Below are 230686 nucleotides of genomic sequence, written 5' to 3'. Positions count from 1 at the left end.
TCATTAATCCTTATGATGAGTATGCCATTGAAGAAGCAATCGTTCTTCGCGATGAACATGGTGGGGAAGTAACAGTAGTGACAGTTGGAGAAGAAGAAGCTGAAAAAGAGCTTCGTACAGCACTAGCAATGGGAGCAGACAAAGCGGTCCTTATTGATAGTGAAGAAGTGGATGAGTTAGATCAATTCACAACTGCGACTCTTCTAGCTACTTATTTGAAAGATCAAGAAGTAGACATTATTTTAGGTGGAAACGTTGCCGTTGATGGAGGATCAGGTCAAGTCGGACCTCGTGTAGCTGAACTATTAAATATTGCTCAAGTTACAACGATTACGAAGTTAACCGTTGCTGATGGTAAAGCAACGATTGTACGTGATGTTGAAGGGGATGAAGAAACGGTTGAAGTGTCTCTGCCTGTTTTAGTCACTGCACAACAAGGATTAAATGAACCACGGTATCCTTCTTTACCTGGAATCATGAAGGCAAAGAAAAAGCCATTAGAAAAACTGGATTTAGATGATCTCGATTTAGATGAAGATGATGTGGAAGCAAAAACAACGATAGTAGAAATATTCTTACCACCTGCCAAACAAGCAGGAAAAGTGCTTGAAGGAGATCCAGCAACTCAAGTAAAAGAGCTTGTATCATTACTTAAATCTGAAGCGAAAGTCATTTAATAGGAGGGGTAATCATGGCGAAAAAAGTATTAGTCATCGGTGAAGTGCGAGATGGAGAATTACGTAATGTATCATATGAAGCAGTTGCAGCAGGAAAGACCATTTCAGACGGTGGAGAAGTGGTTGGCGTTCTTCTAGGTGAAAATGTAAGCGATTTAGCAGATTCATTGATTCAATACGGTGCAGACCGCGTTGTAACAGTGAATCATGCAGATCTTAAATCATATACGACAGATGCTTATCAACAAGCCCTTTTACAAGTGTTTGATGTGGAAAATCCGGAAGGGGTTATCCTTGGACACACGGCAATGGGTAAAGACGTATCGCCTCGTCTAGCGATGAAGTTAAATGCAGGTTTAATTTCAGATGCAATTGCAATTGATGTAGATGGCGGCGAGCCAGTATTTACGCGCCCTATCTATTCTGGTAAGGCATTTGAGAAAAAGAAAGTCAATGAAGGTGTTGTATTTGCAACCATTCGACCAAACAATATTCCAGCGCTTGAACAAGACACTGCGCGTACGGGTGATGTCTCGTCTGTAACGGTTGATATTAAAGATCTTCGCACAACGATTCGAGATGTCGTTCGTAAAGCAACAGGTGGGGTTGACCTTTCTGAAGCCAATGTCATCGTTGCAGGTGGCCGTGGGGTGAAGAGTGAAGAAGGTTTCAAACCACTTCAAGAACTTGCCGATTTACTAGGAGGTGCTGTTGGGGCTTCACGGGGAGCGTGTGACGCTGAATATTGCGATTATGGCCTTCAAATTGGTCAAACAGGAAAAGTGGTTACACCAGACCTTTATTTTGCTATTGGAATTTCAGGAGCCATTCAACACTTAGCGGGGATGTCAAACTCAAAAGTAATCGTTGCAATTAACAAAGATCCAGAAGCGCCAATTTTTGAAGTAGCTGATTATGGCATCGTTGGCGACTTGTTTGAAATTGTGCCCATTTTAACGGAAGAGCTAAAGAGCGCTTTAGTTTCTAACTAAATAAGTAAAGGAAACCGCCATTGGTGGTTTCTTTTTACTTAGAAGTGTTTTGTGCGTATCTGATCAAAAGAAGGATACAATAATAACTAAGCAACAAATTCGCCAGCAGTGGAAGTGTTTGGTATAATCAATGTGAATCAAACTTGTAATGATCTAAGGAGGTTTTTATTAATGGCAATTGTAAATGTAACAGATCAAACATTCGCATCTGAAACAAGTCAAGGTGTTGTCCTTGCTGATTTCTGGGCACCTTGGTGCGGACCTTGTAAAATGATCGCTCCTGTCCTAGAGGAACTTGATTCTGAAATGGGCGATAAAGTAAAAATTGCAAAGCTTGATGTGGATGAAAACCAAGAAACAGCTGGTAAATACAGCGTCATGAGCATCCCAACACTACTTGTTTTCAAAGACGGAGAAGTAGTGGATCAAGTGGTTGGCTTCCAACCAAAAGAAGCATTAGCTGAATTGCTAAATAAGCATCTATAAAGTAATGCTTCGGTGCCCGTTCTCTTTTCTGAGAACGGGCTTTTCATTTGGAGCAAGTGGATCACGTATTTAAAAGGAACTTGGTCAAGAAATCAATAATCCATGTATTTCTAAAAAGGTCTTGCTTGCTTTTCTTCTCATTCTAGGCAAACAATAGAGGGTGAGGTGGAGTACGATGAGTCAAATAAAAGAAAAGCTTATGTTTCTGCCTGATCAACCAGGCTGTTATCTAATGAAGGACCGTCAAGGGACGATCATTTATGTTGGGAAAGCGAAAGTGCTGAAAAATCGCGTTCGCTCTTATTTTACTGGTTCACACGACGGCAAAACACAACGACTTGTAAGTGAGATTGCTGATTTTGAATATATTGTTACATCCTCTAATATTGAAGCCTTAATTTTAGAGATGAATTTAATTAAAAAGCATGATCCGAAATATAATGTAATGCTAAAAGATGATAAATCTTACCCTTATTTAAAAATTACAAATGAAGAACATCCAAGGCTAATTACGACGCGACAAGTAAAAAAAGATGGTGGGAAGTATTTTGGTCCATACCCAAATGCAGGGGCTGCTACGGAAACGAAAAAACTGTTGGATCGTTTATATCCGTTAAGAAAATGTCGAACCCTTCCAGATAAAGTGTGCCTATATTATCACATCGGTCAGTGTCTAGCGCCATGTGTAGCTGAGGTGACGAAAGAACAGAACCAAGCAATGGTACAAGATATCACGAAATTTTTACGTTCAGGCCAAGATGAGATCAAAGAGAAGTTAACGGACAAGATGATGAAAGCGGCCGAGGAAATGGATTTTGAGCGTGCAAAAGAAATTCGTGATACATTGCAGCATATGGAGACAGTGATGCAAAAACAAAAGATGATGATTAGTGATTTGGTAGACCGAGACGTGTTTGGCTTTTCCTATGATAAAGGTTGGATGTGTGTTCAAGTCTTTTTTATTCGACAAGGGAAACTCATTGAGAGAGACGTTTCTATTTTTCCATTTTATAAAGAAGCCCACGAGGATTTAATGACATTTATCGGGCAATTTTACCTGAAAAAAGAACATATTAAACCGACAGAGATTCTCCTTCCTGAAACCGTCGATGCAGAGCTGATTGAAGAATTACTCGAGGTGAAAATTCACCATCCAAAACGTGGGAAGAAAAAAGAATTGCTTGACTTGGCCAATCAAAATGCTGCTGTTGCTTTAAAGGAAAAATTCTCATTGATTGAAAGGGATGAGGAAAGGACGATTAAAGCCATTGAACGTCTTGGTGAAGCAATGGGAATTTCAACACCTTACCGGATCGAGGCATTTGATAATTCTAATATTCAAGGAACAGATCCTGTCTCAGCGATGGTATCTTTCGTAGACGGGAAGCCAAGTCGCAAAGATTATCGTAAATACAAAATTAAAACGGTTGATGGTCCAGATGATTATGGCTCCATGCGAGAAGTCATCCGTCGACGGTACGTTCGGCTATTAAAAGAATCATTGCCATTGCCTGATTTAATTGTCATTGACGGGGGGAAAGGGCAAATTGCCGTTGCGCAAGAAGTGATTGTTGATGAACTAGGCTTATTGATTCCCGTATGTGGAGTTGCTAAAGATGAGAAGCACCGAACTTCTCAGCTACTCATGGGAGATCCACCGATTGAGATACCGCTTAAACGAGATAGCCATGAATTCTATTTACTGCAGCGTATTCAAGACGAAGTCCATCGATTTGCGATTACCTTTCATCGGCAAACACGGTCTAAGACGTTTTTTAAATCGGCACTTGATGACATACCTGGTGTGGGGGAAAAGCGAAAACGACAATTATTAAAGCATTTCGGTTCCGTTAAAAAAATGAAAGAAGCAACAGTTGACGATTTTAAACAATTGTCCATTCCAGAGAAAGTGGCAGAGGCAATTGTCGAGGCACTTAAAGAAGATGGAACAAAAGAAACGAGTTAGCTAGCAAATAAAAGAGCTAATTTTTCCCTTGCTTCTTTTTCAAACATTTGCTAGAATGTAAATCAATTGAATATGCCGCACTTCAAATGAAGTGATTGGTAGAGGAGCGAAAACCAATAGTACACTTTCAGAGGTTAATGAGAACCATGGAAGAAAGTCGAAAGGGGAATTCGCCGAAGTGCAAGGAACCCTCATCATTCCTTGTGCTGGACCTATGTTGAATAAGCATAGGGCTGTCACATACTTACCCCAAGTGGTATGTGGAGAACTATCTCACGTGAGAAACAGGGAGCAGTGTGGTACCGGACTGGTATGACAAGCAACAGTGAGGGGTTTTCCTTATTGTTGCTTTTTTGCGTTCCATCATCGCCGTGAGCTAATGGAGAGGATGAAAAAAATGGCAAGGATTGTACAGAAATATGGCGGAACATCGGTTGGTTCCGTTGAACGAATTAAGCATGTAGCAAGCAGAATTCAGCGTTCAAAAGCAGAGGGTCATGAGCTTGTGGTCGTTGTTTCAGCAATGGGAAAGTCAACGGATGAGTTAGTAAGTTTGGCAACTGAGATTACGAATACACCAAGCAAAAGAGAAATGGATATGTTGCTTTCAACAGGAGAACAAGTCACAATTTCTCTTTTAACGATGGCCCTTCAAGAAATGGGGGTTCAAGCGATTTCCCTCACAGGCTGGCAAGCAGGAATGAAAACAGAAACGAGTCATGGAAATGCTCGAATTACCGATATAAAAACGAAGCGAATTGAAGCAGAGCTCTCACAAGGAAATGTGGTCATTGTTGCAGGTTTCCAAGGAGTAAGTGGAAGTGAAATTACCACTTTAGGTCGTGGAGGATCAGATACAACAGCAGTTGCATTAGCAGCTGCGTTAAAGGCTAGTCGATGTGATATTTATACAGATGTAACGGGTGTGTTTACTACGGACCCGCGCTATGTTCAGAAAGCTCGTAAGCTGCATTCCATTTCTTACGATGAAATGCTTGAGATGGCGAATCTTGGAGCTGGTGTGCTACATCCAAGAGCAGTTGAATTCGCAAAGAATTACGAGGTGCCCTTAATGGTTGCATCAAGTATGGTCGAAGAAGTAGGAACAATGATCGAGGAGGAAGTCACAATGGAACAAAACTTAGTTGTACGAGGGATTGCATTTGAAAATGATGTCACAAAGGTAACAGTTAGGGGCTTACCTAATCGTTTAAATACATTATCTAAACTATTTACAGCATTATCTGAAAATCAAGTGAATGTGGACATTATTATTCAAAATCAATATGACGATGAGCATGTTAATATTTCTTTTTCGATCACACAATCTACTTTAAAAGAAACGTTAGCTGTGTTACAAAATGCTCAAGAAGAATTACAATTCACTGATATTTATTTTGAAGAAGAACTTGCGAAAGTTTCGATTGTAGGATCGGGCATGGTTTCTAATCCTGGAGTAGCTGCTCAAATGTTTGCGGTGTTAGCAGACAATGAAGTGGCAATTAAGATGGTTAGTACATCAGAAATCAAAGTATCCGTTGTAGTGGAAGAAGCGGATATGGTATTAGCAGTTGAGATGTTGCATAATGCGTTTCAATTAGCCGAAGAGGTAGAAGAAGCGGAAATAGAAGCTATGTAAATGAATGAAGACAGATCGCCTGCCTGATAACAAAGGGCAGGCGATCTGTCTTTAATTAACCAAATCTTTTCGATCTAGTTCAACAGTAAAATGAATCGCTTCTTTTTTTACTGAGTATGTAGTCCCTGTAATACAGTTGTGCCATGTTTCTAGTTGTTGAGACAAGAAGCCGGCTTCTAACTGATAACAACGTGTATCCTGCTTAGTGATCCAAGGACCTGAAAGTTCGAAGGTCTGAACTTGTTTCTTTTCCTTTATGTGATTGAGTGTTCCCCAATTGGCGTCTTCAAAAAACGAAATGAGTTCCTCGATCGTTGCTACAGGATATTTGCGAGCAAGTGACTTCCCTATCCAATAAAGGAGCGTATCGTGTTCTTTACCAAGGACCTCTTTTAGAACATCGTTACGGATTAAATCATATCCAAATTGTTTTATCTGTCTTTCCATGGGTTGCATCTCTCCCTTGTGAAACCGTTCAAACCTGCGTAATAGTTAGTAAGCTACTTTTGATCATAAACGAAGTTGTTAGGACGTACAAGCGAAAAAAGCACCGCTTTTTAGAGATTAGTCGCTTCTAATCTAAGAGGTCTTCAAATAGCTCTAATCAATAGGATGTTCAATTCGCTTCATTTCATTTTAAAAAAGGCAGACGATGTTTCCTTTTTATTTAGCTGGGCTGAAGGGAACGCTCATGCCCATTTTTATTTTATTTAATAGATAAGAACAGAACTGTTATAATTTTCTACACGTTCTAGCCTCGACTTTGACAAAATGGTATACTTAAGCGCGAATGAAGACGGAGGTACTTAAATGAAATCAGGACTTAATCAATTTCTTTCTCCATTTAGAATCATTATTATTTCTTACATCGTTGCGATGGTTGGATTTAGTTTTCTTTTGTATTTACCTATTTCTCATCAAGCTGGAGTGGAGGTATCCTATACAGAAGCTCTTTTTACTTCTGTGAGTGCTGTAAGTGTGACAGGCCTCACAGTTGTAAATGTACCTGAAACTTACAGTTATATAGGGATTTTGTTCTTGGCTCTTGCGATTCAGCTGGGTGGAATCGGAATTATGACGTTGGGCACATTTGTGTGGATGCTCTTTGGGCGTAAAATTAATTTTGCCCAACGAATGCTAATCATGGTCGACCAAAACCAAAATACATTCTCTGGTCTTGTCAATTTGATGAGAGGGATTTTATTTGTTGCTCTAATAATTGAAGTAATAGGTGCTCTTATACTCGGTACATACTTTATTCGGTATTTTGATACAGTCGGTGAGGCTTACTACCAAGGGGCATTTGCGTCTTTAAGTGCTTTTACCAATGCTGGTTTTGATGTGACAGGAGAATCACTTATTCCATTCGCAAATGATTATTACGTTCAATTTGTCGTCATTTTATTAATATTTGCCGGAGCGATTGGGTTCCCTGTTCTTTTAGAATTGAGGGAGTATTTTTCTAAGAAGGACACCAATTTCAAATTCAGTTTATTTACAAAGATTACGACAACCACTTATTTTGCTGTTTTTGTTGTAGGAGTTTTAGGAATTTGGGCACTTGAATCTGGCCATTATTATGTTGGATTAGATTGGCATCAACAGTTGTTTTATTCCATTTTTAATTCCGCTACTGCTAGAAGTGGGGGACTTTCTATTATGGATGTCTCTGATTTAAACAGTGCGACCCTTTTATTTATCTCGGCGCTGATGATTATCGGGGCTAGTCCTTCAAGTGTAGGTGGAGGAATTCGAACGACGACTGTCGCCGTCATGTTCTTAACGATCCGGAGCTTTGCACTCGGAAAGGATGACGTTAAAGTGTTTGGCCGTGAAATTCATCCGGAGGACCGTCAAAAAGCTTTTATTGTCCTATCTGTTTTTATTGTCATGCTGTTTGCTGCTGTTACACTGATAGTGGCCTTTGAAGGTAAAAATGACATTAATTTAATTGCAATTATCTTTGAAACAGCCTCTGCGTTTGGAACGTGTGGTCTTTCAATGGGAGTTACATCGCAATTATCGTTTGGTAGTCAATTTGTGTTAATGGTTCTGATGTTTATCGGGCGAGTGGGTTTAATAGCTTTCCTATTCTCGATAAGAAAACGTGAGACGAAAACGCATTTTAAATATCCGACAGAACGGATTATAATTGGATAATATTACAATGAAGACTTTGCTCTCCTAAAAAAAGTGATAGGATCAGCAAAGTCTTTTATTTTCAACGTTTCTTCTTAATATTCTTTTAAAAAGGTTGTATACGTTTTCTTGACGAGGTAATTAGTTGGGAGTACAATAAATTTGTCGGATTTTTTTCACAGAAATTTGATAAAATGATCATATTTCTAGTATTCCATATTTCGTGTTCTTTTTAGGGAGGCTCACAATATACGGATGAAAGAGAGAAGAAAATCATCATTAAGTTGTATTGGTTAAATTTATTAGCGGGGGGAAAAAGGTATGGCTGGTAATCGAGAGTTTTTTAATCGTAAGCTTCATTCATTGCTAGGTGTCATTCCAGTTGGAGTGTTCCTAATTCAGCACTTAGTAGTCAATCATTTTGCAACACGGGGAGCGTCAGCTTTTAATCAAGCATCGCATTTTATGGAGAATCTACCATTCCGTTATGCTCTTGAAATTTTTGTTATTTTTATTCCATTGCTTTATCATGCAATCTATGGTTTATACATTGCATTCCAAGCGAAGAACAACACAGCGAGATACGGATTCTTCCGTAACTGGATGTTTAAAATTCAACGTTGGACTGGTGTATTTCTAGTAATCTGGATTACTTGGCATGTATGGGAAACTAGAGTAGCAGCTGCATTTGGAGCAGATGTAAACTTTGATATGATGGCTAATATTTTCAGTAATCCTTGGATGATCGCGTTTTATGTATTGGGTGTTATTTCTGCAACGTTCCACTTTGCAAATGGTCTTTGGTCTTTTGCGGTATCTTGGGGAATTACGGTAACACCACGTTCTCAACAAATCGCAACATATGTAACACTAGCAATCTTCTTTGTTCTTACTTTTATCGGTATTAGAGCGATTCTAGCATTCGTTAATCCAGACTTAGCAAACATTTAAGGAGTGAATCACATATGAGTAAAGGTAGAATTATTGTTGTCGGAGGCGGACTGGCTGGTCTGATGGCAACAATTAAAGCGGCAGAAAAGGGAGTACCTGTTGATCTGTTCTCTTTAGTTCCAGTAAAACGTTCACACTCAGTTTGTGCGCAAGGTGGAATTAATGGAGCGGTAAATACAAAAGGTGAAGGTGACTCTCCATGGGAGCACTTTGATGATACAGTTTATGGAGGAGACTTCTTAGCGAATCAACCTCCTGTAAAAGCAATGACAGAAGCAGCACCTGGAATCATTCATTTAATGGACCGTATGGGTGTTATGTTTAACCGTACTCCTGAGGGTTTACTAGACTTCCGTCGTTTCGGTGGAACACAACATCACCGAACTGCATTTGCTGGGGCAACAACTGGTCAACAACTTCTTTACGCACTAGATGAGCAAGTTCGTCGCCATGAAGTAAGTGGTTTAGTTACAAAGTATGAAGGTTGGGAATTCCTATCTGCTGTTGTGGATGATGAAGGAACCTGTCGAGGAATTACAGCACAAGATCTAAAGTCATCAGAAATTCGTAGTTTCCAAGCAGATGCTGTTATCATGGCAACGGGTGGACCTGGAATTATCTTCGGTAAATCTACTAACTCGGTTATCAATACTGGATATGCTGCGGCTAAGCTTTATCAACAAGGCGTTCATTATGCGAATGGGGAATTCATTCAAATTCACCCAACTGCGATTCCTGGGGATGACAAGCTTCGACTTATGAGTGAGTCTGCTCGTGGTGAAGGTGGACGTGTTTGGACGTATAAGGACGGAAAACCTTGGTACTTCTTAGAAGAGAAATATCCTGCTTATGGAAACTTAGTACCACGTGACATTGCAACTCGTGAAATCTTTGATGTTTGCGTGGAGCAAAAGTTAGGAATTAACGGAGAGAACATGGTATATCTTGACCTTTCTCACAAGGATCCTAAAGAACTTGATATTAAGCTTGGTGGAATCATTGAAATCTATGAAAAATTCATGGGTGATGATCCACGTAAAGTACCAATGAAAATCTTCCCTGCTGTTCATTACTCAATGGGTGGTATGTGGATTGATTATGATCAAATGACAAACATTCCTGGTCTATTTGCTGCAGGAGAGTGTGATTACTCTCAACATGGTGGAAATAGACTTGGTGCGAACTCACTGCTTTCTGCGATTTATGGTGGAATGGTTGCGGGTCCTAAAGCGGTTGAATACATGAATGGCCTAGAAAAATCAGCAGATGCAATGCCATCTTCTTTATTCGATAATGAAGTGAAAAAAGAACAAGACGCTTACGATAAGATTCTTAGCATGGATGGAAAAGAGAATGCTTATATCCTTCACAAAGAGCTTGGTGAGTGGATGACAGATAACGTAACAGTTGTTCGTTACAATGACAAGCTTCTAAAAACAGATGAGAAAATTCAAGAGTTAATGGAACGTTATAAAAACATTAACATTAATGATACAGCGAAGTGGAGTAATCAAGGTGGTTCATTCACTCGTCAGTTAGATGGAATGTTAAGCCTTGCGCGTGTTATTACACTTGGTGCATATAATCGTAACGAAAGTCGTGGAGCTCACTATAAGCCAGACTTCCCAGAACGTAATGACGAAGAATTCTTGAAGACAACGAAAGCTACATTTAATCCAGCGAAAAATGCACCTGATTTTTCATGGGAAGAAGTGGATACGTCGCTTATTACGCCACGTAAACGTGACTACTCTCAAAAGAAGCAAGGAGCTGTTAAATCATGAGTGAAAAAACAATCAAATTTAAAGTTTTGAGACAAGATGAACCAAACAGTGCTCCTTATGAAGAGGAGTTCGAGGTTCCATATCGTCAAAATATGAACGTCATCTCTGCGTTGATGGAGTTCCGTCGTAATCCAGTTAATACAAAAGGGGAGCAAACAACTCCTATTTCTTGGGATATGAACTGCCTTGAGGAAGTGTGTGGAGCGTGTTCAATGGTGATTAACGGAAAGCCACGTCAATCATGTACGGCTTTAGTTGATCAACTTGAGCAACCGATCCGCCTTGAGCCGATGAAGACATTCCCTGTTGTACGTGACTTAATGGTTGATCGTAGTCGTATGTTCGATTCATTAAAGAAAGTAAAAGCTTGGATTCCAATCGATGGTACGTATGATCTTGGTCCAGGACCACGTATGGCTGAAACCAAACGCCAATGGGCTTACGAACTTTCTAAATGTATGACATGTGGAGTATGTTTAGAGTCTTGTCCAAATGTGAATAGCAAGTCAGACTTTATCGGTCCAGCGCCACTTTCTCAAGTTCGTTTATTTAATGCTCACCCAACAGGTGAGATGAATAAGGAAGAGCGTCTAGAAACGATTATGAGTGAAGGTGGACTTGCAAACTGTGGTAACTCACAAAACTGTGTGCAATCTTGCCCTAAAGGCATTCCACTTACAACTTCAATTGCCGCATTAAATCGTCAAACGACGTTACAATCTTTTAAAAACTTCTTTGGTGCTTAAGGATAAGAGGGTCTGGTCTCTGCAGTTAGAGATTAGACCCTTCTTTTTATAAAAATGTTGAAATGGATGAGGTGTTTTGCATGAGAGTACCATCATACATAGAATCAGTCGAAGAATGGCTAGCTGAATTTCAATTTTCTGTGCCCGTAAAAGTGAGATTTTCTGAAACAGATGCTTTTGGACATCTTAATAATACGAAAGCGTTTGTGTACTTTGAGGAAGCGCGAATCGAATTTTTTAAACACCTTGGGTTGATGCAAAAGTGGACGAGTCGTGAGCATGAAACAATGGTCGTTGTAGCTGACTTGCATGGTGATTTCATACAGCAAATTAAATTTGATGAGCGTTTAACCATTTCAGTCAAAGTTCACCAAATTGGTCGTTCATCCATTGACCTTCACTATGTGGCTCATAATGAGAAAAGCGAGGTGTGTTTACTCGGCAGAGGAACCATCGTGCAAATAAGTAAAGAAACCGGTCGTTCGGTTGAATGGGATGAAGATATGCGCATGGGATTTGAAAAATAATCAGTTAAAAGTAGAGGGTAGATCAAAAAATTTGATCTACCCTCTTTAAAATATGAAACGACTAAAACACGGTGAGCAATGAAATGGAAGAGCTTGTGAAATTTAGTGTTTCTATATTTCAAGTTCTCCTAGTCGTATTAATTCGATAACCGCTTGAGAGCGCCCCTTAACCCCCAGCTTCTGCATCGTATTAGAAATGTGATTTCGTACGGTTTTCTCACTTATGAAAAGCTCTTGTGCGATTTCTCGTGTTGTCTTATCCTGGACAAGAAGTTCAAATACTTCACGTTCCCTTTTCGTAAGTAAGGGTTTAGGTCCGAATTCTGCTCCTTTCAATGAGTTCACTCCTTCTTGCTCGGGCTGAGAGCGATTTGTGGGGACTCAAATCCCACGTATTGAAGGGTTTTAGTCTCGATAGTATATGTCAAGAAGGTGTGTGACGTGTTTTATTATTGAAAATAAAAAAGAAAAGATGAAGAAATGGACTCAGAAAGCAATTTTTAATAGCTAGACAAATACATTTCACTTTTTGTCGAATAAGTGGAGGTTTTCCTATTGATATTCAAAAAAAACTTATGCTATACTGTTTATGATTCAATTTAGAAAAGATGATTGCTACGACAATTGCACTTATTACGTGTTACTGATTCGATCAGGCATAAGTATAGAAGTGTATATGAGATAAAGATGGGGTACTCTATAAAGGGTACAATCCTATCGTTTTTTATCATATGCGTTTCTTTGCTTATGCCTTTTGTTATATTTGGTAATAAGTGCTAGCAAAAAAAATGAAGAAAAAACATGACTCGCTTTAGTAGCAATGCTTCTTTTCTTATAAGAACTTCTTGCGAGCCAAGTTTTTCTAAATAAATCATATAAAAAGAAAGAGGTAGATTAGAGATGGCAGAAAAAACATTTAAAATTACAGCAGATACGGGAATTCATGCACGTCCAGCAACACAATTAGTAAACAAAGCAGGTCAATATTCTTCGGATATTACCCTTGAGTTCAAAGGTAAATCGGTTAACCTTAAATCCATTATGGGTGTTATGTCTTTAGGCGTTGGTAAAGGTGCAGAGGTTACTGTGAAAGCTGAAGGTTCAGATGCTGATGAAGCGTTGCAAGCAATTGAAGATGTAATTAAAGAAGGGCTAGGGGAATAATGCTTAAACTGACTGGTATCGCTGCTTCTTCTGGTGTAGCGATTGCAAAAGCTTTTGTACATGAAGAGCCAGATATGACGATCGAATTAAAAGAGGTTCAAGATCCGGCTAGTGAAGTACAACGTCTTGATCAAGCTCTTGCGAAATCAAAAGAAGAGTTGTCTGTTATTAAAGATAAGACGGAAAAAGAATTAGGACCTGATAAAGCCGAAATTTTTGCTGCTCATTTACTTGTATTAAGTGATCCTGAGCTTGTCGATACCGTTAAGGGCAAGATTACTGATAATAAGCAAAATGCAGAGTATGCAATGAATGAAGTTTCGACGATGTTTATTACGATGTTTGAAAACATGGATAATGAATACATGAAGGAACGTGCTGCAGATATCCGTGATGTATCTAAGCGTGTCTTAGGTCATCTACTTGGTATTGAAGCACAGTCGTTAGCGACCATTTCTGAAGAAACGATTGTCATTGCTGAAGATTTAACACCATCAGATACTGCGCAACTTAATCCTGTTTTCATTAAAGGGTTCGCAACAGATATCGGTGGTCGGACATCTCACTCAGCGATCATGTCTAGATCTCTTGAGATCCCTGCTGTTGTGGGAGCAAAAGAAGTAACAGCTAAAATTCAAACGGGAATGACCGTCATTGTTGATGGCCTTGATGGATTAGTGATTGTCGAGCCGACTGATGAGGAAATTGCCACTTATACAAAGAAACGTGATGATTTTGCTAAGCAAAAAGCAGAGTGGGCAAAGCTTGTTAGTGAGCAAACGACGACTAAAGATGGAAAACATGTTGAACTAGCAGCTAATATTGGAACACCTAAAGATTTAGAAGGTGTTATTAACAATGGTGCTGAAGGCATTGGTCTTTATCGTACAGAGTTTCTTTATATGGGAAGAACAGAGCTTCCATCAGAGGAAGAGCAGTTTGAAGCTTATAAAGAAGTAGTAGAACGCATGGAAGGCAAGCCCGTTGTTATCCGCACGTTGGATATTGGTGGAGATAAAGAGTTACCATACTTAGATTTACCTAAAGAAATGAATCCGTTTTTAGGTTTCCGTGCAATTCGTTTATGTCTAGAAGAAAAAGAGATTTTCCGTACGCAGTTACGAGCTCTTCTTCGCGCTAGTGCGTTCGGTAACTTAAAAGTCATGTTCCCGATGATTGCAACGCTAGACGAATTCCGTCAAGCGAAAGCGATGCTACTAGAAGAAAAAAGTAAGCTAGTTGAAGCTGGTGTGACAGTGTCAGAAGAAATGGAAATCGGAATGATGGTGGAAATTCCTTCTACGGCTGTAGCTGCAGACTTGTTTGCAAAAGAAGTTGACTTCTTCAGTATTGGAACGAATGACTTGATCCAATACACAATGGCTGCTGATCGCATGAATGAGCGCGTTTCTTATTTGTATCAGCCGTATCACCCAGCTATTTTACGTTTAGTTAAAATGGTTGTCGATGCTGCTCACAAACAAGGGAAGTGGGCTGGTATGTGTGGAGAAATGGCCGGAGATGAAGTAGCGATTCCATTATTACTTGGACTTGGGTTAGATGAGTTTAGTATGAGTGCGACGTCGATTTTACCTGCTCGTAGTCAATTGCTTTCTCTTTCAAAAGAAGAGCTGGCAGCATTTTCAAATGAGATGTTACATTTGGACACTGCAGATGAAGTAGAACAACGAGTTCGTGAAACGTTCATGACTGAATAAGTAGATGAAGTTGACTCAAGATCGGAAGAACCGATTTATGAGTCAACTTTTTTACTTTGCCCATTGTGCTTGCATGAAATTGTCACATTCTTCTCTTGCAATTGGTGAAAAAACAAGCGACAATAATGAAAATAACACAGTTATCTGTGTAGAGGAGGTGCGTAAGATGGATCATCGCCAGATCGAACAAATCGAGCGTTCGTTAAGACGAGTATCAGAAATGGTTAAACAAAAGGGTCGAGAAATCCTGACGCAGTTTCCAATAACTCCACCACAATTTGTTGCATTGCAATGGCTTAATGAGTTTGGGGAAATGACAATTGGTGAACTATCTACAAAAATGTACTTAGCTTGCAGTACAACGACCGACTTAGTAGATAGAATGGAAAAAAATGAACTCGTTGAAAGAGTGAAAGATAAAAATGATCGACGTGTTGTTCGCATTCATTTATTAGATAAAGGGCGAACGATTATCGAAGAGGTAATTAAGAAACGTCAAGATTATTTGGAAGATATTTTATCAGACTTCTCTCAAGATGAAGTGAACTTCCTTGAGAAGAGTTTGCATGTTTTGCATGAAGAGATGAAAGCGACACGTGTGAATCAATAAAAATGCTGTCGTTAGAAATTGAGGGGTAAGAGTTGGATAGACCGATTGGAGTTATTGATTCTGGATTAGGTGGCCTTACGGTAGCCAAAGAGATTATGAGACAACTGCCAAAGGAAGAGATCATTTATATCGGTGACTCTGCTCGTTGTCCATACGGTCCACGAACGGTGGAAGAAGTTAGAAGATTTACATGGGAAATGATTGATCGTCTGTTAGAAGACAATGTAAAGATGCTTGTAATCGCCTGTAATACAGCTACAGCTGTTGTGCTTGAAGAGGTAAAAAAAGAGCTTTCCATCCCGGTTGTAGGAGTGGTACACCCTGGGGCAATAAGTGCCCTAAAAGTCACTGAAAAAGACCATGTCGCTATAATTGGAACGGCAGGAACCATTCAAAGCCAAGCTTATGAAAAAGCATTGAAGTCTATTAATAGCAAGGTGCAAGTGGAAAGTCTTGCTTGTCCTCCCTTTGTCCCTTTAGTGGAAAGTGGAATGTTTGAAGGTATAGAAGCCGAAAAAATCGTAGATGAAGCCCTAAAACCTTTAGACGGACTTGCCTTTGATACCCTTATCTTAGGCTGCACCCACTATCCATTGCTAAGAGATGTAATTGCTAAACGAGTGGGGCCAGGCATTGAACTAATCTCATCAGGGGATGAAACTGCACGAGAAGTTAGTAGCCTCCTTTATCATAAAAATCTTCTATTCACGAAGGATCGTATACCGAAGCTTCGCTTTTTCACAACTGGTGATGCGATTCAATTTAAAAGGTTAGCAGACCAATGGTTAGAAGTGAGTGTAGAGTGTGTAGAAACGATCTCGTTAAAACGATCTGCAACTCGCTAGCTTGTATGGATAGACTATGACGTCTATCGTACAGGCTTTTTTGTGGTTGTTTCATTTCGAATAAGGTTCATGTTTGAATGTGGCAATGGCTCCACACGCTGCACGCCAAGCATGGGAAGGGCACCCATCCCCGGTTGAAGAGCAGGCATCAGCTGCGCTCATCGCTAAAGATTTACAAAAAAAGGTGAAACCCAACCTTTTTTTTATAAATCTTTGGTCTATTCTCTTTTGGGGGCTCGTATACATGTAGTACAAACTATCTTAGGAGGGAAAAACATAATGCATAAGATAATTAGAAAAGGGCTTCCCGTTCTTGCTTTTGCAACTTTGTTAACAATGACAGCTTGTTCGTTTGGATCTAATGAGGCAACGAACGAGATGGATACACCGCCTACCAATTATTTAGAGGAAGATGAGTCATTAGAGTTAGAAGATGGTACTGAGGAAAAAGAACCTGAGGAAGGTACAGATGGGGAGGAGGCAACAGAAGAGCCGATTAAACGTGAGCTTTACTTAATTGATTCCAACGGCCTTGTCGTTCCTCAAACGATGGATCTTCCGAAAACACAGAGTGTGTTAAAGCAATCTCTCGAGTATTTAGTAGATGGAGGTCCAGTTACAGACATGCTTCCAAATGGCTTCCGTGCCGTGATTCCTGCTGGGACTGAAGTTGATGTTGATTTAAAAGATGGAATTGCCATTGCTGATTTTTCAGAAGAATTTAAGAGTTATGATCCAAGTCAAGAAAGACAAGTGTTAGAAGCGATTACTTATACACTGACGCAATTTGAGAATGTGGATAGTGTTCAAATTCGTATCAACGGTCATAAACAAGATATGATGCCGGTGAGCGGAACACCAATTGGAGAAGGGGTAAGTAGAGCAAATGGGATTAATATTGAAACGGGCGATGTAACGGATGTCGTTAATAGTAAAGGGGTTACTCTTTACTTCCTTGCTCAAAATGGGGACAACACATATTATGTGCCAGTAACACGTCGAGTTTCTTTAGGAGAAGACGCTTTAGCTGCTTCGGTTAAAGAACTTCTAAAAGGCCCATCGTTGCAATCAAATCTGTTGACGGACTTCCGACAAGGAGTTGCACTAGTTGACGAGCCTATGTACGAAAATGGAATGGTAACACTGAACTTTAATGAATCCATTTTGACACAGAATCAATCAACAGCTGTATCCTTTGAAGTAATGGATATGCTTGCTCTTACATTAACAGAGCAAGAAGGAATTGAAAAAGTGGCGATTCAAGTTAATGGAGAGGCTGATGTGCTAACAGAATCAGGAGAAGTTGCTGAGCCTGTTTCAAGACCATCATTAGTTAATACTGGAAGATATTAAGTGGCAAATTGGACTACTGCCTCATAATTCTTTATACTTATACTATCGCTAGGAAAAGGAGGAGCATGTTGCTACCTCCTTTTACCTATTACATAAATAAAGTTATGGTTCACATATACTTAGGAGGAACATTTATGAGAGTTGATGGACGCGGAGTTACTGAGCTTCGAGAAGTAACATTTGAAACGAATTATGTTAAGCATCCAGAAGGTTCTGTACTTATTTCCATGGGGGATACGAAAGTCATTTGTAATGCGACTGTAGAAGACCGTGTACCACCTTTCTTAAGAGGACAAGGAAAAGGGTGGATTACAGCGGAATACGCAATGTTACCTAGAGCAACAGAACAAAGGAACATTCGAGAATCATCAAAGGGTAAAGTGGCAGGAAGAACGATGGAAATTCAACGGTTAATTGGTAGAGCCTTACGTACGGTCCTTGATTTAGAGAAAATTGGTGAACGTACGGTATGGATCGATTGTGATGTCATACAAGCAGATGGCGGAACGAGAACAGCTTCTATTACAGGAGCTTTCGTTGCATTAGCTCTAGCAATGGAGAAGTCGATAAAAGCAGGAAAAATAAAAGAGTGGCCGATTAAAGATTACTTAGCTGCTGTTTCGGTGGGGGTTGATTCAGAAAAAGGAGCACTCCTTGATCTTTGTTATCTAGAGGATGCGGCTGCAGAAGTAGATATGAATGTTGTCATGACCGGAAATCATCAATTTGTAGAGCTTCAGGGAACGGGAGAAGAAGCAACATTTTCTAGAGAACAACTTAACATATTACTTGATTTAGCAGAATTAGGTATTGATGCGCTTGTCGCAAAGCAGAAAGAAGTACTTGGTCCGATTGCAGAGAAAATGAATCAAGGGCTTAAAGGAGAATAATGAGTATGAAGGAAATGGTTATTGCAACCAAAAATAAAGGAAAAATAGCCGAGTTTCAACAAATGTTCGCAAAAGCAGGCTGGGAAGTCAAATCACTTCTAGATTATCCAGAACTTCCTGATATCGAGGAAGATGGAGTGACATTTGCAGAAAATGCAGCAAAAAAAGCAGAGGTGCTAGCCACTCATTTAAATCAAATGGTGATTGCGGACGATTCAGGATTAGTGGTAGATGCGTTAGATGGACGACCTGGTGTCTATTCAGCAAGGTATGCAGGGGAAGATAAAAGTGATACAGCTAATAGTGAAAAAGTGTTAAAGGAACTCGTGGATATCCCAGGAGATGATCGTACCGCTCGCTTTGTTTGCTGCTTAGCTGTAGCAAAGCCTAATCGTGAAACGTTCTTTTATGAGGGAGCTTGTGAAGGATATATTGCCATGCGTGCAACTGGTTCTAACGGTTTTGGATACGATCCTATTTTTTACCTACCAGAGCTTGATAAAACCATGGCTCAATTAACAGCTGAGCAAAAAAACGAGCGTAGCCATCGAGCAAAAGCGTTGAAACAGCTTCTTGCCAAGAAAGAAGAATGGAGTTAGTCAAAGGGAGGTAGCAATGAGAGCGTTAATCATTAGTGATAGTCATGGATGGAGCAAGGAACTGCAGATCGTATTGGACCGTCATCGAAACGAAGTGGATGCATTATTTCACTGTGGTGATTCTGAATTAACAGCAGACGATCCAGTTATTAATGGAGTTAAAGTTGTGTCAGGGAACTGTGATTTTGGTACAGACTTCCCCGATGATGTGATAGAGCAGATAAAGGGTGTTACAATTTATGTAACGCATGGGCATTTATATAATGTGAAGATGACACATGTTCCTTTAAGCTACCGAGCAGAAGAAAAACAAGCACAGATCGCTTGTTTTGGTCATTCTCATGTAGCAACAACGTTTCAAGAGAATGGGGTTGTCTACATTAATCCAGGAAGTATTCGTCTTCCGCGCGAACATAAAGACGGCACATACTGTATTTGTGAGTATAGTGATTCAACGATCGAAGTGACCTTTTATAATTACGAAGGTAAAAAGGTCACTGAATTAAGCCGACAATTTACGAAGGAATAAGAAAAGAGATCTCCTCTTATCTTTCTTTAGAGGAGATCTACTAAATTATTTTTAAAATAGTATTGACGTTCTTTATTTTATTTGGTATAGTAATAAATGTCGCTGAAAGGCGCACGAACATTGATCTTATAAAGTCGTTGAAAATTAAATGACTTTATGTTATAGTTTAAAGTACTTAGTACTAAAATATGCGGGTGTAGTTTAGTGGTAAAACCTCAGCCTTCCAAGCTGATGATGTGAGTTCGATTCTCATCACCCGCTCTTGTCCCAGTAGCTCAGCAGGATAGAGCAACGGCCTTCTAAGCCGTCGGTCGGGAGTTCGAATCTCTCCTGGGACGCCATTTTTTCTACATAACTAATTTAAAATCAAACGTCTCCACCTTATGATGAGGTGGAGACGTTTTTTGTTGGTGCTTGCTTTGAAACTAAATCTACAAGCAAATGTTCATCTTTTAATAACTGTTCTGTTTCATAAAAAATGACTCGCCAGTGATGTCTCTTCAATTGTTTCATAATTCGCTTTTCATTCAGACCAGGTCTCAGTTCAATTAAAGCCAATCGAAAAGGAACGAGAGCAATATTCGCGCGTACATGATCAATCCAATAATGGGGAGTAGGATAATACATATTGGCTCGTAACTGATGATAGAGAAGTTTTTCTCCTTCTGTGTTGCATTTGGTCCAAAGGTCTTCAACGACAACAAGTGAAGCGCGACGATTGTTATTCAATCGTATAAATGGAAATTTTTTGGTTAATTTAATAAACTTTTTGTGTTTTTTTACCATGTATGATCACCCAATACTAGCATGTCCTATCGTTTCTTTTATATCCGTAAAATAGGAATAAGTGGAATTAATTTTTTCTAATTCAAAGCTACCAACGGTGTAAGCGTTACCACTTTGAACAACTAATCAAAATAGTCAAATTATTTTTAAAAAAATGGTTGACCATGCACCTGAATGAGCGTAAGATAAATCTCAACAACAACTATTTTAAAAAAACAAATGTCCGCTCTAGAGAGATAAAAAATGTAATGGCGTTCTAGATACGAACAAGAATTACATGAAACATGAGGAGAGTAACGTCATGAGTGAACAATGGATCTACCTTGATGGTGAATTTGTCCGAAAACAGGATGCAAAGATTTCAGTTTATGATCATGGGTTTTTATACGGGGATGGAGTGTTTGAAGGAATTCGTGTATACGATGGAAACGTCTTTCGTTTACAAGAACACCTTGATAGACTTTATAACTCGGCTAAATCGATCATGCTAGAAATTCCTCATACTAAAGATGAAGTAAAAGGCTTAATTATTAACACTTTACAAAAGAATGAGTTGAGCAATGCTTACATTCGACTTGTGATTTCTAGAGGAGTAGGGAATCTTGGGCTTGACCCAGCATCATGTGCTAGACCATCAGTGATTATCATTGCTGAGGAATTAGCCATATTTCCAAAAGAATTATATGATTCAGGATTAGAGATTGTCACTGTGGCTACACGGAGAAATCGTCCTGATGTTCTAAGTCCCAAAGTTAAATCACTGAATTATTTGAATAATATTCTAGTAAAGATTGAAGCAAGCTTGGCTGGTGTCAGTGAAGCCCTGATGTTAAACGACCAAGGCTATGTCGCTGAAGGATCTGCTGATAATGTGTTTATTGTAAGAGGGAAAGAGTTACTCACACCTCCTGGATATATTGGAGCGCTAGAAGGCATTACAAGAAATGCAATTATAGAAATGGCTAAGGAACTAGAATATACAGTTAAGGAAGAACCTTTTACTAGACACGATGTGTATGTAGCCGATGAAGTGTTTCTAACAGGTACAGCTGCTGAAGTAATCGCCGTTGTTAAAGTAGACGGGCGGGTTATAGGTAATGGAAAGCCTGGAAAAGAAACAAATTGTTTGCTAGAAGCATTTAGAAAACGTGTTGTAAAAGAGGGAGTAAAAGTTTATACACAAGTATAGAGAGAGAATAGTGGAGAAGAGTGGAGAGAGAAGCAACGAAATAGGGAGCGGGTACGAATGAGAAGTAACATGATAAAAAAGGGGATTGACCGGGCGCCGCATCGAAGCTTACTTCGTGCAGCAGGTGTAAAAGATGAAGATATGGATAAGCCATTTATTGGTGTCTGTAACTCTTACATTGATATTATTCCAGGTCACATGCATTTAAATAAATTTGCGGAAGTAGCGAAAGAAGCGATTCGTGAAGCCGGAGGAATTCCATTCGAATTCAACACGATTGGTGTAGATGATGGAATTGCGATGGGACATATTGGAATGCGTTATTCACTTCCAAGTCGTGAAATCATCTGTGATGCTGCGGAGACTGTTATTAATGCACACTGGTTTGATGGTGTATTTTACATTCCAAACTGTGATAAGATTACACCAGGAATGTTAATGGCTTCAGTTAGAACCAACGTACCATCTGTCTTTGTTTCAGGTGGCCCAATGGAGGCAGGTAAGACAAAAGATGGTAAAAACTTGTCACTTGTATCTGTCTTTGAAGGAGTAGGCGCATTTTCGTCAGGTAATATGACAAGGGAAGAACTCCTTGAAATTGAACAGACAGCTTGTCCAACTTGTGGATCCTGTTCAGGAATGTTCACTGCAAACTCAATGAATTCATTAATGGAAATGCTTGGGCTAGCTCTACCAGGTAATGGAACGATCGTCGCTACATCTGATGAACGCCATAAGTTGATTAAGGATGCTGCGAAGCACTTAATGAATTTAATCGAAAAGGACATTCGTCCTCGCGATATTGTTACAGAAGCAACGATTGATGATGCATTTGCACTTGATATGGCAATGGGTGGTTCGACGAACACAGTCCTACACACACTAGCTATTGCGAATGAAGCTGAAATTGATTACGATCTAACTAGAATTAATCAAGTTGCTGAACGAGTTCCTTATTTATCTAAGATCAGTCCAGCTTCTGATTATTCAATGGATGATGTACACCACGCAGGTGGAGTGAGTGCAATCATCAAAGAACTTTGCTCGATCGAAGGTGCCATTCATCCTGATCGAATTACGATTACTGGGAAAAGCTTGTATGAAAATGTAAAAGATGCAGAAATTACTAATGATGATGTGATACGTCGTAAAGATAATCCATACAGTCCAGTTGGCGGTCTCTCCATTCTATATGGCAACATTGCACCGGATGGTGGAGTTATTAAAGTAGGAGCTGTTGATCCTTCTATTAAAGTGTTTGAAGGAGAGGCAATCGTTTTTAATTCTCAAGAAGAAGCACAAAAAGGAATTGACGAAGGTCTTGTTCGTGCAGGGCACGTTGTCGTCATACGTTATGAAGGCCCTAAAGGTGGACCTGGAATGCCTGAAATGCTTGCACCGACTTCTGCCATTGCCGGTAGAGGATTAGGAACAAAAGTAGCTCTTATCACAGATGGTCGTTTTTCAGGAGCGTCTAGAGGGATTTCAATAGGTCATATCTCTCCAGAAGCTGCAGCTGGTGGTCCAATTGCATTCGTAGAAAACGGTGATCTTATTCGAATCGATTTAACGAATCGAACAATTGAATGGCTCGTATCAGAAGAAGTTCACGCCGAGCGTAAAGAAGGCTGGGTTGAGCCAGAACCAAAAGTGAAAAAAGGATATCTTGCTAGATATGCAAAATTAGTAACTTCGGCTAACACAGGCGGGGTCATGAAAATTTAAAAAACTAAAACGTAGATGAGGAAAAGTAGTCGAAGCATTGACTTCAACAGAGAGCCGTGGTGCTGAAATGCGGCGTTGTCAACTTTGATGAAACTCGCCTCTGAGTATCATTCTGAACGATTTTCTAGTAGGAATGGTCGGGTGTTCACAGCACTCGTTATTAAAATGTGATAAGTGGAAACTTATCCATAAGATTGAATGATCTAGGTCGTTCAATGAATAAGGGTGGTACCGTGGAAAGAAAAGTCTTTTCGCCCCTTCAGCGACATTTTTGTGGCTTATATGGGGTGGAAAGATTTTTTTTTATGCCATTATATAAAATTAGCATTTATTAATTTCAAAATCTTTAATAAATAAAACAAGATTATAAAAGGAGGTACGAGCAAATGAGTACTAAGCTAAAGAACAAAGAGCAAGAAACAAGCGAAAAACCAAAAGAATTATCTGGTTCAAGTATGTTAATTGAAGCACTGGCTCAAGAAGGTGTCGATGTTATTTTTGGTTACCCGGGTGGTGCGATTCTACCAACATATGATGAAATTTATAAAACAGGCATTCATCATGTGTTAGCTAGACATGAACAAGGAGCCATTCATGCAGCAGAAGGATATGCTAGAGTCTCGGGAAAACCAGGTGTTTGTATCGTTACTTCTGGACCAGGAGCTACCAATGTCATTACTGGAATTGCAGATGCAATGATTGATTCCCTTCCTCTTGTTGTTATTACAGGGCAGGTGGCAACAACAGTCATTGGAACAGATGCATTTCAAGAGGCTGATATTATTGGAATCACGATGCCGATCACAAAGCATAACTATCAAGTTCGTTCGGTAGAGGAATTTCCAAGAATTATTAAGGAAGCTTTCCATATTGCAACAACAGGTAGACCAGGACCGGTTCTAATTGATCTTCCCAAAGATGTGTCTTTAGCAACAGGCATTTTCGATTATGAGACTGAAGTTAATCTTCCGGGTTATCAACCAACACTTGTTCCAAACCGTCTACAAATTAGAAAGGTCGTTGACGCCGTTACGAAAGCGAAAAGACCTATCATTTTAGCAGGAGCAGGAGTTTTACACGGTAAGGCTTCAGAAGAGTTATTGAGCTATGTCGAGGCAACGAAAATCCCAGTAGTTAATACATTACTAGGGTTAGGAGGCTTTCCAGGAGACCATGATCTATTTTTAGGAATGGGTGGAATGCACGGAACGTACACAGCTAATATGGCTATTTACGAATCAGACTTATTAATTAGTATTGGCGCTCGTTTTGATGATCGCTTAACTGGAAATCTAGCTCATTTTGCACCAAATGCACGTGTGGTTCACATTGATATAGACCCGGCAGAAATTGGTAAAAACATCAAAACGGAAATCCCAGTTGTAGGTGACGCGAAATTAGCGGTACAAATGTTGCTAGAAGAGCAAGAAAAAATGGGAGATACAGCTGACTGGTGTGCAAAACTACAAGGAATGAAGCAAGAATATCCACTCTGGTATAAAGAAGATGGCGAAACGATTAAACCGCAAAACTTGATTGAATTGATTCATGAAGTAACGAATGGAGAAGCGATTGTGACGACTGATGTTGGTCAACATCAAATGTGGTCAGCTCAGTTCTACCGCTTCAATAAGCCAAATCGTTGGGTTACTTCAGGGGGGTTAGGAACAATGGGATTCGGATTCCCTGCTGCGATTGGTGCCCAATTTGCTGAACCGGAATCTCCTGTTATTGCTGTAATCGGTGATGCTGGTTTTCAAATGACCGCTCAGGAGTTGTCGCTTTTACAAGAGTTAAATCTTCCTGTAAAAATCGTCATTGTCAACAACGCTTCATTAGGAATGGTTAGACAATGGCAGCAATTGTTCCATGGTGAGCGTTATTCCAATTCATTGTTCCCAGTTCAACCTAATTTTGTGAAACTAGCAGATGCTTATGACATTAAAGGGATGAGAGTCGATCAACTTTCTGACTTAAAGGGCGCTCTAAAGGAAATGCTTGCTCATCCTGGCCCTGTTCTAATGGATATTCGCGTTGCCAAGGAAGAGAATGTTTACCCAATGATCTCACCTGGTAAGGGACAACATCAAATGGAAGGGGTTAAGCCACTATGAAAAGAACGATCACAGCACTAGTGAACAATACGTCTGGTGTGCTAAACCGTATTACCGGGTTGTTTGCTAGACGTCATTATAATATTGAAAGCATCACGGTTGGAGTTACTGAAAATCCAGTAGTTTCGAGAATGACGTTCGTCGTTGCCGTTGATAGCATGCAAAATGTTGAACAAGTGATTAAGCAACTGAACAAACAAGTGGATGTGTTAAAAGTAAAAGATATAACAGATGAGTCGATTGTTGCTCGAGAGCTCGCTCTTGTTAAAATTGTTGTAACACCGCAACAACGCGGGGAAGTTGCAGCACTTGTTAATCCTTTTAGAGCAACTATTATTGATGTTGGTCGTGAGTCCATGACGATTCAAATTACAGGGGACCATTCAAAAGTTGAAGCGTTTATTGATTTGCTTCGTCCTTATGGAATTAAAGAAATTGCCCGGACGGGTATAACTGCCTTTAATCGCAGCACGAAAAAACCTGTAACAGATCCATATCGATTAACACTCATTAATTAATCTAGTGAATTCATAATTCAAAAATATATAATCATTTAAACAAAGAGGAGAGATTCATTATGGCAAAGGTATATTACAATTCAGACGTTAACGAAGCAGTTTTAAAAGGGAAAAAAGTAGCAGTAATCGGTTATGGTTCACAAGGTCATGCTCATTCATTAAATATGCGTGAAAGTGGTCAAGACGTAATCGTTGGTCTTCGCCCTGGTAAATCGTGGGATAAAGCAGTAGAAGATGGTTTCGAAGTATTTACTGTTCGTGAAGCTGCAGCACAAGCTGATCTAATCATGATCCTTCTTCCGGATGAGCTTCAACCAACTGTTTACAAAAATGAAATTGAGCCTGAACTAACAGAAGGTAAAACTCTTGCATTTGCGCATGGTTTCAACATTCACTTTAATCAAATCGTACCACCAAGCAACGTAGACGTGTTCCTAGCAGCTCCAAAAGGACCTGGTCACTTAGTACGTCGTGTATTTGAAGAAGGTGGCGGTGTTCCTGGATTAATCGCTGTATACCAAGATGCAACTGGTCAAGCAAAAGATATTGCTTTAGCTTACGCAAAACAAATCGGTTCTGCACGCGCTGGTGTTCTTGAAACAACATTCCAAGAAGAAACAGAAACAGATCTATTCGGTGAGCAAGCTGTACTATGTGGAGGAGCTTCTGCCCTTGTTAAAGCAGGTTTTGAAACACTTGTTGAAGCTGGTTACCAACCAGAAGTTGCTTACTTCGAATGTTTACATGAATTAAAGTTAATTGTTGACCTTATGTATGAGGGTGGACTAGAAACAATGCGTTATTCAATCTCTGATACAGCACAGTGGGGAGATTATGTAGCAGGTCCTCAAATCGTAACTGAAGATACAAAGAAAGCGATGAAGAAAGTTCTTACTGATATTCAAACGGGTAAATTCGCTAAAGGTTGGATCCTTGAAAACCAAGCGAATCGTCCAGAATTTACGGCAATCACTAGAGCAGAAAGCCAACATCCAATTGAAGTTGTTGGACGTGAACTACGTGAAATGATGCCATTCGTAAAGGCAAAATCAAAAATCTAAGGAGTGGTTAAAGTGCGTAAGATTAATGTTTTCGATACCACGCTAAGAGACGGAGAACAGTCAGCAGGTGTGAATTTAAACTTTCAAGAGAAACTTGAGATTGCGAAGCAGTTAGAACGCTTGGGTGTAGACATTATTGAGGCTGGATTTCCAGCCTCCTCTCAAGGAGACTTTGCTTCGGTTAAAGCGATCGCCCAAACTGTAAAGGGCAGCTCAATCACAGGTCTTTCCCGTTCCCTTGAGCGTGAAATTGAAACGACTTGGGAAGCACTTAAGGAAAGTGCAGAACCAAGAATTCACGTTTTTATTGCCACTTCTCCTATCCATATGGAATATAAACTTCGAATGACACCGGATCAAGTTGTGGAAAATGCGGTAGCGGCTGTTAAGCAGGCTGCTGCAAAGTTTCCGCAAGTTCAATGGTCAGCTGAAGATGCAAGTCGCTCTGACTTGCCATTTTTAGCAAGAATCATTCGTGAGGTGATTGATGCCGGAGCTACGGTTATTAATCTTCCAGATACAGTCGGTTACACAACTCCTTATGAAATTGGTCAAATGTTCCGCTATGTATCTGAACATGTACCTAATATTGATAAAGCGATTCTTTCCACTCACAACCACGATGATTTAGGGATGGCTGTTGCAAACTCATTAGCAGCGATTCAAAACGGAGCCGGTCAGGTTGAGTGTACGGTGAATGGAATTGGGGAACGTGCTGGGAATGCTTCACTTGAAGAAATTGCTGTCGCGTTGAATATTCGTCAAGATCACTACCAAGCGAAGACGAATTTAACATTAAAAGAAATTAAAAGAACAAGTACTCTTGTAAGTAAATTAACAGGGATGGTTGTTCCGAGTAATAAAGCGGTTGTTGGTGCGAATGCCTTTGCACATGAGTCAGGCATCCATCAAGATGGCGTCTTGAAAAACAAAGAGACCTATGAAATTATTACACCTGAATTAGTCGGTGTTTCATCTAATCGAATGGTTCTTGGAAAACATTCAGGCCGTCACGCATTTAAAGATAAGTTAGTAGAGCTTGGCTTTAATGGTTCAGACGAACAGTTGCAAAAGACATTTGTTGCCTTCAAAGATCTTGCAGATAAAAAGAAAGACATCACAGAAGAAGATTTATTTGCTCTTATGACTGAAGCAACAGTTGGTTCAGCTGTTTCTCATTATGAGCTTGAGACGTTACAAGTTAATTATGGTACAACGAATATTCCTACGGCTACCATTACGATGAAACTTCCAAATGGAGAAACGGTACAAGAAGCTGGGACGGGATCTGGTAGTGTTGAAGCGATCTATAACACATTAGAGCGTGTAGTGGATGAACCAATCCTATTAATGGATTACCGGATTCAATCGACAACAGCTGGGCGTGACTCACTTGCAGAAGTGTATGTGACGGTACAGTACGATGGAACGGAATCGTCTGGACGAGGAACGGCTCATGATGTGCTTGAAGCCTCAGCTAAAGCGTATATTAATGCGGTGAACCGTACCATTAGTCGTAAGTTATTTAATGAACAACGTACAAATCCACTAAAGGTTTAATGGGGGACGAAACAATGAAAAAACGAATTGCTATTCTCCCTGGTGATGGCATAGGACCAGAAGTATGTGAGTCAGCTACGCAGGTTTTAACTGAAATTGGTCGCTTATATAATCATGAATTTGAATTTGTTTATGGCGATCTCGGTGGAGTTGCGATTGATAAAACGGGTTCGCCTCTACCAGAAGAAACACTATCTATTTGTAAACAGAGTGATGCTGTTTTACTAGGAGCTGTTGGTGGACCTAAATGGGAGACGCTTCCTGGACATCAGCGCCCTGAACAAGGTTTGCTTGGTCTTCGTAAGCAACTTGAACTTTTTGCCAATCTTCGTCCTGTAACCATTTATGATTCTCTAGCAGAAGCTTCTCCACTTAAAAATGAGGTTATCGAAGGAGTAGACTTGCTGATTTTAAGAGAATTAACAGGCGGAATCTATTTTGGAGAGCCACGTGAACGTAGAGGCGAAGGTGAGCAAGAGACAGCTGTTGATACACTTGTGTATTCTCGTAGCGAAATTGAACGCATCGTTCGTAAAGGCTTTGAATTCGCGAAAGAACGCCGTGGTCAATTAACGTCAGTAGATAAAGCGAATGTATTGGAATCAAGTCGTCTATGGAGAGAAATTGTTGACGAAGTAGCGGGAGATTACCCGGAAGTGTCATATAGTCACATGCTAGTTGATAATGCTGCCATGCAGTTAATACGCAACCCTAGACAGTTCGATGTGATGGTCACTGAGAATATGTTTGGAGATATTTTAAGCGATGAAGCATCGATGATTACAGGTTCTTTAGGAATGCTTCCTTCAGCAAGCATGAGTCAGGACGGACCAGGATTATTTGAACCGATTCATGGTTCGGCTCCAGATATTGCAGGCAAGGGAATTGCAAATCCATTAGCGACTCTTTCATCATTAACGATGATGCTAACTTTTGCTTTTAAAATGCCTAATGAAGCAGCTGCACTGCAAGATGCAATTGATGACGTGTTAGAAAAAGGCTATAGAACGGCTGATTTAACAAGTGATTCATCCAAAGCTCTTTCAACGGTTGAAATGACAGCAAAGGTTATTGAAGCGTTGGGAGAAAAAGTAGTAACAGCTTAAAAGAAATGACTTCTTAATTGGAGGATGAACGTTTAAGAAGTCATGATCTTCTATAAGAGAGAAAAAAATGAAAAATGAAGAGGAGGAGCGAACAATGGCACCTAAAACGATCATTGAGAAGATTTGGGAAAAACACGAAGTAATCGCAGAAGAAGGGAAGCCTAGTCTCCTCTATATAGATTTACACATGGTACATGAAGTGACTTCACCACAAGCGTTCGAAGGATTGCGTTTAGCAAACCGTAAAGTGAGACGTCCTGACCTAACGTTTGCGACGATGGATCATAACGTACCTACTGTTAATCGCTATGATATTACAGATCAAATTGCTCGAACTCAGATTGAGACATTAGCACAAAACTGTAATGAGTTTGGAATTGATTTAGTAGATTTAGAACATCCGGAAAACGGAATTGTTCATGTCATTGGTCCTGAACTAGGATTAACTCAACCAGGGAAAACGATCGTTTGTGGAGACAGTCACACATCTACACACGGTGCATTTGGTGCACTAGCTTTTGGAATCGGAACAAGTGAAGTTGAGCATGTTCTTGCTACTCAATCTTTGTGGCAATCACGTCCAAAGACGCTTGAGATTCGTGTAACAGGTACTCTATCTCCGGGCATTTCAGCAAAAGACGTGATTCTAGCTATTATTGCTAAATTTGGAGTTGATGTTGGCACAGGCTCAGTCGCTGAGTTTACTGGAGATGCGATCCGTGGGATGACGATGGAAGAGCGAATGACGATTTGTAATATGTCGATTGAAGCAGGGGCAAAAGCTGGTTTAATTAGTCCAGATCAAGTGACGTTTGACTACTTAGAAGGAAGACAACATGTTCCTTCAGGAGAAGCCTTCTCTGAAATAGTAGAAGAATGGAAAGCATTAGCAACCGATGAGGGTGCTAGTTATGATCGAGTGGTAACAATCGATGCATCAGAAATCGAACCAATGGTCACATGGGGAACGAATCCGTCACAAGGAGTAGGAATTTCAAAACTAGTTCCAAATCCAACAGACGGAAAAACTGATACAGATAAACGTGCGATTCAACAAGCATTGGATTACATGGAGCTGACACCAGGAACTCCTGTTTCTGAAATCAGCATTCAGCATGTGTTCATCGGCTCCTGTACGAATTCACGCCTTAGTGATTTACGGGTTGCTGCAAGTGTGATCAAAGGCCAAAAAGTCGCTGATCATGTTCGCGCTCTTGTTGTACCGGGATCGCAGAAAGTGAAACAGCGTGCAGAAGCAGAAGGACTTGACCAGATCTTTATAGATGCAGGTTTTGAATGGCGTAGTTCAGGCTGTAGCATGTGCTTAAGCATGAATCCTGATGTGGTTCCAGAAGGAGAGCGTTGTGCATCTACTTCAAACCGGAATTTCGAAGGTCGTCAAGGAAAAGGCGCACGTACGCATTTAGTAAGCCCGCAGATGGCTGCAGCTGCTGCTATTGCTGGTCATTTTGTCGATATTCGTGAGTGGAAGACTCTAAAGGTCACGCAATAGGAGGAGAAAAACGATGGAACCAATTGTGAATCATAAAGGAATTATCGCGACATTAGACCGAGTAAATGTCGATACTGACCAAATCATTCCGAAACAATTTTTAAAACGAGTGGAGCGCACTGGTTTTGGACAGTTTTTATTTTATGACTGGCGGTTTACACAAGATGGAAAACCGGATCCAAAATTTGAACTGAACCAAGAGCATAATCAAGGAGCAACCATTCTTGTAGCTGGACATAACTTTGGTTGTGGATCCTCCCGTGAGCATGCACCTTGGGCCTTGCATGACTATGGATTTAAAATCATTATTGCGCCAAGCTTTGCCGATATTTTTTATAATAACTGTGTGAAGAACGGCATGCTTCCCATTCGATTAGATGAGAAGAATGTCTATCAGCTTCTTAATAAAGGAGCAGATAGTAAGTATGAGCTTAGTGTGAGTTTAGAAGATCAAACGATTAGCGGAGAAGGATTTGAAGCATCATTTGCGATCGATCCATACTGGAAAGAAATGCTAGTAAACGGTTGGGACGAAATTGGGTTAACACTTAAATACGAAGAGGAAATCCTAGCTTACGAAAAAGGATAAACCCAAGTGTTGGTTTGACCGCGTTATCCTTGGAGTTGTGTTTTTTCTGCAAAGAAAATGAAGTTTATTGTTATTGAATAAAAAGACACGTCAAAGGGTGACTCTAATAATAGCCAACAAGGCTAATCGGAGTCACCTTTTCTCTAATTAACGAACGATTGTAATGCTTGAAGGTAACTGATAAACTTATGAGAACGTAGATGTTCAAAAAGTCTATCCCCTAAGTCGAAGGGCAAGTTAGTCTCACCACTTTTTGAACACGCACAAAAACTCATTAAAGAGTGGAGCGGTTCTGGTGGATAAACGAATACATAAAAAAGAAAATGTAATATTATATCCCGGTCTTGTAAAGCGTTTGATTGAAAAAGGCATGGAGGCATTGAAAGAAAAGGATGGCAATAAAGCCTATGAGTTTTTTCTTTCAGCTTATGAACATGAACCGGAAAATCCCCAGGTCTTATTTGGGAAAATGCTCAGTCTTGTTGAACTAGGCAGGTTAGAAGAAGCAGTCGAACATACAGATAGTTTACTGCGTGAAGGCATTGGTGATTATTACGAAAACTTACAAGTACATATCTCTCTGCTCGTCCAGTTAGGAAACTATCAGGATGTTGTCAATATTCTTGATGCCGTTTTATCAGAAAATCAATTTCCTTCTCAATATGCAGAATCCTTTTATCAACTATTGCATTTCAGTCGACAGATGGTTGGTGACCAGGAGTGGCTTGGTCAGCATGATGCAAAAGATGAACCGATCCCACTCGAGTTGAAAACGATGCTTGAATCAGATGTCTTGGTTTTACAATCGAAGGCGATTCAACAGCTAAAAGAGATCGAAAACCCTGAGTCGACAAAATGGCTGATAGAGTTTATAAAAAAAGGCGATCGAGATTACGTTCTACAGAGTATGGCTTTACATGCTTTGAAGGATAAAGGATGTACCGAACCAATACATATGAGGAAACAAGGCAGGGAGTTGGAAATCGTCCCAAGCGAACTAGCCAATATTTATCAACATACATTTCATGAGCAACTGCTAGATTTATTAAGCAAGGAACTTGAACATACCGATCCTCTGCTATTTGAAATCGCTAAGCAGTTAAGTACCGCTTATTTATGGGCGCTTTATCCGTTTCTACCGGAGCCAGAAAATGCAAAATGGTGGACAGATGTTTTCCAATATTGTGCAGCGGAAAGAATGGGTCTCGAAGAAGTAGTAGAAAGATTGAAAGAAAAATATCAAGATCAATTAGAAGCTTTTCTTCAGAAAGTGATCGAAGTGAAAGAGCTTGAAGCCATTACCTATCAGATTGATGGCTCTGAATTTGATAGACAGTAGAACAAACAGTGTAGTTCTATTTGAAATGACTGAACGTTATGGTATACTAGAGTGGTTGTCAAAGATAATAGAAGAAATCTATCGTTCGGAAACGAAGATGTGCATAGTTGGAGGGAAAGTAAATGACTACAAAATGGGAAAAGTTAGAAGGAAATGAAGGCGTCCTTACAGTTGATGTAGCAGCTGAAAAGGTTGACGCAGCATTAGATCAAGCGTTTAAAAAGGTTTCAAAAAAGGTGAATGTACCAGGATTCCGTAAAGGAAAAGTACCTCGTTCACTATTTGAAAAGCAATTTGGTGTAGAGTCACTTTATCAAGATGCTCTTGATATCTTATTACCAGAAGCTTATGGTGCAGCTGTTCAAGAAGCTGGTATTGAGCCAGTTGATCGTCCTGAAATTGACATCGAGACAATGGAAAAGGGTTCTACTTTAGTTTTTAAAGCAAAAGTAGTTGTTAAACCAGAAGTTGAACTTGGTGAGTACAAAGGACTTGAAGTAGAAGCACAAGATACAACCGTTACGGATGAAGATGTAGAAGCTGAGCTTAAGCAACTTCAAGAGCGTCAAGCTGAGCTTGTAGTAGTAGAAGATGGAGCTATTGAAAATGGCGACACAGCTGTATTTGATTTCGAAGGCTTTGTCGATGGAGAAGCGTTTGAAGGCGGACAAGCTGATAACTATTCTCTTGAAATTGGTTCAGGTCAATTCATTCCAGGATTTGAAGAGCAATTAGTTGGTCTTAAAGCTGGAGAAGAAAAAGACGTTGAAGTAACATTCCCGGAAGAGTATCATGCTGAAAACTTAGCTGGTAAGCCTGCTACATTCAAAGTGAAAATTCATGACATTAAGCGTAAAGAACTTCCTGCTCTTGATGATGAATTCGCAAAAGATGCTAACGAAGAAGTAGAAACGTTAGAAGAGCTTAAAACTCAACTTAAAGAGAAGTTAACTAAAGATAAAGAACATCAAGCTGAGCATGCCGTTCGTGATACATTAGTAGAAAAAGCTGCAGAGAATGCTAAAATTGATATTCCTGAAGCGATGGTTAACACGGAAGTAGACCGTATGCTACAAGAATTTGAGCAACGTTTACAAGCTCAAGGTATGAACCTTGAATTATACTTCCAATTCTCTGGACAAGATGAAGCAGCAATGCGTGAGCAGTTTAAAGTAGATGGTGAAAAGCGCGTGCGTGTAAACCTTACTCTAGAAGCGATTGCAATTGCAGAAAATCTTGAAGCTACTGATGAAGATGTAGATAAAGAAATCGAAAAAATGGCTGAGATGTACCAACGTCCAGTTGATGAAATTAAAAATATTTTTGCTGCTCAAGGTGGTCTTGAAGGAATTAAAGGCGATCTTAAAGTACAAAAAGCTGTTGAATTTCTTGTCGAGAACAGCAAAAAAGCATAATAACTTGATAAATCTTGTAGAATAATCATGTAGACAAGGCGCGAATATTCGCGCCTTGTTTTTCCATAAGCAAAAAATAAGGCAGACCTGACTCTTTTGCTCATGTATGGAGTTTGACGATATTGAACAAGCTTATTATAGAATGGACTTACACATACGCTAATGGAAAAATGATTTTCATTAATAAAAAAGGATTTTTCTTAATGAATCTTGAATGTATAATCAATCCATACATAAAATGAAGTAATCAAGCAATGAATGCTTGGCCTCTATATCGCTTGATAAAGATCTAGTACATAATAATTTTCGTTAGCGTTAAGATGGATTACGTTAGTGGAGGAATCACTTTAACAGATTTGTCTTTAAGATGTGCTTACTTACTGTAGTTTGAAAAGGGTTATCTTTAGGGATTCAGACAGCATATGTGATACAATGACGGAACAAACGGTTGTTTCTTTACAATTATAGAAATGTTTAGTTCATAGTTATTGTATTGTCATGTCCATTCATTACAAAGTAGAACGCATGAGGATGGTACAATATTTTTTGAGGGGTGAAGATGGAATGTTTAAATTCAATGAAGAAAAGGGACAACTTAAATGTTCTTTTTGTGGAAAAACACAAGACCAAGTTCGTAAGTTAGTTGCCGGACCCGGTGTGTATATATGTGACGAGTGTATTGAACTTTGTACTGAAATCGTCGAGGAAGAGTTAGGTACAGAAGAGGAAGTTGAATTTCAAGAAGTACCTAAGCCAAGTGAAATCAGACAAATTCTAAGTGACTATGTCATTGGACAGGACCGAGCAAAGAAGTCGTTATCTGTTGCGGTTTATAATCATTACAAACGAATTAATTCGTTATCACGTTCAGATGAAGTGGAATTAGCGAAGAGTAACATTTGTATGATTGGGCCAACAGGTAGTGGGAAAACATTATTAGCTCAAACATTGGCTCGAATTTTAAATGTACCGTTTGCGATTGCGGATGCAACTTCATTAACAGAAGCTGGTTACGTTGGGGAAGATGTTGAGAACATTCTACTTAAATTAATCCAAGCTGCAGATTATGATGTGGAAAAAGCAGAAAAAGGCATTATTTACATCGATGAAATTGATAAGGTAGCTCGTAAGTCAGAGAACCCATCCATAACGCGTGACGTTTCGGGTGAAGGGGTTCAACAAGCTCTTCTTAAAATTTTAGAAGGTACGAGTGCGAGTGTTCCTCCGCAAGGCGGACGTAAGCACCCTCATCAAGAGTTTATCCAAATAGATACAACGAATGTTCTCTTCATTTGTGGAGGAGCATTTGATGGCATCGAGCAAATTATCAAGCGTCGTCTTGGCAAGAAAGTCATTGGTTTTGGATCTGATGTGAAACAAGATGATTTGAAGCCAGGTGAATACTTAGGAAAAGTTTTACCAGAAGATTTACTTCGCTTTGGACTGATCCCAGAGTTCATCGGTCGACTTCCAGTTATCTCGAGTTTAGAGCCATTAGACGTTGATGCGCTTGTGGAAATTTTAACAGCACCTAAAAACGCTCTAGTGAAACAATACCAAAAGCTATTAGAACTTGATGAAGTAGAACTTGAATTCACAGATGAAGCCCTACGTGAAATTGCCAATAAAGCCATTGAACGTAAAACAGGTGCGCGTGGATTGCGTTCGATCATTGAAACATTGATGCTTGATGTAATGTTTGACTTACCATCACGTGATGACGTCGTGAAATGTGTTATCCATGACAAGTGTGTAACAGATAATGAACCACCTACATTATTAACGGCTGATGGACAAAAACTTTCACTGACTAAAACAGAACCAAAAGAAAGCGCGTAAACACTACTACAAGTGAAACGTCGCCCGCTATGAGAACATCATAGCGGGCTTTTTAATGGAGCAACGAATGCAGTGTTTCAATTTGCTTCATTAGAGGTATACATGGTCGATAAGAGGCTAACTAGTGAGTAGCAACAGGCTTTTCTTTTTTTCTCCAATCATTCTCAAAACTTTCTTTGATTAGTGTTGTTTTTCCCGGTCATACTAAAAGAAACAAACGACTACTTCAGGGAGGTTTCATCATGAATTGGACTGGAATTGCACTGGTGGTACAACTTTTCTTTGGTGTCATCATAGGTGTCTACTTTTGGAATTTATTAAAAAGTCAACGCAATCAGAAGGTTTCGATTGACCGAGAATCAAGAAAGGAAATGGAAGAGCTACGAAAAATGAGAGCCATTTCATTAAGTGAGCCGTTATCTGAAAAGGTTCGACCGATTAGTTTTAAAGATATTGTCGGCCAAGAGGAAGGCATTCGCTCACTTAGAGCAGCTTTGTGTGGCCCGAACCCGCAACATGTGATTATTTACGGCCCCCCAGGTGTTGGGAAAACAGCTGCGGCTCGCCTTGTGTTAGAAGAAGCAAAAAAGAATGCACAGTCTCCTTTTTCACAAACGGCTGTTTTTGTTGAGTTAGATGGAACCACAGCTCGTTTTGATGAAAGAGGCATAGCCGATCCACTCATTGGATCTGTTCATGATCCTATTTATCAAGGTGCTGGAGCAATGGGGCAAGCGGGTATTCCACAGCCGAAGCATGGTGCGGTAACTAAAGCACATGGAGGCGTTTTATTTATCGATGAAATTGGAGAATTGCATTCGATCCAATTGAACAAACTGTTAAAGGTTCTTGAGGACCGTAAAGTTTTCTTAGAGAGTGCGTATTATAGTGAAGAAAATCAACAAATCCCGCGTCATATTCATGAAATTTTTCAAAAAGGTTTACCAGCGGATTTTAGGTTAATTGGAGCGACAACAAGAACACCGGATGAGTTACCACCAGCGATTCGCTCTCGTTGTTTAGAAGTGTATTTCCGTGCGTTAAAACCAAAAGAAATTATCCAAATTGCTCAAAAAGCTGCGGATAAGATCGCATTTGATACAGAAGAAGGAGCGATCGAACAAATTGCAAAATATGCAACAAATGGTCGTGAAGCAGTCAATATTGTGCAGATTGCAGCTGGAATTGCAACGGCGGAAGCACGTACATCCATTACATTGGCAGATGTAGAATGGGTCTTGCATGCTAGTCAAATAGCGCCAAGACCAGAAAGAAAAATCCATCACGATTCGGCAATTGGACTGGTAAATGGCTTAGCTGTCTATGGACCTAATTTAGGTGCTCTTCTTGAGATTGAAGTAAATGTCATTGATAATCCAGGCAAAGGTTCTGTCAATATTACTGGGATTGCAGAAGAAGAGAGCACGGGCAACCAAGCACGTTCAATCAGAAGAAAAAGTATGGCTAAAGGATCAGTAGAAAATGTAGTGACTGTACTTAGAAGAATGGGAATCCCAACTCAAGATTATGACATACATGTTAACTTCCCAGGTGGTGGCCCAGTTGATGGCCCATCAGCAGGTATTGCGATTGCAACTGGGATCTATTCCGCTATTCGTGGAGAAAAAGTGAAAAATACAGTTGCCATGACAGGTGAACTTGGAATTCACGGGAAAGTAAAGCCGATTGGGGGAGTCGTCGCCAAAGTTGAGGCAGCTAAATTAGCTGGTGCGAAAACGGTGATTATCCCGAAAGAAAATGAACAAGCATTGTTACAAAATATAACGGGTGTTGACGTTGTGGCTGTTGAACATTTAGATGAAGTTCTTGAACTTGCTTTTGAACAAGCAGAAGAGGAGATAATTCCGGCAAGTACTGAGTTGAACACATCCATCGCGCCTGTTTAAATTAGACAAACATATGGTGATAAGATAAAATTGAAAAAGATCTATCATTAGAGAAGTCACCAAAAGAATCCAGTTAAATCTTGTATTGGATTCAGAAATTGGATGTATGGAGGTGTATGCGGATGGTCGATACAAACAATAGACGACAAATTCCGCTTCTGCCGTTACGCGGATTGCTCGTTTTTCCTGCAATGGTGCTACATTTAGATGTAGGAAGACCTAAATCCGTTCAGGCGTTAGAACAGGTGATGGAAACGGACCATCAAATTTTACTTGCAACTCAAAAGGAAATTTCAATAGATGATCCTACTGAAGAAGAAATTTATCATGTAGGAACACTGGCAAAAGTCAAAAACCTATTAAAACTTCCGAATGGCACAGTACGTATCCATGTAGAGGGACTCAAGCGTGCTCGTATTGACCAATTCATTCAGCTTGATGATTATCTGCAAGTAGAGGCAGAAATCGTTGAAGAAGAAGATGCTTACTTAACGACTGAAATGCAAGCACTTATGCGAAATCTACTGACAATGTTTGAACAATACACAAAGGTTTCTAAAAAGATTTCAGCAGAAACATTAGCGTCTGTGAAAGATATTAACGAACCAGGTCATTTTGCGGATGTGATTGCCGCAAATCTTCCGCTTAAGCTCGCTCAAAAGCAAGAATTACTTGAACTTACTTCAGTCAAAGACCGTTTATTAAAATTAATTGAGATTTTAAATAATGAGCAGGAAGTACTTGGTCTAGAGAAGAAGATTGGCCAACGAGTGAAAAAATCGATGGAAAAAACGCAAAAGGAATATTATTTGCGTGAACAGATGAAGGCGATTCAAAAGGAACTTGGCGATAAAGAAGGCCGTTCAGGTGAAGTATCAACGTTACGCGAAAAAATTGAAGAAGTAGACATGCCTGCTGCGATCAAAGAAAAAGCACTCAAAGAATTAGATCGCTATGAAAAAATGCCATCTAATTCAGCTGAGAGCTCCGTTTTACGTAACTATCTAGATTGGCTTGTTCAATTGCCTTGGACGTTTGAGACAGAGGACCAGCTTGATGTGATTCGCGCAGAGGAAATACTCAACGAAGATCACTATGGCCTTGAAAAAGTGAAAGAACGTGTACTAGAATATCTAGCCGTTCAGCAGCTAACTCGAGAATTAAAAGGACCTATTCTTTGTTTGGCGGGACCTCCTGGTGTCGGTAAAACGTCACTAGCTCGCTCGATTGCTCGTTCGCTTAATCGCAAGTTTGTCCGAATTTCTCTCGGTGGGGTAAGAGATGAAGCTGAGATTCGCGGACATCGCCGTACGTATGTCGGCGCGATGCCAGGACGAATCATTCAAGGAATGAAAAAGAGTGGTTCCATTAATCCAGTCTTCCTATTAGATGAAATCGATAAAATGGCTCATGATTTCAGAGGAGATCCATCTGCCGCCCTTCTAGAAGTACTAGATCCTGAACAGAACAATACGTTTAGCGATCACTACATTGAAGAGCCGTATGACCTTTCAAAGGTTATGTTTGTAACAACAGCCAACAACATCGGAACGATTCCAGGACCGCTACTTGATCGAATGGAAATCATCTCGATTGCTGGATATACGGAAGTGGAGAAGATCCAAATCGCTAAAAATTACTTGCTTCCAAAGCAAATGAAAGATCATGGACTTTCAAAAGGGATGCTACAAGTAAAAGACGAAGCGATTCAAAAAGTCGTTCGTTATTATACACGTGAAGCCGGAGTCCGAAGCTTAGAGCGTCAACTGGCGACACTTTGCCGAAAGACGGCTAAAATCATCGTTTCAAATGAAAAGAAAAAAGTCGTTCTTTCAGAGAAAAAAGTCGAAGAATTACTTGGAAAACCAAGGTTCCGTTATGGGCTAGCAGAGATTGAAGACCAAGTCGGAGCAGCAACAGGACTAGCATACACAACTGTAGGCGGAGACACTCTTTCCATTGAAGTTTCCGTTGCACCTGGTAAAGGGAAATTGACTTTGACAGGGAAGTTAGGCGATGTCATGAAAGAATCAGCGCAAGCTGCCTTTAGTTACATCCGTTCTCGTTCAGAAGAACTGAATATAGACCCGGCTTTTAATGAAAAGCTAGACATTCATATTCACGTTCCAGAAGGAGCTACACCAAAGGATGGACCTTCGGCAGGAATTACAATGGCGACGGCGTTAGTTTCTGCACTAACAGGTCGCAAAGTAAAGAAAGAAGTTGGAATGACAGGAGAAATTACACTCCGTGGTCGAGTACTTCCAATCGGCGGACTCAAAGAAAAATCAATGAGTGCTCACCGTGCCGGATTAACAACGATTATTATTCCAAAAGAAAATGAGAAAGATTTAGAGGATGTGCCGGAAAGTGTGCGAAACGACTTAACCTTCATTCTCGTCTCTCATTTAGATGAAGTTCTCAAGAACGCGTTAGGAGAGTAAAGAATGAAAGTAACAAAAGCCGAATTAGCACATGTAGCCGTCAAACGAGAACAATATCCAACCTCTCGTTTACCGGAGATTGCCTTATCAGGGCGATCGAATGTGGGGAAATCCTCATTTATTAATAAAATGATTAACCGTAAAGCGTTAGCGCGAACGTCGCAACGCCCCGGAAAAACCCAAACACTTAACTTCTACGAAATCAATGAAATGATTTATTTTGTTGACGTACCTGGATACGGGTTTGCGAAAGCACCAAAACCAGAACGTGAAGCGTGGGGAAGAATGATCGAAGGCTATCTTCAAGATCGCGAACAACTGAAAGCCGTTGTCCAACTTGTCGATGTCCGCCATGCCCCTTCTGCTGATGACAAAGCGATGTACAGCTGGCTCAAGCATTTTGACATTCCTGTCATTATCGTAGCAACGAAAAGCGACAAGATTCCAAAAGGAAAATGGCAGAAGCACTTAAGTGTCATTTCAAAAGATTTACAAAAGGTCGAGTCGGATCCATTACTGCTGTTCTCTTCTGAAACAGCGCAAGGAAAAGAGCAAGTATGGAATACGATTTTGCATTATGTGTCTAAATAAAGATAGAGAGTGGTTCGATGTCCGTTGACGTCGGTCCACTTTTTTTCGGAATCGAGCTGGAGTATGCGCTACTTGCTATAATCATGAAAAAAGTCAAGATTCAAGAAGAAAAAGTCGCGAATAAAGCAACACAGTAAAGCTACCAGAGCTGATCCAAAAGCTGAATAGAGCACGAATCGGCTTCAAACCAAAAGCGTGATCTCAAACAAGAGATCACGCTTTTTTTAGATTATTTTTTCTTAAATAACAGAAACAACCCAACCCCGATTAAAAAAATCGGCCAAAGCGAACGCATAAATGAAAATCCCTCTTGGAGCCATAAAAAAGGATTTATCGAAGTAAAGCTAAATAGCGAAATGCCTAAAAGAATAACTGCAGGTAAAAGGCCATCCTTTTTTGACCTTAAATATGAAAATAAAAAAGCAATACCTACGATTAAGGTGTACATTCCCCAATGACTGGGCCACCAGCTAACTAGTGAATCAAAGTGAAAGTGAATGGCTAAACCAGTCAATAACACACCTGGGAAAATCATCGAAGTCTCTCTCCCGAAATAGGCTTGTAGTAAAAAAGCAATTCCAATCACAAGCAGCAAAGAGGGCCAGCTTAAAAGTTGTTGATGAAAAGGAATGGAAATTTGCTGAAGTAAATAATAACAGCCAACTCCAATGAGTAGTACGCCTGGAAATATACGCTGTGTCTTCATTCAACTTCTCCTTTCAGTCTGTTATTCATACATCAGATGAAGTTTGGATAAGATATAAAGATAGAGGAAGCATATGGCTGAAAAACCTAATTGATTAAACAATAACATCATGATAGCATAGCTTCATGATCTGTTCACAATTTTTTTTTGCGTGCTAGATTAGACATGTTATAATGTAGCTATGTTATACTGGTAGTGGTCAGTCCAGTATAAGTAATTTGGACGAAGAAAAAGAGATAATGAACATAGATAAATATTGAACGGATATTAAATTTGGGGGTGAGCGTCAGGATGCATATTCTTGTTGTCGGATTTAACTATAAAACAGCTCCTGTCGAGATGAGAGAGAAGTTTGCGTTCCAAGAAGCCGAACTTCCAAACGCTTTAGCAAAATTGCGCAATATGAAAAGCATACTGGAGTGTACGATCCTATCAACCTGTAACCGCACAGAAGTTTATGTAGTTGCCGACCAATTGCATACTGGTCGTCACTACACAAAGACGTTCTTAGCGGAGTGGTTTGATTTAGAGAAAGAAGAGTTTATTGCTTATTTAGAGATAAGAGAAGATCATCATGCGATTGAGCATCTGTTCCGTGTTTCCTGTGGGTTGGATTCAATGATCTTAGGTGAAACTCAAATTCTAGGTCAAGTAAAGGACAGCTTCTTGCTTGCGCAAGAGCAAGGGGCAACAGGAACGATCTTTAACCAACTGTTTAAGCAAGCCGTTACATTGGCGAAAAAAGCTCATACAGGAACAGAAATTGGTTCACATGCGGTTTCTGTTAGTTATGCTGCAGTAGAACTGGGGAAAAATATTTTTGGTGACTTCTCTGGTAAGCATGTCGTTATTTTAGGTGCGGGGAAGATGAGCGAACTTACAGCGAAGCATCTTCATTCTAACGGTGCCAAACAGATTACGGTTATTAACCGGACTGAGGCTAAAGCAATTGAACTAGCAGCTCGTTTTCTCGGACAAGCGAGACCAATGGAAGAGTTGCAACGCACTTTAGCTGAGGCAGATGTCTTGATTAGTTCGACAGGTGCACGTGATTTCGTTATCACAAAAGAGATGCTAGCTGGAACGATGAAAAAACGCAAAGGTAGTCCGCTTTTCATGGTCGATATTGCGGTACCACGTGATTTAGACCCAGCACTTGCAGAATTTGATGATGTGTACTTATATGACATTGATGATTTGCAAAATATTGTCGAGGCGAATTTAGCTGAGCGGAAGCGCGAAGCTGAAAAGATTGAAATCATGGTTGAAGCAGAGATTGATGAGTTTAAGCAATGGTTAAATACGCTTGGAGTTGTTCCAATTATTACGGCGTTACGTACGAAAGCTCTTGCTGTTCAAGCTGAAACGATGGTCAGCCTTGAGCGTAAGCTTCCGAACTTAACGGATCGTGAAAAAAAAGTGTTAAATAAGCATACGAAAAGCATCGTCAACCAGATTTTACGTGATCCTGTGACAAAGGTGAAAGAACTAGCAGGAGAACCAGATGCTGATGCGACACTTGAGCTGTTTACGAAAATTTTTGCGCTTGAAGATGAACTAGCAGTGCAAGAAAAGCAAGTGCAAATTGAAGAAGCAGAACAGCAATGGGAAAACCAAAAGAAGGAACTTGTTAAGATTTCTAGACAACGTGAAGCTGTTGTCCGTTCTTAAGAAAGAAGGGACGAACGAATGAACTGGATTTATCCTATTACAATTGTTTTATATAGCATGAGTTTGCTTGGTTATTTTATTGATTTCTTACAAAACAACCGGAAGGTCAATCGAATGGCCTTCTGGTTGCTTTCTATTGTTTGGGTTTTGCAAACGGTCTTTTTCATCTACCGAGCATCGGAGTTAGATCGCTTGCCACTTTTAACCCCCTTTGAAGGATTGTTCTTTTATGCCTGGTTAGTGGTGACTTTATCGCTTGCCATCAACTGGTTTTTTGAAGTCGATTTTCTTGTTTTATTCACAAATGTGATTGGGTTTAGTATGATGGCTTTTAGCTTATTTACCCCTGATGGTGATGTACCAGAATCCCTTTCTGCTTTACTAGCTTCAGAGCTCCTCGTCATCCACATTTCGTTTATCCTACTCTCATATGCAGCTTTCACTTTATCATTTGCTTGTCAAATTATGTACGTCATTCAACATCAAATGTTAAAAAAGAAATTATGGGGGAAACGATTGCTACGATTTGGAGCATTATCTAAATTGGATTCGCTCTCATTTGGGGCGGTCATGATTGCTTGGCCATTTTTATTAATTGGTTTAATTCTCGGATTTATCTGGGCCTATAGTCAACTAAGCTATGTCCCTTTCTTTGATACGAAAGTCATAAGCTCTTTAGTTGTATTAGGGATCTATGCGTATTATATTTATCAAAGAGTTGTCAAACTAGTGATAGGCTACAATATGGCGTTACTAGGTATTGCTGGTTTTCTCGTTCTATTAATTAACTATTTCTTATCAGGACAATATTCGTCCTTTCACATTTGGTACTAACGAAAGACAGAGGTATAATGGTAGTGTGAAATTAGCAATGGATACTAAAACGTTTCTTGTTAACTTAAATGGTAAGAAAAGAGATGTCATTGGAGGAAGTTATGCGTAAAATTGTTATTGGCTCAAGAAAAAGTAATCTTGCTCTCGTTCAAACGGACTGGGTAATTGAACAGTTAAAGAAAACAGGACTTCGATATGAATTTGAAGTGAAGAAGATCGTAACAAAAGGAGACCGTATCCTTGATGTCACCCTTTCAAAAGTGGGCGGCAAAGGTTTGTTTGTTAAGGAAATTGAGCAAGCGCTGATTGATGGTGAGATAGATTTAGCGGTTCATAGTATGAAGGATGTTCCGTCTGTGTTACAAGATAACTTTAAGCTTGCTGCAATTACTGAACGTGAAGACGCAAGAGATGCGTTAATTTCAAATCATCACGTTAAATTGGCGGATCTTCCGGCAGGTGCGGTTATCGGAACGAGCAGCTTAAGACGATCTGCTCAAATTTTAGCGGAACGCCCAGATCTTGAAGTGAAATGGATTCGCGGGAATGTCGAGACAAGACTGCGTAAGTTAAAAGAAGAAGGCTTTGATGCCATTATTTTAGCAACTGCAGGTATTCGTCGTCTTGGTTTCCCAGAAGACTTAGTAACGGAATATCTAGATCCCGCTATGTGTGTACCGGCAGTTGGTCAAGGGGCTCTTGGACTTGAATGTCGTGCAGATGACGCGGATTTGATCGAGCTTCTTCAGCACTTAAACGATGATAAAACAGCTCGTACCGTAACAGCTGAACGTACATTTTTGAATCGCATGGAAGGCGGCTGTCAAGTTCCGATTGCAGGATACGCGGTTGTCAATGATGAAAATCAAATCGAATTAACAGCACTTGTCGGCTCTCCCGATGGAAAGATATTAATTAAGGAGACGGTAACAGGCAATGACCCTGTTGAGATTGGAGAAAAGGCTTCTCAGCTTTTACTCGATCAAGGTGCAAAAGAAATTTTAGATAAAGTAAAGAAAGAGCTTGATCAAGGATGAGTACCAATCCTTTAGCTGGTAAAACGGTTCTCGTTACACGAGCAAAGGAACAAGCTCAAGATTTATCTCTTTTGATTGCCAAGCAAGGCGGAACAGCGATTGAAGTTCCGCTTATTGCTTTTAAAGCGGTTTCCTCCAAAGAGTTGGAAACCGCTATACATAATGTTAGAACCTATCAATGGTTGATTTTTACTAGTGCCAATGGCGTTCGTTATTTTATCAAAGAACTGCAAAGGTATCAGTATGATTTAAAACAATTACCTCTTAAGATAGCGGTAGTTGGGACAAAAACAGAACAAATGCTAGAGTGCTACGACGTGAAGGCTGACTTATTGCCTGTCGATTTTGTGGCAGAAGGATTAGTAGAAGCTTTATCAGGGCAGGTTAAAAAAGGCGACCGAGTCCTAGTGGCAAGAGGAAATCTTGGTCGGATAGAATTAATTACGGGTTTAACCGCTCTAGGAGCAATGGTGGATGATGTATCTGTCTACCGTACCATTCATCCACCTGAAGCAAAGGATCAGCTTGAAGCAGTGCTCGCTAGCTTAAAATCGACTGATTATATAACCTTTACAAGTTCATCAACCGTTCACCATTTTATAAAAATCATTCAGGCTAAAGGCATGGACGTAAAAGCTAAGATCGCTTGTATCGGTCCGATCGCAGCTCGTACGGCAAAAAAGTATGGATTGACAGTCACTCTCATGCCTTCTACATACACAATTGAACATTTAGTAGACCAATTAATCTTAGATTCAAAGGAGAATGTATAATGAAAGATCTACAATTTCGTCGTCATCGCAGACTTCGTGGCACAGCAGGCATTCGCAAAATGGTTCGCGAAACGCATCTACATCCTGAAGATTTGATTTACCCATTATTTGTTGTGGAAGGAACGAATATGAAAAATGAAGTTCCATCTATGCCAGGCGTATTTCATTGGTCGCTTGATTTACTAGACGCAGAAGTAGATGAAGTCGTTGCACTCGGCATTCCAGCGATTATCGTATTTGGTGTTCCAGATTCAAAAGATGATATAGGCTCTTCTGCTTTCCATGACCATGGCATCGTTCAAAAAGCGATCCGTCAAATCAAAGCCAATCATCCAGACTTAACCGTAATTGCCGATACGTGCTTATGTCAGTTCACCGATCATGGCCATTGTGGTGTGATTGAAGGTGGCAAAGTATTAAATGACCGTACATTAAACTTACTTGCTAAAACAGCTGTTTCACAAGTGGAGGCTGGTGCGGATATTATTGCACCATCTAATATGATGGATGGATTCGTTGCTGCGATTCGTCACGGTCTAGATGAAGCTGGTTTTATTGATGTACCGATTATGTCGTATGCGGTTAAATTCTCTTCTGCTTTTTACGGACCTTTCCGTGATGCGGCTCATAGCTCTCCTAAATTTGGAGATCGCAAAACGTACCAAATGGACCCAGCCAATCGCTTAGAAGCACTTCGTGAAGCGGAGTCAGATATGGAGGAAGGCGCAGATTTCTTAATTGTCAAACCGGCACTTTCCTACTTAGATGTCATTCGTGAAGTAAAGGATTTCTCAGGTTTTCCAATTGTTGCTTACAATGTAAGTGGTGAGTATTCGATGGTGAAGGCAGCTAGTCAAAATGGTTGGATCAATGAAAAGGAAATTGTACTTGAAAAACTAACGAGCATGAAACGCGCGGGTGCAGACTTGATTTTAACGTACCATGCCAAAGATGTCGTTCGTTGGTTACAAGAAAACGAGTAAGAGGGGAGCAAAACAAATGCGTTCATATACAAAGTCAAAAGAGGCTTTTGCAAAAGCCAAGCCATTAATGCCAGGTGGGGTGAACAGCCCTGTTCGTGCATTTAAATCAGTCAAAATGGAACCTGTCTTCATGGAACGAGGAGAAGGTGCAAACATTTATGACATCGATGGCAATAAATACATAGATTATGTGTTATCATGGGGTCCCCTTATTTTAGGTCATGCCGATGAGCAGGTCATTGCAGCTTTAAAAGAAGCAGCTGAAAAAGGGACAAGCTTTGGTGCACCAAGTGAACTCGAAACGAAATTAGCAGAGCTTGTGATTGAGCGTGTCCCGTCTATTGAAGTCGTTCGCATGGTGAACTCAGGTACAGAAGCAACGATGAGTGCTCTTCGCCTAGCAAGAGGGTACACAGGTCGTAACAAAATTTTGAAATTTGTTGGCTGTTACCATGGACACGGAGATTCGCTACTCATTAAAGCCGGTTCGGGTGTAGCAACATTAGGCTTGCCGGATAGCCCTGGAGTACCAGAATCGGTCGCTCAAAATACATTAACGGTTCCTTACAATGATTTAGAAAGCGTACGTTATGCGTTTGAAAACTTTGGAGATGACCTTGCAGGCGTGATTGTAGAGCCGGTAGCTGGAAACATGGGAGTGGTTCCACCAGAGCCAGGATTCCTCGAAGAACTAAGAAGAATCACAGAAGAAAACGGAACTCTGCTTATTTTTGACGAAGTGATGACTGGCTTCCGTGTCGGCTATAACTGTGCGCAAGGAAAATTTGACGTGACACCTGATTTAACGTGCTTAGGTAAAGTCATCGGTGGTGGTTTACCAGTAGGTGCTTACGGCGGTAAGCGTGAGATCATGGAACAGATCGCTCCTGCTGGACCCATTTACCAAGCAGGAACCCTTTCTGGCAATCCACTTGCCATGACGGCTGGCTATGAAACGCTATCCCAATTAACACCAGCGGATTATGAGCAATTCGAAGTGTTAGCAGAGCGCCTGGCAACAGGTCTTTCTCAAGCAGCGACAAAATATGAAATTCCTCATTCCATTAACCGCGCTGGTTCAATGGTAGGCTTTTTCTTTACAGATGAAAAAGTCACTAACTTTGAAAAAGCGTCAACAGCGAATTTGGATTTCTTCACACGTTATTTCCAAGAAATGCTCAACCAAGGCATCTCCCTTCCACCATCTCAATTTGAAGGCATGTTCTTGTCAACGAAGCATACAGAAGAGCATATTGATCAAACCATCACAGCAGCAGAAGTTGCGTTCTCAAAATTAAAATAAGAGATCATAGCCTGTTATGAGTATTTTCACTCATGACAGGCTTTTTTTATGTGCATAAAAGGGGAAATGCTGTTGATCTTAAATGAGATAAACGTTAAATCGTTAATCGGTAGCCGTGTATATGAATGATTAGATCTGCTCGATCGTATGTGAAAATATTTAATTGCAATAATTTTAATCTAACAGCGAAAACGTCGATATATCAGTTGAATTTTAAAGATAATAGCGAAAATTTAAATCTTTCAGCGACATCTTATTTTTATCAACGAACAGGCTTTATTTGTGGTTTTGCGAGACATTTCAGCGAAAATTTTACTCTTAGTAGCGATAGATGAATCATAGAATAGCAAAATGTTAATAAGCATTAGTAGATAGGACTTTACGAATCGTTTTTCACGAAAACAATATTGAAAAACGGAACTTTCTTTCTTTCACTAGCATATTACGAAACAACTTGTCATAGAGTGATATTGTACTGACTATGAACGTAGCAGAAGTTAGAGATTATAATGAGGAGGAATGCAACGTGACACAAGAACACCCGTCTAAGTTATCATTTTCGATTGAGGAATCGGTTTGGTTAAATAAAGGTCAAGAGGTAGAGGAGATTCTTGGAATGTCCTTAGAGCCGGAAATTGTCATTGAAGAAAAAGATCATCATGTATATATCAGGGGTGGATTACGTCTCGTTGGAGAATACCGTTCTTCCGGTAATGATGCAACAGTTGATGTAAATAGCGGTTCATTACAAGACCAAGTCTCTTTCCGCTCAGCTGGAGATGTGACGGTTTCAGCAGATGGTACAGGAGAAATCAAATACTTCTTTCCAATTGATGTAACTATTCCCATTAGTCGAATCCAAAATTTAGACGATGTCTATGTCCAAGTAGAGTCGTTTGATTATGATCTTCCAGAGAAAAGTTGTATACAGTTAACAGCGGATATCAGCATTAGTGGAATGACGCAGCAAATAGAGCAAGCTGAAAAACAACCAGAAAAACGAGTTGAAAAAGTAGAGCCTTTAGAAGAACCACCAAAGCTTGAATCAGTACCAACGGCTTTTTCGTTTGAAGCAAGAAAACGTCCAGAGCCAGAAGTACCAGCAGTTACACCAACTCCAACAAGAACACCAAGACCAATGGCTAATTATCAACCATTTGCTGGGAACATACCGCCTCAACCACCGCCAGCGATTCCGGTTGAAGAACCAAAACCAGAGGCGGTAGCCACTCCTTCATCAAGACCAACACAACCAGAGCAGGAACAGGAGGAACCCATTTTGACAACGAATGAATCGCGTTACGATGATCAAGTCGAGGAGCCTGTAGAAACAGAGGAACTCGAAGAAGTAAGACCGGAAGTCGAAGAGGTAGAAGAGGTAGAAGAGGTAGAAGAGGTAGAAGCAGAGGAAGTAGATGATGTAGTAGAAGCAGTTGAAAATGTGGAAGAAGAGGTAAGAGAAGAGCCGGCTCAGCCAGAAACGAAGATTAACATTGCTCCATTAAAACAAGTGACTGCTCCAGCAGCTGTTGAACAACAGGCTGATACAGAGGAAGAAGAAGAAGCCGATTTAAAAACACTGACACCTCGGGAAGAAAATGCCCTTTATTTAACGAAAATGTTGTCAAAAGGAGAAGAAAGATTCTCGAAGTGGAGAATGTGCATTATTCAGGAAAATGAATCTTTAGATACGATTGCCGACAGGTATTCCATCAGCACGAGTCAACTTGTAAGAGTGAATCGCTTGCAAGGGGAGCAGGTGGAAGAAGGTCAAATCCTTTATATACCTGTTAAGGTTGAATCTTAAAAAGGAGAGCTCTCATGGAATTGTTGGATCGGCTCAAGGAGCAATATCAGTGGCAAGAAGTGAAATTTGTCAATGAAGCATTAATTGAAACTGAATTGGGTCGAAAAAGGTTGCGCTACTGGTCAGATCGGGCGCTCCTTGATTGGCATATAGCTTGGCGTGACAGTTGTAGTGTCACGCCCTATATGTTAGCCGACCGCATGATTAGGAACAAGGATCAGGACGCTCAGATTGAATGGAAGGAAGGCTGGGTCACAGTCCATGACGAAGTCGACGCAAGCTTCCGTCATAACCCGGAGGAAAAGAAAATAAGCCAAATGATTGGCTCTATGATCCAGTACGGAGTACGAGCAACGGCAGACGTTGAGCCAACGATCGCGAAAGAGCCACGCTTTCAGCAAGTTCAAAAAGATCTTCCATCCTTTCATGAAGATCAACAATCACTGATTCAGTCTTTATTAAAGGAGTCAGAAGTCAGATTAAAAAAAGCAGAGGCACTTCAAACAAGTTTAAATAAGGTTCCGGTTCCTTTACTCGATCCAGTGACATCAAGCGATCAAGCGAAAATGATTCACCAAGTGTTCATATGGTTTGGGTCAAAGAGCTATCCAGAACGCGGTTACTATTCATTGCGTTCCTTTCTTGTAAGCTGGTTAGATCAGTTTGGAGAAGACTCCTGTCAACACATTCTTGACGAACTGTTTGAACATGAAGCCATGACCAGAGAGCAATCGATTCTACTTTTAGCTGAATGCTTGAAGCCATATGAACTTGATCGCCTTGTTCACGTTTTACGGAAAGAGCCAACCGAAGCCGAACTCGCCAAAGCGTTGGAACTCGTTTTGAAAGAGTGGGAACATTCGAAAACGCTAGTTCAAGAAATGAGTGCATTAATTGATAAGAAGAAGAAGGTGGTTCCCTCATGATGCAAGCTCGATCGCCCTATGATTCTATACTCTTTTATTATGATTTGTATCCACAATCGATAGAAGATTACGGAAAAGTAAAAAAAGTAACGACTCACCGAGGCGTGTTTGCGTTAAAAGAAACGACGATGACAAAAGAGCAGTCAGATGGGTTTATCCATGCTTTAAGAAAATTAACGAAACTCGGCTATAAACAAGCGGTTCCAATTTTACCAACGAAATACGGAGAATATACGCTTCACAATGGAACTCATACGTATTATCTCATGCCATGGATGGAGTCACTCGAATACACAGCGCGGGAGTCGCAAGAACAAAAGCTTGCCTCGCAGCTTGGAGTCATCCACCGACTTACGGTAAAGACTCAGGCCTTTGTAAAGGAAAATGTTGAGGAGTCGTATCAACAACTGCTTCGTCGTTGGGAGATGCGGCGGCTTGAGTTAAATCGTTTTGCCGACCAGGCAGAACGAAAAACGTATATGTCCCCTTTTGAGTTAACGTTTATCACCCATGCTTACATGCTCGACCAAATGGCAGAAGCGGCTAAGAATCATTTAATGAAGTGGTATGAACTCTGTTTGGAAAAAGAAAAATACCGTACCGTTCTTTGTCACGGTCGCTTAAACCGAACGCATACTTTTTTTACGCCAGATAATGAGCCGTTGCTGTTAAACTTTGAAAGAGCGGGGTTAGATACTCCTTCAAGAGACATAGCCAGTTTTTGTCGCTACAGTTTCCGCCATGCGTTGTGGGTAGAAGAAGAAGTGCTGAAATGGTTTGTCAACTATGAGCAACACCTTCCACTACTTGAAGAAGAAAAGCATCTCGTTTGTGCGTATTTGAATTTTCCTGAGCCCATTGCTTTTGCGGTGGATGCGTACTTAGCAAACAAAGGAACCATGCGCGAGTATGAGCATGTCCAAAGACTTGAAAAACGCTTAACGTCAATGCGCAGAGTGCAGCGACTGACGCAAAAGCTGATCATTGTACCTGATTCACAACAAACACAAGCTCAACAATAGCGTTCTCTTTCTCATAGAAAGAGGGCTTTTTTTTATATTAGACGAAGGCTAATTGAACAGTACAGCACAATCATAATCGTTAATAAAATCACATCAAATGTAGTAGGCAATAGCAAGGTACGTAATAATTGAAAGCCAATAAGGGGAAGTAAAATTTGAGCGAACACGGCTTTAATACGGAGCCACCAGCTCGGACGATGATGATGATAAGGGTTATGAAAACGACGGAAGCGACGTTTCATCAAAGCACCTCCTCTTTCTTAAAACTCTTCTCTTTTACCGTATGTTAGAAACCCATTTATGGTGCAAGCTCCTAGGCGCATGCCTATAACAAAAAAAGACGTATAGAATTGGAAAAAATGGGTCATGCTCTTATTGACGAATCACCCCGATTCAGAGTAGAATATAACCACAATAAACGAATGCGTAGAATAGGAAGAGTAAGATCGGAACCTTTTAGAGAGAGAAATCAATAGCTGAAAGATTTCTTAAGATGTACGATTTGAATGTCGCCTAGGAGCAGCTTTGCAGAATGGTCATTTTCTAAAAATGACAGTAGTAAGCTTAGCCGGACACTGACCGTTATCAGTTTGAGTGTGTAGCACATCGATTTTATTTGTGTTGCAAACAAAGGTGGTACCGCGAAAATAACTCTCTTCGTCCTTTGGATGGAGGGGGTTTTTTATATTTTAAGGAGGATCCAACAATGAGTGATCAACAACAAACAACGATGCCAACGAAATACAATCCACAGGAAACTGAAGCCAAATGGTACTCCTACTGGTTAGAAGGTAAATTTTTTGAAGCAACAGGGGATGAAACGAAACAACCGTATTCCATCGTAATCCCACCCCCAAACGTAACGGGGAAACTTCATTTAGGTCATGCATGGGATACAACACTTCAAGATATTTTAGCTCGTGTCAAACGGATGCAAGGGTATGATACTCTATGGCTTCCGGGAATGGACCATGCGGGAATTGCAACCCAAGCGAAAGTAGAAGGCAAATTAAAAGAAGAGGGCTTAAGCCGTTATGACTTAGGTCGCGAAAAATTCCTTGAAAAATCATGGGAGTGGAAAGAAGAGTATGCTTCTTTTATCCGTAATCAGTGGTCTAAAATGGGGTTGTCGCTTGATTACTCACGCGAACGTTTCACATTAGATGAAGGCTTATCTAAAGCAGTCCGTGAAGTATTCGTTAAGCTGTATGAAAAAGGCTTAATCTACCGCGGCGAATACATTATCAACTGGGATCCACAAACGAAAACGGCCCTTTCTGATATCGAGGTTATCTACCAAGATGTACAAGGTGCGTTCTATCATATGAATTACCCATTAACAGATGGCAGTGGTCAGATTGAAGTGGCAACGACACGTCCTGAGACCATGCTTGGAGATACAGCGGTTGCGGTTCACCCAGAAGATGAGCGTTACAAGCATCTAATCGGAAAAACGGTCACTCTTCCAATCACAGGACGTGAGATTCCAATTGTAGCCGATGACTATGTTGACATGGAGTTTGGTTCAGGTGCCGTGAAAATCACACCGGCTCATGATCCAAATGACTTTGAAATCGGAAACCGCCATAACTTAGAGCGCATTCTCGTGATGAACGAGGATGGAACAATGAATGACAAAGCAGGAAAATACAACGGCATGGATCGTTTTGAATGCCGCAAGCAAATTGTAAAAGACCTTCAAGAGGCGGGTGTTCTTTTCAAAATTGAAGATCACATGCACTCCGTTGGACACTCAGAACGTAGCGGGGCAGTTGTAGAGCCTTATCTTTCAATGCAATGGTTTGTCAAAATGCAGCCATTAGCGGATGCTGCGATTGACTTGCAGAAGTCAGAAGAAAAAGTTAACTTCGTCCCAGATCGTTTCGAAAAAACGTATTTACGTTGGATGGAAAACATTCGCGATTGGTGTATTTCAAGACAGCTATGGTGGGGCCATCGCATTCCTGCTTGGTATCATAAAGAAACAGGCGAAGTATACGTAGGTCATGAAGCGCCAGAAGACGCAGAAAATTGGAACCAAGACAACGACGTATTAGATACTTGGTTTAGTTCAGCCCTTTGGCCGTTTTCAACGATGGGTTGGCCAGATGAATCGTCACCAGATTACGAGCGCTTCTATTCAACAAACGTGCTAGTTACTGGCTACGACATTATTTTCTTCTGGGTATCTCGAATGATTTTCCAAGGACTTGAGTTCACCGGCAAACGTCCATTTGATGACGTTCTGATTCACGGCTTAGTGCGGGATTCAGAAGGTAGAAAAATGAGTAAATCGCTTGGTAACGGCGTTGATCCAATGGATGTTATCGACAAATATGGCGCTGATTCATTACGATTCTTCTTATCGACTGGTAGTTCCCCGGGAAATGACTTGCGCTTTTACTGGGAAAAGGTCGAATCAACATGGAATTTCGGAAATAAAATTTGGAATGCCTCTCGCTTTGCGTTAATGAACATGGAAGGCTTAACATATGAGGAAATCGATTTAACAGGGGAGAAAACCATTGCAGACAAGTGGATCCTCACTCGCTTGCAAGAAACGATCACCGATGTAACACGCTTAATCGATGCGTATGAGTTCGGTGAAGTTGGTCGAATTCTTTATAATTTCATCTGGGATGACTTCTGTGATTGGTATATTGAAATGGCGAAGCTACCATTATATGGCGAAGACGAAGCAGCGAAGAAAACGACACGATCTGTCTTAGCTTACGTCCTAGACCAGACAATGCGACTTCTTCACCCAATGATGCCATTTATTACCGAGGAAATTTGGCAGCATTTGCCGCACGAAGGCGAATCGATTACCGTAGCGGCATGGCCAGAGAAGAACGAAGAGCTAATCTTCGGAGATGCTGTCGAAGACATGGAAATATTAAAAGACATCATTCGTTCCGTTCGTAACACAAGAGCAGAGCTAAATGTCCCAATGAGTAAGCAAATCGAGCTTTTAGTTCGAGCAAAAGACGACCAAGTTTTAACCCAACTTAACCGTGGACAAAGCTATATTGAGAAATTCTGTAACCCAAGCAAGCTAACAATTGCAACAGATGTCGCAACTCCTGAAAAATCAATGTCACAAGTCCTATCAGGTGTGGAGTTATTCTTACCACTAGCCGGGTTACTCGATCTTGATGCGGAAATCGCCCGTCTTGAAAAAGAGCTAGAGAAGCTCGACAAAGAAGTAGAACGTGTCGATAAGAAACTAGGAAATCAAGGCTTCATCGCAAAAGCGCCTGAAAAAGTCATTGAGGAAGAAAAAGCGAAGCAAGCTGATTACATGGCAAAACGTGAAAGGGTTCAAGCTCGAATTGCAGAGTTGAAGGCTTAAGGTTTGTGGATAACTTGATGCTGAGAGTGGGAAGGACCGAAAACGGTTGGAAAGTGACTGATATATTGATTGAAGTGATTGATAAAACTTTACGAGAGACCGATATGTTCTCCGAAGTGACCGATAACCCACTCAAGGTGACCGAAACAGCTACCTCAGATCGCTCATATAAGATAAGGAAGAGATCTCACGTATACGTGAGATCTTTTTTTTCTCGTTCCTTTATCTGACAAGGGTTCAGCGCGAACTATCTCTTTCATTCGACAAGATCATAAGATAAACTTATAATAAGCTAGATAGATTAGGAGGGTGCGTAGTGAAAAATGGAGCAGAAGTCATCAAGTGGATACAAGGATTGCTGCCATTTGGCATAAAGCCAGGCTTAGAGCGAATGGAGTGGATGCTCGAACGTTTGGAGCACCCGGAAAAAAAACTGAAGGCTGTTCATATAGCCGGAACAAATGGTAAAGGATCAACGGTTAGCTTCTTACAGCATGTATTACGTGAAGCAGGGTACAATGTTGGAACGTTTACGTCACCCTCGATTGAATTTTTTGAGGACCGAATTTCGATAAATGGTACCCCGATTCCAGAGGACGCGTTGATTACTTGTGCCAAGCGGATTCAACCACTAGTTGAACAATTAAGGACAACCGATATAGGTAGTCCAACAGAATTTGAAGTCATCACAACGTTGGCATTCGATTACTTTGCTCATCTAGCAAGACCAGACATTGTCCTTATTGAGGTCGGATTAGGAGGGAGACTCGACTCCACTAATGTGATTACACCACTGCTTTCGGTCATTACCTCGATTGGCTATGATCATATGCATATATTAGGAACAAGTCTGACGGAAATTTCTACAGAAAAAGCAGGCATCATTAAATCAAAGACACCGATCGTTTCTGGTGTATCACAAAAGGAAGCGATCGAAGTTATAAAACGAACTGCCAAACAAAAGAGAGCTTCCCTTTATCAATTACGTGAGACATTCCATGAATCACTTGTCGCCAAAACAGAAGAAAAACAACTGTTTACTTATGAACAAATGGATCAGGAGACCATCGACGTGACGATCCAGATGCCAGGACCGCATCAACGAGAAAACGCCGCTGTCGCCATTTGTGCTCTCAACGTTTTAAAAAGAGAGTTTGCCTTCCAGATAGACCAACAACACATCGAAAACGGTCTTATTGCCACAACATGGCCTGGCCGTTTTGAACGTATACAAAAGACACCTCTGGTCATCTTAGATGGGGCTCATAATAAAGAGGGAATGGAAGCTCTAGCAAGAACGTTAAAGCAGCATTACCCAACGAAACGCTATCGCTTTCTAGTTGCCGCAACGAAGGAAAAGGAGATGACTAGTCTACTTCAACCATTTCTTAATCTAGACGCTGCGTTTACCTTTACAAGTTTTGATTTTGAACGTGCCGCTGTAGCTATCGATCTTTGGACGGAAGCTCCAGTCTCACAAAAACGTTTTAAAGAGGATTGGCAACAGGCCTTAGCTGAAGAACTTGAAGCAACCAAAGAAGAAGAGATGCTGATTGTTTGTGGTTCGTTATACTTTATTGCTCGAGTAAGAGAACACTGGAAAAGCTTGATGAAGGCACCTGTATAAAACGAGAAGAAAAAGAGGTGACAGCATGACAAGACAAAGTTCAACAATCGTCTGGCTCATTTGGGCTTTTGTATTTGTAGGAGTGAACGGGTATTTACTTACGACAAATACATTTATGATGCTAGCATCCTACGAAGTGTTAGCGTTTCTGGGGCTTGTCATGCTAACCGCCATCTTACCGATTCAATACCGCAATCACACCTTAACCTTTTTTCAATGGGTGACGTTAGCGGTCTTCATTAAATATGGCTTCCATCTAGAAGTGATGATGACCCAATTAGCTGTAATCACAGCACTTCTTGCATCTGGACTAACCAAAGCAAGCCTCATTCGAATTCCGATAAACTCAATCATATTTATTCTGACATCGATTATTTCTGCAAGTGTTTTCTATTTAGTTGGTGGACAAACGGGACAAGCCTTTACCTTTCTTGATCACGGCCATGCGATGTTTCTATATGCGGTCAGCATCCTTGTCGTTAACCATGTTCTCATTTTTGCAACGAGAAGATACCTCTTTAACCAAAGAAGTCTGAATTCTGTGAAAGGACTAGTAAGGGAGTTGACAAGTGCGGGGATCCTTTTGCCACTTGTCGTTATTTTACTTATCCTTCACAAGCAATTAGGCTCACTGGCGATTTTGTTTATTGGCATCGCATTTGTTGGAATTGCGATTGTCTTTAAGCTCTACAACCAAATGGAAAAAGTCAATCATCTCCTAAAAGAAGTAACTGAATTTGGTTATGAATTAAACTCAAGCCTAACCGCTCAAGAACTGATGAATAAAGTCAGAGGGCATTTAGAAAAATTTCTCGACTGGGATCAACTCTACTTATACAATGTAAAAGGCGAAGAACTAACACTAACGTATATGGATCAAAAAAACGAAGAAGCAATTCCACTCACCTTTCGATCTGGAGACGAATTTAGCAAACAAGTCGCTCAAGGTGGATTCATCGCGATGGAAACAGAGAGAAGTCAATGGTCTTTGCGAGGCAAATGGTTTCACCCAGACTTGCAAACCATTCTTTCGGTCCCGTTAAAAGATCAAACATCCGTCAAAGGCGTTTTAACGGTTGTATCCAAGCGACCAAACGCTTACCGCTCCCATCAAGTCATGATCGTTGAAATCATGACCAATATGCTTGCAATCGCTTTAACGAATGTCCTCTATCTTGAAAAAACAAAGAGAGACAGTCATCACTGTTCACTGACAAATCTATTCAATTTCCGCTTCTTTGAGCAAGAACTAAAAGATACACTTGAGGACAGACACACAAACTATACGTCTTTAATTCTCTTAGACTTAGATCATTTTAAAAGAATCAACGATACGTACGGACACCAAAGTGGGAATGAGGTCTTAATCGAAGTGGCTAAGAGACTAGAAACGGTATGTACCAATGCCAAGGTTGCTAGATATGGTGGAGAAGAGTTTGTCTTGCTCATACGTAACCAAACAGAAGAGGAAACTTACCAGTTAGGGTTAGAGCTGCAAGAAATCCTAAAGCAATCTCCTATCATCATTCAGAACGATTTAATCGATCAAAAACTAACCGAGATTTATGTAACCGCAAGCATCGGAGTTGCAAGCTCTGAGAAAACAAATGAAGATGGCGAAGCCAGTATGGATGCGGTGACTTTAATCCGTCGAGCTGACCGAGCGATGTATAATGGAGCGAAGCAGCGAGGAAGAGATCGGGTAGCGAAATTCTCTGATTTGAAAAAAGAACAATTGATATAAAGACTGAAACTTTATAATATTTAGGGGTTTTTACTTTTTTAACCTTATATAAAAAAATATAATTATTTGAAAATTGTGTAATTTTTATGTTAGGATAAGTTTGAAAGGAGAGAGTTGATCTCATAATCTTAACTTTTTTAAAAATTAATAATTATCTATGTCTAGTTTGCAGCGGGCTATCAGGGAATTAAAGATTAGATTCCTTGATTTATATTTTAAAAAAACATAATCCTCTAGTATCAACGATTTTTTCATCACTATGAGAAAGGGAGGGTTAATTTGCTTCTTCTTGACATTTATGTCTTTTTTATAGCCTTATTTCTTGGCAGTTTCTTCAATGTCGTTGCTATTCGACTTTTAAAAAAAGAATCAATAGTTTACCCTCATTCTAATTGTCCAAACTGCAACCATAAAATATCTGCACTAGATTTAATTCCGATATTCAGTTTTTTATTATTAAAAGGTCAATGTCGCTACTGCCACACAAAAATTTCTCCGTTATACCCCTTTGGTGAACTTTTAACGGCTTCCTCTCTTTTCATTGTCTATAAATTCATAGGTTTTGAATTAGAATTAATACCCGCAGTTATGATTACCATAGTCCTTATTTTATCTGTTCTTACCGACATTCGTGAACAACTCATTCTAGATGTTATTACTATACCGGCGTTGGTTATTTTATTAATTACACGTCTATTTATCGGAACAGAATCATTCTGGTTTTATGGAATAGGTGGGGGGGTTGGTTTTGTCTTGTTACTCTTAATTGCGCTTGTCAGTCGCGGTGGTATGGGTGGTGGTGATATAAAACTCTATGCAGCTATCGGTGTGGCACTCGGGCCTTGGATGACTGTCATTAGTTTAATGCTTGCTTCCTTTTTAGGTGCAATAGTTGGTTCTTTATTAATAATAACTGGAGGAGTAAAGAGGAAACAACCGATTGCTTTTGGACCCTTTATTTTCGTAGGGACGATTGTCGCTTATCTCTTTGGGGATGGTATCTGGGATTGGTATATCAACATGTGGTATACCGAGTAAAATGAAAATGATGAGCAACAATTGACAAGTTTTAGGGATATGTGAATGAAATACTGATACTGATATAGCATAAAAATTTAGAAGTTTTAGAGTTTTAGGAAGTTTGTCCTAATCGAATGATAATTTCGGAGGCTAACAAAGAAGAACAAGACTACTTGAGGTCTTGTTCTTTTTGGCATACATAAAAATATTAAAACTTCTTTTACAGAATCGTTCTATCGAGGAGAGGAAAATAATAGAATAGAAGTATATAAGGGAGAGATGAGGGAAGGAGTGATTTACATGAATCAGGATAAATACAAAATCTCGGTCCGACTAAACGGCAAGGAACAAACGGTTAAAGAACAGGCTCAGGACAAGCTAGAAGTAGATCAAGATTTGTTGAAAAAACACGATGTTTCAGAAGAAATAGTCGCGGCCCGTGAACATGATGAAAGAGACGTAACAGAAATCATTCCCCAACCAGATAATATCATAGACTTTGGAAGTAGACATGAGGAACGACAGCGGAATGGACAACCTTTTTGGGACGATGGGAATCGTGAAAAAAGTCCGAAGCTTCCGTATAAGCGTAAAAAGAAGCCACTCAGTGGAAAGAGTCGACCCCAAATACCGTTCATGCTCATTGCAGCCATCCTAGCCGCGATTGTGGTGGGACTCGGACTAGGGACAATGATCCTCACCGTCTTTACGGGGAACAACGTATCGATTGTTGATAGTGGGGGAGAGACGACAACGGGTGCGGCCATCCCAACTTTTTCAGAAGGAGGAAGTCTCCCAACCCTTACTCTAGAAATCGTTCAAGGTGGCGCTTTTGAGGAGATGGCTAAAGGAGAAGAGGTTGTTGCAAGAATTCATGAAAAAGGCTTAGCCGCAGCATTAACGCAAGGAACCAATCCGATTTACATGTTTATTGGAGCGGCGGGCGACCGTTCTCAGGCGACGAAAATAAGCGACCTTTATACAGGATATGGACAAGAGACTTATTTAAAAACGTACCGCGTGGAAGGGCAGAGCATTACAGGGCAAGCCGAAGAAGTATCAGCCTGGTTTACGAGCGCAATTTCTCAGTACAAGGAAATTCTTCAACTATCAGTTGATGGCTTAGGGGGGGGCTCTCTCATTACAGATGATCGGGTTAAACAAATTACAGAAAAAGCAGATGCGTTACAAGCGGAACGCGATCAAGCTTTCAGCCATCTATCTGGCGAATCACAACAACACGCACTAGAAATGGGAGACCACTTAGTGCTAGCAGGAGAGAAGCTCAAGGAATACCTCAGCACCTCTGAACAAGAAGCGCTATGGAAGTCCCAGCAAGCACTTTTAGATGCATTAGTGAGCTACGAGCAAGTTACTCAGGCGCTGCAATAAATAGAAAGCTGCTGAAAAAATCATTTTTCAGCAGCTTTTTTGCTGAATAGGTAAAAATATAGCGGTTAAGGGACTTATCTAGTAGGCTGCTTCCCGCTAAAAACTCGATTTATCATCCGATATCTAGCCCACTCATCATCTGAAATCACTGACTTATTACCCTCTAATTTATTATCCAACGCCCGAAAACGCCACTCACTCGATTGATCACTCTTCCACACACAGTTTGTCATCATTCCTCACACATTTATAGTGGTAGCAACTAGGATTTGGTATTCTATTTTTGAACCTGTACAATAGAGAAAAACAATTGTAGAGGTGACCCCTTCATGAAATCTTTCATTTTAGCCTCAGGTTCCCCGAGGCGCAAAGAGCTTTTAGAACAAGCCTATTTTTCATTTCAAATTCAAACGAGTACGATAGTAGAAACCGTAGAGGAGGGATTGACTCCTAAAGAAGTCGTGGAGCAATTGGCTCTGCAAAAGGCTAAGAATGTCTGGTCGCAGAATCAGGATGCCGTAATCCTTGGTGCAGACACCGTCGTGGCTATTGATGATGTCATTTTAGGTAAGCCGCATGACGAAGAAGAGGCGAAGGCAATGCTTGAGAGGTTGTCAGGCCGTACTCATAGTGTGTATACCGGTGTGGCTATTTGTTCTCCAAGTGGATTGGAGACGTTCTCTGAACAAACAGATGTTGAGTTTTATCCACTAACAGATGAGGACATAGCTATGTACATCCGTAGTCGAGAGCCTTTTGATAAAGCGGGTGGTTACGGAATTCAAGGATTCGGCGCCTTTTTGGTGAAGCGAATCATTGGTGACTATTATACTGTGGTTGGTTTGCCACTCGCGAAAACAATAAGAGAATTACGAAAAATAGAGATTCATCCGAACAGGTAAAATTGATAAAATCTCCTCAATTTGTCCATGATAGAAAGGAGCGGAATCTGTGCATTCTTTCCTCATCCGTGATGTCCCCGAACGTGAAAGGCCGCGAGAGCGATTATTGCAAGAAGGTCCTATTGCATTGTCTAATCAAGAGATCTTAGCGATATTGCTTCGAACTGGAACGAAGCAAGAATCTGTGTTACAACTAGCGCAGCGAGTGTTAGCTAAATTTGATGGTTTGCTTTTATTAAAAGAAGCTGCCATTGAAGAACTATGTACGATCAAAGGTATTGGAGAAGCAAAGGCGGTCGAGCTGTCGGCCGCGATTGAGCTTGGTCGGCGAATCCATAGTTTGCAGCCTGAAGATCGCTATGTAATCAGATCCCCTGAGGATGTCTCCAATTATGTAATGGAGGACATGCGTTTTTTGCAACAAGAGCATTTTGATTGTCTTTATTTAAACACAAAAAACCAAGTACTCCACCGGAAAACGGTATTCATCGGCAGTTTGAATGCAAGCATTTGCCATCCTCGTGAAATTTTTAAAGAGGCTTTTAGACGATCAGCCGCATCTGTGATTTGTCTCCATAATCATCCTTCAGGAGATCCATCGCCAAGTCGTGAAGATATTGAAGTGACGAAACGGTTGTCAGAAGCCGGGAAGTTGCTGGGGATTGAATTACTCGATCATATTATTATTGGTGATCGCAAATTTGTTAGTCTGAAGGAACAGGGATATGTCATATAATAAGACGCTAAAATAAGTAAATTTTGAGGTCGGGCTGTTTGAAGGATAGCGATTGACAGATGAGAATGGTAACATGAGTTTGTTGCCTTTTTTGTTTGTTTAAGACATTTAACAAAACTTGGGGAACTTAAGGCTATTTTTTTTATCAGTTATTCGATATAATGAAGGTTATGATTTCGGTTTTGTATGAAGGGAGATACATAGATGTTTGGTGGGTTCTCAAAAGATATAGGAATTGACTTAGGTACAGCAAACACGCTTGTGTATGTAAAGAGTAAAGGAATCGTCGTTCGTGAACCGTCGGTTGTCGCACTTAGAACAGATACAGGCTCAATTGAAGCTGTAGGTAATGATGCAAAAAACATGATTGGTCGTACACCAGGGAATATTGTTGCAATCCGTCCGATGAAAGATGGGGTTATTGCTGATTTTGATACAACGTCAACCATGTTAAAATATTTTATTCGTCAAGCTTTGAAAAATCGTTCTATTTTCACGCGTAAGCCTTCGGTGATGGTGTGTGTTCCATCGGGCATTACAGCGGTGGAAAAACGTGCCGTAGAAGATGCAACAAAGCAAGCAGGGGCAAAAGAAGCTTACACGTTAGAAGAGCCATTTGCAGCTGCGATTGGAGCAGACCTTCCAGTTTGGGAACCAACAGGTAGTATGGTTGTTGATATTGGTGGCGGAACGACAGAGGTTGCCATTATTTCTCTAGGTGGTATTGTGACAAGCCAATCGATTCGAGTGGCCGGTGATGAAATGGACGAAGCGATTATTCAATACATTAAGAAGAAATACAACTTAATGATTGGGGAAAGAACGTCCGAAGCCTTGAAACTTGAAATCGGTTCTGCTGGCGCGCCTGATGGCGTTGACGACATGGATATCCGTGGACGTGACTTGCTTACAGGATTGCCAAAGACGATTACAGTGTCAGCTGAAGAGATCGCTGGAGCCCTTGCAGATACGGTCACAACCATTATTGAGTCAGTGAAAAATACGCTTGAACAATCTCCTCCTGAATTAGCAGCAGATATTATGGATCGTGGAATTGTGCTAACAGGTGGCGGAGCGTTATTACGTAATTTAGATCGTGTATTAAGCGAAGAAACGAATATGCCTGTTCTCGTTGCAGAAAACCCGTTAGATTGTGTAGCAATTGGTACAGGAAGAGCACTTGAAAATCTTCATCTATTTCGTTCAAGGGCGGGGATTACTTCGCGCTCAGATCGAAAAGGGTAAGGTGTAAGGCATGCCGTCCTTCTTTTCTAACAAAAAATTAATTATTCTTCTCGTCAGTATCATCATTCTGGTTGCGTTAATCGGTTACTCACGAACAGACCGTGAACAAATAACAGGACCAGAACAAGTGATCAGGGACGCTGTTGGATGGGTGCAAACCATTTTTACGAAACCCGCATACGCCATTGCGGGTTTCTTTGAAAATGTTCGGGATATCCAACACATCTACGAGGAAAATAGGTTATTAAAAGCACGACTTGATGAATATGCTCAAATTTCTGTAGAACGCAACTTGCTTCGAAATGAGAACAATACGTTAAGAGACATGATTGAACTAGACGAGAGTTTAAATGATTACTTAATGAGATCAGCTGTCGTGATCCATAGAAGTCCTGACCGTTGGACAGAATACATCGGTTTAAACCGTGGATCGGAGCATGGCATTCAACCGAATATGGGCGTCATTGATTCAAAAGGTGGTCTAATTGGGAAGGTGAAGACGGTTAGTGAATTCTCTTCTCGCATTCAGTTGTTGTCTGATAACGACCGAACGAACCGGGTGTCTGCAATGATTTCAATGGATCAGCCTGAATATGGGTTTATTGAAGGCTATGATGAGGATACAGGATTATTGATTATGAGAAAAATTGATTTAGATGCGGAGCTTGAAGAAGATCAAATGGTTGTTACTTCTGGAAAAGGTGGCGTTTACCCAAGTGGTTTGCTTATCGGAGAAATCGTACGAGTAGAGCCAGATGAATATGGATTAACGCAAAACGCTTATATCCGACCAACCGCTGACTTTTTTGCTTTAGATTATGTGTATATTATTGAACGAACGAGTACAACGCTAGCCCCAGAATTACTTGAGGAGGAACCATCGTGAGTCGTTTCTATATCCCAACACTTGTGTTTATTTTGCTTGTGATAGAAGGAACGATTTTTCAGTTGGTGACACCGCCTCAAAATGAAATAGATGTCACGCTTGTTCCGCGGTTTGTCGTCGTGATGATCGTCTTCATTGGCATTCATTTTGGACGCTTTAGCAGCATTATCTACGGGCTAGCCTTTGGACTTATTTATGACATAGTTTATACACAATTACTTGGTGTCTATTTGTTTGGCTTTGGATTTATTGGCTATGTATTTGCCTATACATATAAGCAGATTCAGGATTCATTACTGTTTCATTTAATTCTGATGTTAGCAGCGGTTGCTTTCTTTGACTATTATCAATTCGGTTTATATAAATTAATCGGTATGACTGATTTACCAGCAAACTTTTTCTTTTACGAGCGTTTTTTACCGGGATTGGTTTTAAATTTTTGCTTTGCGGTTATTATTTACTACCCTGTGAAAAAATTAATCTCCCATGTAAGCAATCAAGCGAGCTTACGTGAAAGATAAAAAACGACAAAATAGTAAATGATTTTTTCTTTTTCTTCTTTATAAGAAGGGTTTGAGTAGTATTGTGTTGAATAAACGTATCATCACTGTTTTTCGATTTACTCGGGTAGCAGCAATAGAATTTTGACGAGTGACGAAGATGTGTGAGGCTGAGGTGGACATAACTATGGTTCAAAAAAAGCAAAATGTTACGATAAAAGGAACGAAAGAAGGATTGATTTTTCAACTAGACGACTCCTGTTCTTATGAGAGTCTAGTTGATGAATTAATCGAAAAGCTTTCGTCCAAGCATTATCAACAAGCTGAAGGTCCTGATGTGTTAGTCAAAGTCGATACAGGCTATCGGTATCTTCAAGATCATCAACAAGAAGAACTTGAGAATATTATTACAAATGGACGCAACCTCGCAGTTGAACATTTTGAATCTCGTGTTCTATCAAAAGAAGAATCAGAAAAACTCCGTCAAGAATCTCAAACCGTGACGTTAATGCGAATCATTCGTTCTGGACAAGTGTTAAAAGTCGTGGGTGATGTGCTATTAATTGGCGATGTAAATCCTGGGGGAACGCTGATGGCGACGGGAAACATCTATGTGTTGGGAGCCTTGCGTGGCATTGCTCATGCAGGATTTGAAGGTGATTCAAATGCCGTTATTTCTGCATCAGTTCTAGCTCCTTCTCAATTAAGAATTGCAGATGAAATCATGCATTTTGAAAAAGAGAAGGATCATGAAAAGATGATGTCCAGTGTGTTTTTAGACGAACTGCAATCATTTCAAATAGGAAGAGTACAGCAACTTGTACAATCCCATCCAGAACTATCAAAAAATGAAAAACAGTTGCTGGCTTAAGAGAGTTTCAGCTTTTAGCTCTTTTTTTAAGATAGAGTTTTATAAAGGATGAATTTATGAAAGAACTTTAGAAAGGGGTCATCAACGTGGGAGAGGCAATCGTCATTACAAGTGGAAAGGGTGGCGTCGGAAAAACAACGACGTCTGCTAATATCGGCACAGCCCTTGCGCTTTCGGGGAAGAAAATTTGCTTAGTGGATACAGACATCGGGCTCCGCAATCTTGATGTTGTCATGGGTCTTGAAAATCGAATTATTTATGACCTCGTTGATGTGACAGAGGGCCGTTGTAAGTTGAAACAAGCTTTGATTAAGGATAAGCGTTTCGATTGCTTATACTTACTGCCCGCTGCGCAAACAAAAGACAAATCGGCTGTTCAGCCAGAACAAATGAAAACGGTGATTGAAGAGCTGAAGCAAGAGTATGACTATGTGATCATTGACTGCCCTGCAGGAATTGAACAAGGCTTCAAAAACGCAGTCGCAGGAGCAGATCGTGCGATCGTCGTAACGACTCCTGAAGTATCAGCTGTTCGTGATGCAGACCGTATTATCGGCTTATTAGAGCAAGAAGATGTAGAATCTCCGAAACTCGTCGTTAACCGGATCCGTGGTCACATGATGAAAAATGGAGATATGCTCGATGTGGATGAAATTGCATCGATTCTCGCTATTGATCTAATCGGAATCGTCGTTGATGATGAAGAGGTTATTAAACACTCCAATAAAGGGGAGCCAATTGCCCTTCACACAACAAGCAAAGCGTCGATTGCCTACCGAAATATCGCTAGAAGAATTTTAGGGGAAACCGTTCCGCTTATGTCCTTAGACGAGCAAAAAGGGATGTTTGCGAAATTAAAATCATTTTTTAGTGTTCGTTAATAAAAATGATTGAGTAGGGGATGTGATCCTCTACTCTTTTTTATTGGACAAACGGTTCCCTTTGTTAACTTATCTCGCAATGTCCATATTCAGGCATTATCATGGATTATCATGTCTGACCTTTCATTAAACGTGATCAGTTTGAAAACCCTTCCTATCTGTCACTTTCTGACCATCGTGCCAATTATTTGACAACATTAGGTAACAGAACCAATAGGCTATGTTACTATAATTGAAGGAATGAGGAAGAAAGAATGTTCAAAAAATGAGTCGTTAAACCGCGTGTTTAATCCTTTTTTGAACACTTACTTTTAGAGGAGGCTATAAATAAATGACAATGATGGAAGAACACTGTGAACAGGTGACAAAGAGCATTCGTTGTATGATTTTAACGGTAACCGATTCTTGCTCATATGAAGATGACAAAAGTGGAGCACTCATCCGTTCTATGTTAGAGGAAAAAGGTCATTGTGTATCTGAATACCAAATTATCAATGCCGAATACAGTCTGATTCAGCATTGGATCAAAATTGCTGCGATCCGTGCAGATGTCGATGCCATCTTGATTACAGGTGGAACCGGAATTGCGCTTCACGATACTACACATGAAGCCGTTAGAGATAGTTTAGATAAAGAAATGCCAGGGTTTGGCGAACTGTTCCGTCATTTAAGCTTCACCGAAGAAATTGGAACGGCTGCGATCCTCAGTCGCGCTATCGCGGGCGTCCGTGATGGCAAGGCGATCTTCTCGATGCCAGGAGCAACAGGTGCTGTTAACCTAGCGATGAAACGAATCATTCTTCCTGAACTTGGTCATGTGATGAAGGAAATCCTTATGGATAAAGTGAGGATTTAAACGAGGGATTTTTAATTAGCGGGCAAACCTTTCAGGTGACCACTACCATTTTTTTATGTAGGATAGATAGATGAGTGGAGAGTGGAGCACATATCACATATACACAGCAAAAAGCGCATTGAACTTCAATGCGCTTTTAAGTGCGTGGCAAAGTTGATGTTTGGTAAAAGGGAAAGTTCTGAGCGTACGCAGACACCCTTATTTGGCATGAAAAGCTTGATTTTGAAGGTGTTGTGGACACTGGTTCCGGTATTTCCTTAAAAATAAGACAATAATAGCTTTTTTCCCCTCCGATAGTGGAACCTATGTCCGCTTATGATTCAAGCGCACCATCGTGTTGCTTTTCTCTGCCAACCCCACAGGTCAAAATGGCCATTTACCTATGTTGCTCATACAAATCCATTTTCGTCTGAGCTTTCATCCAGTCGAGCTCAGCTGATGTCAAATTCACTGTCTCGAGCGCTTTTACGTTGTCGCGTACTTGCGCGGGACTACTTGCTCCTGCGACAACGGAAGCGACTACAGGAGACGAGAGGCAGTACTGGAGGGCTACAGCTTGCATAGGACGGCCTTGTAATAGCTCTTTTTCAAAAGCTGAACGCAGGGATTGTAGTTCTTCGTATGAATAAGTAAGATACCCTTTTAATTGAATCGAATCAGACATTTGGCTGAAAGGGCGGTCTGTGAGAATGCCTTTGGCAACCGGACCTCTAGCTACGATACTGACTTGATGTTCTTCGAGTAAAGGGAATAATTCTTCCGGTCGACGGTCTAATAAACTGTATTGCATCATGATACTGATGATCGACGAGCGTTTCACATATTCTCTGATGACATTTGGTCGAATGGAAGAAATACCGTAGTAGCGAATAAGCCCTTCTTGCTTTAATTCCTCGAAAGCTTCAATCGTTTCATCAATGTTGTCTTCCGTTGTGCCCCCGTGCAATTGATACAAGTCGATATAATCGGTTTGAAGTCGCTTCAAACTATCTTTTACCGCTGTTTGAATATGTTTTTTCGATGGATCCCATGTCCAACCGTCTTTTCCTTTTTCGAAACGATTTCCCGCTTTTGTTGCAAGAATTACGTCATGGCGCTTGCCTTTTAGAACGTTGCCGATGATTTCTTCGTTAAAACCTTCATTGTATAAATCGGCGGTATCGAGATAATTAATTCCACTATCTAAGGCCGCTTCGATTGTCTTTTGAGCTTCACGAACATCGGTACCAATGCTCATGCACCCAAGACCGATTTCACTCACGTATAAATCAGATTTTCCGAGCTGACGTTTATTCACAAACAACAACCTCCCAAGTCCTATGAATTTGTTTTTCCGCTATATAGTGGGCGGAATCAATGTATGTCCTAAGTTTAGTGTAGCCTATAAAGAAGAGTTGAAGGAAAAAGGTACAAACTAAACCTTTTTCCTGTGAGTCAGTGCCGGCACTGGCTCCGCACTCTGCGCGCCTTTTAGGAGAACCCCGCTCCTAAAAGGCTTAAAACCGAGCAACGGCTCCGCTCAGTGCATAGAGTGGAAGGAAAAGGTACAAGCCAAACCTTTTTCCTTCAACTCTATCATATTGCACACGGACAAGTCATATGTTTAAGTATACAGGCTGTCGAAAAGGATGGGGAAGCGTATGTCCAAAGATTTGAATAAAGTCCGGCGGAAGTTAGAAACGAGAAGGCGTCAAATTAATCAGAATGTGAAACAACGGGAACGTACGGTTCCAATGTTGATGAATCGACACGATGAGGCGAGGGAGGAACCGGATTTTTACGTACCACCGGATTCTAATAAAGGGATACGACCTGAGAAAGCGAGTGACTTTTTTCTTTTTCGAGCAATGGTGGCGGTTTGTTTGTTTTTAATGACAGCGATTTTATTTCAGTCGCAAGTTCCTCAAGCTGAGGGTGCTAAAAATTTAGTCAGACAAACATATGAGCAGGAGTTGCAATTTGCAGCGATTGCCGATTGGTATGAGAATCAATTCGGTCGACCATTAGCGCTTTTACCTATGAATCAAGATGTTGCTCAAGGAGATCCGAATGGGCAGGTGGAACTAGCCTATGCTCTTCCTGTATTAGGAACGATTAGTCAGGATTTCGAGCAAGATGGTAGAGGCATTCTTGTTGAAACAGGGATGAATGCTGAAGTAGAAGCTGTAAAAGGCGGCCACGTGAAGTCCGTTGGGAGAGACGAGGATCAAAGCCTAGGAAAGACGGTTACGGTCGAGCATTATGATGGGACGGAAGCTGTCTATGGCATGCTCGATAAAATTGAAGTCAATATGTATGATCACATTCAAGCAGGAAATTTGATTGGCACCGTAACGACAAACACAGAAGCGGAAAAAGGAATTTTCTATTTTGCCTTAAAGAAAGATGATCATTATATTAATCCAAGCGATGTTTTAACGTTTGATTAGATGAAAGATCTTTTATTGAAGATTAAGATTAATCCGTTGTTCTGGTTTGTTGTCGGCATAGGTGTCTTTACAGGTTATTTCCGAGAAGTATTAATGATTTTTACGATTGTTTTTATTCACGAAATGGGTCATGCGGTTGCTGCGCATTGGTTTAAATGGCGTATTCATAAAATTGAATTGCTCCCTTTTGGTGGTGTAGCTGAAGTGGAGGATGTCGGCAATCGCCCGTTTCATGAAGAATTAATTGTTATATTAGCTGGACCACTTCAACATATATGGATGATGCTCCTGTCTTATGCTCTCGTTCATTTTTCATTTTGGACTAGCACGGATCATCATCTTTTTATTTGGCATAATATCATGATTTTATGCTTTAACCTTATTCCTGTTTTACCTCTTGATGGGGGGAGGCTTGTGCAATTATGGTGTACGTACCGCTTTCCGTACGTTCAGGCGTTGACGTATTCGCGTTGGTCTTCAGCGACTGTTTTAGCCATGATGATTGTAGTAAGTATGATTTGGTTTCCATATCATTTAAATCTATGGGTGATTATCACCTTTTTGCTGCTAACGAATTATTTGGAGTGGAAACAAAGATATTACCGCTTTATGCGTTTTTTGATGGCGCGGCAATCCACCACTTACGAGAATCAATTGCAAGAAACGATCTCGGTACGAGATTCCATGCTACTAAGGGAAGCAATGAAACAAATTAAGCGAGGACACTCTCATATGTTCAAAGTGTTTCAATTGCAATCAGGCAAGTCTTTGACAATTGAAGAAAAAGAAATGTTGCAGCTCCTTTTTACAAAGAAAAAACCACATCTTCCTCTTTCCTATTTTTTCTCGGGACGACTTTAAGCCATTCTGAAAACGACTTTTGCTATGTAAACTGTTACAATAGAGAAAAGATATTTGTAAAAGGGGCTTTTCTCTGTGAAGAAAATCATTTTTAATATGGCGACAAGGGAAAGACGAGCGGCTGTTGTGGAAAACAACCGGGTTGTTGAATTGATGGTGGAGCGAACGATTGAAAATCGAATCGTGAGCAACGTCTACCGTGGACGTGTCGTGAATGTATTACCAGGAATGCAGGCCGCATTTGTCGATATTGGAAGGGACAAAAATGGCTTCTTATATCGAGATGACCTGTTGTCTTTTCATCTTTCTGAAGAAGAGGAAGAACAGAAAAAGCAGCGTAGCATTTCTGAATTTGTTCGGCAAGGGGAAGAATTGCTTGTTCAAGTGACAAAAGAAGGATTTGGTACTAAAGGACCTAGATTGTCAGGGGTGATCTCGTTTCCGGGACAATTTTTGGTTTACATGCCTGAAGGAAATTACGTCGGAGTGTCACGCCGCTTTTCAACCGAGAGCGAGCGTGAGCACTGGCGTCAAATAGGTGAAGAGATCGTTCACGCGAAGGAAGGTGTGATCATTCGTACTTCCTGTGAAGGACAAGCTCCTGAAATGATTGAACAAGAGTTACAATTTTTACGAAAATGCTGGCAGGAAATTTGGAAGGATGAAAAAAGCCAAAAAGCACCCGCGCTCATTCATCAAGATACAGGATTAATTGAACGCATTGTACGCGATTTCTCCTATACGGACATTGATGAGGTGGTTGTTGACCAACATGAGGCATATAAGATACTAAAAGAGCTGTTAGAACCGTTTCCAAAGCTTCAAGCTGCGCTCACTCTGTATCGAGAAAAAGAAAATATCTTTTCGGCTTATGGGATAGAAAAAGAGCTTGAGCGTGCCCTAAGGCGTCAAGTTTGGTTGAAGAACGGGGCTTATTTAATGATTGACCAAACGGAGGCGCTAACGGTTATTGATGTGAATACCGGGAAGTTCACAGGAAAAACCGATTTACATGATACGGTGCGGAAAACGAATAGTGAGGCAGCTAAGGAGATTGCGAAGCAACTGCGCTTACGTGATATTTCTGGCATTATTATCATTGACTTTATTGATATGAAGCGAGAACAAGACCGCGAACATGTAGTATCTGTGTTTGAAAAAGCGCTGAAAAACGATCGAACGAAAACAAATGTACTTGGTATTACTGGTCTTGGCTTGCTTGAAATGACACGGAAGAAAGTTCGGCAAAACCTACAGGCGAGCTTGTCTAAAACATGTCCAACGTGTCAGGGCAAGGGAGCGGTGCTATCAGATGAGGCACAGGCTTTTAAAATTGAGAGACAGCTTTGGGAGCATAGGGGAATGGCGGAAGAAGCGCTTGTCCTTGAGCTACCTCCTTCTGTCGCGACTGTTTTATTTGGGGCGAAAAGTGAGCACTTAAAGCGGTTAGAGGAAGCACTTGGCTTTCGAATTTTAGTGTATCCGAATAAAAAATTAACCGAAGAGAGTTTCGCGATTCGTTATCTTGGTGAAATGGCCGAAGCAACCGCGCAGCTAGAACGATTAAAAGCAAAATAGTTGATTGACAGTATCTAAGAAAATATGATACAATTTCGCTTGTTAGTTATTTGGTCGCACCCAAACAACTATAACCGCACAGAACAGGTTTTAAACGACATTTGTCTACCTAGGATGGCGAGTCTGAGTATATGAGGAGGTGCAAGTATGTACGCAATTATTGAAACTGGTGGTAAGCAAATCAAGGTTCAAGAAGGCCAAGAAATCTACATCGAAAAATTAGACGCAGAAGCTGGTGAAACAGTTAGCTTCGATAACGTTTTATTCGTAGGTGGCGATGATGTTAAAGTTGGTGCTCCTTTCGTAGAAGGCGCTACTGTAACGGCGAAAGTTGAAAAACACGGTCGTCAAAAGAAAATCATCGTTTGGAAAATGAAAGCTAAAAAGAACTACCGTCGTAAGCAAGGTCATCGTCAACCTTACACGAAAGTGGTAATCGAAAAGATTAACGGCTAATCGGATGATTACGGTTGAGATTTCACGTAACGACAAAAAGAACATTGTCTCTTTTACGATGAGTGGACATGCTGACTCTGGTCCGCATGGTCATGATCTCGTTTGTGCTGGGGCTTCAGCTGTTTCTTTTGGCTCTGTCAATGCGATCGCTACAGTTTGTGGTGTAGAGCTTGATATAGAGATGGAAGAAGATGGTGGCTTTCTCCGCTGTTATGTTCCAAACGGTTTGGATGATGTAACATTTGAGAAAGTCCAACTTCTTCTTGAAGGGATGTTAGTATCCCTCCAGTCGATCGCTGAAGAATACAGCAGTTATATTCAAGTCAACGATATAATCGGGAGGTGAATTCCATGTTAAAAATGAACCTTCAATTTTTCGCATCGAAAAAAGGGGTAGGTAGTACAAAGAACGGTCGTGACTCTCAGTCTAAGCGTCTAGGCGCTAAACGTGCTGACGGTCAAACTGTAACAGGTGGATCAATCTTAGTACGCCAACGCGGAACACGCGTATATCCTGGTGTGAACGTAGGTAAAGGTGGAGACGATACACTATTTGCGAAAGTAGACGGCGTTGTGAAATACGAGCGTGTTGGTCGTGATCGCAAACAAGTGAGCGTATACCCTGCAGCTCAATAATTTATGAGAGCTCTTTAGCAGCGAAAGCTGTTGAAGGGCTTTTTTGTTTGTTTTTTATGCGAGAAGATGCCAAGTTGCTAGTAACGCCAGTCAAGTCGCAAATAGCTGAGAGAAAGTGACGACTAAAAGAGCTCAACTCGCGAATAAAAATGGAGTCGCGAATATAATTGAAAAGTCGCGATTGTTTGTCAGAAGTCGCTAATAAAAGTTAAACACGCCTTTCAACTTCCTCTTAGCTACTACCCAATTTTGATGATTCATAGTATAGTTAACTAGTTAATTCGTTTTACGAAATAAAAGCGTAGAGGTGATCAATCAAATGAAAGCTTTTGTAAATGGAACGGTGATGACTGGGACAGGGGAAAAGATCGAGGCAGGCAAGGTGTTGATCAATGAAGGCAAGATCGTGAATATTGGAAAAGATATTGTGATCCCATCTGATGCAAAAATCGTTGATGTGACAGGAAAATATGTGACTCCAGGGTTAATTGATGTACATACGCATTTAGGTGTTTTCTCGGAAGGACTTGGTCAAGCTGGTCATGACTTCAATGAGACGACGGATGCAGCGACTCCTTACATTCGAGCGATTGATGGGATTAATCCGTTTGATCGTGGCTTTGAAGATGCACGAATGGCTGGTGTGACAACAGTACAAATCATGCCAGGAAGTGCGAATGTGATTGGAGGAGAAATGTCGATCGTCAAAACAAGTGGAACGGTTGTTGATGAGATGATCGTCAAATCACCATCAGGAATGAAAGCGGCTTTTGGTGAAAATCCTAAACGTGTTCATGGGGGAAAAGGAAAGCTGCCGGTCACACGAATGGGTGTAGCCGCTTTGTTTCGTCAACAATTCATGAAAGCACAAGACTACAAAAAGAGCTTAGAAGCGGGTGTTGTGAAAACGCGTGATTTAGGAATGGAGCAATTAGTTAAAGTATTAAATAAAGAAATTCCATTACGTGCACATGCCCACCGTGCGGATGACATTGCTACACTTCTAAGGCTTATCAAAGAATTTGATATCGAGGCAACGATTGAGCATTGTACAGAAGGACACCTCATCACAGCCTTTATAGCTAAGCATGATGTACGCGTTTCAGTCGGACCAACGATGACGTCGCGCACGAAGCAAGAACTAAATAATAAAGGATGGCATACGCTTGTGGAGCTAGAAAAGCATGGAATTCCGTTCTCCATTACAACCGATCATCCAGTCGTAACGATTGACCATCTCATTACATCCGCCATAACAGCAGTCAAGTTTGGTTTATCAGAAGATGCAGCCTTTAAGGCCATTACGATTCGAGCAGCTGAACATTTAGGCATCGAAGAGCAAGTGGGGTCTCTCTCTCAAGGAAAGGATGCCGATCTCGTCATTTGGAGTGATCATCCATTTTCTTCGACAGCCACGGTTGAACATACGTTTATAAATGGGAAAAGTGTTTATACTGAATAAGGGATAGAGGGTCGTTTTGCGTCTTCTTAAATGGAATAAAATTAGAAGGCGTATGATCCTCTTAATGGACGGAAATAGAAAGGAAGTTACTCGTGAGTAAAATAGAACGCGAAAAGTTAAAGCGCTTGCAAGAGTGCGCCGCTGATGCTAATAACGAGCATGAACAAAAAAAATTAATGACAGAATTAGCGATTCTAACAGAGCGTGAGCGAATCCAAGCAAAAGAAAAATAAGTAGGTAGGAGAGTGAGAAGAATGAAACTAACGGTCGTTGGATATTGGCATGGTTACCCTGAAAAAGGTGAAGCCACTTCTGGGTTTTTGTTAGAGGAAGATGAAGTGAAGTTGTTACTTGATTGTGGGAGTGGTGTGTTATCCAATGTGCAATCTTACTGTGCCGTGACGGACCTTGATGGGATCGTTCTTTCTCATTATCATCACGACCATCAAGCAGATATCGGCCCTTATCAATATGCACGCATTGTCAATAAGGGGATGGGAGTCGAGATGAAGGAAGCAACGATTTATGGTCATCAGGATGATCAAGCGGGTTTTAGTAAGCTAAGCTATCAAAATGTCGTTAAATCACAAGCATATCAAGAGCATTCACCGTTAAAGATAGGTCCTTTTACTTTTATATTTAAGAAAACCACTCACCCTGTACCCTGCTATGCGATGAGAATCGAAAGCAGAGGGAAAACGATCGTTTACACAGCTGACTCTAGTTTTTTTCCGGAATTAGCCACTTTTTCAAAAGGAGCAGATCTCCTCATTGCCGAATGCAGTGGTTATGAAGGGGAGCAGATCGCTCAGTATGGCCATATGACGAGCGAGGCAGTTGGTCAATTGGCTAAACAAGCGCAACCAACTAAGCTCATTTTAAGCCATCTTCCACATAAGGGGGATCATGAGCAATTACGTCAAGAAGTGGCCAAGCACTTTTTTGGAGAAGTCACCCTTGCACGCTCCGGACTACAAATCAGATTATAGTCTACACGTTTATCCTCACTTCAAACCATTAGGGAGAAGCCTCTTCCTCTCATCACCTCTCCTTATTTACAAATTCTTAACAAACCGCTAGAAATCGTGCTACGACTAAGCTCGTAGCTTTTGTGCATTAATAATGATAGAAGGATTAGAAAAAAAGTATTTGTATATATAAGTATATACTTATATAATAAAACCAGATTAAAGAAAGGGCTGACAAAATATGAGCAAAACGATGTCTTCAATTGAAATTGCTGCAGCGGCTAAAGTATTAAAGCTGTTGGGGGATAAAACTCGACTGGCGATGATGGCGATGCTGTCTGAAGACGAATGCTGTGTCTGTGAATTTGTTGAACTTTTTCAAATGAGTCAGCCTTCTGTCAGTCAACATTTACGAAAGCTACGAGATGTGGGCCTCGTGGAAGAAAAAAGAAAGGGTCAATGGATCTTCTATCGTGTTAACAAGACCCATGAGACATACGTGCTCATAGAAAGCTTACTTCAACATATTCCAAGTCAGAAAGAGAAATTAAAGGACTTGGAGCAACGTGGACTCCGGGTTTCATGTTGTGATTAATTAAGAGAATAGGAGTGGAGGATTTGTCTCAAGTTATATTGGCATCTCTCATTTTCCTTTTTACGCTCGTCCTTGTCATTTGGCAACCTAGAGGCTTATCAATAGGCTGGTCAGCGTCGATTGGGGCAGTGCTAGCTCTAGCCGTCGGTGTGGTTGATTTTGGTGATGTGGTGACCGTAACAGGAATTGTATGGAATGCGACGTTAACATTTGTAGCTATTATTATTATCTCTTTAATTTTAGATGAGATTGGATTTTTTGAATGGTCGGCCTTGCATATGGCTAGGTTCGCAAAGGGAAACGGGGTTAAGATGTTCCTTTATGTATCGGTCCTTGGAGCGATCGTTGCAGCCTTATTTGCCAATGATGGTGCCGCTCTTATTTTAACCCCCATTGTTTTAGCAATGGTGCGCGCGCTTCGCTTTAAAGAAGCTATGGTTCTTCCGTTCATTATGGCAAGTGGATTTATTGCTGATACGACATCATTGCCTTTACTTGTTAGTAATTTAGTCAACATTGTGTCGGCTGATTTCTTCGGAATTGGGTTTGTCGAGTACGCATCGCGAATGATTGTTCCTAACTTCTTTGCACTAGGAGCAAGCATCCTTGTTTTATATTTGTATTTCCGCAAAGACATTCCAAAAAACTATGATATGGGTCAATTAAAACAACCAGTTGAAGCAATCAAAGATCCAAAGTTGTTTAAGTTGTCGTGGTATATTTTAGCCGTACTCCTAATCGGATACTTTGTCAGTGAGTTTATTCATATACCTGTATCGTTTGTGGCGATGCCGATTGCGGTTGTCTTTTATTTCATCTTTCGTTCGGTCAGTGCAAAGAACAAACAACTAAGTTCTGCAGGGATCATCAGAGACGCTCCATGGGCGATAGTCGTCTTTTCTATCGGGATGTATGTTGTCGTTTATGGCCTTCGTAATGTCGGGTTAACGGATATGCTCGCAACTGTTATTGAAGGAGCAGCGAACCAAGGTTTATTCGTTGGAACCATTTCAATGGGCTTCATTGCAGCGATTCTATCATCCATCATGAACAACATGCCAACCGTTATGATTAATGCATTAGCCATCTCCGAAACGGCTACGACGGGAGCGATGAGGGAAGCCTTAATCTATGCCAATGTGATTGGTTCGGATTTAGGTCCAAAGATTACACCAATTGGTTCATTAGCTACCTTGCTCTGGTTACACGTCCTCGCTCAAAAGGGGATGAAGATTTCATGGGGCTATTACTTTAAGGTCGGTATTATTTTAACAATTCCAACGTTATTCATCACACTTGTTGGACTCTATCTCTGGTTAGTCATTATTCTCTAATAAAAACATATAAAAGGAGCAATTATCATGTCAAAACCAATTATTTATTTCTTATGTACAGGAAACTCTTGCCGTAGCCAAATGGCAGAAGGCTGGGGAAAGAAGCACCTTGGTGATAAGTACGATGTTTATTCTGCAGGAATTGAAGCACACGGTGTGAATCCAAATGCCGTAAAAGCAATGGCTGAAGTTGGGGTCGATATCTCAAACCAAACATCGGATACGATTGACCCTGAAATTTTGAAAAAAGCAGATTTAGTGGTTACACTTTGCGGCCATGCTAATGACGTTTGTCCAGCAACACCACCGAACAAAGAACGTGAACATTGGGGCTTTGATGACCCAGCAAAAGCAGAAGGAACAGAAGAAGAGAAATGGGCGTTCTTCCAACGTGTTCGTGATGAGATCGGTGAACGCATTCACACGTTTGCTGAAACAGGGAAATAAGAACATTCGATTACGGGGCTAGTCCCCGTTTTTCCATATCCATAAGGAGGCTTTCATGATGACGAAAATTAGAATCTATGATCCCGCCATGTGTTGCGATACAGGAGTTTGTGGACCAAGTGTGGATCCGGAGTTAACAAGAGTGGCAACAGCCATTTTTATGTTAGAAAAAGAAACGATTGATATTGCTCGCTTTAATTTAGCAACTGATCCGAAAGCATTTGTTGATGAAACGCAAATTCAACAGCTGTTACATGCAGAGGGAGTAGAGGCGCTTCCAGTTATTATCGTTAATGATAAAATTAAATTAAAAGGACAATACCCAACGAATGAACAATTAGCGGAGTGGGCGAATGTGCCTTTGGACGTCCTCACGAAACAACCGAGTAAGTCCAAAGGAATTGAATTGCTATGAGTTCACGTTTTCAACCACATTCAGACACCGTGACTCCATTCTTATTTTTTACAGGAAAAGGGGGGGTTGGCAAAACTTCAACGGCTTGTGCGACTGCAGTTGCTCTAGCAGAAGAAGGGAAAAAGGTCTTGATTGTCAGCACCGATCCGGCCTCAAACTTACAAGATGTGTTTGATCAAGAGATCGGGTATGAAACGACAAAGATCACAGCAATACCGGGACTAGTTGCCATTAATTTGGATCCAGAAGAAGCGGCTAATGCTTACCGTGAGAAGATAGTCGGTCCATTCCGAGACAAGCTTCCAGCAGTCGTTGTGACACAAATGGAAGAGCAACTTTCTGGTGCATGTACAGTAGAGATTGCCGCCTTTGATGAGTTCGCCACCATTTTAACGAACCCTGAGCGAACCACTGCCTATGATCATATTATCTTTGATACAGCACCAACGGGTCATACGCTTCGTTTGCTACAGCTTCCTACCGCTTGGTCGAGCTTCCTTGAGGATAGTACCCACGGTGCGTCGTGCTTAGGACCTCTTTCTGGCCTGGCTGAAAAAAGGGCTCTTTATACAGATGCCGTTAACGCACTAGCTAATGCAGAGGAAACGACGCTTGTGCTAGTTTCTAGACCGGATGAATCGGCGTTAAAGGAAGCGAGTCGTGCCGCTAACGAATTAAAAGAAGTCGGTTTGACGAATCAATGGTTACTTCTGAATGGAATTTTAGAGCAGTATGTACAAGAAGACCCCATATCTACAGCTCTTTATGAGAGGCAGCAACATGCTTTAATGAACATGCCAGAAGACGTAAAGTTGATGAAAACATTTGAGCTTCCATATGTCCCTTATCAACTGACAGGTTCTGATGCGTTACGTGCTTTCTTTAAAGGTGAACCTTTTCATCCAGATGTAGATCAAGAAGAAACATTCACAGACCTGCCTACTTTAAAAGCCGTCACCGATCAACTTGGCACTAAAAAAAGCGGAGTTATTTTAACAATGGGCAAAGGTGGTGTCGGTAAAACAACCGTTGCCGCTTCTGTTGCGATTGCGTTAGCCGAACAAGGACATTCTGTGCATTTAACGACAACTGACCCAGCTGAGCATCTCTCATTTGTTCTCGAAGGAACAGAAGCGAAGGGAAGTTTAACGGTAAGCCACATTGATCCGAAAAAAGAAGTCGAAGCCTATACAGAAGAAGTGTTAGCGAAATCTGCAGATACACTAGATGAAAATGGGTTAGCCTATTTAAAAGAAGACTTAAGCTCGCCATGTACGGAAGAAATCGCTGTTTTCCGCGCTTTTGCTGACGTCGTCGATCAAGCAAGTGATTCGTTTGTTGTCATTGACACTGCCCCTACTGGCCACACTTTGTTGTTGTTAGATGCAGCGCAGTCATACCATAAGGAGATCGAACGATCAACAGGAGAGGTTCCAGAGTCTGTCTCAAAGCTATTACCAAGACTGAGAAACAGTGAGGAAACGGACGTTATCATCGTTACTTTGCCAGAAGCGACTCCCGTTCATGAGGCCAAGCGACTACAGGATGATTTAGCGCGAGCAGACATTACACCAATCTGGTGGGTAATCAACCAATGTTTCTCTGCAACCAATATAGCAGATCCAATATTAAAGCAACGCTCACAATCTGAACAAAAGTGGATTCAGCTTGTTTCTGAAGCACATGCTAGTCAAGCGGCTGTGATTCCTTGGCAACCAGCCGGACTGGTTGGGTATGAGCACTTAAAAAAATTAACAAACTAAAAACGTCTGTTTTAAAAGTGAAGCAGGTTCAGTTTGGAGAGAAAACGTTATAACATGACAATTAGCTATATATTATAGTCAATCGAAAACGCCCGGATCTCATATGTGTGATGAAATCCGAGCGTTTTTAGTAAATCTATTTTATACTTCTTTCTCTGTTCGTTGGTTTTTTGTCTTATTATATATACCTAACTGTATTGTTTTGAACAATCTTCTTATCAATGATTCCATTTGTAATGGCATTAAACTATAAACCAATAACCAAATTTTCATTGGTGGTTTCCTTAGCCAAAAAGGCAAAAAACCTAAGTCAGGACAAGTAAGATTCTCAGAAAAATTTTTGATTTTTGTACTTCTTCATTAAACATCTATCCTTATTGATTTGAAGCTATTATGTACAATCTTAAAATCTCCCTCTAAAAAATTAATCTAGTTTTGCCACCCCAAGAGCAAGGTTCTCCCAAAGGATTCTTTCAACTTTATCTACTTGATCTTTAGTGCAGTTTACAACTAAAACGATTTCAGATTTTTTTCCTCGAATAAGTCTTTTTCGTTTGTGGACCACTTTAAATAAGATGTAATCAATCATAAAGCCGAGAATGAAACCAGTGGCTGCACCAATTAAACCCCAATAGATAGGACACAACTCTAGTATAAAACCAACACTCGCCCCGATGACAGAAAAGGCGGTCCCGATTGCTGCCCCTTTGTCAAATAGACTTACCCCATCCGCGCGATGGAGTGTATCCATCAAGCGTCTATCTTCTACTCGATTTTCAAGTGGAACCGCTAAAATCGCTTCTTTTTCAATTCCTATTTGCTCTAACGCTGTAATGCATAATTCTAAATAAGAAGAGTGTTCAAACGTTGAAAAAGTTTGCATGTATCCAATTCCTCACGTTTCCTTGGCCATTTTCACACGGTACTTTTGGTAGTTTGTTTTCAGGTATTTTCTTTGCTCACTTTCAAACAGTTTGTTATTTTCAACTGTATTTACATAAGAATCATAAACAGCAAATCCGACATGAGAAGGGATGAACAGTAACCACTGTGGATCAAGTACTTGTGTTGCTTCAGCGATGTCTCCTAAAAAAAGATATTGAACGGCAACGAGAAGATTGGAATAATAAACAAATACAATCGTCCAAGCAGTTGTAAATAATGCTGTAATCACACGATGAACGTAAAGTTGGCCTAACCCAGGAGTAAACAGTGACCATATTGCAGCCATTATCGGTCTCCTTTTATCTAAATAATTGATTTCCAAAGCCCCTATACTATAAGTGTTAAAGTCAGCATTTTCTCGTTCAGCAAGTACATACACTTTATTCATATCAACAGCCGTTCGGTAGCTATCCCAAATCGCAAATAAATAGACAGGGATGTACAGCAAGAACCATTTTGGATCGAGAACTTCTTTAGCCATATCGATGTTTCCGGTAAAAGAATAGACCATGGAAAGGTTCAGATGGGTCATGCTATTAATGAGTATCTCCCAAATAAACAGGGTGAAGCCCCTAAGGTATTTGGATAAAAGAAGATGACCGAATCCTGGAAAGGCTGCTGACCACCAAGCAATAATATAGGGATTACGTAAGTGCAATTGTGTTGTTCCGAAAATACTTACATAGGCTTTATATCGTCGTTCCTGATTGGTTGGTTTGAAATTATTCACGTGTATTACCTCATTGTCAGTCGTGAAATTCTTTTAAGTAGTATTTACTATTTTCACCTTTAAATACGAAGTAGCTATCTCCATTACTTCCTACCGTATTTCATTAAAACTCTATCTAAATTAGAACAGATACTCTTGTTCTTCATCAAAAAAAATTGATGTTAATTCACTTGTAAAATAAAGGAAGATTAAAGTATAATAAAACCAAGTAAGTTTGATGGAGGAGGAACCTATGCAAATTCCTATACGATTTGAAAATAAAAGTAAAAATAGCATGTTCGACCCAAAATATTACGAACAGAAATTCAAAGCGCTAGCAGATGAAAAGCGCTTGACTTTGCTCAATGAACTTTGTGTTCGCGGACAAACCTGTGTCTGTGATTTAACTGAAATTCTTGACATTCCTCAGTCTAAATTATCTTATCACCTTAAGATCTTATTGGACGCTAAGTTTATTGTTCGTGAAAAAAGAGGACAGTGGAATTATTATCAACTAAATGAAGCGACAATCGATGACATTTTATCAGAGCAACTTTGTTGTGTCTTAAGACCACGTTCATAAAAATGAGCTGCTAGTAAAGGAGGAACCTTTACTAGCAGCTTTTTTTGATGATTAACTAGTAGAGGGGCTAAAGAAATCACTCATGACTTCTTTTTTCGTTTAACGACCCATACGGCTAAACTAATACAGACGATGAAAAAAAGTGCAAAGGTGATGGCTAGTAGGATATCAGGAGTTGACGAAAGCAATGTAGAGCCCTCCTTAATTAGTAAGTTATATTCTATTTTTGGAGGAATCGTTAAAATTTATACGGATATTCAAAGCTAAGAAGAGGTAATGGAATGATGGTCTATCTCTAAAGGAACTTAATTACACATGAACAAGCTTTTTGACTAGGAGCGTCCTATGTATGTAAATAACCATCTAAGCAAACCAGGTATCGGACCTACGAGTGAATGAACAAAGTCTGCAGCTTATTCAGAGAATAGGTTTAGCGAAGCCAGCTGGACATTAATTGAAAAGGAGGTATCATTCGTGATGCCCCTTTTTGGGTTGTATTTCCAAGAGCATAAAACAAGAGTTATTTTCTAAACATTCATTTGATTTAGTGTAATTGCAACATTAAGTCTAGGAGATTTTATGACTATTTTACTGAAAGAAGAGAATATGAGAGAAAATAATAGGTTTTAAGAGATTTGCAATGATGATATACGCTTACATGGTGGTTTGAAGTTTTTATAGATGATGGTAAGATACCTTTGTTAACAACGGACCCCGACTTTTGTGAGAGTCAAAAGTCGAATAAAAAACTAAATATGGAAAGAGGTGTTAGATTGAATATTCAATCTATTAAACAAGAATGGTTTGGAAATGTGAGAGGCGACGTAATGGCCGGACTTGTCGTTGCTCTTGCGCTCATTCCAGAAGCGATTGCCTTTTCGATCATTGCGGGTGTAGATCCAATGGTTGGGCTTTATGCTTCATTTTGTATCGCCGTAGCCATTGCTTTTGTAGGTGGTCGTCCTGGGATGATTTCTGCCGCAACAGGTGCAATGGCGCTATTAATGGTAACTCTTGTAGCTGATCATGGTCTGCAGTATTTACTTGCTGCAACCATCCTTACGGGTGTGTTCCAAATTCTATTTGGCGTGTTTAAGCTAGCAAGGATTATGAAATTTGTCCCACGTTCGGTCATGGTTGGTTTCGTTAATGCGTTAGCTATTTTAATCTTCATGGCTCAGTTCGAGCAATTTGAGGGCGCTACATGGATCATGTTTGCTCTAGTTGCTGCAACGCTATTTATCATTTACGGATTACCGAGAATTACAAAAGCTGTACCTTCAGCACTAGCGGCAATTGTGTTAATTACAGCAGTTGTAATCTTTATGGGAATTGATATTCGTACAGTAGGCGATATGGGAGCATTGACTCAAGCGTTACCTATGTTCTTAATCCCTGAAATTCCTTTAAATCTAGAAACTTTAATGATTATTCTTCCTTATTCATTGGCTTTAGCCATTGTTGGTTTACTTGAATCGCTCTTAACGGCTAATATCGTTGATGATATGACAGATACAGAGAGTGATAAGAATAAAGAAAGCCGTGGACAAGGGATTGCCAATATTGTATCAGGATTCTTTGGAGGAATGGCTGGTTGTGCGATGATCGGTCAGTCAGTTATTAATGTAAAATCAGGCGGTAATGGTCGATTATCTGCATTAGTTGCTGGGGTCTTCCTTATGTTCTTAATATTAGTATTAGGTGGACTCGTTGTTCAAATTCCTATGGCAGCATTAGTAGGTGTTATGTTCATGGTCGCATTCAGTACATTTGATTGGGGCTCTGTCCGTAACATCCATAAGTTACCACGAACGGATGCAATTGTAATGGTTGTTACCGTTGCGACAGTTGTATTTACGCATAACTTAGCAATTGGTGTTTTTGCAGGGGTATTATTAAGTGCCATTTTCTTTGCTGCAAAAATTTCAAAGGTTCATGTAGAAAAAAGCTACATCAATCACTTAGATAAACAGGTATATAAAATTCATGGTCAAATCTTCTTTGCATCAGTTACTGACTTTGTGAACAAATTTGACTACAAAGAAGATGTAAAGAGCGTTGAGATTGACCTTTCAAATGCTCATCTTTGGGATGATTCAGCGATTGGTGCATTAGACAAAATAGAAAGTAAGTTTGAACAAAGCGGGATTACTGTTGAATTTGTTGGACTGAACTCTGAAAGTGAAAAGCTAAAAGACCGAATAGGTGGGTTATCGAAAGCATCTGGTCATTAATAAAAAACGAGCAGGAGATGAAATCTTCTGCTCGTTTTTTGTACTCTAATAGAGAGCGAACGAAACATTAATAAGAAGTTTATAAGAACAGCTTTACAAGAGTGCATTAGTTGATTAACATGAAGCTAATAAGAATCTATACATAAGGGGGTCCACCTATGTTTAAAAATATTTTACTAGCATCAGATGGTTCTTCACATTCCATTCGTGCTGCTGAGAAAGCTATTGCTTTAGCGAAGTTACATCAGTCAAACGTTGATCTTATCTACTCCATTGACGGATCAACATCAAAGTCTGATGTACTAGCCTATCAAAGCAAGTATGAAGTGGAAAGAAAGCGTAAAGAGAAGCTAGCTCCCGTTGTAGAATTGTTAGAAAAGGATGGTATTTCTTATCAAGTGCACATGATTCATGGCGATCCAGGACCTGCAATCGTTGATTTTGCCAATAAAGGCAACTATGATTGTGTTGTTGTTGGGAGCCGAGGGTTGAACAAGTTGCAGACGATGGTGCTAGGTAGTGTCAGTCATAAGATTGCTAAGCGTGTGGAAGTACCTGTCTTAATTGTAAAATAATAAGTGAGAGGATGAGTGTTCATTGACGCTCATCCTTTTTTATCCTAAATAAGAGGAGTCAAGCATTTAAACCAAGAAGTTACTAGGGATTGTTAATAAGGGCAAAAGGGAGTTGAAGAGTTGACTATTGTACGATTAGATGAAGATAAATACGTTGAAGCCATTCGTTTATCCGAATACGCCTTTCAATACAAAGTAACAGAAGACCAAATGGCCGAACGTCTTGAACGATTAAAAAAACACCATGAATTAATAGGAATTATAGAAGAAGATCAATTAGTGGCCAAGCTTCATTTTCTACCATTAACTATTTACATGAACAAAAAAGAAATCAAAATGGGAGGAATTGCCGGTGTTGCAACCTATCCAGAACATCGTAGAAAAGGCTATGTAAAAGAGATGCTTATTCATATACTCAAACAGATGAAAGAAGAGCATTACAGTGTATCCATGCTGTATCCATTTTCTGTTCCCTTTTACAGGGAGTATGGGTGGGAGCTTTTTTCAGATAAGCTGACCGTAACGATGGCTAAGTCAGATTTAAGGTTCGACAATGAAACGCAAGGAAAAATGAGACGCTATTCGAAAGAGCCACCTATTCATGTTTTAGCAGAAATTTACGAACAATACGCAATCAAGTTTACGGGCATGTTGGTCCGAGATCAGGATTGGTGGGATAAGGTTGTAAAAGATGAGCAAGTGGCGATCTACTATGATGCTGCTGAGAACGCAACAGGTTACCTTATTTACACGGTTATAGAAAAGAAAATGAAAGTAGAAGAAATGGTATCGCTGAACGCAGAAGCCAAAAGAGGGCTTTGGAATTATATTTGTCAGCATGATTCTATGATCAATGAACTTGAATTGATTACATATGAAAGAGAGCCACTTTTGTTTTCTTTGAAAGAACCAAGAGTGAAAAGAGAGGTCACCCCTTATTTTATGGCTCGAATTGTGGATGTTGAGATGTTCTTAAGTGAGTATTCTTTTAATTGGAGCAATCAGAGTGATAATGTGGTTTTAGAAGTCACCGATGTGTATGCACCTTGGAACAATCACTGCTTCTTAGTGGGGAAGAGTGGAATTTCTATTCTAGAGCAAGATCAGGTTGAGGAAGAAAAGGTGATTAAGCTCTCTATCAATGCTCTAACGGCTATGTTATTTGGCTATCAAAGACCAGAAGAGTTGGCTAAGATTGATCATATCCAAAGCACGGAAGTAGAATTGAACAAGCTAGAACTGATGATTCCTCATAGGAAACCATTTTTTTATGATTTCTTTTAGATTACAATTACAGCAGACCGAATGATTCAATAAAAAGCTGGTGTAACGGATTACGTTCCTCCAGCTTCTTTCGATTCCTCTTTTTTGTTTCCTAAAGACAACAGTAAAATCGAAACAATCAAAATGATAGCCCCAGTTGTATTTTGGATAGTCAGTTCAATCGGGAAAAACGGAAACGAAATGATCGCAAGCAAAACGGGACTAAAAGCTCTCGATACATTTGCAATTGAAAAGCGTAAATACTTTAAGGCTTCATATAAGAAAATCGTACCAATAAAACCCGAAAAGAGCGAAGAGACCGCAATATAGCCCACTGCTTCTAGTGGATAATGACCATCAAATAACTGCCCCGAAATCAAAGCGTAAATAGTAATGAACACTAAAGTGGTACAGCTATTTGTAAACAGAATAGAGTTGGACGTTCTGTTTTCTGATAAGGTTTTTTTGATAAAGACATTGGTTAAAGCAAAGAAAAAAGTATAGAGAATGGCGATTACACTGCCGAGTAAATGGGCTTGATAATTACCACCTTTTTCAACAAATAAAAAAACGCCGGCTATGGCAAGCACAATAAAAATAATTTCTCTTCGTGAAAGTCGTTCTTTTAAAATAAAAACAGATAACAAAACGGCAAATACGGTGTAAAACCGGCCGATGAATCCTATTTCAACAGGTGTCAGTAAGTCCATACTAACAAATAAAAAAATCACGCCTAGTGAATTAAAAAGAGCTAACAATAACATATCTTTTTTAAAATAAAACTGTACTCTTTTCTTTGTGAATAGGCCGAGCAAATAGCTAGCAATAATAATCGTTAGCGCATTAATCATCGCAGCTTTTGCAGGCGAAATTTGTAATAAACCAAATTTGGAGAGTAAGGGACCAATCGCGACGGCTAAAACGGATAGTAGATTAAAAACATGTCCTCTCTGTGTATGACTCATGTGTTCCCCCTAAAATGAACCCGTCTATCTCTTTTGTGTAGAACTGAAGAAGTATTTTACTCTTGTTATTATATTCTTAGTGCTAGCTATTGAATAGGTTTTATTAAGAATTAGTACCTTTTATTGGCATATTTTCATGTGATATATTTGTAACTATCGTGTAAGGTTCGATGAACAAAGGCAGGTGGGATGAGAGTGGAGGAAGATTTGAATATAGATATGCCACAACTTTGCCCGCTAAGGAAATTTCTTTGAACTGTATCAAACAACAGGCTGGGTTCAAGTAGATATGTTTAATTAAGTTAGTGGGCTTTGGCAGAGTGATTTCTGATGGAGATTATCAATCATTTATCAGAGATATGATGGTCGGTCCCGATTATCAAAAACTAGGGATAGGCAGTTACATATTGAAAACTCTTATAGGAAATTTCAAGCAAAGTGGAATGAATGGAATTAACTATCTTGTGCAAAAGGAAAAATGAATTTCTACACGAAGCATGGTTTTCTGTTAGACCAATAGAGGGGCCAGGAATGCAAATGTTTCTTTGAATATAGTTTGTAAAAGTAAATAAAACAACTTTGGGATACATCGAATTAGAAGGAAATGAATAGTAAGTGTCAAAATTTAAGAAGGTTTCGTCATATACTACTTAAAAGAGCATCACTTTTAAAATGAAAAGGGGGGACTCCCTGATGAGTGAAATAGTTACATTCTTTCAACAAGAGACGTTTAGGGAGGCTGCACATAAAGTTATTCAGAAACACAAACAACTCATCCAAACGTGCATTCCAGGCGTAGAGATTAGACATATAGGAAGTACCGCTACAGAAGGGTTATTAACAAAAGGAGATGTTGATCTCCAAGTAAGGGTAGGAGACAAGCAGTTTAATAGGGCTAGAGTAGCTTTACTCGGGCTATATGAGTTGAATAGGGGGAGTTTTCAAACATCCTATTTTTGTGCGTTTGAGAAAATGGATGAACAACTTCCATTAGGCGTTCAATTAACTGTAAAGCATTCTGGAATTGATCATTTTTGGAAAGTAACGGAATTTTTTAAAGGGAATCCGACGTATATCCAATTATATAACGAGCTGAAGCGAAAGTATGAAGGGAAGGAAATGGAAGCTTATCGAAAAGAAAAAGCCGATTTCTTTCATCAAATATTTGCTACTAAGGAATATCAGGTACTTTCTAAACAGTTAGAGATTTATGATAAGGTGAAGTTTGTAAGAGGGGATCAATGTGTTCAAATTGAAGATACGTTTCATTTAGATCGTTTAGAGCTGTTAGAGTTAATTGAACAGATAATGAAAGATGATTCTCTTCAACAAATGACCTTAACGATTCAGGTTGATCGTCATTGTCCCCAAACGGTAGGTGACACTTTAGTAGATTACGGTTTCTACTTACAGGAAGAAAAACGTCAAGTCAAAAAAAACCTTTACAACGAGCGGGAAATGAAAGTGTATCGAAGAGAAAGTGAAAAAGGAGTTTATAATGAGGGTGTTTAAGGATAGAAGTCGTGCTTTTGACTTAGAGGAATTTTTGCGTAAGCCATTGTTTGCTCATCTTGCAACGGTTGAAGATGATATGCCGAAAGACTCTCCGCTTTGGTTCCATTGGGAGAAAGGATGTATTTGGATGATTGCTGACCCTAGCTATGATCGTTTTTCTAGAAGGGTAGAGAAACACTCGAAGTGTGCAATCGGGATTGTTGATTTTGTTCATTTGACTGGGAAAGTTTTGCATGCAGGTTTTCGCGGGAGCTCAACGGTTGAGCCTTTTGATCAGGCATTAGCTAAGCGATTATTAACTCGTTATGTAGGCTCAAATGAGGAAAATTGGGACCCGAGATTTAAACAGTTAAATGACCAAAACCAACTTGTTTGTTTTTTTCCAGATACTGTTGTCATCCGTGATCAATCCTTTACTCCATCCAATTCATTTAATAAATAGGTAAAAGACAGATTGACAAGAATTAGAAAAAGGAGTAAATTTTCTGTAGCAACTAAATACGCATACCTTTATTCGCTTAATCTGATTTTAGAGCGGGGGAACCAACATAGGCATGATTATTTGCCTTGGGGTGAATCTTACTATGTAAGAAGGGATACTCTCAGTCCCTAATCCGACAGCTAACCTCGTAAGCGTTCATTATCGAGAGAAGGGTCTTTTTATGGACCATTTCTTTGGAATGGTCTTTTTTTTCTTTGGACAGAGGAGTGGGGAACATGGCGAAAAAAAATAAGCAATTCGCTGTAATTGGACTAGGACGTTTTGGAGGAAGCATTTGCAAGGAACTATACAAAATGGGGCATCAAGTTTTGGCCATTGACGTCAATGAAGCGAAAGTGAATGAGTTTGCATCATTTGCGACGCATGCCGTTATAGCGAATACAACAGATGAAAAGGCGTTGCAATCATTAGGAGTTAGAAATTTTGAATTTGTGATTGTTGCCATCGGTGATGATATTCAAACGAGTATCCTAACAACGCTGCTGCTCAAGGAAATGAATGTTCCTAATGTATGGGTGAAAGCACAAAATTCTTACCATCATAAAGTATTAGAAAAAATAGGTGCTGATCGAATTATTCACCCTGAACAAGATATGGGAATTCGAATTGCTCAACATTTAACATCGGAGAAGATTGTAGACTATATTGAACTGTCGGATGAATATAGCATCGTCGAGTTACTAGCAACTCCTAAAATTAATAAAAAGTCACTTATTGATTTAGATGTACGTGCTAAATATGGGTGTACGATCTTAGCGATTAAACGGGGAGAAGCTGTAAATGTATCGCCGTTGCCAACTGAAATTATTAACGAGAAAGATCTGTTGATCGTGATCGGCCACAAAAATGATTTGAAGCGCTTTGAGGATGAAGGTATGTAAGATGTTACATGACAGAAAAGGCTTGCTTAACCGGAAATTACAAATGTCTCCACCGCAAATTTTAGCGATCAGTTTTCTGATCGCTATTGTGGTAGGTACCATACTATTAAAATTACCTATTTCAACGACAATGCCTATTAGCTGGATGGATGCTTTGTTCACAGCAACGTCTGCTACAACCGTTACAGGTCTCGTGGTATTCGACACAGGAACTGTTTTTACTGTTTTTGGTCAAGTGGTTATCATGATTTTAATTCAAATAGGCGGCCTTGGTTTGATGACATTTGCTGTTTTAGTTGTATTAATTTTAGGTAAAAAGATTGGACTAAAAGAGCGGATGTTAGTTCAAGAAGCTCTAAATCAAACATCGATTGGCGGCGTCATAAGGCTCGTCAAAATAGTATTCATTTTTGCTTTTTTGATGGAAGCTATTGCTGTTGTTTTACTGTCCTTTCGTTGGGTGCCAGAGTATGGTTGGGCATTTGGAATTTATACAAGTCTCTTTCATGCGGTATCAGCCTTTAATAATGCTGGTTTTTCCTTATGGTCTGATAGTTTAATGGGCTATGTTGGTGATCCTGTAGTTAATCTTATTATTACACTACTGTTTATCACGGGTGGAATTGGTTTTACCGTATTAGCCGATTTATGGTTTAGCAAACATTTTCATCAATTGTCGTTTCATACCAAGCTCATGCTAATAGGGACTCTTGCCATTAATGTAATCGCCATGTTGTTTATATTAACGGCTGAGTATACCAATCCAGCCACTTTAGCCTCATTAGACTTTGGTGATAAGCTCTGGGCTTCGTACTTTCAGGCTGTTACGACAAGAACAGCTGGATTTAATTCTTTAGATATTGGTAGCATGAATCCAGGTTCAATTGTTTTCATGTGTTTGTTAATGTTTATTGGAGCGGGGAGTGCGTCAACAGGAAGTGGAATTAAGCTAACAACGTTTATTGTCATTGTCATGGCGGTTTGGATGTTTTTAAAGGGAAGAAACGAAACGGTTGTGTTTAACCGTACTATTAAAAATCAGGTCATTATTCGTTCTTTGGCCATTGTAATCATCAGTCTTCTTGTTGTATTTATTATGATTCTGGCCTTATCAATCACGGAAAAGGCTCCATTTCTAATGATTGTCTTTGAAGTCTTTTCTGCTTTTGGAACCGTTGGCTTATCAATGGGCTTAACAGCGGATCTAACTGATCTAGGAAAAGAGTTTATCATTGTCTTAATGTTTATTGGACGAATCGGTCCGTTAACACTAGCTTTTTCCCTTGCAAGAACGCAAAAAGCAAATATCCGATATCCAGATGGAGAGGTTTTTACAGGGTAGTGGAGTGCTCTAGACAGAATAGACTGGTCTTTGAAATACAAGATGAAATCAACGAAATATTTAATATTTAGAAGACTCGCCGAAAAACTTGGTTATTATAGCCAAGTTTTTTTATGCAGGAAGACTCCAAAAAATTGGGAATTTATGTTAAGTTAATAGTATTCTTACCATATGATGAAACATTTATGAGAGTTAGCGCGTAGATTAAAAGACGTTTTTGAAAAGGATGTGAAGAGTGAATGGCTTTAATATTAAATAACGTAACTAAACAATTCGGCTCCTTTACAGCAGTGAATCAATTAACGCTGGAGGTTCCGGAAAAAGAGATGTTTGGTTTTTTAGGAGCGAATGGAGCAGGAAAGACGACTACATTTCGAATGATTTTAGGATTAATTGATCAAACGGGTGGAACGATTACGTGGAATGGTCGCCCGATTAATTATTCGACCACACCGGAAATTGGATATCTTCCAGAAGAACGCGGGCTTTACCCAAAAATGAAAGTCAGTGACCAGATTGTGTACCTTGCTAGGTTAAGAGGTATGAAGAAACAAGAAATTCTAAAAGAATTGGATCGGTGGCTTGAGCGATTTAAAGTACCCGAATATAGAAATAAGAAAATAGAAGAGTTATCAAAGGGGAATCAACAAAAAATTCAATTCATTGCAGCGGTTATACATAAACCGAAATTACTTATACTAGATGAACCTTTTAGTGGATTAGACCCAGTCAATGTGGAGCTATTGAAAGAAGCGGTGAAGAATATTAAAGAAAGTGGTTCAACCATTGTATTTTCCAGTCATCGGATGGAGCATGTCGAAGAGTTGTGTGAGCACTTATGTATTATGCATAAAGGGGCACCCGTTGTTCACGGCGATTTGAAAACAATTAAACGGTCTTTCGGTAAGAAAAACATATCTATTCACGCAGATTTTGAACTTGATTTCTTAAAAGGAATACAGGGAATACCTCGTTTAACGTTCACAACTGAAGGTGTACGATTACAAGTAGAATCAGAAGCAGTTGCGAAAGAGGTTTTTAATCAAGTTGCTTCAAAAGGCTTCGTAAGAAAATTTGAGTTAGAAGACCCTTCCTTGCATGATATTTTTATTGAAAAGGTAGGTGCTTCATATGAATAATTTTTGGATTATGCTTTCTCATGCCTATTTCACTAAGTTAAAAGCAAAGTCATTTATTATTTCAACTCTTATTATTGCTGCTGGTATTTTAGTCATGTCTAATATTGAATCGATTATCCAAGTCTTCAGTGGCGATGATCAGCCGGAGCAAGTGGTCGTGATCGATGAAACAGAAAGGATCCTCCCTCTCTTACAAGAAGAACTTGCGATCATAAATGACAATATTGAGTTAGTGACAATCACTGAACCGATTGAGACACTGGAATTAGAAGTAAAAGAGGGGACCTACAGGGGGATCTTGCTTATAACAATGGGAGATGACGGCTTTCCTGAAGCGGTCTTTAAATCTACAACACTTACAGGTAATCAAGTGACCGCTAGTCTACAAGCTTCGCTACAACAAATTCAATTAACGTTAGCAGCAAGTGAATTGGATTTATCGATGGATCAGTTAGCAATACTAAATGCTCCCGTTTCATTTACAAATGAAGCCATTATTGAAGGTGCCAAATCAGAAGAAGAGTTAAATCAAGCAAGAGGTATCGTCTATGTCCTCCTTTTCTTTATTTACTTTTCTGTTATTATGTATGCGAGTATGATTGCTACGGAGGTTGCGACAGAAAAATCTTCTCGTGTCATGGAAATTTTAATTTCTAGTGTTTCACCTGTAAAACAAATGTTTGCTAAGATTATTGGAATTGGGCTAGTCGGTTTAACACAGATGACGGTACTCTTATTAGTGGGTTATTTTGCTATTAGCAACAGTCAAGATTTACTGACAGGAGGGTTTTTACAGTTTTTTGGTTTTGGTGACCTTTCGGCTACTGTCATTATTTATGCATTGTTGTTCTTTATATTAGGTTACTTTATGTATGCAACTCTAGCAGCTTTACTTGGTTCGGTCGTCAGTCGTATTGAAGATGTCCAGCAAATGATTCTGCCATTAGTTTTCTTAGTGATGATTGGTTTCTTTATTTCGATGTTCGGCTTAGGGGCACCTGAGTCAACCTTTATTACGGTGACATCCTACATTCCATTTTTTACACCAATGGTTATGTTCTTGCGAGTAGGGATGCTTAACCTTTCACCGATAGAGCCGATTCTTGGAATAACTGTATTACTTATAGGGATTGTAGCACTAGCCGTTTTTGGAGCAAGAGTGTACCGTGGTGGGGTCCTTATGTATGGTCAATCTAATTCATTTAAAGATATTAAGAAAGCAATCGATTTAACGAAAAAGTAAGTGGAAAGAAGAGGAGGCTGGTCTTGCTCCTCTTCTTTTGACGTTTCAGGGAGAGATGAGGAGTTGAGCGGACATCTGTCCGCTCAAACGAAAAAACAGAAGGGTTTGAAGAGAGTAGCGGCATGTATGTCCATGAACAAGTCGACGATTTTTGTCTACATGTCCACCTTAATAAATAGCGACTATTACTTGCTTCTAGATTGAATACAATAAAAAATAAGTTGGTCTTACGAATCATTTTTTCTTAAGTTGGAAAACATAACAGCAACCAAAGGGGGGACGATCAATGGATAATACGCATGAGTTTGTCGAAAAGCTTCATGATAAGCAAGAAAAAGACGAGCGCAATAAAAAACGTCAAGGAAAAGGAAACCCAGATCAAAAACTACCGAATAAACAACATTAAGATCAACTCTTAAAGCAATCATCTAGTACTAGATGGTTGCTTTTTTATGCCCATTTATGCCAGGAATCTAATATAGCACAGGGTTCGACAAGCCTTTACAAAAGTTTTACATTACAACCATACCTCCTTAACATTCCTCTACTATACTAGCAATTGTGAGAGGGATAACCTTAACACAAATCATTTTTTTCTAGAGAAAAGGGAGGACAATTCAGTGAATTTGAAAAAGTATTTATTGTTCCTAGTAACAGCAGCAATCATGGTGCTTGTAGCAGCGTGTGGAGGCGGTACAGAAGAGTCAGCCGGATCAGAAAACACAGAGACTGAAGAGGCACCTGCAGAAAACACAGACTCAGAAGAAATTGAAGAAGTCACTACTCTAGAAGGAAGTGTAGTCGTTGACGGTTCAGGTACAGTTTATCCGTTAATGTCCGTATTAGCTGAAGAATATATGATTACAGAACAAGAAAATGTTTCAGTTGAAGTAAGCCGTGCTGGTACAAGCGCCGGGTTTGGTAAGTTTTTAGTAGAAAATGGAACGGACTTCAATAATGCTTCTCGTCACATTAAAGACGAAGAACAAGCAGAGGCTGATGCAGTAGGTTTCGAAGTAAAAGAAATGAAAGTGGCATTAGACGGATTAACATTCGTCATCAATAAAGAAAATGACTGGGCAACTGACTTAACGCAAGAAGAATTAATCCGTATTTTCAAGCATGATGGTGGAGTGACAAAATGGTCTGACCTTCGTCCAGAATTCCCAGATGAAGAAATTCACCCAATGGGTCCTAACGAAAACCACGGTACGTATGAGTTTTTCTATGAAAGCATTCTTGAAAAAGAAGATTTAGTTGATGGAGTTAACCTTCAACAAGAATACTCCACTCTTGTAAACTTAGTATCTGAAGATGTGAACGGAATCGCATTCTTTGGTTTCGGTTACTACGTAAACAACCAAGATAAATTAGCAGCAGTAAAAGTTGATTTTGGAAATGGTCCTGTAGAACCAAGTCTTGAAACGATTGGTGAAGATGCTGACTATGCTCCGTTTACACGTCCTGTATTCACTTACTTGAATGTAGATATGGCTAAAGCAAAGCCACAAGTTTTAGACTTTGCTCTATTTGTTGCAAATCATTCAGATGTATTTGCTGGAGAAACTGGATTTGCACCATTACCAGAAGCAGAACTTCAAGAATATGTAGAATTCTTAGAGGGATTGAAATAAACCATTAAAGTTAATAGGATGAGGGCTTTCATTGTACCTCATCCTCTTCATGTAGTTACTAGCAAAGGGGTGCTCCAAGTGATGGAAACAAACAGCGCAGTTAGTAAGGGGAACGCTGTTAACGTTAGAGAGATGATTGCAGAGAAGAAAAGCTCAAGGAACTTTCGGAATATAATAGAAAAGATCATGCCGAAGCTCCTTTTAGTTATAGCAAGCATTTCGATACTGACCACAATAGGAATTTTGTACACATTATTATCAGAAACGATTGAGTTCTTTCAACGAGTACCTTTAATTGACTTTTTTACAGGAACTATTTTAAAGCCTTTAAGTCAGAATCCTGAGTTTGGCGTTCTACCACTCTTAACAGGAACAATAATTTCTTCCGTAATAGCTATGTTTGTCGCCATACCAATTGGTCTTATGACTGCCATTTATTTAAGTGAATATGCAACAGATAAGGTTAGAAGACTAGTGAAACCTATACTAGAAATTCTTGCTGGGATTCCAACCATTGTTTATGGATTTTTTGCTTTAACGTTTGTCACACCGATTTTAAGAGAATGGATTCCAAGTTTACAGGCAACAAATATTTTAAGTCCTGGAATTGTCATGGGAATCATGATTATTCCAATGGTAGCCTCGCTATCAGAAGATGCAATGAGTTCTGTACCGAACTCAATGAGGGAAGGTGCTTTAGCGTTAGGATCGACAAAGCTAGAAGTAACCGGAAAAGTCATTATTCCAGCTGCAATGTCTGGAATTATCGCTTCATTTGTGCTTGGAATTTCACGTGCGATTGGGGAAACCATGATTGTAACGATTGCAAGTGGAAGTACCAAAAACTTCACTTTCGACATTACCCAATCTATGCAGACAATGACTGCATATATTGTTGAAGTAACTGGTGGGGACGCTCCTGCTGGTTCGACTATATACTATAGCTTATACGCTGTTGCTGCAACTTTATTCGTTTTTACCTTTTTCATGAATTTATTTGCTAGATATATTTCTCGCAGATTTAGGGAGGAATATTAAGATGAAATATGTAGATACCGTTCAAGTCCAGAAAAAAATGAACACACGTTTAGTAACCAATAAAATAGCTAAATCACTTTTCTTATTAGCTACTTTATTCGGTCTAATTGTACTAGTTGTGTTAATTGCACGAGTGGTTTCGCAAGGAATTAGCTGGATTAATGTTGATTTTCTAACAGGTAAACTATCAAACAACCCAGATCGAGCTGGGATTATGGGAGCAGTCCTTGGAACGTTGTGGCTTATGGTTGTCGTAGCTCCAGTTACGATGTTCATAGGTGTAGGAACAGCTATCTATTTAGAATCTTATGCGAAAAAAGGTCGTCTTCACTCGTTTATCCAAACGAACATTTCAAATTTAGCGGGAGTCCCTTCTATTGTATTTGGACTTTTGGGCCTTACCGTATTCGTAAGAACGATGGAATTAGGAAATGTCGTTTTAGCTGGTGGTTTAACCATGGCGCTTTTAGTTTTACCAATCGTCGTAGTCGCCAGTCAAGAAGCGATTCGTGCTGTTCCTAGTCATTTAAGTGAAGCTTCTTACGGGATGGGAGCGACGAAATGGCAAACGATTAAAAATATCGTTCTGCCTGCCGCTTTACCTGGGATTTTGACAGGTGCTATTTTATCGTTATCACGTGCGATTGGAGAAACGGCTCCGCTTGTTGTAATCGGGATTCCAGCATTATTAATTCCGTTTCCTAGTGGTTTAATGGATCGGTTTACGATCTTACCAATGCAGATTTATTATTGGACGATCGATGCTGCTTTAGTAGCTGAATACGCCAATTTGGCTGCAGCTACAATCATTGTGCTACTTGTTGTTTTATTCTTATTAAATTCTATTGCAATCATTATTCGAAATAAATTTCAGCAAAGATATTAAAAATTTAGGGGGTATAAGTGATGGGGCTTGTTTCGCCAAAAACAGAGGTGGAGTTTGATTTAAATGGTCATCCTTCAAAAGATGCTCAAACCGCTAAAAAAGTGGTCTATGATACTAAGGATTTAAATTTATGGTATGGAAAAGATCATGCATTAAAAAACATCAACCTTTCGATTTATGAAAATGAGGTAACAGCGATTATCGGACCTTCTGGTTGTGGGAAATCAACATATATTAAAACACTTAATCGTATGGTCCAGCTCGTTCCGATTGTAAAAATTTCGGGTGATATTATGTACAGAGGAAAAAGCATCCTGGATAAATCGTATCAAGTGGAAGACTTAAGAACTCGAGTCGGTATGGTCTTTCAAAAGCCTAATCCTTTTCCTAAGTCGATCTATGAAAATGTCGCATATGGACCGAAAATTCACGGGATTAGAAACAAAAAAATCCTAGACGAGATTGTGGAACGTAGTCTTCGCGGCGCGGCGATTTGGGATGAAGTTAAAGAACGCCTTCACGAAAATGCCTATGGATTATCAGGTGGACAGCAGCAACGCCTTTGTATCGCCCGTTGTTTAGCGATTGAGCCTGATGTCATTTTAATGGATGAACCGACATCGGCACTTGACCCTAAATCAACATTAAAAGTAGAAGAGTTAATTCAAGAATTAAAAAAGAATTACTCGATTATCATCGTAACACATAATATGCAACAAGCTGCACGTATTTCAGATAAAACAGCTTTCTTCTTAAATGGAGAAATTGTTGAATTTGATAGTACGGATATGATTTTTTCTAATCCAACCGATAAGCGTACGGAAGATTATATTACTGGTCGCTTCGGGTAAGAGGTGTAGTCAATATGGCTGTTCGTGAAAGTTTTCATTCTCAACTAGATTTAGTTAAGCAACAGCTCCTCGAGATGGGTGAGCGTATTGAGGAAGTGCTACATGATATGATGCAAGCTTTTACTTCTTCCGATATGCACGCAATGGAACACATTATTAGCCACGACTATGAAATTAATCAGTTAGAACTCGGCATGCACAATCAGGTCACTCTACTGATTTCAAGGCAACAACCCGTTGCCACTGACTTACGGAAGTTGATCGTTGCGTTGAAGATCTCAAGTGATTTAGAAAGAGTGGCAGATTTAGTCGTTGATATCGCTAAACAATCTAAGCGAATCAAACAGAACAGTCTTCTAACTTTTCAAGTGAAAATTCTAGGTATGTTTACGATTGCCGAAGAGATGATTCATCAATCATTACAAGCGTTTAAAAACACTGATATCCTACTAGCTCAAAAAATAGCGATGATGGATGATAAAGTGGATAGTTTGTATGGTGAGTTAATTCGTGAACTGTTTAAATTAGATGATGCCTACATTGAAGTCGACCAAGTCACACAGCTTGCTTTCATAGGTCGATATATTGAACGGATTGCCGATTATGCGACAAACATTGCTGAGTGGGTTGTGTATGAGGTCAATGGAAAGCATTTTGATTTGAACTAATACGACAATAAAGGTGTTGCAAGTACTAATTTGTATAGGATATCCTCTAAAGGTACCTACAAAGGCTAAGGCTTTGGGTACCTTATTCTTTTTTGAATTCACGAATTTAATTTAGTATTTCATCGATAGAAAATAAACGGCTGTCAATTCGGTTTGATTGCCCTACCAGATGAAGGACCTAGCACTCGATCTGGTAGGGGGTTAAGACTATTTGTACTTCTGTGCACTTGAAGAATCATTTTTTGATTTATGCTTGTTTTTTTCGTCGCGCAGTTCTTGTTTTAAATCTTCCATAGGGATCGGATCGACGTGTTGTTGACTTTCAAATTGGTCAAATAAACTTTTCTTATCTGTTGGATATTGCTCTGGGTGGTCCAAATTCTTCCGGTCATTGGAGGGATTTGGATTTCTATTCTCGTTTGACATATAATCACCTCTTAATAAATGTCTACCACTTTTCATAAAAATAAAACACGTAATAGAGTAGAAAATAGAAAGTGCTAAAAGATAGGGGGATAAAGTTGAATAGAATCATGGTAATGGGTGTTTCAGCTGGAGCTGGGAAGTCGACATTTGCCCGTAAGTTAGGCGAATTACTAGAGATAAACGTTTACCACCTAGATACGTTATACTGGAAACCTAATTGGATAGAAGCATCTTTAGAAGAATTTGTGGCTAATCAAGAGGAGATTGTGACATTGAACGAATGGATCATAGAAGGAAACTATAGCCATACTTACGACATTCGAGTAGGCAGAGCAGATACAATCATTTATATTGAACCACATTTAATGATATGTTTGTTTCGAGTATTGAAGCGAAGAATACTGAATCATGGTAAAACGCGGCCAGACATGGGCGAAGGCTGTCCAGAAAAGCTAGACTTTCCATTTCTTACGTTTATTTGCACGACTTATTTTTCTCGTAAGAAAATGATGAGGACTAGATTGGACACGTTACGTACAGAAAAGAACATTGTCTTATTAAGAAATAACAAAGAAATGAAACAATATTTAAAAGGGTTAAAAGCGAATATAAGTGCCGAATACAGAGAAAACGTCTAACGATAAATAAGCGTTTTTTTTTTGCGCTCAATAGATTCAATGTTGATGCTCTATTGCTATTTACAATTTTTACATATGTTAACAATAAACTTACAGATTCACCGAACAGTATTAACAATCAATATGTAATATATCCTTGTAAGAGCAATACATAAATCATACTTTGAGGTGGAAAAGATGGACGTAAATCGCAGAAAGTTTTTAACGTATGTTGGGACAGGCATGACGGCTTTAACAGTAGCTTCAACAGGACTCGGGGCACTTGCTCCAAAAGTAGCAGCAGCTGACAAGGGCCGAGATAGCTTATTCGGATATGAAAACAGAGCATCAAAAATTGATTTCACCCCAATCGCACCGACAACTGCAGATGAGCTTGTTCTTCCAGAGGGTTATACATATGATGTCATTGCTGCATATGGTGATGTGATTAATCAAAAAGGAGATACATTTGGATTTAACTGTGATTTTACGATGTATCTACCAATCAAAGGAAGCAGCCGTGGACTTCTACTTGTTAATCATGAATATACCAATCCATTATTTGTAGAGGGACCGGTTGTTGCTAGCTATACGCCAAAACAAATTGAAGCTCTACTTTACAACCAGGGATTATCTATCATTGAAGTGTACCAAGAGCCTAATACGAAAGAATGGAAAATGGATCCAACATCTAAATATGCTCGTCGAATTTCGGGTCTTGCAACGTTCCAGTTAACGGGTCCGTCAAAAGGCACGCCTTCTGTTAATGGTGCAACTCAAGTTCAAGGAACGTTTGCGAACTGTTCAGGTGGAGCTACACTTTGGGATACCGTTCTATCTTGTGAAGAAAACTGGGAAACGACAGTTAACAGAGCAGGGTTAGATACGACCCATTATGGTTGGGTCGTTGAAGTGGATCCTTTTGATAAGAACGATCAGTATTTCAAGCCGCGTAAACATACAGCTTTGGGACGCTTTCACCATGAAAACTGTGCCATGGGGTTATCAAAGGATCGCCGTGTCGTTGTTTATTCTGGTGATGATAAAGCGGGTGCTTGTGTCTATAAATATATTAGTAAAGGCAAATTCAATGAAGCGAAAGGAAAGGAAAATTCCAAGCTTCTAGAAGAGGGAACTTTATATGCAGCCGATATGGAAGCGGGAGTTTGGATTGCGTTAACGATAGATGCCGTACGTGAAGCTGCGAAAGGGAATCAAGAATTACTAAACAAATACCAAACGCAAGCGGATGTCCTTGTTCATACTCATGATGCGGCGATACTCCTAGGGGCAACCCCAACAGACCGACCGGAAGACGTAGAAATTAGTCCTATAGATAACTCCATTTTTATTGCTCATACAAATAACACGAGTAAAGGGAATTTCCATGGACATATTACTAGATTCTTTGAGACCGATGCTGATTTAGGGTCTTTAACATTCACTTATGAAATATTTGCAGCTGGTGGTACGCAAAGTGGATTCAGCGCACCTGATAACTTAGACTTCGATCGCCATGGAAACTTATGGACAGTCACAGATATTTCAACTAGTAGCTTAAATAAGGGAACGTATGAACCTTTCAAAAACAATGGAATGTTCGTTATCCCAACGACAGGTAAAGACAAAGGACAAGCCTTCCAATTTGCTTCTGGTCCTGTTGAATCAGAATTGACAGGCCCATGGTTTACCCCAAATCAAAAGACATTGTTCCTAGCTGTGCAGCATCCAGGCGAACGGTCACCTAGCCTGAATGATCTAACAAGTAAGTGGCCTCACCGCAAAGGCGATACGATGCCGCGACCATCTGTTGTCGCAATTAAAGGTTTTTAAGAGTTTGTTCAAAAAAGGTTGAACGTTTAAATAAGCTTGGGTGCAATCAGCGAAACCGCTGCATGTTTTTAAGCCTTACTTAACGGAAGATCTTAGAAAGCGCGCAGCAAGAGAAGCCCTTGCAATCTTGAAAAAGGTAAGCTAAGAAAATTCTCCAAGAAAGGAGATTCAAATATGCTACAAAACATCGGTATTCCAGGTTTAATCCTTGTATTAGTCATCGCCCTCATTATCTTTGGGCCCTCAAAGCTTCCGGAAATTGGACGAGCTTTTGGACAAACACTACGCGAATTTAAACGCTCGACCAATGAGATTATGAGCGATGAGACGAGTAAGGAAGATGCTCAAACGGTGAAGAAAGAAAAAACGGTTTAAATCGAAAGAGGATGTAAGTGTCTCCACTTAGCTTGCATCTTCTTTTTTCATGAGAGAAGTAAGGGAGTGTTCAAATGGAGGAAAAGGCGTTTCAGCTCGTTGATCATCTTGATGAATTGAGAAAGAGAATGATACTAACGCTTGCTGCTTTTTTTGTTTCTTTAATAGCCGCTTTCGTTTTTGTTGATAAAATTTATTCGTTCTTAGTCAAAGACCTACCTACTAAATTAGCAGTATTAGGCCCAAGTGATATCCTTTGGGTTTACTTAAAAATTGCCAGTGTTTTTGCTCTTGCCATCACGATCCCAATTGCAGCATACCAAGTTTGGCTATTTGTGAGACCTGCTCTAAATGATAGAGAACGAAAAGTGACACTTGCCTACATACCTGCTTTATTTTTATTATTTATTATGGGAATTAGTTTTGGTTATTTTGTTTTGTTTCCTATTATCTTAAATTTCCTTGTTTCATTAGCAGGCGACTTATTTGAGATGTTTTATACGACAGAAAAGTATTTTCAATTTATGATGCAAATGACGCTTCCTTTTGGGTTTTTGTTTGAAATACCGGTTGTGATTATGTTTTTAACGAGTCTTGGGATCCTTAATCCGTACGTGTTACAGAAATCACGGAAGTATGCCTACTTTATTCTTATTGTAGTTTCCATCTTGATTACTCCACCTGACTTTTTATCAGATGTATTAGTCATTATCCCGTTAATCTTGCTGTATGAGTGTAGTGTCGTTTTATCAAAGTTTATTTTTAAACGAAATCAAGTTAAGTCAATAGCACTTGATTTACATACTTAAGAAAAGAGGAAGACACCGTGTCCAAATCGGGAGTCTTCTTCTTTTTATTGTGACCGCTCATTACTTAACACATCTATAATCATTCCATACTAGCCAAATAGCTAGCTAGATTGTCGTTAGTAAGCGGACTTTTAACGGGCAAATTTACAAAGCAATCGTTCTTTGCAGCGATCATCGAAATTTCAAGCGTAATGGTTAAGCTTTTAATGGAGGTGAGACATTTGCAGGTCTTGAATTTGAGAAAGGTGTTCAGCTAAGTGAAAAGCTGAAATGGATTGAACTAGTAGAGAATCAATGGCCAATGGCTCTCTTCGTTGGATTTTAGATCAGGAGGAGGTAAGTTGTGTGATACCTGGGTTTAAAACATTGAAACCGGCTGAGAGCAATTTACAAGCTAGAGCATTAGGGGACCATATGAAAAGAGCATACATAGTGTCATTTTTTTTAATGACCACTATGATAAAAGAGAAGTTAGAACAAGAAGCAAGCACTACAGGCAAATTAAATGAAGTCTACGGAAAAAGGGATAACCCCTTTCTCAGTAGACACGTTCAATGTTTTCTTTCTTTGTTGAAACTAGGACTCTATGCATACTTTTTTTAACTCAGTGAGAGCTGTCTCAGAGTCATCACCATTGGCATGAAAGGAGATCATTCCGTTTGCTCCATGCAAAACTCCAACACTAAGCAAACTCTTTGCATTAAATTTCCTCCGATTCAACTCAATCAAAATATGACTGTCAAATTTGTTTGCCACATTTACTAATTGAAAAACTTTATCCCGATTCAAATTGTCTGAGAGTAAGCAATGTGTTGTTAATTCCATGTGATCGCCTCCACTTACATATTTTATCTTTAATGATTATTGGTGATTTTAGTGAACTACTTCACGAACCCATCATATCAAAGAGGAGTGGCTACTAGGTTAAGGATTTGTAAGGTTTTAGTTAAGATCTGAAATGGTTCTTACCATTAGTATATAGGGGGAATGCAAAAATTTCTGTTAGTTAGAGAGGTTTCCTCCTATAGAAATGTATGGCAGTTACTGTATGTGGTTTCTCGAATGCTTTGTTTGAAAATTGTTAACGCTTCTCGTTATTACTTCCGACGATTTTAGATTATAATAGAGCAGAATGCTATTTTTTAAAAGGAGGTCTACTTATGATTAATGCTATGTCTGCAGCTCACGGTGATTCGTGGTATGTGACCATCTTGTTATTTGTCATCACGTATATTTTAATCAAAATGGGTGTCAGCAAAGGTGCTAAAATTCTACATATGATTTTGCGGTTATTTTACGTCATCATGATTTTTTCAGGTGTAGTGCTTTTAATGACTATCTGGAATTTTGCTCTACTCTATGTGATAAAAGGGATCTTGGCGATTGTTCTTATTTATGCAATGGAAATGATTCTTGTTAAAACAAAAAAAGGAACAATTGGTGCAAAAGCTCCGATGTATTGGGGATTATTTGTTGTAGTGCTTGTAGTAGTTGTGTTACTTGGTCTACAAGTGATTCGTTTTTAATTAGATGAAAAAAACTAGCCGGAGGTTTTCTCTAGCTAGTTTTTTTCTTTGGTTTCTGGATGGAGAAAGTTCGAAACCTGTTGAGTATAGGTGGTTTTATCATAAGATTGATAAAGAGATGATGCCAAGCGAATGGGATCTCCAAAAAAGAAACGTTCATATTGAGTTTGTCTAGATCCAAACGAACTCATCGTTAAATCCCATGCTAATCTAAATAGTTGTACTCTCTCTTTTGCAGGTGCATTTTTAGCCTGTAAATATTGATCTAAGTCCTTTCCAATTTCTGAATCAAAATCTTTTTCCGTGGGCAAGGATATGAAGCCACTTGCACCAAGTAAGTGAAGAATTTCAACGAGGCGAGGATATGTTTTCTGATAGTAACTAGAAGCAACCATTAAGGGGTTTGCATCAGGAATCATCGTTCCGAAACGATTGAGTTGCGCCTCAGCCTCAGCTTTGTGAAGGAGGGATTGCATAATTTCAAGCGTGATAATGACCTCTGAGATTTTTTCTTGGATATGTTGATAATCGGTTATGGCGATCATCGTGGCAAGAGCTTCACTTACTCCGAGGAGAAATTCCGTTTTTACGACTTGCCGACAAACGGCTTGAAATAGTAACAGGATGTTGACACTAGGTTCTGTATAAATTTTCCCTATCGCGGTTAAATCTTGATATAAAAAGACGCGGTCCCATGGAACTAGTACCTTATTAAAGACGACAATTGAGTCGACTTCATCAAATTGGGTCGTCAGTGGATGGTCGTACTTGCTTACCGTTGTGTCTGCATACGATTCGCGACATAAAAATTTTAACCCAGGTGTGTTGGAAGGGATTGCGAATGCGTAAACGTAGGCAGGGTCTATCTGATTCCCACCAACGGGAAGAACAAGAATCTCATCTGTTAACCCACCTTGTGTAGCAAGTAACCGAGCGCCATGAATGATGATGCCTTCGTCTGTCTCATCGATGATCTTGGCTGCAATGATGTTATCATTGGAAAATTCAAGGTAGTGTGGTGAGCGATTGACTTGTGGATTAATGAATGTATGTGTAAAGGAGAGATCCTTTTTTTTAGCTTGTTTAAAGATGTGTTGAACATTTTTGCTGTAGGGTTCATCGAAAAAAGTATGAGAGGAACCTAGGGTCATGATCGCTGTATTAATGTAATCGGGTGATCGACCAATCGTTCCACCACTTTTTCTTGCCCAGAGTTGAGTAGCAAGTCTTCGTTTTCTCAAATCCTCTATAGTTGTTGGTTGCTCAAAAGCAAAGTTAAAAATTCCCGACTCATCCGTGCGCGTAAGAAGTTCAGATGTTTCTGGTTGGTGCTGTAAATCATATAAAGCTGATTTACTTTTTAAAATACCTGAAAAAGCAGGGTGCAAAGAGAGTTTCCCGTTTACACGCTCTCCTTTAATCCATACTTCATTATTTAACTGATCAATTCTTTCCGTGTATTGCTTTCCTGTGATGATGGTCATTTTATCCCCACCTTATTTGTAGGAGTCTCCCTACTATATGCACGATCAAAAAGAAAGTGCATAGAAATCAAATGGAGTATGCAAAAAAAGGGTGGTCTTGTGCATAGAGCGATGTTGTTTCCTTTTTCGCTTTCGTGTGAAAATGGTAAACTAGATCTATTAGGTTTATGGGGAGGCTTACAAGGTGCTTAGTTGGAAAGTGAAAACATTTAAACAACTATCAATTGAAGAATTGTATGAAATCGTGCAGTTACGTATAGAAGTATTTGTGGTCGAACAAGACTGTTCGTATCAAGAATTAGATGGAAAGGATCAGGTCGCTCATCATCTCCTTGGATACGTTGATGGAAAGCTTCAGGCATATAGTCGGTTATTTAAAAGCGGATTGGTTTCAGAAGAAGCTTCGATTGGGCGAGTGATTGTGAGAGAGACAGGTCGTAAAAAGGGTTATGGACAAGCGTTACTGGAGGAGTCAATTACGTATATCGAAAACGAATTTAAGGACCACTTTATCCTTATTCATGCGCAGGAATACTTAGATGATTTTTATCAGTCTTTCGGTTTCAAACCAGTTACGGAAGTTTATTTATTAGATGGAATTAACCATCTTGATATGCGGAGGGAAGGGAGCTTAAAATGAGTCATACTTTGTACGGAATTCATGTGAAGGATGTGGCAAGTAAAGAACGACTAAGTAGAGCGTATTCGATCCAAAAAGAAGATAAGAAAACAGCTTTCTATGTACTGCCCTCTCTCATGTGGCTACAAGAAGCCAGAAGAAAGCAGCCAGGACTTCTCATTACAACGTTTGATGACATGGCCAGTTTTATTTTAAAGCAAGCGAACGTTTCCTATATTCCATTAACAGAGGAAGAGCGAACGTTATTTTTTCTACAATTTATAAAAGAAGAAGAAGTTTTTCACGGAGATCTAGTCGTTTCAGGAAAAGCAAGGGCTTATGCAGACACATATGGACAACTCAAGCGTCTTGGACTAGAAGTAGAACAGATTCCAGTTGCCCTCAAACCTTTACAAGGTCTTTTTCAGAGCTATGAATCACAAGTCGTGCACAAAAGAGGGTTGCTTGATCCAGAAAATATTTTATTACGTGCGATCGAAATAATAAAAGAGAAGCCAGAGCAGGTTCAGATGTCCGTTTCGATAGATGGTTATTTGGATTTTAGCCCGCTTCAGGCTCTCTTTATAGAAGCATTAAAAAAAGCTGGAATTACTGTAGAAATCTATCTTCCCAATCATACAGACTTCTCTATTGTGGACCAGACTGTTAAGGAGCTAGTTGCAATAGGTTTTGATGACGAACGAGGTTTAAAGGAAGAAGACATCGTGATGACTTCAAAAGAGCTTGTGGCTGCTTCAACGAACGAAGAGCAGTGGAGAGGGGTTTTAGAAGAAATCTGTTTGAGTCCAGATCCTTATGACAAAGTAGGTATTCTTGTCGTAGATGAACGTAGTGGCATGGAACCATTAGAGCGTTATTCAAAAGGTTACGCTGTCCCTCTTAATAAACCGAAAAAAAGGAAAGTATCAACGACATCCATTCATGCTTTTATACTCGCGATTCTTAACAATAATGGTGCACCTAAGAGCAAATGGGAACAGTTACCATTTGTTGAGCTCATTTTAAGACTCTATCAAGTGAATGGTCTTGATTATGCTAAGCAAAAACAAAAATTTCTCTCCACGGGGGAATGGGAACAAAAGGAGCTTGGTGAGCTCTTTAATAAAATGAACCAGCTCAAATGGAAGCAAAATGAAACATTTGTTCATTTTATTAAAAATGTAAGGGACATGATCCAAGCACTACCCTTTCAATCCATTTGGGAAAAATGGTTTGACGAAGAGGAAGATGTTCAAAAATTAAAAGAGGTAGCAGCTGAGTACAAAGCATTAAACCTGATCGATGCTCAGTTGAAGAAGTACGAACAGTTATTAACGGATAAAGGGTTAGACCGTTTAATGATGACACATGAATTATTCATCGAATGGGTTCAAGAAATAGGAGAACAACTCCAATTGTTTGAACAACGTGCATCTAAACAAGGGGTGTCCATCCACACTTGGCGTGATGTTAGTCTTTTTAAGGGCGACAAATTATATGTAGTGGGGATGAATGAAGGCGTATTCCCTGCTCCTCATCATTTAAGTGGGTATGTGCAGGAAAGAGATCTGTTAACAGAGTTAGTTAGATTCAGTCCACCTACACAAGAACATTTTAAAATGAAGCAGCAAGCACAACTTGAGCAATTATCTTATATTGCACGTGACGTCACGTTTACGTATGTAAGAGGAATTGATGTGAATCATCCACTACTCCCGTCCCCTTTGTTAGAGATAGAAGTATCAAAGAGAGAATGGTCTTGGGAAAGTAGAATGGAGTCTAGTCATTCTTTTACAGCTGAAGATGAACTAGAAAAGATCGCCTATCATGTAGGAAAGGGCTGTCAGGTGGAAGATGTACCAGCGTTAGTAGAACGTGTCTCGAAAAGGCTTGAACGACTAGAGCAAGCCGATGAGCCTGTTACCTTCTTTGAGAATAAACCACTAGAGCCAGTCATTTCAGTTACCGCACTTGAAAGCTATGCGCGTTGTCCATTTCGCTATGGGATGGAACGAGTGTTACAAGTAGCTGAACCTGAAGCGATGCAGGAAAGAGTATCGCCTCTAGATATCGGACAAATGATGCACGCAATTATCGAAGAACTTTATATGGAGATGGAGGTAGTTGGGAAAAGCTTTTCAGAACTACGTGGAAGTTTAGAGCTTTTGCCGAAGCGACTAGAAGAACTGTTTGAAGAGAAATGGGAACAAATTGAAAGACAAAGCCCTGAGATTTCACGGTTTGACTTACAATTGACGAAAAATGAATGGCAGAAACGTCTTCGCCGTTGGTGGCAAGCTGAACGTAAGCATTTCTGGGATAATGCAAACCTTTCAACGATGCATATTTTAGCGCTTGAAAAACCGATTCGATTTGAATTAAAGCTATCAGATGAGAAGACGCTTATTTTAACTGGAAAAGCTGACCGTGTAGATCGACTCGATGACGCGATTGTTGTGTATGATTATAAGTCAGGGCAGGCCAGTGTCAAAGTGGACGAGATTAAAACCGGATTAAAATTACAATTGCCACTCTATGCGTTTGCGATTCGAGATGAGCTAGAGCGTATGGAAGAAGGATCGATCAAAGCAGATGGCGCTACCTACATTTCGCTAAAAGAACCAAGTAAAAGAGCTGGAAATGGAATTTGGCGTTCGGAGCATGTTGGAAAGTCATCTCGTTATCAAGTTTCCTCTCATTGTAGAAATCGTGAAGATGAACTTGGGACTGAGCAATTTTTAGTGAATCATGAATTAAGAGATCGAATTGAGCAACTGTGGAATGGTATGAAGACCAACTTTCCTGTTGAACCAATAGAGTGCTCAAATTTTTGCGCGTATCGTGCGGTTTGCCGTGTAACAGATGAAAAGAGAGAGAACGCAAATGGATAAAAGAAAAATGAGTGATAGAGAGGAGCAGGTACATGCAATTTAATGATGCACAGCTTGAAGCGATTACAAGTGAAAAGGCGCTCATTCTAGTTTCAGCAGGTGCTGGTTCAGGAAAAACACGTGTATTAACAGAACGCTTTATTCATTTATGTGAACTTCATCTGCAAAATCCAGGTCACCCTGTAGGGGCAACCGTCGATGAAATCGTAGCGATTACGTTCACCGAAAAAGCAGCGCGGGAAATGAAAGATCGGATCCGAAAAAGACTAGCAGAAAAAGAAAGAGAAGCGCTCGGGGAAAAAGAACGCCTCTTTTGGTTTGAACAAAAAGAAGCGATTGAGCGTGCGCAAATTTCAACGTTTCACAGCTTTTGTCAGCGACTGCTTTCTCAATATGCGATGACGGCCGATTTAGTTCCAAACAGCAGAGTGATTGATGATGTAGAAGCAAGAAGACGCAAACGAGCGATCATGACAAAGCTCTTGGAAGAACGTGACTTCCATGAGCTCGCTCTGCCACTTCTACATATAATGAGTAAAAATCAATTATTTGAATCAATTGAAAAAGTGCATGACGATATTAGGGAGTTTGTCGTTGGAGAACATTCAATCGATAGCTTGCAGGTGGAGGAAATGCTTGAGAAGCAGCTCGTTGAAAAAAAGAATGTGCAAATGGAAGCCGTCAGAGAGTTTCATGAACAGGCATGCCGCTGTGTTCAACATTTCCCTCCTTTAGACGAATTAACAAAAGCACAACAAAAACATGTTGAACGCATTACAACTGCTTTTCAAACATTATCGATACCTGAAGATCCTAGTTACTATGTGTACAGTCTAGAGGAAATCATGCCTTTTAAATCGGATAAGCGTTGGAATGAGAAAGCACCTGCTTTGTATGAACTCTTCGAGAATTATTGGAAGCCGTTTAAAAAACAATGGAAGGAAATCGGGGGAGAGGTCTCTATTGATGAAGAGGCGAAAAAGCATCTCGAACGCATCGTGCTAATCCTTAAAGAATTCGCAACTAGGTATGTAAATGAAAAGAAGAGAGCTGGTGCCCTCGACTTTTCCGACTTACAGCAAAAAGCGGTTGCGCTATTACAACACCCTTTTATTAAAAAGGCTTGTCAGAAACAATATCGACATATGATGGTTGATGAGTTCCAAGACACGAACCGCTTACAACTTGAGATGTTAAATCGAATTGAACCCGCTTTTCAGTTTATAGTTGGAGATCAAAAACAGTCGATTTACCGTTTTCGCGGGGCAAATGTCAGTTTAATGAATGAACGTGAAGAGCTTGCAATGAGTAGAAGTGATGCTCAAGTTATTTTAATGAATCAAAATTACCGAACAACAGCTCCTGTGATCCATGCCGTAAATGACCTGTTTTCTCATGCGATGGTGTCTCAACGTTCGAAATCATATGAAACGGTTTATGCTCCACTTGAAGCTTTTCGACCGGGAGAAGAAGAGGAGGAAAAAAGGGTAGAACTTACGATTCTTGAAAAAGATGAGGAGAATGAGGAAAGCCCTTATGACGTCCTAGCGAACCGAATTGTCGAGATGATTCAAACCGGTAAACCACATGTGCTCAAAAATGAAATGTGGGTCAAACCAAGCTTTCATGATATCGCCATTTTGATTCCTGCGCGCTCTCAGCTGTTGACTCTTGAACGCTCATTAATTAACAAAGGAATTCCTTATGTAGTTAGTGGAGGGGTAGGGTTTTATAATCGCCAAGAAATCATAGATTTTCTTACCTTATTAAGATGGTTAAATCGTCCTTTTGAAGAGTTGTATTTACTAGCGGTTCTAAGAAGTCCTGTATGTGGACTAGCTATTGATGACTTTCTGACCTTGAAATCTTCATTAGACGAAACCGAGTCGCTTTACCAACTCGTCTATAATGAAGCGCATCGAGCATTCAGCAAGCTTCCCGCCTCTATCCAAGATGTCTGCCGTATGGTTCGTACATGGCTAGAGGGGTGGACACCGTTTCGAATTCAGGAATCTTTGGAACTAACGTTAGAGGCACTTTTTAAAGAAACAGGTTTAAGAACGTCTCTGTTGTTACAAGTGAATGGACTACAAAAAGTAAAAAATGTTGAGAAGCTTATTCAAACGATCGTTGATAGCCACAAAACCGATTTGGAAAGCATTTTAACGGATTTAGAGGAACGTATTGTTCTAAGTGAGAAAGAAGGAGAATCTGAAGTAGAGCGAGTGGATGGAGATGTGATTCAGATCATGACGGTGCATGCGTCAAAAGGTCTAGAATTTCCGATCGTTTGCTTGCCTCAATTAGATCGCCAAATAAGAGGCGATAAAGGCATTATTCGGTTCCATCCTGAGTTTGGACTAGTCTTAAATTTGGAGGAAGAAGCAAGTGACTTAGATGGTGATGCCATTGTTCATCAAACACCTGGGTTTGCGATCGTGAAAGACCGGGCAAACGCAGAGTCTAAGGAAGAAGCGAAACGCTTATACTATGTTGCGATGACAAGAGCACGTGACTACCTATACATGATTGGTGAAGAATCTACTACGGCTCACACATGGTTAGCGTTAACAGAAAATGCACTAGAGCATACTAGATTAGCTGATAAAGTAGAAGAAACAGCAGCAAGTGAAGAACAGGAACGGCTTACACTTGAATCATCTGTTTATAAGATTCCCACCGAAATAGTGAAAAAGGAAGTTCCATTAACGTTATCCGTTTCAGAAATCATGCTATTTATGAAAGATCCAATTGCTTATTTTAATCGTTTTGTCATAGGGATTCCAGAAACAACGCCATCTAATCTGACAAGGACGCAAGAAGTGGAGTGGTCAATTGACCCTTCCAAGCTAGGGACACTTGTCCACCGAGCGTGTGAACTCCGCGATAATGGTCTAACGAATCAAGCCGCTATGGAAGAGGCGATTCGAGAAGAAGAGCTAGATTTAGTAGATGTACCTTCCTATCAACAAGAAATAAATATGCTTATGGCAAGTTATACCGACGAAATCAAACAAGCATTAGGTAAAAAGATTGCTAATGAATGGGCTTTTACAACAAAGATTGAAGGAGCGGTTATTGTCGGAGAGATCGATAAAGTGGTTGAAAAGAATGGACAAAGACAGATCATTGATTTCAAAACAAACCGAATTCATCGTTCGGGTGCTGAATTAATGGACACGTATCGATCTCAATTGTATTTATACAAGATGGCTTTCGAACAGGAAACAAAAGAAAGCGTAAATCGTTTATCGTTATTTGTATTTCGGGATCAAGAACAACCTCTTCATACATTAGAATACAATCAGGAAGAAGAAACAGCCGTTCGAGAAGCGATTCGAACCATCTGTACTTTGAGGGAAAAACAAGCAAAAAAAGAAGCTTATCATGAACTAATTTGATCACATCAAAAAAGCGAACAGAGTTACCTGTTCGCTTTTTTGACTTTATTAATGGAAGGAAGCTTAGCCTTACTATTAGAGCGTGTTTAAAAAGATGGCAATGGCTCCACACGCTACACGCCTCTAGGAGAACCCCACTCCTAGAGGCTCAAAACCTTGTAGCGGTTCCGCTCATTGCTTAGAGTCTGTTCAAAAAGGGAAAAACCACCCTTTTTGAACAGACTCTATTAGACAATTCTTTTACGAATTTGGGCACTTAAGAAATCAATGATCGTTACAACAACAATGATGACAAAAAGAATCATCCCGACTTCATCCCAGTTGCGATTCGCTGTGGCGATGGTGATTAATGTACCGATACCCCCGGCACCAATGATCCCTAGAATGGTTGATGCACGCACATCGATTTCGAAACGATAAATGGCGTAGGATAAAAATTCAGGTATGATTTGTGGAATAATTCCATATATCAATACTTGTAATTTATTGGCTCCATTGGCCTCAAGCGCTTCAACTACGTGCATATCAATGGATTCAATAACTTCACAATACAATTTACCAAGCATCCCAATGGATCCAATTGCTATGGCTAGAACCCCAGCAAAAGGTCTCGGGCCGATTGCGGCTACGAACATAAGTGCAAGTACTAGTTCTGGGAAGGCGCGGATAGCATCAAGGGCCCATTTTGAGACAGTGTTTAATGTTTTACTTTTTACCATATTACTTGCAGCGAAGAAACCAAAAGGAATGGCTAATATGGCAGCTAGTAATGTTCCTGTGTATGCCATTTGCAATGTTTCCCACATGAGCCCCATGATTTTCTGGAAAGCACCCCAATCAGGTGAGAATAGTTGAGGAATGACTCGTCCGAAGTTATCAATGGTTCGCTCACTAAATACTCTTGACCAGCGAATTTCGATCGTTGTAAATGTCCAAACATAAAGAGCGATAATAGCGATCGCAATAACGACATTTCTAATGATTTTAGCAACAGAGCGTTTCTTTTTTGGAGGCATTACTAATTCCATTATACAATTCTCTCCCTTATCTTATTGCTAATGTAATCAATGATGACAACAGCAACGAAGATGATGACAATGATCGTCATAACACGCGGATAGTTAAAAAAGCTAACTTGCTGTTGGAGTAAGAGCCCGATTCCACCAGCACCGACAAAACCTAGCACTAAAGAAGCCCGAACATTGACTTCAAACACATAAAGCCCAAATGAAACAAACTGCGGCAATACTTGTGGTAATACCGCATACCAAATGACTTGAATGGTGTTACCTCCTGAAGCGCGAATGGCATCTAATGGGTTCATATCAATCGATTCAATGGTTTCATACATAAGCTTTGCTAAAAGGCCGAGTGAGAAGATAAATAGTGCCATAATCCCAGGGAATACCCCAACCCCAAAAATTCCAACAAAAATAACAGCCAGAAGAATATCAGGAATGGTACGAAGTACGTTCATAATAAAGCGTACAGGTTGATGAATCCATGGACTTGGAAAAAGATTTGCAGCCGATAAAAGAAAGATCGGTACACTAACGATGGCTGCAATGGTGGTTGCAATGATGGCCATATGAATCGTTTCAGCTAACTTATCCCAAACTTGACTCGCGTAACTCCAGTTTGGGGGAAATAAGTCCGTAGCAATTCGGTGGAAGCCGCCCCACCCCCGAATAATATCCATAATAGATGATTGTGTAGCCCATGAGGTATATATGTAAGTTCCAACAATGGCTACGAAGATAATCGTAGTCCGGAGTTTGGCTTTAGACGAGACGATGCCTTTTACTTCTGGATTACTCATCGTCCTGCCCCCCTACAAGGTCATCCTCTCGAATTTTTCGACCGTAAATCTCTTCAAATGTTTTCTCAGAGACAGCACTAGCTGGTCCATCAAAGACTACTTCCCCTGCTCGCATTCCAATAATACGATCAGCATATTCCATAGCCATATCAATAAAGTGAAGGTTAACAATCGTTGTGATGTTATCTTCTTTATTTACCTTTTTTAAGTACGTCATGACTTGGTGAGAAGTTGGAGGATCGAGACTGGCAACAGGCTCATCCGCTAAAATAACTTTAGGTTGCTGAGTTAACACACGAGCAATCGCAACACGTTGTTGCTGCCCTCCGCTAAGTTGGTCGGCTCTCGCATACACTTTGTCAGCAATATTTACACGTTCTAAACTACGGTAGGCAAGGGAAACATCCTCTTTTGGAAAAAGGTTAAAGACACTTTTTAATGTACCACTATGACCGAGGCGTCCAGAAATAACATTTTTCATTACAGTTGAACGTTTAACAAGGTTGTAATTTTGAAAAATCATTCCGACTTCTGTACGAAGCTTACGAAGTTTTCGTTGGTTGTACGCTAAAATATTTTGATCGTCAATTAATAATTCGCCTTCTGTTGGAGTAACAAGGCGATTCATACTACGTATTAATGTTGATTTACCAGCTCCAGATAGCCCTACAATTACAACAAACTCTCCTTGATTAATTTTAAGATTTACGTTTTTTAGGCCCTGAGTACCATTCGGATAAACAAGTGACACATCTTTGAACTCTATCATTGTATTTCCTCATTTCTCTATGTAGTTAAATTTCTCCTCTTTCGCCCTCCGAAATTTGTAAGGGCAAAAGAGGAGGGGAGAAGATGTCTTCTCCCCAGCTCGTTTTCAACCGCTTTAGTAAGGAGCGATTTACTTTACATATTAGTCTAAAGAAACTTGATCAGAGAATTTCTCAGCCGTACTTCTAACAACGTCATAGTCACTGTCTGCTGCTGTATCGATTCCAGTCCAGTTGTATACTTCGTCCATAATTGTAATCATTTCTTCATCTTCGTTGAAAGAAAGGAATACCTCACGTAAACGCTCGATAAAGTCTGCAGGCAGGTTTGTATTAACAGAGATTGTATCATTAGGAATCTCAGCCGTGTAATCTAATACACGAAGGTCTTCCATAGCTTCTGGGTAATCTCCTTGAATGGCTGTACGTGCATCATCAAAAGTGGTTGCAACGTCTGCATCACCTTCAAGAACCATAACAAGTGCGTTATCATGTGATCCAGCTTGAATCATGTCAGAGAAATAATCTTCAACATTTTCAACACCATGATCATCCATTAATTGTGCAGCTGGGAATAAGTAGCCACTTGTTGAAGCAAGGTCAGGGAAAGCCCAGATCTTACCTTCTAAATCTTCTAAAGATTGGATATCTGAATCAGCACGAACTGTATATTGTGCTTTGTAAGTTGAACTACCGTGACGAATAGATTTAAGAACAGCTTCAACATTGTCATAACGTTGTGTGGCTAAAACATAACCAAAGGCAGGAATGAAACCAATGTGAACTTGATCATTCCCCATTGCTTCAACTAGTGCTGTGTAGTTTGTCATAACTTGCCCTCTAACAGGAACTCCTAATTCTTCAGAAAGACGGTCTGCAAGAGGCTCTACTGTGTCAGCAATTTTATCAGAATCTTGCGATGGGACAAACCCCATAATAATTTCAGATGGAAGTTCAGCTGTTGTTTCTGGAGCTTCTGTGTCTGCTCCAGTCCCAGCTGGCTCATCAGCTGCACCACATGCTACTAGAGCAAATGTAAGTGCAAGAACGAAAAGCATTGGTAAAAGTTTATTCATTTCTTTAAAACCCTCTTTTCTTCTTATGTATTTTTTATGATACAAATGTGAGTATGCACGAAGATTTTGGATAAATCTAGTGAACTCGTACATCCTTTACATAATATTAAAAATACACTATCGAAGTTTACAATTACAATACATTTGTTACATTTTCCTCCTAATTTATTTTTTTATGGAAGAAACAGGTTATGCTAGAATATAAAATATTGTCTTCATAGTGAAAGGAGAATTATCATTGTTAGCTTCTTATAAACTTGTTATTTTTGACTTAGATGGAACCTTATATGAGGGCACGGATCACTTTGATTATTATGCAGAGCAACTAAAAGATAAAGTGATAGATTCGAAGAAGGATGAATTTATGAACGAGTACGAACTCATGAAACAAGGAAAACACATCGTATCAATTGGTAAAGTGTATGATGTAGAACGTGACTTAGTTTTAACTATTGATCCTATGACGTTATTAGTGTCAAGTGCACATACGTGGGAGGGCAATGAATTAAGAGAAGATCAACGCAGCGAATTTTACAATGCTACTTTAGCGTTTAACTTTAAAGATATGATTGCTATTGGTGATGGTTGGTGGCTACCATTTGTAGCAGCCAAACATTTCGGAGTGAAAGATTGTTATCCTAGTTACTTAGCAACTAAGGAATATATGGTTACCGATCAATTTTCGCTTGAGCGACTACCTAAGTTGAAAGAGGGATTAGAAGAGTTACGTCAACAAACCCAACTTGTTTTAATGACCAATAGTGATCGAGAAGATGTTACTCGTCTGCTAAAAGAACTTCAACTAGATGGTGTATTTGATCATGTGGTGACATCTGCACAAAAACCTTCTCAAACGACACCATTATTTACTGAGCTTCTTAGACAGTATCAATTGGAGCCAAACCAGGTCGTTTCTGTTGGAGATAATTTCATTAATGAAATCGCTCCGGCCTTACTTCTTGGAATGAAAGGAATATACATAAACTCACACGGATTTAACATGAATCATCAGTCATTAACAGTGGTTCCGTCCGTAACAACATGTTTTAAATAAAAGTCTTTCCGATCGCTATTAAGATTTACATTTTTATTACGATATAATATAGGAGAGAGGTTGGATTCATTGGACCTAGAAGGTGATGTGAGTGATGGGCGACTTTGATATAGTAAGAAAACTCAAGAAGAGTGAGCAACAATACGAATCGCTCTTCTTTCACAGTTCGAATGCTATTTTTATCTTAAATTCAGCAGCGGAAATAAAAAAGGTTAATCCATTAGCTACTTTAGTGACTGGGTATAAGGAAGAGGATCTCCTCATGATGAAACTAGGTGATCTCGTTCATCAGAATGACGCACAAACTATGGATAAATGCTATGAAAAAGCATTAAAGGGGATTGCGTCTACCATTGAAATGGACATGTCCCATCCATCTTTAAATGAGCTAACGATAAAATTATTCCTGGTTCCCATTGAAATAGACAATGTGGTTGAGAGTGTTATGGCAATAGTCGAAAACATGACAGATGAACTTAAAATAAGCAAAATGGCGATGGAGGACGACCTTACCGGTTTACCTAACCGAAGGTGTTTAATGGAAAAACTATCGTCTTCACTGACTTATGCATTCGATCACAAAGAAAAACTTGCAGTCCTTTTTATAGACCTTGATCGATTTAAACTGGTCAATGATGCGTTAGGGCATTTGTTGGGTGACCAAGCTCTGATCAAAATAGCATCTAGGCTACAAAACGTTTTAGACGAATTAGATTTATTAGCAAGAGTTGGTGGCGATGAATTCGTCATTCTCATTCCGCACCTCAGCTCTGTGGAACAAGCAACCAACACAGCTAAGCAGTTGTTAGAAGAAATTCGAGACCCTTTAGTGATTGAGGGGTATGAATTCACATTAACAGCTAGCATAGGCATCTCTATCTATCCAGATAGTGGAACAGATACGGAATCATTAATGAAATCAGCAGATGCAGCAATGTATCGGGCTAAAGCAAATGGAAGTGATGCTTGTGAACTGTACAAAAGGGAAATGAGATATCAACTACATGAGAAATTTCATGTTGAGAACGATCTTCGTCGAGCGTTAGAAAGAGGCGAATTTTCTCTTTTCTTTCAACCACAATTTGATCTTTCGACAAATCAATATTGTGGTGAGGAAGTGTTGGTTAGATGGGATCATCCGGTTGAAGGTCTCATTAGTCCAAGTAAATTTCTCTCAATTGCGGAAGAATCGGGATTGATTGTTGCAATAGGTGAATGGGTGTTGAAAGAATCTTGCTTACAAAAAAAGAGGTTAATTGAGCAAGGTTTTCCTGAGGTACCGATGTCTGTAAATCTTTCACTAAAGCAGTTTTTGCAAAAAAATATTGTAGAAACGGTTAAGAACGCCTTACAAGAGTCCAAATTACCTCCCCATTTACTAGAATTAGAAGTGACAGAGAGTGTGACAATCGATATTGACCGGACAAAAGGGGTGTTACAACGTCTTTTATCACTAGGTGTTCATATTAGCTTAGATGACTTTGGGACTGGGTACAGTTCTCTCCAATATGTAAGTCAACTCTCGATCCAAGAATTGAAAATTGATCAAACGTTTGTACGTAATATAGGAAAGGAAAGGCAAAGTGAAGGAATCATCTCGATGATTATTAATCTTGCTCATTATTTAAATATCACTGTAATCGCTGAAGGTGTGGAGACAGAAGAACAACTTCTATTTTTGAAAGAACATCGTTGTAATAAGGTTCAAGGATATTATTATTCAAGACCATTAGCTCTTAAAGAGTATAAGGTTTTTCTTACTGATACCCTTCATTTATAACGAGATAACCAGGACAAAGAAACTATTTCAAATTTACTAATTGATCGACATATGTTCTAGAAAAATGTGCTATTATGAAAAAAAAGCTCTAAATGTCGTAATAGCTCTAATCAAGTAAAATTATGACAAAATATGAGTGCGCGAGGTGAATGAGATCTTGATAAACGCAGAGTATTTAGATGTTTTTCTTGATGAAAGTCAAGAACATCTTCAATCTATTAACGACAATCTATTAAAATTAGAACAAGCACCTGACGATTTATCAATTGTCGGAGAAGTGTTTCGGTCTGCTCATACCCTAAAAGGGATGGCAGCGACAATGGGTTTTGAAGACCTTGCTCATTTAACTCATAATATGGAAAATGTCTTAGATTTGATCCGGAATTCTAAACTCGAAGCGACTTCAGCGGTACTAGATGTTGTCTTTTTAGCTGTTGATGATTTAGAAGCGATGGTAACAGATATAGCAATGGGTGGCGAAGGGAAGCGAGATGTTTCTCATGTCGTTTCACAATTAGAATTAATTGAGAAAGGCGAGACTCCTAAGGCCGTTACGAAAGAAGAACTAGAAAAAATGGTTCAGCCTGTTCAGCCAAGTGAGAAATTAGAAGAAACATATGATGAATTCGAGCGGACCGTACTTGAGCAGTCGTTTGAACAAGGATATGGAGCTTACCAAATAAAAGTATCTCTTGATGAACGAGCTATGTTAAAAGCAGCTCGTGTGTTTATGGTATTCGATGTGTTAGAACAAGTAGGCGAGGTTATTAAATCAACCCCTTCTGCTGAGCACTTAGAAGAAGAGAAATTTGATCAAGACTTTCTTGTGACTGTCCTTTCTAAAGTAGAAGGAGAAGAAATCAAGCAGAGAATTTTAAAAGTTTCTGAGATTACTAATGTAGTGGTTCAGTCCATTGATGCTAAAATGCTTTCAACACTCGTGGAAGAGGAAGAAGTTATTCCAATAGTTGAAGAACCGATAAAAGCAGAGAAAAAAGAATTAGTACAAGCAGAAAAAAAGGAAGAAAAGCCAGCTAAACAAAAGGCAGAGATGAACAAAACCATTCGTGTGAACATAGAGCGATTGGATGTACTGATGAATCTCTTTGAAGAGCTCGTGATTGACCGTGGACGTTTAGAACAAATTGCTAGTGAGTTGCGCAACAATGAATTAAATGAAACGGTTGAACGTATGTCACGTATTTCAGGAGATTTACAGGAAATTATTTTAAATATGAGAATGATGCCAGTTGAACAGGTATTTAATCGCTTCCCAAGAATGGTAAGAAGTTTGTCTAAAGATTTAAATAAAAAAGTGAATTTGCAAATTGTTGGGGCTGAAACAGAGCTTGATCGAACGATTATTGATGAAATTGGAGACCCGCTCGTTCACTTGCTACGTAATTCGATTGACCATGGAATTGAAACTCCTGATAAGCGTGTAGCTGCTGGAAAGCCAGAAGAAGGAACTGTTATCCTTAAGGCTTATCATAGTGGAAACAATGTATTTATTGAGATAGAAGATGATGGTGCGGGAATTGATCGTGAGAAAGTGTTGAAAAAGGCTTTGACAAACGGAGTGGTTACAGAAGAAGAAGCTCAGAAGATGACGGATCAACAAGTATTTGCCTTATTGTTCTCTTCTGGTTTTAGTACGGCGGATAAGATAACTGATGTATCAGGTCGTGGAGTTGGCCTTGATGTTGTTAGAAATACGTTTGAGTCACTCGGTGGAGTCGTTACGGTTAACTCTATTCTTGGAAAAGGATCTACTTTTTCTATCCAGCTACCATTGACGCTGTCAATCATTGATGTCATGCTTGTTGAACTTCAAAATGAGAAGTTTGCTATTCCGTTATCCTCAATTGTCGAAACAGCAATTGTCAATAAAACGGATGTCTTTAGCGCACATAATCAAAAGGTCATTGACTTTAGAGGAAAAGTGGTCCCTCTTGTCTTTTTAAATGATATTTTTGAGGTTCCTAAAGAGCAGAGTGAGGAAGAATTCTACTCACTTGTGATTGTTCATAAGGGGGATAAAGTAGCTGGTCTAGTTGTTGATTCCTTAATTGGACAACATGATATTGTCCTTAAGTCGCTTGGGAATTACTTAAAAGAAGTCTTTGCTATTTCGGGTGCAACGATTCTTGGTAATGGACAGGTAGCTCTAATCGTTGATACGAATGCATTAATTAAGTAATTCAAGAGGAGGTCGGTTACATTGTCGACTATGAAACAAGAGTTGAAAGTCATTGTTTTTCAATTAAAAGACGAAGAATACGCAATTGAAGTTGATTATATTCAATCAATTGAAAGAATGCAGCATGTCACAAGAATTCCTCGTACCTATCCTTTTGTAACAGGTGTAATGAATTTACGTGGGGTGATTACACCTATTATTAACCTAAGAAAGAGATTTGGGATCGAGGAAAAGGAAATTGATGAGGCAACGCGTATTCTCGTTATTTCTAAAGATCAGCTAGAAATTGGTGTTATCGTCGATGGAGCTAATGATGTTATTGATATTCCCGTTGAGAAAATCGAGCCTCCTCCTGAAGTAATTGGTGGAGTTGAAGCAGATTACTTACGTGGTGTGGTAAAATTGGATAAACGTTTATTCACTTTACTTAATTTAGAAAAGGTTATACTAGAAGGTTAATATATACTATTGTTATGAGGTGATCCTAATGGCGTCAGTACTAATTGTTGACGATGCAGCATTTATGCGAATGATGATTAAAGATATTTTAACTAAAAATGGATTTGAAATTGCTGGTGAAGCCGCAAATGGAGCTGAAGCAGTACAAAAATTTAAGGAATTAAATCCTGATCTTGTAACGATGGATATTACAATGCCTGAGATGGATGGGATTCAAGCATTAAAAGAAATTAAGCAAGTAAATAGTGGAGCAAAAGTCATTATGTGTTCAGCAATGGGACAACAATCGATGGTTATTGATGCAATCCAGTCGGGCGCAAAAGATTTTATTGTGAAACCATTCCAAGCAGACCGGGTACTTGAAGCAATTAAAAAAGTATTAGGATAACAAAGATCCCTCATGATACCGTTAATTGGTGTTTTGAGGGATCTTTTGCTTTCTTGGTTTTATGTAAAAGGTTGCGTTAGTTAAATATAGAAGAAATTGAACAAAAAAACACATATTCTACATGGTGTAGTGGACATTAACATCAAGTGCTATAATAGTGGCGGTGAGATCAGTTAAGGGTTTTTCATGTGTTGATTTGAAGGGGAGTAGAAAAAATGGTGAAAAAGCAGTTTGCTGTCATTGGGCTTGGACGCTTTGGTAGCAGTGTTTGCAAAGAATTATATAAACTTGGACACCAAGTGTTAGCAATTGATTCTAAGGAAGAGAAAGTGAATGAAATGACTCGCCATTCCACCCATAGTGCAATTGCTAACGGTACGGATGAGAAAGCATTGCAATCTTTGGGTATTAGAAATTTTGATTATGTCATTGTAGCTATTGGTGATGATATACAATCAAGTATTTTATGCACCCTGTTGTTAAAAGAGTTTGGTGTAGAAAATGTTTGGGTTAAAGCACAAAATTATTACCATCAACGAGTGCTAGAAAAAATTGGGGCAGACCGCATTGTTCATCCTGAGCAAGATATGGGGATACGTATTGCTCAACATTTAACATCAGAAAAAATTGTTGATTATATTGAGCTTTCAGCTGATTATAGTATTGTTGAATTAATTGCAACAGACAAAGTTGCTAACAAATCTTTGATAGACTTAGACATTCGAGCGAAATACGGTTGTACAATTCTTGGAATTAAACGCGGAGAGGACATTAACATCGCTCCAACACCGACTGATCAAATTGAACGTAGCGATATTTTAATCGTAATTGGTCATAAAAATGATTTGAAACGTTTTGAAGATGAGGGTATGTAGACCAAACGAATACTTGATCATCCTAGGTGAGGAATACTGACCTAGGATTTTTGTGGTTACCTTGTACTCTTGATGGGCAGCTTTCCTATGTTTTGATATACTTATAAAAAAACGTATGAGATAGACTGGAGAGATCGAATTGGATCGAAGCATTAACGAAAAATTAGATACATTTTCCATAGAAATAATTGATTATTTAATAAATATGGAAGGGATTTCGCTTAAGGAATTATTGGAGGAAGAAGAAACAATGAATCGTTTCATCACTAGTAGAACGAATTGTTTTAATTGCAACGACATGAGAGTAGGTGGCGCTAACGCAATGAAGTGGTTTGGTAACTTTATATCAGCTCACTTATACTTACTTTCTATTGAAAACAAATGGATTCACTATCATGACGTTAGCATAAAAGAAAAAGGGAAAGGCGCAGCTATTCTTTTACTTCAACCTCATTTAGAAGAAGTACCTGAGCGGGGGAAAGAGGCGTTTGTAAAAAGCAAGCTCTCAGACTTATTTACTTTTTTGCTTCCTCTCGTTCAAGAAGTGGCAAAGGCATCTAAATTGTCGCTACAGCAAACATGGGGATTAGTAGCTAATTCTTACTACAACCATCTATACCAATGGTTAGAAACAAGTAAAGATAAAGAAAAGATCGAATGTGATGTAAAGCAATTACGAACATTAGATTCAACGTTATTTGGTTTGAAACGTAACCCATTTGATGTGAGTTTTCGTTATGTAGATAGTTGGTGGGAGCCTGTTGAATTAGTTCGTGTTAAACCAGCTTGTTGCATGAGCTACCTTAAAGCGGAAGGACATTATTGTTTTTCGTGTCCGAAACTGACAAATGAGGAACGTTTTGAAAGAGGAGAAAAGTTAAGAGCAGAAAACACTTAATCTGTGCTTTTGATCATTAAAATGATGGTAGCTAACAAGGAATATTGGTGAAATTCTCTAAGATAAGTTTAATTAAACCCTGGGTTGATGAAAAGGGCATCATTGATAATGTGAATGAAACCTATGAACGGAATGTTGGGGTGAGTCGTATTGACTTGTTAGGGATATCGATCTTGGTTTGTATACGAGCGAATATGCAAAAGATTCGTTAAAGCAGGCATGGACAGTCTTGAAAAAAGGGAACCGTTGGGACGGGCATCAGGATAGCCAAAAAATCATTGAAAGCTTACGGATATGTTTGAAACTTCTGTCAAATGGGTAACTTAAAAATAGCTAAGTTAATAGGAGGGATACATATGATAAATGATTTTGCAATGAACCCTAGTGTTACGAGACAGTTAAAAGTAATCAGAAGTTTACAAGCTCGATCGGAAGATACAGTGCAGTCGCTCTATGCGCAGGCTGTTCTTGAGTATTCTCTCTACCATTATAATAAAAACATGTTATATAACGTAATTGATGAGGCTTTGACTAAAAGAGATAAAGAGTTATTCGAAAAATCAGTTATTGAATATAATCAACTGATTGAATCACATCGTGAAGGAAAGACTGTAAGTGAAAATGGATTTGAGCTGTATTTACATTTTGAGTAACTAGGAAATGGAAGAGAGGGACTCAATTTCAAAAGTTCTTGATTCTAGCTTCTTAGAAAATGTTTTAATTCTATTAACTAGGGAATAGAAGAGCAACGAAATACAAAATGGGGTGAATAAAATGTGGACACTGCTTATTATTTTGTTTATTTTATGGTTGCTTGGATTTAGCTTTGAAATTGCAGGTAATCTAATTCATTTACTCTTGGTTATAGCACTGGTCGTATTAATTATCAGACTGGTAACGGGAAGAAAAGTATAGCTTTATAAAAACAAGTTGCTTTAAACGGAGCAGCTTGTTTTTTTTGAAGTAATAGGCTATATAACCAGTTAACAGAAGAAAAGACCGGCTTCGAAATGTAACCGTTTTCAAAAATCGATTGACAATACTTTTAAATTTTCGTACAATTTAAACAGACTAACTAGTCGGTAGAATCGCCGGTTTATTGAAGCGAGAGGTGGTGGGAAGTTGAAAATGAAGAAAAAACCAACAAAGGAACGGATTATTGAAACCGCTTTACTTCTTTTTGAAGAATTTGGGTTTCATGCTGTAACCGTTGACCGAATTGTAAAAGAAAGCGGGACATCAAAAGGTGGCTTCTATCATAATTTCAAATCAAAAGATGAACTCCTATATACGGTTCATGATTCTTTTATTACATATATCCTTGATAAAGCAGAAGATGCCTATAATCGTTACTCAACCCCCGCGGAACGTTTATATGAAACTGTTAGATCATTTGTCATGATGTTTGAAATGTATCGTCCTCACGTAACCGTTTTTTATCAGGAATCTATTTATCTAAGTGAAGAGTATTTTAACACGATGAAAAAGAAACGGGATCGCTATAAAAAAATGATGTTTCGTGTTGTTGCCGAAGGCATTGAGTGTGGAGAATTTAGAAAAGAAATTCCTATACCCATTACCTCAATGGCCATATTCGGTATGACGAATTGGACGTATAAATGGTATAAGGAAAATGGAAAATACTCCATTGAAGAAATTGCTAATATTTATGCCGACATAGTTATGAATGCGGTATTGACTAAAGAAGCAAGTATGAAGCCAGAATATAAGCGTTTTTTTCTTGCAGAAACAATAGAGTTGTAAGGGGGATCACGGGATGGATATGATGGACCATATAAATGAGATGGAGGACCGTTTGGAAAAAGTAAAACAAGGTGGTGGGTATAAGCGTATCGAAGCTCAACATAATAGAGGAAAATTAACTGCTAGAGAGCGAATTCAATTATTAGTCGATGATGATACGTTTGTCGAATTAAATCCATTTATTGAATATCGAGGGTCTGATTTTCAAGCGTCTGAAGCTCCTGGAGAAGGAGTAGTGACAGGCTATGGGAAAATTAACGGAAGGCTTATTTTTCTTTTTGCACAGGATTTCACTGTTTTTGGTGGTGCGCTCGGAGAAATGCACGCGTTAAAAATAGCAAAGGTAATGGATTTGGCAGCCGAAAATGGAGCTCCAATTATTGGATTAAATGATTCCGGTGGAGCCCGAATTCAAGAAGGTGTGTTGTCACTAGACGGCTATGGCCACATTTTTTACCGTAATTCTATATACTCAGGTGTCATTCCTCAAATCTCCGTTATATTGGGCCCTTGTGCAGGAGGTGCCGTCTATTCACCGGCAATTACCGATTTTGTGTTCATGGTCGAACAAACGAGCCAAATGTTTATCACTGGGCCAAAAGTAATCGAGACTGTAACGGGGGCAAAAATCAACTCCGAAGATTTAGGGGGCGCAAAAGTTCACTCAAGCAAAAGTGGAAATGCGCATTTTACTGGAACAACAGAGGAAGAAGTTTTAACCGAAGTAAGAAGGTTAATTGAATTCTTACCATCCAATTTTGAAGAACGAGCGAAATATAAAGAACCGATTAATAAACGTCCAGTTTTAGAGAGAGTGCAAGAGTTGATGGATGTGGTCCCAGTCGATGGAACGAAAGTCTATGATGTTCGTAAAGTAATTAAGTTAATTATAGATGATGAAGAATTTATGGAAGTGCAACCATCATTCGCAAAGAACATCGTAGTGGGCTTTGGACGAATAGAAGGGGAGACGGTCGGAATTGTAGCCAATAACCCTAAAATGATGGCAGGTGGCCTTGATATTAATTCGTCAGATAAATGCTCAAGGTTTATACGTTTTTGTGATTGTTTTAATATTCCCCTTATTACCTTTGAAGATGTAAGCGGATTTATACCAGGAGTCCAGCAAGAGCATGGGGGAATTATCCGACATGGAGCTAAAATTCTTTATGCATACTCTGAGGCAACGGTTCCGAAAATAACTGTTATTTTAAGAAAAGCATTTGGAGGAGCGTATGTAGCACTTAACAGTAAAGCAATCGGGGCAGACTTGGTTTTTGCGTGGCCAAACTCTGAAATTGCCGTTATGGGACCCGAAGGAGCTGCGACGATCATTTTTGCAAAAGAAATAAAAGAAAGTGCTGACCCAGAACTAACAAGACAACGAAAAATAGAAGAATACAGACAAAAATTTGCCAACCCTTATGTTGCAGCTGCAAATGGCATGGTTGATGATGTCATCGACCCACGCGATACGAGAAAAAGCCTTGCGCAAGGCTTAGAAATGTTACGCAACAAAAAGAAACAACTCCCGAAAAAAAAGCACGGAAACATCCCACTTTAAAGCTTGAACAGAAAAGGTCGAACTTTACCTTTTCTGTTCAAGCGATGCATTGAGCGGAACCGCTGCCATGTTTTAAGCCTAGGATGAGCGACCAACTCATCCTAGGCGCGCAGGGAGTGGAGACAATGCAAAGGGTCGTCCTAGAAAAGGACGTAGTTACCTATTAATTATAGTAATACTTTGGTTTGAGGGATGGTTTCGCCCTTTGTTTCAATTCTGAGTGAGCGCTCAGAATTGTGTTTTTAAAAATATGCAGGAAGGAAGTGAGCGGTAAATCCTAAGAAGGATCCGCAGACTCATGGAGAAAAAACGTGAAATAACTTTTAATGAATTTCCTATTCCGACATATGAACAGTGGAGAACCACGACTGAAAAAGCATTAAAAGGTCGGTCATTTGAAACGTTAATGACGACATTACTTGATGATATTATTTTAGAACCGATGTACCAACAAAAAGATCTTGACGATTGTTCAACTCTAGTTAATGAACCGGGAGTTTTTCCTTTCGTTAGAGGAAATCAAAATGGACCTAAAGCTTGGAAGATTAGCCAAGAGCTTGAAGCAGCAACACCTAAGCTATTAAATGAAACGCTAAGATATGATTTAGCTAGAGGTCAGAACGTGATTCATCTAGTGTTATCTAACGAAATGAAAAACGGTAAAAAACCAATTGTAAGTGAAAAAGAGATTGGAACCCCTTTATTTGATTTTGATGATTTGAAACAGACCTTAGAAGGAATAGACGTGTCAGAACAGTCTATTTATGTGGATGCAGGTATAGTTAGCCTTCCTCTCCTTGCAGCTTTTCAATTAATTTCAGATCAATTAGAGGGGACAATCGCTTCTGATCCTATTCATCAGCTAGCAACTGAGGGAGAACTAACGTATTCTCTAACAGCTAGTTTTGATCATATGAAATCAGCTGTAGAGTGGGCTAAACTAAAACATGAAAACCTACGTACGGTTTTAGTTCAGACTCATATCTATCATAATGGGGGAGTTAGTGCTGCTAAGGAACTCGCCATTGCTCTTTCAACGGGTGTGAGGTATGTGAGTGAATTAATGGAGCGGGGAGTTTCAGCAGATGATGCTGGAAAAGCGATGACCTTTTCCTTTTCCATTGGCAGTGATTTCTTTAGCGAATTGGCGAAAATACGGACGGCACGTTTACTTTGGGCAACCATTATGAAGGAGTTCGGAGCTGAGGCAGAAGCTCAGAAAATGAGGATTCATGCTCGTACTTCTGCTTTTACTAAATCTAGGCAGGATCCTTACGTAAATTTACTTAGAGGGACAAGTGAAGCTTTCGCAGCAGCAGTAGCTGGGGTTGATAGTTTACACGTTAGTCCTCTTGATGAGGCGATCCAAAGATCCTCTGCTTTCTCGAGACGTATTGCTAGAAATACGTCGTTAATTCTCCAAGAAGAAGCGTATGTAGGCGTTACGGCAGATCCTGCAGGGGGATCGTGGTATGTTGAACACTTAACAGAGCAATTAGCGAAAGAAGCATGGAAAGCTTTTTTGCAAATCGAACAATCAGGTGGAATCATAGAGTCACTAAAGTCGAAGCTCATTCAAACATGGGTGGATCAAACATGGGAGAAACGAAAAGCAGACGTTGAGAGCAGGAAGCAGACGGTTTTAGGCAGTAATCGATATGTAGATGTTGCTGAAAAGCTGCCTCCAAAATCGGAAATCGATGAAGTGGAATGGAACAACTTTGCGAGAAAATTAGATAAGAACGTGGTAATGAAAGGTGTAGAACGACCAAAGACCCTTAAGGAAATGGAAGATTTGCTGCTTGAAAATAGACCTTTCCATCTTCTCCATAATCTTTTACAAGAGGGAATTCCGGAAAGGGGCGTAGCGCGTCTTACATCAAGGAGACTAGCAGAACCATTCGAAAAGCTCAGAAATAAAATGAGCAAAATCGAAGAAAAGCTCGGCAAACGTCCAACGGCATTACTAATTGGACTGGATACACTTGCTGAGCATAAGCCTCGTGTTGATTTTTCAAGTGAATTTTTTCAGAGTGCGGGGTTTGATATTAAACGCTCTGTTCCTGTGAAAGATGTGAATGGAGCCGTTGAGGCAGCAAAAGATTCATCCCTAATTGTGGTTTGTGGAAGTGATGTCAGCTATCATGCGCAAGCTCTTGCAATCGTGCAAGCGATTACGAGCGATCACGACTGTTTCATCTATCTAGCTGGGCGACCGAGTGAGGAATTAAGGAAAGACTTAATGAATTCCGGTTTACACGGCATTATACATGTTAAATCGAACGCCTATCATGTTTTAGATGAATTGCTAGAAGAGATAGGGGGTTCATTATAATGAAAAAAGTGCCAAACTTTCAAGAAATGCCTTTTCCATCTTTTTTTAAAATGAAGGAAACAACTCCGACTCGTAAAGAAAGCACAAGTTTCCAAACGATGGAACAAATACCGATAAAGCCGGTTTATACAAAAGAAGATATAGAAGGGTTTCGTCATCTGGATTATGTGGCTGGAATTGCGCCGTTTTTCCGGGGACCTTATCCAGCGATGTATAAAGCTCGCCCTTGGACGGTTAGGCAGTATGCTGGATTCTCAACGGCAGAAGAAAGCAATGCGTTTTACCGAAGGAATTTAGAAGCTGGTCAAAAAGGACTTTCTATTGCTTTTGATTTAGCGACTCATCGAGGTTATGATTCGGATCACCCTCGTGTAGTCGGCGATGTCGGAAAAGCAGGAGTCGCAGTTGATTCTATCCTAGATATGAATATCTTATTTGATGGCATTCCTCTAGATCAGATGTCTGTGTCTATGACGATGAATGGTGCGGTTTTACCAATCATGGCTTTTTATATCGTTGCGGCTGAGGAACAAGGAGTGTCTCCTGAGAAATTAACAGGAACCATTCAGAATGATATTTTAAAAGAATACATGGTTCGAAATACGTATATTTATCCGCCAGAGCCATCGATGAAGGTGATTGCTGATATTTTTGAATATACATCTAAATACATGCCAAAGTTTAATAGTATTAGCATTTCTGGTTATCACATGCAGGAAGCTGGAGCGACAGCCGATATTGAGTTAGCCTATACACTTGCAGACGGGCTTGAATATGTACGTACAGGGATTAAAGCAGGATTGGATATTGATCAATTTGCTCCAAGATTATCGTTCTTTTGGGCAGTTGGAATGAATTACTATATGGAAGTCGCTAAGATGAGGGCGGGCAGATTGATATGGGCTAAACTAATGAAGCCATTTAACCCGAAAAATGAAAAGTCTCTAGCGCTTCGTACGCACTCTCAAACGTCAGGCTGGAGTTTAACAGAACAAGATCCTTATAATAATGTCGTTCGAACGTGTATGGAAGCTATGGCGGCCGCTTTAGGGCATACACAATCGCTTCATACAAATGCACTGGATGAAGCGATTGCATTGCCAACAGACTTCTCAGCTAGAATTGCAAGAAATACGCAGCTTTATTTACAAGAGGAGACTGGTATTACGAATGTACTTGATCCTTGGGGCGGCTCCTATTATGTCGAGTCGTTAACGCAAGAACTCTTACAAAAAGCTTGGGCTCACATTGAAGAGATTGAAGAATTAGGTGGAATGGCTAAGGCGATTGAAACGGGATTACCGAAGATGAGGATTGAGGAAGCGGCAGCGAGAAGGCAGGCACTAATTGACTCAAAGAAAGAAACGATTATTGGTGTGAATAAATACCGTTTAGACCAAGAAGAAGAACTGGATATCTTAAATATTGATAACACAGCTGTTAGAGAATCACAGCTACGAAGATTAAAAATGTTACGTAAAAATCGAGACGAACAGAAGGTTCAAAAAACGCTTGAGGCTTTAACAAAAGCTGCAGAAACGAAAACCGGCAACTTGTTGGAGTTGGCTGTTGAAGCAGCTCGAGCTCGAGCTAGTCTTGGTGAAATTTCGATGGCGTACGAAAAAATCGTAGGTCGTCATAAAGCTGTTATTCGCTCAATAAGTGGTGTGTATCGTTCAGAATTTGGAGAGAAGGAAGAGATGAAAGAAATTCGTCAATTAACCGACCGATTTGCTGAAAATGAAGGAAGACGTCCGCGAATTATGATTGCAAAGATGGGGCAGGATGGACATGATCGGGGCGCAAAAGTCATTTCAACTGCTTTTGCCGATATGGGATTTGATGTCGATATTGGTCCTCTATTCCAAACACCAGAAGAAGCTGCATTACAAGCTGTTGAAAATGATGTTCATATATTAGGGATGAGTTCATTGGCTGCTGGACATAAAACACTCCTGCCACAAGTCGTTGAGGAATTAAGAAAGCTTGGGAGAGAAGACATTCTCGTCATTATCGGTGGTGTCATTCCTGCACAAGATTATCAATTTTTGAAGGATAAAGGGGCAGCGGCTATTTTTGGTCCAGGTACAGTCATTCCAACTGCTGCTGAGCAAATAGTGAAAGAACTAAACAAGCGACTAGGTTATGAAGAATAGTTGTAAAAATAAGTAGAAAAGAGGAAGAGTATGTCTGCTTCCTCTTTTTATGTTGAAGGTAGATGCAAGAATGCTTAAGAGCAACCAATAGTGCTTGAGAATCCGTTATAATAAATGGGAATGAAGATGTCAGGGGAATAAGAAAGGGCAATGGTTGTTTTTAAAAAGGAGTGTGTCTTAAATTGGATGTTTATAAAAAACGTGTTGAACTCTCCTTAGAGGAATATGTAGAAGGGGTAAGGTCTAATAATAGAGCGGTTTTGGCAAGAGCGATCACTCTTGTTGAAAGTAATGCAGCACGTCATTTTTCAATGGCTCAGGATGTATTGACATCGGTCATTCCACAAACTGGAAACTCTATTAGAATTGGAATTACAGGTGTACCAGGGGCTGGAAAGAGTACTTTTATAGAGGCCTTTGGATTGAAATTAGCCGAGCAAGGACATCGAGTTGCTGTACTAGCTGTTGACCCGTCTAGCTCGCTTTCACAAGGAAGTATACTCGGAGATAAAACGAGGATGGATCAGCTTTCTAGGCATCCTAACGCGTTTGTACGTCCTTCGCCTGCTGGAGGAAATTTAGGTGGAGTCGCAAGGAAAACAAGAGAAACTCTGTTGCTATGTGAAGCTGCTGGGTATGACATTATTATGGTTGAAACAGTAGGTGTAGGACAAAGTGAAGTTACGGTTAGATCAATGGTTGATTGTTTTATAGTGTTAATGCTTACTGGAGCAGGTGACGAATTACAAGGCATGAAAAAAGGGATTATGGAAATGGTTGATATCATGCTCATCAATAAAGCTGACGGAACGAATCGACAAGCTGCCGAACAGGCAAAAGTAGAATTCAAACGGATGTTCCATATGCTTCCTAGTGTAACAGAAGGTTGGGAAACAGAGATAGACACAGTGTCTGCTCTTACAGGAAGGGGTATCAGCGAATGCTGGGAAACGATTGAAAGGTTCCATCAGCATATGAAAAATACGCAACAATTCGAACTACGAAGAAAAGAACAAGCTACTAACTGGTTTCATTCCTTATTAGAAGAGCAAATCTTAAAGCGTTTTTACGATTACCCATTTATAAAATCGCAATTACCAGATGTGAAAAAGGATGTATTATTAGGGAAAAGCAGTGCGACAAGGGCAGTGTCTTTGTTATTACAGGAATATGAACAAAAGATCTACAATAATTAAACAAGATTCCAATTAAAGAGAAAGTGAAGTAGAATAATACTATAATGCTAGTGTGTAACTTCATAAGATAAATGGAGGCATGAAAAATGAGTGATTGCAAAGCTGCAGTCAATTCCCTGTTCTTATAGAAAAACTTGATTGATTAAGAAAAAAAGGAGCCATGAGGTTGGCTCCCTTTTTTTAATTTATGTGAGAAGTTAATTTTTCAAGTGGTGAAGTAAACACCTGAGATTGATTTGTTTTAGGATTGAAATAAGCGATCAACAGGCTTGGCTCATCGTTTACTGCATCTTTCGTTAAATGAAATGGCACGGTTTCAATCATTGTATGTTTGTGTAGTTCTTTTTCGTTTAATGCCAATGAGGCAAAATGATTTGAAACGAGTTCAGGTTGATCGGCTAAGATTAGTAAGAATCTAGACTGCTCTTGTTTCGTAAGAGAAAAATTCCACCATGTTTTGCGTGGCTTATGTTTATGATTATCAAAGAAGTCGACCATCATAAGGCCACGGATCGTTTCTAGCTTACTTGTTCTTTGTCGATGAAGTAAAAATTGGTCTAATCTTGAAAATAAATCTTCTAACTGATGTCCAATTCGTGCCCATCCACGCTCGTCCCAATAGTCGCCAAACTCTTGGAAAAAGTCGAAAGCTGAGTCAAACTCATGAGTAACTAAATATTCAATGGTACGGTCCATTCGATGGTCATTCCAATACTTCTCAAGGACATCTTCCACTCGTTTAATACGAATAATTTCATCAAAACTTAATACATTGTTTTGAAGGATCTCATAAGGAGAATGATCCATATAGACATAGTCATGTTGGTCAGCGCGGAGTCTTAATCCAGTCCCGCGTAGCATTTTTAAAAAACCAAGCTGCATTTCCTCAGGACGCATTTCGAAGACATCATTAAATGTATTGCGGAAAGAAGCGTAATCTTCGTCAGGTAAGCCAGCAATTAAGTCAAGATGTTGATCAATTTTGCCACCCTCTTTAACCATCATTACTGTTCTTTTTAGTTTTTCAAAGTTTTGACGGCGCATCACTAGTTCATTCGTCGCATCATTAGTAGATTGAACACCAATTTCAAAACGGAAAATGCCAGATGGTGCATGTTCATTTAAATAGGAGAGGACTTCAGGTCTCATTATATCTGCTGTTATTTCGAACTGAAAGACACAGTCTTGATGATTGTCGATGAGGAAACGAAAAATCTCTAAAGCGTAATCTCGTTTAATATTAAATGTGCGATCGACAAACTTTATTAATTTTGCTCCACTCTCAATTAAGAACAATAAATCAGATTTGACTCGTTCGATATCAACATAGCGAACACCTACTTCAATCGAAGACAAGCAGAACTGACAACTATAAGGACAACCTCGGCTAGTTTCAAAGTAAGTGACCCTCTTACTTAAACCATCAAGATCTTCAGGGAATCGATAAGGTGTTGGTACGTCATCAAGTTTTAGTTTAGGTCTAGGTGCGGTAATAATGATTTCTTCATCTTTTCGATAAGCGAGACCAAACACCATGTGGTATTTCTTAGTTGTACTCATTTCTTCTAGCAAGTGCTTGAAAGTCTCTTCTCCTTCACCGATAACAATGAAATCGACGTTTTCTAAAGTTTTTAACCAATCGTTCACATCATAAGAAACTTCGGGTCCACCTAGGATAATTTTTGTATGTGGCATTACTTTTTTGATCATGTTAATGACTTTAATTGTTTCTTCAATGTTCCAGATATAGCAACTAAACCCGATAACATCTGGTTTTCGTTCATAAAGGTCCGAAACAATATTCATCGTAGGATCTTTTATCGTATACTCGACCATTTCTATTGGAAATTCAGGCTCAGCATAGGCTTTAAGGCAACGCAGTGCTAAACATGTATGGATGTATTTGGCATTCAACGTCGTGACGACGGTTTTCATGGGTACCCCTCAATTCTTAAGCTTAGTTACGTACTAGATCATAACACATCTTGTGTAGGATGTTAAAATAAGTGAATAAAAAGAAAGACGACTTTAGTCGTCTTTCTTAAAAGTAATGAGTAGAGATTGCTTCTTCGAGTAAGCTTTCATTCACTCGGATTATTTCTCAAAATAGTTGATCCCAAAAAGAATCAACTCCTTAGTTCGTTGGAACATCTATAGTAAAATGCCAGATTTGGTCTTGAAGTTTTAGACGATTCAGTGTGAGCGTGAATGGTTCGGTTACTGCTTTGGTAAACTCATACGACGCTGTCAACTGATTTGTTTCTTGACTATAACTTGTTCTTGTATAAGCAGGAAAAATGTCTTCATTTTCTTGTCTTAAGGTAACCGTCAGTCCATTTAAATTATGAACATCAAAGACATTTAGATGAATTTGATTATTTTCAACTTGAACTTGTTGGATATAGAGATCATTTGTTAAAAGATCACTCATATCATCCTCAAGATCTTGAAAAACCACGTTCCGTTTATAGTAAGTTGGCTTGACAAAAACGTCAATGGATAATGTTTCTATAGAGTCATTAAGAATGGGTGAATAAAACTGCCTAAACAAGATGGTATCAGAACCTAAATCAGACTCAATCGTTTCTGAAAATAAAGCTTTGTATGTTTGACCGTCCTGATCTATGATAGTTGAACCCATTCGATAAAGGAAATCGTTATCTACATGATAATCAAATAATGAAGTAGCCAAGATATAGATAAAGAAACCATTATTTCCTTCCCATTCTGCTTCTTCGATCTTATCAAATTGAACTTGAATACGATTATTTTCAGCGGTTTGAACAAGTTCTCTAGAAGGAGTTGACGGACCTAAGCAACCGCTAAGAAGTAGCAAAAATAAAAGAAGTGGAAAGAATAATTTCAACCATAGTCACCTCAAACAAGTAGTTTCTATTAGTGTATCATGAGTTCATAAGTTGTCCTATAGAAAAAATAGGAAAGCGTATTAGAACTCATCTTCACATTGATCATGAAAAAGACAAGTCCCACTATATCCATTAGATTATTATCCGAGAAAATTAGCTTAACGGTTGAAGTGAATTCAAAAACTGTTTCTTCTGTTTGTTCACTTTTAGTTTCTGAATTTACCTCAACAGCAACTGCTTCTGACTCTTCTACTATTCGGTGTCAACGGTATCTTCTTCTACCACACTTGGTTCTTCTGTGGCAGCAGGATGTCCATGTTGTTCATCACTAACGGCAGTTCCTTGTCCACACGCACTTAGAAGAAGGATGAACACTCCTATTATGAGAAGTGTCCAATGTTTTATTATCATTTCATTCCGCCCTTTTAATCGTAATGATTTCATAAGCATGATAAAATTTATGAAATCTATTAGTTTAAATCCTACATTCATTATGTTGAATGATAATGACTAAATTCGACAGATTGTGTTTGAATGCGTTATGTTGAATTTACAAGATGGAAAAGGAAGAAGAAATCGGAAGAAAATGGTACAATTATAAAAAGAAATAAGCAGAAGGGAATAATGCTATGCCACAAACAAAAGCTTTCCGAATCGGATACGGAATTGTATTAATTTTTGTTATTATTTACTTAGGTTCATTAATTGATTGGGTGTTTAGGCCTATTGCTATCTTAGTTCAGACTTTGTTTGCACCTATTATATTAGGTGGAGTTTTGTTCTATTTGTTACGTCCTTTCGTGAACCTTCTTTCCATCAGGCTACCGAGGACTGTTGCGATCCTTCTATTATATTTAGGAGTAGTTGGATTAGTAACAGCGGTTATCTTCATCATAGGTCCAGAATTACAAAAACAATTTTACAGTTTCACACGAAATATGCCAGTATTTATTAATGAAATTCGAGATATGTTTATAAGCTTGCAAGAAAATGAGTACATCTCACGATTTCAAGAGACTGATAATTTTTCTCTAGAAGAAATTATGATGGAGTTAGCTAATTATTTGAATAATTTTATCGCTAATATTGGGCAAAATATAGCAGGTTTTATTGGCTTTGTTGCAAATACCCTTATCATACTCATCATTATTCCATTTGTTCTGTTTTACATGTTGAAAGAAGGAGAAAAGGCGCCAAATCAACTTCTAAAACTTCTACCTGAAAAAAGACAGAATGAGGGAAGAGAAGTCCTAAAAGCGATGGATTATGCGCTAAGCTCTTATATACAAGGTCAAATTCTTGTTAGTATTTGTGTAGGAATTCTTGCCTATATTGCTTTTCTTATTATCGGACTTGATTACCCACTCGTCTTAGCCTTGGTGGCCATGTTTACCAATGTTATCCCGTTTGTAGGTCCATGGATCGGGACCATTCCAGCAGTCATTGTGGGTTTGCTGCATTCACCGTTAATGGCGTTACTGGTAATTGCGGTTGTTGTTATCGTTCAGCAAATTGAAAGCAATTTAATCTCCCCACAAATTATGGGAAGGAAATTATCGATCCATCCTTTAACCATTATCTTTTTGCTCTTAGTAGCTGGACGCTTTGCAGGGCTGTTAGGCCTTCTATTAGCGGTACCAACTTATGCAGTAGGAAAAGTGTTAGTGTTACATATTTATCGGTTATGGTTATTAAGAAATACAACGATTGATTAAACTAAATAAACTTATGAGGTGATTGACATGGCATTTGAACAAGATGGTATTAAACAGGTGGATAAAGAAGAATTAAAAGAACTACTCAAAAGCGAAGTGGAAAAACCAATCATTATAGATGTTCGTGAACTTGAAGAATACGAGGAAGCGCATATTCCCGGCCTACCATTAATCCCAATGGGAACGATTCCTACAGTGATTGATCAGCTTGATAAAGATCAATCTTACCTATTTGTTTGTCGTAGTGGTGGACGTAGTCAAAACGTAGCTATGTATTTAAAAAATCAAGGATTTAAAGATGTAACTAACTATAATGGAGGCATGTTAGCTTGGGATGGCGAAGTTAAGACAGGTGCTGAATGGGTTGTTAAAGAGGTAAAAGAATTGAACTTATAGAACGTAATTATAAAAACTCCAAGAGCTCTGGTAAATAGAGCTTTTGGAGTTTTATTGGTGACAATAATATTTGATCGTAAGTTTGGGTTTTTATGAAATATGAAAGCCTACTCGAAGAAGAGTCATGGCTCCATACGCTTGAAACGTACTTATCGTTTGGCTAAACTAAAAAGCAATGGTCCGCTCATTGCTCTTAGACTATTTATAGATGGTCTGTCTTTTTAGAATAGTCATGTTTGCCATGTTCAGCATTTGCATGGGCATGTTCATTTTTTTTACGGTTTAGGGCACTGTTGTCTTTTCTCTTTTTATTATTATCTCCTGTTCGGGACATGTCTTCACCTCTTTCAATCGTTTTCAATTATAGATTGTCCGTTTTAGCTAATTGTATGACTGAGATGTTTTAATGTCGAAATGGTGGGTATATGATTAGTAGCACACTAAAAAGGTGGAGATAAAATGGCAAAGAAATCAGTGATCGCATCTGTTGCTGCATTAGCTGGAGCAACGACTGTTATCTTAGGAAAACGAAATCTGAGGACAAAGCTTTCTCAATCTATTCAGAGCATGTATAAAAAGATATCAAGAAAAGAAAAAAGGACTAAAAAGGAATTTACGCAGCATTTAGGTCATTCCCACCCGCATGATTTTGAGGATCATAAGATGGTTGGAGAGGGTGCCCTCACAAGTATTCAATATTATAATAACAAGCAGCAGAAAAGTCACCAATAAGGGTGGCTTTTCTTGTGTCTTTGGTCGGTTAGTGGTAAAGTGAATTCACTATTTTCAAATGATATAATTAGTAAAACTGTTTAATAAAGGGTGAAAGACAACATGATTACAATAAAAAATGAAACGATTGCTCAAGTTCCTACGTTACATGTAGTGAAAGAAGAACACCGGATGGAGAGGAATGCTCCGATTATATTCTTTCTGCACGGTTTTACAAGTGCAAAAGAACATAATCTCCATGTAGCTTATTTACTAGCTGAGAAGGGATTCAGAGTGGTCCTACCCGACGCTCTCCATCATGGTGAACGTGAGAATGAGATGGATGAGAAGAAGAGGAATTTAGCTTTTTGGGAAATCGTCCTTACATCCATTAATGAATTGAATCAAATGAAATTAGCCTTAGAAAGAAGCCATGTCATTGACAGCCCTAAGGTTGGGATTATTGGGACTTCAATGGGAGCGATTACGATGTATGGAGCGTTAACTCAGTACAACTGGATTCATACGGCTGCCTCATTTATGGGAACGGCTTATTATGAATCTTTTGCTAATGGATTATTATCAGTTGTTGAAGAAAAAGGGTTAACCATTGAACAAAAAGTAAAAGAAGAGATGTTTAAGCAAATAAAGCCTTTTGATTTAACGGCGCAATTAAATAAACTTAACGGTCGCCCTTTATTTATTTGGCATGGTAAGGAAGACCGAGTCGTACCTTACCCTTTCTCAGAGAAATTATATGAAGAGCTAACAGTTAATTATGAAGACCAACCAGACAAGCTTCAATTTCTATCAGAGCAGACCGGTCATAAAGTTTCACGTGCGGCTGTTCTTCGCTCGGTTGAGTGGTTTGAACAACACTTAGGAAAGGTCTCTTCGTAATGGGAGTAAGTGACGAATGATGAGAAAAAAAACAATCCAAGAAATTCAAAAGATTTTAGCGGTTATAGTTGGAGCTTTATTTATAGCGGCTGGGTTAAACTTCTTTCTAATCCCTGCTAACGTATTTGCAAGTGGGTTCACTGGAGTAGCCCAAATCATTGCCACAGTCATCCCGTTGTCAACAGGGGTACTGCTTTTTATATTAAATGTTCCTGTAGCGATTCTTGGCTGGTTGAAGATTGGTAAAAGTTTTACCGTATACAGCTTTCTTAATGTTGCACTTACCACCTTTTTTCTTGAACTAATTCCTGTCTGGCAATTCTCACCAGATATCTTATTAAATGCGGTGTTTGGTGGAGTGATTTTAGCCTTAGGAGCTGGAATTCCACTGAAATGGGGTTCTTCTTCTGGAGGCCTTGATATTATCGCACTTATTTTATCAAGAGTAAGTGATCGACCGGTAGGAATTTACTTTTTAGGATTAAATAGTGTGATTGTGATAACATCTGGCCTGTTGTTTGATCCAGAAAAAGCATTGTATACTTTAGTGACATTATATGTGTCTTCGAGAGTCATTGATGCTATTTACACTCGTCATGTTAAGCTTACAGCCATGATTGTGACGAAAAACGCTGATCGATTGCGAGAAGCTATTCATCAACGGGTAACAAGAGGAATTACGAGAATTCCAGCAAAAGGTGGATACACTTCAGAAAATCAAGAGGTACTTATGATTGTGATAACGCGTTACGAATTATATGAATTGAAGCAGGTCATTCAAGATGTAGATCCTAATGCTTTTACGAATATTGTTGAAACAGCAGGGATTTTTGGATTTTTTCGTAAAGAATAAAGGAGGAAACGATATGAGAATGCTAGGATGGTTCATCACTTTGTTATTTGCTTTGACGGCATGTGGAACTGCAGCAAACGCACCACTCGAAACGAATGAAGGAGATGGGAATGTGTCTGACTCAAAATGGTTATTTGATGTAGAAACTGAACAGACGAATGGGGAGTTACTTGTTACATTGACTGTAACCAACAATCAAGAAAAGGCATCTTCCATTGATTTCTCTTCCGGGCAGAAATATGAACTGGTACTATTAAACGAAGAGGGCGCAATTGAATACCGTTATTCTGAAGGAATGATGTTTACAATGGCTCTTATACATGAAACGTTTGAACCTTCTGAGTCGAAAGTGTATGAAGAACGAATTCCGTTAGATTCTATCTCGGCAGGCTCCTATATTCTGGATGCACAGTTAGTCCTTGCTGCTGTAGATGGAAGTGAATGGAAAGACGCTGATACGTTTCACAAACAAGTGAAAGTCGAAATTAAATAAATAAAAAAGAGCTGCAAGTCCAATTGGATTTGCAGCTCTTCACTTATTAGGAGCGACTCCATCTACGAATAGCTTCTTGTTGAATGACTCTCTTTAAAGTGCGATATTGATCATCTTCTGACTCATCGGGATTAGGTTCAGTTGTCTGAATCGACTTCTCAATGGCTTTTTCACCATACCAATAATCCGAAAATGGTTTTTCAAGTGATTTCATTTATAAAACTCCTTTACTATGAATTACGTCAATTGAATGAGTTCCATAATTTCCTCATTAGTCAATTCTGTAATTCGTTGCTCGCCTGCAGCAAGGATATGGTCAGCTAGTGCTTGCTTTTTCACAAGCATTTTGTCAATTCGTTCTTCTAACGTTCCCGTTGTAACGAGTTTATGGACAGTAACATCTTTCGTCTGACCGATTCGATATGCGCGGTCTGTGGCCTGATTTTCAACGGCTGGATTCCACCAACGATCATAGTGAATCACATTGGTTGCAGAGGTGAGATTCAGACCAACCCCACCTGCTTTTAATGACAGAACAAAAAATTGAACATCAGGATTTGTTTGAAAAGCTTGAATCGCCTCTTGTCGCTTCATTCTTGTTAAACTTCCGTGTAAAAACGGTACTTGTTGCTGAAAGTGACGTTCGAGTGACTGAGTGATCAATGTACCCATTTCTTTGTACTGAGAAAAGATGAGGACTTTTTCTTTTCGAGCGAATAGATCAGTAACTAATGTTAAGAATTCATCCCATTTTCCAGATTGGTGTTCCTCTAACGTACGGTCTTTAAGGAAATGGGATGGATGGTTACAGATTTGCTTGAGTTTCGTAAGACTTTTTAAAATTAGAGCTCTTCGTTCAAGAGACGTGACTTGATCCAACTGTGTGACGATGTCATCTACTACAGCTTGGTAAAGGCCCGCTTGTTCAAGCGATAAATGAACATGATGAATCTTTTCTTTCTTTTCAGGAAGACCTAGTTGTAAGGATTGGTCGGATTTTTTACGTCTTAAAATTAAGGGATGAATAAGCTTTTGCAATTTCTTTAACTGCTCATCATCTTGATTACGTTCGATTGGTTTCATAAAGTTTGATTGAAAATCTTGATAAGTCCCTAAATAAGTTGGATTCAGCACGTCTAAAAGTGACCAAAGTTCTCTTAAGCGATTTTCAATAGGTGTACCAGTTAAAGCTACTCGATGGGTGGCTTTAATGCCTTTAATAACTCGACGTTGCTTTGTTTCTACATTCTTAATATGCTGCGCTTCATCTAAGATAAGTCCATTCCAAGTAGTTTGTTGGAACAAATGGCTATCTCTTACACTTAATTGGTAAGACGTGATGACTAAGTCCCATTCCTCAGAATGGAGGTCCTCCTCTTTTAACCTTGAGGGTCCATGGTGTACAAAAACACGAATGCTAGGAGCGAATTGCTCGCATTCGGAAACCCAATTGTAGATTAATGATGTTGGGCAGATTAGTAAAAAGGGAGGTGGAACTTTAAGGGCTGATTTTTGAGCGTTTATTACATGTAGCATATAGGCAATCGTTTGAATCGACTTACCAAGTCCCATATCATCTGCTAGACACCCTCCAAAACCCGTGCGTCTTAAGTGAGCTAACCAAGAAACACCTGCAAGTTGATAAGGGCGAAGAGTTCCCGTTAACCTTTCGGGAATGGAAATAGGGGTAGGAGTAGAATTGTATAGTTCTTTTAATGATTCAGTTAATTCTTTCCCCCAGGACACATCCCATTCAATATCTAAATCTGTTTCTTCGTCTGAATTTTCAATGTCTTGATCAAGGCGCCATGCTTCTAAATAAGAGGTATGATCTTCAACCCCTTCTAAATAACGAAGCAGTTTATCGGCTAATGAACGATCCCATGATGTCCACTCGCCGTTCGTATAAAGGAAGGGACGCTGACCATCAACAAATTCTTGAAAATCCTTTTTGCTTATCGTTTGGTTGCCTAGCGCGATATCATATGTAAAAGAAGCGACACTTTGCCAATCAAGCAACGGTTCAGAAGTCGCGCTATTTCGCTCAATCGGTTGCATCATTAATTTGACACGAGGCTTTTTCTTCTCTGTCATCCATTTCGGAACAATTAGGTGAAAACCGATTTGTTTCAACTTGTCATCAGAAGTCGTAAATAGTTCATAAGCCTCTTCTGCATTCAAAGCCAACGTAGGCGTTGATAGACGTAGTGGTTTTAATAAGTCCAATGCCTCATGTGCCTTCTTAAGGTCGACTTTCAACTGAGCGATCGGATTTTCCCGCCAAGGGTGTTCCCCCATTTCTAATTGGTCCATTTCAACCATTAAAGAAGGACGTTTTCGATCGACCATACAAAGGGAAACTTCCCATTTTCCATCTTTTGAATTAGGTTCTTTTAAAGCCAATCCTGACTTAAATGGTTTCGTTTGAAGAACGCCTACTTGTTGTTGAAAAGAGGTAGTAGACAGAGCGCTGTCTAATTTGCCTTTTACATTTAATTGTTGAATGAGCGGTAGCCAATCTGAATGGACAGAATCGTGCCAATTTGAATAGGCATCCAAAACAGTTGGTTCATGAATTAAAGAACGAATCATGGCATCAGAAACCTTTGTCACCGTCGCCTTAAGTTGGTCAGGTGTAAGGATGCTAGTCGCTTGATTTTGGATGTAACTTGTATTAGCTCGGATCGATCTTCCAGCAAGGGGAATTCTGGTTACCCACTTTGCATAGGGGAAATGATCTAGCTCCCATTCCCCAGAACCATTTGGAGAGAAAGCCCCCTTTTGAATAAAAACTTGAATTGTCTGAAATAGAGTTAACCACGCTTTAAAATCGGGGGCTAATTCGATGTCCTCTTCCTGATTCCAAGATTCGAAAAAAGGGATATAGTCCACTAGACTGTCAATGGAAAAACGAAGCCCTTCCAACGGGAATGAGTATTGTTCCATATTTGCTTGAGCTTGATAGACTGTCATTTCTCCGGCTGGGGACGCATAGATTCGTGAACGAATGGGAACATCAATAATGGCTTTATCCGTCTCTATAAACGTCCCGTAAAAGGAAGTTTGGTCCATTCTAAATAAAGTAAGCTTCAGCTCAAATGGGGAATACAAAAAGGGATATTGAAAATTGACTATCTGGTCAAAACGCGATGTCGGTGTTCGTTCTCCCCAAATAAAGAAGGCTTCCTCGAGCCATCCACCATGTACGATAATTTTAGAGGTCAATTCGTTTCAACTCCTCAACAAACGCTCGGTACGTTCGGTACATTTTCTTTAATCTCTTTACATAAGTCATAAACATAATTTGTTCTTTGTCGCTCGTATATAAAGATTGTAATTCACTTAAATAAGAAGCTGCCTGCTCGTAGTGAATTCGAGATTTTTTTTCAACAAGTCTAACGATAAATTGATGATAAATAGGCCGAGAAAGATCTGGACGAGCTACCTTCAAAGCGGCTAGAAGTTCAAGCTTCTCCTCACGAAGGCGAGTAGGATCACGTTCATATTTAAGGAAATATCTAGCAGCTAGTTCATACTGTTCATAAACAAGTAGAATTTTCTCATATGTTTTCGCTGCTTCAATTTGATGAAGTCTTTGTTCGAGCTCAGGAAGAATTCGTTCAACTAGCTTGAGTTGTTGTGTGTCTGATAAATGCCTTGTATAAGTTTTAAAGCGTTGATAATTAGGTGAAAGCAACCAACGGTTCCAAATGGATTCTTGTTCTTTTGAACTAATAGGTAATACTGTATTCATCTCATCCATAAATTTTTGTAACGAACCATATTGACCTGTTTTCTTTTGCGGAAACAAAACAATAAACCATTGTTTCATTGTTTGCCAACGAGCACGTTCTTTTAATAATTGGAAATGAGGGGTTACCTCCTGCTCACGATAGTTAACTCCATTTTTTTGAAGAATGCCAATAGAAGACATTTCTTTTCCGGCAAGCAACGCAACGTAGCTGTAGGCAAGAGCAACAGACTGAGAACATTCAGAAGGATCTATTGATGATGAAAGAGTTTGATATACATGATCAATATGTGCAGCAGGCATTGTCGGTAACAATTTTAGAAGCAAATGTGACCAAGGTGCCTGTAGAATCCTTGAGTGTTTTGCTATTCTTTTTAGCAGCCGATTTACAAATAAACGGTAAGATCGTGCGTCAATATGTTTAACCTGCGAGATGATTTCATCACTAAGAGTATGGTAAAAGTAAGTAAATCTTCTCTCAAATTCTTGATAATTCGTTAAATGGGTCGAGCGCTCAAATACGCCACCCATGTAGGTAAGTAAATAAAGCCACGGGTAATCTGTTTTTAATCCACTAATTTGAGTGATGGCATCTGTTGAGAATTGTTCCAAATGCCGATTCGTAACATATCTTGAAGCTGTAATTGTTTTAAAGGTTAAAAGGATCGGCTGTTCAATTTCCTGATACACTTCAGCCTCTTTTTTTATAAGCGAGTGATTCATTGTAAGATTCTCACCTCTAATCCGAAAAATTCCATTCTTTCATTGTATCGCTTTAAGCGAGAGAAAGAAAGCGAACGGGTAAAATAGGTTCATGTAATTAAGAAATAGTATTTGCGGTTTTGGCTAAAAGAAGTGGTAAAAAAAAGAAAAAGGCAAAAACGGCCTTTTTCGAGGAAGAAGCAATGGCTCCGCACGTTGCGCGCCGGCAAAGAGAACCCCACTCATAGCCGGCTTTAAAAGAAGGCACGGCTCCGCACATTGCATATAAACCAAAGAAAAAGGCAAAAACGGCCTTTTTCTTTGGTTTATACGATCAATGAAATTAGCATCAGAATGACGATGCTGCTCATGACAACGAGGATGAGGTTAGCTCCTAGGTAAGCGACAACAATGGCTGTGAGTCCTCCAATGATACCGTACCAGATGTTTTCGTGCACGGTCAGGATACCAGGGAAGATTAAGGCACCGAGTGCAGCATAAGGGACGTTACGTAATATCGCTTGAAACCACCCTGGTATTTTTTCGCTATCCATAAAAACAAATGGGAGCATTCGTGGGATATAGGTAACGAGAGTCATACCAGCAATAATGAGAAGTATGTTTGTACTCATGTAGAATCGTCCCCTTTGCGAATAAGAACTTCCATTCCTGCTGCAGCAAATAATGTGGCAAAAATAATCGACCAACCACTAGGTAGAAATAAGGAAAATAAACTATTAAAAACAGCAGCGCTTAAAGCTAAAGCAACGACTTTTCGATGCTTTTTTAAAGAAGGCATGAGAAGAGCAATGAACATTGCATATAAAGCAATCGCCATACTTTCTTGTAAAGTAGTTGGTAAAACAGTACCAACAAAATAGCCAATTCCTGAATTAATGACCCAACTAACATAAGCAATGCTGGCTACTCCAATAACAAATCCTGTTTTAAGGCGTCCTTCTTGGGTTGTTGTAACAGCAAAGACTTCATCTGTTATTCCAAATGAATAAAGAGCTTTAACGATTGGGTGATCATCTTCAACACGTTCTCGGACGGAAGCGCTCATTAATAGATGTCTAATATTGACAATAAAAGTAGTAAATATAATTTCAAAAGCACCCGTTCCAAGTGCAATTAAGTTAAGTGCCATATATTGAGCGGCTCCAGCATAAACAAACAAGCTCATTGCCATTGTCTCGATAAAATTTAAGCCTGTACTTTTTGCTAGTAAGCCAAACGTTAAGGCAGCAGGCAAATATCCTATAGCAATACTAGAACCTGCTAAAAGCCCTTGTGAGAAGGAAGAACGTTGAGTGGGGATAGCAGTTGTAGACATGTAAATCACCTTTCTTTAAAAATCTAACAATATATGTAATTGACTATTATTGATTGTATGTGATCACATTGATTAGGACAAGGTTTTTCAAAAACAAGAAAAAGGTAAGCGTTTTATACGGAAGCTTTTGTCAAAGAAGTAGAGCATGTGAAAAAGTGTGTTTGCATTAAATAAAGTTGTAAAGAAGCAAGAAATTAGAATTGGCATCGCTCATTTATGAGTTTTTTGATTTCTATTTTATTTTATTCCGACTTGCTTGAATATACCGATTAAGCAGATCTTGGTTAGCTCTTTTATTAGGATTGTACCCAATTAACAGGAGGCTTTATAAAATGTAGCAGTTCCCAAGAAGACAAGACAACGTAATACCTGGTAAAAAAAGATTGAGTGAGTTTATGATTGAAAGGAAGTGATTGGGAGGAAGGGGACCAATCTTTAGAGGAAAGCAGGAGATAGGGTAAGTGTTCCCGAAAAAATGCAAGCACTAAAAACGGTGCTTGCATTTTCCGTTGGATGTAGTGTCAACGGAAACAAAGAGATTAAATTGTTTAACGTTTATAGAAGTTGTTCAACTTGTTCTCGACGTGTTAATAGTTTCTTTAGCTTTTTCTTGTGTGTACTAATTAACCATTCATCGGAGTCGAGCAAGGCTTCATGTAATTCCATTAAGACATAGTCAATTTCAAGGTTCATCATGTTGTATATGGTGCGTGGCTCAAGTGACTTCCCATCATCCTTGTACTGAATCATCGATCCATTTCGGTTCATCATGACCTTTTCACTCCCATCAATTTCTATCATTGATTCAATATCTCCAGACTGGTATGACGTAATATAAAGGGGACCTTCTGTTGAACGTTTTACAATCCCATTTCCTTTTTCATGCTGTAGCAGTTTCTCAAGCGCATTCGCTAACACATCATCATATACATGAAGACTGTCAGCTGAAAGGGTGAGAAATTCTGTATTACGAATAAAAGGGAGTTCGTGAACAGAATCATCTAGTTCAATCATGAGATAGATTGTTTTTGCATCATAACGCCAAAAGAGGGAATAATGCTGACTCATCATTCTTTTTATGAACTGGTGTAAGGCGGGTTTGGAAAGTTCAATGTAGACTTCTGAAAACTCCACTTCAACAAACGAATCTCTCATCATAATGCATACACTCCTTTGACGGCTTCGCATTGCTAATGGTTATGGTTGCTACATCATATGTTGAAAAGTCAGAAAAAAGAAGCAAAACGCCCAGTTTCAAGAGAATTGGGCGTGATAAAAAGACAAAAAAATTTAGTGGACTTATTTATTTATAGGTAAAACAGGCACTAGTCATAGGAGAAATTTTTTACTCTTTAAAATAAAAAAAACTACTGAGGTGATCAGTAGTTTAATAACGAAATCCATATCGTTTGGAAATAATATCATAAAACCCAAGTGAATTATAAAGGGATTTAGTCGCTTCATTGTTTATGCCAGTTTCTAATTCAATTCCTTTGATGCCTTCATTCTCTGCCCAGTAAATGACATGGAGAAGAAGTTTCTTAGCAATTCCTTGATTTCGGTGTTCTTTGTGGACATATAAATCATTTAACCAAATGTAATGACCACCTTTGTCTATACTAAGGGCGACGTTAAAAAATGCAGCCCCGACCAATGTATCTTGTTTTTCAGCTACAAAAATATGAGCCTGTGAATCTTGTTTCAGAGCAAGATCAATTGTGCGCATTAACTGGTCATAGACATTAGCAGGCCCAATAGGCTCTAACTGCCCCATAAATAAATTGGCAACTCGTCGTTTGAATTGGATATCGACGTCTTTATCCACCTCATACACCTTCACCATTCTTCCAGTTCCCCCTACATTGTTACCTAATTTGACTATTAACAGGGTAACATAAAACGTAGGTACTGAGTAGTAAATTATTGATTGTTTTAAGAAACTTAAATGAGTATGAATAAAAGGTTTCTAAAATGGAATTATGTAAGCCCCAATTTAGAAACCTTTTGTAGTCTTTACAACGTAGTAAGGATAAGGGAAGTTAGAGGTTATAATCGTATAACTGATTAAGTTGATCTTGCATGTGAACAAGTTGATCTTGTTCAGCTGGAGTGGCGTTGATGAAAGCAGAGTCTAAGGCCATTTTGGCACGCTGCAATTCTTTCTTCACGGCTTCACGCTGTATATCTGTTTCGGCAGCCAAGGCAAGTAGTTCAAAGCGGGCAACGGATTCTCTAGCATCTAAGAAATATTGATTATCCATTTAATTTGATCCTTTGTTGGATTGCTTTGATTGATGGCGTTCGGCTTTCTCAAGAGAAAGATCACCCAGAGTCATTGTGTCCATCTCTGTTTCATTTGCAGGTTGAACCGCGTCTTTTCCTTCTTGGAAAACTCGTTTAGAACGTGATTTTTTACTCATTGTCGTGCTCCTTTAGTATGAAATGGAATGTAGCTACTACTTTAAGGTACCCGTTCATCTCCATCTCATACTAAAGTTTTAACGTAACCGAAGAGCTTCTTCTAAGTATACAGCGATCCCATCTTCTTCATTAGAAAGTGTCACGGCATTGGCGAGAGTTTTTAATTCTTTTATCCCATTCGCCATTGCAACTCCTTGACCAGCATATTCAATCATCTCAAAATCATTGTCCTCATCCCCAAAGGCAATAATGCGTTCTTTAGGAATGTTATAGAAGTCAGCCACTTTCTTTAAACCAACGGCTTTATTCATCCCAGCCTTTACAATCTCAATGATATTCCAAGGGTCGCCCCAAACCCTTTGATCAATCACTTCAGCATGAGCATCCACTAATAGCTCTCGTAGTTGTTTGACGTGGTGGTCCTGTGGGTGAATCAGAACACAGGTTGGATCCTCTTGCAAAATATGTAATAAATTCCCGTGTTCTACTGGATTTTGTCCTGCAAGGAATGTCTCCAAAAAAACTTGATCAAAATGACGTAAATAAAAATCGTCGATGACTTCAACCATAATGTTGCTAACGTTAAATGCCTCACATGTTTCAATAACGGTCTTAGCTGTTTTTAAATCTAATGGAGAATGGTAGGTACCGAAACTTTTATCGTATGGGTGATGAACGAAAGCACCATTAAAATTAACGATTGCAGTATCAAGCTGTAATTCTTGGTAATACTGGATGCTGGCTCTGTACGGCCTACCGGTAGAAATAGCAACAATATGACCTTGCTCTCTTGCTTTGTTAATGGTTGCTTTCGTCCTCGGTGAGATTGTTTTCTCATCGGTTAATAACGTGCCATCTAGATCTAAAGCAATTAAATGTTGTTCTGCCATCAAAATCTTCCTTCCATTGGTTGATATTGCTTATGAAATATTCCATATTCGTTCAATAATTGTTGAGTGAAAATATGATATGATAGACTTGCTTTTAGGTAGAGTTACAAAAGTCTGTTGTAACACTACCTTTAAGCGATGGTCTTATTCAAATCTCCACAAAGGAGGCAAAGTAGTGGATGTATTATTTGAGAACTTTGGTTTTCGGGCTTTATGGACTCCGGAGTTAATGGTAGGTTTAGCTATTGTTGGTTTTTTGTATTATATGATCGTTACCAAATGGCGTCATCGGTTTAAGAATTCAGCTCCTGTAAGGCTCAGACAAAAAATTTATTTTGTTTTGGCGCTAATTGCTTTATACATTGGTTGGGGAAGTCCGCTTTACTTAGCAGGGCACATCATGATTAGTTTTCATATGACACAGATGGTATTTGCGTACTTTATAGCGACTCCTCTCTTTTTACTTGGAATACCTGCTTGGTTTTTTCAAGCGGTTATTGATCGCTTTCGTTCTCCTCTGACAGAGCGAGTGTTTCGTGTGATTTGGAGTCCGATTGTAGCGCTTTTTTTATTCAATGGACTTTTTTCATTTTATCATGTCCCTTTAATGTTTGATACATTGATGCAAGCGGTCGTGTTACACAGCTTATATGAGTATCTGTTATTATTCGCAGCGCTATTAATGTGGTGGCATATGATTGCCCCATTACCCAATGCCTTTCCGTTGTCAGATTTACGGAGAGTGGGGTATATTTTTGCCAACGGGATTCTTATCACACCTGCTTGTGCATTAATTATCTTTGCCGCAGCTCCTCTTTATCAAACATATACGGATCCAGTGGTATGGGCTAATGTAATGGCTTTTTGTTTGCCAGCTGGAGTAGAAGTACCGATGACTCTTTTTTCTGGACCTAACTCCTTTACATTTTTAGAAACGAGAATGGATCAACAATTAGCAGGCGTGTTAATGAAAATTATGCAAGAAATTACGTATGGTATTACGATTGGATATGTATTTAAGCAATGGTTAACGAAAGAAAGACAACAGGATGGAGAGTTAACGATTAGCGACATACCCACGGCTAGTAGGTAAAGTTTAGTTGGCGCATGACGTGATTAGAAAGGAACGGGTTATGAGAATTGTTATATCAATCTTTTTACTAGCCTTATTAGGAGGCTGTGGATGGGTGTACGAAGTTGGGAGTGGCGGTTCATCGGAATTTGATATTTCCAAAGCTGAAATGTCAACGATGGATTTTGAGTTTATTAATCAAGACGGAGCACCTTATGGGACCGAGCAATTACAAGGTCAATATTGGTTAGCTAATTTAATATTCACATATTGTCCTTCTGTTTGTCCAACAATGACACCAAATATGGAAAGACTTCAAACGGCGATGAACGCAGAAGGAGTTGAGATGTCGTTTATATCGTTTACAGTAGATCCAGAAAGAGATACAGCTGAAGCACTTTACTCATATGGGAGCAATGTAGGAGCAGATTTCGCATCATGGCAATTTCTAACAGGCTACACGACTGAGCAAATTACAGAGTTTGCAGCTGAAAGCTTTAAAACACCTGTTCAGCATATTGACGGTTCTGAAGATATTGTGCATAGTACAAGCTTCTTTTTAGTTGACCCAGATGGAAATGTTATTCGGAAATATGATGGATTACAATCAAATCAAGAATCGATTATTGTTGACTTAATGAATACGGTCAACTAGGTGAGCTGTTTTTTATGAAACAGGAAAGATGAAAGAGGTGGAAAAATGGTCCTTACGATGAAAAAAAGATGGATGCTTGCTGCTTTACTTTTTGCCTGCGCCTTGTTAACAGCTTGCGGTTCGGCAGATGTGGAACCAGAAGGAGAATTATCTTTAGTAGATGAGCAAGGGGAAGAAGTGAGCTTGACTAATAAAGAACGCGCGACGATTTTATTCCATTTTACGGAAGTTGGCTGAGGACTTTGCCAACAGCAGCTGGTTCAGCTGCAAGAAAATTTAGAGCTATTTGAAGGAATAGATGCAGATCTTTATGCAATTAGTACGGATACTCCTGCTAATTCAAAAAGTCTAAAAGAAGCTGGAGCATTTACATTTTCATTTTTATCAGATCAGTCATTCGAAGTTCTTGAGCATGTGAATATGAGAAACGATCAAATGTCATATAGAGGTGTAAGCATTCTCGATAAAAATGGGAACTATGTGTTCCATCAAGTAAATGATCATTGGGGCGAACAAATTGAAGTGGTTGCTTCTATTGTCGTTGATGAATTTGAAAAAATGAATAAATAGGGAGAAGACATGTCTATAACTAGGCATGTCTTTTTCTATATCGATCTGTTGTCACTCGATCAATAGTCTATATAGACAGACACCTATCTGAAAGGGATAAAGTATACTGTTTTTGAATTCTCCTTTACTAAGAAAAAGGATCTTTCTTTTAACGGTTATCACAACTGAAAGAAAATTAGGTGAAATAAAATAAAAATACAGTTGAATTAATTTTTATACATAGATATAATGAGTAGCAAGATCAAAAAGAGCAGATAGCGATAGTTGGGAGAGGTTGAAATGAGAGTTGGTATTATAGGGGCTACAGGTTATGGTGGCGCAGAATTGTTAAGGCTACTAAACCAACATCCTCATGTGCAAGATATCATCTTGTATTCATCTTCAAAAGAAGGTATGAATATACAAGAGTCATATCCGCATTTATCTGAAATTTACAATAAAGAACTTCAGTCGATCAATATAGATTCAGTCAAAGAAGAGGTTGATACCGTTTTTCTTGCAACACCTCCTGGAGTTTCAAGTGAGTGGGCTGGGAAAATAGCGGAAGCGGGCTGTCAGGTTATTGATTTATCTGGTGATTTACGGTTAGAGGATCCAAGTGTATATGAAGCTTGGTATAAAAGAGAAGCAGCACCTTCTTCCTTAATTCAAAAAGCTGTTTATGGGCTTCCTGAATGGAACCGAGAATGGATTAAATCGGCAAAAATTATTTCAAATCCTGGTTGTTACCCTACAGCAACACTACTGGGGCTTGCTCCACTTGTGAAGAGTGATTTAATTGAATTTGATTCAATTATAGTGGATGCAAAATCAGGAACTTCTGGAGCGGGACGATCTCCTTCAGCGATTACACACTACAGTGAAATGAATGAAAACTTTAAGATATATCAAATTAATCAACACAAACATGTTCCTGAAATTGAGCAGCTGTTGCACCAGTGGAACAAAAAGGTTTCTACGATTACTTTTCAGCCACACTTAGTGCCAATGGTACGTGGAATTATGGCAACGATCTATGTAAAAGCACGTAAGAAGACAACGGAACAGGAGCTAAGAGAACTTTACCGAGAAGCCTATAGGCATGAGCGTTTCGTTCGAGTTCGACCAGATGGTCAATATCCAGCTACGAAGGAAGTGTACGGTAGTAATTATTGCGATATTGGGTTAACTTATGATGAAAGAACGGGACGAATTACGATCGTTTCTGTTATCGATAATGTGGTTAAAGGAGCTTCTGGTCAAGCAATTCAGAACTTTAATATTATGAATGGGTTTGAAGAAGGAACTGGATTGAAGTTAGTTCCGATGTATCCATAATGAAGGGTGGTCATCACGTGAAAGGCATTGAAGCACCAACAGTAATTGAAATTGAAAATGGTAGTATCGTGACTCCGAGAGGTTTTCAGGCGACTGGATTACATTCCGGAGTGAAAAGAAAGAGATTAGATTTAGGAGCTATTTATTGTGAAGTTCCTGCTAGTGTAGCAGCCGTTTATACGTGCAATCGAATCCAAGCAGCTCCACTAAAGGTTACAAAAGAATCGATAGAAAAAGAAGGAAAGATTCAGGCGTTAGTTGTGAACAGTGGCAATGCAAATGCATGTACGGGTAAAAGAGGAATAGAGGACGCTTATGAAATGAGAAAGCAAAGTGCGAATCACTTTGCATTGCCTGAACATTATGTAGCGATTACATCAACGGGTGTCATTGGTGAATACATGAATATGGAAAAGATCGTTACTGGTATTAAGCAGCTTAAACCTCAGTCTTCGTTAGAGAGTGCAGAGGCATTTAATCAAGCGATCTTAACAACGGATACGATTAATAAAAAGATATGTTATGAGACATTTGTTGATGGGAAGAAGGTTTATATTGGAGGAGTAGCCAAGGGCTCTGGAATGATAAATCCCAATATGGCAACAATGCTTTCTTTTGTGACAACGGATGCTAATGTAGATTCAAATGTTTTACAGCAAGCCTTATCCGACATCACGAATCAAACATTCAATCGGATTACAGTGGATGGAGATACATCGACAAATGATATGGTAGTTGTAATGGCATCAGGGTTAGCCGATAACGAATCACTGACTCCAGCTCATCCAGATTGGGATGGTTTCTACCTCGCCTTAAAAGAAACTTGTGAGTCACTAGCGAAGCAAATTGCTAGAGATGGTGAAGGAGCAACTAAATTAATTGAAGTACAAGTCAATGGTGCTTTGAATGATGAAGAGGCTGGCAAAATAGCCAAGAAAATTGTCGGGTCAGATCTGGTAAAATCGGCGGTTTTTGGTACTGATGCGAACTGGGGACGGATTATATGTGCCATTGGTTATAGTGGATGTGAAATTAATCCAGATACAATCGACATTGCAATCGGACCTGTTCAAACTTTAATTCAAAGTCAACCTACAACTTTTTCAGAAGAAGAAGCCAAATCATACATGGAGAACAATGACACGGTCGTGATTGAAGTTGATCTTCATTTAGCTAATGGAAGTGGCAAAGCATGGGGCTGTGACTTGTCTTACGATTATGTACGAATCAATGCAGGGTACAGAACGTAAAAGAAATCCCGGGGAGGGGAAACGAGTGAAGGATGTTGTTGTTATTAAATGCGGAGGAAGTACGATAGCTGAGTTGTCCTCTGAATTTTTTTTAAGTGTAGTAAAGATGCAAGAGAGTGGGAAGCACCCGATCATCGTCCATGGTGGTGGTCCAGCAATTAATCACCTTTTGCAAAAGCTAGATATCAAATCTGAATTTGTAGATGGACTTAGAAAGACGACTGAAGACGTGCTAGATACAGCGGAAATGGTCCTTTGTGGAAAGGTAAATAAGCAAGTGGTAACAAGCATTCATCAAGCTGGAGGGCAAGCAGTTGGATTATCCGGTTGTGACGGGAAATTAATTGAGGTGAAACCGATTAATGAAGGAATGCTCGGTTATGTCGGTGAACCGACAAAGGTTAATACAAGTTTGCTTTCCTCCCTTATGGAATTGAATATGATACCAGTGATTGCTCCAATTGGAATGAATGAACAAGGTGTTCATTATAACGTGAATGCTGATAGTGCTGCTGCAGCAATTGCAAAGGAGCTAGGTGCAGAACAGCTCGTTTTTGTAACAGATGTTGATGGTATTTTAAAAGATGGAGAATGTCTTGATAAAGTGACAGCTGATGAGATTGAAGAGTACATTGCGGACGGAACGATCTATGGTGGCATGCTTCCAAAAGTAAGAGCAGCCCTTTCTACATTAACGGATAGCTTGCAGTCTGTCATGATTATGAATGGTAAGTCTACAAATCTAGGAAAAGATGGTTCCGTTCAAGGAACTACAATTATTAAGTCAAAAATGAAGCTTTACGTTTCGTAAGGAGGATGAACATGAGTGCGCTTTTTCCAACCTATGCTAGATGGAACATTAAACCAGAAAAAGGGATCGGTTCTACATTAATAGATGAATCAGGAAAAGAATTTTTAGACTTTATCTCCGGGATTGCCGTTTGTAACCTAGGGCACTGCCATCCGAAAGTGACGGAAGCTGTAAAAAACCAACTTGATCAATTATGGCATGTCTCTAACCTTTTCCAAATTAAAGGTCAAGAGAAAGTCGCTCAGTTACTGGTTGATCACAGCGTAGGAGATTATGTCTTCTTCTGTAATAGTGGAGCTGAAGCTAATGAAGCCGCTATTAAGTTAGCTAGAAAGTCTACGGGTAAACATCATATTGTCTCTATGAAAAACTCGTTTCATGGGCGGACGCTTGGAAGTATGGCGGCAACGGGCCAAGATAAAATCCATCAAGGTTTTGGTCCCCTTTTAACAGAATTTACGTATATTGAGATGAACAATGTAAATTCACTGAAAGAAGCAGTGACAGAAGATACAGCTGCTATTATGGTTGAAGTCATTCAGGGAGAAGGCGGTATTCGCTTGATGACTGAAGATTTTGCTCAGGCATTGAACGTGATTTGTGAGCAGTATGGTTGTCTCCTTATTATTGATGAAGTTCAAACAGGCATTGGGAGAACGGGAACCGCGTTTGCTTATGAGCAAGTTGGTCTCGATCCTGATATCATTACACTTGCAAAAGGGCTAGGAAATGGATTCCCAGTGGGTGCGCTTATTGGAAAAGAGGTTTTAAAAGAAGCGTTTAATCCAGGTAGCCACGGTTCAACATTTGGTGGAAATCCACTAGCTATGGCGGCAGCAGAAGCTGTATTAAACGAAGTTTTCACAGAATCGTTACTACAATCTGTTCAAACGAAAGGACAGTGGTTTAAAGCAGAGCTCGAAAATAGCTTACACTCTCTTCCAGTAGTAGAGGAAGTACGTGGAAAAGGGTTAATGATGGGTATTGCGTGTAACATTGAAGTGGCACCTATTATTGAAGCTTGCAGGGAAAAAGGATTACTGGTATTACCTGCTGGACCAAAAGTTTTGCGTTTACTACCACCATTAGTTGTGACAGATCAAGAACTTAAAAAGGCTACAGAGATATTAACAGATGTGTTAACAGCTATTGACCTGAAACAAGAGGTCAAATTATAAATACAAAAAAATCACTGCCTAAACAAGTAGTGATTTTAAAAGATAAGCAATGTATAAAAATCGAATAATTAGTATAAGTATTCGTTAAATGGGTGGAGGGATTCAGATGAAAGGATACGTAGTATTAGAAAATGGGGAAGTATTTGAGGGTATCGTTCATAGTCAAAACAAAGAGGTTCACGGAGAAATTGTTTTTTTTACTGGAATGTCAGGATATCAAGAGGTTTTAAGCGATCCATCATTTAAAGGGCAAATGGTCGTGTTCACGTATCCACTAATTGGCAATTATGGAGTCAATGAAGCCGATTTTGAAAGTATCACTCCACAAGTCAATGCTCTTCTTGTTAGTGAGGTATCGAGCGAAGGATTCCACTATGAATCTTGTTCGTCGCTTATCACTTACTGCGAAAAACATTCTATCCCCTTAGTTTCAGGAGTAGATACAAGAGCAATTGTAAAAAGGATACGAGAACAGGGCGATATGCGTGCAATCATTACTACAGATCCTACCAATCTAGCATTCAAGGAATTTCCTCCACTTGGACAACAAGAAGTTGTCCCTATGGTATCAAGTTCAATGATTGAAACACACGGAGATGGTAAACATCATGTCGTAATGGTTGATTTTGGCTATAAGAAATCCATCTTAGATTCTTTATTAAAGTTAGGAAATAAAGTGACAATAGTCCCTTATAACACCTCGTTTGCAACAATTGAACAGCTTCAACCAGATGGTGTGCTTTATTCGAATGGACCAGGGAATCCAAAGCAATTACAAGATATTTTACCAACTATTAAAAAAGTAGCAGAAACTTTTCCAACAATGGGAATTTGTTTAGGGCATCAATTGTTGGCACTGGCCTTTGGAGCGGATACGGAGAAATTAACATTTGGTCACCGTGGTGCGAACCAACCAGTGATGGACCTGACAACGAACAAAGTGTATATGACGTCTCAAAACCATAGTTATGTTGTTAATGAGGACTCATTAGAAGGAACGGGATTGGTAGCAAAATTTATTAATATAAATGATCGCTCAATTGAAGGATTAAAGCATAAAGAATATCCAGTTTTCACTGTACAATTTCATCCAGAAGCTCATCCTGGACCATCTGACAGTGAACTGCTCTTTTATACATTCATAGAAATGCTAGGTAATAAAGGGAGAGAGAAAGCGTATGCCTAAACAACAAGATCTAAAGAAAGTGCTTGTCATTGGTTCAGGACCGATTGTGATCGGGCAAGCAGCAGAATTTGATTATGCAGGAACTCAAGCTTGTTTAGCTTTAAAGGAAGAAGGTATTGAGGTCGTTCTAATTAATAACAACCCAGCAACGGTCATGACAGATGAATCCTGTGCGGATCGTGTCTACTTTGAACCATTAACGATTGAAAGCGTAGAAGCGATCATTCAAAAAGAAAAACCTGATGGGATTCTAGCGACACTTGGAGGGCAGACAGGGTTAAATTTAGCGATGGACCTCCATGATCATGGGATACTTGAAAAGCATAAGGTCAATCTGCTAGGAACGCCGATTGAATCCATTAAGAAAGGCGAGGACCGAGAAGCCTTTCGTGCGCTCATGCAAGAGTTAAATGAACCAGTACCGGAAAGTGAAATTGTTACAACTAGTGAAGCCGCGCTTGAGTTTGCTAACAAAGTTGGTTATCCGATCATCGTTCGTCCTGCTTACACTCTTGGAGGAGCTGGTGGAGGGATTGCCTCTAATGAGACGGAACTTAAGCAAATCATTAAAGGTGGGCTTTCACTTAGCCCGATTAGTCAATGTTTAATTGAAAAAAGCATTGCCGGGTTTAAAGAAGTGGAGTATGAGGTAATGCGTGATAGCAATGACACGTGTATTACCATTTGTAATATGGAGAATATCGACCCAGTAGGGATTCATACGGGTGATTCGATTGTTGTTGCTCCTTCACAAACGTTAACAGACGTTGAATATCAAATGCTTAGAACGTGTTCTGTTAAAATCATTCGTGCTTTAGGGATTGTAGGGGGATGTAATATTCAATTCGCTCTAGATCCACATAGCAAACAATATTATTTAATCGAAGTAAACCCACGTGTTAGTCGATCATCAGCACTTGCTTCAAAGGCTACGGGTTATCCAATCGCAAGAATGGCAGCTAAGGTTAGCATCGGCTATGACTTGCATGAATTAATCAACCCAGTAACTGGACATACGTATGCAAGTTTTGAACCTGCACTTGATTATGTTGTAGTGAAATTTCCACGTTGGCCATTTGATAAGTTTGTTCATGCAGAACGTAAACTTGGAACACAGATGAAAGCAACCGGGGAAGTCATGGCGATTGAACGCAACCTTGAAGCGGGGATTCAAAAAGCGGTTCGTTCACTTGAGTTGAAAACAGTGGGATTAACCTTGCCAACTGTGACGAATAAAGCAACAGAGCAACTTTGGCATCTTGTAAAAAATCCTGATGATCGTAGATTTTTTGTTTTATTAGAATTGATGAGAAGAGGAGTTTCAAGAAAAGAGTTACATGAAGCAACAGGAATAACAGAATTCTTCTTACAATCTTTTGAGCGACTAATACAACTTGAACAGGAGATCAATGAGACCAATTTGGAGGAAGTTGACAATGATTTTCTTTATGCGATAAAAAAGGCAGGATTCTCGGATCAGTGGCTCGCTCATGTGTGGAATGTTGATGAGAGTGAGATTCGTGAAAAACGTCTGCAGGTAAACATTGTTCCTTCTTATAAGATGGTTGATACTTGCGCTGGTGAATTCACGGCATCGACTGCTTATTTTTACTCAAGCTGGTCTGGAGAACATGATACGATTCCACAATCAGGTAAAAAGAAAATTTTATTACTCGGATCTGGACCAATACGTATTGGGCAAGGAATTGAGTTTGATTATTGTTCGGTTCAGGGGATTCAAAGTTTACACCGCCTAGGCTACGAAGCGATTATGATGAACAATAATCCTGAAACGGTGAGTACTGATTATGCTACAGCCGATCGTTTGTATTTTGAACCGTTAACAGTAGAAGATGTTCTAAATGTCATTGATATCGAACAAGTTGAAGGAGTCATTGTTCAACTTGGCGGACAAACAGCCATTTCTCTAGTTGAGGGCTTAGAAAAAGCTGGTGTAAAACTATATGGAACAAATCTTGATACGATTGATCAATTAGAGGATCGCGGACGGTTTTATTCATTTATGAAGCAAGTAGAAGTACCTCATATTCCTGGTGTAACAGCAATTAGTGAACAAGATGCATTGGAGAAAGCAACTGAAGTTGGTTATCCTGTTTTGATTCGCCCATCTTATGTAATTGGTGGCCAAGGAATGATGCTGTTTCAATCAGAGAAGGAATTTGTGTCTTATTTAGCGGATGAAGAACATCACGTTGCTTATCCTATTTTAATTGACGCCTACTATCCAGGCATTGAATTAGAAGTAGATGCTTTAACCGATGGTGAGCAGGTTTGTATTGCAGGAATGTTTGAGCACGTAGAACGTGCAGGCGTTCACTCGGGAGATAGCGTTGCGGTTACGCCGCCTTATACGATCTCAGACAGTGTGAAGAACCTTGTTTATTCCTATACAGAGCGAATTGCTAAAGGTATGGACTTTAAAGGAATATTTAACATCCAATTTGTTTTATTTGAAAATCATTTGTATGTGATTGAAATTAATCCACGTGCCTCTAGGACGGTGCCGATCTTAAGTAAGATCACAAATTGCTCACTAATTGATTATACGGTTCAACTATTATTAGGTTCTACTTTATCTGAACTTAAGCTTAATGAAATAATCTTACCAGAACCTAACTTTTATACAGTAAAGGCACCTGTCTTTTCTTATCAGAAGCTTGCAGGGTTAGACCCAATCTTAGAAGCTGAGATGAAATCAACTGGTGAATTAATGAGTATGGGTGCAAATCTTGATGAAGCTTTTTATAAGGCATTTGTATGGTCACAGCAATCGAAACCAAAATTCTTTACGCAAAAAACAGGTTCAATCTTTATTGATATTGCTGAAGAACATAAAGCGGTCTTTGTTCCGTATACGGCGAAATTACAGAAGCTTGGTTTTAATTTAGTATCAAATGATTTCGATCAATGGGTGCAATCAGAAGAGGCAATTGCATTGATTAGCTTACCTAAACTTGGCACAAAAGAGGGAACAGAAAAGCGTCAAGAAGCGTTAAGGCAGCGTTGCTCTGTGATCTCTGAATTAACAACGCTCGAAGTTATGCTTAAAGGATTAGCGGTAACTACTGTGGAGTACCAAGCCATTCAAGATTGGTGGTCAAAGGAAAAGGAATTTATTAATTAAAGGAAGTGTTGAATGTGAAAGCAACAATAGATGTCAAAGATCAAACATTTTATGGACGTGATTTTCTCACACTACTTGACTACACACCGAAACAAATAAGTCAATTACTTGATAAAGCACAAGATATTAAAAGCAACAAAGCGGCTTATGCTGAAGTACTAAAAGGACAATCGTTAGGAATGATCTTTGAAAATGCTTCAACACGGACTCGTGTATCTTTTGAAGTAGGTATGACCCAATTAGGGGGGCACGCATTGTTTTTAAGTCCTAAAGACATGCAAATTGGTCGTGGTGAACCAGTTAAAGATACAGCCCATGTATTGTCTAGATATGTGGATGCCATTATGATTCGGACCAATTCACATGAGCTAGTTGAAGAGTTAGCTGAACATGCATCAGTTCCAGTAATCAATGCTCTTACAGATTATTATCATCCATGTCAGGCTATGGCCGATTTGTTAACGATCCTTGAGCATAAAGGATCATTAAAGGGACTTAAGCTAGCCTACGTTGGCGATGGAAATAATGTAGCACATTCTTTGCTTGCAGCAGGAGCAAAGGTAGGGATGGATATAAGTGTTGCAACGCCTAAAGGTTATGAAGTCAATGCAACCATTTTTGAAAAAGCACAGAAAGCAGCTGAAGAAACTGGGGCCTCCCTTATGCAAACTCATGACCCACTAGAAGCAGTTAAGGACGCTGATGTCATTTATACGGACGTTTGGGCCAGCATGGGCTTTGAACAAGAACAAGAAGATAGACTGAAGCAATTTAGTGCTTATCAAGTTAATGATCAATTGATTGCTTTAGCTAAAGATGATTTCATTTTCCTTCACTGCCTGCCTGCGCACCGGGGAGAAGAAGTGACTTCAGAAGTTATTGATGGAAATCGATCTGTTGTTTATGATCAAGCTGAAAATCGTCTTCATGCACAAAAAGCAATTATATTAGCTTTATTAGGCAAATAAGACACATCTCCGTTCATGATTAGTTTACTTCTGGGTAATCTAATCATGGAAGGAGGGATTTTAACTATGGGACAGAGTCGACAGTTTGAACCAGGTCAAAAAGCACCTAACAATGGGATTTATGTAGAAATTGGTGAAACAGGAGATATGGTTCAAAATCCTAAGTCATTAAAAATGGAAGCGGGAGACACGTTTCCTGATACACAAAACCATAACCGTAAATGGACACCGAAACATAAAAAAAGAGGGGGAGAATAATCCTCCAACCTCTCCGTTCTCTTTTGTTAAGCTTAAGAGGATGGAGAGGTTTTTTTATGTACAGATGCGGCCCTTTATTTCATGTATGAACAATGGAATGAATATAATAACGTATTCCTCCACACTTTTGACTTCCATTTTTTAATCTGTTGCATAACGTAGTAAAGATAAAGCTATGTTTGGAATATAGAAGAAAACATAGAAATGATGGGAGAGACGTACAATGGTACATGCACGCTTTATTCGCATTGAAGAACAGTGGAACGTCATCTATCTTCCAGAACGACCTAGTGGATTTGCTGTATTCTTACTTGGAGATAATGCGATGGTGGTGGAGGAGGATACGAGTGACTGGGAACAGCATCCAGAAAGACATGTCTTTCTGCAAAACCTCTTAAGTAGAGGCTATACGGTGGTTGCTTCATCTTTATATAACAGGCATTGGGGAAGTATTAAGGCGTATCAATTACTAAAACAATTGTATCATCTTGTCTTGAAACAAGAGATTTTAAACAAAAAGATTCATTTATTTGCTGAAGGAACTGGTGCATTATTAGCGATTCAATGGATAAATGAGTATTCGGATCGAACACGTTCCTGCTATTTTGTAAATCCTTGTTTTTCATTAAATGAGTTCTATCAACAAGAGCAAGAGAATAAGCTATACTTTAAGAGGTTTCTTAAAGAACTAGAACAATCTTATCATAAGAGCAAAAAAGAAATTGATTCAAAATGGATTGACTCAATCACACCAGAAATTGTAACAAAACAAATTCCTCCGTTATCGATTCACTGTCATATGCTAGAAAAACGCTATCCTTTATCGAAGCACAGTCGCCCTTTTCAACAAAAATTAGCTACTCAAGAGGTCTTTGTAAACTTAAGGATACATGGGAACGATAAATCGTTCTATAAAGCCGCGCAATCTGTGTTCCCATTTTATAAGAAATATGAAAAATATTTATAGCCTCTCTCTAAAAAAGACATATGAGGAGGCTTTTTACATAGAGCTAGTTGAAAAAGATGGTCTTCCTTTTTCAACTAGCTCGAAGCAACTTGTAGATAATATGGTTTTAATGAAAGGAGTTGCGTATGAAAAAAGCACTTGTTACAGGAGGACTGGGGTTTATTGGATTCCATTTAGTTCAAAAGTTATTACGTGAAGGAATTGACGTCGTAATTGTTGATGAAATGACACCCGAGAAAAAAGATGAACAAGAAGAAAAATGGATGAGGATTGGACGTAACGATTTAGTCAGATTAATAGATCAAAATTTAGAACAAATTAATTTTGAAGAAGCCTTAAAAGAAGTAGACGTGGTCTATCATTTAGCAGCTTCGACATCAAATGATAGCAAGTGGAAAAGGTTACAAAAAGTCATAGAAAATAATGTGAATATAACGAAAAAGTTAGTGAAAGCACTCCCTCCTAGGGCAACATTCATTTATGCATCTACCGTTGAGGTTTATGGGGAGCGCCCTGGCAAGATAACGGAAAGAACACCAGCAAACCCCACAACACCATATGGAATTACGAAATTAGCAAGTGAGAGGCTTATTCAAAGAGACTGCAGTGAGCGGAAGATCGCCTATACCATTTTACGTTTACCAACCATCTATGGGCCTTGGCAACGAGCTGATATGACTTTTCAGCAAATCATTACTGGGGAGACAACACCGGATCAAGACCGATCCACATTAGATGCGTTATATGTTGAAGATTGTGTAGAAGCATTTTATTTAGCAGGAGTTAAAAAAGTTGAAAACGAAATTATTCAGCTTGCTTCAGGGGAAGAGGATACATGGTATAAAGGATTAGAACTTTTAGAATTTAAAGGTGAAATAAAGAAAAATCCAATCAAGACTTCAATGGTCCCGGATAAAGCATTAAACCTTCTTGGGTTCAAGCCGAAAGTTACTTTAGAGAAAGGACTTGCCAAACAAAAGGAACATGTGACACAATGGCACCATCAAAGAAGTTTCGATAGGAAGTGAACCCGTGCAGAGTAAACAGGTCGTGATCGGGATATTAATATTTGCCTTGGTGACCATTATTTCTTATAGTTTCTTGTATGGAATTTTGCATCTTGGAGAGGGAATAAGTGTCATTTTTGGCCTAATTCTCGGAGGGACAGTTGAATTTATTTATCGAAGGAAATCTAGAGACCACTAAAATTGTTACATGTGAAAGGCGTGGATACATTGGGTATCTACGTTTTTTGTTAGTTCATTAAAAAAGGCAGCCAGTTAAGTATTTCTAACTGGCTGCCTTTGATGAAATTCTCTGATCTATTCGGTTTCACGAATAAATGAATTCTCATAAAATTTCATCTCAGGGTATTTTTCAATAGCGGTTCGCATTTGGAACTCATTTTCAAATAGCACGACAATCCGGCCGTCGCGATCGGTGGCTAAGTTACGTTGAGACTTTTTGAAAGCATCCATGGCTGCTTGAGGGCCCGCTACCCAACGCGCAAAAGAGAAGGGAAGGCGTTCTAATTGGATGTCAACATGGTACTCATGTTTCAAACGATATTCTAGCACTTCAAACTGTAAGACTCCGACGACACCAACTATTTGTTGTTCAGAAAAGCGATTATACGTTTTAAAAAGCTGAATGGCACCTTCTTCCGTTAATTGCTGAAGTCCTTTTTCAAATGATTTATGTTTGAGTGCTTCTTTAACGGTAATCGCACTAAAGAATTCAGGTGAGAAATGAGGCATCTCATCAAATTCAAAACCCTCTCCTTCGACTAAGGTGTCTCCTATTCTGAAAGTACCTGGATCAAATAATCCGATGATGTCACCTGCATAAGCTTCATCAATTATGCTTCGACTTTGAGCTAAAAATTGAGTAGGTTGTGATAATTTTAAGTTCTTCCCAATTCGGACGTGTTTAACGTTCATTCCACGTTCAAACTTTCCAGATGTGATTCTTAAAAACGCGATACGATCCCGATGTGCAGGATTCATATTAGCTTGGATTTTGAAGATGAAACCTGAAAAGGCAGTATGTGTTAATGGTTCAATAATCCCTTTAGAACTTTCTCTAGGTGTAGGAGAAGGCGAGAGATTGAGATAATGCTCTAAAAATGTTTGTACACCAAAACTAGAGATTGCACTTCCGAAAAAGATAGGAGTAAGTTGGCCTTGTGCAATCAATTCTGCATCAAATTCATCTCCTGCGACATCTAGTAATTCAAGTTCTTCGCGAAATTGAGCAACAAGACCTTCATCATTAATAGCTTCATCTAACTTAGGATCATCAGGTCCCTCTAGTTGAATCACATCAATTTCTTTAGGGTTTTCTGGGTTGTACAATTCCAATTTTTTATTGTGACGATCATATACTCCAGAAAAGGACTGCCCCATTCCAATTGGCCAACCCATTGGATAAGAGCGAATCCCTAGAAGGTCTTCAAGCTCTTCCATTAATTCAAAAGGGTCTCTTCCTTGACGGTCTAGCTTGTTCATAAAGGTGAAGATGGGAATTCCACGCATTTTACAAACTTTAAATAATTTCTTTGTTTGTGCTTCTACCCCTTTTGCAGCGTCAATTAACATTGCAGCAGAATCGGCTGCAGTTAATGTACGATAAGTATCTTCACTAAAATCTTCATGCCCAGGAGTATCGAGAATGTTCACATGATATCCGTCATATTCAAATTCAAGAACGGAACTCGTAACGGAGATTCCACGTTGTTTTTCAATCTCCATCCAATCACTCATGGCATGTTTGGAAGTTTTCTTCCCTTTAACCGAACCGGCTTCTCTAATGGCGCCTCCGAATAAAAGTAATTTCTCAGTTAAAGTTGTTTTCCCGGCATCTGGATGGGAAATAATCGCAAAGGTACGGCGCGACTGAACGGCTTGTTTATAATTCATAATTTGGTCCTCACTTTTTACTTCAGATTGTCTCGGTTCATTATATCAGTGTTGCCGAGATGTTTCACCTTCTTTCAAAAAAGATTACAATCATATTACAAGTTGAAGATAAAAAGCAAGTTATAGAGGAAATGAACATACGATTAACGAATAAAAGGACAGGAATAGTGTGAAAAAGTAAAAAGTTAGGGAAATTTGTAGGGGAAATGTTTTATAATATAAGGTGCAAACATATAGGGAGAGTGTCAACATGTCTATTCAACGAGGAATACTATTATTACTATTAGCAATTTTGCTGATTGGTTGTGCCGATGCGAATACAAGCTCTATAAATAGAGTTGGCTTGTTACTAGAAGATACGATAGATGACCAAGGTTGGAACAGCAAAGGCTATCAAGGTTTGTTAAACATTCATTCCAATCTGAATGTAGAAGTCACGTTTAAAGAAGATATGAATACAGAGCCAAAGGTGACAAAAGCTATTGAAGAATTTGTTACGGATGACGTCAAGCTTATTTTTGGGCACGGAAGATTTTTTGCAGAATTCTTCACTGAAATCGCACCTGATTACCCAGATGTTCATTTCGTTAGTTTTAATGGCGAGGTAGAGGGAACGAATGTAACGAGCCTCCATTTTAATAGTTATGCAATGGGGTATTTTGCTGGAATGGTGGCAGCTGCCATGTCTGAAACAGGACATGTAGGAGCCATTGCGGCCTTCCCTTGGCAACCGGAGATTAAAGGATTTGAAGCGGGTGCTGCTCTTTATGGCAATTCGAATGCACATGTGAATTATGTAGAAGATTGGGCAGATAGTGAAAAAGCATTAAGTTATTTTGAACAGTTAAAAGATGTTGGTGTAGATGTATTTTATCCTGCTGGTGACGGATATCACGTTCAAGTAATTGAAGAGGCCAGAAAAGAAGGCTTGTACGCTATCGGTTTTGTTGGGGACCAATCTGATTTAGGTGAAAGCACTGTGTTAACAAGTACCGTGCAGCATGTCGACCACTTATATGAACTAATTGCAGAACTCTATTATAAGCAGCAATTAGAAACGGGTAATTTACAATTTGACTTTGCAGATGGAGTTATTAGTTTAGGAGCCTTTAGTACAAAAGTACCGGAGGAGCTAAAGCAGAAGATTGAAGAAGCGGTAAGGGTTTATATGGAAACGGGAGAGCTACCGACTGAACCGTTTTTGTAAGGACTTGCTTTTATGTAGTTTGTCATAGTATGGTAATGGTGATAGATCAGAGAACGAGGTGGATAATTGTGAATAATCCTGAAATGAATATGAAATTTATGCAAATTGCTATGAAACACCTTCCGGACGGAAAGAAATTCCTTGATGATAAAGGGATTGAGTTAAACATGGAAGATCTACAGCCGATGTTGGAATTATTGCTTAATGTTATGAATGAGGCTTATGAATTGGGGAAAAACGAAGCAAGTGAATAGGTAAATTAAATAAGAATACATAGTAGCTCGACCGAATTCATGTTCGGACCGAGCTTTTGTTTTTGGGATGATTCAAATCCTTGTTATACATCTTGCGCGTTGCCGATTTAGAGGAGGAGATTAGATGGAAAAGACAGAGAAATTAAAAGTATTTGCACAAGAAATGAAAGAAGGATTCCAGCTAGTAAAAGAAAAGCGTGATACAGAAGCGATCAAAAAATTGCAACCTTTTATCGAGTTAATGAGAAGAAGTCAAGCCCCACATATCCGTCTATTTGCCTCTTATAGCCTTGCGCAAATCCGTACAGGTGATTTAGAAGGTTTTTTACAAACCTATAGTGAAGTAAAGGAAATGGAACCTAAAACAGAAGAAGAAACCAAATTTATGCAACAACTTGATGGATTTTTTAACGATTTAATGGAAGAATTACAAAAAGAAGATTGATTCTTTATTTAGAGAATTTTAAGGAAAAACGCTAACATTAATCGTTAGCGTTCTTTTTCTTAGAGTCAGTTTTGGTTGTTTCTTCTTTTTTATTTTTATTAAAGTAAGAAGAAACGGCTCCGGCTAGTGGAGCTAATTTATCAATGACTGGACCAAGTGATTGGACAAGGGCAAAAATACTCTCTAGTTGATCGGGTTGTTTGTTTTCGTTCGATTGCGGTTCCTTGGAAGAAGAAGGGTTTTCAGAATTCGCATTCGCTTCGAATGTTGCTTGATTGGCATCTTCTTGTTCAGGTGGCATGGGACGACGACCGAACATTAAATCTGAAAAAAAATCACTTTGTGTTTGATGTTTTGGTTCTTCACTCATTTTTTTTCCTCCTTTTCTATACTTCCCTAGTATTGTATGGGTCGTTCTCTTTCTCTGTGTAAAGACTAAGGCCTATTTCAAGGGTTAAATATAGACAGTGGTTACAAGATGAGTTAAAATTAGTATCAGGTACTAATATAAGCCCAAACAATCGTGTGTGAATCGCGAAAGGGGAATGTGAAAATGACAAAAGCTGGAATCTTTGGTATGGGTAGTTATATAGGAGAAGAACTTGTTACGAATGCTGATTTAGAAAAAAAAATGGATACAAATGATGAGTGGATAAGAACAAGAACTGGAATAGAGGAAAGACGATTTGCCCCTAAAGATATAGATAGTTCTGATATGGCCTATTTGGCTGCTAAGAACGCATTAGAGCAGGCTGAACTTTCAGCTGAGGAAATTGATTTGATTTTAGTGGCAACTGTTACCCCGGACATGGCTTTTCCGAGTGTGTCGGCGATGATTCAACATCGTCTTGGTGCAACGAAAGCCGCTGCAATGGATATTAGTGCTGCTTGTGCCGGTTTTATTTACGGGTTGGCTACAGGTCAACAATTTATTGAAAATGGCGCGTACAAATATATTCTGGTGGTCGGTGTAGAGAAGCTATCGAAAATTACTAACTTTGAAGACCGTAATACGGCGGTATTGTTCGGAGATGGTGCAGGTGCTGCGGTTCTGGGACCTGTTTCTGATGATAAGGGTATTTTAGCGTTCGAACTAGGAGCTGATGGTTCAGGGGCCATGCATATTAATAAACAAGGACCTTTCTTGGAAATGAATGGTCGCGAAGTGTTTAAATTTGCCGTTCGTCAAATGGGTGATTCTGCGTTAAGAGTTCTTGAAAAAGCTGGATTAACAAAAGAAGATTGTGACTTTCTTGTTCCTCACCAAGCGAATATAAGGATCATGGAAGCGTCTAGACAACGTTTGGATCTTCCAATTGAAAAGATGTCGAAGACCGTTCATAAATATGGAAATACGTCTTCTGCATCGATTCCAATGGCTTTGGTCGATGAGTTACAAAGTGGTAAGATTAAGGATGGAGATGTCCTAGTATTAGTTGGTTTTGGAGCAGGGCTAGTTTGGGGTTCTGTTGCTATTAGATGGGGTAAGTAATCAAAAAGGTACGAGATACATTAATTGAACGCAAAGGAGAGAACATTCGTGGAAAAAAAACGTGTCGTAGTAACAGGAATGGGAGCTGTAACTCCTTTAGGTCTTGACGTTGCAACAAGCTGGCAAAATTTAATTGCAGGAAAATCCGGGGTAGGCCCTCTAACAAGAGTACCTGCAGAGGAATTTCCGATGAAAGTCGCAGCTGAAATTTGTGATTTTGAACCTGGTGATTTTGTTGATAAGAAGGAAGCAAGAAAAATGGACCGCTTTACACAATTTGCTGTAGCGGCCTCCTTGATGGCATTAAAAGATGCAAACCTTGAAATAACGGAAGATATTGCACCTAGAGTCGGGGTCTGGATTGGTTCTGGAATCGGTGGGATGGAAACGTATGAGCATAATTTCCGTCAATTCCTTGAAAAAGGGCATCGTCGTGTAAGTCCATTTTTTGTACCAATGATGATTCCTGATATGGCCTCTGGGCAAGTTTCCATTATTACAGGTGCAAAAGGAATTAACTCATGTTCGGTTACTGCTTGTGCATCGGGAACTAATTCAATTGGTGATGCTTTCAAGGTCATTCAACGTGGAGATGCTGATATCATGATCACAGGTGGTTCTGAGGCTCCGATTACAAATATGGCAGTAGCAGGTTTCTGTTCTGCTAAAGCTGTTTCAACTAGTGAAGACCCAGCAACAGCTTCACGCCCATTCGATGCAAATCGTGATGGCTTTGTCATGGGTGAGGGTGCTGGTATTTTGATTATTGAAAGCTTAGAATCTGCAAAAAAGCGTGGAGCAACGATTTATGCTGAAGTTGTTGGATACGGAGCAACGGGCGATGCACATCATTTAACTGCTCCTGCACCTGAAGGAGAAGGTGGAGCAAGGGCAATGAAGCAAGCTATCGATGATGCGGGTCTTGCACCGACAGAAATCGATTATTTAAATGCACATGGAACAAGTACACCTTACAATGATAAATTTGAAACGATGGCTGCCAAAGCAGTTTTTGGTGACCATGCTTATAAAATGGCTGTGAGTTCTACAAAATCGATGACTGGACATCTTTTAGGGGCAGCTGGTGCAGTAGAAGCAATCTTCTCTGTTAAGGCGATTCAAGAAGGGATTATTCCTCCAACGATTAACTATGAAACACCTGATCCAGATTGCGATCTAGATTATGTACCTAATGAAGCGCGCAAGCAACGTGTACGAGCTGCGGTAAGCAACTCTCTTGGGTTTGGTGGGCATAACGCTACACTTGTTTTTAAAGAATATACCGAGTAATAAAAAGGCTGACTCAATCGAGTTCTTTTCTTAAAAAGAATTCAAGCGAGTCAGCTTTTTTCGATTATAAAGGCTGCTTAAGTTGTCAGTTGTTAGTTAGAGAAGAATTCCTGAATAGCTTTTTGGTTCTCTTCTAAATCCATCTGTAAAACGGAGCCAGCATGCTGATAATAAGCATCTTTAAAACTACCATCTATAGGAATACGAAGCGTTTTGATCTCATCAATGGGATTAAGGACGACATCACGCCCAAGACTAAGAAGTTTAGACGTTTGAATATTTGTGTCAAGGTGGGGTTCAATCATTCCAGTTAGTTTTGGTATTTTACTAATTCCTGATAAAGTGAAAAGTTCATTTTTAAGCAGATTTAATACTTCTTGTTGCCGGCGGACACGTCCAAAGTCATTTTCTCGATCTTTACGAAATCGTACATAATTTAATGTATTTACCCCGTCTAATACATGTTCACCTGGTTGAAATTTGATCGAGTTGTTTGGATCATACATTTGTTCTTCGGTCAAAACCGTAATGCCATTAGGTGCGATTGTATCAACTAAATGAATGAAACCTTCAAAATTAATTAACGCATAGTAATGGATGTCTAAACCGAAATTATGCCTAATGGTTTCTCGTAGTAAATCGACGCCTCCAAATGCAAACGATGCATTTATTTTATTATTTGAACGACCGGGTACTTCAACGTATGAATCTCGCATAATGGAAGCGACTTTGCTATCGCCATTTAACGGATTATATTGAGCTATCATAATGGTGTCTGTTCGAGCTAACCCATTATTTAATTTATCGACACCAACTAACAACACATTTATTGGTGCATTATTCTCAGGTTCATTTGTCGATAATATTTTCTTAGTAGAATGTTTTTTTGGGATCGTAGGTGTTTCACTAGCCTCGGAAAGTTGGTTTTCTGAGAGTGATTTTCCAGCTTCATATTGTAAATAGACGTAACTTCCTATTGTGAACAGAATAAGTGCAATAGCAATAATGGTTGAAATGAAAAGTTTTTTAATAACTGACTTTTTGTTTTTTCTTCTTATCCTCTTTCGGGTAGACATATGGAGCCCTCCTTACGTTCCCGTCTTGAATATAGTTTAATCAACTGTAGACACTATATTAAACAAATAATACGTGGAAACGAACTTGAATTCATAGTATTATTATTCGTTGGAGAGTAAGATTTCATGAATGAAAATAAAAATGAATGATTCACGTTTTTTCTCTTTTACACAAATCAGTTTTTCGGATAGGAGGAATAAAATGGATGTTCAACAAATATACAAAGAGAAACAAGCATCTAGTGCCCTAGATGCAGTATTAATCATTGAACCTAATGAAGATATTGTGGTACCACTTGCGGTAGGGGAACCAGCCACGCTAATTAAGGCGCTACCCAATCATCCTAAATTAAAAGGTAATCGATTATTTCAAATGTTATCTTTGTATCCGGTTGTCGAAATGGAACCTGAAAAAGTAAAAGTCATTTCGATGTTTTTAAATAAGGACGAGCGTAGAGCTTTTTATGATAAGGAGATCGATTTATTGCCCAATCACTTCTCAGATTTACCAGCTATACTTAAACAGATCTCGGAAAACCTTGTTGTTATGGCTACCGTATCGCCGATGAATAGTGAGGGTTATTTTTCACTTGGTACTAATTGTGATTATATCTCCACATTATTACCACATGCCAAAAAAATAATCCTTGAAGTCAATCAATTTATGCCTTACACGTATGGGGAGAATCATATTCATATCTCAGATGTGGATGTTATTTTTGAACATCATGAACGACTACCGGTAACACCTGAAATTCCTTTGAGAGAAGAGGATGAGATTATAGGTAGGAAAGTCGCCTCGATGATTCAAAATGGAGACGTGCTTCAAATTGGGTTTGGTGCGATTCCGAATGCGATAATGAATTTTTTAATTAATCACAAAGATCTAACTATTTTTACCGAGATGATCCCTGACAAAGTCGTTGATCTATTTGAGTCAGGTGCTGTTACGAATGCAAAGAACCCCTTACATCCTGGGAGTATGACAGCGACATTTGCTTACGGGACAAACAGGTTGTATGACTTTATTCATAACAACGAGCAAGTTCAGATGTATCCGGTTGATCAAACGAATGCGAGCTGTTTTATTTCGGAAATTGATCAGTTGGTGACAATAAATGCTACGATAGAAGTAGACTTCTTTGGCCAGTGTAATTCTGAGTCAATTGGAGGTCGATATTACTCTTCAACGGGCGGTCAAGGGGATTTTGGAATAGGTGCTCGTATGGCCGCGAACGGAAAGGGGATTATCTGTTTGCACTCGACAGCAAAAGAAGGAACGATTTCTAAGATTGTTCCAACCTTAGCAAAAGGATCTGTCGTATCAACGTCAAAAAATGATGTAGATTATGTCGTTACTGAATATGGAGTAGCGCAATTGCGAGGAAAGACGGTCCGAGAACGGGCTGAAGCTTTAATTAATATTGCTCATCCGAAATTCAGAGAGGACCTCAGAATACAAGCTAAAGAGATGGGATTATAAATATCAAGGATCGTTTTATGATTACATAAACGATCCTTGTTTATTAAAATTTTGTTTGCAGGAGCCAGTCTATAGCTTCTTTTTTTGTGAGTAGTTTTTGATCGAGCTGCAAACATGTGAGTTGGTGAAGGATTTCTGAAAACTTAGGACCAGGTTTAATCCCTTGTTCAATTAAGTCTTCGCCAGTTAATAATGGATTAAGATTTTGACGTTTCACAATGTATTGTTCTAATTTCTTGTGCTGAATTAACAGAGCAAAGAGAAGCAGATTTTCTTCTTTAAAAGTGGCGAAACGTAAGTGTAGTTCACTTAGAGTAATGTTAGAAGGCAACACAGTTTTCGCCATTTCCTCAAGTTGTTTTACAAGTTGTTGTTGTTTAGTCGTTATGGCATACCGTTTTATTTGGTGTTTCCATGCCTTTTGTTTGTACAATAAAGCGATTAAATAAGAAAATGGATCTTGAAAATGATAGGATTCTAGTCGTTTAATCGAAGCCATTTGGTGTTCCTTAACTTGTAAATCGAAAAGAGATTTCCAAACGCCAATGTCGTTAAGAAGTTGAACCCCAGGAATGATTGAATTTTCTTTGATCAGTAAGTCCATTTCATGTAGAAACCTTGTTGAACTTACTTGTTTTAGCATAGAGCAAGCATCAATTGCTAAATGATAGGTTTGTTCAGCCAGTTTATAATTAAATCGAATCGCAAATCGAACAGCTCGAATAATTCGAGTGGGATCTTCTATGAAGCTTAGTGTATGGAGAATCCGAATTTTTTTCTTTTTTATATCCTCTTGGCCTTGGAAAAAATCAATGAGAGTACCAAAGTGGGTTCTATTAATCTGCAAGGCCATGGCATTAATTGTAAAATCACGTCTTCTAAGATCTTCTCTCAGATTGGAAGGTCTTACTATCGGTAATGTCCCAGGGGAATCATAGTACTCAGTCCGACATGTGACAATATCAAGCTTTAAACCACTAGGTGTTGTCCATGTAGCTGTACCAAATTTTTCATGAGTTTTTACATCCCCTCCTATCTTTTTGCTGAGTAAATCGGCAAAAAGAATACCATCATCTTCGACGACAATATCAATATCTTCATTAGGGCGCTCTAAAAGGAAATCTCTTACGACGCCACCAATTAAAAAGGCTGATATTTGCTGTTCATCAGCGAGTGTTCCTATGTCAATCAGAAGTTTATATATATCTGGAGATAACTGCTTCTTGATGGTCTGCAGGACAGGTTCTTCTTCATGATTGGTTTGCTTATGTAACTGTTCAATAACATTCGTTCTCGATAAAATACCCACGACTTGTTTCTCTTCATTCACGATTGGAATACGACCTATGTTATGCTTCATCATCGTTTCTTGAATGGTTTCTAATGAGGTTGTTGGACTTAATACAACCAATTGGGTAGTCATATACCCTTTCACAGGTGCATGTCCGAGTCCATGGTGAGTCGCTTTGTCAACATCACGCCTTGATATCACACCAATCAGTTCATTCTGTTCGTTTAAAACAGGAAAGCCTGTATGCCCATACTGATACATTTGTTCAAGCACGGAGTTAATAGAGTCATTAGGTGACACCGATTTTACTGGAAAAGACATGATGTCTGCGGCAGTTATCGCTTTTCTTATTAGTTGATTCAGTGATGTTTGAACGGTCTTTTTCACATCGAGTAGCGCTGTTTTTTTTACGGTTGCTGAAGCGGCCTGACTATGGCCACCACCGCCGAGATTTTCCATTAAAGAACGGAAATCAACTCTTTCTGAACTCGACCTCGCTACCACATACACATGATCCTTCATTTTAACGATTGAGATGACCGCGTCAACACCGGTCGACTCCAATACTTTTCTTGTAATGGTGGCAAGACCACCTATATAAGATGACTGCTCATGAGAGGTGACAAACATAGTAATTCCATTAATAACCTTTTCTTCTCCATTAGTTAAGAGCACATGCAGCAATTGTTTTTCAGCGGCTGTTAAGACTTGTTCTTGGAATCGATCAATTAAGGTGACATCCATTTGCAATTCTCTTAAAATGGATGCTACATGGAGGTCTCTAGCTGTCGTTTGTTGGAACGTGAAATTTCCGGTATCGGTATATAGTCCTAAGCCAAATAAAGTCGCTTCAAAAGGACTGATTGAGAGACCCTGCTCCATGATGTGATCAAACAGAAGGGTGATCGCAGCTCCGTAATTTTTAATATAGCGAATCCCTGTAGTGAGATCGTCGTCTTTGGGAGAATGGTGATCATACACAATCGTTTCAACTTCTGTACTGATTGAAGGCAACGGAATACCAGTTCGTTTAACAGAAGCCACATCAACAAGGATAAGTTTTTTTAATTTTTTCCAATCGATATTTTCATAAGAAGAGAAAGCTAATTGATCTCGATAAATAGCAAGAAACGATTTGACTGTAGGATGTTGCTTATCGGTTAAAGCTACTTTGGCGTTTGGATGGAGCTTTTTGGCAGCGAGCAAACAAGCCAATCCATCGAAATCGAGATTCACATGTGAGACTATGACTTCCATCTATTTATCCTCTTTTCATTTACTTTCTTTAAGTGTACCAAATTCTTTAATTTAATGATAAGTATTAAAATAAAGAACCCTACGAAAGAGATCCAAAAGAAAAAACATTTTGAAAGGATATTCGAGGAAGTGCAACGGCTACGCTCATTACTTTAAGGCATTCGAAAAAGGTTTTTCAGCTTTTTTACCCTTCTTCTTCAATGATTAATCCCTTTATTTCAATAGGATGTGAGTGATAGACAGTTTGATGAGGGGATTGTTTGTTTACTTTGACTAAAGTTTGGTATTGTTCGACTACTGCCTCTTTAAATTGATCGATTAGCTCGGACACAGATTCTCTTGAGTGAGTGATGGCTTCTTGTAAATGGTAGGGATTATAGCTTAAGGTGTCATTTTTATTTTTCTTAATACCAATGGAATGAAAAGCTTCAGAAAAAGATCTAAAGGTTTCATATATGGGAGTGACGTGTTCTGTACCTGCTAGAGTATCAAAATGTTGTAAAGAAACAAGTGCTTTATTGTACTTTTGAACAAAATCTTCAAGTTGAGTGAATAATCTCTTACCGTGCTCTTCTAAATGAAGAACCGCTTCATACAGGTCTTTTTCATGCTTGTAATAATGTTTAAATTCTTTTTTGGCTTCACGAATCGTTTGATAATATCGCTCAAAAGAAAGTAGCTGGTTTTCTGAAGGATGGTTCGTTGGATTTTTTAATTTTTCGATTCGTTGAATGTGTTGAATTTTATTGACTCCACCTGCTTCAGTCAGACGATTTACATATGAGGATTGTATTCGCTCTGCTCTTACTCTTCCTGATTTAGATATTCGAGTCATCTTCACCACACCCTTCACTTATGTATACTAAAAGTATTCTACGTAAGAGTAAGAAGTTCCTGTTGTCATAAAATATAGGTAAAGTGATAAATGGCAAGTTTTCTTCAAAAAGAGAGGATGTCTATGATGAAATTGCAAAAGCTTGATAAAAATGATGCCAAACCCTTTAGAGATATAAGAATTTTGGCATTAAAGCAAGTACCAGAAGCATTTGCAGCTAGCTATGAGGAAGAAGTGGACAAGCCCCTTTCATTTTTTGAGGCGCAATTGCAAGGAACGAGCTATTATGGTTTGTTTGATCAACTAGGTAAGCTAGTAGGTATCGTCAGTATGGCACGTTCAAGTTTCTTAAAAATGAGACATAAGGCTGCAATTGGAAGTGTTTATGTTAGGGAGGAAGCTAGGGGACACGGTATGGCTAAGAAGCTTCTTCATTATGCGATGGAAATGGCCATTAAAGAAGGTGTTGAACAAGTGACTTTAGTTGTGGCTGCTAGAAATGAAAGGGCGAAACAGCTTTACAAGTCGTTAGGTTTTGAGCGATATGGCTATGAGAAGAATGCTTTAAAGATCGATGATACTTATATTGATGAAGAGCATATGGTCAAACAACTACACGAATAATAGAGACTGCCAATTGGCAGTCTCTTGTTCATTATTTTGCAAAAACGTGATTTCCAATCCGTACCGTTTGTGTTCTTGTAGCAATCCAATGATTAGTAGCAATTCGAGGGTTATAGAAGAAGAGTGAACCTGAACCTTGTCCACTGAAAGCTAATGCTTCTTCAACAGCTCGAATAGATTCTGCATCTGCTGCACGGTTTATACGTCCGTTTTGGACAGGAGAAAACGCGTAATGACCAGATGATACTTCATTAATAACACCGCCAATCGTGTTAGGGAAATCACGGTGAGCAACTCGGTTTAAAACTACTGTTGCAACAGCGACTTTACCAGCATAGGGTTCACCTTCAGCTTCAGCAAGAACAAGACGAGCTAATAAATCTTTTTCGGCTGCAGATATAGAAGCTGGGATTGTTAATTGTTCACCTACGAATATAGTCGAAGATGATTTGTTGTTAGCTTGTTGAATTGCAGTAGCGGCCACTCCGTAATGTTGTCCTAATTTATAAAATGTATCTCCAGATACTACGGTGTGTGTACGAGATTGAGCATTTGTTTCAGTTGCTCCAATAAAAAGTAACGATGCCGTTGCGCATAATGTAATGATAAATTTTTTCATAAGTTAAAGCCTCCTCGGAAAATATGACTCTATAAAACTATCATAAAAACCAAGGGTAAAACGGGTCCAACTTTTTCCAACCGTAAGTATAAAAGAAGAGGAATCTTAGGTAGAGTAAGCATCAACTTGTTTCTTTACAGTTCTGTAACAAACTATGAAGAAATCTCTAATAATCCTGCATTTTAATAGAATGAAAGTAGAGAAGGGGGCTTTCTAAGCTGTTAGAGCTAGGTATTATTTTTTATTTCTGTAACAAGGTTGTCATTTAACTGTAATGATTTTTCGATATAATAATGTTGCTGATTTGCAAACTAGGAGGAAGGATTTTGAATACAACAAGATTAATAGGTGCTTTTTGTATGATTGTTCTAATTATGTTAAATAGTGTTCTTGGATCCCATAAAGTAAAAGCAGAAGATAATGAGATTTTATTACATAGTGAAACGGCCGTTCTCATGGATAAAAGCAGTGGGCAAGTATTATATGAACAAAATATGAATCAAACCATGTATCCGGCAAGCATTACCAAGATTGTAACGGCGATTGTAGCCATAGAAGAAGGAGAATTAAACGAATTAGTGACCGTAAGTGAACGAGCGAGAAATACGATTGGGACACGAGTATATTTACTAGAGAATGAGCAAGTTCCATTATTAAAACTCGTACAAGGATTGTTAATTAATTCAGGAAATGACGCAGGAACGGCGATTGCAGAACATTTAGCAGGTACAGAAAAACGTTTTGCTAAAAGAATGAATGAGTTTGTTCGGGAAAAAATCGGTGTAGAGGATACACATTTTACGAATCCACATGGTTTGTTTGATGAAGATCATGTAACAACCGCTTATGATATGGCGAAAATTACTCAGTATGCTATGCAAAACGAACTCTTTAGAGAAATTGTTGGGACAAAGGAAATGGAGTGGATTGGAGAAGGGTGGGAGACGACTATTCATAATCATAACCGCTTACTTTGGCGTTATGAAGGAGCGACGGGAGTCAAAAATGGATATGTGAGTCAATCGGGCTTTACTCTTGTTTCAACCGTGTTAAGAGATGAGACCGAGTTAATCGCAGTAACGCTGAATGCTCCTTCTTCAGAGCAAGCTTATACTGATATGGAAGCGATGTTTAATTTCGGTTTTAAGCACTATCAAAGTAACGTCATAAATAAAGGCTATTTATTTCAAGCCGAGACCGGAGAGGTCTATGAATTAATAGACGATGTTCATTTCTTAACTAAAAAAGGTGAAGAAGAGGCCAGTATGAAAGTAAAAGATGAAGGTATTTTATCTATCAAAACAGAAGATCATGCATTCCTATTATCGACAGTGTTAACTCCAGTCGAAAGGAGCAAAAATGTTAAACAAAGAACAGAAGAGCCTATAGATCAAACCTTAAAGGAGAAAAAAGAGGAACAAACCTTCATTGAACGTTGGATGACGCAGTTAATGTCAATCTTAAACCTAAGATAAGATTACAAGGCAAATAAGCGGTCTTTATATAGAGTGGAGTACAGCCATAGAGTTAAAACGATGTACGCTTCTAATTCTATGGCTGCTAAATTGAATCAAAAATGGGATGTTACATTTTTTTTAAATGGACTTCTTTTACTTTGTGACCGGCACCTTTTTTTAAAATTAAATCAGCACGGTGACGAGTTGGACGAATGTTTTTTTCTAAGTTAACTCCATTAATTGTGGACCAAACGTCCTTTGCAAAATCGAATGCTTGTGAATCAGATAAATGGCGATAACGGTGAAAAAAGGATTCGGGTTGTTGAAAAGCGGTGTTGCGTAGTAGTTTGAACCTTTCAATATACCAACTAAGTATGTCTTCCTCATCGGCATCCACATAAATGGAGAAATCAAAGAAATCAGAAACAAACACTTGTGGAATCCTACGATCCTTTTTATTAACTTGAAGGACATTAATCCCCTCAACAATCACGACATCAGGTTCTATAATTTTTTGCGCTTGGTCTTCTAAAATATCATAGGTTAAGTGTGAGTACATGGGTGCTTCAATGTAAGCGCGACCAGATTTTAATTCATAAAGGAAGCGAATTAAACGTCCAATGTCGTAACTTTCAGGGAACCCTTTACGCTTCATTAATCCCCTTTCTTCAAGAACAGCATTAGGGTATAAAAAGCCATCTGTTGTAATAAGATCCACTTTAGGGCTATTAGGCCACCTTGAACAAAGCGCTTGGATGAGTCTAGCTGTAGTACTTTTTCCGACAGAAACACTGCCTGCAACACCGATTACAAACGGGACCTTTTTTGTCTTTTTTTGCAAAAAGTGATTGACATTTTCATGTAATTGGACAGATTTAGTCATATGCATATAAAGCAGTTGTGATAAAGGTAAATAGATATCAGAAACTTCTTCAGCTGAGATGGTTTCATTTATACTACCTAACTGAGCTCGCTCAATTGGAGATAGCATATCCGTTGTTGATTTAGATAGTTTAGCCCATTCAGCACGGGTAAATAATGTATAGGCTGATAAAGGGACAGCCTTATTTAAAGTAGCCATTTGGTTCTCCTTTTTTCGGGAAGAATTTATCTCTATTGTATAGTAACATTTATTGAATGATAAGTGGTATTTTTCCCTTTACTTCATTTGGAATGAGTTATAATAGTATTTGTGTAAAAGACTAGTTGCTTGTTCTAAGTGAGAAAAAGAATGCTGTGAAGTAATAGAATAAATAAGAGTGGAAAGGAACGAAAAGGCTATGAAAGTGATTATTGCAGAAAAGCCAGACCAAGGAGCGAAATTAGCAGCTCCCTTTCCATCTATAAAAAGGACAGGCTATATTGAGATAAAAAAGAATCCCCAGTTTCCAAATGGTGCATACGTGACATGGGCAATTGGTCATTTATGTGAGTTGGTTCCACCAGAAATGTATGATCCTAAGTGGAAGTCATGGAATTTAGAAACGTTACCGATCGTACCTGAACGGTTTCTTCATCAAGTTTCGAAGGGGAAATACAAGCAATTCCAGGTGATTAAACAATTAGTGACTCAGCCGATCATCGAAGAAATCATAATGGCAGGAGATGCAGGACGAGAAGGTGAATTAATTGTTCGACTCGTCTTAAATCAATGTCAAATAGACAAGCCATTAAAGCGCTTATGGCTATCATCTTTGACACAAGCAGCTGTTGAAGAGGGGTTTAAATCTTTACGATCAGAAAAAGATACGCGGCCGTTATATTTTGAGGCTCTTAGTAGAGCGTGTGCCGATTGGCTTGTTGGAATGAATGCATCAAGAGCCTACACGTTACTGCTACAACAAAAAGGAATTCATGATGTTTTTTCAACTGGGAGAGTGCAGACGCCGACTCTTGCGTTAATTGTTAAAAGAGAAAAGGAGATTGAGGCCTTTAAACCAGAGCTTTTTTGGGAGGTTATTAGTAAATTTAATATAGAGGGAAAAAGATATGAGGGAATCTGGCATAAAGAAGGGGAAACGCGCTTAGATTCGGCCGAAATGGCAAAAAAAATCTCCGAATTCTGTGAAGGAAAAGGCGCCGAAATTATCGATGTAAAAGTTGAGGAAAAGCGTTATAAACCACCTTTTTTGCCTACACTTTCTAGTCTGCAAACAACCGCTAATCAACGGTTTAAGTATTCTCCTAAAATGACTTTAGATATTGCACAGAAACTATATGTGAAGGGTTATATTTCATATCCACGTACAGATTCCTCTTTTGTTACAAAAGGAGAAGCCGTTACGTTTCCAACCATTCTGAAGGCATTATCGACAAAGCCAGAATTCGCTCCTTTTTTTCCACTTCCTATCCCATCCTTAATCGGAAACCTGCGCTATGTAAATGAAAAAAAAGTGACGGATCACTATGCGATTATTCCAACTGAACAAATCCCTAATTTAGATAAACTAACGACAGAAGAAAAAAACATTTATGATTTAGTTGTTCGTGCTCTTTTAGCAGCACATGAAGAGGATGCTATTATTTCAACCACAAAGATTGAGACGTTAGTTGATCAAAGAGCGACATTTCAATCCAAGGGAAAGGTGATTAAACAGGTTGGGTGGAGAAAGATTATTTATCCGGATAAAAAGTCGGAAAAAGAAGAAAAATTCCTACCAATTTTGGAACTGAGGGAACAGGGAACTGTTACAAAAACAAAAGTAAAAGAGTCGATCACACAGCCACCAAAGCGTTATACAGAAGGACAGCTCATTAATGTGATGAAGATGGCAGGGAAACAAATTAGTGATTCAGATTTAGAGAAAATTCTGATGGAATCACAAGGATTAGGAACGGAAGCGACAAGAGCTGGAATCATCTCTATTTTAAAAGACCGGGGATATATGACTGTTACAAGAAACATCGTAGCCCCAACTGAGAAAGGTCGTTTGTTAATAGAGGCTTTAGGAGAAAGTGTACTCACTTCAGCAGAAATGACAGCCAAATGGGAGCAACGCCTCCGTGAGATAGGAAAGGGAGAGGCATCATCGGTAACCTTTATGGAGCAAACGAAGAAGCTCGTTGAACATTTATTACAGGAAGCTGAAAACCAAGTAAAATCTTGGGACTTTTCTAATTTTGATATCTCATCGATGCAAAGGAGTCCCAAAAAAGGTAAAGGAAGATTAACCTCTGTTGGGAAGTGTCCAAGTTGTGGAGGCGCGGTCTTGGACAGAGGAACATTTTATGGATGTGGTTCGTATAAAACGAATCATTGTAGGTTTACCGTATCAAAGACCATTCTAAAGAAAAAAATAAGACAAAAAGATGTGAGGCATCTATTAAAAGAAGGTCATACTGAAATGATAGAGGGATTTGTAAAAGGAGATCAAACGTTTCAGGCTAAACTTGTTTGGAGCCAAGAACAAAAAAAGATCACTTTTCAAGATTAACAGCACAGGAATAAAGATCAGTCATCAAAGCCTGATCTTTATTCCTCATCTATTATTGAAATAGCTTGAGTACTCTTGTTTGGGATTAATCGAAAGAGGTGAACAGCTAATAATCCACGTTTGTAAGAGGCTTCAACCTTATCCTTGCGAACAGGAAATGGTAGTTCAAGTGTGCGTTTAAAGGATCCTTGTTGTTGCTCTTCATGAATCAGTCGAAAACCGTTATACTCCAGGTTAATGACGCCACTTACTTCAAGTACACTTTCATAGACATTTAAACGAATGTCTTCCACCGATTTAATTCCAGGTAAAAAAAACGTACAGATTAATTCATTTCCAGATTCATAGATATTAGCTTTAGGTTGATTTCCAGCCCCATTAAAATATTGATTGAACTTTCCCCAAAACTCATCCTCAAAAATATGTTTGAATGGTTTACTCCATTCATTTGAGTAAAAATCCAAGATCACTCACCACTTTTTCTTCATTTAAAGAGCGTGTTCAAAAAGATGGCAATGGCTCCACACGCTACACGCCTCTAGGAGAACCCCACTCCTAGAGGCTCAAAACCTTGTAGCGGTTCCGCTCATTGCTTAGAGTCTGTTCAAAAAGGGAAAACCACCCCTTTTTGAACAGACTCTTAAACATTTGCCGTTTGATTTTGATCAAGTACATCTGGATCTGAGACATTATTAATGTTAAAACCATTATTCGTTACAACAAAATCTCCAGAAATACCGCCACCTGAACCAGAAACAGATTTAGATGAACTTTTCGGAGAGATGTTTAACGAATCACCAAAGTTCATTACTCCCTCATTCGAATTAATTTTGAGCGGTCCAGTAACTATAGAAGGCATACGAACACCCTTTTCATATCAGAATTACTTTACTTTATTCAAAGATCGTAGCGTCGTTACTCTTTCGTTCCAAAAAGTTGCCTTATATGTTTAACTCTAGCTTCAGATTCAAAGGTTTTCGTTGAACCAATATGCAATACAGCCGAGGCTGAAACCCCAAGGATATCAATGTGATTGACTTTAATAAAAGGCGAGATGTTGTATTTAGAAAATGCGACGTGCTCAAGAGTTTGTGGCTTTGGTATTGGCTTGTTAAATACTGAATATTGATTGAAGTCTCCTTCTTTCCCATAAAAGAGCTCAGCTTGGCGTTGTACAGCTAAAGCACGGGAACGTGGTGTTATGTGAGTGGAATCACCAATTTGGAAAATAGAACTGCTTGATACACTTCGAACATGAATGTCTTTAACTAGAGACGTTCTCTTGAACAAACCAAACACTCCTTTATTCAGGACTAAGCGGAACAAATGGTCCAATTATTAAGGATTCAGGTGGTGTATCAAAGGCTGAAGATAATGTGATTGTATCAGCATCTCCTACAAGAAAAAGAGAAGAAGAAGAAACACCAATGATCCGAACATTGTCTACACTTACGTTTTTATTTACTACTGTAAAGTTCATCTTAGGAATCAGACTCCTTCTGTGGTAAATGTTTAATGAATTCATCATACGTCTTATGAATATCTTCTTTCACCTTATTAATCGTCATAGTTTCAAGTTGTTCAGTATTACCTTGATTGTTCAGATTGTTATCCTGGTTCAGTTGAGTAAGATAATACTGAATACGTGAATCAATTTGCCCTTTAATGTCTTGAATAATATATTGACGATAATGATTATCTAAAAAGTAATGATTCTGTTGTTCGATGGTATTGAACACTTGATAACATTCTCCATTTAAATAGTGATGAATTTGACTTCTCACATTTTTGAATAAATCTGATGGCTGCGCGGTAGCTTGAGGAACGTTTAGTTCTTGTTGGGCGACGGTGAAATCCTCAATTGAATTTCCACCGTTTTGTGGAGTGATGCCAATATTTAGTGTTCCTTCTAACCTCTCTACTTTTAGTTGATCAAACTTATATTCAATTCTTTCAATATTGGAAGCGGGATTTTGCTTCAGCGCATTCATTTCGTTTTGAAGTTGTTGAATCGTCGCTTCTAAATAATTGATTCTTTCTTGTTGTGAATTTAGGTAACTATAGATGTACTGGAGATTTTGAGTCATATCTACATTGTTATAATACATAAAATCTCCTCCCTTTTTTAAACTGATGTTGCACCGCTAGGAGGAGCAAGAGGAACTAGAGGAGGTCTTGCTTCAAATTCTCCTGCTTCTGGTGCGGGTTCGGTAAAACCGCCTGTATTGTAAAGGTTCGACAATGACTTAATCATCCCGGCACTCCCAATTTGTAATATTGAAGAGTTGGTTATCCCATCTACTCTTAACGAGTGAATCGTAATGCTTTGATTAATATGGAAGTTCATACTAGCCTCCTTTTATGCGAGAGATTTGATATTTGAGTCAGCAACATCATTGTCATACGTGTTCGTTATACTTTTATCGTTTCTAACTCTTAAATAATCACCTGTATTAAATGAACCGGCTCCCGCAAATGTTTTAGCGGTACTTTGTGGTGCCATTCTATAGACATCACCAATATTAAAAACTCCACTGTTACCAACACTATTTACTTTTACGGCTCCTACAATTGCAGGCATAGAACCACCTTTTCTTATCAATAGCTACTAATCAGAGTATGTAAAATCGTGACAAACGTTCATATGAATTGAAATCGGGACAGGTAGTTTTAATCGTCAGTTTATATAAGATGGATATCTTCTTCTTAAGTACATAAAAAAACAACAGAAAGAAATAAAAAATTTAATCAAAAAAAGGCATAAGTTGGTTCATTATAGACATCCCCTTCATATAGTAATAGTAAGGAGGGTGTCAGGTCATGGGGGTTGTTCGCACAGATAAATGGCTAAGTGCCTATATATATAAGTGGAATAAAGCTAGAACGATTGAGGAAAAAGTGGAATGCCAACGTGAGGTCATCATCCAACCATTGAATGATTTATTTTCAACCACTGATATTTTAGGGCTCCATCAATATTTACTGCAACTGGGTTTATTCCATCCAGAACAAACGATTGATATAGAGTATGAGAAATGGCAGAAGAAAGTACCTTGGTTGATCGTCCAAAAGCAATTTAATAAATTAAAGAACAAATGGAATGGACCAGATGTGAAAATCTATATTTTGCCATTGACCGATCAAAATAGGTTTTTAGAAGTTGAACTTGGTGCCAAGACAGGATTAACAATTGAGAAGGGGATTCTGTTATTTATTCGTTCTTATACGACTACAGAAGATCTTCTTGCTCTCATTACCCATGAATACCACCATGCTTGTCGGTTAGCTGCAACAAAGCAAACGGAGGATGAGATGGTTTTGCTTGAATCAATGGTAATGGAGGGGCTTGCTGAAAAAGCAGTGGAAGAGGAGATGGGGGCGTTAGCTTGTGCAACTTGGACTTCACGTTATGATAATAGTTGGAATGTAGATTGGTACAATCACTGGATTAAGCCTAATTTACGAGTAAGAGGTCGTCAAAAACACCTACCATATCTTTATGGAAGTGAGATGCATGGAATACCTTTATGGTTAGGATATTATATCGGTTATAAAATGGTGAACTCGGCTACGAGTCATACAGATACAACGAATAATCTACTTCATATACCAGCCGAGACCATTTTGGAACGTTCAAATTTCAGACGTTAAGGAGGCATATGAAATGAAGATTGTTTGGTGTGATAGCTCATGATACGATTATTTTTCGTTTTTTGTGGATTTATTTTTGCTGTTGTTGGTGGTGTTAGTATATTAGCGTATTTAAATTTACTGACGGCAGGATATGAATTTACGATGTACCTTCAATTTATTGTTAGGAGTATTGAGTTTTATGTATTCATTATTGGTGTCATAATGATTGTTGGTGCCATGACCATTCCGACAAGAAATAAACAAAAAAGGAAAAAATAAACGATTATTTGGAATGAATTGAGAGACTGTGGAATAAACTGGTTGTCCCTTGCCTATACTGAGGATACAAAATGATTTTACGGTAAGGGGGGTCTTTATGGTCCATATCCGGGACGTATGGGTCAATTGGTTTGAAGGTGAGGAAAATGGGTACAATGTGTGTGATTTTCATGAATGGAGAAGAGATGACAGAATTGAAGTATTGGATCAAGCCATACTAGTGTATGTCAGCGCAGAGCTTTTTCATTATATTGAAAATAACCTATCCGATTTGCCGGATGATCTGCTGGCTGAAGTTCATCAACAAAGTTACTTACGTAAAAACATGTCACGAATTCAGTTAGATTATTGCTTTATCGCAACAGATGGAGAACGAATTATTGCGATTGACACGATGGGGTATAAAACACCTATCCGAAAGAGTCGCCTTACGCCGAGACAAGAACAAATGGTGTACGAACAATTAAAACAAAATGAGTTCAAACAATTTGAGTTAACGGAAGACAATGAAAAAGAATATCACATTTTATCACCAAATCCGAACGATCTTCGGGGATTAACAAGGAAAGAACGTCAATTAAAGCAATTGTTGTATATGGCTTTAGATCAGCTTTATTCGTCCGGTACAGACGCAGAAGTCCGTTATTGGTATACAGAGTGGCGTCCTAATGATTATATGCGCATTCAATTACTTGGAAGAGATGAAGCATGGGAGCAACTCTATGAGGAAATACGTGAAGGCTGGACACAAAGACATCACCAGCTTTGCGAAGCCATGGTTAGAGGACAAGCTTTCTTTGAAAAATTATGGGAGCTTGAACATGGTGCAAGTGTAAAATAATGAACGGATTGTGAAAACGAAGTAGTTCATTTAGAAAAAGTCCAAGTAACAATTTATCATCCATTTACAACAATTGCGAACTCTCCTATAATAAGTGAAGTAAGTGTTAGAATGGAGGAGGGACTTTTATGGATAATTTCGCCTATTTAGTAATGCAGATCTTAACAGTAGTATTACTAGTTGGAACACTTGGCCTTTCATTCTTCGTAGGAAAGATCATGAAAAAAAATAGCGGTTACTAAAATAAAAAAGGCGAGGTTTACTCTCGTCTTTTTTATTATAAGAAAAATAACATCAGCGTCATGATCCAGTATAGGTCATGACGCTGATGTTTATTTACGTTTTTTGCGACCAAGGCCCATTGCATTTTCGGCTTTAGTCATCATTCGTGTTGCAACACGGTTTGCTTTTTCAGCACCTTGATCTAGAATCAGGTCAAGTTCCTCAGATTCAATTAACTTATAGTAACGTTCCTGAATCGGACGAAGTGTTTCTACAACGACTTCCGCAAGATCACTCTTGAAGTCTCCATAGCCTTTTCCTACATATTTCTTCTCAATTTCCTCAATCGTTTCTCCCGAACAAAGAGAGTAGATAGAAAGCAAATTGGATACGGCTGGTTTTTCGTCTCGATCAAAACGAATAGTCCCTTCCGTGTCTGTTACGGCACTTTTAATTTTCTTTGTAATGGTTGCTGGATCATCCAACATGGAGATATAACTCTTTGCATTTGGATTAGATTTGCTCATTTTTTTACTTGGGTCATTTAATGACATGATCCGAGCCCCGACTTTGGGAATTTTCACTTCTGGAATCGTAAAAATATCATTATACTTCTTATTAAAACGTTCAGCCAGATCTCGAGTTAATTCTAAATGCTGTTTTTGATCTTCACCTACTGGTACGATATCTGTTTGATAAAGCAAGATATCAGCAGCCATTAATGGCGGATAGGTAAGCAACGCAGATGAAACGGCTTCTTTTCCGTCTGATTTATCTTTAAATTGTGTCATACGCTCGAGTTCACCAATATAAGATACACATTGCATAAGCCAACCGAGTTGAGCGTGTGCAGGAACCTCTGATTGGATAAATAACGTAGCCTTATCTTGATTGATCCCTACTGCCAAATACAAAGCAGCCAAGCTTCGAATGTTCTCGCGTAGTTTTAAGCGATCTTGTGGAACTGTTATTGCGTGTTGGTCGACAATACAGAAATAACAATTATAATCGTTTTGCATCTCGACAAAGTGCTTCATGGCTCCTAAATAATTTCCAAGGGTTAACGTACCACTTGGTTGTATACCTGAAAATACCGTTTTCATCATCGTCATCCTTCCTTACTCTCATCTACATCAAATCATAGCAGATTGTTGGAAAAAAACATAGGCATGTAAAGCAGAGATAGAACCAAATTTTCTCATGTTTGATTGATGAATGTTATTGAAAATAAAGTGAAAACTAACTTTAATCATATTGAACGAATGATAGCAATGTGAAGAAAGTGAGGTTCGCTTATGAGTCAAATTACCATCTTTTCCGCATCGATCGGAAATGGTCATAACGAAGCTTCCAAGGCGTTAAAGGAGCAATTGGAACTCCAAGGTGAGACGGTTCATATTGTAGACACTTTTCAATCGATCCATCCGTTGTTGCATAAAACCTTTTTGGAATTTTATTTGAAAATGATTGAAAAAACTCCACGTCTTTGGGGGAGACTGTATCGATATAGTGAAGAGTACTCATGGTTTCTAATCATGGACCAATTAGGAACGTTCTTTTGTGAAAAATTAAATGCGATTGTCAATAAGCAACGAACCAATATTATGATTTCGACTCATCCTTTTGTAACGGCTTTTTTAGCAAGATTAAAAAAAAGAAAGAATTTAGACATTCCTTTGTATACGGTCATTACTGATTTATATTTACATCCTGCTTACGTAAGGCCAGAGATAGACGGTTATTTTACTGCATCACCACATTTGGATCAATTTTCCACTGATTACAATGTGCCTATTAATCAGTTGTTTTACACGGGGATTCCGATTAAAGCGATTCCAGATATTCAAGTGCCGCGGTGGAAGATTAGAAATGACTTGAAGCTTCAACCTGATGAGAAGACCGTCCTCATTACAGGGGGAGGATTAGGCTTAGGAAAATACGTAGATATTCTTGAATCGATTGAACAACTAGACTGTTGTATACAAGTTCTATGTATGACAGGGACAAATATAGACCTTGAAAATCAAATAAGAGCTTTTCCGAGTAAACATCGAGTCCATATCATTCCATATACGGAATGTTTCACTGATTACTTAAGGGCAAGTGATGTCATTTTATCTAAGGCAGGTGGACTAACAATGGCAGAAGCATTAGCCTGTGAAACGCCCATCTTAATTTATCAGCCTGTTCCAGGTCATGAAGAAGATAACGCAGATTTTTTAATGGACTTTGGTACTGCCGTCAAAGCAGAAGCGATAGATGATGTAAGACACTTGCTGCAGAAGATTTTATTTAATGATGAGTACTATAGCGAGTTAGTCCATAATGCGAGAAAATTAAAGAAACCTGATGCGGCTAAACATATAGCCTATCTCATCAAGAAATTAGAAAGCACAAAAGAACAAGTATTATAATGAAAAGAGGTGGCTCTAAATAGAGTCACCTCTTAACCAGTTGCATTTATGACATCGGAACTTGGCGTTGGATTTTTCCTTCTATTCGATTGAAAATGTTCTCTAAAGAAGGTCCAGTGATGGTAAGGCCGTGATTTTTTAAACCGATAATTGTTTCGGAAGGATTATCAGATTCTCTAATAAGGGTTGCAACAGTTTCAGCCAGTTCATACGTACCACATGGATAGTTGATTTCAGTTGCCTTAATTCCATCCATCCAAGCATGAATATGAACAATCGCGCCTACGTCAGGGTGCTCTTTATAAATCATCCAATGTTCAATCGCATCGACAGACGCTCTTTTAGGAGTGACATTTGGCGGAATACTTACTTCCATAAAATTATCATGATCGTTATATCCTTTAATATAGAGAATATCTCGACCTATCTCTTTCATATCTGCTTTATTAATTCCACTAGCACTCATCCAGAAATGATCCTCATCCGAACGAGCGCTTAGATTTCCATAACTCAATCCACCGAGACCATACAATTTTTTCAAATGACGCATGTCTCGATCGTTTAAATATTTATCTAACGGAAAAGGTGCAGGTAATAAATTCATTTCATCTAGTTTTTTCCCTGACTTGCTTAGCTCACTTGTAATTTGATCCCCTTCCCACAGAGTAGGAGGTAAGTCTTCAGAAAAATGATTGTCAATGACAAGACGCGAACAAGTTAACGGCTCAAGACGTTTGTAAATCTTTACGAAAAATGCCTCTACATCGTCACCTTCTTGATAGCTAATAGAATAACAGCCTTGTTCTGGTGTCAGAAAATGAACATCCGTTTTTCCTGTTTGGTGATTGATATACATAAAGTGGTTGGCTAATGAGCGGACAAGAAAAGGATATACTTCTGTAAAAAGATCATATGGTTTTCCTTTATTTTCTAAAATACCGACAACAAAAGTGGCCTGTGCTTTTCGGCGGAATGGTTTAATGTCATCTTCAGCGACGAAGTGAAAAACCAGTTGTAATGGGTCTGTGTGATCATCTGTGTATGAAAATCCATTTTTAGAAAACGTGGTTACTAACCCTTGTGACATCCATTGTAGGAATGAACTAGACGGATTTGAGCTCAGTGTAAAGTTTTTCATTGTTAGCCTCCAACAGTAGTTTGATCATGGTTGAAGATAACTTTCAAAGCATTCTCACGGTTTCTTTTTGTAATGGTATTGAAAGCTACCTTATATTCATTTAGAGGGTATTGATGGGTTATAAGTGGAGAAAGGTCCACCTTGCCTCTTCTCATCAATTCAATGGCAATTTGAAGGGTATTTCTTTTTTCTCCTTCAAAAACATTTGTACTATACGCAAAACACCCTTTAACGGTTAATTCGTTTAACCAGACCGTTGTCCAGTCTATTTTCTTCATAATGCTAGCCAAACCAAGAATGACAACTTTTCCTCCACTTTCTGTAAAGCGAAGCGCGTCTGTTACACTTTGTTTCTTTCCGACACATTCATAGACAATATTTGCCCCACCTTGAATAACTTCTGGTCCAAATAAAGGTTTTAATACTTCAGCTCCTAATGCATCGGTCGTGGACTGTACATATTGCTTATCGAGGTAAATGACTTTATCTGCACCAAGTGTTTGAGCCATTTCACCTTGGAAAGGATGTTTCACTAAAACGGTTATGTTACACGAATAACCAAGAGCTTTGATAGCTGCCACAACAGATAATCCAATCACTCCAGCACCTATGACAAGAACGTTATCTCGATCTTTAGGTGGATTACGTAATACGGCATGCAAGGCGCAACTAAATGGTTCCACTAAGACACCGTTTAAATCATTTACTTCATCAGGTAGTGTTAATACTTGGCTCTTATGTGCCACTAAATAAGGACTCCAACTTCCACCTGTATCTCGACAAGCCCCGATGAGAAGGCCGGACTCAATAGCCCCTTTTGTTTTTTGTTGACATAAGCTCTCATCCCCTCGAATACAAGCGGGACAAGGCTCTAAACCTCTGCTTTCACACGAAAGAACTGGATTAACGACCACACGTTGGCCTAGTCTATGATTTTGCACATTTTGTCCTAATTCTGAAATTTCTCCAACGGCTTCATGTCCAATCGTGAAGGGAAACGAAACATAAGGTGATGTAGTTGGACTATCGTGAAGAAAAAGCAAATTCATGTCACTTCCACATATACCACCATATTTGACTTTAATCTTGACCCAATCTTCATTTGGTAAGGAAGGCTCCTCTGTATCATTCCAACTTAAACATGAAAACCGTGGATGCCAATGAACGGAAGGGACCCAGCGACCAATTGTTTTTGTAAATACATATTTCGGTATGTTGAAATTAAATTGTAATGCATTCACATTTATCACCTCCCTCATACATATTTCAGTAGAAACGTAATTACTAGTAATTTGTGCAAATAAACGTATATTATTCATATTTTTCCTTTACATTGGCATAATTATCTTTGTATATTGAGAGTGAAATAGGGAAAAATACAGGCAAAAAGGGGGGGATTATGTATGTATTATTTTATTGTAAATAAAACATCTGGAAATGGACGTTCTATAAAAATATGGAACGAAATTGAGGGAATTCTCAAAGAAAAAAAGGTCACATACATGGTGTTACTTTCAAGCAATAAAATAGAAGTGCTCGAGTACATTTCTACTATAAAAAGTAGAAACAGCCGTGTGGATGGTGTTGTCGCTCTTGGTGGCGATGGAACGATTCATGAAATCATAAATCAACTAATAGGGACCGTCTATCCATTCACAGTTATTCCAACAGGGTCTGGTAATGATTTTGCTAGAGCAAGAGGGATTACAAAAGATTATGAACAAGAAATCGATAGGATTCTAAAAAAGGGTCAGCAAACCATTGATCTTTTAAAAATAGGAGATCGCCATTGTATGACCGTAGTGGGAATTGGATTTGATGGAAAAGTGGCAAAAGAAGCAAATGAGATGAAGCTTAAAAAATGGTTTGGTGGACTTGCTTATTTTTTTATTATATTTAAAGTACTTATAAGCTATAAACCTACATATACAAAACTTTTGTTAAATGGAGAAGAACGCATTTTTGAAAGAGTCTGGCTAATTGCAATAGCCAATCATCCTTATTACGGAGGAGGAATGAAAATTTGTCCCGATGCAACGAGTAATGATGGAAAGCTCGATATTTGTATCATACATAGTCTACCTAAATGGCGGTTATTATTTATATTGGCAGCTGTTTTTAAAGGAAAGCATGTGACAATGACTGGAGTTGAATATGTTCAAGTGGAATCTATAGAGGTAGAAAGTAACGAGCCTTTATATGTTACGGCTGACGGTGAAATAATGGGACAAACTCCAACAACGGTTACAGTTACAAAAGATGCCTTTCATGTGATTTCATAAAATTAAAAAATCTGACCAGCTGGATGAGCGTGAAGGTCAGATCTTATCCGAAGGTTTATGATTTATTCAAGGCGGACTGAGAGTTCGATGTTTTTTTTTTCATTTTGCTTTCTTTATGAAGATCCTCATATTCTAAAATAAAGAGAAGATTGAAAAATTGATAGGAAAAGGTTTTAATTTTATTCAGTATTTCTTTCATAAATAACCCTCCTGCTTTTGATAGTTGTTGTATAGATAATATGTACCAATACGAATAAATTCATGCGAAATGCAAATGAAAAAAAGGAAGTGAGCCGAGCTCACTTCCTTTTTCATTGTTTCTCTTTTCGTCTTCGTTCTAAAAGTCTTAGAATCCATAATCCTATATTTAAAAGTGCAATAACATAAAATAGCCAGGTAATCGTTGTTTCACTACGGTAAGAAAAGATTACGAATATCACTAGTATGAAGACAGCTATGAGTTGAAAAATCTGAATTTTGGACAAAGCAATAAACCTCATTTCGCATGATTTTACCAATTAGGACATACGTTTATAGAGACAACAGAAAAAGGTAAGGGTTTTACCTTTTTCTGTTGTCTCGTAGGTATGGCCTATACCTTTAACTTGAGCGGTTTCTCAGAAAATCTAATTAATGCGTATTTTTCACAAATACATCAGTTTCATTATAACAAATATTTTTAAATATGAACGAAAAGAGGCATGAATGATGAAAAAGAAAAAAAGTCAAGCATTTTATCGAAGTGTTCTTATTCTTCTTCTATGTGGAGTCGGTTTTATGTATAGTCAATCAGAAAGTGTGTATCAACAAGTAGAAGAAGCAGTGTCCGCTTCTATTCAGCAAGGTGTTCAGGTAGGACAGGAAGCATTGTCATTTGAACTGACTACATTAAAGGGTAATCAAGTTGATCTAGAAGATTACCTCGGACAGCCAGTTGTTATTAATTTTTTTGCTACCTGGTGTCATCCTTGTCAAGAAGAGATGCCTGTCATTGTCGAGATGGAAAAGAAGTTACAAGAAAAAGGGGCAGCATTCTTAGCTGTTAATATGACTAGTCAAGAAAGAAGTAAAGAGGAAATACGTCCATTTTTACAACATTATCGCGCCTCTTTCGATCCACTACTAGATGTAGACGGAGAGATTATGAAGAAATATCAAATTATTGGAATTCCAACGACTGTCGTCATAGATGAGCAGGGAATGATTGTCCAACGCGTAAACGGGGGATTAACGTTTGAACTCATGCAAGATCTTGTGATATTTAGGGAGTAAAGAAGAGACCGCAGAAAGAGGCTACTGAAATAAATTCAGTAGCCTCCGCAGTCTCTTTTCTATTGGATAAAGATTAAATAAGAGGAAATAAAGTATAAGATCACTAGAACAACCGATGGTAAAGCGTATCTAAAGCTCGAGACTCTTGGTTTTCTAATTAGCGTATATAGTATAACAATGGATAAAATACCGACAGCAGCTGCTGTAATTTGATGAACGTTGGAGACCGCTGCAATAATGGATCCTTTTTGATAAAACACATCAGATGCAGCCAAAATTAAGATGTTAAATAAATTACTTCCCAAAATTGACCCGATAGCCAAATTATAATTTCTAAGCTGTAGAGCCACAAGGACCGCTACCGCTTCTGGTAGAGAGGTTGTTGCTGCAATTAGAAAACTCCCAACAAAACTTGCTCCAAGCCCAGTAATAACGGCAATCTGATCACCTGTAACGGTTAAAAGCGTACCCGCACCCATAATAACAAGGGCTGCTATAACAAATCCAATTACAGCTCGTTTTAAAGAAATAGCAGACATGTTGTATTCCTCTGGTTCGACAACAGGTTCTTGAGGATGTTTTTTCGACAAGTACGAAATGAGTCGTATCCCTAAAACATAAATCGCCATCAGGATCCAAATGTCCAGTCCAATTCCTAAAAAGGTATAGTCAATCTTCAATGAAAGAGCTAGGAGCGCGACTATGGCAAGTAAAAGTCCGACGCTAGCCGTATAGAGGTGTGCACGTTCCGCGTTCTTGAAAATTTGTTGTTTACGGAAATAAAGATCAAAGCTAGCGATAATAAGCAAATTAAACATATTGCTTCCGAAAACATTTCCGACGGCAATATCTGGACTATCAAGGACAATCGCAGATACGCTCGTTGTCACTTCTGGAAGAGAAGTAGCTCCTGCTAGCAAGAGTGTTCCAACCATCATTCCACCTAGAGATGTTTTTTCTCCAATGGTATCAGCGTATGTAGACAACTTGATGGCTGCTAAAACGGTAATAATGGCGGCTAAAATAAAGCCAAAAAACACCATAAATCATACCCCCTATGAATAAATGACACAAAAAAAGACCCTTTTATGAAAGTCTACCCGGAAATACGGACTCTCATAAAAAGGTCTTGCGTACTTTGAAATGTAAAACATCAAAGCTCAATGAACCGAGTGATTTTCATCACCGTCATGACGACTCATTGACCAAAGGTCGCTACTCCCCTTTTTAGGGTATTTAATTGTGTAAGTTAACTGTAGCATGAGGCTTTCAACCAGTCAATCACTAAAATAGTTGACTCGGTATGGATCTAGGTCGAATCCTCCGTACTTTTAAAAGTCGAGTCAACTTTAATGGGCGTTACATAGAATGTTTCATTTCGTTTTGTATGAGGGTAGATTCAATTTTACGATCAAGTCTGTCTAACATTCGTCTTGCACGATCGTCTGAAATCGTTCGATAATGATGGTCTCCACCAGGTTCTTCGTCTAGCTCATCTGCTAAAGCAACAACATGTTGCAGGGGGTTTAATTCAAGGTAACCTTCGGGTAAATAGGAATCGGTGTGAAGGAGAATCGCTAAAGCTATTTCTTTAGCAGTACGAGGATGTTCACCAAGTCTGATTAACAATTTGTGCGCACGCTCAGATCCTTTGATTGCATGTATATCATTTTCTTTGTATAAGTCGTAATCCCATTTTCCGTCTCGATACCATGTGTAATGACCGATGTCGTGTAAGAATGCAGCCTTTGTCGCACGGTCTGGGTCCACTTTGTGTTTTTTTGCGAGACGAAAGGCATGATATGCACATGCAACAGCGTGGGCCATACCCGACCGCTTTACATACTTTTGAGTAATTGGATGATCAAACAACTGAACTAACGTAACATGTCTCATGAGACATTCCTCCTTTGTCTGGGATGTTAAATAATCTGCTCGTAAAAAAAGTATATTTCATCTATTATATAGATTTGGAAAAGTAATTGCAACAACTATTTATTGAAAAGGGTAGAATTGACAACAATAATAGGTGTATAATGAATTTAGGGTTTAGTGAAAGGGGTTAGACATGGCAACAACACATACGTTTTCAAAAGGTGAAGAGATAGCTAATGCTATTACTCATGGTATCGGAGTCGTCCTAAGTATCGCAGCACTTGTTTTATTGGTTGTATTTGCAAGCATTCATGGTTCAGTTTGGCATATCGTTAGTTTCTCCATTTATGGAGCTACCATGCTTTTACTATATTTTTCTTCTACAATGGTTCATGCCTTACCAAAAGGGAGGGCAAAAGATTTATTTGAAATCTTTGATCATTCTTCCATCTATTTGTTTATTGCTGGAACGTATACACCACTTTTATTTATTGTTGTTCAAGGTGCACTTGGATGGACTTTATTTGGAATTGTTTGGGGAATTGCAACCATTGGGATTGTGTTTAAAATCTTTTTTGTGAAAAAATTTCTGTTTCTTTCTACTGTTTTTTATATAGCAATGGGTTGGTTGGCTATTTTCGCCATTAAGCCGTTGGTCCAAACACTTCCAACGACTGGAATAGCCTTGCTATTTATTGGTGGAATTTGTTACACAGTAGGAACGGTCTTTTATGTGTGGCGAGGATTTAAATATCATCATGCTATTTGGCATCTATTTGTTTTAGCTGGTACGATTGTCCATTTCTTTTTAATTTTACTTTATGTATTACCGATTTCTTAATTAAAAGCCAGTGAACTGTTTTGTTCGCTGGCTTTTGTTCTGTGTTAGGGATCGGTGCTTGTTACTCATTTGATTCTTTTTAGAATTGAAGTGGTTAGGGTAATGTATGGATGACACTAAAGTATATAGACGGTATAATTTTTAGGAGGAGGGAATTACAACATGTATGTGACAGTTAAAGAATTAGCGAAATACTTAGATTTATCAGAGGATTATATATTACAACAAATCCGTTTAGGGCACGTAAAAACAATATTTGATGGAGAAAACCACTTGTTAAATCAGGAGCAATTTCTTTGGCATAAGGAACAGCTTGATATAAAACGTAAACAGTTAACACTGGAAGCTGAGGAACCGATTCCTGAAGATTGGGATGCTAAAGATGAAGATTAATACATAGACTAAATGTATGAACACAATACCAAAAAAAAGGTTGTGATCTGGTGGGGAAAGTGGTTGTTGTGCTCATGCTTTGTTTCTTTGGCTTAGTTGGACCTTATTCTGTACAAGCAGAACAGACAGAGTTACTCAAAGCAAAAGAGCATCAAAATAAGCTAATGACAAAAAAAGAATTTGAATTACCTGAAAATTTAGTTCGGTTTGTGTATAATTCAGGATACACATTTGAATACCCAGAGGATGGGGTGCGTGGTGTGTATGTAACAGGCAATTCTGCAGGAGGAGAACGATTTAACAGTTTACTCGAATTGCTCAATAACACCGAATTGAACTCAATGGTCATAGATATTAAAGATGACCATGGTTACTTAACTTACCGACCTGAAGAAGGATCTCCTTACCATGATATTTCTCAAAATTTTATTGGGAATCCAGAGAAATTAATGAAGACATTAGAGGATAATAACATTTATCCGATTGCTCGTATCGTTGTATTTAAAGATACGGTTTTAGCTGAAAAGAAGCCTGAACTATCGTTTAAAGATAACGGAAAAGTTTGGAAAAACGGGAGAGGAGAAGCATTCGTTAACCCATTTTTAAAAGAAGTATGGGATTATAATATTACGATTGCAAAAAAAGCTGCCGAACTCGGTTTTAAAGAAATTCAATTTGATTATGTTCGTTTTCCTGAAGGGTTTGAACGAAGGGATGAGGTTCTTGAATATGAGGGAGGAGACTATACTGATGGGGAGAACAATGCCCAAAGAAGGGTTGCTGCTGTTACAGATTTTGTTGCTTATGCTAGGGAAGAGCTTTCTCCATACGGGGTAGATGTTTCGGTTGACATTTTTGGTTATGCAGCAACAATTACAGAAGCTCCAGGAATAGGACAAAACTTCTCAAAGATTTCGGAAAATGTCGACGTGATTTCTTCCATGATTTATCCTAGTCATTGGACACCTTATTTTGGCATAGATAAGCCAGATTTATACCCTTATGAATTAACTAAGGCTTATGCAAAGGTAGAAAATGAAGTATTAAGCGGATTAGATAATCCGCCGACTTCGCGCCCATGGATTCAAGATTTTACGGCATCTTGGCTGGGTTCAGGTAATTATAAACGCTATGGTTCAGAAGAGGTAGAAGCTCAAATTAGAGCTTTAAATGAGCAAGGAATTAACGAGTTTCTACTTTGGAATGCCTCAAATCGTTATTCAGATGGCGTTAATTATAAACCATGATAAAAAAGTAAATTTAGGAAAGGCTAAATCATACAAGATTTGGCCTTTTAAGTGTGAATGTTAAGTTAATTCAGGTGCTTAAAGAAGGATTGTTACTTATTCTCGTTCATCTATCAAGAGACAAGTTTTAATTTAGAGGATAACTGTGTAATTGTATGAGATGTTTGCATAATATAGAAATGATAGGAATAAAAGGGTTGTTTCGCAACTAAATGCGTAATTGGTGAAGTTTATCCTTTTAAGTAGAAAGCTTATACTAAGGATATAAAGTATGATGGAGGTCTGAAAATGAATTGGTATGAGAAGCTAAATAAATATTTTCCGATAGAAGAAATGAAGTCGAAGGAACATATGGAATTACTTTTAAAAGAAAAAGCTGATATTTACCATAAAGATGAAGGCCGAAATCATGTTATGATGTATGTAGAAACTGACGATTTCGTCTTTGTCGATTATCTTTTTGTCTCAAAGGATGCAAGAGGCCAAGGACTCGGAAAGAAGTTGTTAAATCAACTAAAACAAAAACAAAAGCCAATTATCCTTGAAGTGGAGCCAGTGGATTATGAAGACACAGATACAAAAAAGCGCCAACGCTTTTATAGTCGAGAAGGCTTCAAGCACGCACAGTCAATTGGGTACAGAAGACGCTCGCTTGCAACGAATGAAGTAAATGAATTAGAAATTCTTTACTGGTCACCTACAGATGAACCAGAAAAAAGCATTTACGAAAAAATGAAGCACACTTACGAGAATATTCACACGTATAAAGATAAAGAACTTTATGGTGAGTCTTATGAAGATGTTGATGTAGTTCTCACTTATGAAGAAGATAAGGACCAAGCGACTGTGTAGGGATTGAATCGTTCATTAAATAATGAGGTGATTCGTTTGAAACGTAAAGTTATAAAGCGTAAGAAAAAAAGAGAGATGCTAAAAGATTTTCTAAAGAAAAATGTACAAGATTGGAAACAACGAACAAAGCGAGGCCCTATGCCACAATCATCGCGTCGAACAACAGCTTAATAGTAAACCGAAAGTAATTTAGTAAAAAAAATCCGTTCTCACGAAATATGAGATCGGATTTTTTTAAAGCTCTAGTTGTTTTTCTTGTTTTTTCCTTTTTCTCTTATCGGTTATATCGTAAATGACTGGAATAAGAATTAACGTAATAAAAGTAGAAACAGTTAAACCAAAAACAATTACAATGGCCATAGGCTTTTGAACTTCTGTTCCCTCTCCAAACCCTAATGTGAGGGGGATTAAACCTAGTATCGTTGTTAAAGCAGTCATTAAAATCGGTCTTAATCTTGTAGGACCCGCTTCAATGATTGCCTCATAGGTTGAAAGCCCCTTGTTCTTTAACGTATTGATGTAATCAACGAGTACAATCGCATTATTTACCACGATGCCCGTTAAAATTAATATCCCAATGAGAGAGCCAACGCCAATAGGTTGGTTTGTTAAAAGTAATCCAAAAATGATCCCTATAGCTGTAACGGGTACAGAAAACATAATAATAAATGGATAAAAAAAGGATTCAAAGCGACCTGCCATAACCATATAAACAAGAACGACAGCTAAGGAGATGGCTCCACCTAATTTGAAAAAAGCGTCATTCATCTGTTCATTTTGTCCTCCAAATGAGATCCGGTAACCACTCGGTAAAGTGGTTCGTACTTCTTCTTTCAGTCTTGTTTCAATATCATCAATGACACTTCCTAAATCACGGTTTAAAATATCGGCTCGCACGGTGACTTCACGTAAACGATCGGCTCTTCGAATAGAACTAGGACCTTGTCCAAGTTCAATATTTGCAACAGCTGCTAAAGGAATTCTCTCACCGGTTGGTGTATCAATTAACAGTTGCTCTAATTGATCAACTGAGGCTGTATAACGGTCTTCGACTTGTAAGCGGACATTAATCTCTTCTCCATTACGGGCTAAGCGAGTAGCGATCATACCTCTAGTCGCATTTCCAATTGTGTTGGCAATTTGAGCGCTACCTACTCCGTAGGACGCGGCGGCCTGTCGATTGATGACAACTGTCACCTCTGGATTTCCTTCTGTGTAGTTAGACGAAGGTTCTCGTATTCCGTCCACTTTTGAAATGCTCGTAATAATATTATCTGTAATTCTTTTTAATGTTTGAAGGTCTGGCCCTTTAACCGTAATGGATACAGGGCTATCAGAAAATCCGGTGTCACTAGCCGAAACCGAAATATCTGCATTAGGAATAATCTGTAGACGTTTGCGAATATCTTCGGCGATCATCAGATCTGTTCGATTCCTTTCCCTCACATCCTTAAGCAAGATACTATAAGAAGCTCGGTTCGCTTGAGAGCCTGCTCCGATCGTAAAGGTATCGGTGCCTCCAACGGTTACAAAAGAAAGATCAACCTCAGGAATCCACTCAAGTTGTTCATCAATCTCTTTTGCCGCCTCATTGGTAGCTTCTAAAGAAGTACCTACCGGCATTCTTACATCTACACTGATGAAACTTTGATCTTGAGCTGGTAAGAATTCTGTCCCGAGTAAAGGGATGCAAGCAAGGGCAACAGCTAGAAGAGCGAATGTAGAATAAAGAATGGTTTTTGGCTTTGTTAATGCGGCAGTAAGTAATCGTTTATATAGAGCTCTGGTTCTATCAAAACCACGTTGAAAAGCTGATGTATCGTCATTCACTTGCATAAAGGTGGACGATAATAAAGGCACTATGATTAGGGCTGTAATTAAGGATGCAAGTAGTGAAAAGGCAACTGTAATCGCAAGTGGTTTAAACAATTGAGCGGCTAAACCATCTACAAAAACAATGGGAAGAAAGACGACAACTGTTGTTAAGGTCGAAGCCACAATCGCCCCGCCAATTTCATTGGTCCCATTAATAGAGGCTTCCTTCATTCCTTCTCCTAATTGCCTTTTTCTGTAGATGTTCTCTAAGATAACGATTGCGTTATCAACCATCATCCCAACACCTAGTGCAAGCCCTCCAAGCGTTAAGATATTTAGCGTTTCTCCATAAAAATAAAGAAAGAGGAACGTTGTAATAATTGAAATAGGAATAGAAAGCCCGATAATAAGAGTACTTCTAACATTCCTTAAAAAAGTATATAAAACAAAAGCAGCTAAAACCCCGCCAAGAACAATGTTCCAAGCGACGGCACGAATGGATTGTTCAATAAAACGGCTCTGATCAAAGATTGTTTCAATTTCGACACCTTCTGGTAGAAGGCTCTTTAATTCTATTATCTCTCTATTAATGGACCTTGCTACTGTAACTGTGTTAGTACCAGATGCTTTAAGTACCGATAAGCCTACAGTAGGTATTCCATTCAAATAACTTTGCTGTGAAATGGGCGCGGTTGTCTCAATGATTGTGACAAGTTCACCAAGAGGAATTAAACCTTCACGAGTTGTGATTGGTAAAATTTCCAGATCGTAAACCGATTGAAATTCCCCGGTAACACGTATAGGCAAACTCTGATTAGCATCTTGTATTTGTCCACCTGGAATATTAAGATTCTCGCTACCGATAAGTTGTTGTAAATCCGTTATACTTAGGCCATAATTCGCAAGACTCTCAGGATCAACATCAAGACGAATTTCTTGGTCAATTCCTCCTTCTATCTGAACAGCAGCCACACCATCAATAGAATCAAGCCTCGGTTGAATTTCATTTTCAATGAGCTTTTTAGCCTCAGCAATGTTTTCTCTTGGTTCAGTTATCGCTAGCTGAACAATTGGAAGCATACTAGGGTCAAAGCGCATCACTTGAGGAGCAGCAACTCCAGCAGGTAAATTTTCGCGAATTTGATCAATTCGCTCTCGCATAGTAAGGGTAGCAAAATCAAGATTTGTACCCCAGTCAAAGGAAACGAGAATTAAAGCTCCGCCTGTTCTAGATGTAGATGAAACGGATTCAACGTTTGGTACACTTGCTATCATCTCTTCAATAGGACGCGTAATGAGTTGTTCAATTTCCTCAGGACCAGCCCCTTCATAAGAGGCAGTAACGGCTACAACTGGAAAGTTTAATTCAGGGAAAAGGTCGACAGGTAGATTTCGTAACGAAACCGTTCCTAATATAATTAATAGGACGATCACCATTGCCATTGCTACTGGCCTAAGTACAGAAAGTTTTGCTAAATTCATCGCTTTTTTCACTCACTTCGAATCGTAATTTCGGAACCGTCAGTCAATCGTTCTTTACCAGTGGTCACAATTTGATCATTCTCTTCAAGACCAGAAATCACTTCTATCCATTCTCCTTCTCTTGAACCTAGCTCTACCTCTTGCCTTCTCGCCGTATTCTCTGTGACGACAAAAACATAGGGTTCTCCGCTTTCGTATAAAAGACCGTTAGCAGGAACAACTATTGTTTCAGTAATCGTATCTAAATCGATAACAGCATTTGTTCTCATTCCGCCTTTTAAGCGTAAGGATTCATTTTCTAATGGGACCAGGACGGAAAAGGTATTCGTTTGTGGATTGATAACGGGTGATATGGTTGAGATCGCCCCAGTTAGAGTGTCATCAATTCCTGTAATAGAAAGCGTTGCAGGTAATCCGGAAGTAAGCTTGGCTACTTGAAAACTATTAACCGAAAACACTGCATCCATTTTAGCTAAATCTGAGATGACTATTAAAGGTTGACTAGGCAAAGCGGTCTGGCCAACAGTTACATCTACTTGCGATACAACGCCAGTTATAGGAGCAACTACATTTGAAGATTGCACAGCTTCCTCAGCTTGCTTAACAGCATTTTCAGCACTTTCTAATTGAATTTCGAGTTCAATCGTATTAACGAGTGTGAAATTCCCAGAACTAGCTGCTTGAGCTAACTCTGCTTGGTTAAGTGAAACTTCAAGAGATGTCTGTAGTAAGTCAATGAGTGAATCTTCAAGTTCATCTCGATTTAATTCGTCAATAACTGCACGTGAACGATCAATCGATTTCTGTAACTCTTGCTGCAATTCTTGTAGGTTACCGACATTGCTTGCGATTGATTGATTTATTTCCCTAGCCTGAGCGAGGGCTTTTTCTAACTGAGTAACTGCACTGCGAGCTTGATTTAATTGTCTAAGAGCTTCACGGTCTTCAAGGGTGAGCAATCGTTCACCAGCTTCTACTGTTTGTCCAACTTCAACGTGTAACTCTTTTACTTCAAGTGGTAGTGCTGTCACAAGAGGTACTTGATTTCGAGGAAGTACTTGTCCAGATAACTCTAGTTTTTGATTGATTGAGCTTTGCTCAATGGTTGCAACATCAACAAGCAGACGTTGCCGTTCAATTTGGTCACTTGTAATATCATCGGTAGCGCAGGCAGGAATAAAAATGAATAAGAGTACTAGCCAAAACCAATTTTTCAATGAATTCAGCTCCTAGAGAAAAATATGTATTATGTCAGAAGAAAACTGGTAAATAACAAAAATTCCACCTCTACTTAAGGTGTGACAATCATGTGACAAGTATGAGTCTAAAAAGAGAATAGTTTTAAAATGACTAAATAAACATATTTGTTTAGAAAAGATTTTTTTGTATAATAGGTTTATAATGTCATTTAGAGGGTATTTAATTAATATTATATCGCTCAACAAACCTTGTCTAATATTTGTATAATTTAAAGATATTTTATATATACAAAAGTTAAACAGAAGAGTATAATAAAAAAAAATGAATCTAAAATGACATTAAGATCTCAAACTTGAAAGGAGAGGTCCGTTATATGGTTACATTATTAACATCACCTAGCTGTACATCATGTCGAAAAGCAAAAGCTTGGCTAGAAGAGCATAATATTCCTTTTGAAGAACGAAATATTTTCGCATCTCCATTAACTATTGAAGAAGTAAAAGAGGTAGTTAGAATGACAGAAGATGGAACCGATGAAATTATTTCAACGCGTTCTAAAGTTTTTCAAGAATTAGATGTAGAGTTAGAGGCATTACCTTTACAAACCTTATTTAAGATTATAAGCGAGAACCCTGGCCTGCTACGTCGTCCTATTATCTTCGACGAAAAGCGTTTGCAAGTTGGATATAACGATGCAGAAATCCGCCGTTTTCTACCAAGAAAAGTACGCACGTTCCAATTACAGGAAGCTCAACGCTTAGTTAATTAATTAAAACCCTTCTACAATCAAATGTAGAGGGGTTTTAGAGCAATTCCAAAAGGGCGACCTTCCCTTTTGGGATTGCTCTATGCAATGAGCAGAACCGCTGCCATCTCAGAAGGCGCGCAGCGAGAGAAGCCATTGCTATCTTCGAGAAGCTTAAAAGGTTTTTCAAAGCCGAAAGCAATCAAAAAACCTCTAAGCAATGAGTATCTCATCACTTAAAGGATTACTAGGGATATTCACGCATAGAGAAGTAATATTGAGGTATTAATCTTTCTTTGGAAACTTAATACGAATAACACCGGCGATAATAACTCCTGCTATAATGAAAATTTTAAAGGTTAATGTAAACAGGGGATGCTGGCTAAATAAAGGTGCTAGCATTTCCTCATGTGTGATCATTCGACTAGCTGTATAAGCAAGGATACCGGCTCCCAAATATACAATAATAGGAAAACGGTCAAATACATTTAAGATTAATTTACTACCCCAAATAATAATGGGAACCGAAACAAGCAAACCGATCATGACTAATAGATGATCACCATGTGCGGCTCCTGCTACAGCAATGACATTATCAAACCCCATTACAAGATCAGCAATAATAATAGCTTTAATAGCGCTCCAAAGGTTTGTTCCTCCATCAATATCACGTTTATCGGCTTGATCGGATAATAAACTATACGCTATATAAATGAGAAGAGCACCGCTTATAGCAAGGAGAAAGGGAATCTCTAATAGTTGAACAGCGACAACAGTTAAGGACATTCTCGTGACTAGGGCTAAACCAATTCCAAGGATAATGGCGCGATTGCGAATTTCCTTTGGTAAATTTCTACAAGCGAGTGCGACAACGATAGCGTTGTCACCTCCTAAAATTATATCAATACCAATAATAGTTAAGAGAGAGATCAGAAAATCTGTTTCCATAATTTAGCATCATCCTTTGGCTCATTTCCATTATTTGTTTCATAATGATCATTAACACCTCATACATTTATCAATAACAGTCGCTCGTTACATGTATGGGGCTTGTCTGACCCTATAAACAAACAATATGGTTTAGGTGATAAAAATATGATGAGAAACGCTGATTTTTTGAAAATATGATATAATCCAGTTTTTAGATTTCCAATTTCAAAGGATTTATCATAAAATAGAAGTAAGCATCTTATGCTGAAGAGGGAATGAAGTTACCTATAAGATTCTTTAAAGTGAGGAAGGGAAATGAACACAAATAACGAAATAGTATTATAAGAGTTAGCTGTGTACAATTGTTATCCTTACTTAGGAATTGAAGAGGGCTGGCTAGACACCTCATCATGAGTTAGTTAAGCGGCTATTACTGATTAGGAGGGAGAGCGAAAATGGATATTGAACGCGTCAATGATACGACCATTAAGTTTTATATTACGTATACAGATATTGAGGATAGAGGCTTTGATCGAGATGAAATTTGGTATAATCGTGAGCGTGGAGAAGAGCTCTTCTTCGAAATGATGAACGAAGCGAACGATAGAGATGATGAATTTGAGTTAGATGGACCTTTATGGATTCAAATTCATGCGTTAGATAAAGGGCTTGAAATTGTTGTTACAAGAGGTCAAGTCTCAGATGGAAATGTTAAATTAGAAATTCCGGTTTCAGACAAAGATTCAGGAGAATCAAGCCTTGTTGACTTAATGGCTGGTAACGAAGATGATGAATTAGATTCGACAAATGATCATCTTGAAATTGTAATTGGTTTTAAAGATTTTGAAGATGTTATCGCATTGAGTCACAATTTCTTTATTACTGATCTATATAATGAGTTGTACCATTTTGAGGGGACTTACTACTTGCACGTACTCTTTAATGATGAGCGATATAACGAAGACGAGCAGGATGATATGTTAAGCCAAATGCTTGAATATGGATATGAATCCGATCTTTCCATCTATCGCATGAAGGAGTATGGGAAAGAGATAGTGAAGGAAAATGCATTACCGGTTATTCGTAAGTCATTTTCAAAGTAAGTGAGAATGTCATGGGTGAGTTGGAACATGCCTGAGTACACCCCAAAACAACAATTCTCGTTTGTTTATTTGAAATGGGGGGAGATCCTTTGGATCAACCCCCTTTTTTATTTCAATAGCTGGATGATTAGTGGTTGTTAATGAATGGAGAGTGTAATGAAGAATCAGTTAAATATTATGGTCTTTTTATCTGTTTTACTAGCATTGCTTTATATGACAAGAGGGTACTGGGAAGGTTGGGTTGTAGGAGCACTGAGTGTGGCCTTCTCGTTATCGGTTTTGTTTATTGCTGTTGTCATTTTCTTTGAGAACCGCCATCCAACAAAGACCTTAACTTGGTTATTAGTATTAGCTGCATTTCCGCTTTTTGGATTTTTCTTTTATTTGCTTTTTGGTCAAAATCATCGGAAGAATCGCTCTTTTTCAATGAAAGCGATTCAAGATGAGCAAGCCTTTAGAAAAATTGAAGGACAAAGACAATTAAATGAAGATCAAATGAAAAATATGGGAGGCCATCAACAATTACTTTTTCGTTTAGCCCAACGATTAGGAAATAATCCAGTTTCATTTTCTACAGAAACAAAAGTACTTACAGATGGGAAAGAAACATTTGCTCATATTCTAGAGGCATTGAAGTTAGCAGAACATCATATCCATCTTGAGTATTATATTGTTCGTGATGATGAGCTTGGACAAGAGATAAAAGACATATTAATTGAAAAAGCAAAGGCTGGTATTGAAGTCCGTTTTCTTTACGATGCAGTAGGGAGTTGGAGATTATCTAAGTTTTACATACAGGAGTTAAAAGGTGCTGGTGTTGAGATTGTAGCTTTTGCACCAGTGAAACTTCCTTTTTTGAATCATAAAATCAACTATAGAAATCATCGGAAAATTATTGTTATTGACGGTGTTATTGGATTTGTAGGTGGGTTGAATATTGGGGATGAATATTTAGGTCGACATTCTTATTTTGGGAACTGGCGAGATACTCATTTGTTTGTTAGAGGGGAAGGTGTTCGGACTTTGCAACTAATCTTCTTGCAAGACTGGTATTATCAAACAGGTGAGACGATTTTAAATCCAACGTATCTATCACCAGTACTTACATCTGTTCATGCGGATGGCGGGGTACAGATGATCGCAAGTGGCCCAGATACGCGCTGGGAAATTAATAAGAAACTTTTCTTTTCAATGATTACATCGGCGAAGAAATCGATTTGGATCGCTAGTCCTTACTTTATACCTGACGATGATATATTAAGTGCCATAAAGATTGCTGCATTAAGTGGAATTGATGTTCGTTTGCTAGTCCCTAGTCGGCCGGATAAACGCATCGTTTTCCATGCGTCACGCTCTTATTTTCCTGAATTATTGGAAGCAGGAGTGAAAGTATATGAGTATAATCGAGGCTTTATGCATAGTAAATTAATCATTGTTGATCACGAAATTGCTTCAATTGGAACATCCAATATGGACATGCGTAGTTTTCACTTGAATTTTGAGGTTAATGCATTTCTTTATCGAACAAAAAGTGTTACGACTCTCGTGAGCGACTATGTCTATGATTTGGAACATTCCAATCAGCTAAGTTATCAATTATTTAAAAATCGTTCTATTTTCCATCGTATTATTGAATCAACTTCAAGGTTATTGTCTCCTTTATTGTAGGTCACTAAGTCGCTTCAGTGCGAATAGTGGCTTTTTTTCTATTGATGAGGTAAAGGAGAATGTTTATAAAGAAAGGAGGAATTAAAGATTTAGAAGACGAACTATAGAGGGGAATAGCTTAATTGGAGGTGGATTTGTGTTTATTGCAAAATTTAAAGATGGTACAAAAATCTCCTTAGTCGATGATTGGCACCTAGACGAATTAAAGGAGCTACGAAAAAAAAGGTCATTTTTTTGTCCAGTTTGTGAAGCGTCTGTTCAATTAAAACTTGGTACAACGAGATTATGGCATTTTGCTCATGAACCTCATGCGGCATGTAGTGATTTAGGAGAAAATGAAAGTTTATATCATTTAAAGGGAAAAAAATTTTTATACCAATGGTTACAATCACATCAAGTCAAAGTTGCATTAGAATGCTATCTTCCCATTATTAGGCAACGCCCGGACCTTTTATTTCGCTTCAATGACACTCTCTACGCCATAGAATATCAATGTTCCCCGATTGAAACGACTCTCTTAGAAAAAAGAACTCAAGGTTATAATCAAATTGGCATTATTCCTATATGGATACTCGGCGGAAACAGGTTAAAACGCTTTGGTCCCCACACATTTTCACTCAAATCTTACGAATGGTTGTGTACTCATACAAGCAAGAGTCACTTTTTTCACTTAACTTATTTTTGCCCTGAACAAACTCGATTTGCTCAACTCCATCAAATTACTCCATATTCTTCTACTAAATTTTTGGCTTCTTATCATGAGAGTCCTCTTTTTAAAACACCCTTACATTCTATTGTTCAACCAAACTTTGAAGGTAAAGGCAATATGTTTGATAAATGGATGACTGTTCGAAAAAATTGGCGCTACAAAAATTTATCGCCTTACCCTGCAAAGATCGAAAGAATCATTAGGGAACTCCTCTATAAAAATGGTATACCTCCAAGTCTTTTTCCCATTGAAACAGGTTGGCCAACCGCTTATCATTACCTCATTTCCTCTTCTCCTTACCACTGGCAACTGCTTATCCTTTTTGAATGTTTGCAACACCAACCACTAAACCAGCCTTTCTCTAGAAAAATTGTTATTCAATGCCTCTTTCCTTATATAGAAAATAGATGGCTTATGCTTAGACGAATTTCTGAACCTTGGACGCAAGCGATAGACGGCTTTCTTCATTTTCTAACTCGAATTGGCTATTTAGGAAAAGTTGAGTCAAAGCAAGGAATGTTTAAAAGATTAAGAAACCCTGTTATTCCAACTAATGTAGAAGAGGCGGTGGTCCTTGACCAATCCTTGAAGCTTCGTTCATGATATCTTTTGAAAGGGGAACAATAAAGGAATAAGTGGTAAAAGAACGAATATATAGTAGAAGGGTTATCCTTGATTTAATTTGGAGGTGCAATGTATTGTCAAAAACTTTACAAAAACGTGAACAGGTTCCTGTTGAAAAAACATGGGATTTAGAGGCTATCTTTCCTAGTAATGAAGAATGGGAAAAGGAATTTAAAGCGATCCAAGTTCTTCTGCCTTATTTAGAAGCATGTAAAGGGACACTAGCAGATTCAGCAATAACGCTCTTTGTTGCACTTGAAAAACAAAATGAAGTGACAGAAAAGCTAGGAAGAGTATATACGTATGCTCATATGCGTTATGATCAAGATACGACCAATTCCTATTACCAAGGATTACATGATCGAGCGGCAAGTCTTGCTTCTCAGGTCGGACAAGTGGCTTCTTTTATGATTCCAGAATTGCTTTCGATAGATGAATCTAAAATTGAGCGTTTTATGAGTGAACATGAGGGTTTGAAAATGTATAAACAAATGTTTGCTGAATTGAACGAGCAAAGATCTCATGTCTTATCGGATAAAGAAGAAGCCATTTTGGCTCAAGCTAGTGAGGTAATGAGTAGTCCTAGTAATACTTTTGGCATGTTAAATAATGCTGATTTGAAGTTTCCAACGGTTACAGATGAAGATGGGGAAGAAGTAGAAATCACACATGGTCGCTTTATTCGATTTTTAGAAAGCGGCGATCGCAGAGTCCGTGAAGAGGCGTTTAAGGCTGTTTACAGTACCTATGATAAATATAAAAACACATTTGCATCAACGTTAAGTGGCCAGGTTAAACGAGACTTATTTTATGCAAAAGTACGTAAATATAATTCGGCTAGAGAAGCTGCTTTAAGTACGAATCATATACCTGAGGTTGTTTATGATCAATTAGTTGAAACCGTGAATAATCGCTTAGACCTCCTTCATCGCTATGTACGGTTACGTAAAAAAGTGTTAGGGGTAGAGGAATTGCATATGTACGATCTATATACTCCATTAGTGAAGGATGTAAAAATGGAGATCCCATACGATCAGGCAAAAGATCTCGTCATCAAGGGAGTTGCTCCCTTAGGTGAAGAGTACGTCTCAACGTTAAAAGAAGGATTTGAAAAGCGCTGGGTAGACGTGGAAGAGAATGTGGGCAAGCGAAGTGGTGCTTATTCCTCTGGTTCCTACGGGACGATGCCTTATATACTGATGAATTGGCAAGATAACGTAAATAACCTGTTTACGCTTGCTCATGAATTTGGCCATAGCCTACATAGCTATTACACGCGTAAACATCAACCCTATTTGTATGGCGATTATACTATTTTTGTAGCGGAAGTAGCTTCCACTTTAAATGAAGCATTATTAAATGATTATATGGTGAAAAATACGAATGACCCTAAAGAAAAACTTTACTTACTAAATCATTTCTTAGAAGGTTTCAGAGGGACGGTTTTCCGTCAAACGATGTTTGCTGAATTTGAACAACTGATTCATGAGCAGGCAGAGAGTGGTGAGGCGTTGACGCCAGAGTTATTGTCAAAACTTTATTACGATCTAAATGTGAAGTATTTTGGAAATGATATCGTGATTGATGAAGAAATTGGCTTAGAATGGGCAAGAATCCCCCATTTTTATTATAATTTCTATGTGTTTCAATATGCGACTGGATATAGTGCGGCAGCAGCTCTATCCAAACAGGTACTTGAAGAGGGAGAGGAAGCAGTTACTCGCTATTTAGGTTTCTTACAAGCGGGAAGTTCAGATTATCCGATCGAGGTTTTAAAGCGTGCAGGGGTTGATATGACGTCTTCAGAGCCGATTAAACAAGCATTAGCTGTCTTTGAAAAAACATTGATTGAAATGGAAGAATTACTAGGGGAACTTAGCTAATATGAAGAAGGGGACCAAAATGGTCCCTTTTTCATTATTAAATTTTCTTGAAGCACAAATCAACGAAAATGTGATTGTATGATCAAAAAATGACTACTATGAAAAAAGTTGAATGGTGTAAAAGCTTATATTACTTTCAGAAGCTCTTGCTTTTGAGGTTTTTTATATAGGAAAGTAACAAGTTTTGAGTGAATAAGGATATGTTTCAATTAAAGGAAGAAAGCCTTCTCGAGGGTGGCATGGCTTCTCTCGCTTGATGAGCGAATGCCCAAAATCACTTATCCCTCGACTTAATAAAAGCAGTTGTTCCGCTCATTGATTCTAAGAAACTCGTCAAACCCCGTTTTTTTATCTGAAGCCTTTAAAGCGCTTTTGAGCAGCAAGAGGTGAGAGTGTTAGAGCAATAGAGCTTATTAAAAAGGGTACAGATATCCAAATAGGAAAAAGGTTCATTAGAGATAAAATATAAAAATAATAACCGATTAGTGTTAATAGGATTCCAATGATGATAATAAATCGAGTCATAAAAAAACCTCCTAACCCAAGTCATCTAGATGATTACTATAATCTATGATAACTTTTTTCATGTTAGAAGGGGGAAGTAGACAAGAATTGAACTATTTTAAGTATCGCCAAAAATTACCGTATTTAACAGGTACAGATTCAACTTTTTGTTGTAACATCAATGCTTTCAAACGTTTTTCAGCTTCTTCTTCTGATATGTTGAATACGACAGATACTTCAATGGTCGCCACTAGCTCAAACCTTATTAAGAACTCTTCTAGAGAAGGTGGCTTGGCAGGCGTAGGTAGAAAGCCAAGCATATCCTCTAGAATTTGAACGTATACGTGATAGGGATAATTCCCTGTTACTTTAATGCCGTCGTCTTCCACATTAGCATTAAAAAAGACAAATGTAGGTACGATGTCAACGCCCATTTCATTCGTAGTCTTAATATCATGTTGAAGGGCTTTGGAGGCGGTTCTAGATGATAGATCATCTTTAAATTCAGTTACATCTAAACCGGCCTTTTCTGCACAGGTAATAAGAACATCCTGCTGAGTAATGTTTTGTTTATTGAGAAATAGTGCTTCTCTCATTTTTCGCAAAAATCGTGCACCTAGCTGAGGCCCTTGTAATTCTGCTGCCTTAATGGCGACCGAAGCTAAATAAGGAGAATGCCACTCATTTTCTAATAATACATCCCCGTCACAAGACATTCCTGTTTTCGTAGCAGTTGCTTCCCAAATGGAAGCGATCGTTTGTTTTTTAGACGCTAGGCCTTTGATCGTATTTTTACATACATTCCAGGCTTGCAGGCGTCCAGCAACGAGGATTCGAATGCGAAAATAATCTCCATATTCTACTTGAAGCTTCTTCAGCATCGGTTCAAATGCCCAACATTCAGCACAAAGTGGGTCAATGAATGTGTATAATTCAATGGGTTTGTGGCGTTTATTATACGATTGCTCCGGATCAAGACCACAAACGCCAAGTTGATCGTCACAAGTTGAAGGAGTATCTTTTTGGTTCAATGGTCGTTTCTCCTTTCTACGATGAGTGATTTACCATGTGATGTGCAGTCATCGTTAGACGTTCAATCATATAATCACGAATTGGTCCTTGAACATTGATGTCTTCCATCGCTTTTTTCATACAGTCAAGCCATGCCTCTGCTTGCACAGGTGTAATGACAAACGGCATGTGCCGCGCTCTTAACATCGGATGTCCATGTTCGTCCGTATATATAGTAGGACCACCAAGAAATTGAGTTAAAAATTGTTTCTGTTTTCGAGCCGTCTCTGTTAGGTCATCAGGAAACAGATGAGCAAGATCGGGGTGTTGCGATACGTTCTCATAAAATGTATCTACTAATAAAGCGAGGACGGCTTCCCCGCCTAAGGCTTCATAGGGCGTTTGATTTAAGTTTGTCATACTGCAATTCTCCTCTGTGTTGGAACTCTTCTCATATTGTAGCAATATGAAGTCTGTTCAGCAAATTTCCTGTTTCAAGGTTTTGTTAAACGAAAAAAACTGCTTCCTATTTTTTGGAAGGAGGCAGTTTTTTTCGTTAGGCATTCATATAGGTATTATAAACTTTTGGTACATATGCTTGTGTTTCTTTAAACGGCGGAATTCCACCATGGCGATCGACGTTCCCAGGACCTGCATTGTAAGCAGCTAAAGCAAGTCGTACATCACCTTTATAACGATCAAGCATTTGTCTAAGGTATTTCGCTCCACCGTCTATATTTTGACCAGGGTCATATATATTTTGAACGTTTAAGCCTCTAGCGGTTGCAGGCATGAGCTGCATGAGTCCAATTGCGCCGGCATGGCTTTTAGCATTAGGGTTAAAATTTGATTCGTGCTTGATCACAGCATGAATAAGCTTAGGATCAAGATTGTATTTCTTAGCAGCTGATTCAATAAAAGGTTGATACCGAGCTCCGCGATCGGATAAGGAGTTCGTCCAAGATGAATCAACTGGCTTCGATGTCGTTCTTATCGCATCCAATTGGTTGGTAGATAAAGTATATACTTGATCAGTCCGACTTTTTAGGATGGGGTCTAGAAATAAATCCATGTTTCTTGATGGTGTAGCCGTCATTTGAAAACGACTCATTTGTTCTTCAAGAAATTGAGAGAACATCGTCTGGACCAAATTAGGTTGCTGTGATTTAGTTGTCGGTAAACCTTGAAACGATTGATAACGATTAATTTGTTGTAAGAAGGATAGGTCCATAAAAACACCTCTATTCATATCTAAGACTATCATAGCAAAGGATGATTAACTCGACCATTGGTTGTTTTTGGTTACTTTTAGTTTCCATTTTGACGATGGAGCTTAGAATTGAAAAAACGTTTAACTTTATTTTCCGTCGGAAATGGACTTAGTTCATACTTAGAGAGGATCTTAGAAAGAGTAGCTTGCGCATGTTCCTCTGTTTTTCCTTCATATTCAAGTTCGTAATCAATTTGGTCGAAATAGCTGCTTTTATCAAAACAAAGAATGCCACCTTCATATTCTATTTCAATTCGACTTGTTGTTAACGTTCCTTGGTACTCAAGCTGATCTACAAGTATCTCAAGTTGAATAAGCTGCTTCATTACTTCACCATCAGGAAGTTTGCCCTTTTCTCGAGCTAGTTCCCATTCTACCGCAGATAATGGTTGATGAGTTTCTAATTTTCCTACTTTTAAGGGTTGTTTCAATGTTAACGTGTATGTTTTAGCTATTTCGCGAATACGAAGACCTGACTTTTTTTCTTTAAGTGAAAAAGCCGAAGTTTCAAAATAATGATTATGTTGAACAATCGCATCCGTTTCTTTCAGGTTAAAGCCTTTTAATAACTTATAGTAATTGTTTTCTGTAAGCATTGATTTCACTTCAATTTCTACTTCTTGCGACATGTTTACTCACCTTTTCTATTGAGATGGATCTGAACATTCAGAGCACTAGTTTTTTTGAGCATTATTAATGATGCTGCCTTCCTTTTAGTATAGCAGTAGTTAGGGTATGTAATGCTATAAAAGATACTAGAAACTAACACTCATTGATACGTATTTCCAGTTGAACTATGTTAAAATAAAGTGAAAATCTCTCGTTGTAAGGCGTTAGAATAAGTGGAGGTACATAATGAAGAAATTAATAGTTAAGCAAATGAATGAAGGACAAGAAATATTTATAGCAAAAGTGAGCGAAGAAATCAATTCTAACCTGGCTAAGTCTTTGAGAGCGGGAGATAGAATGCTTGTAGATTCAGATGGCTTAGCTTTTATTTACATATTGGAAGATGATTCAGATCTTTATTATTTATATTTCCAGCAAGACTCTTGGGAGTCATTACATAAGATTACTTTAGAACAGAAAAAACTTGTTCTTGATCTCGGTAATGATATACAAATCGAGTTAACTTCGATTGTCGAGGAACTGGCATTTTTAACGGAGAATATTGACGGCAATGGCAATTATGGAGAAGCGATGGAGACGGCAGTACAAGAAGTCTTTCATAATTAGTTAAAAAGCAAAGGCTCTGCGCGCTGACTTGTCTGTACGTTTTTTAGAAAAGCAGATGTAAGCAGTGATCTTCAAGTCAAAGCAGCGTCTACGCTCATTGATTCTACGGACGGTGATGTTATGAGTAACTGGAATATTTTCTTAACACCTTATAAACAGGCTGTTGAGGAATTGAAAATTAAATTAAAAGGAATACGGGAACAATATCAAAAATCATCTAAACATACTCCAATTGAGTTCGTAACAGGAAGAGTAAAGCCAGTTTCAAGTATTCTTGATAAAGCTAAACGAAAGAATGTGCCACTTGATCAATTAGAAGAAAATATGGAAGACTTGGCTGGCGTACGTATTGTCACCCAGTTTGTAGAAGATATTGAAACCGTTGTGGCACTAATACGAACAAGGAAAGATTTTGAAATCATTGAAGAAAGAGATTATATTGTTGAGAAGAAACCAAGTGGGTATCGTTCCTACCATTTAGTTCTTCGTTATCCTGTTCAAACGATTGAAGGGGAGAAAAAAATCTTAGTTGAATTACAAGTCCGTACATTAGCGATGAATTTCTGGGCAACGATTGAACATTCGTTAAATTATAAATATAGTGGTGAAATTCCAGAGGATATAAAAATGAGGCTACAACGAGCAGCGGAGTCAGCCTTTCAGCTAGATGAAGAAATGTCGATTATTCGTGATGAAGTTAGAGAAGCGCAGCAAATCATTACGAAGAAGCAAGAGCAAGGAAGGAAGCTATAGATAGGAGGAAGTTTCATGAAATTTTCGGTGACGTCGCGTGGTGATGACGTATCTAATAAGCTTCAGCAAAGAATTAAACGGTATTTACTGGACTTCGGGTTGAAACATGATGAGAAAGAACCAGAAATGGTGATTACGGTTGGTGGAGATGGTACACTTCTACAAGCTTTTCATGATTATTGTGATCGACTAGAAGATACAGCTTTTGTTGGGATTCATACAGGACACCTTGGATTTTATGCCGACTGGGTTCCTGAGGAAGTCGAGAAGCTTGTCATACATATCGCAAAGACCCCTTATCAAATCGTAGAGTATCCTTTGTTGGAGGTAGTGATTAGACAAGATGACGCTCAGAACTCAGAGAGACATCTTGCATTAAATGAGTGTACGGTTAAAAGTTTAGGTGGTTCACTTGTGAGTAGTGTAGACATAAAGGGAGAAGCGTTCGAGGTATTTCGTGGAGATGGGTTATGCATTTCAACACCTTCAGGTAGTACAGCTTACAATAAAGCGTTAGGCGGAGCCATTCTTCATCCATCACTTGCATCCATCCAAGTGGCTGAAATGGCCTCTATTAATAACCGTGTCTATCGTACGGTCGGTTCACCACTTGTATTACCACAACACCATACGTGTTTATTAAAACCTTTAAATGACATTGATATTCAGGTAACGGTCGATCATTACACACTTGACCATCGAAGAGTAAAATCGATTCAATGTCGTGTTGCAGAGGAAAAGATACGATTTGCAAGATTTCGCCCCTTTCCATTTTGGAAAAGAGTAAGGGAGTCTTTTGTTCGTGAATAACTATTTAGCAACACTCAAATGGGGAGTCGGGGCAGAGTGGGATAATCAGTTGCTCAGGCTCTTCTTGCGAGAACATTGTCAAATTTCGAAACGAGCACTTGCAGATATTAAATTTAATGGTGGATTAATATTACTAAATGAACAAGAGGTCACTGTTCGTGCCTTAATTCAAGAAGGTGATGTAGTTACAGTGTGTTTGCCAACTGAAGAAGCCAGTTTGTCTGTTTCTCCAGAATTCATCGACTTAGATATTCCATATGAAGATGATCATTTACTTGTCATTAACAAAAGAGCAGGGATGCCTACAATTCCTTCAAGGGAACATCCTTCAGGGACGTTAGCAAATGCAATTCTCGGTTATTACGAAAAAGTAGAACATCCGGCGACGTTTCATGCAGTAAATCGTTTAGATAAAGATACATCTGGCTTGTTAATAATAGCAAAACATCGTTTGGCTCATGATCGGCTTTCGAACCTTCAAAAAGAAGGGAAATTAAAGCGTTACTATACGGCGATTGTCGGGGGATGTGTAAAAAGTAACAGTGGTACAATTGATGAACCAATTGGGCGCGATACAAATAGTATCATTGCACGCACGGTCAGAGAAGATGGAAAGTATGCGGTTACCCACTATTATGTGAAATCTCGTAGCTATGACAAGACGTTGGTTGAAATTAAGCTTGAAACAGGGCGAACGCATCAAATAAGAGTACACTTTGCTTTTATTGGTCACCCTTTGCTTGGAGATGACTTATACGGAGGGTCATGCGAGAAATTAAAAAGGCAGGCTCTTCATTGTCATCAAGTTGAGTTTCAACACCCATTTGATGATAAAATACTGACCATTCATAAAGAGTTACCTGCAGATATGAAGAGCTCTCTGTTGATAAAAAAGACTAAGCCAGATTGAGGTGGATCGTGCTTAAACGGTAAAGGCGTGAGATCATTCTCACGCCTTTACAGCTTATAAAAACAACCTATTCATTTGTGACTTGACTGAAGGTATGCTCAGTTAAGATTTGATCCCTACTGTCATAAATTTCAACATGGATGGTGTTAACTAGATCTTCCTCATTAATTTCTGCTTCTAGCGAGAAGGCTTCTGCAATAAAATAACTTGAATCCGGACTTATCCGAAACACTTCGAGGTTACCTTCTGAATCTTGGAAGAGAAAGTCTGCTTTTCCGCCAATTGATTGCTGTACAGTGGGGTGGTCAAGAATAAATCGGGCATATAAATCATTAGCAGGCAATGTTCCTGTGTTTTCAAGTCGAACATAAAATGAAACCATCTCGAGTTCCTCATCATAGATAACACGGGTTTGTTCAGAATCTATATCAATAGTAACTTCTGGTCCACATCCCCCTAACAGAAAAACACTTAATACTAATATAAAAAGTCTGTTCATGACTACACCTCTTAAACTTTCTGCATTACTGTTCAAAACTTCGGAATTTCTCTTCAACAAAAGGTTGAAGGGACGGTACTTGTACAAGCGTCATCTCAGGAAATTGCAAGGCCGTTAAGGCACCTCCAAATACACAGCCAGTATCAATATTGACGGTTCGGTGAATGAATCTAGGTTCTTTAACAGGAGTGTGGCCATAAATTATCCATTCGTTACCTTGGTGATGCTGTGCCCAATCTCTTCGTACAGGGGTTCCGTCCTTATTTGATTCTCCCGTTATATCTCCGTAGAGGACGAAGGTTTTAACACGCTTGTTTATTTGTCCAATATAATCAGAGCGGATGCCAGCATGTGCAATGACAAGTTCATTATCTAAAAGAACATGATAAAGAGGGGAACGCTCCACCAAAGTCAAGAATTGTTGTCGTACTCGTTGATAATCTTTTTTATTTAATGACTTTAGTTCAGCTACTGTTGTCTCTAATCCGTGAGTAATTTGAACGTTTCGACCTAAAAAGTACCGATACAATTTATCACAATGGTTACCAGGACAGTAGTAGGCTTGATCCGAATCAACAAGTTGTGACACTAACTTGATGACAGCAACAGAATTAGGTCCGCGATCTGTTAAGTCACCTACGAAAGCTAATTTTCTATTTTCTGGATGAGTATAGGAATGATCTGATTTTTGATAACCAAGTTTTGACAAAAGCGAAATGAACTCTTCATAGCAACCATGGATGTCCCCGATGATATCTATATTCATTTATTGACGTCCCCTTTTAATCGTTGATATCTTCTACAATCATAGCTTAACCAATGACTCGGAAGCAATGAACAACAATTGAATATTCATACTAAATTTCCAAGGGCATAAACTTCAAATTGTAAAGGTTTACATTTCTTTTAACAGTTGACAGATTAATGATGACTTCATTAATATTGAAAGAATCGTTATGGTTAACAAGGGATGCATAGACGGTGTCCTAGTGAAAATTTATGATCATGTCACTTATAGGCCTAACTAACTGGACTTAAGGAGGATTCTGAACGTATAGATAAAAAATTGGATGTTTTCCAAAGTAGATGTTTTTGAAAAGGAGTGAATGGGATTGATATCACAACCAGTTACAAATCCTGTTCTTATTTTTGCTATAGCCATGTTTGTCTTTTTAGTAGCTCCTCTTATTATGGCAAAACTAAGAATTCCAGGGATAATCGGTTTTATTTTTGCCGGTGTTATTATCGGTCCTAATGGGTTAGGTCTACTCGACCGAGACCCAACCATTATCTTGCTTGGAACGGTTGGACTTTTATACATTATTTTTATTGCAGGGTTAGAAATTGACTTAGAGGGATTCAAAAAATATCGAAAAAGAAGTTTAACTTTCGGAACGATGTCTTTCGGGATTCCTTTTATAATAGGAACAATTGGTGCTTATGTATTAGGGTATTCTGTAGCAGGTTCTATTCTACTTGGTTCTTTACTTGGATCACATACACTGTTAGCCTATCCGATTGCAAGCCGTCTAGGAATTTCTAAAAATAAAGCTGTGACTACCTCGGTAGGTGGGACGATCATGACAGATACGTTAGCTCTACTTGTTTTAGCCATAGTCGCGGGTTCTATGCAAGGAGAGTTAACCCCTGATTTTTGGTTTCTTCTATTTGTCTCCTTAATTGTTTACGTTGCTGGTGTATTTATTATTGTTCCGATTGCGGCAAAGTTCTTTTTCCGCACTCTAAGCAGTGAAGGAACAATGGAGTATATATTTGTAATGACCGTCTTATTTGTATCTGCTTTTTTTGCAACAGTGGCAGGATTAGAACCAATCATTGGTGCATTCTTGGCAGGCTTGGCATTAAATCGATTCATCTTTGAACAAAGTCCATTGATGAATCGAATCAAGTTCATTGGTAATTCGTTATTTATACCGTTTTTCTTATTATCTGTAGGGATGTTAATGGACCTTAGGATCTTATTTAATGATCCATCTGCTTGGGTAAAAGCGGCTTTAGTTGTAACACTGGTTATTTTCGGGAAGTTTTCCGCTGCTTGGATTGCTGGAAAGATCTACAATTATTCACTTGAAGAAATTAAATTAATATTTGGTTTAACCATTCCTCAGGCAGCTGCGACGTTAGCTGCGACGTTAGTTGGGTTTGACTTAGGGCTATTTGATCAAGCAACCGTTAATGCGATTATTGTGATGATTTTAGTGACGTGTATGATTGGACCTTACACTGTTGAGAAGTTTGCTAGAATGATTGCTATGAAGGAAGAACAAAAGCCGTATGAGCCTTCATCAGCTCCTGAAAGAGTGTTGGTTCCGGTCGCAAATCCAAAAACGATGGAATCACTAATGGACTTATCTTTTATTATTCGTGGTCAATCTCCACAACCTCTTTATGCGTTATCAGTTGCTCAGGGAGGACGAGAGGATTCAGCCTCAAGAATTGTTGAAGCTGAAAAATTATTAGGTCACGCGGTCACCTATGCTGCTGGTGCAGAAATCCCCATCCAAATGCTAACCCGTGTCGATACAAATATAACGTCGGGAATTATCCGAGCGATGGAAGAATCCCGGATTACAACAGCTGTGATTGGTTGGAATGGGAAGTTATCTACTCCCCAAAAGATTTTTGGTGGCATATTAGACCAACTTCTTGAGAGAACAACCCAGATGATTCTTGTATCTAAATTAGGGCATCCACTCAACACAACGAAAAGAATTGTCATTATCGTTCCTTCTGGTTTTGACCATAAAGCTGGATATTACCAGTCTGTAAAGGCCGTAAAACTTATAGCGAATCAACTCGGGGCATCGATTGCTTGTTATGTTGTAAAGGATAATCTTAAGAGTTATGCGAGAAGTTTTAATGAAATTAAACCAGATGTGAAAGTGACAATGACGAGTCTGAAGACTTGGAATGAATGGCATAACACATATATGCCACTTTTACGAGCTGACGATGTTGTGTTTGTTTTTAGTGCTAGAAGAGGAACGGTTGCATGGCATCCACAACTTGAGCGATTACCTCGAGTATTGGCTCATTCCGGTCCTGAGAGCTTTATTATGGTATACCCACCAGAAACCGAAGAAGTTGATTTACGTGGAACTCGAGGAACGGCATTACCTAAAACATTTTTATCAAAAAGTTCTTATGAATAATAAAGGGCACCACCATTGGATGGTTCCTTTTTCATTTTAGTTTATTGAATGAAGTTAGATAACAAGGGCATCCTAGCAAAAAAAAGGAGGTTTACTTATGACAAATATAACGGTTATTTGTCCCAATTGTCAGGATCAAAAGCCGATCGATAACTTACTAACCGCTCAATCAAACCAGAATGTCATTTATAAATGTGGAAATTGTCAGTATGAAGAGAAGAATATACAAACAAAAAAGGGATAGACATTTTTTTGTTGAACTATCTAACAATAAGTTGATGTGCTATAATAATTAGTACTTGGTATTAATAACTACTCATAATGGAGGGGAAAATATGATTCAACTTTCTTTAAAAGAACGTACATATGTAGTCATGGGGGTTGCTAACAAACGCAGTATCGCTTGGGGGATCGCTCAATCGTTGGCAAATGCAGGTGCAAGATTAATATTTACATATGCAGGGGAGCGTCTAGAGAAAAATGTTCGTCAACTTGCTGAGACGTTAGATCGACAAGATCACCTTATCTTACCTTGTGATATTACAAGTGACGAAGAGATCGAAAAGACATTTTCACAAATTAAAGATGAAGTGGGAACCATTCATGGAATTGCTCACTGTATTGCATTCGCGAATAAAGAGGAGCTTGAAGGGGAGTATCTTAATACAACTCGTGAGGGTTTCTTACTTGCGCAAAATATTAGTGCTTATTCTCTAACAGCAGTTGCGAAAGTAGCTCGCACACTAATGACGGACGGAGGAAGCATTGTAACCTTGACATATCTTGGTGGGGAAAGAGTTGTCCGTAACTATAATGTAATGGGTGTGGCAAAAGCTTCTCTAGATGCGAGTGTGAAATACTTAGCTAATGATTTAGGGAAAGAAAACATCCGTGTTAACGCCATTTCAGCTGGTCCTATTCGTACACTTGCGGCTAAAGGAATCGGCGGTTTTAATGATGTGTTAAAAGAAATTGAAGAGCGTGCTCCATTACGTCGCACAACGACTCAAGAAGAGGTTGGAGACACAGCTCTATTCTTAATGAGCGATTTATCACGTGGAATGACAGGGGAAATGTTACACGTTGACAGTGGCTACAACATCTTATCCATGTCATAAAAAAGAAGGCAGACGCGAGTCTGTCTTCTTTTCATTCGTTTTAGTAGTAGTAATAGTGGTCGTCCTCTCGTTGCTGTTGACCAAAAACGCCTGTTTGATAGAAGATCCATGGCCAAATACCGCCTCCAGGAAATCCAGGTCCTGGACTTGGTTGCCACGGTCTAGGTGGTCTGGGTGGTCTAGGTGGAGTAGGGCGAGGTGGAATTGGACCATAGTATGGAGCAATCCCTACTAAATCACTATGATGTACTTGGATAAACTGAGGCTGATAGGATGGTGCTCTATACATAAACATGGAAACCATCCCATTACGACGATTGTAGTCTGTTACATAAGCTGTTACTTGACCGTAGTTTGGAATAGACGTGGTAATCCATTGACCGACATATTGTGAAATCACTGTCGGAGGTAGATATTGAACAGAAGGGCCTTGTGGACCGTACATTTACATTTCCTCCTTTAGGTTGTTGCAGTTTTCAAAATATCATATGAGGAATGTTCCATTGGGTGAGTGTCCACTTTAGAATAAATCGAAGTATTTTAATCGATTTAGCAGTCCCTTTTTTATTTAGTGGAGGAAGCCTTTGTGTTTTTACTAAAATAAAGCAGTTATCATGCAAGGCAAGAATGCTCAGCAAACAAGCTATCATCACAGGATGATAGCTTGTTTCTTATTTGTGATTACTTTAGTGCACGATAAGAAAGCCAAGGCTTTAATAATACTGGTTCTGTTTGATAGGATGGATTCGTTTGATTTGGGTTTCTGTAATAAAAAGAAGTAACCATATGCCCCGAAGGAAGAGGAGAATCAAGGGGGCTAGGATCTTTAATATCTTCGAATTTAACAGAAGGGTCTAGAACTGTTCTTTTATCGTTCACTAACACTCTCAAGGATTTACTGGAGGGAAGTGTATTCTCTACGTTTTGGTTAGTTAGGTCCATTTTTTTTATGATTTCTTCATAAAGAGCAGTAGCTTCCTCAATCATCTGAACGACTTCTTCTAACTTTGCATTAGTTTGTTGTTTCACTATCTCACCTCATTTTCATTCTGATCGTTCGTTGCGTACTTTTTCTTTACTATATATATGTAGCTTATCCACATTTCATTATGATTTATTTAAGTATCATATATAGGGCTGAGTGTAAATAGATTAATAAGAGTCAGGAGAGGGGAGTGCATAAAATGTCTAAGAAAACTGCGCCATTATTATATATTTACCAGCGTAAAGAAGCTGACGTAGAGGCCATCAATCAAGAATTTATTTATAAAAAGTTTAAAGTTCATGTTGAGGCAAAATCATCCGTTGAAAAAAACGAGTATATATTAGATCATCACTTTGAAGAAATTGCTACCGAGAAGATGACCATTTCGGAGAAGTTAGAATATCTCATTACTAGCCCAACTGATCAAGGAATTAAGATTGAGGTCGACGATGAAGTTTATAAAGGACATATAAAAGAAGTGAAATCTAATTCGATTGTAATAGTAACTGAAGAGGAGCAAGTGCAGCTAAATATAAATGAGGTAACAGCAGTGCAAATTTTATAAATTAGCTGTAAATGATAACAGGAAAAAAGCGCCAATATTCATAACCGATTGATCATAATATTGGCGCTCTTTGCTTATGGTATGAAATGTTAGAAGGGAAGTAGAAGTGAAAAAGAAATCAATTCCATTCTTGAAGAAATTGTTGTAAATATTCTTCAAGGAATTGGTGCCGCAATTCTGCACGTTTTTTTCCTTCTTTCGTATTCATTAAATCTTTTAATTTTAGTAGCTTTTCATAAAAGTGACCAATTGCACTAGAACGTCCATTCCGATATTCTTTTAAAGTTAGTGAATCTCGTATTGCTAAATTTGGATCATACATCGGGTCGCCTTTGCTTCCAGCGTAAATAAACGTTCGCGCAATTCCAATCGCCCCGATAGCATCTAAACGATCAGCATCTTGAACGACTTGAGCTTCAAGCGTTGTAACAGGTTTATTAGTCCCACCTTTAAACGACATGGTTGTTATAATTGTAATGATGTGTTGACGCTGGGCGGCAGTGGTACCAATGGAAGTTAACCACTGAGTCACTTGTTTTAATCCTTCTTCTTCGCTCTCAACTACTTTATCGTCAATTAAATCATGAAGAAGGGCTGCAAGGGTGACGATGACTTCATCTGCGCCTTCTACTTTTGCCATTTCTTTAGCTTGTTTCGTTACTCGTCTAATATGGTGCCAGTCATGTCCTGTTCCCTCATTCTCAAGCTGAGTCTTAACCCATTTTTCAGTTTCTTGAATCATTATTAATTCGTTCATTTGGCAGGTTCCTTTCTCTACTACTTGTGGCAAAAGATTGTTTAGGAGCCATTCGCTGTATTTCACGTACAAAGCGAGAGCGAAATGCTTTTTTTCCTCGACGCATAATTGGAACAGAAATGTGCAAGCTCTTTTCGGCTCGTGTCATCGCTACATACATAAGACGTCTTTCTTCTTCTAGTGGTTTATCGTCACCTTCACGCCATGCTTCAAGAGCATAGTCATGAGGTAACCCTCCTTCAACAGCGCTTAATATATAAACGTGTTTATACTCTAAGCCTTTTGCACGGTGGATGGTCATTAGTTGTGCTGAGTCACTATATGACTTTTGATTACGAAGTTCTTCATATTTAATCGTCATATGATCAATATAATCTAGAAATTCTCCGATTGTCGAATGGAGCTTCGCAGCAACTTTTAAATCGCGAACATCATCTGAGCCTCTTTCCATTTTATTACCTTCACTGCCTTGCTTTTTTACATACTCATTAAATCCCATTTCTTGTTCAATGAAAGTGATCGCATCAATCGGCTTTTTCGATTTTAATTGTTTAAACTTGGCGGGGAGCGTTTCAAGTTTCTTGGTTTGAAACGGCTTTAGCCCTTGAATAAAAGGAAGGGCATCAACATAAGAGCAATCGTTTGTTATGCTAGCTGCTTTCACTTCTTGTAAAGTTTGTTGCTTTAAAAATAAGGCACCTATTAGGTCACTTAATGCTTGACTGTCGTCAGGGTTTATTCCTAGACGTAGAAAAGCTAAAATCTTTCGAACGGCTTTTCTGCGGTAAAAGGATTCACCATCAGCATCTAATTGAAAAGGAATACTAGAAGAAACAAAGCGCTCAATTAATGCACGTGCTGAAGTGTTCGTTCGAAATAAAACGGCGAAGTCCGATGGTTGAGCCCCTGCTTCAATCTTCTTTTTCATATCCGTCACAATCATGGTTGCTTCTTCTTCTTCATCATAAGGATAGAACAACAGAGGTGGATGGTTGGAAGAGGTTTGGGCAAGCAGTTGTTTGGAATAGCGGTCTCGATTTATGTGAATTACATTGTTAGCAGACGAAACGATTTCGTGTGTAGAGCGATAATTCTCGGCAAGTACGACCATTTTTGTCTGAGGATAATGTTCTTTGAAATTCAGAATATAAGAAGGATCACTCCCACGAAAAGCATAGATAGACTGATCATCGTCTCCAACGACACATAAATTCTTTGTTCGATCACTTAACATTGTAATGAGCTCAACTTGTACTTTATTAATGTCTTGATACTCATCAACAGAAACATAGGAGAAGCGTTGTTGATATCTTTTTAATAAAAGGTCATTGTGATTTAAAAGGTCATACAGGCCAAGCAACATATCATCAAAATCAAAAGCATTCTTAGCTAACCTCATTTGTTCATACCGTTTGTACAAATAAACAACACGCTCTTCCCAAACATCTTTTGCTTTGACATGCTCTGGAGAGAGTAGATGATTTTTCCACCAACTGATTTGAGTTAAGGCTTGATCAAAGGCAAAATCTTTTTCGTCTAGGTCTATTTCGCGTCCTGCTTCTTTGATCATGGCTTGTCTCAGCCAATCTTGCTTTAACAAATTCGTAGGGGCCCATTTCTCCGGTTCATGGTGCATTAACATCTTGTAAAAAATACTGTGAAACGTACCAATCATTAATTGATTTAGTGTACGCGATTCTAACCCTGGGTAGAGTCGCATTCTTTCCTTCATTTCTTTAGCAGCTTTCGCTGTAAAGGTAACAAGGATCATTTCTTTAGGAGAGTAATTTTGCTCAGTGAGCATATAAGCCGTACGCGTTGTTAATACCCGTGTTTTTCCGCTTCCTGCCCCTGCAAGTATGAGTAAAGGTCCTTCTGTTGTTTGAACAGCTTTCCACTGATTATGATCTAAAAAGATACCGTGTTCCATTAACATTCTCCGGTAGCTGTGTATGTCACCTGTCATTTGTTTTGAATTATTTTCAAACGGAGGAATGGCTCTTACTTCTTCTGGTTTCTTCCAGATTTCAGGTTCATCAATTGAAGATGTTGTGATAGACCTCCGCTTTGGTAACTGGAAGCCAGCTGAAGATTGTTCTTCTGTTCTTTGATCTTCCTTCTTGGACGTTTCCTTCATTTTGTTTTCCAACATCATGGTGGCATTCATGCATTCCTTTGTCGGGTGTAAATGAATAAAAGAAGGTGGTTGTAAAATACTTAATTCCATCCGTAATGGAGAATGGCAATGTATACAAGTGACCTCTTGTCGAATACTAGCCATATACAATTGTTGCCAGATTTCACGTTCACAGCTAGGAAGGAAAATTAGTTTTTCTTGGTGGTAAGCCACTTGCATATTACGTACCCCTCTCTAAATACATCTTGTCCTATCGTAGCAAATTTTGTCGCCTATGTGTGTTACTTTTCATATAAAAAAGGATATGAATAATAAAAAGTCATAAGAAAGGAGGGGGGAGCGATGATCTCATTTTTTATTTTAGGGTGCTTAGTCACAATAGGATCTCTCATTTTTTTTCTAATTGGATGGTTAGATCAAGGACAGTTCCTTTTTGGTCCTTTTATCGCCACTCTAATTGGAGTAAATTTTATGCTCATTAGCTTTACGCAGGTAAAACGTGAACGTGAAGAAAACAAACGAAGAAGAACAACTTAGCTACTATCAGAGGAATAGTATATTTCAATAAGTAGAAAGAATGAGACATTAAGGATGGAGAGACAATGAAATGAAGAAAAAAATGGGGCAATGTCAATTGTGTGAAAGAGAAGAAGTTGAGTTAACTTTACATCACTTAACACCAAGAGAGGAAGGTGGGAGTCACCTTCCAACGGTTGAACTTTGTATATAAATGCTAATTTAATAATGTACAAAGATGATTACATAAGAATGTACAGTTTGATGATGTACATGCATACTTAGT

The 230686-nt window shown here is 38.9% G+C and carries 228 protein-coding genes, 2 tRNA genes, 2 pseudogenes, 2 riboswitches and 3 other annotated features (1 of these 237 cut by a window edge); of the genes and pseudogenes, 167 read left to right on the top strand and 65 right to left on the bottom strand.

The features are described 5' to 3' along the window. The 5 genes from PQ474_RS11870 to PQ474_RS11850 all read left to right on the top strand — a co-directional run. Positions 1 to 677, top strand: the 3' portion of a protein-coding gene (locus PQ474_RS11870; protein WP_273843378.1) for an electron transfer flavoprotein subunit beta/FixA family protein. The gene continues 94 nt to the left of window position 1, outside the view; the window shows 677 of its 771 coding nt (coding positions 95-771); its start codon lies off the left edge, out of view; the stop codon is at positions 675 to 677. A gap of 14 nt (positions 678 to 691) precedes the next feature. Further along, positions 692 to 1669, top strand: coding sequence for an electron transfer flavoprotein subunit alpha/FixB family protein (locus tag PQ474_RS11865; protein ID WP_273843377.1), 978 nt, complete (start codon positions 692 to 694; stop codon positions 1667 to 1669). 171 nt (positions 1670 to 1840) lie between these two features. Next, positions 1841 to 2155 carry a thioredoxin gene (trxA, locus tag PQ474_RS11860; RefSeq protein WP_273843376.1) on the top strand — a complete coding sequence of 105 codons (315 nt, stop codon included), beginning with the start codon at positions 1841 to 1843 and terminating at the stop codon, positions 2153 to 2155. Between the two features lie 175 nt (positions 2156 to 2330). Next, positions 2331 to 4121, top strand: coding sequence for an excinuclease ABC subunit UvrC (uvrC, locus tag PQ474_RS11855; protein ID WP_273843375.1), 1791 nt, complete (start codon positions 2331 to 2333; stop codon positions 4119 to 4121). Positions 4122 to 4212: 91 nt separating this feature from the next. Next, a riboswitch (Lysine riboswitch) is annotated at positions 4213 to 4400 on the top strand. 118 nt (positions 4401 to 4518) lie between these two features. Then, positions 4519 to 5760: an aspartate kinase gene (locus PQ474_RS11850; protein WP_273843371.1), complete on the top strand. Its 1242-nt coding sequence runs from the start codon at positions 4519 to 4521 to the stop codon at positions 5758 to 5760. A gap of 51 nt (positions 5761 to 5811) precedes the next feature. Here the strand turns inward: PQ474_RS11850 and PQ474_RS11845 are convergent, their stop codons facing one another. Beyond that, on the bottom strand, positions 5812 to 6207 hold the full coding sequence (locus PQ474_RS11845; protein WP_273843370.1) for a YslB family protein: 396 nt from the start codon (positions 6205 to 6207) through the stop codon (positions 5812 to 5814). Between the two features lie 363 nt (positions 6208 to 6570). On the opposite strand from PQ474_RS11845, the gene PQ474_RS11840 reads away from it, so the two are divergent. The 5 genes from PQ474_RS11840 (at position 6571) to PQ474_RS11820 (ending at position 11907) form a co-directional block, all read left to right on the top strand. Further along, on the top strand, positions 6571 to 7920 hold the full coding sequence (locus tag PQ474_RS11840; protein ID WP_273843369.1) for a TrkH family potassium uptake protein: 1350 nt from the start codon (positions 6571 to 6573) through the stop codon (positions 7918 to 7920). A 300-nt stretch (positions 7921 to 8220) separates the two neighbouring features. Then, on the top strand, positions 8221 to 8850 hold the full coding sequence (locus PQ474_RS11835; RefSeq protein ID WP_273843368.1) for a succinate dehydrogenase cytochrome b558 subunit: 630 nt from the start codon (positions 8221 to 8223) through the stop codon (positions 8848 to 8850). Between the two features lie 14 nt (positions 8851 to 8864). Continuing rightward, the gene (sdhA, locus tag PQ474_RS11830) at positions 8865 to 10634 is read left to right on the top strand and encodes a succinate dehydrogenase flavoprotein subunit (protein WP_273843367.1); all 1770 of its coding nucleotides are present in this window, start codon (positions 8865 to 8867) and stop codon (positions 10632 to 10634) included. Next, positions 10631 to 11380, top strand: coding sequence for a succinate dehydrogenase iron-sulfur subunit (gene sdhB / locus PQ474_RS11825; RefSeq protein ID WP_273843366.1), 750 nt, complete (start codon positions 10631 to 10633; stop codon positions 11378 to 11380). The genes sdhA and sdhB overlap by 4 nt, the downstream gene beginning before the upstream one ends. A gap of 80 nt (positions 11381 to 11460) precedes the next feature. After that, a complete protein-coding gene (locus tag PQ474_RS11820; protein WP_273843365.1) occupies positions 11461 to 11907 on the top strand; it encodes an acyl-CoA thioesterase in 447 nt (148 codons plus the stop codon). A gap of 111 nt (positions 11908 to 12018) precedes the next feature. On the opposite strand, the gene PQ474_RS11815 is transcribed toward PQ474_RS11820, so the two are convergent. Continuing rightward, positions 12019 to 12243 carry a helix-turn-helix domain-containing protein gene (locus PQ474_RS11815; RefSeq protein WP_035664029.1) on the bottom strand — a complete coding sequence of 75 codons (225 nt, stop codon included), beginning with the start codon at positions 12241 to 12243 and terminating at the stop codon, positions 12019 to 12021. A 564-nt stretch (positions 12244 to 12807) separates the two neighbouring features. Here PQ474_RS11815 and PQ474_RS11810 point away from each other — a divergent pair. The 4 genes from PQ474_RS11810 to racE all read left to right on the top strand — a co-directional run bounded on the left by PQ474_RS11810 (position 12808) and on the right by racE (position 16244). Continuing rightward, on the top strand, positions 12808 to 13071 hold the full coding sequence (locus PQ474_RS11810) for a phosphocarrier protein HPr (protein WP_273843364.1): 264 nt from the start codon (positions 12808 to 12810) through the stop codon (positions 13069 to 13071). Next, a complete protein-coding gene (ptsP, locus tag PQ474_RS11805; protein ID WP_273843363.1) occupies positions 13071 to 14789 on the top strand; it encodes a phosphoenolpyruvate--protein phosphotransferase in 1719 nt (572 codons plus the stop codon). Before PQ474_RS11810 ends, ptsP begins: the two co-directional genes overlap by 1 nt. Before the next feature lie 166 nt (positions 14790 to 14955). Then, entirely contained in the window at positions 14956 to 15399 is a 444-nt protein-coding gene (locus PQ474_RS11800) for a MarR family winged helix-turn-helix transcriptional regulator (protein WP_273843362.1), read from the top strand. A 32-nt stretch (positions 15400 to 15431) separates the two neighbouring features. Beyond that, on the top strand, positions 15432 to 16244 hold the full coding sequence (gene racE, locus PQ474_RS11795; protein ID WP_273843361.1) for a glutamate racemase: 813 nt from the start codon (positions 15432 to 15434) through the stop codon (positions 16242 to 16244). 23 nt (positions 16245 to 16267) lie between these two features. Here the strand turns inward: racE and PQ474_RS11790 are convergent, their stop codons facing one another. Next, a complete protein-coding gene (locus tag PQ474_RS11790) occupies positions 16268 to 16393 on the bottom strand; it encodes a hypothetical protein (protein ID WP_273843360.1) in 126 nt (41 codons plus the stop codon). A 130-nt stretch (positions 16394 to 16523) separates the two neighbouring features. On the opposite strand from PQ474_RS11790, the gene PQ474_RS11785 reads away from it, so the two are divergent. The 6 genes from PQ474_RS11785 to PQ474_RS11760 all read left to right on the top strand — a co-directional run bounded on the left by PQ474_RS11785 (position 16524) and on the right by PQ474_RS11760 (position 19956). Next, a complete protein-coding gene (locus tag PQ474_RS11785) occupies positions 16524 to 17597 on the top strand; it encodes a GerMN domain-containing protein (protein WP_273843359.1) in 1074 nt (357 codons plus the stop codon). A 134-nt stretch (positions 17598 to 17731) separates the two neighbouring features. Beyond that, the gene (rph, locus tag PQ474_RS11780) at positions 17732 to 18487 is read left to right on the top strand and encodes a ribonuclease PH (RefSeq protein ID WP_273843358.1); all 756 of its coding nucleotides are present in this window, start codon (positions 17732 to 17734) and stop codon (positions 18485 to 18487) included. Positions 18488 to 18492: 5 nt separating this feature from the next. Then, positions 18493 to 19086, top strand: coding sequence for an XTP/dITP diphosphatase (locus PQ474_RS11775; protein ID WP_273843357.1), 594 nt, complete (start codon positions 18493 to 18495; stop codon positions 19084 to 19086). A gap of 16 nt (positions 19087 to 19102) precedes the next feature. After that, positions 19103 to 19615, top strand: a complete 513-nt coding sequence (locus PQ474_RS11770; RefSeq protein WP_273843354.1) for a metallophosphoesterase family protein — start codon at positions 19103 to 19105, stop codon at positions 19613 to 19615. A 190-nt stretch (positions 19616 to 19805) separates the two neighbouring features. Continuing rightward, a tRNA-Gly gene (locus tag PQ474_RS11765) sits at positions 19806 to 19876 on the top strand. Between the two features lie 3 nt (positions 19877 to 19879). Then, positions 19880 to 19956, top strand: a tRNA-Arg gene (locus PQ474_RS11760). Between the two features lie 40 nt (positions 19957 to 19996). Here PQ474_RS11760 and PQ474_RS11755 read toward each other — a convergent pair. Beyond that, positions 19997 to 20401: a hypothetical protein gene (locus PQ474_RS11755; RefSeq protein WP_273843351.1), complete on the bottom strand. Its 405-nt coding sequence runs from the start codon at positions 20399 to 20401 to the stop codon at positions 19997 to 19999. Positions 20402 to 20702: 301 nt separating this feature from the next. Between PQ474_RS11755 and ilvE the strand changes: the two genes are divergently transcribed. From ilvE to yihA, 15 genes are all read left to right on the top strand, one after another. After that, entirely contained in the window at positions 20703 to 21590 is an 888-nt protein-coding gene (gene ilvE / locus PQ474_RS11750) for a branched-chain-amino-acid transaminase (RefSeq protein WP_273843348.1), read from the top strand. A 57-nt stretch (positions 21591 to 21647) separates the two neighbouring features. Then, a complete protein-coding gene (gene ilvD, locus PQ474_RS11745) occupies positions 21648 to 23315 on the top strand; it encodes a dihydroxy-acid dehydratase (protein WP_273843344.1) in 1668 nt (555 codons plus the stop codon). A 3-nt stretch (positions 23316 to 23318) separates the two neighbouring features. Beyond that, positions 23319 to 23577 (top strand) — a binding site (T-box leader). 124 nt (positions 23578 to 23701) lie between these two features. After that, a complete protein-coding gene (ilvB, locus tag PQ474_RS11740) occupies positions 23702 to 25429 on the top strand; it encodes an acetolactate synthase large subunit (RefSeq protein WP_273843340.1) in 1728 nt (575 codons plus the stop codon). Next, positions 25426 to 25947, top strand: coding sequence for an acetolactate synthase small subunit (ilvN, locus tag PQ474_RS11735; protein ID WP_273843337.1), 522 nt, complete (start codon positions 25426 to 25428; stop codon positions 25945 to 25947). Before ilvB ends, ilvN begins: the two co-directional genes overlap by 4 nt. Before the next feature lie 23 nt (positions 25948 to 25970). Further along, complete coding sequence (gene ilvC, locus PQ474_RS11730) at positions 25971 to 27008, top strand: ketol-acid reductoisomerase (protein ID WP_273843589.1); 1038 nt, start codon at positions 25971 to 25973, stop codon at positions 27006 to 27008. 12 nt (positions 27009 to 27020) lie between these two features. Continuing rightward, on the top strand, positions 27021 to 28568 hold the full coding sequence (locus PQ474_RS11725) for a 2-isopropylmalate synthase (RefSeq protein ID WP_273843334.1): 1548 nt from the start codon (positions 27021 to 27023) through the stop codon (positions 28566 to 28568). A 14-nt stretch (positions 28569 to 28582) separates the two neighbouring features. Continuing rightward, positions 28583 to 29674, top strand: a complete 1092-nt coding sequence (gene leuB, locus PQ474_RS11720; protein ID WP_273843331.1) for a 3-isopropylmalate dehydrogenase — start codon at positions 28583 to 28585, stop codon at positions 29672 to 29674. A 94-nt stretch (positions 29675 to 29768) separates the two neighbouring features. Next, positions 29769 to 31187 carry a 3-isopropylmalate dehydratase large subunit gene (gene leuC / locus PQ474_RS11715; RefSeq protein WP_273843328.1) on the top strand — a complete coding sequence of 473 codons (1419 nt, stop codon included), beginning with the start codon at positions 29769 to 29771 and terminating at the stop codon, positions 31185 to 31187. A 13-nt stretch (positions 31188 to 31200) separates the two neighbouring features. Then, positions 31201 to 31776: a 3-isopropylmalate dehydratase small subunit gene (gene leuD, locus PQ474_RS11710; protein WP_273843323.1), complete on the top strand. Its 576-nt coding sequence runs from the start codon at positions 31201 to 31203 to the stop codon at positions 31774 to 31776. Positions 31777 to 32071: 295 nt separating this feature from the next. Further along, on the top strand, positions 32072 to 33115 hold the full coding sequence (locus PQ474_RS11705; RefSeq protein WP_273843321.1) for a tetratricopeptide repeat protein: 1044 nt from the start codon (positions 32072 to 32074) through the stop codon (positions 33113 to 33115). Positions 33116 to 33237: 122 nt separating this feature from the next. Next, positions 33238 to 34530 (top strand): trigger factor, encoded by a 1293-nt coding sequence (gene tig / locus PQ474_RS11700; RefSeq protein ID WP_273843318.1) that lies wholly within the window; start codon positions 33238 to 33240, stop codon positions 34528 to 34530. Between the two features lie 564 nt (positions 34531 to 35094). After that, complete coding sequence (clpX, locus tag PQ474_RS11695) at positions 35095 to 36369, top strand: ATP-dependent protease ATP-binding subunit ClpX (RefSeq protein WP_273843316.1); 1275 nt, start codon at positions 35095 to 35097, stop codon at positions 36367 to 36369. Between the two features lie 242 nt (positions 36370 to 36611). Continuing rightward, complete coding sequence (gene lonB / locus PQ474_RS11690) at positions 36612 to 38276, top strand: ATP-dependent protease LonB (protein ID WP_273843313.1); 1665 nt, start codon at positions 36612 to 36614, stop codon at positions 38274 to 38276. A 122-nt stretch (positions 38277 to 38398) separates the two neighbouring features. After that, positions 38399 to 40720 (top strand): endopeptidase La, encoded by a 2322-nt coding sequence (gene lon, locus PQ474_RS11685; protein WP_273843311.1) that lies wholly within the window; start codon positions 38399 to 38401, stop codon positions 40718 to 40720. 3 nt (positions 40721 to 40723) lie between these two features. Next, positions 40724 to 41311: a ribosome biogenesis GTP-binding protein YihA/YsxC gene (gene yihA / locus PQ474_RS11680; protein ID WP_273843308.1), complete on the top strand. Its 588-nt coding sequence runs from the start codon at positions 40724 to 40726 to the stop codon at positions 41309 to 41311. A 229-nt stretch (positions 41312 to 41540) separates the two neighbouring features. Here yihA and PQ474_RS11675 read toward each other — a convergent pair whose 3' ends face one another. Continuing rightward, entirely contained in the window at positions 41541 to 42017 is a 477-nt protein-coding gene (locus PQ474_RS11675) for a LiaI-LiaF-like domain-containing protein (protein ID WP_273843306.1), read from the bottom strand. 291 nt (positions 42018 to 42308) lie between these two features. Between PQ474_RS11675 and hemA the strand changes: the two genes are divergently transcribed. The 9 genes from hemA (at position 42309) to ysxE (ending at position 52373) form a co-directional block, all read left to right on the top strand. Beyond that, the gene (gene hemA / locus PQ474_RS11670; protein WP_273843304.1) at positions 42309 to 43688 is read left to right on the top strand and encodes a glutamyl-tRNA reductase; all 1380 of its coding nucleotides are present in this window, start codon (positions 42309 to 42311) and stop codon (positions 43686 to 43688) included. Positions 43689 to 43706: 18 nt separating this feature from the next. Beyond that, positions 43707 to 44522, top strand: coding sequence for a cytochrome C assembly family protein (locus PQ474_RS11665; protein WP_273843301.1), 816 nt, complete (start codon positions 43707 to 43709; stop codon positions 44520 to 44522). A gap of 101 nt (positions 44523 to 44623) precedes the next feature. Continuing rightward, positions 44624 to 45559 carry a hydroxymethylbilane synthase gene (hemC, locus tag PQ474_RS11660; protein ID WP_273843299.1) on the top strand — a complete coding sequence of 312 codons (936 nt, stop codon included), beginning with the start codon at positions 44624 to 44626 and terminating at the stop codon, positions 45557 to 45559. Next, positions 45556 to 46332, top strand: a complete 777-nt coding sequence (locus tag PQ474_RS11655; RefSeq protein ID WP_273843297.1) for a uroporphyrinogen-III synthase — start codon at positions 45556 to 45558, stop codon at positions 46330 to 46332. Before hemC ends, PQ474_RS11655 begins: the two co-directional genes overlap by 4 nt. Then, complete coding sequence (gene hemB, locus PQ474_RS11650; protein WP_273843295.1) at positions 46332 to 47315, top strand: porphobilinogen synthase; 984 nt, start codon at positions 46332 to 46334, stop codon at positions 47313 to 47315. Before PQ474_RS11655 ends, hemB begins: the two co-directional genes overlap by 1 nt. Positions 47316 to 47331: 16 nt before the next feature. Continuing rightward, the gene (gene hemL, locus PQ474_RS11645; RefSeq protein ID WP_273843293.1) at positions 47332 to 48618 is read left to right on the top strand and encodes a glutamate-1-semialdehyde 2,1-aminomutase; all 1287 of its coding nucleotides are present in this window, start codon (positions 47332 to 47334) and stop codon (positions 48616 to 48618) included. Positions 48619 to 49144: 526 nt separating this feature from the next. After that, positions 49145 to 50425 carry a stage VI sporulation protein D gene (gene spoVID, locus PQ474_RS11640; RefSeq protein WP_273843291.1) on the top strand — a complete coding sequence of 427 codons (1281 nt, stop codon included), beginning with the start codon at positions 49145 to 49147 and terminating at the stop codon, positions 50423 to 50425. Between the two features lie 14 nt (positions 50426 to 50439). Further along, positions 50440 to 51351 carry a hypothetical protein gene (locus PQ474_RS11635; RefSeq protein WP_273843289.1) on the top strand — a complete coding sequence of 304 codons (912 nt, stop codon included), beginning with the start codon at positions 50440 to 50442 and terminating at the stop codon, positions 51349 to 51351. Continuing rightward, positions 51348 to 52373, top strand: a complete 1026-nt coding sequence (gene ysxE / locus PQ474_RS11630) for a spore coat protein YsxE (protein WP_273843287.1) — start codon at positions 51348 to 51350, stop codon at positions 52371 to 52373. The genes PQ474_RS11635 and ysxE overlap by 4 nt, the downstream gene beginning before the upstream one ends. A 32-nt stretch (positions 52374 to 52405) precedes the next feature. Here the strand turns inward: ysxE and PQ474_RS11625 are convergent, their stop codons facing one another. After that, positions 52406 to 52615 carry a hypothetical protein gene (locus PQ474_RS11625; protein WP_273843284.1) on the bottom strand — a complete coding sequence of 70 codons (210 nt, stop codon included), beginning with the start codon at positions 52613 to 52615 and terminating at the stop codon, positions 52406 to 52408. 176 nt (positions 52616 to 52791) lie between these two features. Then, positions 52792 to 53041: a binding site (T-box leader), on the top strand. 38 nt (positions 53042 to 53079) lie between these two features. Between PQ474_RS11625 and PQ474_RS11620 the strand changes: the two genes are divergently transcribed. The 13 genes from PQ474_RS11620 (at position 53080) to PQ474_RS11560 (ending at position 68385) form a co-directional block, all read left to right on the top strand. Beyond that, positions 53080 to 55725, top strand: coding sequence for a valine--tRNA ligase (locus tag PQ474_RS11620; RefSeq protein ID WP_273843282.1), 2646 nt, complete (start codon positions 53080 to 53082; stop codon positions 55723 to 55725). Between the two features lie 316 nt (positions 55726 to 56041). Beyond that, positions 56042 to 57352: a bifunctional folylpolyglutamate synthase/dihydrofolate synthase gene (locus PQ474_RS11615; RefSeq protein WP_273843280.1), complete on the top strand. Its 1311-nt coding sequence runs from the start codon at positions 56042 to 56044 to the stop codon at positions 57350 to 57352. Positions 57353 to 57377: 25 nt separating this feature from the next. After that, on the top strand, positions 57378 to 59096 hold the full coding sequence (locus tag PQ474_RS11610; protein WP_273843278.1) for a sensor domain-containing diguanylate cyclase: 1719 nt from the start codon (positions 57378 to 57380) through the stop codon (positions 59094 to 59096). Between the two features lie 279 nt (positions 59097 to 59375). Further along, entirely contained in the window at positions 59376 to 60134 is a 759-nt protein-coding gene (locus PQ474_RS11605; protein ID WP_273843276.1) for a prepilin peptidase, read from the top strand. Between the two features lie 282 nt (positions 60135 to 60416). After that, positions 60417 to 61508: a hypothetical protein gene (locus PQ474_RS11600; RefSeq protein WP_273843274.1), complete on the top strand. Its 1092-nt coding sequence runs from the start codon at positions 60417 to 60419 to the stop codon at positions 61506 to 61508. 329 nt (positions 61509 to 61837) lie between these two features. Then, positions 61838 to 62410 (top strand): Maf family protein, encoded by a 573-nt coding sequence (locus PQ474_RS11595; protein WP_273843273.1) that lies wholly within the window; start codon positions 61838 to 61840, stop codon positions 62408 to 62410. A gap of 49 nt (positions 62411 to 62459) precedes the next feature. Next, positions 62460 to 63146, top strand: coding sequence for a RadC family protein (radC, locus tag PQ474_RS11590; protein ID WP_273843272.1), 687 nt, complete (start codon positions 62460 to 62462; stop codon positions 63144 to 63146). Between the two features lie 204 nt (positions 63147 to 63350). Then, positions 63351 to 64391 carry a rod shape-determining protein gene (locus PQ474_RS11585; RefSeq protein ID WP_273843270.1) on the top strand — a complete coding sequence of 347 codons (1041 nt, stop codon included), beginning with the start codon at positions 63351 to 63353 and terminating at the stop codon, positions 64389 to 64391. Positions 64392 to 64401: 10 nt separating this feature from the next. Then, positions 64402 to 65277 carry a rod shape-determining protein MreC gene (mreC, locus tag PQ474_RS11580; RefSeq protein WP_273843264.1) on the top strand — a complete coding sequence of 292 codons (876 nt, stop codon included), beginning with the start codon at positions 64402 to 64404 and terminating at the stop codon, positions 65275 to 65277. After that, positions 65274 to 65798 carry a rod shape-determining protein MreD gene (mreD, locus tag PQ474_RS11575; RefSeq protein ID WP_273843262.1) on the top strand — a complete coding sequence of 175 codons (525 nt, stop codon included), beginning with the start codon at positions 65274 to 65276 and terminating at the stop codon, positions 65796 to 65798. The genes mreC and mreD overlap by 4 nt, the downstream gene beginning before the upstream one ends. Positions 65799 to 65964: 166 nt before the next feature. Beyond that, entirely contained in the window at positions 65965 to 66648 is a 684-nt protein-coding gene (minC, locus tag PQ474_RS11570; protein ID WP_273843260.1) for a septum site-determining protein MinC, read from the top strand. Positions 66649 to 66734: 86 nt separating this feature from the next. Further along, on the top strand, positions 66735 to 67529 hold the full coding sequence (minD, locus tag PQ474_RS11565; protein WP_273843257.1) for a septum site-determining protein MinD: 795 nt from the start codon (positions 66735 to 66737) through the stop codon (positions 67527 to 67529). Between the two features lie 331 nt (positions 67530 to 67860). Then, a complete protein-coding gene (locus PQ474_RS11560; protein ID WP_273843255.1) occupies positions 67861 to 68385 on the top strand; it encodes a MogA/MoaB family molybdenum cofactor biosynthesis protein in 525 nt (174 codons plus the stop codon). 376 nt (positions 68386 to 68761) lie between these two features. Here PQ474_RS11560 and PQ474_RS11555 read toward each other — a convergent pair whose 3' ends face one another. Further along, positions 68762 to 69682 (bottom strand): aldo/keto reductase, encoded by a 921-nt coding sequence (locus tag PQ474_RS11555; RefSeq protein ID WP_273843253.1) that lies wholly within the window; start codon positions 69680 to 69682, stop codon positions 68762 to 68764. A 343-nt stretch (positions 69683 to 70025) separates the two neighbouring features. On the opposite strand from PQ474_RS11555, the gene PQ474_RS11550 reads away from it, so the two are divergent. The 14 genes from PQ474_RS11550 (at position 70026) to arsA (ending at position 81329) form a co-directional block, all read left to right on the top strand. Further along, positions 70026 to 70814, top strand: coding sequence for a M23 family metallopeptidase (locus PQ474_RS11550; protein WP_273843250.1), 789 nt, complete (start codon positions 70026 to 70028; stop codon positions 70812 to 70814). A 15-nt stretch (positions 70815 to 70829) separates the two neighbouring features. After that, positions 70830 to 71675, top strand: coding sequence for a M50 family metallopeptidase (locus PQ474_RS11545; protein ID WP_273843249.1), 846 nt, complete (start codon positions 70830 to 70832; stop codon positions 71673 to 71675). Between the two features lie 75 nt (positions 71676 to 71750). Continuing rightward, on the top strand, positions 71751 to 73253 hold the full coding sequence (locus PQ474_RS11540) for an Rne/Rng family ribonuclease (protein ID WP_273843247.1): 1503 nt from the start codon (positions 71751 to 71753) through the stop codon (positions 73251 to 73253). A 62-nt stretch (positions 73254 to 73315) separates the two neighbouring features. After that, positions 73316 to 73388, top strand: a sequence feature (ribosomal protein L21 leader region). Between the two features lie 12 nt (positions 73389 to 73400). Then, on the top strand, positions 73401 to 73709 hold the full coding sequence (gene rplU / locus PQ474_RS11535) for a 50S ribosomal protein L21 (protein ID WP_227936724.1): 309 nt from the start codon (positions 73401 to 73403) through the stop codon (positions 73707 to 73709). Positions 73710 to 73713: 4 nt separating this feature from the next. Further along, positions 73714 to 74055, top strand: a complete 342-nt coding sequence (locus PQ474_RS11530; RefSeq protein WP_273843241.1) for a ribosomal-processing cysteine protease Prp — start codon at positions 73714 to 73716, stop codon at positions 74053 to 74055. Between the two features lie 5 nt (positions 74056 to 74060). Then, a complete protein-coding gene (rpmA, locus tag PQ474_RS11525) occupies positions 74061 to 74345 on the top strand; it encodes a 50S ribosomal protein L27 (protein ID WP_273843239.1) in 285 nt (94 codons plus the stop codon). A gap of 319 nt (positions 74346 to 74664) precedes the next feature. Then, complete coding sequence (locus PQ474_RS11520; protein ID WP_273843237.1) at positions 74665 to 75807, top strand: amidohydrolase; 1143 nt, start codon at positions 74665 to 74667, stop codon at positions 75805 to 75807. 92 nt (positions 75808 to 75899) lie between these two features. Beyond that, entirely contained in the window at positions 75900 to 76040 is a 141-nt protein-coding gene (locus PQ474_RS11515; RefSeq protein ID WP_273843234.1) for a hypothetical protein, read from the top strand. Between the two features lie 21 nt (positions 76041 to 76061). Continuing rightward, entirely contained in the window at positions 76062 to 76796 is a 735-nt protein-coding gene (locus PQ474_RS11510) for an MBL fold metallo-hydrolase (RefSeq protein ID WP_273843232.1), read from the top strand. Positions 76797 to 77016: 220 nt separating this feature from the next. Continuing rightward, a complete protein-coding gene (locus tag PQ474_RS11505) occupies positions 77017 to 77370 on the top strand; it encodes an ArsR/SmtB family transcription factor (protein ID WP_273843230.1) in 354 nt (117 codons plus the stop codon). Between the two features lie 23 nt (positions 77371 to 77393). Next, positions 77394 to 78704 carry an arsenic transporter gene (locus PQ474_RS11500; RefSeq protein WP_273843227.1) on the top strand — a complete coding sequence of 437 codons (1311 nt, stop codon included), beginning with the start codon at positions 77394 to 77396 and terminating at the stop codon, positions 78702 to 78704. A 27-nt stretch (positions 78705 to 78731) separates the two neighbouring features. After that, a complete protein-coding gene (gene arsC, locus PQ474_RS11495; protein WP_273843225.1) occupies positions 78732 to 79151 on the top strand; it encodes an arsenate reductase (thioredoxin) in 420 nt (139 codons plus the stop codon). A 58-nt stretch (positions 79152 to 79209) separates the two neighbouring features. Continuing rightward, complete coding sequence (gene arsD / locus PQ474_RS11490; protein ID WP_273843222.1) at positions 79210 to 79566, top strand: arsenite efflux transporter metallochaperone ArsD; 357 nt, start codon at positions 79210 to 79212, stop codon at positions 79564 to 79566. Then, the gene (arsA, locus tag PQ474_RS11485) at positions 79563 to 81329 is read left to right on the top strand and encodes an arsenical pump-driving ATPase (RefSeq protein WP_273843220.1); all 1767 of its coding nucleotides are present in this window, start codon (positions 79563 to 79565) and stop codon (positions 81327 to 81329) included. The genes arsD and arsA overlap by 4 nt, the downstream gene beginning before the upstream one ends. Before the next feature lie 424 nt (positions 81330 to 81753). Here arsA and PQ474_RS11480 read toward each other — a convergent pair whose 3' ends face one another. Both PQ474_RS11480 and PQ474_RS11475 read right to left on the bottom strand, forming a co-directional pair. Beyond that, positions 81754 to 82212 carry a hypothetical protein gene (locus PQ474_RS11480; RefSeq protein WP_273843219.1) on the bottom strand — a complete coding sequence of 153 codons (459 nt, stop codon included), beginning with the start codon at positions 82210 to 82212 and terminating at the stop codon, positions 81754 to 81756. Positions 82213 to 82224: 12 nt separating this feature from the next. Beyond that, positions 82225 to 83004, bottom strand: a complete 780-nt coding sequence (locus PQ474_RS11475) for a hypothetical protein (protein WP_273843217.1) — start codon at positions 83002 to 83004, stop codon at positions 82225 to 82227. Between the two features lie 232 nt (positions 83005 to 83236). Here PQ474_RS11475 and PQ474_RS11470 point away from each other — a divergent pair, with 232 nt between their 5' ends. From PQ474_RS11470 to PQ474_RS11455, 4 genes are all read left to right on the top strand, one after another. Continuing rightward, positions 83237 to 83566, top strand: a complete 330-nt coding sequence (locus PQ474_RS11470; protein WP_273843213.1) for an ArsR/SmtB family transcription factor — start codon at positions 83237 to 83239, stop codon at positions 83564 to 83566. 773 nt (positions 83567 to 84339) lie between these two features. Next, positions 84340 to 85800 carry a SulP family inorganic anion transporter gene (locus PQ474_RS11465; RefSeq protein ID WP_273843211.1) on the top strand — a complete coding sequence of 487 codons (1461 nt, stop codon included), beginning with the start codon at positions 84340 to 84342 and terminating at the stop codon, positions 85798 to 85800. 158 nt (positions 85801 to 85958) lie between these two features. Next, entirely contained in the window at positions 85959 to 86375 is a 417-nt protein-coding gene (locus tag PQ474_RS11460) for a universal stress protein (protein ID WP_273843209.1), read from the top strand. A 120-nt stretch (positions 86376 to 86495) separates the two neighbouring features. Then, the gene (locus PQ474_RS11455) at positions 86496 to 87659 is read left to right on the top strand and encodes a GNAT family N-acetyltransferase (protein ID WP_273843207.1); all 1164 of its coding nucleotides are present in this window, start codon (positions 86496 to 86498) and stop codon (positions 87657 to 87659) included. A gap of 50 nt (positions 87660 to 87709) precedes the next feature. Here PQ474_RS11455 and PQ474_RS11450 read toward each other — a convergent pair whose 3' ends face one another. Beyond that, positions 87710 to 88603, bottom strand: a complete 894-nt coding sequence (locus PQ474_RS11450) for a DMT family transporter (protein ID WP_273843205.1) — start codon at positions 88601 to 88603, stop codon at positions 87710 to 87712. 359 nt (positions 88604 to 88962) lie between these two features. Between PQ474_RS11450 and PQ474_RS26600 the strand changes: the two genes are divergently transcribed. The 13 genes from PQ474_RS26600 to phoU all read left to right on the top strand — a co-directional run bounded on the left by PQ474_RS26600 (position 88963) and on the right by phoU (position 100302). Beyond that, positions 88963 to 89085, top strand: a complete 123-nt coding sequence (locus PQ474_RS26600; protein ID WP_390185798.1) for a GNAT family protein — start codon at positions 88963 to 88965, stop codon at positions 89083 to 89085. Positions 89086 to 89296: 211 nt separating this feature from the next. Beyond that, positions 89297 to 90115 (top strand): GrpB family protein, encoded by an 819-nt coding sequence (locus PQ474_RS11445; protein ID WP_273843203.1) that lies wholly within the window; start codon positions 89297 to 89299, stop codon positions 90113 to 90115. Continuing rightward, positions 90102 to 90560, top strand: coding sequence for a pyridoxamine 5'-phosphate oxidase family protein (locus tag PQ474_RS11440; protein ID WP_273843201.1), 459 nt, complete (start codon positions 90102 to 90104; stop codon positions 90558 to 90560). Before PQ474_RS11445 ends, PQ474_RS11440 begins: the two co-directional genes overlap by 14 nt. Before the next feature lie 63 nt (positions 90561 to 90623). After that, positions 90624 to 90769: riboswitch (cyclic di-AMP (ydaO/yuaA leader) on the top strand. Positions 90770 to 90835: 66 nt separating this feature from the next. Continuing rightward, a complete protein-coding gene (locus PQ474_RS11435; RefSeq protein WP_273843199.1) occupies positions 90836 to 91501 on the top strand; it encodes a potassium channel family protein in 666 nt (221 codons plus the stop codon). A gap of 1 nt (position 91502) precedes the next feature. After that, complete coding sequence (locus PQ474_RS11430; protein WP_273843197.1) at positions 91503 to 92843, top strand: TrkH family potassium uptake protein; 1341 nt, start codon at positions 91503 to 91505, stop codon at positions 92841 to 92843. Between the two features lie 239 nt (positions 92844 to 93082). Continuing rightward, positions 93083 to 93982 carry an ABC transporter ATP-binding protein gene (locus PQ474_RS11425; RefSeq protein ID WP_273843195.1) on the top strand — a complete coding sequence of 300 codons (900 nt, stop codon included), beginning with the start codon at positions 93083 to 93085 and terminating at the stop codon, positions 93980 to 93982. After that, entirely contained in the window at positions 93975 to 95225 is a 1251-nt protein-coding gene (locus PQ474_RS11420; protein WP_273843193.1) for an ABC transporter permease, read from the top strand. The genes PQ474_RS11425 and PQ474_RS11420 overlap by 8 nt, the downstream gene beginning before the upstream one ends. Before the next feature lie 286 nt (positions 95226 to 95511). Further along, a complete protein-coding gene (locus PQ474_RS11415; protein WP_273843191.1) occupies positions 95512 to 95631 on the top strand; it encodes a DUF4023 domain-containing protein in 120 nt (39 codons plus the stop codon). A 214-nt stretch (positions 95632 to 95845) separates the two neighbouring features. Further along, positions 95846 to 96859 (top strand): PstS family phosphate ABC transporter substrate-binding protein, encoded by a 1014-nt coding sequence (locus tag PQ474_RS11410; protein WP_273843189.1) that lies wholly within the window; start codon positions 95846 to 95848, stop codon positions 96857 to 96859. 81 nt (positions 96860 to 96940) lie between these two features. After that, entirely contained in the window at positions 96941 to 97897 is a 957-nt protein-coding gene (pstC, locus tag PQ474_RS11405; RefSeq protein ID WP_273843187.1) for a phosphate ABC transporter permease subunit PstC, read from the top strand. Position 97898: 1 nt separating this feature from the next. Then, on the top strand, positions 97899 to 98783 hold the full coding sequence (gene pstA, locus PQ474_RS11400; protein WP_273843185.1) for a phosphate ABC transporter permease PstA: 885 nt from the start codon (positions 97899 to 97901) through the stop codon (positions 98781 to 98783). 20 nt (positions 98784 to 98803) lie between these two features. Further along, the gene (gene pstB, locus PQ474_RS11395) at positions 98804 to 99634 is read left to right on the top strand and encodes a phosphate ABC transporter ATP-binding protein PstB (protein WP_273843182.1); all 831 of its coding nucleotides are present in this window, start codon (positions 98804 to 98806) and stop codon (positions 99632 to 99634) included. A 14-nt stretch (positions 99635 to 99648) separates the two neighbouring features. Continuing rightward, a complete protein-coding gene (gene phoU, locus PQ474_RS11390) occupies positions 99649 to 100302 on the top strand; it encodes a phosphate signaling complex protein PhoU (RefSeq protein ID WP_273843180.1) in 654 nt (217 codons plus the stop codon). Between the two features lie 207 nt (positions 100303 to 100509). Here phoU and PQ474_RS11385 read toward each other — a convergent pair whose 3' ends face one another. Beyond that, positions 100510 to 100728, bottom strand: a complete 219-nt coding sequence (locus tag PQ474_RS11385; RefSeq protein WP_273843178.1) for a hypothetical protein — start codon at positions 100726 to 100728, stop codon at positions 100510 to 100512. Between the two features lie 95 nt (positions 100729 to 100823). Here PQ474_RS11385 and PQ474_RS11380 point away from each other — a divergent pair, with 95 nt between their 5' ends. From PQ474_RS11380 to PQ474_RS11360, 5 genes and pseudogenes are all read left to right on the top strand, one after another. Further along, the gene (locus tag PQ474_RS11380; protein ID WP_273843176.1) at positions 100824 to 101366 is read left to right on the top strand and encodes a P-loop NTPase family protein; all 543 of its coding nucleotides are present in this window, start codon (positions 100824 to 100826) and stop codon (positions 101364 to 101366) included. A gap of 177 nt (positions 101367 to 101543) precedes the next feature. Continuing rightward, positions 101544 to 103178 carry a PhoX family protein gene (locus PQ474_RS11375; protein WP_273843175.1) on the top strand — a complete coding sequence of 545 codons (1635 nt, stop codon included), beginning with the start codon at positions 101544 to 101546 and terminating at the stop codon, positions 103176 to 103178. Between the two features lie 174 nt (positions 103179 to 103352). Continuing rightward, entirely contained in the window at positions 103353 to 103553 is a 201-nt protein-coding gene (locus PQ474_RS11370) for a twin-arginine translocase TatA/TatE family subunit (protein WP_273843173.1), read from the top strand. 74 nt (positions 103554 to 103627) lie between these two features. Then, complete coding sequence (gene tatC, locus PQ474_RS11365) at positions 103628 to 104362, top strand: twin-arginine translocase subunit TatC (RefSeq protein WP_273843170.1); 735 nt, start codon at positions 103628 to 103630, stop codon at positions 104360 to 104362. A 101-nt stretch (positions 104363 to 104463) separates the two neighbouring features. Beyond that, a pseudogene (locus PQ474_RS11360) lies at positions 104464 to 104758 on the top strand (aldo/keto reductase); the annotation flags it as partial. 180 nt (positions 104759 to 104938) lie between these two features. Here PQ474_RS11360 and PQ474_RS11355 read toward each other — a convergent pair. Beyond that, positions 104939 to 105187: an HPr family phosphocarrier protein gene (locus PQ474_RS11355; protein ID WP_273843168.1), complete on the bottom strand. Its 249-nt coding sequence runs from the start codon at positions 105185 to 105187 to the stop codon at positions 104939 to 104941. 335 nt (positions 105188 to 105522) lie between these two features. On the opposite strand from PQ474_RS11355, the gene PQ474_RS11350 reads away from it, so the two are divergent. Then, positions 105523 to 105888 carry a DUF1516 family protein gene (locus PQ474_RS11350; RefSeq protein WP_273843166.1) on the top strand — a complete coding sequence of 122 codons (366 nt, stop codon included), beginning with the start codon at positions 105523 to 105525 and terminating at the stop codon, positions 105886 to 105888. Between the two features lie 35 nt (positions 105889 to 105923). Here the strand turns inward: PQ474_RS11350 and hpaB are convergent, their stop codons facing one another. After that, a complete protein-coding gene (gene hpaB, locus PQ474_RS11345; protein WP_273843165.1) occupies positions 105924 to 107372 on the bottom strand; it encodes a 4-hydroxyphenylacetate 3-monooxygenase, oxygenase component in 1449 nt (482 codons plus the stop codon). Positions 107373 to 107556: 184 nt separating this feature from the next. Between hpaB and PQ474_RS11340 the strand changes: the two genes are divergently transcribed. From PQ474_RS11340 to PQ474_RS11330, 3 genes are read left to right on the top strand one after another with little or no spacing between them, the layout of a single operon-like run. Continuing rightward, positions 107557 to 108012 (top strand): GNAT family N-acetyltransferase, encoded by a 456-nt coding sequence (locus tag PQ474_RS11340; RefSeq protein ID WP_273843163.1) that lies wholly within the window; start codon positions 107557 to 107559, stop codon positions 108010 to 108012. Beyond that, positions 108009 to 110882, top strand: coding sequence for a PD-(D/E)XK nuclease family protein (locus tag PQ474_RS11335; protein WP_273843160.1), 2874 nt, complete (start codon positions 108009 to 108011; stop codon positions 110880 to 110882). The genes PQ474_RS11340 and PQ474_RS11335 overlap by 4 nt, the downstream gene beginning before the upstream one ends. Before the next feature lie 32 nt (positions 110883 to 110914). Then, complete coding sequence (locus PQ474_RS11330; protein WP_273843158.1) at positions 110915 to 114283, top strand: UvrD-helicase domain-containing protein; 3369 nt, start codon at positions 110915 to 110917, stop codon at positions 114281 to 114283. A 227-nt stretch (positions 114284 to 114510) separates the two neighbouring features. Here the strand turns inward: PQ474_RS11330 and phnE (PQ474_RS11325) are convergent, their stop codons facing one another. The 4 genes from phnE (PQ474_RS11325) to PQ474_RS11310 all read right to left on the bottom strand — a co-directional run bounded on the left by phnE (PQ474_RS11325) (position 114511) and on the right by PQ474_RS11310 (position 117945). Beyond that, the gene (gene phnE / locus PQ474_RS11325) at positions 114511 to 115311 is read right to left on the bottom strand and encodes a phosphonate ABC transporter, permease protein PhnE (protein ID WP_273843156.1); all 801 of its coding nucleotides are present in this window, start codon (positions 115309 to 115311) and stop codon (positions 114511 to 114513) included. Beyond that, positions 115311 to 116102, bottom strand: coding sequence for a phosphonate ABC transporter, permease protein PhnE (phnE, locus tag PQ474_RS11320; protein ID WP_273843153.1), 792 nt, complete (start codon positions 116100 to 116102; stop codon positions 115311 to 115313). The genes phnE (PQ474_RS11325) and phnE (PQ474_RS11320) overlap by 1 nt, the downstream gene beginning before the upstream one ends. Continuing rightward, complete coding sequence (phnC, locus tag PQ474_RS11315) at positions 116095 to 116871, bottom strand: phosphonate ABC transporter ATP-binding protein (RefSeq protein ID WP_273843151.1); 777 nt, start codon at positions 116869 to 116871, stop codon at positions 116095 to 116097. Before phnC ends, phnE (PQ474_RS11320) begins: the two co-directional genes overlap by 8 nt. Before the next feature lie 141 nt (positions 116872 to 117012). Then, a complete protein-coding gene (locus PQ474_RS11310; RefSeq protein ID WP_273843149.1) occupies positions 117013 to 117945 on the bottom strand; it encodes a phosphate/phosphite/phosphonate ABC transporter substrate-binding protein in 933 nt (310 codons plus the stop codon). Between the two features lie 238 nt (positions 117946 to 118183). Between PQ474_RS11310 and PQ474_RS11305 the strand changes: the two genes are divergently transcribed. From PQ474_RS11305 to meaB, 14 genes are all read left to right on the top strand, one after another. After that, positions 118184 to 118999 (top strand): HAD family hydrolase, encoded by an 816-nt coding sequence (locus PQ474_RS11305; protein WP_273843146.1) that lies wholly within the window; start codon positions 118184 to 118186, stop codon positions 118997 to 118999. Between the two features lie 94 nt (positions 119000 to 119093). Then, a complete protein-coding gene (locus PQ474_RS11300) occupies positions 119094 to 120779 on the top strand; it encodes a sensor domain-containing protein (protein WP_273843144.1) in 1686 nt (561 codons plus the stop codon). Positions 120780 to 120936: 157 nt separating this feature from the next. Beyond that, the gene (locus PQ474_RS11295; RefSeq protein WP_273843142.1) at positions 120937 to 122979 is read left to right on the top strand and encodes a chemotaxis protein CheA; all 2043 of its coding nucleotides are present in this window, start codon (positions 120937 to 120939) and stop codon (positions 122977 to 122979) included. 30 nt (positions 122980 to 123009) lie between these two features. Continuing rightward, entirely contained in the window at positions 123010 to 123438 is a 429-nt protein-coding gene (locus PQ474_RS11290) for a chemotaxis protein CheW (RefSeq protein ID WP_273843587.1), read from the top strand. Positions 123439 to 123466: 28 nt separating this feature from the next. Further along, positions 123467 to 123826, top strand: coding sequence for a response regulator (locus tag PQ474_RS11285; protein WP_273843140.1), 360 nt, complete (start codon positions 123467 to 123469; stop codon positions 123824 to 123826). 215 nt (positions 123827 to 124041) lie between these two features. Continuing rightward, positions 124042 to 124701: a potassium channel family protein gene (locus PQ474_RS11280; protein ID WP_273843138.1), complete on the top strand. Its 660-nt coding sequence runs from the start codon at positions 124042 to 124044 to the stop codon at positions 124699 to 124701. 139 nt (positions 124702 to 124840) lie between these two features. Further along, entirely contained in the window at positions 124841 to 125599 is a 759-nt protein-coding gene (locus PQ474_RS11275) for a hypothetical protein (protein ID WP_273843135.1), read from the top strand. Between the two features lie 356 nt (positions 125600 to 125955). After that, positions 125956 to 126252, top strand: a complete 297-nt coding sequence (locus PQ474_RS11270; RefSeq protein ID WP_273843132.1) for an IDEAL domain-containing protein — start codon at positions 125956 to 125958, stop codon at positions 126250 to 126252. Positions 126253 to 126373: 121 nt separating this feature from the next. Further along, a complete protein-coding gene (locus tag PQ474_RS11265; protein WP_273843130.1) occupies positions 126374 to 126514 on the top strand; it encodes a lmo0937 family membrane protein in 141 nt (46 codons plus the stop codon). Between the two features lie 213 nt (positions 126515 to 126727). Then, positions 126728 to 127363: a TetR/AcrR family transcriptional regulator gene (locus PQ474_RS11260; RefSeq protein ID WP_273843585.1), complete on the top strand. Its 636-nt coding sequence runs from the start codon at positions 126728 to 126730 to the stop codon at positions 127361 to 127363. 13 nt (positions 127364 to 127376) lie between these two features. Beyond that, positions 127377 to 128927, top strand: a complete 1551-nt coding sequence (locus tag PQ474_RS11255) for an acyl-CoA carboxylase subunit beta (protein WP_273843126.1) — start codon at positions 127377 to 127379, stop codon at positions 128925 to 128927. A gap of 298 nt (positions 128928 to 129225) precedes the next feature. After that, positions 129226 to 131262 carry a methylmalonyl-CoA mutase family protein gene (locus tag PQ474_RS11250; protein WP_273843123.1) on the top strand — a complete coding sequence of 679 codons (2037 nt, stop codon included), beginning with the start codon at positions 129226 to 129228 and terminating at the stop codon, positions 131260 to 131262. Next, complete coding sequence (gene scpA / locus PQ474_RS11245) at positions 131262 to 133418, top strand: methylmalonyl-CoA mutase (RefSeq protein ID WP_273843121.1); 2157 nt, start codon at positions 131262 to 131264, stop codon at positions 133416 to 133418. Before PQ474_RS11250 ends, scpA begins: the two co-directional genes overlap by 1 nt. 182 nt (positions 133419 to 133600) lie before the next feature. Next, the gene (gene meaB / locus PQ474_RS11240) at positions 133601 to 134614 is read left to right on the top strand and encodes a methylmalonyl Co-A mutase-associated GTPase MeaB (RefSeq protein ID WP_273843119.1); all 1014 of its coding nucleotides are present in this window, start codon (positions 133601 to 133603) and stop codon (positions 134612 to 134614) included. Between the two features lie 180 nt (positions 134615 to 134794). Here the strand turns inward: meaB and PQ474_RS11235 are convergent, their stop codons facing one another. From PQ474_RS11235 to PQ474_RS11225, 3 genes are all read right to left on the bottom strand, one after another. Continuing rightward, entirely contained in the window at positions 134795 to 136549 is a 1755-nt protein-coding gene (locus tag PQ474_RS11235; RefSeq protein ID WP_273843116.1) for a B12-binding domain-containing radical SAM protein, read from the bottom strand. A gap of 199 nt (positions 136550 to 136748) precedes the next feature. Further along, positions 136749 to 137480, bottom strand: coding sequence for a hypothetical protein (locus PQ474_RS11230; protein ID WP_273843114.1), 732 nt, complete (start codon positions 137478 to 137480; stop codon positions 136749 to 136751). A gap of 253 nt (positions 137481 to 137733) precedes the next feature. Beyond that, entirely contained in the window at positions 137734 to 137892 is a 159-nt protein-coding gene (locus PQ474_RS11225; protein WP_273843111.1) for a hypothetical protein, read from the bottom strand. A 218-nt stretch (positions 137893 to 138110) separates the two neighbouring features. Here PQ474_RS11225 and PQ474_RS11220 point away from each other — a divergent pair, with 218 nt between their 5' ends. Both PQ474_RS11220 and PQ474_RS11215 read left to right on the top strand, forming a co-directional pair. Next, complete coding sequence (locus PQ474_RS11220; RefSeq protein WP_273843108.1) at positions 138111 to 139196, top strand: AI-2E family transporter; 1086 nt, start codon at positions 138111 to 138113, stop codon at positions 139194 to 139196. A gap of 27 nt (positions 139197 to 139223) precedes the next feature. Next, positions 139224 to 139592, top strand: coding sequence for a rhodanese-like domain-containing protein (locus tag PQ474_RS11215; RefSeq protein WP_273843104.1), 369 nt, complete (start codon positions 139224 to 139226; stop codon positions 139590 to 139592). Positions 139593 to 139794: 202 nt separating this feature from the next. Here PQ474_RS11215 and PQ474_RS11210 read toward each other — a convergent pair whose 3' ends face one another. Continuing rightward, positions 139795 to 139926: a DUF3941 domain-containing protein gene (locus PQ474_RS11210; protein ID WP_273843100.1), complete on the bottom strand. Its 132-nt coding sequence runs from the start codon at positions 139924 to 139926 to the stop codon at positions 139795 to 139797. 125 nt (positions 139927 to 140051) lie between these two features. Between PQ474_RS11210 and PQ474_RS11205 the strand changes: the two genes are divergently transcribed. From PQ474_RS11205 to PQ474_RS11190, 4 genes are all read left to right on the top strand, one after another. Beyond that, positions 140052 to 140324: a hypothetical protein gene (locus PQ474_RS11205; RefSeq protein WP_273843098.1), complete on the top strand. Its 273-nt coding sequence runs from the start codon at positions 140052 to 140054 to the stop codon at positions 140322 to 140324. A gap of 102 nt (positions 140325 to 140426) precedes the next feature. After that, entirely contained in the window at positions 140427 to 141203 is a 777-nt protein-coding gene (gene yjfP / locus PQ474_RS11200; protein WP_273843094.1) for an esterase, read from the top strand. 16 nt (positions 141204 to 141219) lie between these two features. After that, a complete protein-coding gene (locus PQ474_RS11195) occupies positions 141220 to 142056 on the top strand; it encodes a YitT family protein (RefSeq protein ID WP_390185745.1) in 837 nt (278 codons plus the stop codon). Between the two features lie 13 nt (positions 142057 to 142069). Then, on the top strand, positions 142070 to 142549 hold the full coding sequence (locus tag PQ474_RS11190) for a BsuPI-related putative proteinase inhibitor (RefSeq protein ID WP_273843090.1): 480 nt from the start codon (positions 142070 to 142072) through the stop codon (positions 142547 to 142549). A 46-nt stretch (positions 142550 to 142595) separates the two neighbouring features. Here the strand turns inward: PQ474_RS11190 and PQ474_RS11185 are convergent, their stop codons facing one another. The 10 genes from PQ474_RS11185 to PQ474_RS11140 all read right to left on the bottom strand — a co-directional run bounded on the left by PQ474_RS11185 (position 142596) and on the right by PQ474_RS11140 (position 151649). After that, positions 142596 to 142763 (bottom strand): hypothetical protein, encoded by a 168-nt coding sequence (locus PQ474_RS11185; protein WP_273843088.1) that lies wholly within the window; start codon positions 142761 to 142763, stop codon positions 142596 to 142598. 23 nt (positions 142764 to 142786) lie between these two features. After that, the gene (locus PQ474_RS11180) at positions 142787 to 145774 is read right to left on the bottom strand and encodes a DEAD/DEAH box helicase (protein WP_273843086.1); all 2988 of its coding nucleotides are present in this window, start codon (positions 145772 to 145774) and stop codon (positions 142787 to 142789) included. Then, positions 145764 to 147023 carry a hypothetical protein gene (locus PQ474_RS11175; protein WP_273843084.1) on the bottom strand — a complete coding sequence of 420 codons (1260 nt, stop codon included), beginning with the start codon at positions 147021 to 147023 and terminating at the stop codon, positions 145764 to 145766. The genes PQ474_RS11180 and PQ474_RS11175 overlap by 11 nt, the downstream gene beginning before the upstream one ends. A gap of 305 nt (positions 147024 to 147328) precedes the next feature. Beyond that, positions 147329 to 147634 carry an AzlD domain-containing protein gene (locus PQ474_RS11170; protein WP_273843081.1) on the bottom strand — a complete coding sequence of 102 codons (306 nt, stop codon included), beginning with the start codon at positions 147632 to 147634 and terminating at the stop codon, positions 147329 to 147331. Further along, on the bottom strand, positions 147631 to 148338 hold the full coding sequence (locus tag PQ474_RS11165) for an AzlC family ABC transporter permease (protein ID WP_273843078.1): 708 nt from the start codon (positions 148336 to 148338) through the stop codon (positions 147631 to 147633). The genes PQ474_RS11170 and PQ474_RS11165 overlap by 4 nt, the downstream gene beginning before the upstream one ends. A gap of 555 nt (positions 148339 to 148893) precedes the next feature. Next, a complete protein-coding gene (locus tag PQ474_RS11160) occupies positions 148894 to 149496 on the bottom strand; it encodes a hypothetical protein (RefSeq protein ID WP_273843075.1) in 603 nt (200 codons plus the stop codon). A gap of 229 nt (positions 149497 to 149725) precedes the next feature. Further along, positions 149726 to 150181: a GNAT family N-acetyltransferase gene (locus PQ474_RS11155; RefSeq protein ID WP_273843070.1), complete on the bottom strand. Its 456-nt coding sequence runs from the start codon at positions 150179 to 150181 to the stop codon at positions 149726 to 149728. 196 nt (positions 150182 to 150377) lie between these two features. After that, the gene (locus PQ474_RS11150) at positions 150378 to 150599 is read right to left on the bottom strand and encodes a DUF3813 domain-containing protein (protein WP_273843068.1); all 222 of its coding nucleotides are present in this window, start codon (positions 150597 to 150599) and stop codon (positions 150378 to 150380) included. Then, entirely contained in the window at positions 150600 to 150758 is a 159-nt protein-coding gene (locus PQ474_RS11145) for a hypothetical protein (protein ID WP_273843066.1), read from the bottom strand. A 78-nt stretch (positions 150759 to 150836) separates the two neighbouring features. Then, on the bottom strand, positions 150837 to 151649 hold the full coding sequence (locus tag PQ474_RS11140; protein WP_273843064.1) for a Cof-type HAD-IIB family hydrolase: 813 nt from the start codon (positions 151647 to 151649) through the stop codon (positions 150837 to 150839). Positions 151650 to 151824: 175 nt separating this feature from the next. Between PQ474_RS11140 and ctaG the strand changes: the two genes are divergently transcribed. The 15 genes from ctaG to PQ474_RS11065 all read left to right on the top strand — a co-directional run bounded on the left by ctaG (position 151825) and on the right by PQ474_RS11065 (position 166232). Continuing rightward, positions 151825 to 152742, top strand: coding sequence for a cytochrome c oxidase assembly factor CtaG (gene ctaG, locus PQ474_RS11135; RefSeq protein WP_273843062.1), 918 nt, complete (start codon positions 151825 to 151827; stop codon positions 152740 to 152742). A 94-nt stretch (positions 152743 to 152836) separates the two neighbouring features. Then, positions 152837 to 153376 (top strand): SCO family protein, encoded by a 540-nt coding sequence (locus PQ474_RS11130; protein ID WP_273843060.1) that lies wholly within the window; start codon positions 152837 to 152839, stop codon positions 153374 to 153376. A 45-nt stretch (positions 153377 to 153421) separates the two neighbouring features. After that, positions 153422 to 153613, top strand: a complete 192-nt coding sequence (locus PQ474_RS11125; protein WP_273843058.1) for a hypothetical protein — start codon at positions 153422 to 153424, stop codon at positions 153611 to 153613. A gap of 18 nt (positions 153614 to 153631) precedes the next feature. Further along, positions 153632 to 153946, top strand: coding sequence for a redoxin domain-containing protein (locus PQ474_RS11120; RefSeq protein WP_273843580.1), 315 nt, complete (start codon positions 153632 to 153634; stop codon positions 153944 to 153946). A 279-nt stretch (positions 153947 to 154225) separates the two neighbouring features. Next, positions 154226 to 155263: an N-acetyl-gamma-glutamyl-phosphate reductase gene (argC, locus tag PQ474_RS11115; RefSeq protein WP_273843055.1), complete on the top strand. Its 1038-nt coding sequence runs from the start codon at positions 154226 to 154228 to the stop codon at positions 155261 to 155263. After that, complete coding sequence (gene argJ / locus PQ474_RS11110) at positions 155263 to 156513, top strand: bifunctional glutamate N-acetyltransferase/amino-acid acetyltransferase ArgJ (RefSeq protein WP_390185741.1); 1251 nt, start codon at positions 155263 to 155265, stop codon at positions 156511 to 156513. Before argC ends, argJ begins: the two co-directional genes overlap by 1 nt. 25 nt (positions 156514 to 156538) lie before the next feature. Continuing rightward, positions 156539 to 157324, top strand: coding sequence for an acetylglutamate kinase (gene argB / locus PQ474_RS11105; RefSeq protein WP_273843050.1), 786 nt, complete (start codon positions 156539 to 156541; stop codon positions 157322 to 157324). Positions 157325 to 157335: 11 nt separating this feature from the next. After that, positions 157336 to 158502, top strand: a complete 1167-nt coding sequence (locus PQ474_RS11100) for an acetylornithine transaminase (protein WP_273843048.1) — start codon at positions 157336 to 157338, stop codon at positions 158500 to 158502. A 106-nt stretch (positions 158503 to 158608) separates the two neighbouring features. Continuing rightward, the gene (locus PQ474_RS11095; protein ID WP_273843046.1) at positions 158609 to 159688 is read left to right on the top strand and encodes a carbamoyl phosphate synthase small subunit; all 1080 of its coding nucleotides are present in this window, start codon (positions 158609 to 158611) and stop codon (positions 159686 to 159688) included. Continuing rightward, positions 159681 to 162833, top strand: coding sequence for a carbamoyl phosphate synthase large subunit (locus PQ474_RS11090; protein WP_273843043.1), 3153 nt, complete (start codon positions 159681 to 159683; stop codon positions 162831 to 162833). Before PQ474_RS11095 ends, PQ474_RS11090 begins: the two co-directional genes overlap by 8 nt. A 14-nt stretch (positions 162834 to 162847) precedes the next feature. Continuing rightward, positions 162848 to 163801 carry an ornithine carbamoyltransferase gene (argF, locus tag PQ474_RS11085; protein WP_273843039.1) on the top strand — a complete coding sequence of 318 codons (954 nt, stop codon included), beginning with the start codon at positions 162848 to 162850 and terminating at the stop codon, positions 163799 to 163801. A gap of 66 nt (positions 163802 to 163867) precedes the next feature. Further along, the gene (locus tag PQ474_RS11080) at positions 163868 to 164059 is read left to right on the top strand and encodes a YjzC family protein (protein WP_273843037.1); all 192 of its coding nucleotides are present in this window, start codon (positions 163868 to 163870) and stop codon (positions 164057 to 164059) included. 223 nt (positions 164060 to 164282) lie between these two features. Further along, positions 164283 to 165026 carry an alpha/beta hydrolase gene (locus tag PQ474_RS11075; protein WP_273843034.1) on the top strand — a complete coding sequence of 248 codons (744 nt, stop codon included), beginning with the start codon at positions 164283 to 164285 and terminating at the stop codon, positions 165024 to 165026. Positions 165027 to 165151: 125 nt separating this feature from the next. Beyond that, positions 165152 to 166054: an NAD-dependent epimerase/dehydratase family protein gene (locus tag PQ474_RS11070; protein WP_273843031.1), complete on the top strand. Its 903-nt coding sequence runs from the start codon at positions 165152 to 165154 to the stop codon at positions 166052 to 166054. A gap of 4 nt (positions 166055 to 166058) precedes the next feature. Next, entirely contained in the window at positions 166059 to 166232 is a 174-nt protein-coding gene (locus tag PQ474_RS11065) for a hypothetical protein (protein WP_273843028.1), read from the top strand. Positions 166233 to 166348: 116 nt separating this feature from the next. On the opposite strand, the gene PQ474_RS11060 is transcribed toward PQ474_RS11065, so the two are convergent. Next, on the bottom strand, positions 166349 to 167944 hold the full coding sequence (locus PQ474_RS11060) for a peptide chain release factor 3 (RefSeq protein WP_273843025.1): 1596 nt from the start codon (positions 167942 to 167944) through the stop codon (positions 166349 to 166351). A gap of 250 nt (positions 167945 to 168194) precedes the next feature. On the opposite strand from PQ474_RS11060, the gene PQ474_RS11055 reads away from it, so the two are divergent. The 3 genes from PQ474_RS11055 (at position 168195) to PQ474_RS11045 (ending at position 169850) form a co-directional block, all read left to right on the top strand. After that, positions 168195 to 169151, top strand: coding sequence for a BMP family ABC transporter substrate-binding protein (locus tag PQ474_RS11055; protein WP_273843022.1), 957 nt, complete (start codon positions 168195 to 168197; stop codon positions 169149 to 169151). 83 nt (positions 169152 to 169234) lie between these two features. After that, complete coding sequence (locus PQ474_RS11050) at positions 169235 to 169405, top strand: ComZ family protein (protein ID WP_390185796.1); 171 nt, start codon at positions 169235 to 169237, stop codon at positions 169403 to 169405. A gap of 124 nt (positions 169406 to 169529) precedes the next feature. Further along, positions 169530 to 169850 (top strand): hypothetical protein, encoded by a 321-nt coding sequence (locus PQ474_RS11045; protein ID WP_273843017.1) that lies wholly within the window; start codon positions 169530 to 169532, stop codon positions 169848 to 169850. 37 nt (positions 169851 to 169887) lie between these two features. Here the strand turns inward: PQ474_RS11045 and PQ474_RS11040 are convergent, their stop codons facing one another. Further along, entirely contained in the window at positions 169888 to 170220 is a 333-nt protein-coding gene (locus PQ474_RS11040) for a hypothetical protein (RefSeq protein ID WP_273843013.1), read from the bottom strand. Between the two features lie 183 nt (positions 170221 to 170403). On the opposite strand from PQ474_RS11040, the gene PQ474_RS11035 reads away from it, so the two are divergent. Together PQ474_RS11035 and fabF are read left to right on the top strand one after the other, a co-directional pair. Continuing rightward, complete coding sequence (locus PQ474_RS11035) at positions 170404 to 171342, top strand: beta-ketoacyl-ACP synthase III (RefSeq protein WP_273843010.1); 939 nt, start codon at positions 170404 to 170406, stop codon at positions 171340 to 171342. Between the two features lie 48 nt (positions 171343 to 171390). Then, positions 171391 to 172632, top strand: a complete 1242-nt coding sequence (gene fabF / locus PQ474_RS11030; RefSeq protein WP_273843008.1) for a beta-ketoacyl-ACP synthase II — start codon at positions 171391 to 171393, stop codon at positions 172630 to 172632. 92 nt (positions 172633 to 172724) lie between these two features. Here the strand turns inward: fabF and PQ474_RS11025 are convergent, their stop codons facing one another. After that, positions 172725 to 173708 carry an LCP family protein gene (locus PQ474_RS11025; RefSeq protein WP_273843006.1) on the bottom strand — a complete coding sequence of 328 codons (984 nt, stop codon included), beginning with the start codon at positions 173706 to 173708 and terminating at the stop codon, positions 172725 to 172727. 202 nt (positions 173709 to 173910) lie between these two features. On the opposite strand from PQ474_RS11025, the gene PQ474_RS11020 reads away from it, so the two are divergent. Further along, positions 173911 to 175191, top strand: a complete 1281-nt coding sequence (locus PQ474_RS11020; protein WP_273843004.1) for an acetyl-CoA hydrolase/transferase family protein — start codon at positions 173911 to 173913, stop codon at positions 175189 to 175191. A 43-nt stretch (positions 175192 to 175234) separates the two neighbouring features. Here PQ474_RS11020 and PQ474_RS11015 read toward each other — a convergent pair whose 3' ends face one another. Together PQ474_RS11015 and PQ474_RS11010 are read right to left on the bottom strand one after the other, a co-directional pair. Continuing rightward, on the bottom strand, positions 175235 to 177739 hold the full coding sequence (locus PQ474_RS11015; RefSeq protein WP_273843003.1) for a CBS domain-containing protein: 2505 nt from the start codon (positions 177737 to 177739) through the stop codon (positions 175235 to 175237). 184 nt (positions 177740 to 177923) lie between these two features. After that, positions 177924 to 178574, bottom strand: a complete 651-nt coding sequence (locus tag PQ474_RS11010; protein ID WP_273843001.1) for a hypothetical protein — start codon at positions 178572 to 178574, stop codon at positions 177924 to 177926. A gap of 123 nt (positions 178575 to 178697) precedes the next feature. Between PQ474_RS11010 and PQ474_RS11005 the strand changes: the two genes are divergently transcribed. Continuing rightward, complete coding sequence (locus PQ474_RS11005; RefSeq protein ID WP_273842999.1) at positions 178698 to 179198, top strand: GNAT family N-acetyltransferase; 501 nt, start codon at positions 178698 to 178700, stop codon at positions 179196 to 179198. 31 nt (positions 179199 to 179229) lie between these two features. Here PQ474_RS11005 and PQ474_RS11000 read toward each other — a convergent pair whose 3' ends face one another. Further along, a complete protein-coding gene (locus tag PQ474_RS11000) occupies positions 179230 to 179817 on the bottom strand; it encodes a cell wall hydrolase (protein WP_273842997.1) in 588 nt (195 codons plus the stop codon). Positions 179818 to 180143: 326 nt separating this feature from the next. Here PQ474_RS11000 and PQ474_RS10995 point away from each other — a divergent pair, with 326 nt between their 5' ends. Further along, positions 180144 to 181292 (top strand): D-alanyl-D-alanine carboxypeptidase family protein, encoded by a 1149-nt coding sequence (locus tag PQ474_RS10995; protein ID WP_273842996.1) that lies wholly within the window; start codon positions 180144 to 180146, stop codon positions 181290 to 181292. Between the two features lie 109 nt (positions 181293 to 181401). On the opposite strand, the gene coaA is transcribed toward PQ474_RS10995, so the two are convergent. After that, the gene (coaA, locus tag PQ474_RS10990) at positions 181402 to 182355 is read right to left on the bottom strand and encodes a type I pantothenate kinase (RefSeq protein ID WP_273842993.1); all 954 of its coding nucleotides are present in this window, start codon (positions 182353 to 182355) and stop codon (positions 181402 to 181404) included. 199 nt (positions 182356 to 182554) lie between these two features. Here coaA and PQ474_RS10985 point away from each other — a divergent pair, with 199 nt between their 5' ends. Beyond that, the gene (locus PQ474_RS10985; RefSeq protein WP_273842991.1) at positions 182555 to 184708 is read left to right on the top strand and encodes a DNA topoisomerase III; all 2154 of its coding nucleotides are present in this window, start codon (positions 182555 to 182557) and stop codon (positions 184706 to 184708) included. Positions 184709 to 184746: 38 nt separating this feature from the next. Here PQ474_RS10985 and PQ474_RS10980 read toward each other — a convergent pair whose 3' ends face one another. The 7 genes from PQ474_RS10980 to PQ474_RS10950 all read right to left on the bottom strand — a co-directional run bounded on the left by PQ474_RS10980 (position 184747) and on the right by PQ474_RS10950 (position 187289). Further along, positions 184747 to 185172 (bottom strand): Hsp20/alpha crystallin family protein, encoded by a 426-nt coding sequence (locus tag PQ474_RS10980; RefSeq protein WP_273842989.1) that lies wholly within the window; start codon positions 185170 to 185172, stop codon positions 184747 to 184749. Positions 185173 to 185348: 176 nt separating this feature from the next. Then, positions 185349 to 185567: a spore germination protein gene (locus tag PQ474_RS10975; protein WP_273842988.1), complete on the bottom strand. Its 219-nt coding sequence runs from the start codon at positions 185565 to 185567 to the stop codon at positions 185349 to 185351. Between the two features lie 56 nt (positions 185568 to 185623). Further along, a complete protein-coding gene (locus PQ474_RS10970) occupies positions 185624 to 185998 on the bottom strand; it encodes a spore germination protein GerPE (RefSeq protein WP_273842986.1) in 375 nt (124 codons plus the stop codon). 13 nt (positions 185999 to 186011) lie between these two features. After that, the gene (locus PQ474_RS10965; protein WP_273842985.1) at positions 186012 to 186188 is read right to left on the bottom strand and encodes a spore gernimation protein GerPD; all 177 of its coding nucleotides are present in this window, start codon (positions 186186 to 186188) and stop codon (positions 186012 to 186014) included. 1 nt (position 186189) lies between these two features. Next, a complete protein-coding gene (gene gerPC, locus PQ474_RS10960) occupies positions 186190 to 186816 on the bottom strand; it encodes a spore germination protein GerPC (RefSeq protein ID WP_273842983.1) in 627 nt (208 codons plus the stop codon). Between the two features lie 17 nt (positions 186817 to 186833). Then, complete coding sequence (locus PQ474_RS10955) at positions 186834 to 187055, bottom strand: spore germination protein GerPB (RefSeq protein WP_273842982.1); 222 nt, start codon at positions 187053 to 187055, stop codon at positions 186834 to 186836. A gap of 12 nt (positions 187056 to 187067) precedes the next feature. Further along, complete coding sequence (locus PQ474_RS10950) at positions 187068 to 187289, bottom strand: spore germination protein (RefSeq protein ID WP_273842980.1); 222 nt, start codon at positions 187287 to 187289, stop codon at positions 187068 to 187070. A 239-nt stretch (positions 187290 to 187528) separates the two neighbouring features. Here PQ474_RS10950 and PQ474_RS10945 point away from each other — a divergent pair, with 239 nt between their 5' ends. From PQ474_RS10945 to PQ474_RS10935, 3 genes are all read left to right on the top strand, one after another. Further along, on the top strand, positions 187529 to 188359 hold the full coding sequence (locus PQ474_RS10945) for a DUF2268 domain-containing putative Zn-dependent protease (protein ID WP_273842977.1): 831 nt from the start codon (positions 187529 to 187531) through the stop codon (positions 188357 to 188359). A gap of 39 nt (positions 188360 to 188398) precedes the next feature. After that, positions 188399 to 188620, top strand: coding sequence for a YuzI family membrane protein (locus PQ474_RS10940; protein ID WP_273842974.1), 222 nt, complete (start codon positions 188399 to 188401; stop codon positions 188618 to 188620). A gap of 97 nt (positions 188621 to 188717) precedes the next feature. Next, positions 188718 to 189461, top strand: a complete 744-nt coding sequence (locus PQ474_RS10935; protein ID WP_273842973.1) for a YjbA family protein — start codon at positions 188718 to 188720, stop codon at positions 189459 to 189461. A 332-nt stretch (positions 189462 to 189793) separates the two neighbouring features. Here the strand turns inward: PQ474_RS10935 and trpS are convergent, their stop codons facing one another. After that, the gene (gene trpS / locus PQ474_RS10930) at positions 189794 to 190789 is read right to left on the bottom strand and encodes a tryptophan--tRNA ligase (RefSeq protein WP_273842970.1); all 996 of its coding nucleotides are present in this window, start codon (positions 190787 to 190789) and stop codon (positions 189794 to 189796) included. A gap of 189 nt (positions 190790 to 190978) precedes the next feature. On the opposite strand from trpS, the gene PQ474_RS10925 reads away from it, so the two are divergent. Further along, positions 190979 to 192097: an MGDG synthase family glycosyltransferase gene (locus PQ474_RS10925; protein ID WP_273842968.1), complete on the top strand. Its 1119-nt coding sequence runs from the start codon at positions 190979 to 190981 to the stop codon at positions 192095 to 192097. Between the two features lie 46 nt (positions 192098 to 192143). On the opposite strand, the gene PQ474_RS10920 is transcribed toward PQ474_RS10925, so the two are convergent. Next, entirely contained in the window at positions 192144 to 193235 is a 1092-nt protein-coding gene (locus tag PQ474_RS10920) for a class II aldolase/adducin family protein (RefSeq protein ID WP_273842966.1), read from the bottom strand. A gap of 2 nt (positions 193236 to 193237) precedes the next feature. Next, positions 193238 to 194476 (bottom strand): zinc-dependent alcohol dehydrogenase, encoded by a 1239-nt coding sequence (locus PQ474_RS10915; RefSeq protein ID WP_273842964.1) that lies wholly within the window; start codon positions 194474 to 194476, stop codon positions 193238 to 193240. Positions 194477 to 194638: 162 nt separating this feature from the next. Between PQ474_RS10915 and PQ474_RS10910 the strand changes: the two genes are divergently transcribed. After that, a complete protein-coding gene (locus PQ474_RS10910) occupies positions 194639 to 195517 on the top strand; it encodes a diacylglycerol/lipid kinase family protein (protein WP_273842962.1) in 879 nt (292 codons plus the stop codon). A 55-nt stretch (positions 195518 to 195572) separates the two neighbouring features. On the opposite strand, the gene PQ474_RS10905 is transcribed toward PQ474_RS10910, so the two are convergent. Further along, positions 195573 to 195716, bottom strand: coding sequence for a hypothetical protein (locus PQ474_RS10905; protein ID WP_273842960.1), 144 nt, complete (start codon positions 195714 to 195716; stop codon positions 195573 to 195575). Between the two features lie 509 nt (positions 195717 to 196225). Here PQ474_RS10905 and PQ474_RS10900 point away from each other — a divergent pair. Then, entirely contained in the window at positions 196226 to 196789 is a 564-nt protein-coding gene (locus PQ474_RS10900; protein ID WP_273842958.1) for a TlpA disulfide reductase family protein, read from the top strand. A 59-nt stretch (positions 196790 to 196848) separates the two neighbouring features. Here PQ474_RS10900 and PQ474_RS10895 read toward each other — a convergent pair whose 3' ends face one another. Then, positions 196849 to 197832, bottom strand: coding sequence for a sodium:calcium antiporter (locus PQ474_RS10895; protein ID WP_273842955.1), 984 nt, complete (start codon positions 197830 to 197832; stop codon positions 196849 to 196851). Between the two features lie 316 nt (positions 197833 to 198148). Continuing rightward, positions 198149 to 198685 (bottom strand): HD domain-containing protein, encoded by a 537-nt coding sequence (locus PQ474_RS10890; protein ID WP_273842953.1) that lies wholly within the window; start codon positions 198683 to 198685, stop codon positions 198149 to 198151. A 172-nt stretch (positions 198686 to 198857) separates the two neighbouring features. Between PQ474_RS10890 and trhA the strand changes: the two genes are divergently transcribed. The 5 genes from trhA to PQ474_RS10865 all read left to right on the top strand — a co-directional run bounded on the left by trhA (position 198858) and on the right by PQ474_RS10865 (position 202168). Beyond that, positions 198858 to 199505, top strand: a complete 648-nt coding sequence (gene trhA, locus PQ474_RS10885; RefSeq protein WP_273842951.1) for a PAQR family membrane homeostasis protein TrhA — start codon at positions 198858 to 198860, stop codon at positions 199503 to 199505. Between the two features lie 162 nt (positions 199506 to 199667). Further along, the gene (locus PQ474_RS10880) at positions 199668 to 199898 is read left to right on the top strand and encodes a MerR family transcriptional regulator (protein ID WP_273842949.1); all 231 of its coding nucleotides are present in this window, start codon (positions 199668 to 199670) and stop codon (positions 199896 to 199898) included. 74 nt (positions 199899 to 199972) lie between these two features. Continuing rightward, positions 199973 to 201145 carry a putative glycoside hydrolase gene (locus tag PQ474_RS10875; RefSeq protein ID WP_273843578.1) on the top strand — a complete coding sequence of 391 codons (1173 nt, stop codon included), beginning with the start codon at positions 199973 to 199975 and terminating at the stop codon, positions 201143 to 201145. A gap of 288 nt (positions 201146 to 201433) precedes the next feature. Next, positions 201434 to 201997: a GNAT family N-acetyltransferase gene (locus PQ474_RS10870; RefSeq protein WP_273842946.1), complete on the top strand. Its 564-nt coding sequence runs from the start codon at positions 201434 to 201436 to the stop codon at positions 201995 to 201997. 36 nt (positions 201998 to 202033) lie between these two features. Continuing rightward, the gene (locus PQ474_RS10865; protein ID WP_273842944.1) at positions 202034 to 202168 is read left to right on the top strand and encodes a hypothetical protein; all 135 of its coding nucleotides are present in this window, start codon (positions 202034 to 202036) and stop codon (positions 202166 to 202168) included. Between the two features lie 63 nt (positions 202169 to 202231). Here the strand turns inward: PQ474_RS10865 and PQ474_RS10860 are convergent, their stop codons facing one another. After that, a complete protein-coding gene (locus tag PQ474_RS10860; RefSeq protein ID WP_273842942.1) occupies positions 202232 to 205294 on the bottom strand; it encodes an efflux RND transporter permease subunit in 3063 nt (1020 codons plus the stop codon). An 8-nt stretch (positions 205295 to 205302) separates the two neighbouring features. Continuing rightward, positions 205303 to 206511 (bottom strand): efflux RND transporter periplasmic adaptor subunit, encoded by a 1209-nt coding sequence (locus PQ474_RS10855; protein ID WP_273842939.1) that lies wholly within the window; start codon positions 206509 to 206511, stop codon positions 205303 to 205305. A gap of 356 nt (positions 206512 to 206867) precedes the next feature. On the opposite strand from PQ474_RS10855, the gene spxA reads away from it, so the two are divergent. Then, positions 206868 to 207263, top strand: coding sequence for a transcriptional regulator SpxA (spxA, locus tag PQ474_RS10850; protein ID WP_035664923.1), 396 nt, complete (start codon positions 206868 to 206870; stop codon positions 207261 to 207263). A 261-nt stretch (positions 207264 to 207524) separates the two neighbouring features. On the opposite strand, the gene PQ474_RS10845 is transcribed toward spxA, so the two are convergent. Then, positions 207525 to 208187: a TerC family protein gene (locus tag PQ474_RS10845; RefSeq protein WP_273842933.1), complete on the bottom strand. Its 663-nt coding sequence runs from the start codon at positions 208185 to 208187 to the stop codon at positions 207525 to 207527. Positions 208188 to 208624: 437 nt separating this feature from the next. Here PQ474_RS10845 and mecA point away from each other — a divergent pair, with 437 nt between their 5' ends. From mecA to pepF, 4 genes are all read left to right on the top strand, one after another. After that, entirely contained in the window at positions 208625 to 209272 is a 648-nt protein-coding gene (mecA, locus tag PQ474_RS10840; RefSeq protein ID WP_273842931.1) for an adaptor protein MecA, read from the top strand. Positions 209273 to 209428: 156 nt separating this feature from the next. Further along, complete coding sequence (gene cls / locus PQ474_RS10835; RefSeq protein ID WP_273842929.1) at positions 209429 to 210940, top strand: cardiolipin synthase; 1512 nt, start codon at positions 209429 to 209431, stop codon at positions 210938 to 210940. Positions 210941 to 211076: 136 nt separating this feature from the next. Continuing rightward, complete coding sequence (locus PQ474_RS10830; protein ID WP_273842927.1) at positions 211077 to 212252, top strand: competence protein CoiA; 1176 nt, start codon at positions 211077 to 211079, stop codon at positions 212250 to 212252. Positions 212253 to 212347: 95 nt separating this feature from the next. Then, positions 212348 to 214156, top strand: coding sequence for an oligoendopeptidase F (pepF, locus tag PQ474_RS10825; protein WP_273842925.1), 1809 nt, complete (start codon positions 212348 to 212350; stop codon positions 214154 to 214156). A 348-nt stretch (positions 214157 to 214504) separates the two neighbouring features. On the opposite strand, the gene PQ474_RS10820 is transcribed toward pepF, so the two are convergent. The 5 genes from PQ474_RS10820 to PQ474_RS10800 all read right to left on the bottom strand — a co-directional run bounded on the left by PQ474_RS10820 (position 214505) and on the right by PQ474_RS10800 (position 217570). After that, positions 214505 to 214681, bottom strand: coding sequence for a hypothetical protein (locus tag PQ474_RS10820; protein ID WP_273842923.1), 177 nt, complete (start codon positions 214679 to 214681; stop codon positions 214505 to 214507). A gap of 92 nt (positions 214682 to 214773) precedes the next feature. Then, a complete protein-coding gene (locus PQ474_RS10815; protein ID WP_273842921.1) occupies positions 214774 to 215691 on the bottom strand; it encodes a ClpXP adapter SpxH family protein in 918 nt (305 codons plus the stop codon). 16 nt (positions 215692 to 215707) lie between these two features. Beyond that, complete coding sequence (locus tag PQ474_RS10810) at positions 215708 to 216091, bottom strand: globin domain-containing protein (protein WP_273842917.1); 384 nt, start codon at positions 216089 to 216091, stop codon at positions 215708 to 215710. Between the two features lie 136 nt (positions 216092 to 216227). Next, positions 216228 to 216902: a lytic transglycosylase domain-containing protein gene (locus PQ474_RS10805; protein WP_273842913.1), complete on the bottom strand. Its 675-nt coding sequence runs from the start codon at positions 216900 to 216902 to the stop codon at positions 216228 to 216230. 77 nt (positions 216903 to 216979) lie between these two features. After that, positions 216980 to 217570, bottom strand: coding sequence for a CYTH domain-containing protein (locus PQ474_RS10800; RefSeq protein ID WP_273842910.1), 591 nt, complete (start codon positions 217568 to 217570; stop codon positions 216980 to 216982). 226 nt (positions 217571 to 217796) lie between these two features. Between PQ474_RS10800 and PQ474_RS10795 the strand changes: the two genes are divergently transcribed. The 4 genes from PQ474_RS10795 to PQ474_RS10780 all read left to right on the top strand — a co-directional run bounded on the left by PQ474_RS10795 (position 217797) and on the right by PQ474_RS10780 (position 220650). Then, positions 217797 to 218177 (top strand): UPF0738 family protein, encoded by a 381-nt coding sequence (locus PQ474_RS10795; RefSeq protein WP_273842908.1) that lies wholly within the window; start codon positions 217797 to 217799, stop codon positions 218175 to 218177. Positions 218178 to 218297: 120 nt separating this feature from the next. Then, positions 218298 to 218930 carry a GTP diphosphokinase gene (gene yjbM / locus PQ474_RS10790; protein ID WP_273842906.1) on the top strand — a complete coding sequence of 211 codons (633 nt, stop codon included), beginning with the start codon at positions 218298 to 218300 and terminating at the stop codon, positions 218928 to 218930. 15 nt (positions 218931 to 218945) lie between these two features. Further along, entirely contained in the window at positions 218946 to 219740 is a 795-nt protein-coding gene (locus PQ474_RS10785; protein ID WP_273842904.1) for an NAD kinase, read from the top strand. Beyond that, entirely contained in the window at positions 219733 to 220650 is a 918-nt protein-coding gene (locus tag PQ474_RS10780) for an RluA family pseudouridine synthase (protein WP_273842901.1), read from the top strand. Before PQ474_RS10785 ends, PQ474_RS10780 begins: the two co-directional genes overlap by 8 nt. Before the next feature lie 67 nt (positions 220651 to 220717). On the opposite strand, the gene PQ474_RS10775 is transcribed toward PQ474_RS10780, so the two are convergent. Then, the gene (locus PQ474_RS10775; protein WP_273842899.1) at positions 220718 to 221149 is read right to left on the bottom strand and encodes a putative periplasmic lipoprotein; all 432 of its coding nucleotides are present in this window, start codon (positions 221147 to 221149) and stop codon (positions 220718 to 220720) included. A 25-nt stretch (positions 221150 to 221174) separates the two neighbouring features. Next, positions 221175 to 221915, bottom strand: coding sequence for a bis(5'-nucleosyl)-tetraphosphatase PrpE (gene prpE, locus PQ474_RS10770; protein WP_273842897.1), 741 nt, complete (start codon positions 221913 to 221915; stop codon positions 221175 to 221177). Positions 221916 to 222255: 340 nt separating this feature from the next. Between prpE and PQ474_RS10765 the strand changes: the two genes are divergently transcribed. The 3 genes from PQ474_RS10765 (at position 222256) to fabI (ending at position 225440) form a co-directional block, all read left to right on the top strand. Beyond that, on the top strand, positions 222256 to 224322 hold the full coding sequence (locus PQ474_RS10765; protein WP_273842895.1) for a cation:proton antiporter: 2067 nt from the start codon (positions 222256 to 222258) through the stop codon (positions 224320 to 224322). A 97-nt stretch (positions 224323 to 224419) separates the two neighbouring features. Next, positions 224420 to 224566, top strand: a complete 147-nt coding sequence (locus PQ474_RS10760; RefSeq protein ID WP_273842893.1) for a hypothetical protein — start codon at positions 224420 to 224422, stop codon at positions 224564 to 224566. Positions 224567 to 224657: 91 nt separating this feature from the next. Continuing rightward, positions 224658 to 225440 (top strand): enoyl-ACP reductase FabI, encoded by a 783-nt coding sequence (gene fabI, locus PQ474_RS10755; protein WP_390185718.1) that lies wholly within the window; start codon positions 224658 to 224660, stop codon positions 225438 to 225440. Between the two features lie 40 nt (positions 225441 to 225480). On the opposite strand, the gene PQ474_RS10750 is transcribed toward fabI, so the two are convergent. Both PQ474_RS10750 and PQ474_RS10745 read right to left on the bottom strand, forming a co-directional pair. Continuing rightward, on the bottom strand, positions 225481 to 225885 hold the full coding sequence (locus PQ474_RS10750; RefSeq protein WP_273842891.1) for a hypothetical protein: 405 nt from the start codon (positions 225883 to 225885) through the stop codon (positions 225481 to 225483). A gap of 236 nt (positions 225886 to 226121) precedes the next feature. After that, the gene (locus PQ474_RS10745; RefSeq protein WP_273842888.1) at positions 226122 to 226469 is read right to left on the bottom strand and encodes a hypothetical protein; all 348 of its coding nucleotides are present in this window, start codon (positions 226467 to 226469) and stop codon (positions 226122 to 226124) included. 155 nt (positions 226470 to 226624) lie between these two features. Here PQ474_RS10745 and PQ474_RS10740 point away from each other — a divergent pair, with 155 nt between their 5' ends. Then, a complete protein-coding gene (locus PQ474_RS10740; RefSeq protein ID WP_273842885.1) occupies positions 226625 to 226990 on the top strand; it encodes a hypothetical protein in 366 nt (121 codons plus the stop codon). A gap of 118 nt (positions 226991 to 227108) precedes the next feature. Here PQ474_RS10740 and PQ474_RS10735 read toward each other — a convergent pair whose 3' ends face one another. Both PQ474_RS10735 and PQ474_RS10730 read right to left on the bottom strand, forming a co-directional pair. Further along, positions 227109 to 227747 carry an HD domain-containing protein gene (locus tag PQ474_RS10735; protein ID WP_273842881.1) on the bottom strand — a complete coding sequence of 213 codons (639 nt, stop codon included), beginning with the start codon at positions 227745 to 227747 and terminating at the stop codon, positions 227109 to 227111. Next, positions 227716 to 230103: an ATP-dependent helicase gene (locus tag PQ474_RS10730; protein ID WP_273842878.1), complete on the bottom strand. Its 2388-nt coding sequence runs from the start codon at positions 230101 to 230103 to the stop codon at positions 227716 to 227718. The genes PQ474_RS10735 and PQ474_RS10730 overlap by 32 nt, the downstream gene beginning before the upstream one ends. A gap of 123 nt (positions 230104 to 230226) precedes the next feature. Here PQ474_RS10730 and PQ474_RS10725 point away from each other — a divergent pair, with 123 nt between their 5' ends. Both PQ474_RS10725 and PQ474_RS10720 read left to right on the top strand, forming a co-directional pair. After that, complete coding sequence (locus tag PQ474_RS10725) at positions 230227 to 230421, top strand: hypothetical protein (RefSeq protein ID WP_273842876.1); 195 nt, start codon at positions 230227 to 230229, stop codon at positions 230419 to 230421. Positions 230422 to 230491: 70 nt separating this feature from the next. Further along, positions 230492 to 230611 (top strand): annotated as a pseudogene (locus tag PQ474_RS10720) (HNH endonuclease); the annotation flags it as partial. Between the last annotated feature and the right edge of the window lie 75 nt (positions 230612 to 230686).

It is taken from the genome of Halalkalibacter alkalisediminis (assembly GCF_028610705.1).
Taxonomy (GTDB): Bacteria; Bacillota; Bacilli; order Bacillales; family Bacillaceae_D; genus Halalkalibacter; species Halalkalibacter alkalisediminis.
This window is presented reverse-complemented; position numbering and strand designations above follow the sequence as displayed.

Bases quoted from the DNA above. Each gene is read 5' to 3' on its own strand.
- PQ474_RS11865 (WP_273843377.1), top strand. From the start codon at position 692: ATGGCGAAAAAAGTATTAGTCATCGGTGAAGTGCGAGATGGAGAATTA.
- trxA (WP_273843376.1), top strand. From the start codon at position 1,841: ATGGCAATTGTAAATGTAACAGATCAAACATTCGCATCTGAAACAAGT.
- uvrC (WP_273843375.1), top strand. From the start codon at position 2,331: ATGAGTCAAATAAAAGAAAAGCTTATGTTTCTGCCTGATCAACCAGGC.
- PQ474_RS11850 (WP_273843371.1), top strand. From the start codon at position 4,519: ATGGCAAGGATTGTACAGAAATATGGCGGAACATCGGTTGGTTCCGTT.
- PQ474_RS11845 (WP_273843370.1), bottom strand. From the start codon at position 6,207: ATGGAAAGACAGATAAAACAATTTGGATATGATTTAATCCGTAACGAT.
- PQ474_RS11840 (WP_273843369.1), top strand. From the start codon at position 6,571: ATGAAATCAGGACTTAATCAATTTCTTTCTCCATTTAGAATCATTATT.
- PQ474_RS11835 (WP_273843368.1), top strand. From the start codon at position 8,221: ATGGCTGGTAATCGAGAGTTTTTTAATCGTAAGCTTCATTCATTGCTA.
- sdhA (WP_273843367.1), top strand. From the start codon at position 8,865: ATGAGTAAAGGTAGAATTATTGTTGTCGGAGGCGGACTGGCTGGTCTG.
- sdhB (WP_273843366.1), top strand. From the start codon at position 10,631: ATGAGTGAAAAAACAATCAAATTTAAAGTTTTGAGACAAGATGAACCA.
- PQ474_RS11820 (WP_273843365.1), top strand. From the start codon at position 11,461: ATGAGAGTACCATCATACATAGAATCAGTCGAAGAATGGCTAGCTGAA.
- PQ474_RS11810 (WP_273843364.1), top strand. From the start codon at position 12,808: ATGGCAGAAAAAACATTTAAAATTACAGCAGATACGGGAATTCATGCA.
- ptsP (WP_273843363.1), top strand. From the start codon at position 13,071: ATGCTTAAACTGACTGGTATCGCTGCTTCTTCTGGTGTAGCGATTGCA.
- PQ474_RS11800 (WP_273843362.1), top strand. From the start codon at position 14,956: ATGGATCATCGCCAGATCGAACAAATCGAGCGTTCGTTAAGACGAGTA.
- PQ474_RS11790 (WP_273843360.1), bottom strand. From the start codon at position 16,393: ATGCCTGCTCTTCAACCGGGGATGGGTGCCCTTCCCATGCTTGGCGTG.
- PQ474_RS11785 (WP_273843359.1), top strand. From the start codon at position 16,524: ATGCATAAGATAATTAGAAAAGGGCTTCCCGTTCTTGCTTTTGCAACT.
- rph (WP_273843358.1), top strand. From the start codon at position 17,732: ATGAGAGTTGATGGACGCGGAGTTACTGAGCTTCGAGAAGTAACATTT.
- PQ474_RS11775 (WP_273843357.1), top strand. From the start codon at position 18,493: ATGAAGGAAATGGTTATTGCAACCAAAAATAAAGGAAAAATAGCCGAG.
- PQ474_RS11770 (WP_273843354.1), top strand. From the start codon at position 19,103: ATGAGAGCGTTAATCATTAGTGATAGTCATGGATGGAGCAAGGAACTG.
- PQ474_RS11755 (WP_273843351.1), bottom strand. From the start codon at position 20,401: ATGGTAAAAAAACACAAAAAGTTTATTAAATTAACCAAAAAATTTCCA.
- ilvE (WP_273843348.1), top strand. From the start codon at position 20,703: ATGAGTGAACAATGGATCTACCTTGATGGTGAATTTGTCCGAAAACAG.
- ilvD (WP_273843344.1), top strand. From the start codon at position 21,648: ATGAGAAGTAACATGATAAAAAAGGGGATTGACCGGGCGCCGCATCGA.
- ilvB (WP_273843340.1), top strand. From the start codon at position 23,702: ATGAGTACTAAGCTAAAGAACAAAGAGCAAGAAACAAGCGAAAAACCA.
- ilvN (WP_273843337.1), top strand. From the start codon at position 25,426: ATGAAAAGAACGATCACAGCACTAGTGAACAATACGTCTGGTGTGCTA.
- leuB (WP_273843331.1), top strand. From the start codon at position 28,583: ATGAAAAAACGAATTGCTATTCTCCCTGGTGATGGCATAGGACCAGAA.
- leuC (WP_273843328.1), top strand. From the start codon at position 29,769: ATGGCACCTAAAACGATCATTGAGAAGATTTGGGAAAAACACGAAGTA.
- leuD (WP_273843323.1), top strand. From the start codon at position 31,201: ATGGAACCAATTGTGAATCATAAAGGAATTATCGCGACATTAGACCGA.
- tig (WP_273843318.1), top strand. From the start codon at position 33,238: ATGACTACAAAATGGGAAAAGTTAGAAGGAAATGAAGGCGTCCTTACA.
- clpX (WP_273843316.1), top strand. From the start codon at position 35,095: ATGTTTAAATTCAATGAAGAAAAGGGACAACTTAAATGTTCTTTTTGT.
- lonB (WP_273843313.1), top strand. From the start codon at position 36,612: ATGAATTGGACTGGAATTGCACTGGTGGTACAACTTTTCTTTGGTGTC.
- lon (WP_273843311.1), top strand. From the start codon at position 38,399: ATGGTCGATACAAACAATAGACGACAAATTCCGCTTCTGCCGTTACGC.
- yihA (WP_273843308.1), top strand. From the start codon at position 40,724: ATGAAAGTAACAAAAGCCGAATTAGCACATGTAGCCGTCAAACGAGAA.
- PQ474_RS11675 (WP_273843306.1), bottom strand. From the start codon at position 42,017: ATGAAGACACAGCGTATATTTCCAGGCGTACTACTCATTGGAGTTGGC.
- hemA (WP_273843304.1), top strand. From the start codon at position 42,309: ATGCATATTCTTGTTGTCGGATTTAACTATAAAACAGCTCCTGTCGAG.
- PQ474_RS11665 (WP_273843301.1), top strand. From the start codon at position 43,707: ATGAACTGGATTTATCCTATTACAATTGTTTTATATAGCATGAGTTTG.
- hemC (WP_273843299.1), top strand. From the start codon at position 44,624: ATGCGTAAAATTGTTATTGGCTCAAGAAAAAGTAATCTTGCTCTCGTT.
- PQ474_RS11655 (WP_273843297.1), top strand. From the start codon at position 45,556: ATGAGTACCAATCCTTTAGCTGGTAAAACGGTTCTCGTTACACGAGCA.
- hemB (WP_273843295.1), top strand. From the start codon at position 46,332: ATGAAAGATCTACAATTTCGTCGTCATCGCAGACTTCGTGGCACAGCA.
- hemL (WP_273843293.1), top strand. From the start codon at position 47,332: ATGCGTTCATATACAAAGTCAAAAGAGGCTTTTGCAAAAGCCAAGCCA.
- PQ474_RS11635 (WP_273843289.1), top strand. From the start codon at position 50,440: ATGGAATTGTTGGATCGGCTCAAGGAGCAATATCAGTGGCAAGAAGTG.
- ysxE (WP_273843287.1), top strand. From the start codon at position 51,348: ATGATGCAAGCTCGATCGCCCTATGATTCTATACTCTTTTATTATGAT.
- PQ474_RS11625 (WP_273843284.1), bottom strand. From the start codon at position 52,615: ATGAAACGTCGCTTCCGTCGTTTTCATAACCCTTATCATCATCATCGT.
- PQ474_RS11620 (WP_273843282.1), top strand. From the start codon at position 53,080: ATGAGTGATCAACAACAAACAACGATGCCAACGAAATACAATCCACAG.
- PQ474_RS11610 (WP_273843278.1), top strand. From the start codon at position 57,378: ATGACAAGACAAAGTTCAACAATCGTCTGGCTCATTTGGGCTTTTGTA.
- PQ474_RS11600 (WP_273843274.1), top strand. From the start codon at position 60,417: ATGAATCAGGATAAATACAAAATCTCGGTCCGACTAAACGGCAAGGAA.
- PQ474_RS11595 (WP_273843273.1), top strand. From the start codon at position 61,838: ATGAAATCTTTCATTTTAGCCTCAGGTTCCCCGAGGCGCAAAGAGCTT.
- PQ474_RS11585 (WP_273843270.1), top strand. From the start codon at position 63,351: ATGTTTGGTGGGTTCTCAAAAGATATAGGAATTGACTTAGGTACAGCA.
- mreC (WP_273843264.1), top strand. From the start codon at position 64,402: ATGCCGTCCTTCTTTTCTAACAAAAAATTAATTATTCTTCTCGTCAGT.
- minC (WP_273843260.1), top strand. From the start codon at position 65,965: ATGGTTCAAAAAAAGCAAAATGTTACGATAAAAGGAACGAAAGAAGGA.
- PQ474_RS11560 (WP_273843255.1), top strand. From the start codon at position 67,861: ATGACAATGATGGAAGAACACTGTGAACAGGTGACAAAGAGCATTCGT.
- PQ474_RS11550 (WP_273843250.1), top strand. From the start codon at position 70,026: ATGTCCAAAGATTTGAATAAAGTCCGGCGGAAGTTAGAAACGAGAAGG.
- rplU (WP_227936724.1), top strand. From the start codon at position 73,401: ATGTACGCAATTATTGAAACTGGTGGTAAGCAAATCAAGGTTCAAGAA.
- PQ474_RS11530 (WP_273843241.1), top strand. From the start codon at position 73,714: ATGATTACGGTTGAGATTTCACGTAACGACAAAAAGAACATTGTCTCT.
- rpmA (WP_273843239.1), top strand. From the start codon at position 74,061: ATGTTAAAAATGAACCTTCAATTTTTCGCATCGAAAAAAGGGGTAGGT.
- PQ474_RS11520 (WP_273843237.1), top strand. From the start codon at position 74,665: ATGAAAGCTTTTGTAAATGGAACGGTGATGACTGGGACAGGGGAAAAG.
- PQ474_RS11510 (WP_273843232.1), top strand. From the start codon at position 76,062: ATGAAACTAACGGTCGTTGGATATTGGCATGGTTACCCTGAAAAAGGT.
- PQ474_RS11505 (WP_273843230.1), top strand. From the start codon at position 77,017: ATGAGCAAAACGATGTCTTCAATTGAAATTGCTGCAGCGGCTAAAGTA.
- arsC (WP_273843225.1), top strand. From the start codon at position 78,732: ATGTCAAAACCAATTATTTATTTCTTATGTACAGGAAACTCTTGCCGT.
- arsD (WP_273843222.1), top strand. From the start codon at position 79,210: ATGACGAAAATTAGAATCTATGATCCCGCCATGTGTTGCGATACAGGA.
- arsA (WP_273843220.1), top strand. From the start codon at position 79,563: ATGAGTTCACGTTTTCAACCACATTCAGACACCGTGACTCCATTCTTA.
- PQ474_RS11480 (WP_273843219.1), bottom strand. From the start codon at position 82,212: ATGCAAACTTTTTCAACGTTTGAACACTCTTCTTATTTAGAATTATGC.
- PQ474_RS11470 (WP_273843213.1), top strand. From the start codon at position 83,237: ATGCAAATTCCTATACGATTTGAAAATAAAAGTAAAAATAGCATGTTC.
- PQ474_RS11460 (WP_273843209.1), top strand. From the start codon at position 85,959: ATGTTTAAAAATATTTTACTAGCATCAGATGGTTCTTCACATTCCATT.
- PQ474_RS11450 (WP_273843205.1), bottom strand. From the start codon at position 88,603: ATGAGTCATACACAGAGAGGACATGTTTTTAATCTACTATCCGTTTTA.
- PQ474_RS26600 (WP_390185798.1), top strand. From the start codon at position 88,963: ATGATGGTCGGTCCCGATTATCAAAAACTAGGGATAGGCAGTTACATA.
- PQ474_RS11445 (WP_273843203.1), top strand. From the start codon at position 89,297: ATGAGTGAAATAGTTACATTCTTTCAACAAGAGACGTTTAGGGAGGCT.
- PQ474_RS11440 (WP_273843201.1), top strand. From the start codon at position 90,102: ATGAGGGTGTTTAAGGATAGAAGTCGTGCTTTTGACTTAGAGGAATTT.
- PQ474_RS11435 (WP_273843199.1), top strand. From the start codon at position 90,836: ATGGCGAAAAAAAATAAGCAATTCGCTGTAATTGGACTAGGACGTTTT.
- PQ474_RS11430 (WP_273843197.1), top strand. From the start codon at position 91,503: ATGTTACATGACAGAAAAGGCTTGCTTAACCGGAAATTACAAATGTCT.
- PQ474_RS11425 (WP_273843195.1), top strand. From the start codon at position 93,083: ATGGCTTTAATATTAAATAACGTAACTAAACAATTCGGCTCCTTTACA.
- PQ474_RS11420 (WP_273843193.1), top strand. From the start codon at position 93,975: ATGAATAATTTTTGGATTATGCTTTCTCATGCCTATTTCACTAAGTTA.
- PQ474_RS11415 (WP_273843191.1), top strand. From the start codon at position 95,512: ATGGATAATACGCATGAGTTTGTCGAAAAGCTTCATGATAAGCAAGAA.
- pstC (WP_273843187.1), top strand. From the start codon at position 96,941: ATGGAAACAAACAGCGCAGTTAGTAAGGGGAACGCTGTTAACGTTAGA.
- pstA (WP_273843185.1), top strand. From the start codon at position 97,899: ATGAAATATGTAGATACCGTTCAAGTCCAGAAAAAAATGAACACACGT.
- pstB (WP_273843182.1), top strand. From the start codon at position 98,804: ATGGGGCTTGTTTCGCCAAAAACAGAGGTGGAGTTTGATTTAAATGGT.
- phoU (WP_273843180.1), top strand. From the start codon at position 99,649: ATGGCTGTTCGTGAAAGTTTTCATTCTCAACTAGATTTAGTTAAGCAA.
- PQ474_RS11385 (WP_273843178.1), bottom strand. From the start codon at position 100,728: ATGTCAAACGAGAATAGAAATCCAAATCCCTCCAATGACCGGAAGAAT.
- PQ474_RS11375 (WP_273843175.1), top strand. From the start codon at position 101,544: ATGGACGTAAATCGCAGAAAGTTTTTAACGTATGTTGGGACAGGCATG.
- PQ474_RS11370 (WP_273843173.1), top strand. From the start codon at position 103,353: ATGCTACAAAACATCGGTATTCCAGGTTTAATCCTTGTATTAGTCATC.
- tatC (WP_273843170.1), top strand. From the start codon at position 103,628: ATGGAGGAAAAGGCGTTTCAGCTCGTTGATCATCTTGATGAATTGAGA.
- PQ474_RS11355 (WP_273843168.1), bottom strand. From the start codon at position 105,187: ATGGAATTAACAACACATTGCTTACTCTCAGACAATTTGAATCGGGAT.
- PQ474_RS11350 (WP_273843166.1), top strand. From the start codon at position 105,523: ATGATTAATGCTATGTCTGCAGCTCACGGTGATTCGTGGTATGTGACC.
- hpaB (WP_273843165.1), bottom strand. From the start codon at position 107,372: ATGACCATCATCACAGGAAAGCAATACACGGAAAGAATTGATCAGTTA.
- PQ474_RS11335 (WP_273843160.1), top strand. From the start codon at position 108,009: ATGAGTCATACTTTGTACGGAATTCATGTGAAGGATGTGGCAAGTAAA.
- PQ474_RS11330 (WP_273843158.1), top strand. From the start codon at position 110,915: ATGCAATTTAATGATGCACAGCTTGAAGCGATTACAAGTGAAAAGGCG.
- phnE (WP_273843156.1), bottom strand. From the start codon at position 115,311: ATGGAATTAGTAATGCCTCCAAAAAAGAAACGCTCTGTTGCTAAAATC.
- phnE (WP_273843153.1), bottom strand. From the start codon at position 116,102: ATGAGTAATCCAGAAGTAAAAGGCATCGTCTCGTCTAAAGCCAAACTC.
- phnC (WP_273843151.1), bottom strand. From the start codon at position 116,871: ATGATAGAGTTCAAAGATGTGTCACTTGTTTATCCGAATGGTACTCAG.
- PQ474_RS11310 (WP_273843149.1), bottom strand. From the start codon at position 117,945: ATGAATAAACTTTTACCAATGCTTTTCGTTCTTGCACTTACATTTGCT.
- PQ474_RS11300 (WP_273843144.1), top strand. From the start codon at position 119,094: ATGGGCGACTTTGATATAGTAAGAAAACTCAAGAAGAGTGAGCAACAA.
- PQ474_RS11290 (WP_273843587.1), top strand. From the start codon at position 123,010: ATGAAACAAGAGTTGAAAGTCATTGTTTTTCAATTAAAAGACGAAGAA.
- PQ474_RS11285 (WP_273843140.1), top strand. From the start codon at position 123,467: ATGGCGTCAGTACTAATTGTTGACGATGCAGCATTTATGCGAATGATG.
- PQ474_RS11280 (WP_273843138.1), top strand. From the start codon at position 124,042: ATGGTGAAAAAGCAGTTTGCTGTCATTGGGCTTGGACGCTTTGGTAGC.
- PQ474_RS11270 (WP_273843132.1), top strand. From the start codon at position 125,956: ATGATAAATGATTTTGCAATGAACCCTAGTGTTACGAGACAGTTAAAA.
- PQ474_RS11265 (WP_273843130.1), top strand. From the start codon at position 126,374: ATGTGGACACTGCTTATTATTTTGTTTATTTTATGGTTGCTTGGATTT.
- PQ474_RS11260 (WP_273843585.1), top strand. From the start codon at position 126,728: ATGAAGAAAAAACCAACAAAGGAACGGATTATTGAAACCGCTTTACTT.
- PQ474_RS11255 (WP_273843126.1), top strand. From the start codon at position 127,377: ATGGATATGATGGACCATATAAATGAGATGGAGGACCGTTTGGAAAAA.
- PQ474_RS11250 (WP_273843123.1), top strand. From the start codon at position 129,226: ATGGAGAAAAAACGTGAAATAACTTTTAATGAATTTCCTATTCCGACA.
- scpA (WP_273843121.1), top strand. From the start codon at position 131,262: ATGAAAAAAGTGCCAAACTTTCAAGAAATGCCTTTTCCATCTTTTTTT.
- PQ474_RS11235 (WP_273843116.1), bottom strand. From the start codon at position 136,549: ATGAAAACCGTCGTCACGACGTTGAATGCCAAATACATCCATACATGT.
- PQ474_RS11225 (WP_273843111.1), bottom strand. From the start codon at position 137,892: ATGATAATAAAACATTGGACACTTCTCATAATAGGAGTGTTCATCCTT.
- PQ474_RS11220 (WP_273843108.1), top strand. From the start codon at position 138,111: ATGCCACAAACAAAAGCTTTCCGAATCGGATACGGAATTGTATTAATT.
- PQ474_RS11215 (WP_273843104.1), top strand. From the start codon at position 139,224: ATGGCATTTGAACAAGATGGTATTAAACAGGTGGATAAAGAAGAATTA.
- PQ474_RS11210 (WP_273843100.1), bottom strand. From the start codon at position 139,926: ATGTCCCGAACAGGAGATAATAATAAAAAGAGAAAAGACAACAGTGCC.
- PQ474_RS11205 (WP_273843098.1), top strand. From the start codon at position 140,052: ATGGCAAAGAAATCAGTGATCGCATCTGTTGCTGCATTAGCTGGAGCA.
- yjfP (WP_273843094.1), top strand. From the start codon at position 140,427: ATGATTACAATAAAAAATGAAACGATTGCTCAAGTTCCTACGTTACAT.
- PQ474_RS11195 (WP_390185745.1), top strand. From the start codon at position 141,220: ATGATGAGAAAAAAAACAATCCAAGAAATTCAAAAGATTTTAGCGGTT.
- PQ474_RS11190 (WP_273843090.1), top strand. From the start codon at position 142,070: ATGAGAATGCTAGGATGGTTCATCACTTTGTTATTTGCTTTGACGGCA.
- PQ474_RS11185 (WP_273843088.1), bottom strand. From the start codon at position 142,763: ATGAAATCACTTGAAAAACCATTTTCGGATTATTGGTATGGTGAAAAA.
- PQ474_RS11175 (WP_273843084.1), bottom strand. From the start codon at position 147,023: ATGAATCACTCGCTTATAAAAAAAGAGGCTGAAGTGTATCAGGAAATT.
- PQ474_RS11170 (WP_273843081.1), bottom strand. From the start codon at position 147,634: ATGAGTACAAACATACTTCTCATTATTGCTGGTATGACTCTCGTTACC.
- PQ474_RS11165 (WP_273843078.1), bottom strand. From the start codon at position 148,338: ATGTCTACAACTGCTATCCCCACTCAACGTTCTTCCTTCTCACAAGGG.
- PQ474_RS11160 (WP_273843075.1), bottom strand. From the start codon at position 149,496: ATGATGAGAGATTCGTTTGTTGAAGTGGAGTTTTCAGAAGTCTACATT.
- PQ474_RS11155 (WP_273843070.1), bottom strand. From the start codon at position 150,181: ATGGTGAAGGTGTATGAGGTGGATAAAGACGTCGATATCCAATTCAAA.
- PQ474_RS11150 (WP_273843068.1), bottom strand. From the start codon at position 150,599: ATGGATAATCAATATTTCTTAGATGCTAGAGAATCCGTTGCCCGCTTT.
- PQ474_RS11145 (WP_273843066.1), bottom strand. From the start codon at position 150,758: ATGAGTAAAAAATCACGTTCTAAACGAGTTTTCCAAGAAGGAAAAGAC.
- PQ474_RS11140 (WP_273843064.1), bottom strand. From the start codon at position 151,649: ATGGCAGAACAACATTTAATTGCTTTAGATCTAGATGGCACGTTATTA.
- PQ474_RS11125 (WP_273843058.1), top strand. From the start codon at position 153,422: ATGGTCCTTACGATGAAAAAAAGATGGATGCTTGCTGCTTTACTTTTT.
- argC (WP_273843055.1), top strand. From the start codon at position 154,226: ATGAGAGTTGGTATTATAGGGGCTACAGGTTATGGTGGCGCAGAATTG.
- argJ (WP_390185741.1), top strand. From the start codon at position 155,263: ATGAAGGGTGGTCATCACGTGAAAGGCATTGAAGCACCAACAGTAATT.
- PQ474_RS11100 (WP_273843048.1), top strand. From the start codon at position 157,336: ATGAGTGCGCTTTTTCCAACCTATGCTAGATGGAACATTAAACCAGAA.
- PQ474_RS11095 (WP_273843046.1), top strand. From the start codon at position 158,609: ATGAAAGGATACGTAGTATTAGAAAATGGGGAAGTATTTGAGGGTATC.
- PQ474_RS11090 (WP_273843043.1), top strand. From the start codon at position 159,681: ATGCCTAAACAACAAGATCTAAAGAAAGTGCTTGTCATTGGTTCAGGA.
- PQ474_RS11080 (WP_273843037.1), top strand. From the start codon at position 163,868: ATGGGACAGAGTCGACAGTTTGAACCAGGTCAAAAAGCACCTAACAAT.
- PQ474_RS11075 (WP_273843034.1), top strand. From the start codon at position 164,283: ATGGTACATGCACGCTTTATTCGCATTGAAGAACAGTGGAACGTCATC.
- PQ474_RS11070 (WP_273843031.1), top strand. From the start codon at position 165,152: ATGAAAAAAGCACTTGTTACAGGAGGACTGGGGTTTATTGGATTCCAT.
- PQ474_RS11060 (WP_273843025.1), bottom strand. From the start codon at position 167,944: ATGAATTATAAACAAGCCGTTCAGTCGCGCCGTACCTTTGCGATTATT.
- PQ474_RS11055 (WP_273843022.1), top strand. From the start codon at position 168,195: ATGTCTATTCAACGAGGAATACTATTATTACTATTAGCAATTTTGCTG.
- PQ474_RS11050 (WP_390185796.1), top strand. From the start codon at position 169,235: ATGAATATGAAATTTATGCAAATTGCTATGAAACACCTTCCGGACGGA.
- PQ474_RS11045 (WP_273843017.1), top strand. From the start codon at position 169,530: ATGGAAAAGACAGAGAAATTAAAAGTATTTGCACAAGAAATGAAAGAA.
- PQ474_RS11040 (WP_273843013.1), bottom strand. From the start codon at position 170,220: ATGAGTGAAGAACCAAAACATCAAACACAAAGTGATTTTTTTTCAGAT.
- PQ474_RS11035 (WP_273843010.1), top strand. From the start codon at position 170,404: ATGACAAAAGCTGGAATCTTTGGTATGGGTAGTTATATAGGAGAAGAA.
- PQ474_RS11025 (WP_273843006.1), bottom strand. From the start codon at position 173,708: ATGTCTACCCGAAAGAGGATAAGAAGAAAAAACAAAAAGTCAGTTATT.
- PQ474_RS11020 (WP_273843004.1), top strand. From the start codon at position 173,911: ATGGATGTTCAACAAATATACAAAGAGAAACAAGCATCTAGTGCCCTA.
- PQ474_RS11015 (WP_273843003.1), bottom strand. From the start codon at position 177,739: ATGGAAGTCATAGTCTCACATGTGAATCTCGATTTCGATGGATTGGCT.
- PQ474_RS11010 (WP_273843001.1), bottom strand. From the start codon at position 178,574: ATGACTCGAATATCTAAATCAGGAAGAGTAAGAGCAGAGCGAATACAA.
- PQ474_RS11005 (WP_273842999.1), top strand. From the start codon at position 178,698: ATGATGAAATTGCAAAAGCTTGATAAAAATGATGCCAAACCCTTTAGA.
- PQ474_RS11000 (WP_273842997.1), bottom strand. From the start codon at position 179,817: ATGAAAAAATTTATCATTACATTATGCGCAACGGCATCGTTACTTTTT.
- coaA (WP_273842993.1), bottom strand. From the start codon at position 182,355: ATGGCTACTTTAAATAAGGCTGTCCCTTTATCAGCCTATACATTATTT.
- PQ474_RS10985 (WP_273842991.1), top strand. From the start codon at position 182,555: ATGAAAGTGATTATTGCAGAAAAGCCAGACCAAGGAGCGAAATTAGCA.
- PQ474_RS10975 (WP_273842988.1), bottom strand. From the start codon at position 185,567: ATGCCTTCTATAGTTACTGGACCGCTCAAAATTAATTCGAATGAGGGA.
- PQ474_RS10965 (WP_273842985.1), bottom strand. From the start codon at position 186,188: ATGAACTTTACAGTAGTAAATAAAAACGTAAGTGTAGACAATGTTCGG.
- gerPC (WP_273842983.1), bottom strand. From the start codon at position 186,816: ATGTATTATAACAATGTAGATATGACTCAAAATCTCCAGTACATCTAT.
- PQ474_RS10955 (WP_273842982.1), bottom strand. From the start codon at position 187,055: ATGAACTTCCATATTAATCAAAGCATTACGATTCACTCGTTAAGAGTA.
- PQ474_RS10950 (WP_273842980.1), bottom strand. From the start codon at position 187,289: ATGCCTGCAATTGTAGGAGCCGTAAAAGTAAATAGTGTTGGTAACAGT.
- PQ474_RS10945 (WP_273842977.1), top strand. From the start codon at position 187,529: ATGGGGGTTGTTCGCACAGATAAATGGCTAAGTGCCTATATATATAAG.
- PQ474_RS10940 (WP_273842974.1), top strand. From the start codon at position 188,399: ATGATACGATTATTTTTCGTTTTTTGTGGATTTATTTTTGCTGTTGTT.
- PQ474_RS10935 (WP_273842973.1), top strand. From the start codon at position 188,718: ATGGTCCATATCCGGGACGTATGGGTCAATTGGTTTGAAGGTGAGGAA.
- trpS (WP_273842970.1), bottom strand. From the start codon at position 190,789: ATGATGAAAACGGTATTTTCAGGTATACAACCAAGTGGTACGTTAACC.
- PQ474_RS10925 (WP_273842968.1), top strand. From the start codon at position 190,979: ATGAGTCAAATTACCATCTTTTCCGCATCGATCGGAAATGGTCATAAC.
- PQ474_RS10920 (WP_273842966.1), bottom strand. From the start codon at position 193,235: ATGAAAAACTTTACACTGAGCTCAAATCCGTCTAGTTCATTCCTACAA.
- PQ474_RS10910 (WP_273842962.1), top strand. From the start codon at position 194,639: ATGTATTATTTTATTGTAAATAAAACATCTGGAAATGGACGTTCTATA.
- PQ474_RS10905 (WP_273842960.1), bottom strand. From the start codon at position 195,716: ATGAAAGAAATACTGAATAAAATTAAAACCTTTTCCTATCAATTTTTC.
- PQ474_RS10900 (WP_273842958.1), top strand. From the start codon at position 196,226: ATGAAAAAGAAAAAAAGTCAAGCATTTTATCGAAGTGTTCTTATTCTT.
- PQ474_RS10895 (WP_273842955.1), bottom strand. From the start codon at position 197,832: ATGGTGTTTTTTGGCTTTATTTTAGCCGCCATTATTACCGTTTTAGCA.
- PQ474_RS10890 (WP_273842953.1), bottom strand. From the start codon at position 198,685: ATGAGACATGTTACGTTAGTTCAGTTGTTTGATCATCCAATTACTCAA.
- trhA (WP_273842951.1), top strand. From the start codon at position 198,858: ATGGCAACAACACATACGTTTTCAAAAGGTGAAGAGATAGCTAATGCT.
- PQ474_RS10880 (WP_273842949.1), top strand. From the start codon at position 199,668: ATGTATGTGACAGTTAAAGAATTAGCGAAATACTTAGATTTATCAGAG.
- PQ474_RS10875 (WP_273843578.1), top strand. From the start codon at position 199,973: ATGCTTTGTTTCTTTGGCTTAGTTGGACCTTATTCTGTACAAGCAGAA.
- PQ474_RS10870 (WP_273842946.1), top strand. From the start codon at position 201,434: ATGAATTGGTATGAGAAGCTAAATAAATATTTTCCGATAGAAGAAATG.
- PQ474_RS10860 (WP_273842942.1), bottom strand. From the start codon at position 205,294: ATGAATTTAGCAAAACTTTCTGTACTTAGGCCAGTAGCAATGGCAATG.
- spxA (WP_035664923.1), top strand. From the start codon at position 206,868: ATGGTTACATTATTAACATCACCTAGCTGTACATCATGTCGAAAAGCA.
- PQ474_RS10845 (WP_273842933.1), bottom strand. From the start codon at position 208,187: ATGGAAACAGATTTTCTGATCTCTCTCTTAACTATTATTGGTATTGAT.
- mecA (WP_273842931.1), top strand. From the start codon at position 208,625: ATGGATATTGAACGCGTCAATGATACGACCATTAAGTTTTATATTACG.
- cls (WP_273842929.1), top strand. From the start codon at position 209,429: ATGAAGAATCAGTTAAATATTATGGTCTTTTTATCTGTTTTACTAGCA.
- PQ474_RS10820 (WP_273842923.1), bottom strand. From the start codon at position 214,681: ATGACTCGATTTATTATCATCATTGGAATCCTATTAACACTAATCGGT.
- PQ474_RS10810 (WP_273842917.1), bottom strand. From the start codon at position 216,091: ATGACAAACTTAAATCAAACGCCCTATGAAGCCTTAGGCGGGGAAGCC.
- PQ474_RS10805 (WP_273842913.1), bottom strand. From the start codon at position 216,902: ATGGACCTATCCTTCTTACAACAAATTAATCGTTATCAATCGTTTCAA.
- PQ474_RS10800 (WP_273842910.1), bottom strand. From the start codon at position 217,570: ATGTCGCAAGAAGTAGAAATTGAAGTGAAATCAATGCTTACAGAAAAC.
- PQ474_RS10795 (WP_273842908.1), top strand. From the start codon at position 217,797: ATGAAGAAATTAATAGTTAAGCAAATGAATGAAGGACAAGAAATATTT.
- yjbM (WP_273842906.1), top strand. From the start codon at position 218,298: ATGAGTAACTGGAATATTTTCTTAACACCTTATAAACAGGCTGTTGAG.
- PQ474_RS10785 (WP_273842904.1), top strand. From the start codon at position 218,946: ATGAAATTTTCGGTGACGTCGCGTGGTGATGACGTATCTAATAAGCTT.
- PQ474_RS10775 (WP_273842899.1), bottom strand. From the start codon at position 221,149: ATGAACAGACTTTTTATATTAGTATTAAGTGTTTTTCTGTTAGGGGGA.
- prpE (WP_273842897.1), bottom strand. From the start codon at position 221,915: ATGAATATAGATATCATCGGGGACATCCATGGTTGCTATGAAGAGTTC.
- PQ474_RS10765 (WP_273842895.1), top strand. From the start codon at position 222,256: ATGGGATTGATATCACAACCAGTTACAAATCCTGTTCTTATTTTTGCT.
- PQ474_RS10760 (WP_273842893.1), top strand. From the start codon at position 224,420: ATGACAAATATAACGGTTATTTGTCCCAATTGTCAGGATCAAAAGCCG.
- fabI (WP_390185718.1), top strand. From the start codon at position 224,658: ATGATTCAACTTTCTTTAAAAGAACGTACATATGTAGTCATGGGGGTT.
- PQ474_RS10750 (WP_273842891.1), bottom strand. From the start codon at position 225,885: ATGTACGGTCCACAAGGCCCTTCTGTTCAATATCTACCTCCGACAGTG.
- PQ474_RS10740 (WP_273842885.1), top strand. From the start codon at position 226,625: ATGTCTAAGAAAACTGCGCCATTATTATATATTTACCAGCGTAAAGAA.
- PQ474_RS10735 (WP_273842881.1), bottom strand. From the start codon at position 227,747: ATGAACGAATTAATAATGATTCAAGAAACTGAAAAATGGGTTAAGACT.
- PQ474_RS10730 (WP_273842878.1), bottom strand. From the start codon at position 230,103: ATGCAAGTGGCTTACCACCAAGAAAAACTAATTTTCCTTCCTAGCTGT.
- PQ474_RS10725 (WP_273842876.1), top strand. From the start codon at position 230,227: ATGATCTCATTTTTTATTTTAGGGTGCTTAGTCACAATAGGATCTCTC.